We start from the raw sequence: 230,686 nt of genomic DNA, 5'->3' as shown, positions 1-230,686 counted from the left end.
ATTTCACACCTACACGTTTCAACGAGTACGGGGAGGACCGGTACGTTAATCTAGGTCGTCCCGTTGCGGATGACGGTTTCAGATGGCAGGTTGATTGGCCTACGCCCAAGCGTATCAACTATATTACTTTCGGGGGAACGTACCCTAACCAGCCCCAGCCAAATTCGATGTGGAGGATATCGTATCTGCACAACGGAAGTTGGGCCGTACTTGAAGAGGGCAAGGGCGGATGGATCGACTCCGGTATCTATGAATGGGGAGGGTCGACGCAGTACCCTATCGAGGCCGATGCGCTCCGGGTTCAGGTTTACAGCGATGGAAACAATGATCTTGTAAGCATCCATCTCCGGGGAAGGGGCGGAGTGTCCCAATATGTGGACGATAGCGCTATGGCGACCAAGGCCACGTTGATTCAATATCTGCCGGGAGACCCGGCTCCGGACACTACTGCACCCGTTATAACGTTATTTGGACCCAACCCACAAGTGATAGAATTGGGCGTTGGCTATACCGAATTGGGTGCGACGACCGATGATGGTTCTTCCGTAACGATAGATACGGGAGCGTTCGTCGATGCCATCGGGAGCTATGATATAGTTTATAGTTCTAGCGACGGCATTAACGCCTCCGAGGAAGTTGTCAGGCGAGTAGATGTAGTGGAGCCTGTAACCGAATCATTCAATGATCCTGATGCGAATATCAACCTAGGTCTTTTGGACGATGCGGTTCTCAGTGGTACTGTCGGTGATGGCAGGGGCACGATGGAGGCGATATTGTACGATCCCATTGCGGACAATTACTATACGCCAACACGGTTCAACGAGCACGGTGTGGCTTATCAAGAAAACCTAGGTCGTCCCGTTGCGGATGACGGTTTCAGGTGGCAGGTTGATTGGCCTACGCCCAAGCGTATCAACTATATTACTTTCGGGGGAACGTACCCTAACCAGCCCCAGCCAAATTCGATGTGGAGGATATCGTATCTGCACAACGGAAGTTGGGCCGTACTTGAAGAGGGCAAGGGTGGATGGATCGACTCCGGTATCTATGAATGGGGCGGACCTGACCAGTACCCTATCGAGGCCGATGCGCTCCGGGTTCAGGTTTACAGCGATGGAAACAATGATCTTGTAAGCATCCATCTCCGGGGAAGGGGCGGAGTGTCCCAATATGTGGACGATAGCGCTATGGCGACCAAGGCCACGTTGATTCAATATCTGTCGAATTCGTCATCGGCTGCAAAGGTTAAAGAAATGCCGGAGAACAAAATGATTGTCTATCCAAATCCTGCAATTAATGAAACGTCTGTGAGTTTTATATTACCGAATACAGTCGAAACAATACAAATTTTTGATGTTACTGGTAGGTTGGTTAGAACAATTGAAAACGGAACTGTGGATTACAAGTCTTCCGTATTTTTTAATGTTCAAGATTTACAAAATGGAATTTACTATATAAAATCTTCACATAAAAACGGAAATCAATTTTATAAGCGATTATTAATTCAGCATTAACTTTTTAAAAATTTTAAATAATTTTTAATTGATTAAGAATCAAAAACTTGCAAAACTCATACAGAATATTAAATTGTCATTATTAAATATGAGCTGTTTGTCGTGACAAATATAACTTTTATCGTAAAAATTTTTAAAACTACCCCTATATTGAACAATAATATATATTCTTGTTAAGTACATATTTTTTGTGTTTTCAGCCTTTTAAAGGCTAAAATATCCCCCCAAAAGGTATTTATTTCGTACCCCACTTACGACAATAAATTAACCTGTATAGTGCTTTGGTTATTATCTAACCAAACCTATTTTAAATGACTAAAAATTACTCGACTAGTAATCCTGAGCCATTCTTTTGCTCTTTGGATATTCTACTTTGTTTACTTAATTCAAAATCGTTAGTTGGTGTTCATTTAATAATGTGTTCATTAGCGAAACACACCTTTCTATATACTTCTCTCAATCAAAATAACCATTCTATTCCAGTTACACTATGAAGAAAATTCTACTTTTCACAACCGACTTGTTTTCAAATTTATTCTTGCCGTTTAACTTTAAAAAGAGCTTTCAATCTGAGTTTAGTAAATACTTAATAATTTCTACGGTTTTATTTCTAGGTTTTACAACTGGATTAATTGCACAGAATGTAAATATTGTATTTACTGAACCTACAGATACAAATATTGAGATTGGTGAGAATTTTTCGGTAACTGTTCAATTTCAATCGGGAGCACAAGAAATTACAGGAGCCCAATTAAAACTGAAATATAATCCTACTGTACTACATGCAAATACCGTTACCACTGCAGCTAGCTATCCTGTTTCTCTTGAAAATGTTATAGATAACTCAATAGGTACAATTAACTATAATGCAGTTTCATTTGCGTCACCCAAACCCTCGGGTGATAATGATTTTCTGACAGTAGAATTCACAGCATTGTCTAATGGAAATAGTGATTTATTGTTTTTTGATTCGCCAAATGGTACGCTAATCGTTACAGGTCCCGCGAGTAGTTCATTTACTAAAAATTTCATTGATAGTTCTATACAAGTAGGCACAATTAATCAATCTCCAACGGCTAATTTTACGGCAACTCCTGGTATTGGCGCACAAAGTTTAGAAGTTGCTTTTAATGCAGGGACTTCAACTGATCCTGATGGAAATGGTACAATTGTTTCTTATTCTTGGGATTTTGGTGATGGTTCTCCAGTTCAATTAGGTCAAACACCAACTTATATATATTCTAGCGCAGGAACTTATACCATAGAGTTAACCATTGAGGATGATGGAGGGTTAACCGATGTAATTACTAAAAATATAACTGTTACTGAAACCGTAGTTAATACAATTCCAAGTATTACAGCAATAGCCAACCAAAGTGTTAATGAGAATGGTGTTCTGAATTTGAATAATGTTATTGAAATATTAGATGCGGACAATGATAATTTATCCGTGACTATATCATCAATATCTAACGAGCCCCAAGAATTACAATCAAATAATAATTCACCTCAAACGGACCCATTTCCTTTTAACGCTTCTGGCTTTCTTACAGAAAATGTTTTAATTAACACACCAGGTTCTTACTCTTCAGATTTAATAGTATCACCAACATTTGGGGATGGGGGTTCTAATGGAGATGGAAGTGCAGTTTACACTATTACAATATCAGTTACTGATGAAGATTCAAATACAGTTATAGAAACTTTTGATGTCACTGTTAATGACATTCCCCAAGAATTGTCTGCTTCAAATTCGGTAAGAATTGAAGCTGAATCTTATGACAATCAAGGTAATTTAGGTGGTGGAGTTGGTGTAGGTGTTGAGGTAGGCGCAAAAACAGTGGTCGGTTTTACTGGTCCTGGAGATTTTGTAGAATATACTATCAATGTACCAACAACAGGTACTTATGAATTTAACTTTAATTCCTCTAATGGTTCTGCACAAACGGGTACATTAACAATTAACAACGAACCATCTGCAACTGTAATTGTACCACAGTCAACCAACTGGTCTGTTTTTGGTAATTATAATACTAGCATTTTATTAAATCAAGGTATTCAAACTATACGTTTTGATTGGTCTGGAGGTAATCAATATTATTCTAATACAGATTATTTTGATGTTACTTTTATTGGCTCAATAAACACTGCACCAACAGTATCGATTCTCACTCCTGTAGATGGTTTAGTAGTTTCTAGGGGTACTTCATTTAATATTTCTGGAGATGCAAATGATTTAGAGGATGGCAATATTTCTTCAAACATTAGTTGGTCATCAGATTCAGATACAGGTTTTATTGCTACACCTAATACTGGTTCAGCAGTTACTGGAGTTTTCTTAGAACCGGGTATTCAGACTTTAAAAGCATTTGTTTCTGATTCTAATAGTTCACCATTAACTGTAACTGATGAGATAAATGTGGAAGTTTCCTGTCCTCAAGTAGCTTTTCAAAGTCCGTCAGAAGGTTCGGTAATTACTGGCACTTCGGTAACTATAGATGTTAGTACAGTTGATTTATTATTTGGTACCGTAGCAAATCCTAATGAACATTTTCATTTTTTTATAAACCCACCAGATGTTAACAATATTGATGTTAGTAAAAGAATTTCTACTGCACTAAACGGAAATCAAACCGTATTTACTTTTGATGATTCCAGTGGAGCATTAGCCTATGATGGAAATGGAAATGGTATTATTGAAGGTGCAAATACAGTTGTAGTGGTAGCAGCTCGAGCCAATCATGTAGAGTTTGATTGCGTTGGAGCTAAAGCAATTCTTAATTTTATTGTTACTCCTGCCATAACAGATACAGAAGCACCTGTCATTACTTTGAATGGTAGTTCTGTAATTGATTTAAATGTTAATGATGTTTATGTAGATGCCGGTGCAACGGCAACAGATAATGTAGATTCTAATGTTACGGTTAATACTTTAGGTAGCGTAGATACAAGTATTGCAGGACAATATGAAATTACTTATTCAGCAACTGATATCGCTGGTAATACGGGAACAGCAATTAGAACTGTTAATGTAAATACGACTACTCCATTCCAGATTTGTATTGCTTCAGGCTCAGCTGGTTTAACTGCTTTTGGTAGAACATTTATTGGTGATCCTAATAATGTTGCTCCAACAGGCCAAGGTTTTAGTAGAGCCAATGGCAAAAAATATTCCGGATACACTGGTGCAATTGCGGGAACAAATACTCCAGATGAATTGCTGTTGTTTCAAAAAGAAATTTATGGAGGCAAAGATGCTGCCAATCCTTCGCTTGAATATAATGTGCCTGTAACTAATGGTTTTTATCAAGTAGATTTATATATAGCAGAAATTTATCATCCGGCATCAGGAGGTCGTGTATTTGATGTTTCGCTTGAAGGAAATATAATACTTGATGAATATGATCCAGTAAATCCAATTAAAGATGGAATTAGTTCCAATCAAACTGCAATTACAAGAACCTATTTTGTAAATGTAGTAGATGGTTCTATTGAAATTGGAGTTGGGCCAGCCTCAACGGATAATGGAAAAATTTCAGGTTTCTGTATAACAGAAGTTGCTTCGGCAAACCTTTTACCTTCTTCAGCAATCGGAAACCTAACTGCAGAAGCGGGTACTCCAGTAAGTTTGGGATTAAATATTAATGATCCAGAGAACGATAATTTAACCATTACTATTAATCCTGCGTTACCAATAGGTTTATCTCTTGACGTAGCCAGTAAAGCAATTTCTGGAACAGCATCCATAGATGCAATTGGATCATATGTTTTTAATGCAATAATTAGTGATGGAAACAGCTCGCCTGTAACAGAGCAATTTCAATTGGAAATTACCGCACCAGCAAATGATACTTCCCCGATAATAGCTACTATTAATGATATAATTGTGAATGAAGGAGATCCAATTTCCTTATCGGTTACTGTTACAGATGATATCAATCCTAATGCAAATCTTGAAATTTTTGATATCAGTTTAGGAGGTACAAACACTCCTTTTAATCCTACCACATCGGTCAACGGTTATACATTTACAGGAACAAATGGGAACTACATATTAGACTGGACACCCAATCAGGGACGCTCTTATTTAGCTAGGGTAACCGCCAATGACGGAGTAAACCCATCTGTTATAGAAGAATTTACAATTAATGTAGCACAACAAGTTGCAGGTACCATAATAGCCAACACATTTAATAATCCCATACCGTGGTATGGTAGTAGTAACCCACAAGGAGGTTTAACGGTTGCCATTGAGACGGCGGGCAATGTTGGTTATATTGGCGCCGGTGAGTTTTTGGAATATCTAATAAATGTGGAAACGGTAGGGGCTTACGATATTACTTTTACTGCCGCTAACGGAAGTGGAGCTGATGGTACTTCTACGGATATAACCATTTTAGAAGAAGGTAATGGAACAGCTTTAGGAACAGTAACTGTCCCAAAGAAGGAATGGAATATTTATGATCCCTTTAGCACAGCGGTAAACTTTACAAATACAGGTTTAAAAACCTTACGTCTAGAATTTAATGGCGGAGTTAATATTCAACAATTTGTTTTTGCACAATTAACGGCAACCCAACCGCCAATATTCACAAAAGAAATAACAGATCAATCAAATTTAGTAGGTGATAGCCCTCAAGGACTATTTATTGCAGCAAATGATCCAGATGGTGGAGATGTTACCTTTTCAGTTACTGGTTCACTTCCTACAGGATTAACTATAGATTTAACTACAGGAGAAATTAGTGGTACTATCTTACCAGGAGCAATAGATAATAGTCCATACTCGGTAATCATTACAGCAACAGATGATGAATCAGAAACGGCAATATCAAGTTTTACTTGGACGATAGAGCCATTAATAGTCTTCCCAATTTGTGTCAATGTAGGTAATCAACCATCAGTTAATGCTTTCGGAAAAACTTTTGCTTCCGATCAGTATTTAACTTCAGTTGCAACAGCTTATAATAAAGTTGTCTCCAATTACAGTGGTGTAGTTCAAGGAAGTGGTGAGGAAGCTTTGTTTCAATCGGAGAATTATAATGATCCCTTAAATTATGCAGTACCTACTGGAGATGGTCAATTTACAGTTGAACTTTATTTCGCAGAATTATACATAGGAGTTGCTGGTGGAGGAACCAATTTAGGTGCTGGTGAACGTTTATTTGATATTAATGTTGAAGGTTCCATAGAAACTAGCGTTGATTTATTTTCCGAGTTTGGCCCCTTAACCGCTGCAACAAAAACATTTTCAGTTACCGTTACTGACGGAGTATTAAATATTGATTTGGATGCAATAGCCGACAATGCTAAGTTGAGTGGTTTCTGTATAGTTGAGACCTCAAATTTTGTTACGAATGCAGCCCCTTCACTGTCAATAGAAGTGGTGGAAGATGTATTGGATTGTGAAAATAATGGAGAAGATTTTATCTTAACCGCATCAGCGAATGATGCAGAACAAGGCAATTTGGATAGTATCATAGTTTGGAAAGACAATGTTGGTACTATTGTTGGAACAGGTGGCACACTTGCTTTGACAAGTGTTATTGGATCTGCTACCTACACAGCTGAAGTACAAGATGCCACACCCGCAATTGTTACCCAAAGTATTACGGTAAATGTTATTGCAAATACAGCTCCTACTTTAGAGGATATACTTGCTGCTCCGGTCACAATTGAACCTGGAGAAACGATAAGTTTAAGTAGTGTAGCTGCAGATTTAGAAGATGATGATACCACTTTGACAATCAGTTGGAATTCTGACATAGAAACAAATAATGGAGGAAATTTAGGTACGGGAAGTAGTATTACTCCTATATTAAATGTCGTAGGAAATCATTTTATTACTGCTTCTGTAACTGATGCATGTGGAATAACAACAACAAAAACAACTACAGTAGTAGTAAATACGGAGGATGTTACAGCACCTATAATAACCTTAAAGGGTGCCAATCCTCAAATAATAGAACTAGGTGACGGTTATTCAGAACTTGGTGCTACTACAAATGACGGTTCCATAGTAACTATCGACGCAAGTGAATTTGTTGATGCTGTGGGCAGTTATAATATTTTTTACGATGCCAACGATGGGCTCAATGATGCAGTGCAAATAGTACGTGAAGTTAATGTTGTGGACACTTCAATACCTATAATAACCTTGAACGGTGACAATCCGCAAATAATAGAACTTGGAACTGGTTATTCGGAACTTGGTGCTACTACAAATGACGGTTCAATAGTTACTATTGACGCCAGTGCATTTGTAGATGCTGTGGGCAGTTATAATATTTTGTACGATGCTAACGATGGGGTAAATGATGCAGTGCAAATAGTACGTGTGGTTAATGTAGTAGATAATGTGGCTCCTATAATTACACTGAATGGTGCTAATCCTCAATATATTTCACTTGGTAGTGGTTATACTGAACTGGGAGCAATAACAGATGATGGTTCTTTGGTTGCAATAGATGCGAGTGCATTTGTAGATGCTGTGGGTACTTATAATATTCTTTATACAGCTAACGATGGGGTAAATGACGCCGCACAAATAGTACGTGTTGTCAATGTTTATGAAGATGGTGTTTTTTTAACCATAAATCCAGTTAATACTAACGTTAGTATTGGAGATTCTTTTGACGTTAAAGTTTTATTATCAACGGGTATACAGCGAGTTAATGGGGCGGAAATTCATTTAAATTTTGATCCCGCTATTTTACAGGTTTCAAGTTTGACTCCAACAACAATACCTTTCAATATTCCAGTTCTCACACAAAACTTTGATAATACACAAGGCACAATAGATTATGGGGCAGGCACTTTTACAACACCATTCCCATCCGGTAATTTTGAAATGATAACAGTTTCTTTCACCGCAGTGGGATCAGGAAATAGTCCTATTAACTTTATCAATCCAGAGAATACGGCAGGGACAGTGGTTACCGCTAATGGAAATGTATTGGACGGAACTAACAATGGTACAGTGGTCGTAGATGTTACTCCCGGAATAGAAATAACACCAAACAGTATTTCATCTACTTTATTTGTAGGTGAAACAACCATTGTTTCCTTTGATTTGGATTCTAATAATGAAACAAATTTACCTACATCAGCTAATATAGTTATCACTGATAATGCAACGTCAAGTACTTCAACATGGGCAACAACTCCTGCAATTGGGATACAAGGTATTAATGAATTGGTTTTTAATACAATAGGGTTAGTTCCTGGTCTATATACGGCAACGCTTACTGCCTCTGGTATAAACGGATATGATGATGTTTCTATTCAAGTGTCACTACAAGTAGCAGAATTACCTAATTTGGTATTTAATTCAAACAATTTTGAGTTTACACTAGATAGTGAAGAACAATTGTCTGAATCCTTTGAATTAGTTACTTCGAATGATAGTCCTTTGCCACAAGATTTGATACTTACAGCAATTGATGCTGCTACTTCTCAACCGCCCACGTGGTTAATTCTAAATGGCGCAAATAACGGATTTAGTATAAATACTACCGGATTATCTCCTGGAGATTATTCAGCTTCCATTACAGCTTCAGGTAGTAATGTATTAGAATCAACTACTACGATAAGTCTCACGGTATTAGATTCTATGCCATGTGCAAGAGTAGCGTTTGAAACTGGTGGAAACATTAATAATTCTAGTACCTATGGTGGTGGTTTGTTTATTACCAATAATTCATCAGGTAATGTAAAAATCACATCCGTTAGTATCGATTTAAGTACAGCCGTTCTACCAAATGTTGTTTTTGATCCAATTGGTACTGCTGGTGATGCAACTGCTCAATGCGTTACAATTGTTTCGCAAACCGGAGGAGATTCAAACGTAGGTCTTACTATCCCGGGAAATAATGGAACAAGTTCAGATGTAGACTGTGTAGCTCCATTTTCTGACCCAAATGGACCAGGAGGATATAATGTTATGACTTTAGATTTTAATGATTTTGAAGCTGGAGAAACAGTGGATATAGCGGTAGATGTTGATCCTAGAAGCATAGAAGGATTTGATTCCGCTGGAAATGCAGGAGCCATTAGCGGTACAGAACTTATTGGGTCTACTGTTACTGTAAATTATTCAGATGGTAGTTCAGCTACAAGGCAATTGTATCAAGTTGGTAATAGTGTAGTAAATTCTGAAAATTTCTTTAATCCAGCATTTGTACAATGCGATGCACCTTCAATAAGTTTAGAAGGAATTGGTGATAATGGAATAGTGAATGAAACAGAACAAACAGCTTCCCTTATCGGACCAGCCAATGCTAGTATTGAAGTCTTGGTATATGGCACTACGTTAGAAGATATAACAACAAATATGCCAACGGATTTATTTGAAATGAACAAGATACAGTCGCTGCAAGAGTATGTAGGAGTATTGGATGCTTCAGGACAGTTAAACATACCATTGAATTTGACAGAACTTTCTAGTAAACAAGTATATTATATTGTTGCAACTGTAATTTCGAATGAAGACGATTGTGGACAAGGCGCTTGTAATATTTCCAATGTTTTAAAGGTGAAAATAGATACTGAAGTTCCAGTGATAGCTCTAACTGGTGATAACCCACAGGTTATCGAACTTGGGTCTGGTTATCTAGAATTCGGCGCCATATCAAATGATGGTTCACCTGTAATAGTAGATGATTCTGCATATATGGATGCGGTCGGTAGTTATGAAATTTTATATGATGCTACTGATGGCGTCAATGATGCTATTCAAGTAGTACGTATTGTAAATGTAGTAGACACAACTAAACCAGTGATAACTCTCAATGGTGACAATCCGCAATTTATCGAGTTTGGAGATGAATATACAGAACTAGGCGCTACCGCTACTGATAATTCAGACGATAATGTTAGTTCAGCAATAGTTATCGGTGGTGATATTGTAGAAACGGATATCGAAGGGGTCTATGTTGTGACCTATAATGTTAATGATGCGTCTGGCAATGCTGCCGATGAAGTAGTTAGAATAGTCAATGTAATTGAAGGGTCTGGCACTGCGAATAATCTTGCTGATGCTGATGTTAACCTAGCACTTTTACCCGATGCTCTATTGAGCGGTACAGTTAGCAATGGCCGTGGCACACCGCAAGCAATTCTTTATGATCCTATTAAAGACGATTATGTCATAAGCACAAGATACAATGAGTATGGAGTGCTCTATAATGTTAACCTTGGTCGCCCTAGTGCTGATGACGGTTTCAAATGGCAGGTAGATTGGAGTTCGACCAAGCGCATCAACTATATAACATTTGGAGGAACATATCCAAATCAGCCTCAACCAAATACACTTTGGCGAATAAGTTACCGTCATAATGGTAGTTGGATCGTTATCGAAGAAGGTCGTGGAGGCTGGATCGATAGTGGTATTTATGAGTGGGGCGGCGCATCACAGTTCCCCATTGAGGCCGATGCCCTAAGGGTACAATTGTACAGCGACGGCAATAGTGATTTAATAAGTATTCATATTCGAGGAAGAGGAGGGGTATCGCGATACAATGATGATAGCTCAACCGGGACCAAGGCAACATTGATACAGTATCTACCTAGCAGTGGTGCCGATACAATTGAGCCAATAATTGTATTAAACGGTGGTTCGACCATTAATCTGAATTTAGGCGATGAATATACAGAGCTTGGCGCTTCCGCTACGGACAACGTAGATGGAAATCTTAGTTCAGCGATAGTTATCGGTGGGGATATAGTGGATACTGATATTGAAGGGGTCTATAATGTAACCTATGACGTTGTCGATGCGGCTGGTAACCCCGCAGATCAAGTAATACGAGAGGTGATCGTTAAGGATATTGAACAACCTGTCATCTTATTGAACGGTGGTTCGATTATTAATCTGAATGTAGGGGATGAATATACAGAACTAGGCGCTACCGCTACTGATAATTCAGACGATAATGTTAGTTCAGCAATAGTTATCGGTGGTGATATTGTAGAAACGGATATCGAAGGGGTCTATGTTGTGACCTATAATGTTAATGATGCGTCTGGCAATGCTGCCGATGAAGTAGTTAGAATAGTCAATGTAATTGAAGGGTCTGGCACTGCGAATAATCTTGCTGATGCTGATGTTAACCTAGCACTTTTACCCGATGCTCTATTGAGCGGTACAGTTAGCAATGGCCGTGGCACACCGCAAGCAATTCTTTATGATCCTATTAAAGACGATTATGTCATAAGCACAAGATACAATGAGTATGGAGTGCTCTATAATGTTAACCTTGGTCGCCCTAGTGCTGATGACGGTTTCAAATGGCAGGTAGATTGGAGTTCGACCAAGCGCATCAACTATATAACATTTGGAGGAACATATCCAAATCAGCCTCAACCAAATACACTTTGGCGAATAAGTTACCGTCATAATGGTAGTTGGATCGTTATCGAAGAAGGTCGTGGAGGCTGGATCGATAGTGGTATTTATGAGTGGGGCGGCGCATCACAGTTCCCCATTGAGGCCGATGCCCTAAGGGTACAATTGTACAGCGACGGCAATAGTGATTTAATAAGTATTCATATTCGAGGAAGAGGAGGGGTATCGCGATACAATGATGATAGCTCAACCGGGACCAAGGCAACATTGATACAGTATCTACCTAGCAGTGGTGCCGATACAATTGAGCCAATAATTGTATTAAACGGTGGTTCGACCATTAATCTGAATTTAGGCGATGAATATACAGAGCTTGGCGCTTCCGCTACGGACAACGTAGATGGAAATCTTAGTTCAGCGATAGTTATCGGTGGGGATATAGTGGATACTGATATTGAAGGGGTCTATAATGTAACCTATGACGTTGTCGATGCGGCTGGTAACCCCGCAGATCAAGTGGTCAGAGTTGTCAATGTTATTGAAGGGTCGGGCTCTGCAAATAACCCTGCTAATGCTGATATTAATCTTGCACTTTTGCCCGATGCGGTACTTGGCGGTACTGTTAATGGAGGTAGAGGCACTTTGGAAGCGATACTTTATGATCCTGTAGCGGAGAATTATTTTACGCCTACCCGTTTCAATGAATATGGAGTTGGTCGATATGACAATCTGGGACGACCTGGTGCAGAGGATGGTTTTAATTGGCAGGTAAATTGGTCTACGCCCAAACTTATCAACTATATCACTTTTGGAGGTACCTATCCTAACCAACCACAGCCTAACTCGATGTGGCGGATTTCCTACTTGCATAACAATGAATGGACCATTCTTGAAGAAGGAAAAGGAGGTTGGATCGATTCAGGGATTTATGAATGGGGCGGATCGATGCAATTTCCTATCCAGGCAGATGCACTTCGTGTGCAAGTGTACAGTGATGGTGCCAACGATCTTGTAAGTATCCACCTCCGTGGAAGGGGTGGAGTGTCCCAATATGTGGACGATAGTGCTACGTCAACTAAAGCAACGTTGATACAGTATTTGCCTAGTTCATCATTTACTTCAAAGGCTAAAGAAATGCCGGAAAACAAAATGATAGTCTACCCTAACCCTGCAGTTGCTGAAACTTCCATAAGTTTTGATATTCCTACTACTGTAGAAACAATTCAAATATTTGATGTTACAGGTAGATTGATTAGAACCATTAAAGGAGGTGCTATTGATGAGAGAGGTGAGCCAGTAAATGTGCAAGAGCTACCGGTCGGAGTTTATTTTATTAAAACACAGGATACTGAAGGTCACCAATTTCAAGAAGAAATGGTTATTAAACGACAATAACGAGATCTAATTTATACCCACAACCACTTTACTATAATAAAGATTTATATTATGAAAAATAACAAACCAACCCATGTAAGTTTTAAACAAATCAAGTTTATCTTGATTTGTTTAGGATTTGCTTTACCAACGATGATACATTCTCAAGATTTTGGCTCTAGTGGTCTTTTTGGTGAATCTTCTAATAATCCAACGTCGCTTCAATTTGGACCAGATGATCGATTATATGTTTCTCAGCAAAACGGAACCATATATTCATATACTATAGACCGGAATGGTCCAAATGATTATGATGTTGTATCTACAGAAACTATTAATTTGGTTCAGAATATTCAAAATCATAGTGATATTACTGGACTGGCCGATGGTCAAGGAAATAGGCAAGTAACAGGTATATATGTTTCAGGTACAGCTTTTAATCCAAAATTATATGTTAGTTCTAGCGACCCTAGAATTGGAGCCGGTGGTGGTGGCAATGATAGTGGTTTGGATACTAATTCGGGTATGATTTCATGTCTAACTTGTATTGGCGGGGTAGTTGATAATGTTTGTACACAATGGGAAAAAATTGATTTAGTAAGAGGGTTACCAAGGTCAGAAGAAAACCATGCTACTAATGGTATTCAAATTGATGATAATACAAATACATTATTTTTAGCTATTGGTGGACATACAAATGCGGGTTCTCCTTCAAATAATTTTGCTTTGACCACGGAATATGTATACTCGGCGGCCATAATTAAAGTCAATTTAAATATGCTCGAAAGTATGCCGGTGAAGACATGGTCAGATGGATCAAAATATAAATATGACTTACCAACATTAGATGATCCAACACGACCAAATGTAAATGGAATAAACGATATAAATGCACCAGGTTATAATGGAATTGATCCAGGTGATCCATTTGGAGGAAATGATGGGTTAAATCAGGCTAAGATAGATTTAACGGGACCAGTTCAATTGCATGCTACTGGTTTTCGAAATCTTTATGATATTATCTTAACAGAATCCGGGAAAATGTATGGTGTAGACAATGGAGCAAATGGGGGATGGGGTGGTCATCCGGAGGGTGAGGCTGATTATACTTCAGAAATTCCAGTTGGAGGCACTGCAACCGTAACTAACAATTTTATTTCCGGAGAACCAGGTTCAAATGGAACAGGACCCGGAGGAGATGATAAAGTGAATAATAAGAATGGTTTACATTACATTAGGACCTTAGAATCAGGAGATTTCAATTATGCGGCACCAAATGAAAAATATTATGGAGGACATCCAGCACCAATTAGAGCAAATCCTGCTGGTGCGGGGTTATACGTAAATGGTACGTTTAGAAATCAAATTTTAAGTTCAACTGACCCTAATTTTGCAGCTAATTCACTTCCTGTAGATTGGCCCCCAGTACCAATTTCTATGGCCAACCCCGCCGAAGGGGATTTTAGAAATTCAGGTCAAGATGATAATACATTGTCCAACTATGGTCCTTCTACAAATGGTCTAACTGAATATACCGCAAGTAATTTTGATAACGCATTGAAAGGTAATCTTTTATTAGCAGCCTATAACGGTAACATTTATAAGGTGGTATTGAGTGCAGATGGTAAGGTAGCCACGAATTGTCCTGCTGTACCACAAAATGGTACTTCAACGGTAGGTGATTGTAGTAATGGCAGTGCAACTTTCGCATCTGGTTTTGGGTCAAATCCTCTAGATGTTATTGCTCAAGGTGATAATGATACTTTTGCTGGTACAGTTTGGGCGGTAACTTATGGTGCCGATAATATTACAATTTTTGAACCAACAGATTATAATGGAATAGATCCTGGGTCTTGTGATGGATTAGATGATGATACTATCGATGATGATGGTGATGGATATACAAATGCAGATGAAATTGCTAGTGGTAGTAATCCTTGTTCTGGAGCCAGTCAACCTAATGATTTTGATGATGTTGTAGAATTTAATGGTTTCAAGCGTTCTGATTTTAGTGATACAGATGATGATAATGATGGTATTTTAGATGTAAATGATGCTTTTTGTTTTGATCCGCAAAATGGTAAAAGTGGAATTGGAAATATTCCTTTTAGATTAGATTTGTTTAATTCTACAGGCTATGGTTTTGGAACTATAGGTTTTACAGGTATAATGACCAATGGCAATGAAGATTATTTTAATCTTATTGATGATATTGGAGATGAATTGGTTTTTGGAGGAACAGCTGGTGTTTATACAGATCCTTCAGTTACAGATGGAGATGCTTATCAAGCTACTAATACACAGAAAAATGCCTTTCAATTTCCTATTAACTCTTCGATAGCAACGGGTTCATTTTCCGTTTTAGGACAAATTAATGGTCCATTTTTTAATGATATTGCACCGCTTAACTATGCTGCACATGGAATCTTTATTGGTGCAGGTGACCAAGATAATTATTTAAAGTTAACCATACGAAATAATGGAGGTATACCAGCTTTTCAAATATATTATGAAAATAATGGGCTAAGTACATCAGATCAAGTTGTGAATGCTCCCGGAATTCTATCTGCAACCGCTCTCAAGCTATATTTAAGTATTGATCCTGGTACAGGTAATGTTCAAGCTAGTTATTCAGCCGATAATGGAACGCGAATAGATATAGGTAATCCTATAACGGTAATTGGCGATTTGTTAGATGCCATACAGGGAACCTATACAATCAATGGTGTGCCAAGTGCATTGGCGGCAGGCCCGTTAGCCACTTCAGCGAATGCGGCCCCTGAATTTTCAGCAAGTTGGGATTATTTTGTAGTGGAACAAAATTTATCAGAAACAACAGCTTTAGTAGAAATTAACACAAGTGGTATAAATGGTAGTACTTATGGTAACTCTTCGTTTTATGTAAAGAATAATTCAGTTGGGGCAAACATAACTAATGTTACTTTTAATCTATCAACAGCAATTATTCCAGAAGTAGTTTTTGACCCTTACGGAAATGCCGGCGATGGTACTTCTAAAGACTTTACTCCAAATGGAGGGGGAGCGACTACCACAGGTAAAACTACTCATACTTTTTCGAACGCATATGAAGGTGGCTTTTATGGACTATCTATTGATTTTAATGATTTTCAACCAACAGAAGAGTTGGCATTTGGTTTAGATGTTGACCCTATAAGTATAAAGGGAGGGAGTTCTCCTGGTCCTAACGAATCTGGTAGTGTTTCAGGGTTAGAATTAGCTGGTTCTACGGTTACTGTTACATTTGATACAGGGGAAATATGGACAGTAGAATTATATAGAACACAACCAGATTCTGATAGTGAGTCTGTAAATATTGTTAGAAATGCATTGCCCAATGCCCCGGTAATAGAAATGCTAGGTGTAGCAAGTAAAAGTATTGTTTCAAATGCAAATCAAACTATAGTAGTTACAGCTCCGGTTGATGCAAATGTGACACTTTTACAAATGGAGGCTGGTCTCTTTATAAATGGGTTAACAGGACCTTATGCAGATGTAGGTTATGGAATAGACCCTTGGGAAATCAATAGCGTAATTGGAATTCAAGAATATGATGGTATTGCGGATAATTCTAGTCAAGTTAGTTTTCTAGTTACCTTAACCGATATAGATGAGGAAGCAGGTTATGCAGTTTTTGCTGCCGTTGTAGTGGACGATGATGGTGCTACAAGTAATTTATCTAACTATATAATTGTAGAATTCGATGAGTCTGCTGTACCAGCAGAGATTATTAGAATTAACTCAGGTGGTCCCGAATTTACTGATGCTTCGGGTAACACTTGGTCAGCTGATCAATACTTTGTTGGTGGAACTGTTTATACAAATGAAAAAGCAATTGCAAATACAGTTGACGATATTTTGTACCATACAGAGCGATACGCACCTACTTTAAATTATGAAATCCCTGTTGCACAGTCAGGTAATTATAATGTTAACCTTGCATTAGCAGAGTTATATTTTACAAGTGCAAATGGCGGAGTTGGCTCAAGGGTTTTTAATATAACTATTGAAGGTCAGACATTATTATCTGATTATGATATATTTAATGATGTAGGTAATGCTTCTGCTGTGATCAAGCAGTTTCAAAATATTAATGTTACAGATGGTTTTTTAAGTATTGTAATGACAGCTACTGTTAATAATGCAAAACTATCCGCTATTGAAGTTTTATCAAGTGATATTGAGGTTATACAAATTCCTATTGTTGCTAATCCTATATCTAACCAAACAAATCAAGAAGGCACAGAATCATTAATTGATGTTTCCGCAACAGGTGGTAATGGAAATTTGATTTATACAGCCACGGGACTTCCAATAGGCTTAGATATTGAACCTACCAATGGTGATATAATAGGTACCATTTCAAATAATGCTGCCACTGGAGGACCTAATTCTAACGGAGTATATCCAGTTACAATAACGGTCGATGATAGTGATAGTATTTCCGATGATGCCCAAATAATAACATTTTCATGGACCATTACAGCTGGACCAGGAAGTGGAACAGAACAAGTGCTTTTTAGGGTTAATGTGGGAGGACCAATGTCTGCAGCATCAGATGGTTCATTACCAGAATGGGCAGCAGACCAAAGTAACTTTGGTTTAGAGGGTAATTCTCCTTATTTGGCAGCGAGTACAACAGGCAATAGCATTTATTTGGGAACTTCAGGTAGTGCTCACCCTGGCGCAGTTATAACTACTGATCCTTCTTTGACAGCATTTCCTGGAATAAACCCAATAGTTTTTAATTCTGAACGATATGATGCTGTGGCAATTCCAGAAATGCTATGGCAATTTCCAGTTGAAGCAGGAACTCAAGTTGAGATAACATTATTGTTCGCAGAATTATTTGGAAGCATAACAGCTGCCAATCAAAGGGTATTTGATATTTCGGTAGATGGTGTAGTTCCTTCAATATTTACAGCAATTGATCCTTACGCAATAGCTGGTCCTAAAGGTGCATTTGTACGTTCTTTTACTACAGTGTCTGATGGAGTTATTGATTTAGAATTCATTCATGGGATTGAAAATCCGGCTTTAAAAGGAATTCAAATTAAAGCCTTGAATTTCTCTGGAAATTTACCTCCAACATTGACATCTATATCAACAAAAAATAATGTTGAAGGTGATGCTGTAAATGTACAGGTAGTAGCTTCTGATGATGACAATTGTGGGTCTTATATATATTCAGCTTCGAATTTACCTGCTGGTTTACAAATTAATGCCTCGACAGGTCTTATTAGTGGAATACTTGAACAAGGAACAGGGGGCTCTGGTGTTGATGGTGCCTTTATAGAAGATAATGGGTTAGTTATTATAGAGGCTGAAACTGATTTTGTGGATTCTCCAAGTGGATGGAATCTTGAAACAGGTTCTCCATCTTATTTAGTTGCAAGTCAAAATAATTACGGAAATGCAACAGGAGGTCAAATTTTAACGTATAATGTTCAAATCACGACGCCGGGTGTTTATCGATTACATATGAAATCTCAATTTACAGGGACAAATGCAACCGAGGAAAATGATACTTGGTTTAAGATAGATAATACATCTGAAGTTCATTTCTTTAGTGTTCAAGGTGGATCTTTAAGTAGTACCTCTGAGCTAGAAGGATTACTTTCTGGTAGTGGCTCGAAAACGCTTTATTACCCAGCTGGAAATGCACAGGGTAGAACTGATCACGGAAATGAAAATGCGGGTAGCAAGGGATACTTTAAAGTATATAGAAGTGGAGGAGGAGGTAATAAATGGGATGCCAAGACAATAGATAATAATGGTTTTCCAATCTATGCCTATTTCCCAAATGCAGGAACATACCCAATTCAAATGGCTGAGCGCTCCGCGGGTCATAAAATTGATCGTTTCGGTTTAACAAATATTGATATTCATGGTACAGGGGTACCAACAGGTACTCTTAATGGGGCACAATCTATACAAGTTGAAGGTGGAACGGCAGGTGCTTCCGCAGGAAGTCCTTATGCAGTGCAAGTTTCGGTTTCAGATAACTGTTCACCACCGGCATCATCAGTTGTAAATTTTGACTGGATTGTTTCTTCAGGACAAACAGGCATAGGCTCTGCGTTTGTACAAGTAAATGCTGGAGATGGGTTAACGGCTAGTACATATGGAAATAATTCATTCGTTATAGAAAATACTGGGGCTGTAGATATTACCAGATTAGAGATAGAAACAAGTACAGCTTTCATGTTCGATGTTGTTTTTGACCCTATAGGTACGGCAGGAGATTCAACAGCCAAATGCCTAACTCCAGGAACTTTAGGCGATGGGTCTGCAGTAGTTGGGCAATCAGTAACGGACGCATGTATTGATCCTTTCTTTAATCCCCATAATGGTATTGATAATGCAGAAGGCTATGATGGTATGGCAGTTGATTTCACAGATTTTAATAGTGGTGAAAAGTTTTATTTTGGAGCCGATATGGATCCTACAAGCATTAAAGGTGATTTAAGTGCAGGTGATTCAGGTTCAATATCTGGTTTTGAACTAATTGGAGCAAAAGTTACCGTATATTTTGCAAACGGGCAATCATATACATCCTCCTTATGGGATGAAGGTTCATTGGGTGGATCTGATGCTATAATTACAGAAAATACGCTTACTGCACCTATAATTAATGCAGTAGGTTTAAATACCCCAATTGTAACTGGTAATGTAAACCATACAATAAGTATAACAGGAGAACCTAATGCTACCGTAGAGTTATTAAGAGTAGATTCTCATTTATTCATTGATCCGGGAAATCCTACAGTTGGTTATGATGTTGACCCATTTGAGGCGAACTCGGCTATGGCAAAAGAATTATATAGTATTACTTTAGATGGATTAGGTAATGGGGCTATTCCCGTAGTATTGACAAAAACATTAGGTACGGGCAATGCGCCAGATGGAGGTCTTAATCACATTTTAGCTATTACGACATCCCCAAATGGAAATAGTTTAGCTTCTAATATTGTAGTATTGGAATATGATTCAACTGTAATAAATACTGATATGACTATTACATACTCTATTCCTTCATGGGAGGCAACTGAGGTAAATTTTAATGTGGAAGCATATCCAGTAGGTTCATCAACCGCAAGCCTATCAACAACAATTACAGCTAGCGAAGGTCTACTTTTAGTTTCTGGACTTGCACCAGGTTTATATGACTTAGTTATTAAAGCAGATAGACATTTACAAATGGTATTACCAAATATTTCTATAGTATCAGGAGTTAATTCTAGTGATATAGGTCAATTGAATGGGGGTGATGGCGACGGTAATAATATTGTAGATTTCATAGATTTTGGTATTTTGGCGAATAGTTATAATATTTCTCCAGAAGATGCTGGTTTTGATATTAATGCTGATTATAATGGAGATGGACTAGTTAATTTTTTGGATTTTTCAGTATTAGCGAACAATTATAGTATTGAAGGAGATAAATATCCTGAGGACGGGCAATAATAATCTAGAGGCTGAAAACAAAAGAAAGGAGACCATTTTGGTCTCCTTTCTTTATATAATTATATTGGATAATTACTCTTCCATAGAATGGTAAACATTCTGTACATCATCGTCTTCTTCTAACTTTTCTAAGAGTTTTTCTACATCTGCAGCTTCCTCTTCATTTAGTGATTTTGTTACTTGGGGAATACGCTCAAAACCAGATGATAAAATTTCTATTTCTCTATTTTCTAATTCTTTTTGAAGTGCGCCAAAACTTTCAAATGGACCATAGATTAGAATTCCATCGTCATCAACAAAGACTTCTTCTGCTCCAAAATCGATTAATTCCAGTTCCAATTCTTCTGGGTCAATACCTTCTGCAGGTATTCTAAAATTACACGTATGGTCAAACATAAATTCTACAGAACCAGATGTACCCAGGTTACCATTGCATTTATTAAAGTAGCTTCTAACATTGGCAACTGTTCTGGTATTATTATCTGTAGCAGTTTCTACTAAGACGGCAATACCATGAGGTGCATATCCTTCAAATAGGACTTCTTTATAATCTCCAAGGCTTTTATCGCTTGCTCTCTTTATAGCTCGCTCTACATTATCCTTTGGCATGTTTACAGACTTTGCATTCTGTATAACAGCTCTTAAACGTGAATTGGAATCTGGATCTGGTCCGCCTTCTTTTACGGCCATCACAATATCTTTGCCTATACGAGTAAAGGCTTTTGACATTGCTGACCATCTTTTCATTTTACGTGCTTTTCTAAATTCAAAAGCTCTTCCCATGGTAAATTATTTTTAACAAATGTACAAAAAGGGTTATGTTCAGAAATCATACAAATTATAATTACAGAACATCCTTTTTATAAAATTAATGTTGGTTATTAAAATTCACTTTCTATGATTCCTTCTATAATTCTTGCCAATTCAAAATCTTTTTCTGTAACACCATTGGCATCGTGAGTGTTTAAACGGATATTTAATGTATTGTAAACATTGCTCCAATCTGGATGATGGTTAAGAGCTTCACACTCAAAGGCTATACGGGTCATTACTGAAAATGCTTCCTTGAAATTTTTAAATTCAAATGTGGTTTCTATGGCACCATCCACATATTCCCATCCGTCAAGTTGACCCAAATAGTCCGCTATTTGCTGGTCAGTAAATTTTTCCATTTCTTTCATAATAGTTGCTAATTTAAAACATGATGGTCAATAATATCTTGAAATGTAAACTGTAAATTTTTAGGCAATTTATTGGTCTTAGGTAAAACTGCCAAATACCGATCTTCATTTGTGGTATAGACTCTTTTAATTATAGGGTTAAAGTTGCCTACACGCTCTAAGATTTCTTTGATAAAATCTTCGTGATGTGTAAGGTCATTACTTCCTAAGTGGTAAATACCTGTTTTATTTCTATTGATAAGATAATGAATTTGCTGAGTAAGCTTATCATCATTGGTTACATTTAATATCAAATTAGGAAAGACTTCTACGGGTTTATTTTCTATAATCGCCTTTTTCATTTCCTTAATCTTAGGAGAACTATTGCCAAAAACCATTGGTACTCTTAATATTGCCATTTTCTCTTTTGGCAGTCTAAGTAGCATATTCTCAATCTTAATTTTAAGTCTACCATATATACTTTCAGATAATGTCTTGTCCATTTCGTAAGATGGATATTTGCTGTAAGCGTCAAAAACATTAGCTGATGATATAAAGTAAATTTTACAGTTTTCTTTTGAAATATATTCTAAAATATGATTGTGAGCGATAACCAAAGCGGCAAAATTTCCTCTTAAAGCAGAAACTATTATTTGGGGCTTTACCTCTTCTAAAACTTCAACAATATCATCTTCTTCTAAATTGTAATGAAGAAATTGTTTATTAGATGAGTATGAATTTGCGGCATGACAATAGGTGCCATAAGTATCGAAATAATTACAAAGTTCTTTGTAAATCGCGTTACCAATGAAACCGCTTCCGCCAAGAATCAATATTTTTTTAGTGTCTAATTTCAAAAAATAGAAAGTTCAGTTTCTGTCGTTAATTTTTCTAGTGCAAGCATTCCTAATTTAGAATTTCCTTTAGGGTTTAGTCCCGGAGACCATGTTGCTACACAGAATTTATTTGGTAAGAAGGCAACAATACCACCGCCAACACCACTTTTGCCAGGTAGCCCAACTTCAAAAGCAAATTCGCCAGCTTCATCATAAAACCCGCAAGTCAACATTATAGCATTAATACGTTTTACCTGAGTTGTAGTTAAGAACGTGTTATTTCTTCTACATTTACCATGATTCATAAACATGTAGAACGTATTTGTTAATTGCGCACAACTTATACTAAGCGAACATTGATGAAAATAAAAATCTAGAACGACGTCTACAGCATTATTCAAATTACCATATGATTTTAAAAGGTTAGCAGCTGCAAAATTTCGGAATCCAGTTCGTTTTTCAGATTTTGCAACATCAACATCATAAGCTATAGTATCGTCATTGGCAATGTTTTGAACGAAAGCTAAAAATTCTTCCTTCGGATGTTCTAATTGAGAAACTAGAATATCGGCAATTACAATAGCACCAGGATTTATCAACGGATTTCTAGGAATTCCGTTTTCTAATTCTAAAAGCGATAAATGATTGAACGGATCTCCAGAAGGTTCAACATCTACACGTTCCCAAAGTTTTTCTCCAATGAGTCCTAAAGCCATAGAAAGGCTTAAAACCTTCGAGATACTTTGAATCGAAAATTTTTCATCAGAATTTCCGGCAGAGTAGGTATTCTGCTGAATATCTATAAGATGAATTCCAAAATTTTCTACATCAATTTTAGCTAATTCTGGTATGTAATCTGCAATTTTACCTCTATCCTTTTCTTTAGATGCAGCCTTGTTAATTGATGTAAGAATACTTTGAAAATCTATCATTTACTTTTGTAAAATGGTAATTTAACTACGGTAGCCGGTACAGCTTTTTTTCTAATCTGAATATTAATCTTACTACCTATATCTGAGAATATTGGGGGAACATAGCCTAAGCCAATGCCTGTGCCCATTGAAGGAGACATAGTACCTGATGTAACAACACCTATAGTTTTACCGTTACCATCAACAATATCATAACCATGTCTTGGTATACCACGCTCATCTAGTTCAAAAGCAATAAGCTTACGTTCTGCTCCGTGTTGTTTTTCCTTTTCTAAAGCTACAGAGTTTACAAAATCTTTATTGAATTTTGTTACCCATCCTAAACCTGCTTCAATTGGAGAAGTGTTATCGTCGATATCGTTGCCGTAAAGGCAGTATCCCATTTCTAGACGCAAGGTATCTCGAGCTGCTAGACCAATAGGTTTAATTCCGAAATCTGCTCCAGCTTCAAAAACTTTATCCCATATTTGTTTTACTTCGTCATTCTTACAATAAATTTCAAATCCTCCAGAGCCGGTATATCCTGTGGCAGAAATAATTACATTATCTATACCTGCAAAATCGGCCACTTCAAAATGATAGAATTTAATATCAGCTAAATTAACAGAAGTTAAAGATTGCATTGCTTCAACAGCTTTAGGTCCTTGAATAGCTAAAAGAGAATACCCTTCAGAAATGTTGGTCATATCTGCTTTAAATTCTTCATTATATGATGAAATATGATTCCAGTCTTTTTCAATATTAGAGGCGTTCACCACTAATAAATATTGCTCTTCTTTAATTTTATAAATGATAAGGTCATCAACAATACCCCCAGTTTCATTAGGTAAACAACTATACTGTGCTCTTCCAATAGTCAATTTTGTTGCATCGTTAGATGATACTTTTTGAATTAAGTCTAATGCCGTAGGACCAGAGATTAAGAACTCGCCCATATGCGATACATCAAAAACACCAACACCATTACGTACGGTTTCATGTTCGGCATTAACACCTTCGTAAGAAACGGGCATATTATAACCAGCAAAAGGAACCATTTTGGCACCAAGAGATTCGTGTGTGGCAGTAAGCGCAGTATTTTTCATGTTCTATCTTTATTAACAATACAAATTTATTGAAAATAAATAGAAGCCATTAAGGCTGAGCATCAAATTGACAAAATAAAATAACCTTTAAATGAAGCCTAAGATTTTAAAAGAAAATCCTTAAGACCTTCGTAATTAGAAATCTGAATTGATGTTTTAGTTTTTCCCATCACTTTTTGAATTTGAGCAGGTATTTCTAATTTCTCATTAAGTGTTTCTTCTACAATGTCCAAGAATTTTACTGGGTGTGCCGTTTCTAAAAATATACCGTAAGTTTCCGGATGTTGCTGTTGATATTTTTTAAGACCTAAATAACCTACAGCTCCATGAGGATCAGCAATGTATCCGCTTATATTGTAAATTTCCTTTAAAGCCTCTTTAGTATTATTATCATCAAAAGAATAAGAAGAAAGATTCTTTTTCAATGCTTCAAAATCATCCTTGAACAAATGTCTTATTCTAATGAAATTACTAGGGTCGCCAACATCCATCGCATTAGATATGGTAGCTGTAGATGGCTTAGGATTGTACTCTTTTGTAAGCATAAATTGCGGTACAGTGTCATTAACATTTGTTGATGCTATAAAATGTTTAACAGGCATACCTAACCTTTGTGCCACTAACCCCGCACATATATTTCCGAAGTTACCGGAAGGAACTGAGAACACAATTTCTTTACCTTTGGATTTTACTTGTTTGTAAGCAAATAAGAAGTAGAAAAGTTGCGGTAACCATCTGGCTACATTAATGGAATTAGCTGATGTCAGTTTCATTTCATCAAGTAGTTCTTTATCTAAAAATGCATTTTTTACCATTGCTTGACAATCGTCGAAAGTGCCATCTACTTCTAAAGCAGTAATATTTTTACCTAAAGTAGTTAATTGTCGTTCTTGAATATCACTTACTTTTCCGCTAGGATATAGAATAACAACATTTACACCTTCAACACCTAGAAAACCATTAGCAACTGCACCACCGGTATCACCAGAAGTAGCAACGAGAACGGTAACCTCATTTTTTGTAGATCTAGAGAAATATCCTAGACATTGTGCCATAAAACGAGCTCCTACATCCTTAAATGCCATAGTGGGGCCATGAAAAAGCTCTAAAGTGCCAATGTTAGGTGTAATTTCAACAACAGGAAAATCAAAGTCCAAAACTTCTTTTAAAATATCCTTTAATACATCGTCAGGAACAATGCCAGAAACAAATTGCTGTATCGCCTTAAAGGCAATTTCTTCATTGGAGAAACTTTCAATATTCTCAAAAAAGGAAATTGGTAACGGATTAATTTCTTCAGGAAAATACAAACCTTTATCAGGAGCAATACCGTTTACTACGGCTGTATCAAAAGAAACTTCGGGTGCTGTATTATTTAAACTATAGAATTTCAAACTGAAAATTTTTATTGTTATAGGTATGTGCTACTAAACTTATAAAAGTTTAACGCCTTCCATATTAATTTTTGAAACATGTATTTCGTAAGCTATGCCAATTTTATCATAAACTGATTTCATGGCATTGCCAACTTTTAATGCAGTTTCGTTCCCTTTACTAAATGCGAATATTGATGGACCAGATCCTGAAATTCCAGATCCCAAGGCACCTGCTTCTATTGACACTTTTTTTACTTCGTCAAAACCAGGTATTAAAATAGAACGAATTGGTTCTACAATATGATCTTCTAAAGAGCGACCAATTAATTCATAGTCTTCTTTAAATAATCCAGCAACTAAACCGCCCACATTTCCCCATTGTTTAATTCCGGTCTCCATAGAAATAGTGGTTTTCAAAATTTTTCTGGAATCTGAAGTTTTTATTTCTATCTGCGGATGTATTATGGTAACATACAACTCTGTTGGTGCTGGAATTGAAATAATATCTAACGGACTGTAACTACGTACCAATGTAAAACCACCAAATAGTGCAGGGGCTACATTATCGGCATGGGCAACATCACTTGCTAAACGTTCACCTTCCATTGCGAATTTTACCAATTCTGTCTTACTGAACGGGTTACCCAATAAATGGTTCATTGCCCAAACAGCTCCGGCTGAACTAGCGGCACTACTACCAATACCACTTCCCGGTTTTATTTTTTTATTGATTTCAATTTCAAATCCGCCATCATAATCCGAAGCCAATAAAAATGCATTACCGGCAACACCCGCAACATTGTTCAAGGTTTCTTTTGGTAAATCTTGCCCAGTGAGTTTAGTAATTTTAATCCCTTTTTGTGGCACTTTTCGAATGATCATTTCATCACCGACCGAGTCTAGGGCAACACCTAGCACATCAAATCCGCATGAAACGTTCGCAACAGTAGCAGGGCAAAAGACTTTAATTTCGTTTTGGTTCATAATTAATACTCCTTTTATGAAATTTAGAAATTACCAATTCGTATAATATCTGCAAATATACCAGAAGCTGTTACAGCAGCACCTGCACCTGCACCTTTGATAATCATAGGTTGGTTAGGGTAGCGCTCCGTATAAAATAATACAATGTTATCACTGCCTTCTAGATTATAAAAATCATGACCTTTAGGTATTTCTTGTAAGCCTACACTTGCTTTGCCATTATCAAACTGAGCAACATACTTTAATTTGCTATCGTCATTTTTGGCACTTGTGTATAATGATTGAAAATGAGCTTCATGTTTTATTAAAGAAGCGAAAAATTCGTCATTATTGGCTGTGTTTAAACTTTCTTCAGGTAAGAATGGATTATTAGTAATATCACTGATTTCCAATTGATTTCCGCTTTCACGCGCCAAAATCAATATCTTACGCATAACATCAACTCCACTTAAATCAATTTTTGGATCAGGTTCTGTATATCCCTCTTCCTGAGCTTGTTTTACAACATCATGAAAGGTGGTTTTGTCATCGAAATTGTTAAAAACAAAGTTTAAACTTCCCGAAAGAACAGCTTGAATTTTCAAGATTTTATCTCCAGAGGCAATAAGATGTTTTAAAGTATCAATAATTGGTAAGCCTGCACCAACGTTAGTTTCGAATAAGAAAGGAGCGTTGTATGCTCTTGCTAATGTCTTTAAATGCGAATAATTTTCAAAGGCAGAAGAACATGCAATTTTATTACAGGTAACCACAGAAATACTATTGCTTAAATATTCACTGTAGGTTTTTGAAACATCTTCACTTGCAGTGTTGTCTACAAAGATGCTATTTCTAAAATTTAAACTATTTACTAGTTCTAAGAATTTTGCTTTATCCGCTTTTTGACCTTCGGCCAGTTTAGTTGACCAATCTTTTAAGTCTATTCCTTTTTCATCAAAAAGCATAGTTCTAGAATTGGACATTCCAATTACGCGAATGTTTAATTTCAAATTCTCTTTTAAGAATTTTCGTTGTTCTTTAATTTGTTCTAGAAACTTTGCACCAACATTACCAACACCCATTACAAATAGGTTTAGTTGTTTTATGTTTTCCTCAAAAAACTCTTCATGTAATGCGTTCAACGCTTTTTTCACATCCTTTTCATCAATGATGCATGAAATATTTCTTTCAGAGGCACCTTGTGCAATTACTCTAATATTGACATTGTTTTTTCCAAGTGTACTAAACATTTTACCGCTTAGCCCTTGGTGGCTTTTCATATTATCACCAACTAGGGCAACGATAGCCAAATCTTTTTCAGGTATTACTTGTTTAATACGACCTCTTTCAATTTCGTATTCAAAAGCTACATTAACAATGTTTACTGCTTTCTCTACATCATCTGCAGAAATACCTACACATATAGAATGCTCTGAGGATGCTTGGGTAATTAATACTACACTTATATCTGCCTGGGAGAGAACTTCAAAAAAGCGTTTTGAGATACCAGGTATACCTACCATTCCAGGTCCTTCTAAGGATAATAGTGCAATATTGCCAATGTGGCTTATACCACGTACTGTTTTTCCTTTTTCATTCTTAGATTTGGTAATTAATGTTCCTGCTTCATCAGGACTAAAAGTGTTTTTTATAACGATAGATATGCCTTTTGATAATACAGGTTGTATTGTTGGCGGATAAAGTACTTTGGCACCAAAATGCGATAATTCCATAGCTTCCTCATACGATATATGCGGAATAGCCTTCGCTTGTTTTACCATTTTTGGGTTAGCCGTATACATACCACTAACGTCTGTCCATATTTCTAAAATATCAGCATCTACGGCTGCAGCATATATAGCGGCACTATAGTCAGAACCACCTCTACCTAATGTAGTAGATACCCCATCTTCTGAAGTTGAAATAAACCCTGGGCAAACAGTAATTTTCTTAGTTGATGAATTAAAGAAATCTGCACAATTTGCATTAGTTTTAGTGAAATTCACCGTGTTTTTACCATTCAACTTACTGGTAATTATAAGTTCTCTACTATCTTTAAATTCAGCATCTAACTTTTCGCTAATGAGATATTCACTAATTATGTATGATGAAAGAAGTTCACCGTAGCTAACTATTTTATCAGATAATTTAGGAGTTATTTCTCCAATGAAAAAAGCGCCTTCCAGTAATGTTTCTAATACATTGAATTCACTTTTAACCTTGCTAAGTGCCTTACTTTGCGCAGTAACAGGTAATAGTTCTTTTATAGTAGATAAATGTCTTTCTTCTAATGTTGTTAAAATTTCTTTATATGATTGATCTTGTGTTGAAGCTAATGACCCAGCTTCTAACAATAAATCTGTTACACCTCCTAGAGCAGAAACAACCAAAATGATAGGGTCATTGTACGTAGAGATTATATTTTTTATTTTAACTATATTTTCGGGTTTGGCTACAGATGAGCCACCAAATTTTAGAACTTTCATGTTATTGAAATATTGACTTTGTAATTAAGATATGGTGTAATTAAACACAGGTACGAGAAAAAATAGTTTTTACCCCCAAGGGGTGAACCATGCAGTTGTAGAACCATAGTTAATGGTAGTAGAAGTGTAATCGAATTTTATGTCTGTTTTATAGCAGTCCATAATACTAATTGTTGAAAATCAAAAGTAGTACATTTGGTATCCTAAACAAATGATTGCACAATTTTTTACGGAATCGTTAGGTTTTAGATATAAAAAAAATAAAGAATGAAATTATATAGTGCAAAACAGATTTATAAGGCAGATCAGATTTCTATTAAAAAAGAGGAAATAGGAAGTAACGAATTAATGGAGCGTGCAGCCCTGCAACTCTTTAATTGGATGCATTTACGTATGCAAGGTGCTCCTGTAAAAATACATTTGTTTTGTGGTATTGGTAATAACGGTGGCGATGGTATTGCCCTTGCTAGACATCTCGTTGATCATGGTTACAATATAGAAGTGTATGTAATTAATTATAGTGAAAAACGATCTAAAGATTTTTTAATTAATCTAGACAGATTAAAAGATAGAAAAATTTGGCCTAATTTTATGAACTGTGATGATAGTTTACCTGAAATAGGTAAGGAAGATATCATTGTGGATGGAATATTTGGAATAGGCTTAAATAGAACGCCAGATGCTTGGGTGGCTAAAGTAATTCAACATTTAAATGATTCCCAAGCTTTTATTTTGTCAATAGATATCCCGTCAGGATTATTTACAGATGAAGGTCCAAAGGATGTGAACTCCATTATCAGGTCAAATTTTGTTTTAAGTTTTCAAACTCCAAAACTGGTCTTTTTCTTACCAGAAACGGGTCCTTTTATAGAACAATGGGAGGTTTTAGATATTGGTTTGGATCCAGAATATTTAAAGGAAACAGAAACGGATTACGAGCTCATTGGTAAAAATGAAGTATTAACTCTTTATAAACCTCGCGAGAAATATGGGCATAAAGGTACGTACGGACATTCTTTAATCGTAGGAGGTAGTTATGGAAAAATGGGATCGGTATGTCTATCATCTAAAGCCGCTCTTCAAGCAGGTAGCGGATTAGTAACCTCATATATACCTAAAATCGGTTATGTTATTCTTCAGGCTTCTTTGCCCGAAGTTATGGTGCTAACAGATGTAGACGAGAATGAACTTTCCAATATAAATTTCGATATAAAACCAAATGTGGTGGGTATAGGGGTTGGTATGGGAACCACAAAAACAACAACGACTGCTCTAGCCAATTTTTTAAAAGTAAATAAATTGCCATTGGTGATTGATGCAGATGCATTGAATATATTATCAGAAAATAAAGATTTATTGAAAAGCATACCTGAGGATTCTGTCTTAACTCCCCATCCAAAAGAGTTGGAGCGATTGATAGGGAAGTGGAAAGACGATTTTGATAAACTTAATAAGGTTAAGAAGTTTTCAAAGAAGTATAAATGTATTGTAGTTATTAAGGGCGCCCATACTATAATTGTACATAATGAAAAAGGATATGTAAATACAACAGGAAATCCTGGTATGGCAACTGCTGGTAGCGGTGATGTGTTAACAGGGGTAATTACGGGACTTAGAGCGCAAGGCTATGCTGCCTTAGACGCTGCAATATTTGGAGTCTACTTGCATGGTAGAGCTGGTGATATTGCGGTTGAGTCTACTGGTTTTCAGTCATTGACAGCCTCTCATGTTATTGATAATCTAGCCAATGCTTACTTAGATATGTTTAAGCTGCCTGAGCAGCCTGTGGTAGAAGAAGAAAATAAATAAAATTATTTATTAAGAATTAACTCTTCTTTTAACCCACTTAAGAGCGTTGTCATATTCAATGAAAAACTTCATTGGTTTTTTATAGAACAATTTTTCAATCTTAAAGTTATGCATATCTATCTCTTTAACAGATACAATAGCAAAAGCTTTAAGGTTGTCTAATTGTTTAAGATAATTGTAAATAGTAGGGTCAATGGCAAATGAGTGTTTGCGTAGACTAATGAAACCGAAGTTTCTATCTCTAAAATGAATTTCAGATATCCCGATAATTTGATAAGCTCTTTCGAGTGTTAGCGTAGCTCCCTCGTCAAAAATTGATACCATGTAATTATCATAAACTTGAATTTTCCCTGTTTCTAATTCGTACTCCCTTACAATTACCTTCTTCTTGGTAGATCCAACTTTCATTCTCTTCGTATTAGTATAGTGTGTCTGAAGCGAAAATATACTGAACTACATTATTGGGGTAAATTTTTAGTTTAAACGCGAAAATATCGTTCATACTACGTATGGCTACTATTGAGTGTATTTTTATTCTTACATTATAAAATGAATTGTACGAAAAAGGAGCCCTATGTAAGGCTCCTTAATTATATTTAAAAAAAAGAAAATCTCTATGTTTTAGGAGATTCTTCTTCTGCTTTTTCTATTTTAATAGTCAATTCTTCACTTTTCTTGTCAAGCTCAATATAAATACTGTCACCTTCTTTAAGTTTAGAATTTACTATTTCTTCTGCTAGTGCATCTTCAATGTACTTTTGAATAGCTCTTTTAAGAGGTCTTGCTCCATATTGTTTGTCAAACCCTTTTTCTGCTATGTAGTCTTTAGCTTCATCTGTAAGATTCAAGTGATAGCCAATATCCTTGATTCTTTTATAAAGTTTAGCTAATTCAATATCAATAATCTTATGGATATCTTCTCTTTCTAAAGCATTGAATACAATTACATCATCAATTCTATTTAAGAATTCAGGAGCAAAGGCTTTTTTCAAAGCATTTTCAATAACCCCTTTCTGATGTGAATCTTCTTGAGATTTTTTAGCAGAAGTACCAAAACCAACACCTTGTCCAAAATCTTTCAATTGTCTGGCTCCAATGTTAGAAGTCATTATAATAATTGTATTTCTAAAATCTATTTTACGACCAAGACTATCAGTTAAAAAACCATCATCTAATACTTGTAAAAGCATATTAAACACATCTGGATGCGCTTTCTCAACTTCATCTAAAAGTATTACAGAGTAAGGTTTTCTTCTCACTTTTTCGGTAAGTTGACCACCTTCTTCATAACCAACGTATCCTGGAGGTGCACCAACTAATCTAGAGATTGCGAATTTCTCCATGTACTCACTCATATCTATACGTATAAGTGCATCTTCAGAGTCAAAAAGCTCTTTAGCCAATACTTTTGCAAGTTGTGTTTTACCAACACCAGTCTGTCCTAAGAAAATAAACGAACCAATTGGTTTGTTTGGATCCTTTAGTCCCGCTCTATTTCTTTGAATAGCTTTAGAGACTTTGGCAACGGCATCATCTTGACCAATTACGTTAGATTTTATTAATTCAGGTAATCCGGCCAGTTTGTTACTTTCGGTTTGTGCAATTCTGTTAACAGGAATTCCGCTCATCATAGAAACAACATCGGCAACATTATCTTCGCTAACAGTTTCTTTGTTAAGCTTACTGTCATCTTCCCAACGCTCTTGAGCTATGGCAAGATCTTTCTCTAAACCTTTTTCGTCATCACGTAATTTAGCTGCTTCTTCATATTTCTGCTTCTTAACTACACTGTTTTTTAGTTCACGTACATCTTCCAATTTCTTTTCCAATTCAAGTATTTGTTTTGGAACGTCCATATTAACGATATGCACACGAGAGCCAGCTTCATCTAGAGCATCAATAGCCTTGTCCGGTAAAAAACGATCTGTCATGTACCTATTTGTCAATTTAACACAAGCTTCAATAGCTTCGTCTGTATAAGTTACATTATGGTGATCTTCGTATTTACCTTTTATATTATGTAAAATTTCAATTGTTTCATCAACAGTAGTTGGTTCAACAATTACTTTTTGAAAACGTCTTTCTAAGGCACCATCTTTTTCAATATACTGTCTGTATTCATCTAAAGTGGTAGCACCAATACATTGAATTTCTCCTCTTGCCAATGCTGGTTTAAACATGTTAGAAGCATCTAAGCTTCCTGTAGCACCACCTGCACCAACAATAGTGTGTATCTCATCAATGAATAAAATAACATCGTCATTTTTTTCAAGTTCGTTCATTACAGCTTTCATTCGCTCTTCAAACTGTCCACGGTATTTTGTACCGGCAACTAAAGAAGCAAGGTCAAGTGTAACCACTCTTTTGTTATAAAGGATTCTTGAAACTTTCTTATCTATAATGCGTAATGCCAATCCTTCGGCAATAGCACTTTTACCAACACCTGGCTCACCAATTAATAACGGGTTGTTCTTTTTTCTACGGCTAAGAATTTGAGAAACTCTTTCAATTTCTTTTTCTCTACCAACAACAGGGTCTAATTTATTTTCCTCTGCCATTTGGGTGAGGTCTCTACCGAAGTTATCTAAAACAGGAGTTTTGGATTTTTTAGCACCTTTCTGGTTAGAGGCAGCACCAAACGTGCTCTCTTTTCCTTCATTAGCATCTTCAGAATCACTTGGAAAGGATTCGGCCGTTGGGCCGTCTACCATATCGTCGTCACTTGTAATCATAAATTTAAACTGTTCTTTAACGCCATCATAATCTACTTTTAATTTATGTAAAAGCTTTGTAGTCGGGTCGTTTTCATTTCTAAGAATACACAGTAAAAGGTGCGCAGTATTAATAGAAGAGCTTTGAAAAAGTTTCGCTTCTAAAAATGTTGTTTTTAAGGCACGCTCTGCTTGTCTTGTCAAATGCAAGTTCTTTTTATCCTTTTGTACGCCACTGGCGTTAGGATTGGAAGGACTAAGAATTTCTACTTTTCTTCGTAAATGTTCTAAATCAACTTCCAAAGCATCTAAAATACTTATGGCCTTCCCGTTTCCGTCTCTAAGAAGCCCTAGCATGAGGTGCTCGGTACCGATAAAATCGTGACCAAGTCGTAATGCTTCCTCCTTGCTATAAGCAATTACATCCTTTACTCTTGGGGAAAAATTATCATCCATATACTATATTATCTTCTATAAAATTACTAAATCTCATCCAATCAATGGCAATTACCATACCTATAATCGTTAAAGTTATTGTAAAACCCATTAAATGTGCGTCTCTAGGCGCAAAAATGAGCGTATATAATGAAAATTAACATTTCGTGGGCATGTGTTAATAAAATTTGATATAATTAAAACGACTTAGTCTTTAAACGCTTAGGATTTAAGTATATTGGCATGCTTTTTTACTAATTAAAAAACATAAGATTTTAAGATGGCTGACGGTGAAAAATTGATTCCCATTAACATTGAAGACGAAATGAAATCTGCCTACATTGATTATTCAATGTCGGTCATTGTGTCACGAGCCCTGCCAGATGTCAGGGACGGATTAAAACCCGTGCACAGAAGAGTTCTTTTTGGAATGCATGAATTAGGGGTTAGAAGTAATAGCTCGCATAAAAAATCTGCCCGTATTGTGGGTGAGGTTCTTGGTAAGTATCACCCTCATGGTGATACTTCTGTATATGATGCCATGGTTCGTATGGCTCAAGAATGGAGTTTACGATATATGCTTGTGGACGGACAAGGTAATTTTGGTTCTGTTGATGGTGATAGTCCTGCAGCGATGCGTTATACGGAAGCCCGTATGCGTAAGATTGCAGATGATATGCTTATAGATATAGAAAAGGAAACGGTAGATTATCAATTGAATTTTGATGATTCTTTAAAAGAGCCTACTGTACTTCCTACTAGGGTTCCTGCTTTATTGGTTAATGGAGCATCTGGTATTGCTGTAGGTATGGCTACCAATATGCCTCCACATAATTTAGCGGAAGTCATCGATGGTACTGTTGCGTATATCGACAATAATGATATTGAAATAGATGAGTTGATTACGCATATTAAAGCGCCTGATTTTCCAACGGGAGGTATTATTTATGGCTATGATGGTGTGAAAGAAGCTTTTCATACAGGAAGAGGGCGTGTAAAAATGCGTGCTAAAGCAACTTTTGAAGAAGTTCAAGGTCGTGAATGTATCGTTGTTACGGAAATACCTTATCAGGTCAACAAGGCCGACATGATCAAGAAAACTGCGGATCTTGTTAATGACAAAAAATTGGAGGGTATATCCAATATTAGAGATGAGTCTGACCGTAATGGTATGAGAATCGTTTATATCCTTAAAAGAGATGCCATTCCTAATATAGTATTGAATATGTTGTATAAGTATACAGCATTGCAAACCTCTTTTAGTGTCAATAACATTGCACTTGTTAATGGAAGGCCGCAATTATTGAACGTTAAGGAAATGATTCATTATTTCGTAGAGCATCGCCATGAAGTTGTGGTTAGGCGTACGCAATTTGAATTAAAGAAAGCTGAGGATCGCGCGCACATTTTGGAAGGGTTGATTATTGCTTCAGATAATATTGATGAAGTTATTGCAATCATTAGAGCTTCTAACAATGCTGATGAAGCAAGGGCAAACTTGATAGAACGCTTTAAATTAAGTGAAATCCAAGCCAAGGCAATTGTAGAGATGCGATTACGCCAACTTACCGGTCTGGAGCAAGATAAACTAAGAACGGAGTATGATGAGATAATGCTCTTAATTGCCGATTTAAAAGATATTCTTGAGAAAAAAGAACGTAGAATGCAAATCATTAAAGATGAGCTTCTAGAGATAAAGGATAAATACGGTGATGAAAGAAGATCGGTAATTAATATTGCTGGTGGAGATCTTAGTATGGAAGATATGATACCTGATGAGCAAGTGGTAATTACCATTTCTCATGCTGGTTATATTAAAAGGACACCATTATCAGAATATAAGACACAAAATAGAGGAGGAGTTGGTCAGAAAGCATCATCAACTAGAAACGAAGATTTCTTAGAGCATTTATTTGTTGGTACTAACCACCAATATATGTTGTTCTTCACTCAAAAAGGTAAGTGTTTCTGGATGCGTGTTTTTGAAATTCCAGAAGGAAGTAGAACATCTAAGGGTAGGGCTATACAGAATCTTATAAACATTGAACAAGATGATAGTGTAAAAGCATTCATTTGTACACAAGATTTAAAAGATGAAGAGTATATCAATGCGCATTATGTTATTATGGCAACTAAGAAAGGTGTTGTTAAGAAAACATCTTTAGAGCAATATTCTAGACCGCGTCAAAATGGTATAAATGCCATAACTGTTCGTGACGGTGATGAATTGTTAGAAGCTAAATTAACTACTGGTTCAAGTGAGATTTTCTTAGGACTTAAATCTGGTAAAGCTATTCGTTTTGAAGAAAGTAAGACGAGACCAATGGGTAGAAATGCTTCAGGTGTACGCGGTATTACTTTGGCAAATGACGAAGATGAGGTAATCGGTATGGTTTCTGTTCACAATTTTGAAGATGAAATTTTGGTTGTGTCTGAAAAAGGTTACGGAAAACGTTCTAGTATAGAAGATTATAGAGTTACCAATAGAGGAGGTAAAGGAGTTAAAACTATTAGTGTTACCGATAAAACCGGTGGACTTGTAGCTATTAAAAATGTTACTGACTCTGATGACTTAATGATAATCAATAAATCTGGTATTGCAATTCGTATGAGCGTAGAAGACTTACGTGTAATGGGTAGGGCAACGCAAGGAGTTAGATTAATCAACATTAAGGGTAATGACTCAATTGCTGCGGTTGCAAAGGTTATGAAGGATGAGGATGAAATAGAGGAAGCTGAAATACTTGATATAGAGGTAGATGCAGAAGATGGCACAGAGATTGATGATACTGATACCGATGATAAAGAATCATAAATTGTAAACACTAATACTTAATATATTAAAAATGAAGAATAGATTATTACTTGTAGCGGCACTGACATTTACAATGGTCGGTTTTGCACAAAAAAACGAGATAAAGTCTGCAGAAAAGGCATTGAAATCTGGTGATTCGGCTTCGGCTCAAACAGCAATAGAAGAGGCATCTGGTACAATTGCAGCTGCTGATGAAAAGACACAAGCTCAATACTATTTTACTAGAGGTAAGATTTATAGTGATTTAGCTAAGAAAGGAAATAACGATGCGTTTGAAAAAGCAGCAACTTCCTTTAAGAAAGTTATTGAAATAGAAGAAGCAACTGGTAAGCAGAAGTATTCTGCTGAAACTAATCAATATATGGCTGGTTTAACCGCTGATTTGGTTAATTCGGCAGTAAGTGATAATGGTAATAATAAGTATAAAGAAGCAGCAGAAAAGTTGTACATGAGCTATACGCTTAGTCCAAAAGATACTTCTTATCTATACTATGCTGCAGGTAGTGCTGTAAACGGAGGTCATTATGAAATGGCTTTGGATTACTATAACAAGTTGCAAGAAGTAGGGTATGATGGTAGTGCAATGGTTTATAAAGCTACAAATGCTGCAACTGGAGAAGTAGAAGAGATGGATAAGGTTCAACGTGATCTTATGGTGAAATCTGGTACATATTCTAATCCTGTAGATGAGAAAACACCATCTAAAAAAGCTGAAATTGTTAAAAATACAGCTTTAATTTATACACAATTAGGTCAAGATGAAAAAGCTTTAGAGGCTTATCAAGCGGCAAGAAAGAGCGATCCAGAAGATGTAAATCTTATTCTTAATGAAGCTAATTTATATTTCAACCAAGGAAATAAGGATAAGTTTAAGGAATTGATGGCTCAAGCAATCGCATTGGCTCCAGATAATCCAGATTTACATTACAATGTAGGTGTAATAAGTATGGAGCAAAACAATTATGATGATGCACGTGTATCTTATAAAAAAGCAATTGAATTAGATCCTAAATACACTAACGCTTATTTAAATCTTTCTACGACTTATGTAAATGAAGGAAATGGAATGATTGATGAAATGAATTCATTAGGTAATTCTAGAGCGGATATTGCTAAATATGATGAATTGAAAGAAAAGAAAGATGGTTTGTTTAAGCAAGGTGCTGATGTATTGGAAGATGCGTTGAAGAACAATCCTGATAATGAAAATGTAATGACTCAGCTTAAGAATATTTACGGAGCAATGGGGGATACTGAAAACTTCATGAAAATGAAGAAGATGTTAGGAGAATAATTATCCTTCACATTAAATAAATTAAAAGGCCCTAATTAGGGCCTTTTTTTTTTATTACTTTTTTAATAACTCTTAATTGATGTGTGTAGGTTCTAAGGTCATTATTAAATATGCCCGTATGGTCTATTCGATCTATTCTTACTTTTCCATTAACATGAATAACATAGTTGTTTTCCATAATAATGCCTACATGGTCAATGGCACCGTTAACATTATCAAAAAAGGCTAAATCACCAGCTTCACTTTCTTCAACGAAGCTTAAAGCGGTACCTTGAGTAGATTGATTTTCTGCAGTTCTTAAAATATTGTATCCGTTTATTCTGTATACCATTTGGGTAAAACCTGCACTATCAATACCAAAAGGAGATTTTCCTCCCTTTAATTCCGGGGCGTTTAAATAGAGCAATGCGGTTTTCACCAAATTATCTTTGGGTTGCACGGAATTTAAAATAGAACCATCAAAATTAACGGATAATGAAGGAATGTCTGGAATGCAAGATCCTAATAAGATAGGTGTTACTATTTCGTTAGTATCCGCAACATACGATATCAGATCTGCAACAAATTTTTGTCCCTTATTTTCTTGAATTGAATTAAATTCATTTTCAGGAATAAAAGTTAGTTGACTGTTCATGATCCAGCCTTCACACTTGTCTGATATAGTTTTTATTCTAGACCAGTTTTTTCTGCTTTCCAATATCTTGTAATGTTCGCCAAACAAAAGTTGGGTAACTAATTCAGATACCTCTTCTGTTGCACTTCTTACAGGAATAATGCTTAACTGACAAATACCGTACTGCATGTAATTTTTTTATGCGCTTATAGCCTTTCTATAATTATAGCAGAAGCACCGCCACCGCCATTACAAATTGCAGCAGCTCCTATTTTAGCATTGTTTTGTTCTAATACATTTAGTAATGTAATCAATATACGTGCACCTGAGCATCCTAGTGGATGACCTAGAGAAACGGCACCGCCATTTACATTTACATTTGAATCGTTAAGCCCTAATATTTTCATATTGGCAAGCCCAACAACAGAGAAAGCTTCGTTAAATTCAAAGAAATCAACTTCCTCTAATTTTAAATTAGATTTGGCCAATGCTTTTGGTAATGCTTTTGCAGGAGCTGTAGTAAACCATTCTGGCTCATGAGCAGCATCTGCGTAACTTTTAATAACAGCTAAAGGTTTTAAATTCAATTCCTCAGCCTTTTCTTTGCTCATTAATACTAAAGCAGCGGCACCATCATTGATGGTTGATGCATTTGCAGCGGTAACAGTACCATCTTTAGAGAATGCAGATCTTAAATTTGGGATTTTGTCAATGAATACATTGCTAAATTCCTCGTCTTTATTCACCATTTTAGGCTCTCCACGTCTTTGCGGAACGGCTACAGGGATAACTTCATTATCGAATTTTCCATTCTCCCAAGCTTCTGAAGACCTTTTGTAAGATTGAATAGCGTATGCATCTTGATCTTCTCTACTAAATTCATATTTAGTAGCACAAGCATCTGCACAAACACCCATTGCATTTTCGTCGTAAGCATCAACTAAGCCGTCTTTTTGCATACCGTCAATTAAAGAAGTAGGTCCAAATTTTGTACCTGTTCTCATATGTACATAATGTGGGATAAGGCTCATATTCTCCATTCCGCCAGCAACAACAATATCAGCGTCTCCTAAAGCAATTGCTTGTGCGCCTTGCATTACCGCCTTCATTCCAGAGGCACAAACTTTATTTATAGTGGTACAGGGTACGGTATTGGGAATGCCTGCAAAAATAGCAGCTTGTCTAGCCGGAGCTTGACCTGTTCCTGCTTGCACAACATTGCCCATTATAACTTCATCTACCAAAGTAGGGTCAAGGTTTATTTTCTTCAATGCGCCTTCAATAGCCACTGCGCCCAATTTTGGAGCTGGTATTGTTGACAATCCGCCCATAAAACTACCTATTGGGGTTCTAACAGCTGATACGATAACGACCTCTTTCATGTTTTTAATAATTTAATAGCACGAAATTACTAAATTCTATAGCAACCCAAGGGATATCGTTTCAATTACTAGTTATCAGTTTATAATTTTCTATTTTTGATGAACCTAATACAATTTTCTTTTGGATAATCTATACAGACAGCAATCGCTCATTTTCAAATATATACTCTATGTTGTGGCCGTTTCTTTTATTGTGTTTTTTTTGCCCAAGGGAGGTAAATTCAAATATGAGTTTCAAAAAGGGAAGCCTTGGCAATTTGAAAACCTATATGCCCCTTTTGATTTTTCTATTCAAAAGACCGATGCTGAAATAGCTAAAGAGAAACAGGTTATTGAAAGTAATCAATTACCGTACTATAGATATGATAGAGCTGAGGTAGAAAATGTGGAGCAATCTTTTGAACAGAAGTTTGAAGATAAATGGAGTAATTCTACACTTAAGGATAATCAAAAAAAAAGTTTAAAATATTTCTCGAAAGTAATACTGGATTCCGTCTATTCAAAAGGAATTTTACAGAACAATGGTAAGCAAGTTCAGCGTAATTTCATTTTTCTTGTAAAGGATAACGAAGCAAGCAAAGTTAGAGTAACAGATTTTTTTAGGGTCAGTGAAATTAATGATCTTGTAGGTAGAATACTATCTGAAAATAATTTATCCATTTTCGAGAAAGAAACGCAAGCACTGTTTTTTGATATTATAACACCAAATGTAAGTTTTGATAATAATCTTACGCAAAAAGCAAGAAACGAAGCTTTATCTAAACTTTCTTATACCAGGGGAACAGTTGATCAAGGGCGATTGATCATTGCTAAAGGTGAAGTAGTAGAGGCAGAAAATTTAAAGATATTAGAGTCTTTAAAATCTGAATATGAGTCAGAACTTTGGACGGCAAACAATTACTATTATATCTTAATTGGATATACTGTTTTAGTGGCATTAGTACTTATTATGCTATTCTTGTTTCTGAAAAAATATAGAAGAACAGTTTACGAGAATAATGTCAAAGTAACCTTTATATTCTTCAATATTCTTTTAATGGTCTTTATAACCACAATGGTTATAAAGTATAACGACCAATTGGTATTTGTAGTTCCGCTTTGTATCCTTCCTTTAATATTAAAAACATTTTTTGATGCTAGGCTGGGGCTGTTTGTACATGTGCTAACTATTTTGATACTAGGCTTTGTGGTGCCTAATAGTTTTGAATATATATTCCTCCAAATTATAACAGGTATCGTTACCATACTTACCGTATCAGAGCTTTATAAAAGAGCTAATTTGTTTGTTAGTGTTGGGCAGATTACATTAATCTATATCATAGGTTATTTGGCATTTCATACCATTCATGAGGGAGATTTAAGTGATATTGAATGGTATACTTTAGGGTTGTTTCTGTTAAATGGAATGATAACTCTTTTTGTGCAGCCATTGATCTATATTTATGAAAAGCTTTTTGGACTTGTTTCTGATGTTTCTCTGTTAGAGTTGTCCGATACCAATTCTAAGCTATTAAAAGAATTGTCCAATAAGGCTCCAGGTACATTTCATCATTCCTTACAGGTTGCCAATTTAGCAGAGGCAGCAGCGAATGAAATTGGAGCGAATGCTATGCTGGTAAGGGTAGGGGCTTTGTATCATGATATTGGTAAAATGAATGAACCTACCTATTTCACGGAAAATCAGGTTACAAATGTTAATCCGCATGATGAATTGAGCCCTAAGGATAGTGCCCGTATCATTATTGATCATGTTATAAAAGGTATTGAAATAGCTAGAAAGAATAATTTACCAGATAGAATTATCGATTTCATACGTTCGCATCATGGTACAACTTTGGTGTTTTACTTCTATAAAAAGCAAAAGGAATTGGAAGAAGATGTGAACGAAGAAGATTTTAGGTACCCAGGACCTTTGCCATTCTCTAGAGAAACGGCCATTTTAATGATGGCAGATTCTGTGGAAGCGGCGTCAAAAAGTTTAAAGAATCCTACTTTTTTAATTATCGATGAGTTTGTTGATAAGATAATTTCAGGTCAAATGAAGGCAAATCAGTTTTTGAATGCAGATATTACGTTCAAAGAAATTGAAACAATCAAGAAAATCTTCAAACAAAAGCTAAGAAATATCTATCATTTACGTGTGGAATATCCTGAGTAACAAGGGGGTAATTTTATATTAAAAAAAAACTTCAAAAATAGTTGCGTAGAACCAGTTATACTTATACATTTGCAACCGCTATTTAGAGCAACAGTTCATTGAAGAATTACTGGAGAGGTGCCTGAGTGGCCGAAAGGAGCGGTTTGCTAAATCGTCGTAGGTGGAAACATTTACCCAGGGTTCGAATCCCTGTCTCTCCGCAACAATACGTTGAGAGACATATTTTTTGATAACCAATTCGGGGTGTAGCGTAGCCCGGTTATCGCGCCGCGTTTGGGACGCGGAGGTCGCAGGTTCGAATCCTGCCACCCCGACAAAAAGCCACTGAGAAATCAGTGGCTTTTTTTGTTTATATACATTAGGGTAGAGAAAATTTAAAAGTGGTGTTTTCATCTAAATTTGTTATACCCCTGTAATCCTTGATTTTTGTTGAATAACAAGCAATATTTAACTTAAATTTTGCTATTTTGATTATCAAATAATTTTTGATGTACAAGTGGTTAGGTAACCTCTTTGCAATAAAAATAGTAATTGGATTAAAATGAATAAAAGGATACTTCTAATTGTCCTATGTTGCTTAAACGGTATACTTTCTCAAGGTCAGTTTAATAACTTCAAATTTGAAAATTTAGATACTGTAGATGGTTTGTCCAGTAGCACATGTCTTACAATTTTTGAAGATTCTGAAGGGTTTTTATGGTTTGGAACTATTGATGGGCTCAATAAATACAACGGCTATGAGTTTGAGATTTATAAATCAATTTTAAATAATCCAAGCTCCCTCAGTAATAATAGAATAAATGCCATAGTAGAGGGTACAGATGGTAATTTATGGATTGGAACTAATAACGGTCTCAACTATTACAACAAGAAAACAAATAGTTTTTTACGAGTTGATTTATATAAGCAACTATCACTATCTAACAATCCACGCAAATTTATAAATGCACTACTTTTTGATAAAGAAAATAACGCTTTATGGGTAGCCACTAATAATGGAGTTATTAAAATTATTCTTGAAGATTTTACTACAGATGTATCTGATTTAAAATTCTACTATTACCTAAATGATGATTCTAATTTAAATTCATTAGATAATAATATTGTTAATGTAATACTCAAAGATCAGAACGGTGTTATTTGGATTGGGACTAACGGTGAATACTTAAATAAATATAATTGGGAGCGAGATAACTTTGACCGTATTTTAATAGAAAGTGAAAATAACTACGAGCTTAATCATATTCATAAGAATGTTTTTGTTGATGCGGACAACGATTTTTGGATAGGTAATAATCTATCCAATATCATTTATTGGGATAGAACGAATAACATCTTTACACACAAATCATTTACATCAGAAAAAGATGTGGCTATTAGAGATATGCATTTAGATGTAGATGGTAATATATGGGCTTCTACAGATGGTTATGGTATATTTATTTTAGATAAAAATGAAGAAAAAGTTGTTCGTAATCTAGTCAACAATATTTCAGATTCTTTTTCTTTACCTAACAATAAGCCATCTAAGATTTATGAAGATAGCAATGGTATATTTTGGATAGGGAGCTATGATAAGGGAGTTAGTAAATTAGATCCTTCGCAATATGCATTTGGACATTATTATTATCAACCAGGAAACCCCGATGGACTTAATGAAAAAATTGTACAGTCTGTTTTAGAAGATTCAAAAGAGCGAATTTGGATAAGTGCTTATAATGGTGGTTTAAACCTCTTTAATAAAGAGAATAATACATTTCAGCATTTTCCTCACAAACCAAATAATACCAATAGTATAAGTTCAGACAGAATACTTTACACTTTTGAGTCTAATGACGGTCAAATTTGGGTCTGTACGCTAGATGGTGGGTTAAATAGTTTTAATCCAGATACGTATAATGTAAAAAGGTTTTTGCATAATGAAGCGGATGTAAATTCAATTGGGCAGAACTCTGTGTGGTCTGGTGTAGAGGATAAGGATGATAGAATATGGTTAGGGCTTAGAACAGAGGGCTTAAGTCTATTTGATCCTAAAAGTGAAAAGTTTCACAACTTCAAAAATGTTGCGGGAAAAGAAAATGGACTAGCCAGTAATTTTGTTTTCTTTTTGTTTGTTGATTCAAGAAACAGGTTGTTGATCGGTACATCTTTAGGTTTAAATTATATAGATCTTAATCAGTTAGAAAATAGAATTCCAAAGACCCTTACTTTTAAGGAAATTAAAAAACCGGGTATAGAAGATAATCTTATAAATCATATATCAGAAGACGAAATAGGAAATATTTGGATAGGAGCAGATACAGGAATATATAAACTTGATGCTGATTTTAATGTGTTGAAATCTTATTCTTCGAAAGAAGGGTTACCCAACAACCTAGTGGTGGGTATTCAAGAAGATGACAATCATAATTTTTGGGTATCGACAAAAAGTGGATTGTCACTGTTAAACCCAGAAACAGACCAAATAAAAAATTTTAATATTCACGATGGTCTACAAGGTCCTGAATATCAAAGTAAATCTATAGATAAAACTAAGGATGGTAGAATCTTAATAGGAGGGATAAATGGGTTCAATATTTTTCATCCGGATGATATAACGCTAAGAACTTCAATAACATTACGCCCCACTATAACCCAGTTTACTTTAAATAACAAGCCTATTGTAGTTGGTGATACGGTAAATGATAGGGTATTATTAAATGATAGGATTGCTGACTTAGAAAATCTAAAATTAAATTATGATGAGAACTATGTAGCATTCGATTTTTTAGCACTTCATTTTGAGAATCCTGAAAGAGTACAGTATTCTTATAAATTAAAGGGTTTGGACAATGACTTTGAAACAATAGGGGCTAAAAGAGAAGTAAGCTATTCTAACCTTAGTTCTGGTAAATATGTGTTTGAAGTAAAAGCATCTTTAGATGGTGATTGGGATAAAGCAGAAGCCGCAATTGTAAACTTTGAAGTTCTGTCCCCTCCATGGAAAACATGGTGGGCATATTTAATTTATACTTTGTTAGGCTTATTAGGTTCATACTTGGTTTTACGATATTACACCCAAAAAGTTCAAGAAGCCCAAGAGCACGAATTAGATCAAATGAAGCTTCAATTCTTTGTCAATGTTTCTCATGAGTTTAGAACACCGCTTACATTGATCATGAATCCTGTAGATAAAATATTGTCTAGCTACACATATAATCCAGAAGAAGTAAAATCTTCTGCTATTTCCATACAGCGTAGTGCCCGTAGGTTGTTGCATTTAGTAAATCAATTATTAGATTATAGAAAGATGGATGTAGGTATGGCACCGCTTCAATTGGAAAAAGGTGATATCGTCAAATTCAGTGAAGATATTTTTTCATTATTCGTAAGTCTGGCAACAAAGAAGGAAATAGATTATAGGTTTGAATCAGAATCTGAGGATATTGTTTTCTTGTTTGATTTTGATAAAGTTGAAAAAATAATCACCAACTTAATTTCTAATGCTTTAAAATTCACAAATGTAGGTGGTGAGATTACGGTTTCCATTAAGAAAATAGCACAGAAAAAAAGCTCGTCTAAATTGTTCTTTCTTAAGAAAGAAATGATTGGGGATTTTGTGGAGATTACAGTAACAGATTCTGGTGTTGGGCTAGATAAAGAACAGCTTAAAAATATTTTTTCTCGATTTTATCATATCGATATTACTAAATCTGGAACCGGAATAGGGCTAAATTTTACACAAGCCTTAGTTGAAAAACATGGTGGCGAAATTTTTGTGGAAAGTGAATATGGTTTAGGTAGCAAGTTTGTTGTAAGACTACCATTAGATAATAAGTCCGCAGCTGTAGAAGTAGAAAGTATAAAGAATGAATTTTTAATTAATTCAATGAAATCTGTTGAATATGAAATGTACATTGCAGATGATGAGAATTTAGTTTTACCCAATCCCAATAGCGATAGTGAAATAGAAAAGCCTACTATATTATTGGTAGAGGATAACAAAGAATTACGACAGCATTTAAAAAATGATTTGCAAGATAAGTATAAGGTGCTTCAGGCAAAAAATGGAGAAGAAGGGCTTGAAATGGTTAAGAAACGTTATCCAGATTTGGTAATAAGTGATGTGATGATGCCGAAAATGGACGGATTTGAAATGTGCAGATTATTAAAGACTGAATTTGAAACCTGTCATATTCCCATAATACTGCTAACTGCAAGAAGTCTTGAAATTGATAGAGTAAGTGGTTATGATAATGGTGCAGATGCATATTTGTCAAAACCATTTGTTACTAGTGTTTTAAAATCGAGAATAAGAAATCTAATTGAAGCAAAGAAAAGACTAAGAAAACGCTTCTCAGAAATTGGAGGTATTTTCCCATCTAGTGAGGTAACAACCAACAATATGGATGAGGTGTTTTTGGATAAAGCTACCAAGGTGGTTTTAGATAATGTAGATGATGAAGATTTTAAGCAAGATGATATTTTAAAGGAATTAGGTATAGGTAGATCTCAATTCTACCGAAAAATTAATACGTTGACAGGAAATAATCCTAGTCATTTTATAAGAACGATTAGGTTAAGATATGCGGCTGAATTATTAGAGAAAAACTCTTATTCTATTAAGGAAGTTACCCATATGTGCGGATTTAATTCAACAGCATACTTTAGTAAAACTTTTAGAGAGTTGTTTAACGTTACACCTACAGAATATATGGAAGGTAATAAAAGCGATATAATTGAGGATGATAAATAATATTCATCATTTATAAATGAATAATGAATTGTTTGAATATTAAAAAAGGCAGCTATACGTAACGTATAACTGCCTTTAAACTAACTCAACACAATTATCTTAGTAACCAGGATTCTGGTTTAGGTTTTCATTTAAACTTGTTTGCGATGTAGGTATAGGAAATAAGTAGTTATCTCTTGTAAAATTGCGTGTAGCAGAAGGTTGAACGATCAACGCTCTTCTTTCGCCCACGCCTGTTTCCGTAATTCCTTCACCAAAGCCATATCCGCCTGGCGTGTATAGGTCTGGGTTGTTTTCATAAACAGTACCTTCTATAACTGCACCATAAATAGTTTCGCCAAGCTCTTCTTCTGCGATTCCCCATCTTTTTAAGTCATTAAACCTGGTAGCACCTTCTGCATAAAGCTCAATAGTACGCTCTCTTCTAATTTCAGTTTCTATATCCATATTATTGGCTGCTAAGAAAGAATTAGAGATTGCAGGTAAGCCCGCTCTGGCTTTCACCAAGTTAATAGACTCATTCATTTGAGCATCAGTAAGACTACCGTTTAACTCATATAGAGCTTCAGCATACATTAAGTAAACTTCTGCCAAACGTATAAAAGGCATATCATAAGCTTCCGTTTTTGTTGCTCTGTATGCTTCGTCTGTACCCCATTTCCAACTCATGAATTTGGAGTTGAAATAGCCAAAATTGTTGGTGCCGTTCAATAGTACATCTCCGTTTTGAGGAATTTCACCAAGATTTTTATGGTAGGTAAAATAAGCAGTCATTCTATAATCTCTGTTTTGAAACTCATCAGGAGTATTTTCATAACCTTGAAATAATGGAGACTGATCTATAGGTAAACCATCTGTACTTAAGAAAAGGTCCATCATTTTTCTACTAGGCTTAACTCTACCTTCATAAACATGACTTAATAAGTCACCAGCTTGTCTAAATGTAAAATCGTATTTATTATAAAAAATAAATTCTTTGTTGGTTGCCTTGTCTAAACCTGCCGGGTTAGAGCCGCCGTCTTCTAAGTTGAATAAGAAATTAGAACTCAAGTTATCTAAAACATCATTGTAGTTCCAAAGTTCAAAACCACCTTGGTCCATTATGGTTTTAGTAAGTGTTACCACTTCTTGTAAATAAGGATTTATTTTGGAAGCATCAAAGCCTGTACTACCGGCACCAACAGCAACACCATCACCATCTGTAGTAGTACCAACGTATTTCATCCAAGTAGCCTCATGTAATAAAACATCTGCTTTAAATGCCATGGCAGCCCATTTACTAATTTTACCTTTATCTTCTGATGAAATCTCTTGCTCTGTAGGTAGTCCTGCAATTGCTTCGTCTAAATCGGCTAAAATTTGCGCAACAACTTCATATCTGCTGTTACGAGGAGCATCTAATTCTTCATCACCAACATCTAAAGGTCTGGTAACCAAAGGAACACCACCAAAACGCTGTACTAAATTAAAATACTGGTACGCTCTGTGAAACTTAGAGGCAGCCACATAAGCTACAATACTTTCTTCACCTTCGTAAGCCTCTGCTCTTTGTAATAATAGATTGATATCTCTAATAGTAGAGTATGGGGTAGAGTAGTATCCGTCAGATTCAGGAGCTCTAGTATCACCTCTACTATATATTTGCATATCGCTATCTTCCGTATATCCGACCAAATCAGAACCGTGATCAGCATAAATTCCTTGATCATACCTCCACGTCATTAGGTCTGTATAGAATCGGTTAGAGCCGGTTAAAAAATGATCAGCTTCAGTATAGTAAACCTGGTCTGTAATAGATGCAGGTGGGTCCAAATCTATAAACTCGTCTTCACATGATGTAAAGAAGACCATTAAACATGGTATTATTATATATTTTATTTTTTTCATCTGTATATGATTTTATGATGTATAATCTACTTTTATAATTGTATTAGAGCGATACTTTTAAACCTAATGCCCAAGTACGCATAAATGGGTAGGCACTATTGTTAGAGCTCGCTTGAAACTCTGGATCGTAACCATCTTTAACGCTAGTTAACTCGAACAAATCGTTTCCTGAAAAATAGATACGTAAGTTATTAATAGGTGTATTTCCAATGCTTAAATCTCTAAAAGTATACCCTATAATAAGCGACTTTAATCTCATATATCTATTATTCTGTAAGATATGATCTTTGGAACGGTAGTTCCAGGCAGATAATCCACGTTGAGTGGTCAACCTAGGAAATTCAGCATCTCTATTATCTTCGGTCCAAGTTCTACCTAACCATGTGTTAGATTGATTTTGCCATTCAGCTTGAAAAGGTTGCGCAAAATATCCTGTTCTATAAATGTTATGCTCAAGGGCTCCTTGAAAGAAGGCACTAAGATCAAAATTCTTATACTTTAAGTCAAAATTGAAACCGTACACATAATGTGGAGCGGCATCACCACTATAGGTTAAATCTTCGTTATCTAGTGTACCATCTCCGTTAGAATCTACAACACGCATATCTCCTGGTCTTAAAGCATCGTTAGAAGTTTGTAGCGGTAAAATTCCACCTTCATTTAAGCTAGCATAATAAGCATCAACTTCTGCTTGAGAATCAAAATAACCATCTGTTTCCCATAAGAAGAAGGAGTTGATCGGTTTATTTAAAATATTTCTTCCGCTTTCGGCATCGTTTAAATTCTCAAAAATTGTTTGAGCGCCATCGTATTGGGTAATCTCATTTCTGGTATCACTCATATTGGCACTAACTGTGAATTCTAAATCGCCAATATTCCCTTGGTATCCTAACATGGCTTCCCAACCATCGGTTTCCAATGTTCCAATATTGGTAAATGGTGTTGCCGTACCTAAAACAGATGTTTCAATACCTCTAACCAACATACCTACGTTTTCTTTTTGGTACAAATCAAAAGAACCAAAAACCTTACTGTTGAACAGTCTAAAGTCAACCCCAATTTCTTTGGTTACTATTCTCTCCCAAGTAGTACTGCTACTAAATAAGCTACTAGCAACAGAAGTTGCCTGTTGACCGGCATTTGTTTCTCCAAATACGGTATTGCCAAAACCTACGGTAGATAAGTAACTAAAATCGCCAATACCAGAAGTACTACCTAATTCACCGTAACCACCTCTAAGCTTTAAAAATGAAATTAAGTTGCTTTCTTTTAAGAAGTCTTCTGAACTAATTACCCAACCACCGGAAACACTACCGTAGTTAGACCATTTAGAGCCTTCGGCAAATCTAGAAGATCCATCTCGTCTACCTTGAACCTCTAATAAGTACTTGCTTTTGTAATCATAGTTAATACGGCCAATATAACCAAAGAAACCCCAAGAAGTTCCACCACCAGAAGTGGTCACCAATTGATCTGTAGCTCCTAAATTGATATCATAAACTCCATAATCAACAAAACCGTTTCTTTTAATTGAATATTCGTTAACATCATTCTTTTCAGCTTCAATAGCTAAAAGTCCAGATAGGTTGTGATCCCCGAATTGATTAGCATAGTTTAAAGCACCTTTGTAGTTCTTATAAGTAATGTTACCGTCATTTCTGTCAGGACCTGTACCTTCTTGAATAGAGGTAGTGTTATTTATATTGTTAGAAAATTTACCTCCCCAGCTATAAAGTGGTACAGATACCGCATAAGTTTGATATTCACTATTTTGTCTACTAATAGCATAAGACCCGGTAAAATCCAAATGATCTGTAAATTTATATTTAGCTAAAGCAGATATTTTAAACTGCTCTACGGTCTTGTTTTCACGACCACCATCTATAACTTGAGCAACACCGTTTCTGTCACCAGTAATTAGGTCACCACCAAAGTTAGCGTAATATTGACCATCTGCATTATAGGTTGGAAAAAGTGGTGCATCCCACGTAGCGGCCTCTCTACCCAAACCTCCTGAAGGTCCTGAAAATTTATTATTGAAATAAGTAATATTGGTATTGATGCTTAGCCTATCACTAATATCAGCGCCATAGTTCATGGAGAAATTATACCTGTCAGAACTATCATCGGCTACCTTTAGACCACCAACGTTGTTGTCATAACCGGCAGATATACGAAAGTTGCTGCTTTCTGTACCTCCAGATATACTTATGTTATGCTGGCTAGAATAAGAATTACCGAACATTTCATCGAATCTAGGAGCATTACCTAACCAGATGTTTCCGTTAATAGGTAAATCATAGTATCCCTCAAAACCAGAAGCAATTCTATCAACAGTTTCAAGATCGTTCCAAAAGAAATATCTAGGTGGTTTACCAGAAGCGATATCTTCACGGGCCGCTGCAGCATATAATTGTCCGTATTGCGACATTGTCGGTGTTGGTGGTCGAATACCTATAGTGCCAACTCTAGACACCGTGCTGATATCTACGGAAATCTTGCCCTTACCTTTTTTGGTAGTAACCAAAATAACACCACCAGCGGCACGAGAACCGTATACAGATGCAGAACCACCTTTTAATACACTAATACTTTCAATATCATTAGGGTTCATATCATTGAATGAAGAAGAATTGATTGAAGGAATACCGTCAATAACAATTAGTGGCTCAATTCCGTTGATAGAAGAAGCTCCTCTAATTAAAAAGTTGACACCCTCGTCTCCGGGTCTTGATGAGGTACGAGTAACTACCAAACCAGGTGTTCTACCTTGAAGTGCCAATGCCGGACTACCAACTGCTAGATCTTCAAAGGCTTCTGCCTTAACTTGTTCTATGGAACCTGTTAAGGTTTCCTTTTTGGCGGTACCATAACCTACAACAACCACTTCGTCTAATGCCGTTGTGTCTGGCGCTAGCGCTACATTGATTTCACTTTTTGAGCCAACAGCGATTTCTTGTTTTATAAATCCTAAATAGGATATTACAAGAATTGCATCAGATGAAGGAACGGTTATAGAGTAATTACCGTCAAAATCTGTCACTGTACCTGTAGTTGTTCCTTTTACTACAACGGCAACCCCAGGAAGTCCCATGCCGTCATCACTACTTACAATATTACCTGTTACCGTAAGTTGCTGTTCTTCGTTTAATAAGTGTACGTCGCTAGTTAAAGTTGAACTGGCTGAAATCGCGAATGCTTGATTCGTACATAAAACTACAAACCCTACCAATAAAGGTATCATGGTTTGTAGTTTCCATTTAGAAAGTTTGATTAGTTTAATCATAAGATTGTTAATTTAATTAGTTAATTAATGTCGTTTCATCAGTTTCCCGATACAGTAATTATCATATTGATATTTGTTAAGCCAATGTTAATTATAATTGAAGCAAAGGATTATAAATTATTACTCAATGGATATAAATTATATTCCTTTTTGCTTAAACAAGGGGTAAATCCGCTTTTTATGGCTTTATAAATTAGTTGATACGTATTTTTTTAACAGTTTTTTTGTTGGTATTAAATAATAGGTCACAATCTAAAGTTTTCGAAAAACTAACTATACCTATTAGATAGATAGATATTCCGATTTATTAACATTTCTATTTAAAATATTGATTTACAGTATGTTGAGTGTATTGTTGTATAATGAACCACTTCAATTGATACAAATTATGGCATAGAAATATTTTTAATTAAAGAAGATTTCCGACCAATTAATTTCATGTAAAAGCTGTTTTTTTTATTTGTAGGCTACAAATCAATTTTTTTATCTGAAATAGGTGGAATATCGCATAATAACCAATTTTAGCTTGAATAATAAGTTGTTTTGAACGGTATTTTATAGTGTTTGAATGATAGTTTATCTCCTTCAAAAGACATTCTTAATAAACTTGTTTAACAGTAATTCATTAGCAATTTTATCAGTAAAATTTTCCTTTTCAGAATCATTTTTACTGAATTAAACATTTACAAACTATGGCATCAATTTGCCTAATTATTAAGAAAAATATGAATCGATTATTCCTATTACTTTTCGCAGTGGCATTAACCAATTGTACTGACCATAAAGAGGACAGTTCAGTTGATATTGAAAAGATATTATCGCAAAACGTAGAAAAAACAAAAGAGACTTTAAAAGAATTGACACCAGATCAAGGATTTGCAAGAAATATTCCTAATGGGCAAACTAACTGGGAATTGGTAGGTGTAAAAGATTGGTGTAGTGGTTTTTGGCCTGGAGTAATTTGGTATGCCTATGAAGCATCAGGAGATGAACAACTAAGATTACAAGCAGAAGAATTTACGGAACCATTAAAAACGATAGCATATAGTCCTGCAGAAAACCATGATATTGGTTTCATGTTATATACCAGTTATGGTAATGGCTATAGGTTAACTAAAAATGAAGAGTATAAAAATGTGCTATTGGCAGCTGCAGATACTTTAGCTACCCTTTATAACCCTAACGTAGGATCTATATTATCATGGCCGTCACAGATACAGTTTAGACATAATACTATTATAGATAATATGATGAACCTAGAACTTTTGTTTTGGGCAGCAAAAAATGGAGGTAAGCAAGATTTGTATAATGTAGCGGAAAGCCATGCTTTGGTGACCATGAAAAATCTAGTTAGAAAAGATAGTGCTATATACCATGTAGGCTCTTTTGATGAAACCACGGGAGATTTTCTAAAAGGGCAAACACACCAAGGGTATGCAGATGAATCTATGTGGGCGAGAGGTCAAGCTTGGGGAATTTATGGATTTAGTGTTGCCTATAGAGAAACCTACAGAAAAGAGTTTTTAGATACCGCTATAAAAGTTTCTGAGCATTATTTAAATAGACTGCCAGAAGATGGTATTCCATATTGGGATTTTGATGATGTAGATATCCCTAATGTTCCAAAAGATGCTTCTGCAGCAGCCATAGCCGCTTGTGGATTATTAGAATTGTCAAAGTTTGTAAAAAACGAAGAACAATCTAAAAAATATGTATCGGCTGCTAGAAGAATGATAAACTTATTATCTGAAGCACCATATTATAGTGGAGATACCAATCAGGCTCTTTTATTACATTCAACAGGGCATTTACCACATAAATCTGAAATTGATGTACCAATTATATATGCAGACTATTATTATATGGAAGCATTATTAAGGTTACAGAAAATGGATGAAGACAATTCAACTGAACTAGCTAAATCTTAAAATTTGCTCTGTGAAAAAACTGTCAATTTTTCTTATAACATTGCTTGTGTTTTTAGTTTATCAAAACACTATTTCACAATCTATACCATATACTAAAGGAAGAATACTTATAAGTTCAGATGGTAACGAACATGATCATGATGATTGGGCGGCTACACCAATGTCCTTGGCATTGCTTGCCGCTAAAGGACTTCAAGATAGTTTAGTACTTTACACCTTTAGTGATCATATATGGGGAAGCAATATAGAAAAGGACAATGGTAGAGAACAAATGCAGAAAAGTGCTATAGAAGGTAAAACGATATACAATTTTAAAAACTCTCGGTTTATTGAAGCAGTAGCAAAGAGTGATTTTGCTATAATCAGCATAACCAAGGAAATCAATACATCTTCGCAAAACAATAGATTGTATATCATTGCAGCGGGTCCAATGCATTTAGTGGGGTCTGCTATTGCCAGGGCAGATGCGAACAAGCTAAAATTTGTTCGGCTAATTTCACATTCTAATTGGAATAACAATCATGCCGATAAGCCATATGAATGGGAAGAACATAGTGGGTGGACCTTAAAAGAAATTAAGGAACAATTTGAATCTAAAGGATTGAAAATAGACCAAATTGTAGACCAAAATGGAGGTGCCGATTATGAAGGATTAAAAGCACCGAAAGAACTTTATAATTGGATTAATACGTCTAAAATAAGACAGCATTCAGCCAAAATAGCAAAGCAATTAGATTGGTTGTACGAACGACAATTAACGTGTGTTAAAAAAGGAGATTTTGATCCTTCGGATGCAGGTATGATAGTGTATTTACTCACTGGTAAGGAAAAGACCCATCCAGATGATGTAAAACAAATTATTGAAAATCAAGAAGAGAATCAAAATGAGTAAAAAAATACTTTTATGGTCTATCACCGCTGCATTAGCCGGATTTCTATTTGGTTTTGATGTAGTTGTTATTTCAGGTGCTGATAAGAAATTACAAGAACTATGGCAATCATCAGATTCCTTTCATGGTTGGGTGGTAATGGGTATGGCACTATGGGGCACCGTAGTAGGTGCTATTTTTGGTGGTAAGCCTACCAATATATATGGTAGAAAAAACACCTTGATAGCTATTGGGGTACTATTCGCATTCTCTGCAATAGGTTCGGCATTGGCGAACGATCCTTATATTTTTGCCCTTTTTAGATTTATAGGTGGTATTGGGGTAGGAGCTTCTACCATTGCGGCACCAGCTTATATCTCTGAAATTTCACCAGCTAAGGAACGCGGAAAGTTAGTAGCTATGTACCAATTCAATATTGTCTTTGGTATCTTAATAGCCTTTCTATCAAACTATTTATTAAGTGGTAGTGGAGAAAACGATTGGCGATGGATGTTAGGTGTGGAAGCTATACCTGCTGTTTTATATATTCTTTTTGCATTGAAACTACCTAAAAGCCCAAGGTGGTTATTATCAAAAAACAAAATAGAAGAAGCCAAGAAAGTATTGGCAATAATAAATCCAGATATTGATGTTGAGCAACAATTAAAATCTATTGATGGTAGAAACAAAAAGCCCGATACTTCAGAAACTATTTTTATCAAAAAATATCGTTTTCCACTTGTTTTAGCCTTTTTATTTGCTTTTTTCAATCAATTTTCCGGTATAAATGCCTTTTTGTACTACGCTCCAAGAATCTTTGAAGAAGCCGGTTTAGGTGAAAGTACCGCACTTTTAAGTAGTGTAGGTATAGGGGTCACCAATTTAATTTTTACACTTTTAGGAGTTTTTTTAATAGATAAATTAGGAAGAAAAACCTTAATGTATTTTGGTTCAATTGGCTATATAATCTCATTAAGTTTAGTTGCAATGGCATTTTTCTTAAACTGGTCAGGTATGGCGGTTCCTATATTTCTATTTCTTTTTATAGCTGCGCATGCCGTTGGTCAAGGAGCTGTAATCTGGGTATTTATCTCTGAAATATTCCCAAATCATTTGCGGGCATCGGGTCAATCTTTCGGTAGTACAACACATTGGGTATTAGCGGCATTAATTCCGTCATTGATTCCATATTTATTTAGTCACCCCGAAATAGGGGCGGGAGTGGTATTTCTCTTTTTTGCTGCTATGATGGTTTTGCAGTTACTTTTTGTAGCTTTTATGATGCCAGAGACAAAAGGCAAAACTCTTGAAGAGTTAGAGGAATTAATGTTGAATAAAAAATAATTATAGTATGAGTAAGAAAGTATTTGGGTGCATAATTCTATTATTTCATATCACCATTTTTGTCTTTGCCGGTGATGTAGATACGCTAATTGTGCATAGTAATGCAATGAATAAGGATATTAAAAATGTAGTTATCACTCCAGATGGGTATTCTAAAAAAAGCGATACGTATTCAGTAGTGTATTTATTGCATGGTGCAGGAGGAGATTATAAAACATGGTTAAAAGTAGCACCTAAACTAAAGGAGTATTCAGATTTTTATAATGTAATTATAGTATGTCCTGATGGTGAAAGAACAAGTTGGTATTTAGACAGTCCTATAGATTCCACTTATAAATATGAAACATATGTGTCAAAAGAACTTATAGCCTCTGTTGATGAAAAATATAATACCAAAAAAGAAGCAAAAGGTAGAGCAATTTCTGGTTTGAGTATGGGTGGTCATGGTGCATTATATTTGGCTTTTAGGCATACCGATATTTGGGGAGCTGCAGCTAGTATGAGTGGTGGTGTGGATTTACGACCGTACGGGTTACGATGGGAGATTCAAAAACGTTTGGGTAGTATAACGGAGTATCCAAAGTATTGGGAGGAGAATAGTGTAATTAATTTGGTGCATCTGATTAGCGATAAAAAGTTGACTTTTCAGATAGATTGCGGAACGGAGGATTTTTTCTATCCAGATAATAAAAGGTTACATGAAAAATTAATAGAAAGAAAAATTCCGCATGATTACACGGAAAGACCCGGTAAGCATAATACTGATTACTGGAGAAATTCTATTAAGTATCAGTTGTTGTTTTTTAATGATTTTTTCAATAATAATTCAACAAAAAGCTAATGCTGTTAAATCCATTTTTTAAAAATAGAAACTCATTAGCATTACTGCTGGTTATTGTTTTAAACTTATCATGCTCTAAAGTACCGGAGTATACTGTGGTATCACCTAACGGGGAAAATGTATTTACTGTTTTTCCGGACTATTTTACTGACCAAACAGGCGGTATAGGTTTTGAGGTAATGTACGAGGATAAGCTTGTTTTGCTTCCTTCGGTAGTAGAAATCACTTCTAACCATTTTAACTTTAAAGGAGATTGGTCTGTTTTAAAAGTTGATGAGAATAAAGTAGAAAATAGCTGGACTACAAGGTTTGGAGAACTAAGTGAGGTGCCAGATAATTATCAGGAAATTAAAATTCATCTAAAAAAAGGTGATGTACGAATAAATTTTATTGCTAGAGCCTATAATGAAGGAGTTGCATTTGCTTATGAAATTCCTGAACAAGGAGAAGTAAAGGAGTTAGAGCTTGATGAGAAAATTCATTATAATTTCAACAAAGATCATATGCTTTGGTCAACTCCAAAGCGTGAAAAAGGAGTATTAACCGCCCAAGGAGCGTATAAAAAGATTCCCCTATCACAGTTAGAAACAGGTATTGAAAGACCTTTGTTAATAGAAATTAGCGATAGTGTCAAGATTGCATTGGCAGAGGCAAATCTGGTGGACTATGCTAGATTAAGTTATTCTAAAGGAACAAATTCAGACTTCAGTATTGAATCTTCCTTAGATGGTAGAATGGCAGAAGAAAAACAGGATACTATAACGGGGGCATTAGTATCAGAACGAAACAACGATATATTTAAAGTAAAACGAAAATTACCTTTTCAATCGCCTTGGCGCGCAGTTATGATGGGGGAGAACGAAGGTGAATTATTGGAGAACAACTACCTCATTCAAAATTTGAGTGCACCAAGTATGTTAAAAGATGATTCATGGGTTATTCCTGGAAAAGCTTTACGAGAAGCAACCTTAACAACAGAAGGCGGTAAAGTTGCTATTGATTTTGTAGCTGAACATAATATGCAATATGTATTGTTTGATGCTGGTTGGTACGGTAATGAAATGTATGAGGCGTCTGATGCTACTACGATTACTTTAGACCCAAAACGCTCAAAAGGTCCTTTTGATATTGAGGCAATTACCCAATATGCCAAAGAAAAAGGTGTAGGTGTAATTTTATATGTTAATAGAAGGGCGCTAGAAAAACAATTAGATGAAATATTACCGCTATACAGAAAATGGGGAGTTGCGGGTATAAAATTTGGTTTTGTACGTGTAGGCGATCAAGAAGCTACTGCATGGTTACATAACGCTATAAAAAAAGCCGCGGATTTAGGTTTTGTAGTAGATGTTCATGATGAGTATCGCCCTACGGGTTTCTCCAGAACATACCCTAACTTATTAACTCAAGAAGGCATTGCCGGTGATGAAGAGAGTCCTTCCAATGAACATACCCTAATTAGTATGTTTACAAGAATGTTGGCTGGTGCTGCAGACAATACAGTTTGTTATTATAATAGCAGAGTAGATAAAATGGGTTCTCACGCCTCACAATTAGCAAAAACCGTGTGTCTTTTTAGTCCGTTACAATTACTTTATTGGTATGATAAACCTGCCTCTTCGTTAGAGAAAAAAGACGGACTTTGGGGCGATACCAGACATATTGGAAATGAGCCAGAACTTGAGTTCTTTGATGCTGTACCTACAACTTGGGACGAAACAAAAGTCTTACATGCTACAATTGGTGAAATAGGCGTAATAGCAAGAAGAAAGGGATCCGATTGGTTTATTGGTGGTATTAATGGGAATTTACCACAAGACTTGAAATTAGATTTCAATTTCTTAAATGATGCTACCACCTATTCGGCAAAGTTATATACCGATGATGAAAACATTAATTCTAGAACAAAAGTGAAAATTGAAGAAATGCAATTAATGCAATCAGATACAATTGGCATAAAAATAAAACCGAATAATGGATTTACTATGCACATAGTTCCGTTAAATAAAGTTGAATAGTGAGATCATATAATTGTAACATATTGAAAAGGCTTCGTGTACTATTGTTATTGCTTGCAATAATTTGTAGTTCAACAGCGCTTGCTCAAGAACCAATACACCCAAGAGTATATATAACAGATCAGAACAAAACCGCTTTCCTTGAATCTATTGTGAATGTAGCATGGAAAAAAGAACTGATTGTAGGAAAAAAAGAACGTTTACAAAAGTATATTCAGTTGTGGCAAAATGATTCGGAATGGTTGGTTTCTAGATTACAAATGAACTGGAAGACTAAGCATGATAAAGTCTATTTAAAAGAAGGAGATTTTTCTCATTCAGAAGGTAGTGCTCCTGTGCCAACGGTACGTTTTTCAGGTACAAGAGATTGGGCTACAGAGTACAAAACACCTTCTTTAGAAACAGTAGAGCCATACTTAGATGACTCTAGAGGTTTATATTTAGAGCACAAGAAAACAGGTAAAAAAGAATGGGTACATCCAAAAGAAGCGGGTCATATAATTGAAGGTATTAATCGTAAGATTATGTCACTTGTAGAAGATGCAGCATTTCTATATTGGTTAACGGGTGATAAGGTATATGCAGATTTTGCTTCACCAGTTTACATGACTTACATTGATGGAATGTATCATAGAGATGCACCAATTGATTTAAGTAATTCTAATCAACAGTTTATTTCGGGCTTAGCAACTTTTGAGGTAATTCATGAAAAAGTATTGGTACACCTCATCACATCTTATGATTTTTTATATAACTATTTTAATGAAAGTAAATTAGATGTATCTAAAAGTGAATCCGTCTTTCAAAAGTGGGGAGACCAAATCATAATAAATGGAATTCCGAATAACAATTGGAATCTTTTTCAAGCGAGATTTCTAACCTACGTAGCATTGGTTCTTGAACCAAATGAAAAGTATGACAACGGCAAGGGTAGGGAGTATTTTATTGAACATACGTTTGAAACTTCTACCGACAGGCAAACAGCTCTTAAAGAATCTTTATTGGTATATGATCAAACAAACGGCATATGGCCAGAATCTGCTTCGTATTCGGTTCACGTAATTACCACACTTTTAAATATTATCACCCTTTTGGATAATGCGACTAATACCAATGAATTAGCAAATTTTCCTGTAGTTGAAAAGGCTGCCTTGTCCTCATTTCAATATCTATTTCCATCAGGGTATACCATAGGTTTCGGCGATTCTAATCACAAAAAATTACCGGCAGAAAACTTTGAATTATTGATAGCCAATTATAATAAATATGATCAGAAAGACAAATTGCAAACGATAGCTGGTTTGTTGAATGATATGATTGTAGAAGGAGATTATGAAAGAAAGGCAAAAGACCTTTTTCAATTATTCTTCTATGTTGATTCTCTAGAATTCGAAAAGATTAATGATGGGTCAGAAATACAATTGACCACACCCACGTTTTATTCACCTAATGTCAGTTGGTTTAACCAAAGGATAGGAACTGGTGAAAACGCTATGATGGTTGCTACTACAGCCTCATATGGAAACCACACACATGCCAATGGAGTATCTATTGAACTATATGCAGCTGGCTATGTTCTAGGTCCGGATATGGGAAAAGGTTCAAGCTATTGGCATGATGATCACCGACAATACTATTCTAGAATGCCCGCTCATAATACGGTAGTAGTAGACGGTATTTCAGATTATGAAGCTATGCGTAGCTATCATGCATTTAAATTGAAAAATAGTTTTCCATTATCCGGTGAATCTCCCAGTTTTGATAAGGTTACTTATTCAAATGTCTCATTTTTGGAACCTAAAACAAAAGCAAAACAACAACGGTTTACATCTTCCATTCTAGGACCATCTGGTCAAGGTTATGTTTTGGATATTTTTAGGTCTAAAAAGCAAAATGAAGGTGTTCAACGGCATGACTATTTTTACCATAATCTTGGTACGGAGCTCACAATAAAAAACAATCAAAACACCTTAGCTTTAGAAAGCACTAATGATTTAGGTAGTCATCAAGGAGACTTAGCAGCCTATGATTATTTGAAGGAGAAAAAGAAGGTAAAAATAGCAGAAGACTTTACAGCAAATTTCAACTTTAATAACGGTGAGAACGCTACAAACTTAATGGAGGTATTTGTTAAAGGTAGTACAGATCAATCGGTATATACCGCAATGGCTCCAAAATCTAAAGCTTTAACAAATGGTACGGCACCAAAATTATTGGTAGATAAACCTATACCAACATTAATTGTACAACGTAATGCAGAAGCATGGAATAACCCATTTGCAATGGTGTTCAATCCTGCTTCAAAAGAGGGGGCCAATTCAATTTCTAATGTTCAGTTCTCAAAATCAGAACAAAATGCAAGTACGCAATTTGTTGAGGTAACGTTTGCAGATGGCATTACAAAAGATAGGTTTACGGTAAATGATTCTGAGGAAGCCATAATACATGAAGACGGTTTATTTCAAAACGGATTTTTATCAATTGTAAGAAAGAAAGAAAATAGCCCCTCGTTCATATTTCTATCGGGTATGTATAAATATGAACAAGAAAATTGGGGTGTTTTGGCAACAGGTGTTCCAGCTACGGTCTCATTTGAAATTACCAAAGAAGAAATAACAATACAGAATAGCGATCCAATAGTGTTTAATATTCCACAGCCTGAAGTAGGTAAAGAAGCTATATTATTTGTCTACGAAGGAGAGAAATTAATTGACACTAGAAAGGGTTTGAAAAGCTGGGTAAATGGTGAGCAATTTGAATTTAGATTATCTAAAGGTTATGCAAAAGCAATAGTAAAAATAAGAGACATTAAAAATGAAGAATAGAAAAGAAAACTATTTTACAAAATGGAGCATGTGCTTATTGGTCATGTTTCTATCTGTCTCTGTATATGGGCAAAAGAAGTTTAGTAGGGAAATTCCTGGAAAAGAGGTAAAGGAATTAATCTATAAGATTGTTGATGCCGATACATTAAAAATGGAACTTTATTTTCCTGATAATGTAAAGAAAAATAAAAAGTACCCAACAATTGTTTTTTACTATGGTGGTGGGTGGAACGGCGGTACAGTAGACCAATTTAGAGATCAAGCTGGATATTTTGCATCTCGTGGTATGGTTACCGTATTAGTAGATTACAGGGTAAAAAGCAGACATGGTACTACGCCATATGAAGCTGTAAAAGATGCTAAATCGGCAATAAGATATTTAAAAGAACATGCAAAAGAATTACATATAGATAATACAAAAATGGTAGCATCAGGTGGGTCTGCAGGTGGTCATTTAGCTGCAGCCGTGGCTTTATTACCAAGTGTCAACGAAAGTACAGATAATCTTTCGGTCGATACAAATGTGAGTGCCTTGGTATTATACAATGCTGTAGTTGATAATGGTCCTGGTCCCGGTGGCTTTCAGTATGAAAGAATGGGTGAGGCGTATTTAACTATTTCTCCCATTCATAATATAGAAAAAGGAGCTCCGCCAACATTATTTATTCTGGGCGACAAAGATCATTTGATTCCTGTTTCCGTTGCCGATGATTACAAGGCAAGAATGGATGCCGTAGGCAGCAGATGCGAAGTATTAATTTATGAGGGTCAAGGTCATGGTTTCTTTAATAAAAGAGTAGATACCGATAAATATTATAGGATTACAACTCGTGAAGTCGATAAATTTTTATCCTCACTTGGTTATATCAAAGGGCAACCTACATTATAATAAGTCACATTTATGAATAGATATATACCCATTTTGTTAATGATGTTTCTGATGTTTTCATGTACACCAGAAAATAAGTCAATGGAGCTATTTGTAAATCCGACAGAACAGGCAAAAGGTGATGGATCAGAAGTATATCCATTTTCAACCATACACGAAGCAATTAAAAAAGCAGAGGAAGTGAAAAAATCATTTCCTAAGATCAAGATAACAATTACACTTCTTAAAGGTGAGTATTATTTAGAGGAACCAGTAGTTATTAAACCTTTTTTGAATGGACTTACAATTACCGGGGTTGATGCTTCACAAGTACATATAAAAGGATCGCAATTGTTACATCCAATTTGGCAAAAGTATGAAGATAAAATCTACATCACTGAAGTACCTGCCAATATAGATTTTGATCAGTTGATTATAAACGGAACACCTCAAGTACTTGCGAGGTATCCTAATTATAATGAAGAGGGTGGTTACTGGCAAGGGCATGCGGCAGATGCAATTAGTAAAGAAAGAATATCTACTTGGAAAAATCCTATTGGATCCTTTTTTCATGTATTGCATAATGGAAAATGGGGTGGATTTCATTATAGAATAACAGGAGTTAATGATGATGGAACTGCAAAATTAGAAGGCGGGCATCAAAACAATAGACCATCAAAACCACATGAAGAATATCGTATGGTAGAAAATGTGTTAGAAGAATTAGATGCACCAGGCGAATGGTTTTTAGATAAAGACGCTTCTAAGTTGTATATATATCCTACAATAGAAACAAATTTAGAAAGTGCAATAGTTGAGGTTTCAATATTAAAAGATTTGTTTCAATTGGTTGGAACCGAGAAAGACCCAGTGAAGAACGTTACAATTTCTAATATTACCCTGCAGCATACCAAGCGCACTTTTATGGAAAAATACGAACCGCTTTTACGCAGCGATTGGACAATCTATAGAGGCGGAGTGGTATTTTTTGAAGGGACTGAAAATTGTAAAATAGAACAATGTATTCTTAAAGATTTGGGTGGTAATGCCATACTCGCAAGTAAGTATAATAACAACCTTCAGATTACTGAGAATCATATTTACGATTGTGGGGCAAGCGCTATTAGTTTTATAGGTGACCCTTCCGCGGTTAGATCTCCTGCGTTTCAATATGGTGAAGTAGTTCCTTTTTCCGAAATGGATACGTTGTCAGGTCCTAAAAACGAATTTTACCCAAGAAACAGTTTGGTAGAGAATAATTTAATACATCGAATAGGTAGAACTGAAAAACAAACAGCGGGTGTTCAAATAGCAATGGCTATGGATATTACTATAAAAAATAATAGTATTTATGATGTGCCCAGAGCAGGTATAAATATTGGCGATGGTACTTGGGGCGGACATATTATTGAAAAGAACGATGTATTTAATACAGTACTAGAGACCAGTGATCACGGTTCTTTTAATTCTTGGGGTAGAGACCGATTTTGGCATCCAAATAGAAAAGTGATGGATAGTTTGGCTATTGAGCATCCAGAAATGTACACATGGGATGCTGTAAAAACAACTACAATTCGTCAAAACAGATTTAGATGTGACCATGGTTGGGATATTGATTTAGATGATGGTTCTTCTAACTATCACATATATAATAATCTCTGTCTTAATAATGGTATAAAATTGAGAGAGGGTTTTGAAAGGATTGTAGAGAATAATATTATGGTAAATAATTCTTTACATCCACATGTTTGGTTTGCTAATAGTTTAGATGTTTTTAAACACAACATTATTGCGAAATCTTATCAAGATGTAAGTTTAAAAGGATGGGGAAAAGACTTGGATTATAATCTCTTTCCAAATGAAGAAAGCATGTTAAAATCTCAAATCTATAGTAGAGATATCCATAGTGTTTTTGGTGACCCCAAATTTAAAGATCCCGCTAAACTTGATTTTACGGCAACTGCCGATTCTCTTATATCGGCTATTGAATTCAACAATTTTCCTATGGGTGAGTTTGGGGTACAAACTCTAGAATTAAAACGCTTAGCTAAAACTCCTGAAGTCCCTGTATTTCGTGCTAATAATCATACAGAAAAGGAAGCTAGCCCAACTGTAGAATGGCTGCGTAATAGTTTAAAAAGTGTTGATTCTGAACAAGAGCAATCTGCGTACGGTTTAAATTCTCCCCACGGTGTAATTGTTTTAGGGGTATGGAGTAAAAGTCCGGCTGTGGAAAACAACGGATTAAAAAAAGGAGATGTAATTATAAAGGCAGCTGGTAAAACAATAAAAAATGTAAAGGACTTTTTTAACATCGATCAAGAGCTTCAACAAGGAGAAAAACTTGAAGTAGTGGTTATGCGTAATCAAGCAGAGAAAATACTATCTATCAAAACAAAATAAAAATCTAACTAAGTAAATAACAACGAAATGAATAAACTAACTAAAACACTAACGGTACTTGTGTTAATTGCAAGTATGAATATGGGCTGTGCTCAAACGAAGAAGGCGGTACAATTGTCTGACGATGATAGAATGGAGTGGTGGCGAGATGCCAAATTCGGTATGTTCATTCACTGGGGTGCATACTCTATAATCGGAGGGGAAAGAGGAGAAAAAATAGCTGGCGGTGGTGCCGAATGGGCAATGGATAAATTAGATTATACCATTGAGGAATATGAGAAGTTTCCCGCTATGTTTAATCCAGAATTATTTAATGCAGATGATTGGGTGAAAATGGCTAAAGATGCCGGAATGAAATATATAGTAATTACTTCAAAACACCATGATGGCTTTGCACTTTGGGATTCTCAAGTATCTGATTATGATATTATGGATGCAGCTCCTTTTAAACGAGATATTATTAGAGAGTTAGCTGAGGCTTCAAGAAAGCAAGGTATAAAATTTGGAGTTTATCACTCTATCGTAGACTGGCATCATCCACAGGCACAGGGTAATTTATTTCCAAATTATAATGCAGGTCAGAAAGATCAAAGTGTTGTAAATCCTGAATTTCCTCAATATTATAAAAATTACCTGAAACCACAGGTTAAAGAGCTATTGACCAATTATGGAGATATAGATGTGGTTTGGTTCGATGGGGATTGGATTGCCGATTATACATCAGAAATGGGTAAGGAAATGTATAGTTTCATTAGAGAAATGCAACCGAATACCATTATAAACAACCGTGTGGATAAAGGAAGAAAAGGAATGGAAGGCATGGATATGGAAGGGAATTTTGCGGGTGATTTTGGTACGCCAGAGCAAGAAATACCTGCAACTGGTATTGCCGAAGATTGGGAAGCATGTATGACCATGAACGGTACTTGGGGTTATAAGCCAGATGATACTAAGTGGAAAAGTAGCGAAGACTTAATTCAAAAACTAGTGGATATCGTTTCTAAAGGAGGTAACTTTTTACTGAATATTGGACCAGATGGTTTTGGTAGGTTTCCTTCACAAAGTATTAGACGATTAAAAGCGATGGGTGAGTGGACCGATGCTAATGGTGAGTCAGTTTATGGCGCTAAAGCAAGTCCGTTCGATATGCCAGAATGGGGCAGATATACAACTAAAGACGGAGTAATTTACGCCCATGTTTTTGATTGGCCAGAAGATGGAAAATTAAAGCTTCATAAAGATTTAAAATTGAAAAAAGCTTCTTTATTAGTAGCTCCAGATACTGAAATTAAGATAAATAAGACAGCTGATGGCTCAGTTTTAGAATTACCAGAATCTGCACCTGATGAAATTGTAACTGTTGTTAAGTTGAGTTTGTAAAATATTGATTTTTAAATATTTGTACTCAATAATCGATTTTTTAGTTGAGGTGTTATTGAATGAGTTAAATGTAAAAATTACGAAAAGAATCATAGTTTATAGACATTGAACTATGATTTAATTGAATTTTAATTAAAAAAAGTAACATTGCTATCATCTTAATTAAAGAGGTGCAATGTTATTTTTTTATAGCATGTAACAAACGACACAAACAGAATTATGGTAAATAAAAAATGGAACATATGGTACGCTCTTTTTTTAATTTCGCTGTTAATAGTTGTAGCGTCTTGTTCTCATAAAACCGAAGAAAAGCTTTTAAATTTAGATATGGACATGTATCTGCAGCATGCAGATAAGGATACAATTTATCCAACTCCCCAGCAAATTGAAATGCTAAAATCGGTAATGCCAAAAGAATCTTTTCAGCCAGCACCAAAGTTGGCAGATAGGGTATATTGGAATGCTATTGCAGAATCAAAATCTGGAAAGGAATATCTAATAAAAGCGAATGCATTATTAGATAAAAAGCCTGAGGTTCCAATTTCAGATAGTATCTATAGATTGGCAAATAGAGATGGTAATAGAGGAATTTACAAACCTAGATATTACAGAACTATGGACCGTTTAGAACATTTTATTTTAGCGGAATGTCTTGAAAATGAAGGTCGATTTTTACCTCAAATAGAAACTTATAGTAATTCCATATTAGGTATGAAATCGTGGTTGCATCCAAATCATGATGATAAGAATAATGGTGTATTGGAAGGTCGCCGCGTATCAATAGATTTAGGAGCACGTAAGTTTGGGTCTGTATTGGCATTGGCAAATTATCTGTTAGAAGAAAAATTGACACGACAATTAAAAGATCAAATTAATAGGCAACTGCAAAAACGAATTATAGATTCCTATTTACAAAGTACCAAATATTTAGACGAGAACAATAAATGGATAAAGAGTACTAGCAATTGGAACTCAGTTTGTACAAGTGGATCAGTTTTAGCGACCATAACAAATTCTAAAAATTATGACGAAAGACTTGCAGTAGTTGGTTCAGCTTTAAACAGCATGAATTATTATTTAAGTGGGTTTGGTGATGATGGGTATTGTTCGGAAGGTTTAGGATATTGGGGCTATGGTTTTGGTCATTATTTATATTTGGCACAAATTTTATACGATTATACAGAAGGAAGAATTGATTTATTCGCATTCAATAATGCAGAGAAGTTGAAGAATGTAGGCAATTTTCCTCAAAGCTTTGAAATTCAGAATGGAACTTGTGCACCTTTTGCAGATGGTGTTTCTTCAATCTCAAGCAAAGGAAGCAATTTTGCCTATGTTTTGTCTGCAAATTATTACGGAGCTATGATGCCAACCGAAATTAGAATGGAGGAAGCAGCAGAGCAATTGATTGCTTGGCAATACCCGGAAATGTTTCAAGTTGTTGAAAAATCGAAGTCATCGGAATTAACAGATCATACGTATTTCAATGATTTTGGGATGGTCATTTCAAGGGGAAAACAGGAAATTCCATTTTCAATTGCCCTAAAAGCAGGTCATAATGCCGAAAATCACAATCATAGTGATGTGGGTACTTACGAGATTTTTTTAGATACTGATATGATAACTGGCGATATAGGAGCACCATCTTATAGGGCAGGCGCATTTTCACCTGACAATAAAGCTAGAAGTTCATGGGGGCATCCAGTTCCAATGATTAATAATCAATTGCAATCTAATGGTATTGAGTTTAAAGGTATTATAACCGAAACCAAATTCACAGAGGTTAGAGACGAAGTAGTAATGAATATTTTACCAGCCTACGAGCTACCTATGCTACAGACTTTGACCAGAACCATCACAAACGATAAATCTGGTATGGGCACTATTACTATTGAAGATCAATTTAAAGCAACGGAACCCGTAAGCTTTGGTTCCTCTATAATGACACTGAACACTTATAAAATTATAGATGATACTACAGTAATTTTAGAATCGGAAAATCACCAAGTAAAAGCTGAAATTCAGAGTGAAGGTTTTACGGTCGGTATAAAAGATGTGATTGTTCCTGTAGAACATTTAAGGGAAGGCGCACCAGCCTACAGAATAGGAATTGAAGTTGATAAACAAGTTAAAGAAGGGAAATTAACGATTACGTATACACCATTATAAATGATTAAATATATATACCAAGAGACAAGAATGATTACAAAAACTAAAATTGATTCAGGGATTATTGCTAGAACATTCAGTTTAGTATTTTTTTTCTGTTTGTTTACTATTAATAGTATTGCACAGAATACTACAAAAATTCCATTACCAACCAATTTAGAACAAGGATATCCAAGAATATATATCACCAATTCAGAAAAAAAGGATTTACAGAAAACCATTAAAAAAGAAGCTTGGGCAAAAGAAGTTTTAGAAGGTCTGCATGACAAAGTTGATAATCATGTAGAGCGCCACGTTTCAGATGCTGAATGGATGGTTTCTCGTTTACAGATGTACTGGAAAACCAAAGCTACCAATGTATATGTGAATGGTGTGGATTATTCTCATGCAGATGGGGAAGCACCTGTGCCTACGGTAAGGTTTACAGGTTCACGTAATTCTGCTACACCATATGCCAAGCCTAGATTAGAAGATATACAACCTTATATGGATGACCCTAGAGGATTGTACTTACCGAATAAAACAAAAGAGGGACATCCATTTGAGTGGGCAGAACCGTCTAAAACGGGTAATATAATTGTTTCTATTAATGAAGATATTATTGGGCTGGCCAGAGATGCCGCTTTTCTATATTGGCTGGAAAATGATGAGCGTTTTTCAAAATTCGCGTATGACATCTTCCACATCTATATGGAGGGTATGTCTTACCGTAGCGAACCTATAGATTTATTGAATGGACATATACAAACCCTTGTAGGTTTCACACATTTTCAAGTTATACACGAAAAAGCTTTGAGAGAGGTATCCATTCTATATGATTTTTTACATGGTTACATAGAGGCAAATCATCCAGAAAATATTGCGATGTATGACAAGACTATTAAAAGATGGACAGATCAGGTAATTAAAAATGGAGTGCCGCAGAACAATTGGAACCTTCATCAAGCAAACATCATTTTAAAAGCGGCAATGGTGTTGCAGGATAATGAAAATTATGAAGATAAAAAAGGGCGTGAATACTATATTGACTACATTTTAAACGTTACCTCGGCAAGGCAATGGTCGTTATCTAAGTTTATAGATTACGGATATGATGAAAGCAATGGGGTTTGGAATGAATGCCCTAGTTATTCACTTGGGGTTACTAGTAGTCTTACCCATTTTATTAGAGACTTTGACAATACTTTTAATCATAATATTCTACCGTACACGCCGGTTATGAGTAAAGCTGTAAAAATGATGCCACAGTACCTGTTTCCAAATAATCAGATAGTTGCATTTGGCGACTCATACTATGGACCAATAAGTACCGAGGCAATAGGAGATATGATTCGAATTGCCCAGAAAAATGGGGATGACAATTTGGAAAATGAGTTTACCGGGTTATATCGCTTATTTGCGGATGATGCAGAACAATCAGGGAAAGATAGGGGTACAAGTTCAAAAAGCATTTCTTCCTTTTTCGCAAGCAAGCCTTTGTCGTTAAATCCAAAATATAAGCAGCATAAATTAGAAGATTATATCACACAGACCTTTAATGCCCCAAATGTTAGTTGGCATGTACAGCGAATGGGCACCGGTAAAGATGGGATGATGATCTCTTTAAACGGCTCTTTAGGTAATCATATGCATGCTAATGGTATAAATATGGAATTGTACGGAAAAGGCTTTGTTCAAGGTGCAGACCCGGGCAAGGGAGCTAATTATCTTGAGCCAATTTATTTGGAATACTACTCTCAGTTTCCAGCACATAATACGGTCATGGTCGACGGAGCTTCATCATATACCGAAATGTTAAGCTACCATGCTTTTGATGTTATGGGCGAGTATCCAAAATCTGAGCAAAAAGAAGGTTTTTATTCCGATATCACCTATTCGGATGTTTTCTTCTTAGAACCGGAAACCCGTAGTGATCAATCTCGTTTAGTTAGTATTGTAAAAACAGGAGAAACAACAGGGTATTACATTGATGTTTTCCGTTCAAAAAAACAACGAGCAGGAGATAAATTTCATGATTATTACTACCATAATCTAGGTCAATCTATGAGTATAATGGATACCGATGGTAACCCATTAAAATTAATGCCAAGTGAAGAAATGGCATTTGCAGGCGGACATCTATATGCATTGGATTATATGTGGGATAAAAAATCGGTTAAATTAGAAGAGGACTACCAAGCAGAATGGAAGATTGATATGCCCGAAGGGGAAGATGATGTATTTATGAATCTATGGATGAAAGGTACAGAGGGGCGTGAGGTTTTTTCTATAAAATCACCTCCCAACAAAGCATTCAGGGGCAATCATGGTATTCCCTATAAAGTTGATAAAGAACCTTATTTAACCTTCGCGGCAAGACAGCATGGTGCTGCTTGGGAAAAACCTTTTGTATCGGTTTACGAACCCTTTACTTCCGCAGAAGGAAAAAGTATAGCTAATATTTCAAGCTTTGAAGACCAAAATGGAAATACTGAGTTTGTTGGACTAAATATCACTCATAAATCTGGTAGTGAAGATGTTGTTTTTTCATCAGCTAATCATAAAAAAGTAACCTATAATAAAATGTCTACCGATGCTACCTATACATTGATTGCCAATGAAAAAAATGGAGATTGGTTGATATTTATAGGAAATGGGAAAGAAGCAGCTGTTAAAGGATTCAACATTTCAGCGAACGAATTTGGGAATGTAGTACTAAAGGAAAAAGATGGTGAATTGTGGTTGCATAACGAAGTTGCTGTGACCATAACACAGGATAATAAAGAACAACAGTTTAAGGCAGGTGATCTAAGGGTAATCTCTATCAATTAAAACATATAATGATGAAAATAAGTAAACTGATAAAATATAATATAGTAGTTGTATTAGCGCTTGTTCAATTTAGTTATGGTATGCATAATGATGTCAAAAGTTTAGATGCTGATGTAGTTATATACGGAGGTACTTCTGCAGCTATAGCCTCAGCAGTACAACTGGTTAGAATGAATAAATCTGTGCTGATTGTTTGTCCTGAGAAGCATATTGGCGGATTATCATCAAGCGGATTAGGATTTACAGATTTAGGTAATAAAGAGGTGATTGGAGGAATTTCAAAAGAATTTTATCAAGAAGTTTATAAGCATTATCAGAATAAAGATGCTTGGAATTGGCAACCAAGGGAAGAATATGGTAACGAAGGTCAAGGTACCACAGCAATAGATGATGAATTTAAAACAATGTGGACTTTTGAACCGCATGTTGCTGAACAGATTTTTGAAAATTTTATAAGGGAAAATAATATTTCCATACACAGGGATAAGTGGTTAGATAGAGAAAAAGGCGTTAAAGTTGCGAATGGGAAGATAACTTCAATAGCTATGTTAGACGGCACAATTTATAAAGCTAAAATTTTTATAGATGCAACATATGAAGGCGATTTAATGGCAGCTGCTGGAGTTAATTATCACGTAGGTAGGGAAGCTAATAGTGTTTATAACGAACAATGGAATGGAGTGCAAAAAGGGGTATATCATCATAGCCACAATTTTCAAGAGCTAAATATTAGTCCGTATATCATACCAGGTGATTCTACAAGTGGTGTGCTTCCTAGAATAGCTACGGGACGCATAGGTGAAAACGGATCTGGGGATAATGGGGTACAAGCCTATAATTATAGATTATGTACTACTAATGCTGAAGGCAATATTGTTCCTTTCGAGAAACCTGAAAATTATGACCCAGCTCAGTATGAGTTGCTGAGAAGGATATTTAAGGGCGGAAGACACTCAATGTTTGGAGGAGGAAAAATACCTAATAAGAAAAGAGATGTCAATAATGTAGGTCCTTTTAGTTCTGATAATATTGGAATGAACTATGAGTACCCCGAAGCATCTTATGAAAAACGAAAAGAGATATTAAAGGAACATATTGATTATCACAAAGGCTTACTTTACTTCTGGGGTCATGATGAAAGTGTTCCTGAAAGATTTAGAACTAGTATTAAAAAATGGGGACTTGCCAAAGACGAATTTACGGACAACGGTCATTGGCCATATCAGATATATGTACGCGAAGCAAGAAGAATGATTGGTGAATTTGTAATGACCGATAATGAAATTTTGGGTAAGAGTAAAGTGTTAAAGCCAATAGGAATGGGGTCTTATGCTATGGATTCTCATAATGTACAAAGATATATTTCCAAAGAAGGTTATGTGCAGAATGAGGGAGATCTTGGTATAGAACCAGATGCGCCATATCAAATACATTTAGGCACGATTCTACCCAAACAAGAAGAATGTAGAAACTTGTTAGTACCGGCGGCAGTTTCAAGTTCTCATATTGCATTTGGCTCTATTCGTATGGAACCGGTATTTATGATTTTAGGGCAAAGCGCAGGGACTTTGGCAGGCATGGCAATTAATGAAGACCAAGAAATTCATGAGGTAGACTATGATTCGTTGAAAAATAAGTTACTAAAAGATGGTCAAGTTTTAAGTTATTAAAAAAGACGAAGCATGAATTTAAAGTATTTTTTACTGCTTTTATTTATGATGATATCTTTTCAAGATGCGTTTGCTCAAGTTTTCAATGAGGGCGTGGCAGGTAATACATCAATAGATTTAGAAAAACGAATTGAAACTGATGTATTGAATAGAGGGGCACATTTGGTAATTGTTATGGTGGGTACCAATGATATGCTCAATTCTAAAAAAATGCTAGACTATAGTGCATATGAAAAACACTTAAAGAGCATAGTGGGCACAATTAAAAATGAAGGAGCAGATGTGTTATTGGTGTCGCCACCAACTGTTGATAGTGTGTATTTATTTCAACGTCATGACAGGGAAAGATATGAGCAAACTCCAAATCAAAAACTAAATGCAGTTGCTAAAATAATGGAGCACCTGACCATAGAAGAAGAAATAGATTTTTTGGACCTACACAGTATTTTTAAACAAATGAGATTACCGGTTCATAACAGAGATGTTTTTATACAGAATATAAGTAATAGTGGTAGAAAAGACGGTGTACATCCAACATCCTTAGGTTATCGTTTTATCGCAACTGTAATCTATCAATATATTAAAGCGAATTATAAGAAAATCGACAAAATGAAAATAATCTGTTTTGGAGATAGTATTACATATGGTTCAGGCGCTGAAAACCCTGGAGATAGCATTGGTGAAAGTTATCCCGCAATACTATCACAACTTTTAGCAAAACCTTCAAAGAACTAATACAAAACTAAGTCCATGAGAAAAAAATATATACTTTTAAGTAGTTTAATAGTGATAACATTATTTGGCTGTAAAGAGAATAAGAAAGTAGAAGAACCAAAAGAACAAAAGCGGCCTAACTTTTTATTTGTACTGGTTGATGACCAATCGCCGTTCGATTTTAAGTTCTATGATTCAACGTCGTCATTAGATGCGCCAACAATCACCAAATTGGCTAACGATGGTATGGTTGTAGAAAACGCAAGGCATATGGGAGCCATGGTAGGTGCGGTCTGTACCCCTTCTAGACATATGATTATGAGTGGTAGAACGGTATGGAGTTTGCCCTCTATGCAGGGATATGTAAACCCTACTGCCCCAGAAAATTTAGAAGAAAATACTATAGGTGCCGTTTTTAATAGAGCAGGGTATAACACCATGCGTACATGTAAGGTGGGAAATTCATATCCACAAGCAAATAAGCAATTTACAGTTGTCAAAGATGCTACAAAAAGGGGAGGAACAGAAGAATCTGGTAGTGCATGGCATGCAGAACAAGTACTTTCTTATTTAGATGATAGAAGTGCCGTAAAAGAAGAAGATCCGTTCTTTATTTACTTCGGATTTTCTCATCCACATGATATTAGAAACGGTACGCCAGAATTACTGGAAAAGTATGGGGCAACAAACCATACTGATAAATATAGTCTTCCGACTGCTAATGATAAGCAACCGCCATTACCAGATAATTATTTAAATAAACATCCTTTTCATCATGGTCATTTAGAACTACGTGACGAAGAAAATGTTAGTGGAGTATGGAAAAATAGGGATGAAATCACGGTAAGGAATGAGATTGGAAGAGAGTATGCGTGTTCAGAAAATATAGATATTCAGCTAAATAAAGTCTTAAGTAAGTTAGAGGCTATGGGCGAGTTAGACAACACCTATATTATTTATACATCTGATCACGGTATTGCTGTAGGCCGCCACGGTTTAATGGGCAAACAGAACTTGTACGAACATTCTTGGAGAGTACCATTAATAGTTAAAGGGCCTGGTATAAAAGCAAATCAGCGAGTAGAGGGAAATATTTACTTGTCTGATGTATTACCTAGACTGTGCGACCTTGCTGGTATAGATATTCCCGAAACAGTTCAGGGTACCAGTTTTAAGCCTGTGCTAATGGGTGAAAAAGAAAGTTTGAGAGATGTAATGTATGGGGTATATGCAGGTGGTTCAACACCAGGTATGAGAACAGTTAAAAAAGGAGATTGGAAGTTGATCAAGTATGATGTGTTAGATGGTAAGGTTCAAGAAACGCAATTATTCAATATAGCTGAAAATCCAAATGAATATATAGCTCAACACAATAAATCAGCGGAAATGCTAAATGATTTGGCAGAGAACCCTAAGTATGCCGATAAGTTGAAAGAAATGGAGGCACTACTTTTAGAAGAAATGGAAACTTACGGAGACCCTTTTAGATTATGGAATCAAGAAGCTAAATAAGAACAGTTATGTACAAAAAAATAGCAATTAGAGCATCAGTTGTAATACTAGTATTATTGAGTGTCAACAATAGCTGGGGTCAACTAATAGAGACTATTGAAAAACCAAATATTATAGTATTTCTATGTGATGACCTAGGGTATGGAGATTTGTCCTCTTATGGACATCCATTCATAAAAACGCCTAATATTGATAAACTGGCTGAAACGGGAATTAAAATGACCAATTTTTATTCAGCAGCACCGGTTTGTTCCCCTTCCCGAGTTGGTCTTTTAACGGGACGTAGTCCAAATAGAGCCGGAGTATACGATTTTATACCTGGTCCTAAAAAAAGTGAAGATTTGCGAGATCAAGTCCATTTGCAAAAAGGTGAAGAAACATTGCCCGCAATGTTAAAAACTGTAGGTTATGAAACTGCATTGGTAGGTAAATGGCACTGTAGTTCTTTGTTTAATAATCCTGCACAACCACAACCCGATTATTTTGGGTTCGACCATTGGTATGCTACTCACAACAATGCATCGCCAAGTCATCAAAACCCAAAGAATTTTGTTAGAAACGGAGAGAAAGTCGGGCAGCAAGAAGGGTTCAGTTGCCAATTGGTGGTAGATGAAGCTATGAGTTGGTTAGATAATAGAAAGGGAGATAATCCATTTTATTTACAAGTAACGTTTCATGAACCTCACGAACCGGTTGCTTCACCTGAAGATTTAGTGCAAGAGTACTTGCCATATTCTAACGGTTTGGCAGAAGCAGAATTTTTTGCCAATGTTGCCAATGTCGATAAAGCAGTAGGCAGGTTATTAGACTATTTAAAAGAAAATGGAGCTGATAATACAATTGTAATTTTTACTTCTGACAATGGTCCAGAAACATTTACACGCTACCCTGGTGCTGAACGAACATTTGGTCAAACAGGAGGGTTAAAGGGGAGAAAACTTTGGACAACAGAAGCTGGTATTCGCGTACCGGGAATAGTAAATTGGATAGGTAAACCAATGTTCAAAGGAACTACGGATGCCGTAGTATCAGCCTTAGACTTTTTACCAACGCTTGCAGAAATTACTGGAGCACAATTGCCTAATAGGGAATTGGATGGTGAATCATTCCTTCCATTATTAATTACAGGGAAATTTAAAAGGTCTAAACCTTTATTATGGGGCTTTTATAATGCGCTCAACGAGCATAAAGTTGCAATGCGCCATGGAGATTATAAAATATTGGCTCGCCTAAAGAATGAAGGCGAATATTTACCGCAGATAATGAATGTATATGAGGGTAATGAAACATTGATAAAGTCTAGTCAACTTACAGATTTTGAGTTATATAATTTAATGGAAGACCAAGCTGAATCTGTTAATCTAATTGATGAGAAACTTGAGTTGTTTATTCAAATGAAATCGCTTTTAAAATCCGAATATAATTCTCTTTTAGAAGGTAGTCACATATGGGTGAAATCAGAGTAAATATAAAAACAAGGATGTAACGGTAAAGTAATAATAATGAGTAAATATGTAATAGCAGCTTTTATCTTTTGGGTTTATGGAAGTGCTATGTCATTTGCTCAGGATAAAAATGTACTAATCATCTTCATTGACGACCTAAGACCAGAACTAAATTCATTCGGAGCTAATTATATCCATTCCCCAAATATTGATAGCATTAATGCAAGAGGTCGAGGTTTTAGTAGGCATTATGTAAATGCGCCCAGTTGCGGACCTTCGCGATATGCTTTTCTAACAGGGCAATATGGCTTAGAATACAGGGGAGAATCCAATCAATCCTTATTTAAAAGAGCAGAAGGGGTAAATGATGAAAATGTGAGTATAGCACCCAGTATGCCAGAATGGTTCCGGAACAATGGCTATACAACGGTATCCGTAGGTAAAGTTTCTCATCATCCTGGAGGAAGAGGTGGCGACAACTGGGATGATAGCAATATTTCAGAAATGCCAAATGCATGGGATAAACATATAATGCCAGTTGCCGAATGGGAGAGTCCAAAAGGTGCCATGCATGGGCTGGCAAACGGAAAGGTGCGAACACCAGATAATAGGGATATTATAGAGGCTGTTGACGGAAATGACAAAAGTTATCCAGATGGGCATATTGCAGAGGAAGGTCTGCGACAAATTGATGCATTGGTAAAAGGGGATAAACCTTTCTTTTTAGCCATTGGACTTATAAAACCACATTTACCATTCGGAGTTCCTAAAAAGTATTTTGATCTCTATGAGAATGTAGAAATTCCGCCAGCATTACATCCTGAAAAACCAAAAGGGAGGACAACATGGCACGGCTCTGGAGAATTTATGAATTATAACCGATGGGGAAAGGACCCTCGAAATGATAAGGACTTTGCACTAAAACTTAAAAAGTATTATGCAGCTTGTGTAAGCTATGCAGATAAACATGTCGGTGATATTATTCAAAAATTAAAGGAAACCGGTGCAGATAAAAATACCATCGTTGTCCTTTGGGGAGACCATGGTTGGCATTTAGGGGAACACTCCATTTGGGGAAAACATAGCTTATTTGAAGAATCGCTTAGGTCTCCGTTAATCATTTATGACCCAACGATGCAGAATAGGGGAGAGATGAGTGATGCCATTGTAGAATCGGTCGATGTCTTTCCAACGTTATGTGATATGACTTCGCTGTCTATTCCAAGTTTTACGGAAGGTATTTCGTTAAAACCTCTAATTGAAAATCCTGATACAACAGGTCATGAGGCGGTAGCCTATATATCAAATGCCACAACTATTAGAACAGATCAATACAGGTTTACACAGCATAAAGATGGTGCGGTAGAATTGTATGATCACCAGAATCCATTGGGAGAACAATTGAATATAGCAGAACATAATCCTAAAATTGTTCAAGAGTTAAGAACTTTACTATTGAGTAAAACGGCGGATAAGGCATTTATATATTCAAACAAATAAGTAAACTCGTAGCAAACAAAACCTAAAAGAAGACCTGTAAAATGAAGAGTAATAGTATAATAATGAATTCAAAGGTTATGTTGATCGTTTGTCTACTGTTAACCAGTATTACAGTATCAGCACAAACTATGGTAAATTCTTTAGAAGAATTATTTCCGTATTTGCAGCAAGATAGTGTTGAGGTTGTTTTAAAACCAGGAACGTATACTATAATCGCAGAAGATATAATCAATGATAAATTCAAGTCAGAGACAAATATAGATAGGCACAAAGCATTGGTGTTATTGTTGTTTTCAGGTAATAGTAGTACTTATGATTTTACCAATGTTAATTTACATGTGGAAACTAAAGTTTTAACGGTGTATGGTGAATATGATGAGTTTTATGAAATTCAAGTAACAGGAAATAACAATGTTATAAAAAACCTTACAATGGCAGATATTGGTTCGGTAAATGACTACCCCAAAAGAAGAGCTTGTAATGTAGTTATGGATGGTGCAAATAATAAAATAGAAGGTCTACATTTAAGTACCAAAGGATCTTACCCGTATGGTTATGGAGAAACGTTTGGAAAAGGAGGCAAAAATGTAATTCCTCATTTTAAGCATTCTGCCTTTTTGGTTCGGGGTTATAAGAATCATGTGAAAAACTGTACAATTATTCACAGATCTTATGGGCATGCCTTGTTTATGCAGGCGGCAGATGAGCCTTTAATAGAAGGTTGTTATATAGAAGGTGCCATGCGATCTACAGATGATATGCTTGCTGAAACTGGTACAGGTTCAGACGGCGATAAAGCCGGTTTCATGACATATTTTGGGTATAAATTACCACCAGGGTATATGATGAGCATGGGCGAAGGAGGTATAAGAGCATATAATGGTGGAGAAACTATAATTGACGGTGTGGAGTATAACCGCGGAACTTCGAACCCAACAATTATAAATTGCACGGTAAAAAATATGAGGGCTGGGGTAACATTGACACATGCCACAGGAACTAAATATGTAAGTGGTACTACGGTTATAGGGTGCGAAAGAGGTTTTTGTATTGGCACTGGAGATATTGTAGATAGTTATGCCGATACACAGTATGGACCGGCATTAGGTGTAGATTACATTACCGATAGTGGTATGAATGCGGAAATCACCTTATTGCCTTATGAAGGGAAATCATATAATGGCAGCGGTCATGCGGCTATAATAATAGGGAGTAATCATAAAATTACGCTTAAAAATGCGAATCCTAATCCAGATCAAAACCTTAAAATTAAAATTGGTGGCGATAACCGAACCATTGGTTTGCTTGCAAAAGATGAAAATTATTCTGCTTCTAATATTTTACTGCACAACTTCACCGAGTACCCTGTAGAACTAGATGATAATAGTAGTGACTGTAAAGGTATTTCAGCAGGTAAGGTATTAGATGAGGGTCGAAATAATCATCTGTTCTTCAAGGAAATTTTAAAAGATTAAGCGGATAATTTATCTCTCGTATAAAACTAATTAAAGAATAAAAACAATTATAGACCTATGTTTTTAATAGCAACAAAATCAACCTTCAGAAACCATAATTATTTTTCTCTATCACTACTTATTGTCATAACATCTTTGTTATTCTCATGTCAGGAGAAAAAGCAAATCACCACAGATAAAAAGAGTAAACCCAATGTTATATTAATATTGGTAGATGATCAAGGCTACGGTGATATTGCCGCATTGGGTAATCCATATATTAAAACACCTAATTTAGACAAGCTTCATTCACAAAGCGCCCGATTTACAGATTATCATGTAAATCCTACTTGCGCACCAACAAGAGCTGCATTATTAACAGGTCATAATGCAAATAGGGCAGGTGTTTGGCATACCATAAACGGAAGGTCTATGTTATTGGAAACTGAAACGACTATGGCTCAAATATTCAAGGATAATGGGTATTCAACCTCCATGTTCGGGAAATGGCATTTAGGGGATAATTATCCTTTTAGACCACAAGACAAAGGTTTTGATGAAGTTCTATCACACGGTGGCGGTGGAATGGAGCAAACAATGGATTATTGGGATAACGACTATTTTGACGATATGTATGTTCATAATGGAGAGCTTAAAAGATTTGAAGGTTATAGCACAGATATTTGGTTTAATGAAGCTATTAAGCATATCGAAAAAAATAAAGACCAACCCTTCTTTTGTTACTTGCCAACGAATACGGCTCATTCGCCCTACTTTGTAGCCGATAAGTATATAGAGCCTTATACGGATAATGATAGTATTCCTTTACCTGCGTTTTATGGTATGATTGCGAATATTGATGAGAATGTGGGCAAGCTTGTTACTTATCTAGAAAAGTCAGAACTTATGGATAATACCATCTTGATTTTTACAACGGATAACGGTACGGCTCAAGGCGCTAAAACCGACGGGCATAGATTAGACGGTTTTATAAAGAAAGGCTTCAATGCCGGTATGCGTGGGGTCAAGGCAAGTAAGTATGAAGGTGGACACCGAGTTCCATTGTTTATTCATTGGAAGAATGGAGGAATAACCCTAGGGAAAGATATTGATGAACTAACTGCACATTTTGATGTACTACCTACATTGGTAGAGATGTGCGATTTAGAAGTAGATTCGGCTATCGATTTTGATGGTAAGAGTTTACTTCCGCTTATAAATGGAGAAACAGAAGAGTTCAATAATAGAATTGTCATTACTAACTCTCAACGTACCGAAATTCCAGAACCATGGCGTAGAACATCATTAATGCAAGGAAAATGGCGATTGATTGATAGTACTGAATTATATAATCTGGCTACTGATCCAGAACAGCGGATAAACATTGCCCAAAATTATCCTGATAAAATTGCGGAGTTCAAGGAAGCTTACAATACTTGGTGGCAAGATTTACTTCCGGGTTATGAAGAACTACCACGTATCTATGTTGGGCATGAGAAAGAAAATCCTGCAAAGTTATATTGTCATGATTGGCATACGGATGGTGATAGTCCGTGGCATCAAAGACATATTCGTACAGGCTATATGGATATTGGGCTTTAAAAGTTGTTGAAGCAGGTACGTATTCAGTTAAACTTAGAAGATGGCCAGAGGAAACAAAATTGGCATTAAATGCAGAAGCAGCAATAAGACCTGCAAAAGAAGGTACTAGTGTGTCCGCAAGTAAGCCAGGTAAATCTTTACCTATTACTAAGGCAAGATTAAAAGTGCAACAGGTTGATAAGGAAATCGATGTAGATCCTACCCAGGAATATGCAGAATTTACTGTTGATTTGACCAAAGGAGATACAGAACTTCAAACTTGGTTTACATTAGAGGATAAAGAAACCTTGGGAGCTTATTTTGTTAGTGTAGAAAAACTAGAATAGGCTAAGTGCTTGATTTTTAGAATTTAATTTTATCCTGATTCATAATTTATCAAAAATGAACTATGAGTTATAATTAAATTAGAGCTAAAATCCCATATTGCATTGTATCGGAGTTAATCTATAAAAAGAGTCATAAGTCTAATGAATAGTAACTATTTAAAAGCATCAATATTTCTGCTGTACACTGTGGTTTTTAGTTATAGTTGTGCTCCAACGTTAAAAGTACTGGAGTTAACTGATTCTTTAGAGGTAAATGCCAAGTTGTTATACGAAGAAAATTTTGATGATAACTTAGATGCTTGGCAAGTGGAACAAATGGAAGGGGGCAGCAGCATCTTAAAAGACAGTAAACTAGAAATAGATGATGTTGCTGGTTGTACAATTTGGTATAAGAAAGAGCTGTCTGGACCTATTATGATTGAGTATGATACGTATATCATAGATGAAGGAGGTGCTAATGACCGGGTTTCTGATATGAATTGTTTTTGGATGGCAACTGATGTTGAGAACCCAGAAAATTTGTTCGCAAAATCGGCATCTAGACATGGTAAGTTTTCTAACTACGATAATTTACGCCTGTATTATATGGGTGTGGGTGGTCATGATAATACAAAAACGAGATTTAGAAGGTATGTAGGTAATGGAGAAAGACCATTGTTAAAAGAGCACGATTTTACTAAAAACGAGTATCTTTTAGAGCCGAACAAAAATTATCATATTAGAATTATTGCCTACAATAATGTAATTCAATATTATAGGAACGGAGTTAAAATGATTGACCTATATGACGAAGATCCATATACTAAAGGTTATTTCGGATTTAGAACGGTCAAAAACCATATGACCATTGATAATTTTAAAGTGTACAGATTAAAACAATAATAAAAATATAATTAAATGTCTACAACGTATAAAACAAGATATGCTTCTAGTCCAGAGGCAGTTAAACAATATGATACTACAGCTTTACGCAATGAGTTTTTGATTGATGACCTTATGAAAAAAGGAGAGATCAATCTTACTTATACGCATTACGATCGATATATTGCTGGTTCAGCAGTTCCTGAAACAGCTTTGCAATTGGAAAGTATTGATCCTCTAAAAGCGGAATTTTTCTTGGAAAGAAGAGAAATGGGGATAATCAACGTTGGTGAAAGCGGTTCTGTTGAGGTAGATGGTAAAACTTATAGTCTAGGGCATAAAGATGCTTTATATATTGGCATGGGAGCTAAAGATGTCGTTTTTAAGAGCGATGACGCTAATAACCCTGCTAAATTCTACATCAATTCGGCTCCAGCACATACAACGTATCCAACCAAAAAGGTAAGTTTAGAAGAGGCTAATAAATTAGAATTAGGGTCTTTAGAAACAGCAAACCATAGAACGGTAAGCCAAATGATTATTGGTGGTGTGGTTACCACTTGCCAATTGCAAATGGGAATGACAAAATTGAAAACAGGTAGTGTTTGGAACACGATGCCGGCTCATGTTCACGACCGTAGGATGGAGGTCTATTTTTATTTAGACGTTCCAGAAGGTCAGGCAGTATGTCATTTTATGGGGCAACCTCAAGAAACACGTCATATATGGATGCATAATCATCAAGCTGTAATTTCTCCGCCATGGTCTATTCATTGTGGTTCAGGAACGTCTAACTATACTTTTATTTGGGGTATGGCGGGTGAAAATCTAGACTACAGCGATATGGATGTAGCAGCAATAACAGAATTAAAATAAAATTATGTCTACGGAACTATTTAATTTAAAAGGAAAAGTTGCTCTTGTAACTGGCAGTACACATGGTTTAGGTATGGCTATGGCCAAGGGCTTAGGTATGGCCGGTGCTAGATTGATAGTTAATGGTAATTCATCGCAATCTAAAATAGATGATGCTGTAGATTATTATAAGTCTTTGGGCATTGATGCATATGGATTTAAGTTCAATGTCACGAATGAAGAAGAAGTAATCAAAGCTATAAATGACATTCAAAGTAAGGTTGGTTCAATAGATATACTTGTAAATAATGCAGGGATAATTAAACGAACTCCTTTGGAAGATATGGAAGTTGAAGACTTCAAAGAAGTTATCAACGTTGATTTGGTGAGTCCGTTCATTGTGTCAAAGCACGTGGTAAAAACCATGATAGCAAAGAAACAAGGTAAGATTATCAATATTTGCTCAATGATGAGTGAGTTGGGTAGAAATACCGTTGGTGCATACGCTGCTGCAAAAGGAGGTTTAAAAATGTTGACCCAAAATATGGCTACGGAATGGGCAAAACATAACATACAGGTAAATGGTATAGGACCGGGTTATTTTGCAACCAGCCAAACAGCTCCAATACGTGTAGATGGTCACCCGTTTAATGAATTTATTTTGAATAGAACGCCAGCTGCAAAATGGGGAGATCCAGATGACTTGGCGGGAGCGGCAATATTTTTATCTTCAAGAGCTAGCGATTTTGTAAATGGACATGTTCTATATGTTGATGGTGGTATTCTAGCTACCATAGGTAAACCAAGTAATGAAAGCTAAAATTATGATCAATCTAAACTCTCTAAAGTATTGTACGGCTATCTTAACCTTGTTTTTGATTGGTTGTGCAAGCGAAAAACCGTTACAAATACAAGTAACTAATAATTTGGATATAAATCGTTCTTTCGAGACTGTTGAAATTGATTTAAGTCTTTTGAAATCAAACGAAGAACTTAAGCTTACAGCCGGAAAAACATATAAAATCAGTGAAGTAGGTACTACTTCAGAATTGGTTTCACAGTTAAGTGATACTGATGGGGATGGTACTGCAGATGTATTATTGTTTCAGCCAACAATAGATGCGAATTCAAGTAAATCTTTCACTATTGGTCTTAAAGATATTGAAGATCAAACAGATGAGATTCCTACCTGTTATTCACGATTCGTTCCTGAACGTACAGATGATTATGCTTGGGAAAATGATAGGGTCGCATTTAGAACATATGGTCCTGTTGCACAAAAAATGATAGAAGACAATGTGCCTGGTGGTACATTGTCTAGTGGAATAGATGCTTGGTTAAAAAGAGTAGATTATCCTATCATTAATAAGTGGTATAAAAAAGAACTAGAGACAGATGGGTCTTATCATGAAGATGACGGAGAAGGTTTAGATAATTTTCATGTGGGTACTAGTAGAGGAGTAGGTGGTATTGCAATTAAGGTAGATACTGCATATCAATTTTCAAGAAATTTTACAGATTATAAAACTATTGAAACCGGACCGATTAGAACTAGTTTTTGGATTATGTATGCACCATGGAAAGCAGGAGATAAAACCATAGAGGAAAAGAAATATATTTCTTTGGATCGAGGAAGTAACTTGTCAAAATTTAGGGTTGAAATTGACGGGTCGGAAACACTGTCTGTAGGTCTTACACTCCATGAAAAAGATGGGGAAACAACTACAGATGTTGAAGAAGGTTGGGTAAGTTATTGGGAACCATATTTTGGCTCAGAATTAGGAACTGGTGTTGTAGTTCCTTCAAGCGCTATGTTGGGATATGATAAATATGTAACCGATGCCAAAGATTTAAGCAACTTATACGCACAAATAAAAGTAGTTGACGGTGAAGCAGTGTATTATACAGGATTTGGCTGGAAAAAAAGTAAACAATTTAGTTCAAAAGAAGAATGGAACAACTATTTAAAGCAATTTGCTAAAAAGATAAATACACCATTACAAGTAGAATTAGTGCAATAAAATATTCAGATAATCTGTATACTTTCTGAGTTTGTTTACTCATACTTAAATATACAGATTATCTGTTTTTATTAGTTTATTTTCTTAATAAGATGGTTAGGAAAGTCTAATGTTCTTTCACAACAAACCTGTTCCATCACCTGTTGCAATTCGGTTTTTAATAATGAGATAGTATGGTTGCCACCTTCATTTCCTAAGGCGGCTACTCCGTACATAAATGATCGCCCTAAGAAAGTAAACTCTGCACCAGAGGCCATAGTTCTGGCAATATCTGGACCAGAGCGCAAACCACTATCCATCATTACCTTAATTTGATTGCCATACTTCTCTGCTATTCTGGTCAATGGTCTAATTGTAGATTCCCCTGCATCTAATTGTCTTCCGCCATGGTTAGAGACAATGATACCATCTATTCCTAAGCGAATAGCTTTTTCAGCATCCATTTCAGACGCTACACCTTTTAGAACTAATTTGCCTTTCCACATATCGCGAATAGGCTTAATCTTTTCCTCGTTTAATCTACCGGTAAAGGTTTGGTCCATAAACTTGCCTAGTTGTTTTAAATCTAAGTTTTTAGGCATATAGGGTTTTAGTGTTTCAAAATTAGGCTGCCCATGAATTAGCGTTTTCATAGCCCATTCTGGTTTACCTAGAATTTGGAGTATATTTTTTACACTCATATTTGGAGGCATAGCCAAACCATTTCTAATGTCTCGTGGTCTAAAACCAAAAGTAGGTACATCTGATAAAATTACGAGAACTGGACATTCTGCCTGTGCAGCTCTATTGATCATGTCGTCTCGTAATCTATTTTCCGTTGGATGATATAATTGAAACCAAGCCTGGCCTTCTGTTATCTCAGAAATTCTTTCAATACTACTTGTAGATACCGTGCTTAATACAAACGGTATGTTATGTTCAAATGCAGCTTTGGCTAAAATTTCAGGAGCGTTTGGCCACATTAGACCTTGTAGACCAACTGGTGCAATACCGAAAGGAGCATCGTATGTATGACCAAATAACTCGGTTTTCATATCAGAACCTGTGTGCTTACTTAGGTAACTAGGAGATAATTCTACCTCTCTTATTTCTGCAGTATTTTTTATCAGGTTTACATCTTCATTACAACCACCGTCCAAATATTCAAAAGCAAATTTTGGAATTTTCTTCTTTGCTTTATTTCGTAAGTCGGTAACAGAAGGGTAGTTGTTGTTTATGGTAAGTTTGGCTTTACTCATAATTCAAATATTTTGTTCATTAATCGCCATTTTTCTCCAGGTTTAGAATTTGGTATAGCTTTTTGGTATTTCCACATCAAATTCTCCCATTCTTGGACTTTAAGGTTATTTTTATCTGCTTCTTGTTTCTTCTCAAAAGAGAATAAGACATTCGTCTCCATAATCATGAATAGCCGATTTTCAACTAGATAAATTTCTAGTTTTTCAATGTGAGAATCTTTGATACTTTCAATAATTTCTGGCCATACCTTTTTATGGTGTGTAATATATTCATTTATAAGAACAGCATCATTCTTTAAATCTAAAGCAAAACAATATTTTTTATTTTCCATTTAGTTCTGATAGTATTTATTGGTCATTTGCCCATAAAAAGCGATGATTACAAAACAGATCAAAGGTAAAATGAAGGAGAAATTTACTTCAGATAATCCTAGAATTTGAGTGTCATTCACACCAAATCCGCCAATATCAATAATTTTTCCTTGTAGTCCTGGCATTAAAGCCCCACCTACAATGGCCATAACTAAACCGGCCGCGCCAATTTTTGATTCTTCTTCTTCTAAATTCTCTAAAGCTATACCGTAAATGGTAGGAAACATAACCGACATGCATAGCGACATGGCTACCAGGCAGTAAAGTCCTATTTCGCCCACTAAAAACATGGTTCCGAGTGATGCTAAAATAGCAGCAAAGGCGTAAATTAAAAGTAGTTTACCTGAGGATATAAATCTTAAAAGATATGTACCAATAACCCTACCCACTAAAAATAAAATAAAAGCTACAATTTGATAATTGGCAGCAGTTTCGCTATCCATGCCAATAGCTTCTGCATATTGGTAAATATAGGTCCAACACATAATTTGTGCTCCTACGTAGAAAATTTGCGCAACAACACCAAAAACGTATTTTTTGTTTTTCTTCAAAGAATTAAAAGTATGGCTTAAACTGGGTATGGAGCCATCACCTTTAGATTGTGGCATTTTACTAACTGCAATAAGTACTAAAATAGCCAGTATTACCAGCCCTAAAATAACATATGGGTCTCTAATAACCATTAAATCTGATGTTCTAATGAGTGCTTTTTTAGATTCTGATAAAGCACTATAATTCTCTATATCGTCTGATTGTAGATTTTTTAGTACAAATTGTTGCGCCACCAAAAGCCCCAATAAAAGTCCTATAGGATTAAAAGCTTGAGCCAGATTTAACCGCTGAGTCGCTGTTTTTGGGTCTCCCATTGCTAATATATATGGATTAGCAGTAGTTTCTAAAAATGCTAGACCAAAAGTTAAAATATATAATCCCAAGCAAAAGAACCAAAATTGTTCTGTAATTGCAGCAGGATAAAAAAGTAACGCTCCTGTGGCATACAAAGCTAGACCAATAAGTACACCCACTTTGTAAGAGTATTTTCTAACAAACAGCGCTGCAGGTAACGCCATACAGAAATACCCTCCGTAGAAAGCCATTTGTACCCAAGCCGCTTGTGAATTAGAGAGTTCTAAAACTTTTTTAAATGCCTGTACCATTGGATCGGTAACGGCATTTGCAAATCCCCATAGCGCGAATAATGATGTAATTAAAATAAAAGGCAAAAGCGCTTTTTTAGAAACTATTGGTTTTTTATCAATATTCGACATTGGTGGTTGGTTTAGAATTAGGTAATTAATTTATAATCTAGGCTAATGTTATAATGCACGATCTAAATGACTATAACCACCATCTACAAATATTAATTGACCAGTAGTGTGGCTAGATTTTTCAGATAATAAAAATGCAACCATATCTGCAATTTCCTCAACTGTGGTCATTCTGTTTTCTAAAGGAATTTTTTCTGTAATACCCTTTAATTTTTCTTCAGGGTTGGGTAGAGAGTTTATCCATCTATCATACAAAGGCGTATAGCATTCCGCAACAATTACAGCATTAACTCTAATGGAGTAGGGTAAAAGTTCTACCGCCCATTCTCTAGTAAGTGCATTTCTACCACCATTTGCCGCAGCGTATCCAGAAGTTCCCCCTTGTCCGGTTACCGAAGTTTTAGATCCAATATTTACAATAGCGCCTTTATTCTTTTTTAGTTCTGGCAATGCATAATGTGCCATCATATAGTAATGCGTAAGATTTCTTGAGATAGATTTCATGAAGTCATCATGGTTACCTGCTTCTAAGCCTACAGAATCATTTACTCCTGCATTGTTGACCAAGCCATCTATTCTTCCAAATCTAGAAATACAACTATCAACAGCTTCCTTACACTGTTCTGGGTTTGTAAGCTCGGCAAAAGCATAACCAGCCTGGCCACCGCTTTTTTCAATCTCTGAAATAACTGAAACGATATTGGCTTTGTTTCTTCCTAAGATGTAGGGAATTGCCCCCTCTTTGGCAAGGCTAATACTTATTCCTCTACCAATACCAGATGAACCTCCAGAAACGATTATAATTTTATTTTTCAATTTTAAATCCATGGTTTGGTATGTTTTATTTTTAGATAGATATAATTTAAATAGTTATTCCGTAAAAATTTATGGCATTCAGCCCCATAACTTGCTGTTGTTCTTGGCTGGATAATTTCTTAATATAGGTAGTCACTATCTCCTTTGTTTTTGAGTAATTTCCAGATAATAGACATACGGGCCAATCTGATCCATACATGATACGATGCGCCCCGAATTCTTCAAAAATCACATCAATATATGGGATGAAATCTTCAGTTTTCCAATTATGCCAATCTGCTTCTGTGGTTAAACCTGAAAGCTTGCAATACACATTGGGCAATGCTGCCAGTGTTTTAATAGCTGTTTTCCAAGTTTCTATTTCCCCAAATTTTATGGAGGGTTTTGCTATATGATCAAGTACAAATTTTTGATCCGGAAATTTTGAAACTAAGGTTGCACAGTTTTGTAATTGATGTGCATAAATTAATAAGTCGTAGGTTAAATTTAAGGGTGCTAGCTTATTAATTCCATTAAGAAACGTTTGGTCAAGCATAAAGTCATCCTTTTCCGCCTGTAAAATATGACGAACCCCTTTAAAGAGTGTATCTTGACTAAAATATTTTAAGCGATTTTCAACACCGGTATCACTAAGGTTTACCCAGCCAACAACACCTTTAATGAACTTGTTATTTTTAGCTAAATCCAATAAAAATTCAGTTTCTTGTTCAGACTGGTCTGCCTGTACTGCAATGCAACCATCAACATTGTTTGTTTTAAGAATGGGTTCAAGATCAGCAGGTAGAAAATCTCTCTGAATGATTTTCATAGTATCATCTATCCAACTATCTCTAACCGAATCATACTTCCAAAAATGTTGATGGCTGTCAATTATCATTTTGTATATGCCTTGGCTACTTGTTTAGAACTACCTAGTTTTTCTATACCTAATTCAACCACGTCACCAGGGTTTAAATATCTTGGAGGGTTGAATCCTAAGCCTACACCAAAGGGTGTTCCTGTTGATATGATGTCACCTGGTAAAAGTGTCATGTATTGACTAATATAACTAACCAATTCAGGCACATTGAAAACTAAATCTTCAGTATTGCTATTCTGTAATAATTCACCATTTACTTTTAGCCATAGATCTAAGTTATGTGGATTAGCAACTTCATCTTTAGTAGCTAAAAATGGACCAATAGGAGCAAAAGTGTCACAGCTTTTTCCTTTTACCCATTGTCCCTCTTTTTCTAATTGAAATTCTCTTTCACTATAATCATTATGCAGCATATAACCTGCAACATAATCCATGGCATCCGCTTCTTCTACATAACTGGCTTTTTTACCTATTACTACTGCTAGCTCTACTTCCCAATCGGTTTTTTTACTGTTTTTAGGAATTATTACATCGTCATTAGGACCTACAATGGCAGAAGTGGCCTTAAAAAATAAAACAGGTTCGGTTGGTACTTTCATTCCACTTTCTGCTGCATGCTTTGCGTAATTTAAACCAACGCAAACAATTTTAGAGGGTTTTTTAAGGGGAGGAGCCAAGCGTGTGCTCTTGTCTATTTTTGGTAGATTTTCTGCTTTTTCATCAAGCCAAGATTTTAGTCGGCTTAAGCCATCGTTATTAAAAAATTGTTCATCATAATCTTCTCCAAAACTAGAAGTATCTACCCATTCTCCATTTTCAAGGATTACACCTGGTTTTTCATTCTCTATTGTTCCAAATCGTATTAATTTCATGCTATATATTTTATCCGTTAAGTTTTATGAATCCCCCATCAATTGGGAAATCTGTTCCTGTAATAAATGAAGCCTCGTCAGAACACAGGTAAAGGGCTAGGTCAGCTACTTCTTGGGGTTTACCCATTCTGCCAATTGGTTGGGTTGCCGATAATTTATCGAACATTTCTTCTTCTTGCCCAGGATAGTTGTTTTTTATAAATCCGTCAACAAAGGGAGTGTGTATTCTAGCAGGGGAAATACTGTTGCAACGAATACCATCCTTAACATAATCCTTCGCAACAGAATACGTCATGGTAAGCATAGCTCCTTTACTCATAGAGTATGCAAAACGATCATCTATACCTACGCTTGAAGCAATTGATGTCATGTTGATAATAACGCCACCATTTTCTTTCATCTTTGGTATTAAGGCATACATACAGTTATAAGGACCTTTTACATTTACTTCATATATGCGGTCTAAATCTGCTTCTGTCGTTTTTTCAATATTTCCAACATGAGCAATCCCCGCGTTGTTGATTAAAATAGATACGTTATGCTTAGCTGTAATTTTATCTATGATATTGGTAACTTGTTTTTGCTCGACTACGTTACAATTATAGGCAAAAGCGTTACCACCTTCTTCTTTAATTACGTTGACGGTACTTTCTGCATTATCCGCGTTTAGTTCTAAAATATGAACTGTAGCGCCCTGTGCGGCAAAAGTGGTAGAAATAGCCTTTCCTATGCCGCTACCGCCGCCAGTAATAATTACATTTTTGCCTTTTAGGTTAAACTTCATGTATATTATATTTAAATATTCTGTAATTCTTTTTTCCAAAATTCACCATCGGGAAAAGTATAGGTATCTAAAGAATCTTCTTTCATTGTAATACTATAACCTGGTAATTTTGGAGGCATATAAGCTCCATTTTTTATAACAACCGGGTCGTAAAAATGTTCATGTAAATGATCTACATATTCAATGATTCTATTTTCCATAGTTCCACTGATAGCTATATAATCTATCATGGATAAATGTTGAACATACTCACAAAGACCAACACCGCCCGCATGTGGACAAACAGGAATATTGAATTTAGCGGCCATTAATAAAATGGCTAAAATTTCATTTACCCCACCAACTCTGCAGCTATCTATTTGACAGATACCAATAGCACCTGCTTGCATTAGTTGCTTAAAGATAACTCTGTTTTGACAATGTTCGCCAGTAGCAACCTCAATTGGTTTTACTGCCTTGGCAATTTTAGCATGTCCTAATATATCATCAGGACTTGTAGGCTCTTCAATCCACCAAGGGTTAAATTTTTTAAGCGATTCCATATTGGTAATGGCTTCATCAACATCCCATTTTTGATTGGCATCCATCATAAGCTTTAAATCATCGCCAATTTCTTCACGAATAATTGCGGCGCGTCTCATATCATCCTTAAGATCTGATCCCACCTTAATTTTCATATGTTTAAAACCACTTTCTTTTGCCTCTTTACAAAGACGTCTCATTTTATCGTCAGAATAACCTAGCCAACCGGCAGAGGTAGTGTATGCTGGATATCCTTTTTCTTCTAAAAGAGCAATGCGTTCTTGTTTAGTAGCCTCATTTTTAGATAATATTTCTAGGGCTTCTTGTGGTGTAATGGCATCGGTAATGTATGTAAAGTCTATACATGAAACCAGTTCCGCAGGGGTCATGTCTGCTAAAAGTTTCCAAAGTGGTTTCTTTTCGACTTTGGCATATAAGTCCCAAACAGCATTTACAATAGCGCCAGTAGCTAAATGGATTACCCCTTTTTCTGGACCTAACCATCTTAATTGGCTATCACCGGTAATCATTTTCCAAAAAGCTCCCATGTTTGCAGTGAAACTTTCTAAAGATTTACCAATAACCAGATGAGAAAGAGACTTTATGGCTTGGGTGCAAAGTTCGTTACCTCTACCTATAGTAAAGGTGAGTCCATGACCTTCATAGCCTTCAGGGGCATTTGTTTTTAAAATGACATATGCAGCACTATAATCTGGATCTGGGTTCATAGCATCTGAACCATCTAAAGATTTGCTTGTAGGAAAACGGATGTCCCTCGCTATTACATCAGTAATTATGATAGAATTTGACATTGATTTAGTTTTAATCAAAAATATCTCAACTAACACCTTAAAACCACCTAATAAAATACCAAATTCGATACTTTTTTTGCATTATGATTATAAATGTTTTTTATGTTGGCTTAAAAAGGAGGAAGGAGATTCATTTTTTATAATTCTAAACTGTCTATTGAAATTGGAAATATTTCCGAAACCACATGCATAAGCAATTGATGTAATACTCTCTTTGTTTTCCAATAACATTTTACATGCAAAGCCAATTCGTATTTCATTTAAAAATCTAGTAAATGGTTTACGATGTATGGTTTTGAAAAACCTACTGAATGCAGAAGCGTTCATATTGGCTAATTCAGCAACGTCTTTAGAACTTATAGGGGTATGAAAGTTTTGATAAACGTATTCATATATAGTATTTAGTCTTTTGTTTTCCGTTTGATGAAAAGTATTGATGAAACCATTACTAGATAATAAAGTGTAATGTTGCGTCTGTTCTAGTTTACTTAAAATTTCAATTATTCTTGTTATTTTGATAGCAGGATTAAGACTACTTAAATTAAGTAACTCATTTTTTATATTATCAGTAACGTTGTTAAATTTAATTCCTTGGGTCGCTTTTTTTAAAAGATGAGATATAGGTTGCATTTCTGGCAATGACAAAAACTCTTTGCCTACAAAATTATCTTTAAAATGCACTGACACCGCCTGAGCGGTAAGACTTGAATTTTCTTCGAAATATGCCTCGTCATTTAACCACATATGTGGTACGTTTTTACCTATTAATATTACTTCACCAGATTGAAATTTTTCAATGCTATCACCTACAAATCTGGTTCCGGTACTCTTTATAATGTAGACCAATTCTAATTCTTCATGAAAATGCCAAACCTTTAAAAAGTTCTTATAATTATTTTGAGATACAGTAATTGAAGTATTTCCTGTACTGGACCTATCTAGTAAATGAAGTTTCATTTCATGAATTTAGTACAAAATACGAACTATATTGAATGTATAAAAAATATCTAATATTAGAATGAGCGTTGAAGCAGATTGTTTGTACTTATATACAAATGATTAGGGCGAAAACAACATTGTTGTTTTCGCCCTAATCATTAAAAAATAAACATCACACAAAGTCTAAAACTTTATGTATTTACATCCTAATATCTTGTTTTGTCGTTTTTAGATGCCCAGTTATTAAAAACTTCAACAGCTTCTTCTTGTAACATTTGTTTAAAGTGAATTTGTCTGTCTTGCATGTCCACTTCCAATTCGTCATAAATAAACTGGTCATCAAAATCTATCGCTTTTGCATCTGCTTTATCACAACCATAATAAACTGCTTTTGGTCTAGCCCAATAAATGGCACCAAAACACATAGGGCAAGGTTCGCAAGAGGTGTAAATAATGCAATCTGTAAGTTGAAAAGTACTTAATTTTTTACAGGCATCTCGTATAACAACCATTTCTGCGTGTGCAGTAGGGTCATTTGTAGAGGTTACTTTATTATGACCTTCGGCAATAATTTCTCCGTCTTTTACAACTACAGCACCAAAAGGGCCACCTGCATTAGAGTTCATTCCTTTTGCTGCCATTTCAATGGCTCTTCTCATAAAAAACTCGTGATCTTTCGTCATATTTCTATAATTCTAATAATATATTGTTGAGTAAATGGGGGTGCAAATTACGTCATTTATATACAATTCTAGGGCTAGTGTTTTTTGAACATGAAAGATATTTTTTAGGGGAATGTTAAAATAATTATGAAAGATTAGGATAATAATACGACTGAATGTTAAAACCGACCAATTTTAAAAAGATTTAAGAGCATTATTGTTTAGGTAATATTTTTTGCATTTGCAGCTCCATAAAATCTATTCAACTGTCGTATGAAGTAACTCTGTTAAATTTATAGCTTCTGTATACAATTGATAATCAGTAATATTGGTTTCTGTTAAAATTATAATTTGAAAGCAATAACTAAATATTGGTTCCTGGAAGGATTTAGCCTTTTTAAAAAGTTAGGGATGCCTTCTATGATGAAACTATGTGATTTTTTAGAAATGGATCATGTAGATAAAGGCAGTGTCATTGAAATAGGAGCACGAGATAGAAAATGCATTTTCTTTTTGAAAAACGGATCTGTCAAAATTATGGACTCAGAAAGTGACATTGTAAAGTATGTCGTTAAGAAGGGAAATATTTTTGGAGAACTATCCATTTATGATAAAGATAGTTCATCTAAAGAAGTAGCCATAGCTCTAGAAGACGTAGTAATTTGTTATATAGAATCTGATATGATGGAAGATTTGATGGAAGAACATAAATCTTTAAAAAATGGCTTGCTAAAAATTTATGGCCTCCGCATTAGAAAATTAGAGACAAGACTTCAAGACCTGTTATACAAAGACAGTAAAACAAGAATCTCTGAATTTATTAAAGCCTACATAGAAGAGTTCGGTGAAAGTAATAAGGAAAGGGTAATTGCAAAGAATCTTCTTTCTCACAAAGATATTGCCAACTTAACAAACACTTCTAGACAGACGGTCAATAACGTATTAAGTACAATGCGTAAAGACAACGTCATTGATTATGATTCAAAATTTATATCATATTCACAAACCACTTTAAGTACAAACACTAAGTAAACCAACTATAATGAAAAAGTTCACCCATTTTCTCCTAATCTTCCTTTTAGTATTAGTTACGAGTACTATTTCTTCTCAAGAAATAGAGCGGTCCATTTATGTTACAGCCAACACATGGGATGTTTCTGATACTGAAGTGCTCTCTGAGATTTCAAAAAAATCGAAATTAGTAAATAAACCTACCCTATTAATATTAGGTAACGCTGCACCTAAAACTGAAATAGAAAAATCATTGGATAAGCAGTTGTCTATATTATCAAATTTAGGAAATGATGTCATTTTTATTCCTGGTAATAAAGAGTGGGTAAATGGGTATAAAAGTGTTTCTGATATTGAAAAGTATATTCAGAAAAATAGCAAAGCCAAATTTTCTCCTGATGATGCAGAACCTATTAAGCATCAAGATTTGGGAGAAAACGTAGAATTGATTACGGTAGATTCTCAATGGTTTTTAGAAAACTGGGACGATCACATTTATATTAATGAAGAGTCTGAAATACAGAATAGAACTTTATTCTTTTTGGAATTTGAAAATCGCATAAAAAAAGCACAAGGCAAAATCGTTTTTGTTGCAATACATCACCCAACAAAAACATATAGTAAACAAGGTTTTCTTAGTAATATTGGCGGATTCTCTACACAAGAATTTCAAAATAAGCAATACCGATCACTTAGAAACAGATTAAAGACAATTGCCGTAGGGGCAGATAACGTTATCTTTTTGTCTGGTCAAAGTAAAAACTTGCAATATATAAAAGGTAATGTACCTCAAATTATAAGTGGAGCAGCCGGTAAACTTGAAGCAGTAAAAAATGGCGAACAAAGTGATTTTTCTATTGCTAAAAAGGGTTATGTACGTCTAGATATTACTACTAACGGTAGTGTATTGGCAAAATACTATGCTTTAGAAAACGGCACTTTTAATGAGGTTTTTAAGACGACCGTTCTAAAGAACGAAACTGAAGATTTAGAAGTATACAACTTTAATGAAAATCTAGGAACAACTAAATCAGCGGCTATTTATACTAAAGAAGCTGCTACTAAAAGTGGATTCTATAAAGCGCTTTGGGGTGAACATTATCGTAAATTCTATGGTAAAGAAGTTGATGCGCCAGTTGTTTTCTTAGATACATTAATGGGCGGTTTAACTCCTTTAAAACGAGGAGGAGGGCAACAATCAAAATCGCTTAGATTAGAAGATAAAGGGGGTAAGCAGTATGTTATGCGCGCTTTAAAAAAGAGTACCATAAAGTTCTTACAAGCGAATGCTTTTCAGGAAACTTATATTGGCGATGTTTTAGACGGTACAACCGTCGATAAATTTTTAGCCGATTTTTATACGACTTCAAACCCATATACTCCTTTTGTTATAGGTGGATTGTCTGATGCGGTTGGTGTCAATCATACCAATCCTATTTTATATTACATTCCTAAACAAGAAACCTTAGGTGTTTATAATGACGAGTTTGGCGATGAGTTATACATGATTGAAGAACATGTAGGCGATACACAAATAGAAGCAGAGAGTTTTGGGAAACCGTTAAAAATATTAAGTACTGCAGATGTTTTACAAGAAATAAACAGGTCGGGTAAATCTGTGGTAGATGAGCCTTCTTATATCCGTGCAAGAATATTCGATATGCTTTTGGGAGATTGGGACCGTCATGAAGACCAATGGCGCTGGGCGCTTTATAAAAATGAAGACGGAACGGAGTATTGCAGTCCAATACCTAGAGACAGGGATCAAGCATTTTCAAAATACGACGGTACTTTAATCAGTTTTTTAACAAGAGTAATACCAGGGTTGCGTAAAATGCAAACTTATGATGAAGACCTTAGAAGTGTAAAATGGTTTGCAACGTCTCCGTATCATTTAGACCTAACTTTTATTCATGCCTCTGGATGGGAAGAATGGGAAAAGCAAACTGATCATATTCAAAAAGAACTATCAGATGCTGATATTGAAAATGCTTTTGAAGCAATTCCCGAAGAAATAAAAGGACCTGTTATCGATGATATAAAGCAGAAATTAAAAGGCAGACGAGATAATCTTAAAAAAATTTCAAAAGCGTATTACGTCTATTTGAATAAATTTCAAGTAGTTACTGGAACACAAAAAGCAGATGATTTTACAATAACGAGGTTGGCTGATGGAAAGACTTCGGTAAAAATAGACCGTAAAGATTTAGGTCTATTGAATCATACATTTTCAAGCGATGTTACCAAAGAAATTTGGCTCTTCGGGTTAGATGGTAAAGATACTTTTACGGTAGAAGGAGAAGGAGATCATCCTATAAAAATTAAAATAGTAGGAGGGAAGAAAAATGATACTTACGATTTTAAGAATACTCGAAAAGTAAAATTATACGATTACAAGGATAAGGAGAATACCATTGTAAATAAAAGATCTAAAAAATGGTTGGTAAATGATTATGAATTAAATAATTACGATCATAAAAAAGTAAAGTATAATTTTAACCAGTTGTTGCCTATCATAGCATTTAATCCGGATGACGGAGTGAAATTAGGAGTGATTAGCAATCATACATCATATAGTTTACAACGTAATCCGTTTACGTATAAGCATAGTATCAATGCAGCATATTATACCAGTACATCAGGTTTCGATTTGTCGTATAAAGGTGAATTCTCAAATATATTTCATAACTGGAATTTTGGTTTAGAAGGTTTATATACAAGTCCTAGTTTTTCAGAGAATTTCTTCGGTTTTGGAAATGAAACGCTCTATGATGCTGATGAGGAAGATTTAGATTTTAATAGAATTAGAATTAGTAAATTTAAAGCAGCAGTGTCATTGCAATGGGAAGGTATTAACGGAGGTTCTTTCTATTTTAAACCTTTAATAGAATCTTTTGAGGTTGATAATACAGAGGGTCGTTTTGTAGCACAACTACCACAGACTAATACAATTTTTGATAGGCAAACCTATGCGGGTGTAGAAACTGCTTATAATTTCAAAAATAAAAACAGTGCCGCTTTCCCTACTTTAGGACTAGATGCAGGATTGACTATAGGTTATAAAACGAATATAGGTAATACCGGCGCAGATAATAGCTTTGCCTACATACAACCACAATTAATTATAGACCATAAATTAACCAAAAGCGGAAGTATCGTTTTTGCAACCAAGATTGCAGGTGAAGCATTGATTGGTGATGATTTTGAGTTTTACCATGCAGCAACTATTGGTGGTATCAAAAGTTTAAGAGGATTTAGAAATGAAAGATTTACGGGAAAACAATCTTTTTATCAGAATACAGATTTAAGGTTTCCTTTAGGAGGGTTAAGAACTAGCCTTGTTCCATTTAGATTTGGACTTACCGGTAGCTTCGATTATGGTAGGGTTTGGGTTGAAGATGACAATTCTAATAAATGGCATAATTCGGTAGGTGCGTCAGCTTGGCTTATAGGAGCCGAGGCATTTACGGTAAATCTAGGATATTTTAATAGTGTAGATGGGGGGCGTGTAGTCTTCGCACTAGGCTTTTCTTTTTAATTAAAAAATTACAACCAATGAAAAAACCAATTGCAATTGCTCAAGTAAGCACTTTAGAAAACAAGAAACCAGAACACGCATTAGTCAATGGTTTGGATTTAGTTATTGTAAAATTTGATGATGATATTTCTGTATTGTACGGTAGATGTCTGCATAGAGGAGCTTTAATGTCAGATGGTCATGTGGATGGTCATAACCTTATTTGTGGTGTTCACGGCTGGGATTATAGAGTAGATACTGGAGTTTCAGAATACAATAATGCAGAGGTGTTACAAAAGTTTACTACTAAAATAGAAGGGGATAGTCTTTTTGTTGATGAAGAAGAGATAGATGCTTATTTAGTAGCCAGTCCGCAGCCATTTAATAGAGATGCTTATTTAGGAGCTTACGCAGATACCCATCCTGAAGAAACAGAACCGTATACAGGGTATATAAAAGAATTAGCCACAAATGGATTAAAAAACTTGGGTCATCACGGATTCTCGGCTTCTATGGGGGTGGATAGAAATACCTTGCCAAAATGGAGCGATATTCAATTTTTGCCTGCCCAATTGGCAAGAAGACCTTTAATAGATGAAGTTGCCGTAGCAACAAAGGTGGTTATTGGTCCTAAAGCCAAGAAGCCTTTACATTTAGATATTCCTTTATTTGTTAGTGATATGAGTTTTGGCGCATTATCTAGAGAAGCTAAAATAGCTTTGTCTAAAGGAGCGCAGTTAGCAGGTACAGGTATTTGCTCAGGAGAAGGCGGAATGTTACCTCATGAGCAAGAAAATAACAGCAAGTATTTTTATGAACTGGCTTCGGCAAAATTTGGATTTTCGTGGGATAAGCTAGATAAAGTACAGGCGTTCCATTTTAAAGGCGGACAAGGAGCAAAAACAGGAACTGGCGGTCATTTGCCAGGTGCTAAAGTAAGTAAGGAAATTGCTGAGGTAAGAGGTTTAAAAGAAGGCGAGACGGCAATTTCTCCGGCAACTTTTCCAGATTTTCATGGTGTAGATGACTTCAAATTTTTTGCAGCTCAGGTAAGAGAACGTACGGGTGGTATTCCAATCGGATTCAAAATAGCAGCCAGTCATATAGAAAAAGATATTCAGTTTGCATTAGATGTAGGTGTAGATTATATCATCTTAGATGGTAGAGGTGGGGAACAGGTTCTGCACCGACCATATTAAGAGATAATATTAATGTACCTACAATACCTGCTTTGGCAAGAGCAAGAAAATATCTAGATAAAGTAGGTGCTACAGATGTAACCTTGGTAATTACAGGAGGTTTACGAATTGCCGAAGATTTTGGTAAAGCCCTTATGTTGGGGGCAGATGCTATTGCAGTATCCAACTCAGCTTTGCAGGCAATTGGTTGTTTGGGTATGCGTGCTTGTGGTAGTAACAACTGTCCGGTGGGTATTGCTACTCAAAAAGAATCATTGCGAAGTAGGTTGATTATAGATTCTTCGGCGAAACAATTACATAACTATTTTGATGCCACAAATAACCTTATAAAAGTTATTGCAAGAGCCTGTGGTCATGATGATATCTCAAAATTCAATTTTGAAGATCTATCTACTTTTAATCATGACATGCATCGTTTAACAGGAATTAATTATGGTGGTGTTAACCCCTAAAAACAAAATATAAATGGAAAAAATGATGCACTTAGCAGCACAATATTTAGCAGCTGCAGGAATAAGTTTTGTAGAGAAGAAGGCAGATGATAGTCATACTAATCTTGGATGGTCGATTGATAAACAACGTTTAGAAACACACTCATTATCAACAGACGGAGACGTTCTTGCTTTAAACTACAACACCTTTTCTTTGGAGTGGGATTCTCCTAAGAACAAAGCTTCTTTTGCGTTGGATGGAAAAACCCATCAACAAGTATTGGAATGGTTAACGAATTCTGCAGATTCATTTTTGGGTAAGACATATACCTATGATTTTCATTACGACCTGCCATATTCAATTGATGATTCTTTCACCTTTGTACTAGATGGGTCTAAATTAAAGGAACTTGCCGATTTAAGAACTTTAACGCAGTCTGGTTTAGAAAAAACGCTTGCCGTAAATTGTTTAGAATCAGATATTCGTATTTGGCCACATCATTTTGATTCGGGTGCTTATGTTATAATTTCTGATGATTTATCTATTGGCTTTGGTTTAGCTGTACCCGATACGATGGTCACTGAACACTATTTTTATATCAGCGGATACAAAGGTCATAGTGGTTTAGATACTTCTAAGTTTGATTCACTTTCCTTAGGTGAATGGAAAAATGAAGGGTTCAAAGGAGCAGTTTTACCAGCTACAAATATTAATGAAGAACAAGCGGTACAGTTTTTTACGGAAGCTATTAACACCTATAAAAAGTAAATATGCAGGTAACCAGTCTTTCCTTAGAAGCCTTTAAAGAAATGGATTATTGGGCAGTTGAAAAATACAACCTGTCCATTGAATTGATGATGGAAAATGCAGGGCTTCAATTAGCAAGATTAATCGCAAAAAAAGCAACTGAGACCTCTGTAATTACTATTGGCGTTGGTAATGGAAACAATGGCGGCGGCGGACTAGTAGCTGCTCGTAGACTTGCTGCTTGGGGATTTAATGTGAATTTAGATTTGGTTGTACCTATTACCAAAGACCTGCCAAAAGCACAATTAGAAAGAGCATTGCTATTTGGGGCAAAAGAAGGCATCCTGGAAACCACTGATATTTGGGTAGATGCCTATCTCGGATTCTCTCAAAGATTGCCTCTTTCAGAGGCATTTGTAAAAAGTATTGCATTAGCCAACGCATCATCGGCATATAGAATTTCATTGGATATTCCTGTGGGTATATCTACAGATGGAGAATTGTTAGGGTTTAAGGCAAACCAAGTAATGACCTTGGCAGCTCCTAAAATTATTTTAGAAAAATTACCAAGCGAAGTAGAAGTGTTTATGGCTGATTTAGGAATTCCAAAGTCTGTTTACGAGCATTTTAATATTAAGATGCCAAATTTCAGTGATAACCAATTGATAGCTTTATAAACATTATATGATAAACGATAAAGAAGAAGCCAAAGAAATCGATAAGCAACTAAGAAAAGAATTGGGTATTGATAAGGAGAAGCTTAAAGAATTAAAGAAGAAACTTTCAAAAGTTGAACCTCGCTCAGAACGTGGTGCAGAAACTTTGTTTCGTTTGGTGTCTAAAAATCAGTATACCTTGAATACGATGATCGATAGAAAATCGAACATTCTTATTTCTATCAACGCGCTTATTCTTTCTATAATTCTAGGTACCGTTTTAAGTCAGTTAGATAAAGACCCACATCTTATATTTCCGGCAATTATAATGTTAGGAACCAATCTAATTTCTATAGCATATGCAGTATTTGCGACTAGACCAGAACTTACGCACGGAGATAAGGGGACTAATAACCTTTTGTTCTACGGTAATTTTAATACCATGAATGAAGAAGAGTATACCGAAGGGCTAACGAGTTTAATGTATAAGGGAGACGAACTTTACAAAACCATTGCAAGAGATACGTTTCATTTAGGTAAGACTATAGATAGAAAGTTTAAACTACTTAGAACTTCTTTTCATGTATTCTTAGTAGGTATTATTTTGGCGGTGATAGGGTTTATAGCTTGCCATATCATGTTTGCTATGTAGTCTTAATCTAATAGTTCAGCGTTCGTTTTAATTCTAAAACAACGCTCTTCTCCTAAATAAAGCGGATTCCCATGTTTCTCAGACCAAAATCCGTCTAGAACATCTTTGCTAAGGCACTGGTATACGACAACACCTTTATAAACATTTTGATCTTCACCAGAATATCTAAAGTTTATAACCAGAATATTATTCTTAAAGAATCCTGTGCCTGTTTGTTTCTGCGTTTTATTAATAGTCCATTTTGCTATAATTCTCTTGTTATCATCTAGAGATAATAACAGCATCCCTTTGTACACATTCGATTCCCCGTCTTGGTTGCTTCCAATAATAGTATACGAACCAACTAATTCTTCAATATTCATATGGCATTCAATTAAATGGCGAAAGTATTGAAATTTTCAGTTTTAGGTCACCTTATAGTAAAGTCTACACTTTATATGTTTTAATATTCTTTTTCATCTAAAGTTGAACCTTGTATAATTCCAGTAGAGTTGTAGATTCTTCAGAAAAGAACAATCTTTAGACTTTAAATTAAACTGACAACGACCATGAAGAAAGTGACCATGTATTTTGTAATATTATTTTTTTGGTGCGGATTTAACATCAAGGCACAAGAACAACAGTATAAGAAAAACCAACCATATTCTTCTTATTGGTTTGTGGAAGAACTTTTAAAATGGTCACCTGAAAACGATAGGGACGCTAAGTTTAATGTAAGTCATGTTGGTTTGGCAAATCGTTTTGTAAATGATAGTATTAATTTGAATGCAGATACTCAAGAGATTCCGGGTGTCATAGCATTAATGGCGCCACATACAACCAACTTTCATCCATCTCAAGGTTTTTCTACCGTTAAACAATATGCATTCCCATTCTGGCAATACATAGATTATTTTGTGCAATGGGGAGGTTCAGCAAATGAGGGAATCATTGTACCACCAACCGCTTTTTGGATAGATGCTGCACATAAAAATGGAGTGAAGAGTATAGGTACTGTATTTTTTCCGCCTAATGTATATGGAGGTAAAGAGGAATGGGTCTATGAGTTTCTTGTGAAAAATGATGATGGCAGCTTTCCTGTAGCAGATAAACTTATTGAAGTAGCAAATACTTATAATTTTGATGGATGGTTCATAAATCAAGAAACATATGATTTAAAAGGAGATGTGGGCGAGTTAATGCAGCAGTTTATAAAGTATTACAGAGAACAATCCACCTTAAAATTGGTTTGGTATGATGCTATGATTGATGACTCTAGGGTAATATGGCAAGATGAGCTAAATAACCATAATCAAATGTATTTCCAGAATGACGATATCAACATGTCTGATGTATTCTTTATTAACTTCAGGTATAACGAAGTTAATTTAGAAGATAGTAAAGCTCTGGCGCAGCAGTTAGGGAGAAGTGAGTGGGAATTGTTTGCAGGTATAGATATTCAATCTAAAAGTTATAAGACTCCCGTAAAATGGGATATGTTATATAAAAATGGACAACCTAATAATACTTCCGTTGGGTTATATTGGTCTAATTCTACGTTTGATATATCAGAAACAAAGACTCCGGAAGATGTATATAGTAATGAACAGAAATTCTGGAATGGCGGACCTACCATAGAAACCAGATTTGGAGAAAGTACTTGGTTGGGCTTCTCAGATTATTTTACTCCACGTAGTGTAATAAATGAATTGCCATTTAAATCGAATTTTAATTACGGTCTAGGAAAGTTCTATAATGAGAATGGGAAAACCATTTCTAATAAGGAATGGCATAACCTGAGTATTCAAGATGTATTGCCAACATGGCAATTTCAAGTAGATAGTACAAAAGTTAAGGCTACAATTAGTTTTAATGATAGTTATGTAGGTGGTAGCAGTTTGTTCTTTGAAAGTATTCAAGATACTGAAATTCCATTATACAAAACAAAAATTGAACTTGACAAAGCTGTAAAAGTTCAGGTTGTATCAAAAACCACCGACAATTTAAGTTTGGAGCTGTATTGCAAATTATCTAATGGAGAAATAGTAACTTTTCCAATTAAGAAAACTAGTACATGGAGTACAGGTACTTATTCTGTTCAGAGAAATAAAAAAGTACAAATTTCAGAAATAGGAATAATAACAAAAGGAAAGGGTAGTGCATTTCTTGGGGAGATATCTTTATATAATAAGAAAGAATTAAAACCGACTACTTCATCATTTATTGCAGAGACATTTGTAGAAGATAATAAGGCTGAATTGTATATTCATTTTAATGAAATTCAAGAAAATGTTTATCATAATATCTATTATTTAAATGCCAATAATGAAAAGGTGTGGTTAGGTAAAACACCGTCACAAGATTTCTATATTCCTGAAATACCTACAAAAAATGGAAAAATTAATTTAATAATTCAATCAGTCAATTTAGGTGGTGAAACAGGAAAAATGGTACGTAAAGTACTCGTAGTTTCTAAAAACTAAAACTTGAATAAACGGGTGAAGATCTGATGCTTCGGTTCATGTAGATTCTGCTATTTAATTGAGAGGAAACCTGTTAAGATTTAAGATTGAATTTGTTAAAATTTAGCTTAAGTTTAATAGTACGTTATTTTTAATATTTTCATATGATCAATCATAAAAAAAAATAATTCTCAAAATAATTTTTAAGGATAATTTTTAATCTTGATCTCATATTTTTCTTCAGATATAGAGTTTTAAGTAGTTGAAAATCAATTTTTTAAAAAGGGTTTATTGCGTTTTTTGTTTTCTTCGTTTTTGGTCTAAAAATACAATTGTTGATAACCATGTTAAAAGCTTAATTGATAAAACATGAAATCAAGACGATTTATTTTTGACCTTTATACCTCTCTAATAAAGTATATCATTAACTTTTTTTTAACATGAAAATATCCGAAGTCATTAAAAGGGATTTTACTACAAAACCCTTCCATTTACACAAGATTACTAATGCCATTTTAAAGGCTATGACGGCTGTTGAACATGGTGGTCCTGGTGAAGCTGAAGTAATATCAAATAATGTTCATTTAGCTCTTTTAGAACGAAAGCAAGCGGATGCAAATTATATTCCTACAGTAGAGGAGGTTCAAGATTTTGTTGAAAATAAATTAATGGAAGGTGGTTATTTCGATGTAGCCAAGGGGTATATCCTTTATCGAAATGAACAAGCACAAAGAAGAAAGTCTAATATCTTTGAAAAGCGTGTTAATCTTAAGCCATATGAATACCCGGCATTATATGAATATGTATCGGCAATAAGACACTCATATTGGATCCATACAGAATTCAACTTTACAAGTGATATTCAAGATTTTAAAACAGGGTTAAATGATATTGAGAGAAATGCGATAAAGAACACCATGTTGGCAATTTCTCAAATAGAGGTTGCAGTTAAAAGTTTTTGGGGAGATATCTATCATAAAATGCCTAAGCCAGAAATTGGTTCGGTAGGTGCAACTTTTGCTGAAAGTGAAGTTAGACATCATGATGCTTATTCACATTTATTAGAGATTTTAGGATTGAACGAAGAGTTTAAAAACTTGAAGAAGAAGCCTGTAATCATGAAAAGGGTTCATTATTTAGAGACAGCTCTTAAGAATTCTAAGAGTGAGAACAATCAAGAATATGCAGAGTCAGTTTTATTGTTCTCCTTATTTATAGAGCATGTGTCTTTATTTTCTCAGTTCTTGATAATCATGGCTTTTAATAAGCACAAGAATATGTTCAAGGGTATTTCTAATGTAGTAGAGGCTACTTCTAAAGAAGAGCAGATTCATGGAGATTTCGGTATTGATATCATAAATATTATTAAGGATGAAAACCCAACATGGTTCAATAAAGAATTTCACGGTACGGTACAAGAAATGTGTAAAGAGGCATTCTTATCGGAAAGTGATATTATAGATTGGATTTTTGAGGCAGGTGAAATTGATTTCTTACCTAAGAAATTAGTGAAAGAATTCATTAAAAAGAGATTTAACGATTCTATAGAAAGTATTGGAATCGAAAAAATATTTGACGTTGACGAAGAATTACTATCGCAAACAGAATGGTTCGATGATGAAATTATCGGAACAAAACATGGCGATTTCTTCGTAAAACGCTCTATCAACTATAGCAAAAGAACACAAAGTATAACCAGTGACGACTTATTTTAAATGAACGATTCAAAAATTAATTTAGAGAGCAGCATACAAGAAGAAACAAAACTGAATGGTTCTAACGAGCTGGTACAAGCTAGAAAAGAAGCCTTAAAAAGTTTAGTTAAGGACAAAGAAGAAGGTTTTAAATGGTTAAATGAGGATAGCCGTAACTTTCTAGGTTCTGGGTATTTATCACCAGGGGTTTCTGCAGAAACTCGTATTCGTGAAATTGCTGATAGAGCAGAAAAAATATTGAACATGCCTGGTTTTTCAGACAAGTTCTACGGTTACATGAGTGAAGGTTTTTACTCATTGGCATCACCAGTTTGGTCTAATTTCGGAAAAGAAAGAGGATTGCCAATTAGTTGTTTTGGTTCTAACATATCTGATGATATGGGTAATATTCTATATACTCAATCTGAAGTAGGTATGATGTCTAAATTAGGTGGTGGTACATCTGGTTACTTTGGTAATATTAGACATAGAGGGGCAGAGGTAAAAAATAATGGTAAAGCTTCAGGTGCTGTACATATTATGCAGCTTTTTGAATCTATGGTAGATGTAGTAAGCCAAGGTTCTGTTCGTCGTGGTCGTTTTTCACCATACTTACCGGTAGAGCATGCAGATATTAAAGAATTCTTAGAGATAGGTACCGAAGGTAACCCAATTCAAGAGCTTACTCATGGTGTTACGGTTACCAATGAGTGGATGCAAGAAATGGTAGATGGTGATAATGAAAAGCGTTCTATCTGGGCAAAAGTATTACAGAGAAGAGGTGAAATGGGGTACCCATATATCTTCTTTAAAGATAATGCGAACAACGGTGCTTCGGATGTATACAAGGAAAAAGGACACAAAATTCATGCAAGTAACCTTTGTACAGAAATCATGTTACCATCAAGTGACGAATGGTCGTTTGTATGTGTATTATCTTCTGTAAATGTTCTTCATTATGATAAATGGAAAGATACTGATGCTGTAGAAACAATGGTATTCTTTTTAGATGCTGTTATTACTGAATTCTGTGAAAAATTAGAAGCATACCGTGATTCTGAAAGTCGTGAGGATCGCCAAACGTTTATGTTCATGGAGCGTGCTTACAACTTTGCAAAAGATAACCGTGCATTAGGTTTAGGTGTATTAGGATGGCATTCTTTATTACAATCTAAATTGTTGCCTTTCAATAGTCAAGAAGCATATAATTTGAATAGTGAGATATTCAAAACAATAAAAGAAAAGTCATATGCTGCTTCAGAAGAGTTAGCCGATAAATTTGGTGAGCCAGCAGTATTAAAAGGATATGGAAGAAGAAATGCTACGTTGAACGCTATTGCACCAACTACATCTTCTGCATTCATATTAGGTCAGGTTTCTCAGGGTATAGAGCCAATTTGGTCAAATACATATGTGAAGGATATTGCAAAAGTAAAAACTACCATAAGAAATCCTTTCTTAGTAGAGCTTTTAGAGGAAAAAGGAATGAATACTACAGAAGTATGGCATAGTATCCGTGATTATGACGGATCTGTACAACATTTAGATTTCCTTTCAGACTTGGAGAAAGATGTATTTAAAACATATTCGGAAATTGATCAGATGGATATTATCTATCAGGCGGCAAACAGACAAAATCATATTGATCAAGGTCAGTCAGTGAATATTATTGTTCACCCAGACATGCCGGTGAAAGAGATTAATAAAATTCACGTGACTGCTTGGAAATTAGGTTTGAAATCATTGTACTACCAACATAGTATGAATGCAGCACAAAAATTTAAGCAAAAGAAAGATTGTGCTAGTTGTGAAGCATAAGACTTCGGTAGACTAGAAATAGTTATAATATATTGTACATCTGGTGTATTAGCAAAGTATCATTACTTTACTAATACACCAGATTTTTTTATTTAATTGGGTAGCGCAAGTAAATTGTTGAATTAATTACTACCCTATTAAATAGGGAGTATTATGTTAAATTTTCAGTTTAATTAATCCTTTTTATTTTTTTGTTGTCAAATAGAAATGCTTCGTTTGCATTAAATCATGTTTTCTGTTAAAGGAGAGGGTAAAGGTGCTAAAACCTTGTTAAATATGACTTAATATATACCCAAAATTGGTGATTAGGTTTAGATTTGTTAGTAACCAAACAACCAAATTCCATCCTCAAACCCTATGAAAACAAAATACATTGTTTACAGTGTTTTGCTAATTGGAATTATCGCGCTAATTGTCTACCGCGTTAATGCAAATAGCGAAATAGGAGAACCAAAATCATCATCAGAAACAACCAAAGCAACAACAGTTAAAGGATTGGTTCTGTATCCCCAGAAATTCAACGATAACATTTCGCTATCCGGTACCGTTGAAGCCAATGAACAAATAGAGATTAGAAGTGAAGTATCTGGAGTAGTAGAAAGTATTAACTTTCAAGAAGGTGCTAAAGTAAATCAAGGGCAAATATTATTTAAGGTAAATGATATTGAATTACAAGCTCAATTATCTAAGGTACAAACAGCTCAAAAGTTAGCATCTGAAAATGAGCGTCGCGCTAAATTACTACTAGAAAAACAAGCTATTAGCCAAGAAGAGTATGATATTGTTAGCGCAGATTTTCAATCTGCAAGTGCAGAGTCTCAACTTATAAAAGCGCAATTATCCAAAACAATAGTTAGGGCACCTTTCTCAGGTACTATAGGATTAAGGGCCATTTCTAAAGGAACTTATGTAACACCAATTACACCCATAGCCAAATTGATCAACACCAGTAAATTAAAAATTACTTTTTCAATTCCAGAAAAATACGCTTCTCAAGTTACTATAGGGTCTAAATTAACTTTTACTACTTCAGATTCAACAGCCGAGTATGAAGCGGAAGTTTATGCTATTGAACCAGAAGTTGAAATAGCAACAAGAACATTAAAGATGCGCGCAATAGCAGAGAATAAAGAAGGGAAACTATACCCTGGTACCTATGCAAATGTAATGTTGCCGTTAGAAAGTATAGATGATGCATTAATGGTACCATCAGAATCGCTGATACCTGTACAAAATGGAAAACGTATATTTATTTCAGACCATGGAATGGCAAAGGAGATAGACGTAAAAATAGGCGCTCGTACAGGTAATGAAGTACGTGTACTAACAGGTTTGAAGGCTGGCGATACCATTTTAACCTATGGTGTTATGGCCTTAAAAAACGGAACACCGGTAAATATAGATTTAGAGCAACCTGAAAAACATTTTGCAGAATAATGAATCTATCAACCTTAAGTATAAAAAGACCGGTACTCACCATTGTAATGAATCTTACTATAGTGCTATTTGGTATTATAGGGTATACGTATTTAGGTGTCCGTGAATTTCCTTCCATTGATCCCGCCCAAGTATCGGTAAGAACTACATATTCGGGCGCTAATGCAGATATTATTGAATCTCAGATTACAGAGCCATTAGAAAAAGCCATTAATTCAATTGATGGAATTCGAAATATTACCTCTTCAAGTGTTCAAGGTTCAAGTTCTATTAGTATTGAATTTAATTTGGACAAGAATTTAGAAGATGCAGCCAACGATGTTAGGGATAAGGTTTCCCAAGCGGTTAGAAGTTTGCCCGATGATTTAGATGCACCACCAGTGGTTTCAAAGTCAGATGCCGATGCGCAACGTATACTTTCCATGACCGTGCAGAGTGACGGTAAAAATATACTGGAACTTTCCGATTATGCCGAAAATGTAATTGCACAAAGAATAGAAACTATACCAGGTGTAAGTAGCGTGCAAATTTGGGGTCAACGTAGGTACGCCATGCGCCTATGGATCGATCCTTTAAAATTAGCGTCATATGGTCTAACGGTAGCCGATGTTCGAAGCGCTCTATTGGCTCAAAATGTAGAGTTGCCATCTGGAAAATTAACTGGTGATAATACCGAATTAACCGTAAAGACCATAGGTAATTTAAATACTGAAGAACAATTTAATAATATCATTATCATGGCCGATAATGAAAAATTGGTTCGTTTAAGTGATATTGGTCAAGCCTCGTTAGAAGGGGAGAACATGGAAACCAAAATGAGTGATTCTGGTCAGCCAATGGTAGCCACAGCGGTTATTCCTCAACCTGGTACAAACTATTTAGAAATTGCCGATGCCTTTTATGAGGAGTACGAAAAGCTTAAAAAAGACTTGCCCGAAGGGTTTAAATTAAATATAGTAATAGATGATACCGTATTTGTTAGAAGAGCGGTTACAGAGGTTGCCGAGACATTGCTAATTTCCATCATATTAGTAATTCTTGTAATTTTTGTCTTCTTCAGAAACTGGTCAATGGCAATGAGACCATTAATTGATATCCCTGTTTCTCTAATTGCTACATTTTTTGTCATGTGGCTATTTGGATATTCTATAAATGTACTGACGTTATTGGCTATTGTTTTAGCTACAGGACTTGTAGTGGATGATGGTATAGTAGTAACAGAAAATATCTATAAGAAGGTAGAAGAGGGCATGAGCCCTATTGAAGCTGCTATAAAAGGATCAAACGAAATATTCTTTGCGGTTATTTCTATATCCATAACATTGGCAGCGGTATTCTTACCGGTAATATTCTTGGAAGGATTCGTTGGTAGGCTCTTTAGGGAGTTTGGTGTTGTACTTGGTGCTGCAGTGCTCATATCCGCATTTGTATCATTATCGTTAACACCAATGCTGAATGCCTATCTTATTAAGCCAGGAAAGCAGAAGCGATCAAAATTTTACAACGTAACGGAGAAGTATTTCTTAAAAATGAATCATTCTTACGCAGAATCGTTACGTGTTTTTATGAAACGCAAATGGCTAAGTTTTCCAATACTTGTTGGTTGTCTAGGACTTATTGCTTTATTCTATATTCTACTACCAAAAGAAACGGCGCCTTATGATGATCGTAGTTTTATTCGGTTAAATGTAAATGCTCCAGAGGGGTCGTCATATGAATATATGGACCGTTTAATGACAGATATTACAGAATTAATCAATGATTCCGTTCCTGAGAAAAAAGTAAGTTTAGTGCTGACTTCGCCTGGTTTTGGTTCATCATCTGTAAATAGTGGTAGGGCAAACATTGCTTTGGTAGATCCTAGTGAACGAGAGCGATCACAACATGAAATTGCCGAAGATTTAGGACGATGGGCTAAAGCATACGTGGGCGGAAAATCAAACGTATCTGAACGACCTACAATTTCAGTAAACAGAAGGGGAGGTCCTCCAATACAATTTATAATACAAGCTCAAAATTTTAAAAAACTAGAAGAGAATATCCCAGCTTTTATGGCGGAAGCAGAGAAGGAACCAACCTTTTCATTTGTAGATGTAAATCTAAAATTTGATAAGCCAGAAATTTACGTGACCATTGATCGTGAAAAAGCCGAGACTTTAGGTGTTTCTGTAATTGACGTCGCAGAAACATTACAATTATCATTAAGTGGGCAACGTTTCGGATACTTTTTAATGAACGGGAAGCAATATCAAGTTATTGGGCAATTTGATAAAGAAGATAGAAATGCACCTATGGATTTAACTTCCATTTTCGTAAAGAATAAAGATGGCTTATTGATCCAGTTAGATAATTTGGTACAAACATCAGAACATAGTAGTCCGCCACAGTTATACCATAATAATCGTTACATGTCTGCCACGGTCTCTGCGAATTTAGCACCTGGTAAAACCATTAATGATGGAATTGAAGCCATGGAGCGTATAAAAGATAAAGTTTTAGATGAATCTTTTACAACGGATTTAGGAGGAGAGTCTAGAGATTTTGTGGAGAGTAGTTCTAATACATTGTTTGCTTTTGGCTTGGCTTTATTACTTATATTCTTAATACTTGCCGCACAGTTTGAAAGCTTTATTGATCCATTTATTATCATCTTAACAGTGCCAATGGCAGTTGCCGGCGCACTATTTTCATTGTGGTTATTTGGACAATCTTGGAATATATTCAGTCAAATAGGTACCATAATGCTTATTGGTCTAGTGACCAAAAATGGTATACTCATCGTAGAGTTCGCAAACCAATTACGAGAGCAAGGTCTAGAGAAAAGAGAAGCTATTTTAAAAGCATCAGAATCTAGATTACGACCAATTTTAATGACCAGTTTAACTATTGCATTAGGTGCATTGCCTATAGCATTGTCATTAGGAGCAGCCTCTACAAGTAGAATAGGAATGGGTGTAGTAATTATTGGCGGCACCATGTTTTCATTAATGCTAACCTTATTTGTTATACCAGCACTTTATATGTTATGGTCAAGAGAGAAAGTAGAAAGACCAGAATTTAAAGCGCTAGAAACATTATAACATGAACAATTTAAAATACATAACGATTATAGTATGTCTAATTGCCTTTAATTGTTTTGGGCAAGAGGTACTTACTATTACAGATGCAGTTAAAACCGCAGTTAAGAATAATTATCAAATAATTACCGCAGGTAATAATCTAAAAATAGATTCTCTATCGGTAAGTCCTGGTTTTGCGGGTATGCTACCAACTTTAGAAGCTAGTATTGATGATACCAATAGTGTTCAAAACCTTTCTCAAACCCGCTCTGATGGTTCGCAAGTTGAACAAGACAATGCCAAGAATAATAACCTTTCATATGGTGTAGCATTAGACTGGACTTTATTTGATGGCTTAAGTATGTTCGCTAATTATGAGCAACTAAAGCAGAATCAAAATTTAGGTGAGCAAGAATTGAAACAGGTGATTCTTACCAAGGTAGGAGAGGTGATGATAACGTATTACGACTTGGTGCAACAGCAACAGCAATTATCTGCTTTAGATAGTACTATTCTAATTTCAAAACAACGGGTAGAACTGGCTCAGAACCGTTTTACAATTGGTAAAGCTTCAAAATTAGAAGTGCTAAATGCACAAGTAGATTTAAATACGGATCAAACATTGATGCAACGTCAAAAGGAATTGTATGCCAATACCAAGATTGAATTGAATAGACAATTAGCAAGAGATTTAAAGACAGATTTCATAGCTGTACCAGAAATTTTTGTAGATGATAGTTTGCTATTGCTTAATTTGGAAACGGAGGTAGTAACCAATAATCCTGAATTGAATGCAGAACGTATTAGCAAACGAATAAGTGAGTTGGAGCTAAAACAAGTACGTGCGGCAAGATACCCTACCATTTATGCAACTACCGGGTATAATTTTGGAAGTTCAGAATCTAGTCTTGGTTTTACAACTAGTTCAAATTCTAGAGGTTTTAATTATGGTTTTGGGGCTACATTGAATCTTTTTGATGGTTTCAAACAAAATAGGAATGAAAAAATTAGCAAGTTAGAATTACAAAATGCAGAAGTTGCTATTGAAGAGCAGCAACAAGAGTTATTGTCATTTTTGAATACAACTTATCAAACCTATTTAACGAACATCAGTCTTATTGAGCTAGAAGGTAACAATGAGGCAATTGCAAAGGAGAACTTAGATATCACTGTTGAAAAATATAGAATTGGTATCATACCCACTCTAGAGTTTAGAACCGCACAATTAAATTATATTAATGCCAAGGTTCGTTTTAGCAATGCTAAGTTTCAAGCAAAATTATCGGAGATAATTCTAAAACAATTATCTGGTAATTTAGATGTTTAGAAAAATACTAGGGGTTATATTTAAAGAAACTTAACATTCAAGAGTTCTCTAGAATCCATGTATTAAGCTCTTTTACGTCTTTTGCTTTACATAGTTGTGTGCCTTCGGTCATTGTGGCCGCAGTACCGCAAGCAACACCAAATGCAGCCATTTCATGTATGGATTTACCTTGTGCTAAAGATAAGACCATACCGGCCACCATACTATCACCTGCACCAATGGTACTTTTTTGAAAGACAATAGGTGCTTTTATATAATCAATTTTATTATCTGCTACTATCATTGCTCCTTTAGGTCCCATTGAAATAACTAAAATCTTACAAGGTTTGTTCTTAATGAAATTCTTGGCGACAATTTCAAGTTCAACATATGATATTTCATTAAGTCCACATAGTGTTGCTAACTCACCTAAATTAGGTTTTAAAAGGTAAACTCCTTCATTAGCACCCTTTATTAAAGCATCACCTGAAGTGTCTAAAATATATTTGGCTTTATTCTTCTTTACTATTTTAGAAACTTGTGCAAAGAAATCAGCTGGCATTCCTGGGGAAAGGCTTCCACTTGCTACCAAGAAATCATTTTCAGATAGTATAGCGTCTAATTGTACTAAGGTGTTTTTCCACTCACTTTCTTGAACTATAGGACCTGGCATTCCAAAACGATATTGTTCGTTATTCATGGTATCGGTAACAGCAAGGTTTTCACGTACCCATCCATCAATAGGTATTACTTGCTGTACAATATTCAGATCTGTTAGTTGATTTTGCAGATGTGTTCCCGTTGGTCCACCGGCCAAATACATACACAGAGATGTACCTCCTAATTCTTGAATTACCCTTGAAACATTAATTCCGCCGCCACCAGGTTCAAATACAGGGGTGTTACATCTTAATTTGCTGTTGGGTCGTATTCCTTGTACAGTAGTACTTTTATCAATAGCGGGATTTACAGTAAGGGTTATAATATTATTCATGCTAATATTATTCATGATTTGTATCAAATATAATTTGATGAATTAGCTACAGCTATGACAAATGTCATTTGTAAAAACCATGTTCTCAAATACCTTAGTTTAAAATTAATAGACATGAAAGGTGTTTTCAGAATAGGAAAAATTTCAGGCATTAAGATAGAAGTTCACTGGACATTTACTTTGTTACTTATTTGGGTAGCATTTCTAGAAATACAGAAGGGTAGTGGTCTAAATAGAATTCTTTTAAATGAAGCACTTATTTTAGTCCTTTTCTTTTGCGTGGTACTTCATGAACTGGGGCATGCCTTGACTGCTAAGAAGTTTGGTGTAAATACCAAGAATATTTTGTTGTTGCCAATTGGTGGAGTAGCAACATTGGAAAAAATGCCAGAAAAACCTGCTCAAGAATTATTAATAGCATTGGCAGGTCCGGCGGTAAATGTGGTTATTGCTTTGTTACTCTTTTTAGTTGTACCTGTACGAAGTTATTTCAATTTCGATTCAATAGTCCTAGAGGAGATGCTTTTTGAGGCAACATTTCAAAACTTTTTATTTTACCTTTTTGTAGCCAATGTAATGTTGGTAGTTTTTAATTTAATTCCTGCTTTTCCGATGGATGGAGGTCGCATTTTACGTGCACTTTTGTCCTTTAAACTCGGTCGTGTTTCTGCTACTGATATTGCTGCAAGTATTGGACAAGGTTTAGCTTTTGTGTTTTTCGTACTAGGTCTATTTTTTAATCCCTTTTTAATTTTAATTGCTCTTTTTATATTTCTTGGTGCATACGGTGAGAATCAAATGGTAAAACAGGGAGATTTGCTAAAAGGACATTTGGTAAAAGAGGCTACACTAACTAATATCACAAAATTACAAGCTAACAATAGTGTAGAAGAAGTAATTACTATTCTACTAGCAGGTAATGAAAAGGACTTTGTAGTAGTAGAGAACGAGAAAATTATAGGTGTTCTGACCCAAAAAGATGTTATTAAAAATGCAAAGACACCATCAGTGATAGTTGGTGATATTATGCAGAGAAAATTTAAGACCGTAGATGTTTCAATGGAAATTAGTAAGGTATTGGAAATGATAGGTAAAGAAAAGAATAATTTTTACCCAGTAGTGGAAAACGGTCTGCTTGTTGGAGCTATAGATACAACGAATATCAGCGAATTTATACTAATTAAAACTTCGAGCTTAAACAAGGTTGAGTAAATATACTGTCACTAACTAATCTATTTTTTATATTAACCTTTAGAATAAATGGAATATAAAGGATAGAATTTCTCAAGAGAATTATTTCGCTAGATTTTTTAATCTTCCTGTTTTAAAATTATCAGTTTTTTAATTAAAAAAAATCAGTATTAAATAAATACTGAATAGATACTAATCTTCATTTTTATGCTTTCGTTTGCTACGAATAAAATCTAGTGCTTTACCTGATAGGAAAGTGATCAACAAACTTTTTACAGTTTTGTTTTGAGAAAAATTGATTCCTAGACCTTGTCTTATTTGACGCGGAACTAAATCAGTTTTGGTTTGATTGAATTGTAGTTTAATGCTCTCTTCGTCAATTTGACGCCTTAGATTAAGAACCTTCAATCGCTCATCTATTTCTTTAAAAGAATGGTATTGATTACTCATAATCAGTCAAAATAATATTTAGATAATTTTTTAAGTACGGGTCTATTAAGCTGTTCTCTAAAAAGATAGAGTAATATAGCGATAAGAATATAAAAGCCAGCTACTAGTATAAACCCACTAAAATAACTGTTCAATACCTCAGAAAGCCATAGACATGCTGCGAATGAAACAAAAAGCAATGCAAAAAGTGAGCTTACGCCAATTAGAATAAATTTTAGTAAACCTGTGACATTCTTTGATAGGACTTTAAAAATTTTAAGCCTATAGTATTCATCGCTATGTTCAATATATGACCCCACTTCGGTTTTTAGCCCCATGAGGTCATTTTTCAATTCTTCAAAAGCCATGGCTTATTTGTTTAGTTGAGCATTCTTAGCTTTCAAATCTTCAAGTTTACGTTCTAACTTGTCAATAATATCATCCGCTTTATAGCTCATAGTAGAAATAGCTTCATCTAGTTTTCTGTCAAAAGCATCCTTCTTTTCATTTGCTGTTTTAGTAAGTTCATCTTTTGCATGTGAAACACGTTCAGCTAAATCATGACTAGTATCTTCTACTTTTCTTTTGATTTTATGACGGGTTTCAATGCCTTTTTCTGGAGCATAGAGAATACCTATTCCTGCACCAATTGCAGCTCCGGTTAAAAGAGCTAGTAATACATTTCCACTATCGTTTTGCATGATATTTGTTTTTAGTTATTATGAAATTCTAATTCCATAATAAATTTAAGTACTAAAAAACAATTTGGATATGACATACATCATATTCAGCAATTTATGTTTTAGGTAAATTGCTGTTTATGAGAATGATTGTGGTGTAATAGACCTGATGACAAGCCTAAGAATAGAGGTGAGATAATGGTAACCTAAAAGATGATTTTAGTGGTATTTAGGCTATTAAATTATAAACTTGCTTTGCAATCTCTAATTCTTCGTTAGTTGGAATCACCAATATTTTTACTTTAGAACTCTCTGTATTTATTTCACGAATTGTAGATGATCTTAAATCATTTTTAGCATCATCTAAATGAATATTAAAATAGTTCATATCCTTACAAACTAATTGACGCATTAAGCTTGAATTTTCACCGATACCTGCTGTAAAAATAATAGCATCTAAACCGTTCATAATAGCTGTATAAGCTCCAATATATTTTTTAATGCGGTAAGCATTCATTTCTAAAGCAAGAATGCATTCATTGTTACCTTTACTAGCCTCGCTTTCAATATCACGTAGATCATTATAACCTGTAAGACCTAGCATACCACTTTGTTTATTCAAGAGTTCCTTAACATCATCTATGCTATATCCTAAGGTGTCTACCATGTAAAAAATGATAGAATGGTCAATATCTCCACTTCTGGTACCCATCACAAGTCCGTTAGAAGGAGCAAAGCCCATACTATGATCTACACTTTTTCCGTCTTTAATTGCGGTTATGCTGCATCCATTTCCTAAGTGAATCGATATGAGCTTTGATTTTTTGAGTTTTAGATATTCTATAGCTTTTTCAGATACATATTTATGGCTGGTACCATGAAATCCGTAAGCCTGAATTCCTTTTTCTTTATACAATTCCCCTGGTATTGCATATTGTTTTGCTTTAACGGGAATTGTTCCATGAAAAGCGGTGTCAAAAACAACAAATTGCTTAGAGGTATCAAATATTTCCTCAGCCATTAATATACCTTCTAAATTAGCGGGGTTATGCAATGGAGCTAGAGGAGAAAGGTTTTTAATCTTGTTCTTTACTTCCTCATTTATTAAAGTAGTTTTTGTGTAGCTACTACCGCCATGTACAACACGATGCCCAATAGCATCAATATCATCTGTACTTTTTATTACCCCTTTTTCACTATCGAGTAGAAGGGACGTAATTCGTTTTAAGCCCGCTTTATGATCTTTAATTTCATAAATTTTCTCAATTTTAACGTGGTCTGTTTTATAGGATGAAATAGCTTCTTTACTCCCAATACGTTCTATTGATCCAAGACAAATAATCTTTGCCGAAGGCATTTCTAAAAGTTGATATTTTATAGAAGAACTACCGGAATTGATAATTAAAATATTCATGAAAATTGGTTTAAAATCCTTGTGCTTGTATTGCAGTTATAATTACGGTGTTAAAAATATCATCTACGGTGCAACCACGACTTAAATCGTTAACGGGTTTGTTTAGCCCTTGTAACATTGGACCTATTGCCAAAGCTCCGGTTTCACGTTGTACAGCTTTGTAGGTATTATTACCTGTATTTAAATCAGGGAATATGAATACACTTGCCTGTCCGGCTACTTCAGAATCTGGTAATTTACTTAGTCCTACTTTAGCATCAACCGCGGCATCATATTGAATAGGACCTTCTACTTTAAGGTCAGGTCTTTTTTCTTTAATTATTTCGGTGGCCTTACGTACCCGGTCTACATCTTCACCAACACCGGAAGCACCAGATGAATAAGATAACATAGCTATTTTTGGCTCAATACCAAAAGCTGCGCTTGTTGCGGCAGAGGAAATAGCAATTTCAGATAATTGTTCTGCTGTTGGGTTAGGATTAATGGCACAATCTCCAAAAACAGTTACCCTATTAGGTAAACACATAAAGAAAATGGAAGAAACTATTGAAACATCGGGTCTAGTTTTAATGAATTGAAGTGCTGGTCGAATCGTGTGTTGGGTAGTATGCACTGCGCCGGACACCATACCGTCTGCATGACCTTTGTATACCATCATTGTACCATAATAAGAAACATCTTCCATTAAATCTTTAGCCATGGCTAAATTGACATTTTTATGTTTTCTTAGTTCAAATAACGTGGTGGCATATTCAATAAATTGATCAGATGTAGTAGAATCAATAATAGTTATAGAATCAATATCCAAATCGATATCCAATTCCATTATTTTAGCTTTAATCTGTTCCTTGTTGCCTAACAAGGTGATGGATACGGCATCAGCATCAATTAGTTTTTTTGTGGCTAAAAGGATACGTTCATCTAACCCTTCAGGCAAAACAATATGTTTTTTTGTGGACTTAGCTTTTTGAAGAAGGTTATATTGAAACATTCTAGGGGTAATTCCCTTTGCCTTAAATGTAATTAAGCGTTCTGCTAATTCTTTAGTAGGAATATGCTTTTCAAACTCTTGAATAGAGGTAACTATTTTCTCTTTATTATCCGCATAAATACGAGGTCTAATGGTGCCAATTCTATTGGTTACGGAAAATGTACCGCCAGCAACCGAAAGTATTGGAATTATATCTGAAAGTCCTTCAATTAGTTTTGTGATAGATTCCTCTGGAAGTAGGCCGCCCGTAAGAACAATACCTGAAAGTTTTGGATAATTAGTAGAGATATTGGCTTGTAACGCGCCTAGAATAATATCTGCTCTATCACCTGGGGTAATAACTAAACTATCTTCTTTTAAATGGGTAATGTAATTTCGTAATTGCATTGCACCAACACTAAAACCGGCTACTTGATTATTCATGTAATCTTCACCAAAAAGAATTTTAGCATCCAACTCTTGAGCTATTTCTTTTACCGTTGGACTACCTAAAATGCTATTAGTTGGAATGGTGCCTACTAATACATTATTAGGTAATTTTTCTTTTAATCCGTTAGAAACGATATCCAAATTTTCTGGCTGAACTTTATTGGCGATAATCAATAAAACTTCAACCCCTTTCTCCATAAATGAATCGTAGGCCATGTACAAATTGCCTAATAATTCATCTAATGTTTTGCCTTTTCCGCTTGCAAGAATAACCGCTGGAATACCTAAATTCTTAGCTATGAGTACGTTGATGTCCCATTCAATAATGGCTCCTTCTCCAGAAAAATCTGTTCCTTCAACTAATACAAAATCGAACCTATTTTCAATGGTTTTGTACTTATGAATGATATGACCAACAATTTCATCGTCTTTATCCTGGTTTTTTAATTGTACCACTTGACTACGCGTATATGCGTATGCCTCCTCTGGCTTCATATCTACATTAAAGTAGCTCAAAACCGTATCAATATGATTGTCAATTTTTCCATTTGCAACGTCATCAATAATAGGTCTGAAATAGCCAACTTTTGCTGTCTTGCCTAATAAGAGTTGCATAAGGCCCAATGAAACAATTGATTTTCCACTATTGGGTTCAGTGGTGACAATATAAATAGCTTTACTCACGTGTTAATGGTTATATGTGTTTATTAAACCTTTAAAAATAAGGTGTGCTTGTTAAAATCTGACACTAAATTTAAAGTTCTAGATTATTTTAAATTTTATAAGGTATTAGATATAAATATAAGTAATGTTATTGCGACAACAGTCTCGTTTTCTTATTTGAAACAAGGTTAATTTAAATTGTTTTAAGTTTTCAAATCTGAATTATAACTAAATAAACAAAGGCAAATTTAATTACCATAGGCTCATTTAAACATGACAATGCTCATAGTATAGGTATGAGCATTGTCATTTTTATCGAAAGTAGTTTACACTACTTTCGATTCATATAACAATGTAGTTTGTACTATGACCGAGAAGTTTAAAAAAGACCCTGCTCCACAATTTTTAACAGAAGAACGTGCTTTTCTTGATGGTCCTAGAAGTAGGTTTAAAGAATTGTGGTTTACGTTTAAGGTACAATATCAGTTTATTAGAGCATTCAGAAAATTACACTTTATTGGACCCTGTGTAACCGTTTTTGGTTCTGCTCGTTTTAATGAAGATAATGTCTACTACAAAAAGGCAGAAGAAGTAGGTAGAGCATTATCTGAAATGGGGTTTGCTGTTATGACCGGTGGCGGACCAGGTATTATGGAAGCGGCTAATAAAGGTGCTTACCTAAACAATGGTTATTCTATTGGGTGTAATATTATACTGCCGCACGAACAAAAACCGAACCCCTATTTACATAAGTGGATCAACATACCTTACTTCTTTGTACGCAAATTTTTACTGCTGAAATATTCATATGCATTTGTTGTGTTGCCAGGTGGTATTGGAACGCTGGATGAGCTTTTTGAAGCAGTAACGTTGATACAGACTAAAATGATTCACAACTTTCCGGTAGTGGTTATTGGTAAAGAATATCATAAAGAACTATACCACCATATAAAGACCATGGCTGACAATGAAAGTATTTCAAAAGAGGATATGGATTTAATGTTCTTGACAGATTCGGTTGAAGAAATGAAAGCGCACCTTAAAGAACATGCCGTTAAACGATTTGGACTTATTAAGAAACCAATGCGTAAAAGATGGTGGTTTGGAGAAACCGAAAGAAATTATAAAAATAATAACCTATAATAATGAAAATCAGACTTATATATTTAATGACCCTTATTTTTTCTTTGGTCTTTCTTAATTCTTGTCAGTCAAAAAAACAATCAAATTTAGAAACAGCCCAAATAGACAGTACAGGAATAACACTGGTATACCAAAAGTTACTTAATGAACCAACACTCATACAGATTTCAAAAGATATTAAGGTAGGAAAGTATTTTCAGTTCATGGATTCTGTGGTTGGTAAATATGATTCTATTGTGCCTTATGATTTATCTGAACATCTACTGGTGCGCAATAATCCTTGGATTATTGATACACTTGAAAACACTGATTATTATAGAATGATGGCTCGCGATTCATTTGTATATGACCAAAAGCAAATGATAGTACTACCAAAAGGGAGTCAATTAACTATTCCAGATTCACTCAGTGCCTGTAAATTATTGGAAGCATTTTCTAATACAGAAATTGATGTGAATATACCTGAATATAAATTACGCATCTTTCAAGATTCTACTTTGTTGTATGAGTTTCCGGTGAGAGTAGGGCAATTTAGAGAACGGTATTTAAAATTTGGAGACCGAGTGACCGATTTAAGAACGAAAACAGGAAAAGGTTCTATTGTTAAACATGTGAAGCATCCAGATTTTTATAATCCTGTAAATGGAAAGCGTTTTTATGTAACTAGAAGAGATGATGAGAAGACTACAATGATGCCACAAATTCCATGGATAGAAACTGAAATCAATAATGTCAGAAATGGACAAATGATTCACCCTACTACAAACCCTAAAACGTTAGGAAAAGCATATTCTAACGGATGTATTGGATTAGGGGAGGCAGACTCTTGGAGGGTGTATTATTATGCACCATTGGGTACCAAACTCCGAATTAGGTATGATTTGGAGACCTATGATGAAGGTATTGTCATTTCTGTGCTTAGAGATGTTTATCGTTTAGCCAATTAGAATGAATATGAATTGGCTTTGTATCCCTAACTAAGGTATGCTATATTAATAATTTTATTAATTTTACTAAAGTGAATAAGCTGTTTTCCATACTACTATCATCGCTCATCATGCTGCAAAGCTTTGGTGTGCATTATGATGATATTGTTCAATTAGACGAACTAATTGAGCATGCGCAGTTTCATAGCGAACAGTATGGAGATAATATGATTGTTTTTCTTTCCAAGCATTATGGAGAATTAAAAGCGGATCATCAAAGAGATCACCAAGAAGAAAAAAAGGATCACGAAAAACTTCCTTTTAATCATAATAGTACTTCTCATACATGTGTGGCAGATGTTTTTATTAGTATCTATAAGTCAGATTTGAATGTAGTTGAATTTTTAGATTATAAATCTGCCAATTTCTATTATCAGGCACCAACATCTTCATTGCATACACAAGGTATTTTACAACCACCGCGCATTTCATAATACAATCGATTTTTAATTTTTTAGTTCAAATTCATCTCTGTGAATTTGAGCGCTTAACATTGATTTATATGAAAACATGCTTTCACATATCATTAATTTCAGTTTAAAGAATAAGCTAATTATTCTATTATTTACCGTATTCATAGTTGGCTACGGACTATTTGCCCTTTCACAAATTCCGATTGGGGCAGTGCCAGATGTAACGAATAACCAAGTTCAGGTCATTACTACGTCGCGGAATCTTTCTACTCAAGATATGGAACAATTTATAACCTATCCGGTAGAATTAGAAATGGCAAACTTACCAGGGGTTAAAGAAATTCGTTCTGTGTCAAAATTCGGTCTATCGGTGGTAACCATAGTATTTGACGATGATTTAGGAACGTATTTGCCAAGACAATTAATTGCCGAGAAAATATCTTCTGCTTCAGAGAAAATACCTGCTGGTTTTGGTACTCCACAAATGGGACCCATAACTACAGGATTAGGAGAAATCTATCAATATATATTGGAGGTGGAACCTGAGTATAAAGATGAGTATACCACCACAGATTTAAGAACGATTCAAGATTGGGTTGTTAAACGCCAATTGTCTGGTATACCAGGTGTTGTTGAGGTGAACACCTGGGGCGGATTTTTAAAACAGTATGAAGTCGCTATAAACACCCAAAAGCTAAACGCCATGAATATTACAGCAAGTGATGTTTTTAAATCACTTGAAAGTAATAATAGTGTTTCTGGTGGTGGGTATATAGAAAAGGTGAATCAGGCATTTTTTATTCGTGGAGAAGGCTTAGTTACATCTCTAGATGATATTAGAAATATTGTTGTGAAAAATGAAGGCGGAGTCCCTATCTATATAAAAGATATTGCTACGGTAGATTTTGGTAGTGCCATACGTTTTGGAGCGATAACCGGTAATGGGGAAGGTGAGAAGGTCATGGGGCAAGTGATGATGTTAAAAGATGCGAACTCTAAAAAAGTGATAGAGGCTGTTAAAGAACGTGTTGCTGAAATTTCAAAGTCACTACCAAAAGGCGTTTATATAAATCCGTTTTTAGAGCGAAGTGAACTGATTGCGAAAACCACTTTTACGGTCACCGAAAACTTAATTTTAGGATGTTTGATAGTCATCTTTGTGGTAGTACTGTTATTGGGAAACTTCAGATCTGGTTTAGTGGTAGCATCGGTAATTCCGTTATGTCTGTTGTTCGCATTATCACTCATGTATATATTCGGAGTCGATGCCAATTTAATGAGTTTAGGAGCTATAGATTTCGGTATCATTATAGATGGTGCGGTAATTATTGTAGAGTTCATAGCCTTTGAAATCACAAGAAAACAGCAAGAAATCAATAGTCTGGCAACGTCTGAAAAACAACAGCTAAAAGATGAGATAACCTTTAATGGGGCATCAAAAATGATGAATTCTGCCATTTTTGGGCAACTTATAATATTAATCGTTTTTATTCCTATTCTATCTTTAAGTGGAGTGGAAGGTAAAATGTTTAAGCCTATGGCACTAACATTTAGTTTCGCTTTAATTGGCGCAATGATATTATGTTTTACGTATGTACCAGTGGCTGCATCAATTTTCTTGAAACCGTCTAAAGAATCTGATAAGAATATTTCGGTTCGCCTAATGAAATGGTTGAACAAGAAATATGAACCAATTATAGACTGGGCATTACAAAGTAAGAAATTGGTTTTGGGGATTGCATCGGTATTTCTTTTGGGTGCAATTTTCTTGTATAGCACTATGGGTAGTGAATTTGTGCCAACATTAGATGAAGGTGATTTTGTAATTCAGCCTGTTTTAAAAACGGGAACGTCATTAAGTAAGACCGTAGAAATAACCACTGAGATTGAGAAAATTCTACTGAAAAAATTCCCAGAAGTTCAACAGGTGGTAACTAGAATTGGGGCTGCCGAAGTACCAACGGATCCAATGTCAATGGAAGAAAGTGATGTCATCATTAAACTGGCTCCAAAAGGGGAATGGACAAGTGCTGATTCCAAAGATGAGCTAGCTGATAAATTTAAAGAAGCTTTGGCTATTATACCGGGTATGGAAGTAGAGTTTACCCAACCTATAGAAATGCGTTTTAATGAGTTGATAACCGGAGTACGGGCAGATATTGCCATTAAAATATTCGGACCTGATTTAGATGTTCTAGCTAGAAAAGGAAGTGAGATTGGTAATTTGATTAAGAATGTAGAAGGTGCCGCGGATATTAGTGTGGAGAAAATTGCGGGTTTACCAGAGATGAGCGTCAACTATGACCGTGCTAAAATTGCCCGTTTTGGCTTAAATATTCAAGAATTGAATGATATGGTATCCATGGGTTTTGCAGGTAAAACTGCGGGCAGTGTGTTTGAGGGAGAAAAGCGATTCGATTTAGTAGTACGATTAGATAAAGCGAAGCGACAAGATATTGATGATCTCAAAAATCTTTATGTAGATCTACCAATGGGCGGTAAAGTGCCTTTGACTGAATTGGCAGAAATCAGTTATAAAAAAGGAGCCGCTAAAATTTCTAGGGATGATACAAAGCGCCGAACCGTAGTAGGTGTAAACGTTCGTAACCGCGATTTACAGTCGGTAGTAGACGATGTTCAGCAATTGATTAATGAGAAAGTTAAGTTACCGGCAGGGTATACTATTACCTATGGTGGACAGTTCGAAAATTTACAGAGCGCTCGTGACCGTCTTATAATAGCAGTGCCAATTGCATTGGTGCTCATTTTCGCACTACTTTATTTTGCTTTTAAATCGGTAAAAGAAGCGCTAATCATTTATTCTGCAATTCCATTGGCAGCAGTTGGTGGCGTATTACTGTTATGGATGCGAGGTTTGCCATTTAGTATATCTGCAGGGGTTGGGTTTATAGCACTTTTTGGTATAGCCGTATTAAACGGAATCGTTTTAATAGAGCATTTTAAAGAACTGAAAAAGCATTCGTTCAATAATTTAGATGCGTTAATAAAACAAGGAACCAAAGATAGATTAAGAGCTGTATTGCTTACCGCTTCTGCAGCTGCTCTAGGTTTTTTACCGATGGCAATATCCACAAATGCAGGTGCTGAAGTACAAAGACCATTGGCAACTGTAGTAATTGGGGGCTTGTTTACGGCTACCATATTAACCTTGGTCGTTTTACCTGTGCTATATTCCATCTTTGATAATTATGATAATACAAGAAAGCCGATTCCTAAAACAACTTTGCAAAATGGTATAGCGTTTATTGCGCTACTCATAACTGTTGGCGTATCTGCACAAGAAACAAAAGGTCAAAATCTTGATGAATTGTTATCCTCAGCTATTGAAAACAATATGGGTTTAAAAGCTGGTAAATTAAAAGTTGAGGAATCTCAATCGATGATTAACAGTGCTTTTAATTTTAATAAAACGCATGTGTATTATGAATACGATGAAAATAATCTTGCCATTAATGACGTACCATTAAAGGTCTTTGGTGTACAACAAGATTTTCGTTTTCCAACTGAATATTTTTCTCAAAAGAGGGTGAATAAGGTGAGGAATAATTTGGTGCAAACTGAGTTCGATATTCAAAGTAAGGCTATAGAAAGAGATGTGACTATTGGGTATTACGAGTATCAAATTGCCCGTGAAAAAGTTAGGGTTTACAAACGTTTAGATAGCTTATATGCTAATTTTTCATCTGTTGCCGCCAGAAAATTTGAACTGGGCGAAACCAATTATTTAGAAAAAATTACCGCAGCTTCAAAACAGCGGAAAATCAATCTAGATTATCAACAGGCAATTCAGCAGGTATCTATAGCACATGCTAATTTGTTGCGAATAATTCAAGTTGAGGATAGTTTAGAGCTATCTGAAGAAATGAATCTTAAAATCGATTTGAAAGCTATTACTGTTGAAAGCACTCCAGAGATTGCCTATTATGAAACTAATATGCAATTAATGGCTGCCGAAAGTAATTTTGAAAAACAGCAATTACTTCCAGATATAAGTGTAGCCTACTTTCAAGGTTCAAATTCAGAGTTGAACGATAACCTTATTGGATATCAATTGGGTTTAAAAATTCCGTTGTTGTTCAGTGGGCAAGCCGCTAGAATTAAAGCTTCAAAAATTGCCAAAGAACGGGCGGTAACCGAGTCCATTGATTATAAAATTCAAATAAAGTCGAAGCAAGAAATCTTACTCAAAAAAATTGTACAGATTCAAAATTCGCTCAATTATTATGAAAATGAGGGCACTGAGCTATCCGATGAAATTTTAAAAACCGCTCAAATTAGTTTTAAAAATGGTGAAATTGATTTCTATCAATGTATACAGAGTTTAGAAAGTGCCTATGATATTAAATTGGGCTATCTAGATAAATTGAAAGAGTACAATGAAACTGTTATAAACATTAATTTCTTAACCTTATAAATACTGCATCATGCAAAACTATATATATAAAATTTCAGCCTTATTCATTTTTGTGATACTATCAAGTTGTGGAGAAGCAGAAAAACAATCCAACGAAAATGGTGTGTCAGAAGGAAATAATGACGACCGAATTCAAATTTCTAAAGCACAATTTGACCAGAACAATATGGAGTTAGATGTCATAAAAGAAATGGAATTTCCTATATCGATTACTACTTCAGGTATGATAGATGTGCCGCCAGAAAATAGAGCAGTAGTTAGCGCCACTATGGGTGGTTATATTAAAAGAACACCGTTATTAATAGGTGATAAGGTTCGTAAAGGTCAATTATTGGTGACTATTGAAAATCCGGAGTTTGTAGCCTTACAGCAAGAATATATGGAGGTGAATGGTCAACTAAGTTATTTAAAGGCTGAGTATGACCGCCAGCAAACTATGGTTGAAGAAAAAATATCTTCACAGAAAAGCTTTCTTAAAGCAGAGGGCGACTATAAAACAGCGGTCGCAAAATATAATGGGCTACGTAAGCAATTAGGCATGTTAAATATTTCAGCAGAACAAGTTGAAAAAGGTAATATAAGTTCAGAAGCATCCATTTTTGCACCAATAGCAGGTAGTATTACCAAAGTAAATGTATCTAGAGGAACGTTCGTTTCGCCGTCGGTTTCAATCATGGAAATTATTAACAACGACCATATTCATTTAGAGTTGTCTGTTTTTGAGAAGGATATTTTGAAAGTGAAGAAAGGGCAACTGGTAGCGTTTAAAATACCAGAATCATCAACAGAAACTTTCAAGGCAGAAATTCATTTAGTAGGTACTTCAATTGATGAGAATAGAACAATTAAAGTTCACGCTCATTTAGAGGATGAAGAGGCTGCTAATTTTCTAACAGGAATGTTTGTAGAGGCGAATATTATTACAGATGCATCCAAACAAATGGCATTGCCTACAGATGCTATCGGTGTAATTGATGACCAATCTTATGTACTAGTTTTAGATGATACAAAAGAGGGCAGTTATTACTTTAAACAGGTGCCGGTAAAAGTTCAAGGCAGTTATCAGGATATGAGTGCATTAGGTGAAAAAGTGATTTTTGAGCAGGGAACACAATTTTTAACAAAAGGTGCGTTTAGCCTGATAGGAGAGTAAATGATTTTTCCTTTTTAGTTTTAAAGTAATTTGATTTTAAAAGAAAGGTTTGGGTATAATTATTGACTTATGTTAAGTCCAATTGATAAAAGATATGAAAAACTATATAGTACTAGTATTGTTTGTAGTAACTGGATTAGGTTCATCGTTTGCACAAGATTGGCAAACCGATTTTAGTAAAGCACAAGAAATGGCTAAATCTAAAGACCTGCCAATTATATTGGTTTTTCAAGGCTCAGATTGGTGTGCGCCATGTATTAAGTTAGATAGGGATGTATGGACTACAGATGAGTTTAAGGCTTATGCAAAAGAGCATTATGTAATGTTACAAGCAGATTTTCCGCGCAGAAAAAGTAATGCATTACCAGAAGAGCAATTGAATAAGAACAAGGCATTAGCAGAAAAGTATAATAGAAACGGAGTATTTCCTTTTGTAGTTGTAATGAATGCTAAAGGCGAGGTGTATGGAGAAACGAGTTATAAAAAGTTAGCTCCAAAAGAATACATAAATGAAATGAATTCATTCATTAAATAAGGTGAAGAACATATTTCTCATACTAGCGTTATTTTCTCTTGGGTCACTTGTTGCTCAAGAGCCTTATAAGCGCACCTTAAAATTAATGGGTAGCCGTTTTGATATTACGGTGGTAGCTAAAGATCAAGTTGAAGCTGATGAATATATAGGCTTGGTTGTCAATGAAATAACAAGAATAGAGCAGTTAATTTCTTCATGGGATTCAAACTCACAAACATCGGAAGTAAATAGAAATGCAGGATTGCGACCAGTAAAAGTAGATGCTGAATTATTTGATTTAATTCAAAGGGCAATCGGTATTTCTAAGTTGACCGATGGAGCTTTTGATATCAGTTATGCTTCGATGGATAAAATTTGGAAGTTTGATGGTAGTATGACCGTTATGCCTTCTGCAGATTCAATTAAAGCTTCGGTTGAAAAAGTGGGTTTTCAAAATATAGTGTTAGATAAAGAAAGCAGTACTGTGTTTTTGAAGCTGAAAGGAATGAAGCTTGGCTTTGGTGCAATTGGTAAAGGTTATGCAGCAGATAAGGCTAAGGACTTATTGATTTCAAAAGGTGTTGTGTCAGGTATTATCAATGCATCGGGAGATATGAATACTTGGGGTAGACAACCCGATGGCAGCGAATGGAAAGTTGCCATTACCAATCCTATGGATAAGAATAAGGTTTTCGCCTTGTTGCCCATAACCAATGGGGCAGTAGTGACTTCAGGAAATTACGAAAAGTATGTAACTTTTAATGATGTACGGTATACGCATATTATTGACCCGAGAAGTGGGTATCCGGCAACGGGTATAATAAGTGTTACCGTGTTTGCCCCAAAAGCAGAATTGGCAGATGCTTTGGCAACATCGGTATTTGTGATGGGCATAGAAGTAGGCTTAAATCGTATCAATCAATTACCAAAAGTAGAATGTATTATAATCGATGATAAGGGGAATATCATCACATCGAAGAATATAGAAATAGAAAAATCATGATAAAGAAGATTTTGATTATTGCAGTTGTTGCTTGCTCATTTGGCAGCTGTGCGGTACTTAAAGAGTACGAGAAAATAAATATTAATGATCCAGATATGGTTTTGCAAGATAAAAAGGCAGACCGTAATGTAACTACCATGCATTCGTACAGAGAAGCTGCTGCTGGGGCAAATGGAGGTAAGACTGGCGGAGGCTGTGGCTGTAATTAATAAAATGGAATTTCACAAAAAATGAAAATATTTAAATCGATAGGTTTTATAGTAATGTTACTCTTGGTTGCGTCGGGTTATGCGCAACAAGATCAAGATGGTGTAAAAACATATAAGAAGAGAGTTTTAGAAACTACCGAGGTAGATTTCTTGACTAGCTATTACTCGCAAGATGGAGACAACGCTGCGGTAAGTGGAGGATTAGGAACCGAAGAGCTTACAGATTTCACAGGTACATTTGTGGTGTCTATACCATTAAACGATGATGATGTACTTACCATTGATGCTGGCGTTTCTGCGTACACATCGGCATCTTCTAGTAATGTTGACCCGTTTGATGGCGGGCAACCGGCAGACCCTTTTGTAGCTAGTTCTGGAGCATCAAGTTCAGATACTTGGGCAAACATATCTGGTTCATACAGTCATAGTTCAGATGATAGAAATACAATTGTTTCAGGTAAACTATCGGTATCTTCAGAATACGATTATTTCTCTTTAGGTTTCGGTGGCGGATTAACGAAATTATATAATGAAAAGAATACTGAAGTAAGTGTAAACGCCAACGTGTATTTAGATAAATGGAACTCCATTTATCCTTCAGAACTTAGACCTTTTGCAAGTGGCGCTAATGGTTTGGCTAATGGTTTGTTTTCCAATAATACAATTACAGGAAATACTGACTATAGTCCTGTTTTTAATGAATTCACTGATGAAACAAGAAATTCATATTCCGTTGGATTCGGTTTTTCACAAATTCTGAGTAAGAATCTTCAAGGTTCATTGGCGTTAGATTTTGTGCAACAGCAAGGATTGTTATCAACCCCGTTTCAACGTGTATATTTTGCAGATGTAGCAGATTCATTTATTGATAATTTTCAATTGGCTGATGCTATAGAACAATTGCCAGATAGCCGCTTTAAAGTAGCAGCAGGTGGTCGTTTAAACTGGTATGTAAATGAAACGGTAGTAGTACGTAGTTTCTATCGCTATTACTATGATGATTGGGGAATTAGCTCACATACGGCAAGTGTGGAGCTTCCTATAAAATTGTCGGATAAGTTTACAGTATATCCTTCCTATAGGTATTATCAACAAACGGCTGCAGATTATTTTTACGGATATGAAGAAGCATTATCTACGGAAACTTTTTACACCTCAGATTATGATTTATCGGAGTATTCTGCGAATCAATTTGGGATGGGAGTTTCGTATACAGATATATTTACTAAAATGCATATTTGGAAACTAGGTCTTAAAAGTATTGACTTGAAGTTTTATAAATATGACAGGGACACCACTTTTAGTTCTAGCATTATTACCGCAGGATTTAAATTTGTAATGGACTAATTGATGAAATAAGATAGATTAAAAAGCAGGTCTTACGACCTGCTTTTTATTTTTGTTGAATGGTTTTTAATTTTAAAAGCATTGGATAAGTACCAGATGAAATAGTTAACTTTTCAAAAATATTGATAGCAACATAATTTTAATTTGAATGGAATTAAGAAAGGAATATGACCTTATATGTGTAGGTGCAGGTATCATGAGTGCAACGTTGGCATTATTGGTAAAACAGTTAAAGCCAGATCTTAATGTACTGATCGTTGAACGATTAGATAAGGTGGCGCAAGAAAGTTCAGCAGCTTGGAATAACGCGGGTACAGGTCATTCTGCATTATGTGAACTTAATTATACGCCTGAGGATGAAGCTGGTCATGTGGATATAAAAAAGGCAATTGAAATCTGTACGCAATTTGAAATTTCTAAGCAGTTTTGGTCTTTTTTGGTGCGAGAAGGGTTAATTAAAAATCCTAAATCGTTCATTTCGCCAGTTCCGCATCATAGTTGGGTAAAAGGAAAAGTGAATGCAGATTATCTAGAAAATAGGTATAAGGCACTGAAAGAACATTTTATGTTCGATACTATAGAGTTCACTAGAGAGATAGCTAAAATGAAAGAGTGGTTCCCGTTAATGATGCATGGGCGTAACGATGATGAAGTAATGGCTGCATCTAGAATAGATAGGGGAACGGAAATGAATTACGGTTCGCTTACCGAACAATTATTTGAAATTCTTGATAAGGAATACGATACTAAGATTTTGTTTAATACTGAGGTTGAAGATATAGACCCAGACCATGATGAAGATTGGCTGTTAAAAATGGAAGACCTTAATACGGGTATTAAAAGCACGGTAGATGCTGAGCATGTGTTTATAGGTGCTGGAGGTGGTAGTTTATTATTGTTGCAAAAAGTAGAAATAGAGGAGAAGGATGGTTATGGAGGTTTTCCGGTGAGTGGAGAATGGTTAGTCTGCAAGAATAGAGATTTAATAGAACAACATAACGCAAAAGTATATAGTAAAGCTGGAATTGGGGATCCACCAATGTCCGTTCCTCATTTAGATACTAGATATATCAATGGAAAACGAGAATTGTTATTCGGACCTTTTGCAGGTTTTAGTCCTAAGTTTTTAAAAGAAGGTTCAAACTTAGACTTATTTAAATCTATCAATTTTGATAATCTCCCTTCCATGTGGGGTGTATTCTGGCATAATCTACCACTGACCAAATATTTGGTAGAGCAAGTAGCTATGAGTTTTGAAGATAGAATGGAATCTTTAAGAGCATTTGTAAAAGATGCAAAAAATGAAGATTGGGAAATAGTAGTTGCTGGTCAAAGAGTGCAAACAATTAAGAAGGACGAGTTTGAAGGTGGTTCTTTAGAATTCGGAACACAATTGGTAAGTAGTAAAGACGGTAAAATAACATGTCTTTTAGGAGCATCTCCTGGAGCATCTACATCTGTAAGGATTATGTTAGATGTTCTAGAGAAAGCATTTCCAGAACTAATGTCAACAGAAAAAGGAAAAGAACAATTAGCTAAAATGGTTCCCTTTTATAAAAAGGAAGTGACCAAAGATTTGTTTGATCAAGAACTTGCAAGAGTAACCGAAATTTTAGAATTGTAAAGCAATCATACATTTTCATTTAAGCTATTATATTTCTTATAAGCACTAAATCAATACAATAAAAAGACGGTACTTGCATTATTGTATTTTACCACCCTTGCAACAAATAGAAAATGCGAATTAGATTTCTTTTATTTTTTCTTTTTAGTATTAGTTTTTTCTCACAGGCACAATTAAGCGATTTAGCCAGATTAGATTTTACGTTTATCCCTAATAAAGGATCAGATGTAGAATATACACGATCACGATTTCTAATAAATTACCCAATAAAACTTAAAAAAGAAGGCGAATACGTACTCTTGGGGATAGATTATAGTAACGTACATCTTCGTTTTAAAAGCGATGAATTACCATTTGAAAGAAGTTTATTGAACGATTTTAAATTATTGGATTTTACCATTGGGTATACAAAACCATTAAATAATGGATGGCGTTTGGGTGTTCGTTTTCAGCCAGGTATAAGTACCAATCTTACTGCTAAAAATCTAAATTCTAATGATTTGGTTTTTTCAGGAGATGTAGTATTTATTAAAAAGTTTGAAAATGATTTTGATAAGCCATCTCGTTTAATTGTTGGATTATCTTATTCGCAAAATAGGGGATATGTTTTTCCGCTACCCTTTATAAGTTATTATAAAAAGTTTAGACCAGATTGGTCATATAATCTTGGTATTCCAAAAACCAATTTACAGTATCACTTATCAGATAAGCACCGGTTTAAATTATTTGGGCAATTAGATGGTTTTACATCTAACATACAAAATGGGGCATTAGTTAACGGAACAGACACTGCTGAAATTATAAATATGTCCTTAATTAATGGTGGTTTACAATACGAGTATCATTTTACAAATCATCTACAATTAGATTTACGTGCAGCTTATAATTTCAGTTTAAATAATAAATTGAAAGATGGTAGTAACAATACATTGTTTACCATAGATAATGATTCTAGAAGTTATTTTAGAGCAGTGCTAAGGTTTAAAATATAGTAGGTTTGAATTGAACCTATAAAAAACGCCGGAAAATTTCTTTTCCGGCGTTTTCGTTTTACAATAGCATAAGGGCGTTAGCCAATTACCGACTTTTCAGTAATAAATGGTTGATTGTAATGTCTTTGACCAGTAGCTTTATATAAGGCATTTGCTAAAGCGCCAATAATTGGTGGTAACGAAGGTTCTCCTAATCCTGTTGGATCAATACCGTTATCTACAAAATAAGTTTCTATTTCTTTTGGTGCCTCTTTATGTCTAATTAAACGATAGGTATCAAAATTATTATGTTGAGGCTTACCATCTTCAAAAGTCATTTCGCTATATGTAGCATGCCCTATTCCATCAATGATTCCCCCTTCTATTTGATTTTTAGCAGCCATTGGGTTTATTACAATTCCGCAATCTACAGCACACCACACTTTATTAACTTTTGGTGAATTCGTATCGTCAGAAAGGTCTAAAACTTGCGCTACATAAGAATTATGACAATAGTAGGCGGAAACTCCTCTTGCTGCACCATTTTTTTGATTACTGTCCCAACCAGATTTATCTCTAACTAATTTTAAAACACCGGCATAACGTTCTGGATCATAGTCATTCTTTTCTGGTTCGCCAACAGGATCTTTTATTGCTCTGTCAAACAACGCTAATCTAAATTCTATAGGATCTTTTCCGGCAGCTTCGGCAACTTCATCTAAGAAGGCTTGCTCCGCACCGGCAACAAAGTTAGAGCGTGGTGCACGCCATGCACCAGTGGTTACATTGGTTTCCAGACTAAATTTTTCTGCTAGGTAATTATCTACGGCACCGGCAGGAAATCTATTTTCAAAAAGTAAATCATCGTTAGATCCTGCACCTTTTACATGCCAAGCAATTAAATTGCCATCCTTATCCAACCCTGCTTTATATTTTACTTTGTACGTTGGGCGATAGGTACCTTGTGTCATATCATCTTCACGAGTATATACCAATTTTATAGGAGCTTGCATGTGCTGTGAAATCACAGCCGCTTCTACACCAAATGTACCGTATAGGCGTCTTCCGAAACCACCGCCCATTCGGCTCATTTTAATATCAATTTTTTCAACTGGCATGTCCAATCTAGAAGCTAAGGTCTTTTCTAAAAATTCTGGAGTTTGTATTGGTCCGTTAAACAAGGCTCTCTCGGCGGTAACATCTGCATAGAAGTTCATGGGTTCCATTGTATTGTGCGCTAAAAAAGGAGCACTGTAGGTACGTTCTATAACTTTATCTGCCTTATTAAATGCACTAACTACATTCCCGTCTTTACGGGCCGGTTCTTTGGAAGACGTGTTTAATAATTTAGTTAATGCCTCATCATGGCCTGCAGTGCTTTCCAAGTCACTTGATTTCTCCCATTCAACTTTTAATGCTTTTTTGGCTTGCATACATTGCCAAGTAGATTCACCAACAATAGCAACTAATTTATCTATAGCACCACCATCAGACCATTGTCTTTCAACACCTTCAGGATATACATCAATAGGAAAAATATCTTTTATACCTGGCATTGATTTTACAGTTTCGGCGTCCATTGACTTATACGTCATACCAAAAGCAGGTGGGTGAATAATCATAGCGATCATCATTCCTTCCTCTTGAATATCAATACCGAATAAAGGCTTTCCGGTAACAATATTTGGTCCGTCAACATTTCTTTTATCCGTTCCTATAATATCAAAATCACTAGTTTCCTTTAAGGTTACTTCTTCAGGTACCGGCATGGTAGCCGCCTTAGAAGCCATTTCTCCGAAGCTCGCAGATTTCTCTGAACCATCATGGGATATAATTCCCGCTTTAACTGAAATTTCTGATGCTGGTACTTGCCATGCTTCAGCAGCAGTGGCAACAAGCATATGTCTGGCCGTAGCACCTGCCATTCTTAACCCAGACCATCCTGCACGTATAGATTGACTACCACCGGCAAGTTGTCTTTGAAAAATATCTGTATTCAATGGAGCTTGCTCTACAATTACATTTTTCCAATCTACCCCTAATTCATCTGCAACGATCATTGGCATAGAAGTTTTTACATTCTGCCCAATTTCTGGATTTGGCGACATAATGGTAACCATACCGTTATCTCCAATTTTCAGGAAAGAATTAATATCGAACCATTCTTTAGGTATGTTGCTCACCTGCTCTGGAGTTGGTTTACATGAGGCAAGCCAACTAAATCCTAAAATCATACCGCCACCAGCGAGCGAACTGCTTTTTAAGAAAGAACGTCTATTATATGTTGTTTTTATGAGAGTCATCTGTTTATTTTTTGAAGGTTAATATTCCAAAATTGTGGGCAATTAATTTACGCGTTAGAAATACTCGAAGCATTTTTGATTGCTTTTTTAATTCGCGTATATGTGCCACAACGACAGATATTACCGTTCATAGCATCCTCTATCTCTACATCTGTAGGATTAGGGTTCCGTTTTAAAAATGCACTGGCATTCATGATCTGGCCAGCTTGGCAATAACCACATTGGTAAACATCTTCTTCTAACCATGCCTTTTGTACAGGATGATCTCCATTTTCTGAAAGACCTTCTATGGTAGTGATAGATTGGTCACCAACAGCTGAAACAGGTAGTTGACAAGAACGCACTGCATTATCACCTAAGTGAACGGTACAAGCACCACATTGAGCAATTCCACAACCAAATTTTGTGCCTACCAATTTTAAATGATCACGTAATACCCATAGTATTGGAGTAGATGGGTCAACGTCTACTTCTTGGGTTTTTCCATTAACTTTTAAACTGAAATTCGCCATTAGATTTTAATATTTATTTGAGTCCCTTGAAATTAGGTATTTTTTCAGAGTAAATGCCCAGATTTACAATTAAAAAATCATAAAATTTTACTTGAATTAAGAACTAACACAAATTGGGCGTATTAAGTATATGTGTTTGATATGTAGTTGGTTAGGGTATATTTTTGTATTCTAACCATTTGTAAGAGGTTTTAATAAGATTTTATAATATAAAATCGAACGAGTTATTTATAAAAGTTATCGTGATACTGGTTTAGAATTTACCTAGGTAATTTTAGATGCTGAATTATACCATTCTTTTTCTAATTGAAATGGTTGTAAATACTAGAAAATGATAACTCAAAATATATCAGGCGTTATTTCTGAATCAATTATAAGTACTGTAGGTAATACCCCTTTAGTACGATTAGATAGAATTTTGGCGGATAATTATTTCAATTTATATGGAAAATTAGAAGCGGCAAACCCTGCAGGTAGCATAAAAGATAGAACGTCTCTTTTTATATTACAAGAGGCACTTGCATCAGGAAGAATTAAAAAAGGGGATACGGTAATAGAATCAAGCTCTGGTAATATGGCACTAGGTTTGGCACAAACATGTTTATATTACGGTCTTAAGCTTATCGTAGTAGTAGATCCTAAGCTAAATTCACACACAGAAAAAATTCTTAAAACATACGGTGTACAAATAGAGCACGTAACAGAACCCAAAAAAGAAGGTGGGTATTTGGCGGCTAGGTTAGAAAGGGTTCAATATTTATTAGACACTATTCCAAATAGTTTTTGGTCCAATCAATACGGTAATCCTGATAATCCTAAAACGCATCATAAAACCATGACAGAAATTATGGATTCGTTACAGGGCAAATTAGATTATCTATTTGTGGCAACAAGTACTTGCGGAACACTAATGGGATGTGCAGATTTTATCTACGAGAATAAACTGGACACAAAAATTATAGCAGTGGATGCCGTAGGAAGCGTACTATTTGGAGGTCCGCCTTTAAAAAGATTAATACCGGGACATGGTGCCGGGGTCCCTTCTCAATTTTTAAATACTTCTAGAATATATGATCATGTTTATGTTGATGATGTAGACTGTGCTCGTGGGTGTTGGTCTTTATTGGAAAAAGAAGCAATATTATGTGGGGGTTCTTCCGGTGGAATTTTAAGTGCAGTTAAAAAGTATAGTAAGAATATAGAAGAAGGTAGTAATTGTGCAATGTTTCTGTGCGATCGTGGAGAACGGTATTTAGATACCATCTATAATCCACAATGGCTTTTAAACGAATTACCAGAAAGTAAAAATGCATTTACGCCAATAGGCGGTTGGTAGTAAGTTATATGGAGAATAGAAAAACATATCGAATAGGAATTATAGGTTTTGGACCTAAGGGATTTTATGGTTTTGAAAGGTTGGTGGCTCACTTAAATAAAAATACATTTTATCAACTTATTGAAATTCATATTTTCAATACCACAGAATATTTTGCGGCAGGTGATGTTTACAGAACAGATCAACCGGAATATCTTATAATGAACTATGCGAATAGAAACATTAATTGCTGGTCATTAGAAGAGCCAATATCAAATGTGGAAGAAACCGTAGATTTTGTGTCGTGGTTAAAAATTAACGGATACACCAATGCTGCACCTGGAGATTATGCACCAAGAAAAGTTGTTGGAGATTATCTTATACACTGTTTTAAACGGGTTGTTGACAGTTTACCTAAAAATATAAAAGTAATAACCCATATAGGTTCAGTAGTAAACGTAGAAAAGAATGAAAAGTCATATTTGGTAATGGGTAGCTACAGAAATATGGGCAATGAGTTTAGTGTTGATTGTCAAAATATATTATTTACTACTGGTCATCATTCATTTAAATCACAACAAACCAAAATAATAAACAATAAAAATAGAATTGATTTTATATACCCTGTTGATGAAAAATTAAGCTCGGTAACAGCTAATTCTTTAGTTGCAGTTAAAGGATTTGGACTTACTGCTATAGATGCTGTTCTTACATTAACAGAGGGTAGAGGAGGGGAGTTTAAAAAGAACGATAAGGGAGTTTTAAAATATATTTCATCTGGTAAAGAGCCTTATAAAATTTATCTTTTCTCTAGAACAGGCTTACCAATGGTACCAAGAAATGGTTCTCCAACTTCAGAAATTGAACTTCAATATTTTAGCGAAACGATAGTAGAAAATTTTAAGGAGAATAGACCAATTAGTTTTAATTGTACCCTATTACCATTGATTAAAAAAGAGTTCTATTTTGCTTTCTACACTGCGCTATTCAATTCTCACGGGCATCAACTTTACTTTGATCAAGATTTCACCGTAATAGAAAATCAGGTAAAGTTTTTTCATGAAGATTTTCCAGAATGCCCTGTATTTAATTGGGAAACTATAGTAGACCCATTTAAAGATGAGCCTGTTTTATCATCTGTAGTTATACAGGTGTATTTAGAATTTTTATTAGAAGAGGCAAAACGAGGAGAAGATAAAAGTCCGTTCATGGCAGCCGTAGCCGTATGGAGAAAAATTAGTCCAATTTTTAATGAATTGTACAGTTTTGGAGGTTTAGATGCTGTGTCTCACAAAGAATTTGATACCTATTATTTTGGGTTGTTCAATAGGCTGTCTTACGGACCGCCGGTTAAAAATTTGCAAAAAATAGTAGCATTGTGTAAAGCAGGGTTGCTAGATTTTTCTTTTGCTAAATCGGCAAGTTTTACCGAAAATGAGGAGTGTGGCAGTTTTAGTTTAAAAGTTGAAAACGGACAAGAAACATCGGTAGATTTTTATATAAATGCTACAATTTCAAGGGCAAAAGAAAAAGACTTTGAGAATGAGTTGTATCAAAATTTAAAAAGAAACAAACTTATTGTGGAGTACGAAAATAAACTGAATACTTCATATAAACCGGGCTGTTTGGCATTGAACGATGATGGAAATCCTATAAACGAAAATGGGCAGATCAATCCAGATATTACATTTTATGGAACACCAACAGAGGGTATAACATTTGATAATGACACCTTATCAAGGACTAGAAATGACTTCGCTACAGGGTGGGCGAAACAGACTACTGCAGCAATTTTAAAAAAAGATGGATCAATCGATAATTATGAAAGAGAAGAAAATGTATTATAAAGGAGCACCAAAAAATGAATTGACACCAATAACCTCTAGTTGGATGCATGAACTGTTCAATGATCAAGATGTTTTAAGAGGCTTAATTGAACGTTATGGTTCTCCCGTAAACATACATCACCTACCGTCTTTCAATGAAAATAGCAAAAATTACAAGGAACTTTTTGAGTCATACGGATTAAAGTATCGCATTTTTTATGCAAGAAAAGCAAACAAATCAAAAGGTTTGGTAAAGCAGGCATTTGCCTCGGGAATAGGTGTAGATACTGCAAGTTATAAAGAGCTAGAACAATCTTTGTCCTTAGGTGGCAATGCAGAAAACCTCGTGCTGACCGCAGCTATTAAAACTGAAGCGCAAATTAAATTGGCTATAGAAAATGGCGTACCTATTATTTTAGATAACGAAGATGAATGTGTTTTGACACAATCTATTGCAAAAGAGATTGGTAAAATAGCAAATGTTGGGTTTCGCATAAGCGGATTTGAGGTAGATGGAGAAAAGCTGTACAGCCGGTTTGGTTTTGATGTAGATGAGATAGTTGATTTTATTGGTTCTTATGTTGGGGAACAAAAAACTTTTGATTTTCTAAAAGTTACGGGGCTGCATTTTCATTTAGATGGATATTCTACCCACCAGCGTAGTGTAAGTTTAATTGCTAGTATTACAATAGCATCAACCTTGAAAGATAAGGGACATGAGCTATCCTTTATAGATATTGGTGGGGGTATTTTAATGAATTATTTGGAAAAAGAAAACGAATGGGTAACCTTCAATGAAAATCTGAAAAAAGCAGTAGTAGAAAACAATAATGATATCACATTTAACAGCAATGGTCTAGGCTTTAGACTTGAGGATGGTGAGCTAAGAGGTAAGTTAAATACCTATCCATTTTTCAATACGGTTAACAAAAATTCTTTCTTGAAAGAAGTACTCGATTTTATAGATGAAGAATCTGGGTTATCGGTAGCATCTTTACTACTTAAGAATGATATAGAAATTCGTATTGAGCCGGGTAGATCATTATTAGATCAAGTTGGTATAACGGTCGCAAAAGTTAGTCACAGAAAAAAGGATGCCAAAGGACAATGGCTTGTAGGTTTAGAAATGAATATGAGCCAAATGATGAGTTCTAGTGCAGATTTTTTATTAGACCCTTTTATGTTATATAGTTCTGAGGTGGCGAAAGAAGAGTCTGTAGATGTATTTTTTACAGGAGCTTATTGTTTAGAAAGAGACGTATTGTTGAAACGTAAAATTACCTTACCTAGACTACCGGCAATTGGGGAATATGTAGCATTTGTAAATACAGCAGGTTATATGATGCACTTTTTTGAAACAGAGGCACACCTTTTTGAGCTTTCAACTAATTTAATATTTACGGGTTCACATGAAAAGCTATCGTTTTTTCAATTTATTGATGATAATAAGATTGTATTAAATTCATAATTAATACTTTAAAATAGCATTGTCAAATGCATCAATAACAATGTGTTTTAAGACAAGATGAATTGCGGGTTGTGAGTACATTGTATCAAAACAATATATCATGAAAATACAAGCATATTTAGCCTTCAACGGCAATTGTCAAGAAGCATTAAACTTCTACGCAAATCTGTTTAACGCAGAAATAAAAAACAGACAAACATATGAGGATAAGAAAATTGATGTCCCGTCCTCCTTTAGGCAAAAACTGCAACACGCAGAGTTAAAGGGGAAAGGAGTTCATTTTATGGCATATGACGCTGCTCCAGATACTCCATTGAATAATGGTAATCAAATTAACATGAGTGTTGATTTGAATGATTTAGATGAAGGGAAACAATTATTTAAAGAATTATCTACCGGTGGTCAAGTACATCATGAATTTAGAGAGCGAGAATGGGGACACTTTGGTAGATGTACAGACCGTTTTGGTATTGGGTGGATGATTAATGTTGATAAATAAAAAGTAATATGGATATAATATATGAGTATGACGGCGTAACAGCTAGTTCAAGATTAGAAGGTTATGCAGCTGAAAAATTAAATAAGCTTCATCATAAATTCGACGATATAATTAGAGCAGATGTTTTTCTAAAACAAGAAAATACATCATCTGATGAAACAGGTATGATCTGTAACATACGTTTAAGTTTACCTGGTCCACGAATTTTCGCAGAAGCCAGCAATGAGAATTTTGAAGAATCGGTGAATGAATCGGTTAGGGAATTAGAACGGCAGCTGAAAAAGCGAAAAGATAAAATGAAAGCTTATTAAATATTAGGCATTAAAAAAGCCCTTGCAATTGCAAGGGCTTTAATTTTTGATGGAGTTTTTTTATCTGTGATTTTCTAAAATCTCAGTAGTTTCCAAATCGTTCTGCAAAAGCTCTTTTTGAGCTCTTATAATTTCTTTTAAGCGATGTGGCATCATAGTTTCTGCCAATGCTTTATCATAATCTAAAATGGCAGCTTTATCACCTCTTACGGCTTCTTCTAGCATTGCTTCATCATTATCTTCTGAAAAAAATGCTTTAACATCCATCCAGGTTCTATGTAATGTACCTGCACCACTACCTTCAATTTCTACACTACCTAAATCTAGTTCTGGAGCAGCAGCTCTAAGTTCTCTAAGAAATTGCATACGTTCAACAACCTTCTTCTCAAAATAGCTTTTAATTCCTACTTGTTTTGAATTTTCAGATGCTTTTTCGAATCCTTTAATTGCATCTTCATTTTTACTTATTAAGTCCTTTAGACTATCCTCAATTTTTGCTATATCTGTATTCATAATATTATTTTTTAATAGGTGTTTACACCTGTGATTAAATAAAATTTCTACTTCTAAGGTATAAGTATGTCAGCATTAACATTGACTATAAACAATAGTACTTTTGCTTTATTGATTAAACAGCAATATCCCATAAACACTATGTTTTTAATTGTTTTACGCCTATTATTTCAGTGAATAGAGCTAAGAAGAATTAGCAGCTCGTATTATTTTCGGTGAGAACTTAAAAAATAAAATTATGGGACTATCACCACTATTTGGAGTAGCAAAAATGTTAGTAAGAAGTAGAAAATTGAAAATGGCAGCTGTTGGTTTGCAGCTTGCATATTTAGGATATACCTACATTTCAGATAAAAGAAAAAATAAACAGGTATCAAAATAAAGAAATAATTCACATATATAATTGATTTTAAACAGGTTATAGTGTTTTTTGAATTCTATGGTTTATCAATTTTACAAAAACCTATGAATTTTTATTAATAACAGATTGAATGAGTTGCTAGACCTTTGGAGTATTAAATCCCCAAAATCTAGTATTATGAACAATTCAATTAAAATCAGCCTTTTGTTTGCCTGTATGGCAACCATGGGTTACGGCCAAGATTTGGCCTACAATGACACTTCAACCAGTTTTCATGAAAAAAAGATTACTGAAGTATCTAATAGAGTAGAGAATTATGAAAAGTTAAAATCACTTGGCTACTCAGATTCTGAAATTTTTGAAGATCTTGGCAATGCCAATTTCCTAACCAAAAAATATGCGAATGCATTATACTGGTATGGTAAGCTAATTGAAATATCTGAAGATGGTACTTTAAAGAAAAGCTATCAGAAGAGGTTTGACCATGCGGTATCTCAATTAGGAAAAGAAGTCCAGAATGAAATTGCCGATGAGAATTGGACGGAATTGGTGAAAGACGATTATAAGATGACGCACACCGTTGTGCCTTCTCGTTTAACATCTAATAATAGAAGAAATTTTTTACCATGGGATGACCAAGGAACAAAAAAAGAATTTGCTTCAAGCAGTGCCAAGCCGTTAAATACTACTGGTGAATACGCTCCACCGGTAGCCCTTACCAATGGCGGTAATACGGCGTACTACAGCAAAACAACATACCGAAAGCCAGTAACCGGTATGTTCTCCAAAAAGAAAGAAATTCATAAAATTTACAAAGCCGATAAAATTGGTGGAGAATGGAAAAAAATCACTGAAGTAGCGGTGTGCCCAGGAGACTATTCTGCAAAGCATCCTGCTATATCACCAGATGGTAGTCGTTTATTCTTTGCCTCAAACATGCCCGGTACCTATGGTGAATATGATATTTATGTAGCTACCATTCAAAAAAATGGAATGTTAGGACAAGCCAAAAACTTAGGCTCAAAAGTAAATACCGCTAAGAATGATGTTCATCCTAATCCTATCTCAAACGGAAGTTTAGTATTTGCTTCAGATGGTAGAGAAGGGTACGGTGGTCTAGATGTGTATATGGTAGAAGTTGGTCAGCGTAGCGTTGGTCTTGCTGTAAACATGGGCAATACTATAAATAGTTCTTATGACGAATATTCTGTTAACCTATTGCAAGGAGACGGTTCTGGTTATGTAGTTTCTAATAGAATTGCAAAAGGCAAGCGTACACAGAATGTAGCTTTTAATTTAAATGATAAACCTATTAATGATAAAGATAGAGACGATCGCTTCTTAGAAGCATTCAACTCAGAAAGACAGACACAGTATTCCAGTTCTGTATTTGAAGATGAATAACCACCCATTATTCATTTCCCCCAATTCATTTGACAAATTCAATTTTAATCGTAAAAATCAATCGTTATGGAAAGTCCGTTAAAAATCAATAGTTTTCTTATTGCATTACTTTTATTGGCCCTTGTCCAAACAGTAAAAGGTCAAGAAACCAATGCAAACTTAGGATCTAGTAGTACATACCACAATCAATTATTCTTCAATCGTTTTTTTATAAACCCAACATTCTCCTTAGTGCGAGAGAATAAATCATATTTAAACATTCTTCATAGAAATCAATCTGCAACATTCGAGGATAATAGCCAAAACTATTTTCTAGGATTTAGCAACAAATTAAATGATCATACCGCAGTAGGTATTGGTGTATATAGCCAATGGTCTGGTGTTGTTCAAGAGTTCGGATTTAATGCCAATTATGCATCATCAGTTCAATTAGGAGAAAAATCTGTGCTTACATTTGGTACCAATGTTACTTATTTTAACCAAGGGTTAGATAAGAATAGAATTGTTGTAGCTCAAGACGATCCGCAGATTGCAGACTCAAGAAAAGAAAGTAAAATAGCTATACAGCCAGGAATTAATTTATCGCTAGGTAAGTTCGATTTTGGTTTTTATGCAGAAGACTTATTAAAGTACAATCAAACAACGAACGAATTTTTAACTGACCTGTCTACAAAAAGTGTAAAGGGATCAGTACAATATACACACTCATTTGAGCATACAAGGGGTCTTTTTGAAGACGCTCGTTTAATGCCAATGGCTCAAGTAGGTCAAAACTTAGATGGTAGTTTATACTATTTTGGTTCTTTATTATTAGATCTACCAAATTATGGTTGGTTGCAAACCACGGTAGATGAAGAATATGGTGTTGCAGCAGGAGTAGGTTTCAACTTAAGTGAAAAAATGTCTTTAGGATATTTAATGGAGAAAGATTTATCAAGTGAAGATGCAAACCTTGGGTGGAATCATGAAATTACCCTAGCATATAAATTTAAGGATGATGATTTAGCTATCTCTGTAGCCGATAATTCATCAGACAATCAAATAGATAATATAGTACGAAACTATGAGGAGCAAATTGCTCACTTAATAGAAGAGCGTGATAGTGCAAGAAAGTCTGGTCGTAGAAATCAAGAAGCTTCTTCTAATACTTCTACATCTGTTTCAGAAAGTAGCTTGGCTTATGAGAACAAAATAATTTTAGATGAGCTTATACTTCGTCAAGACTCTATTGAAGAACAACGAATAGCGGCTTTTGAAGAACGTTTTGAACTAATAGTTAGAATGTTACGTAATGATATTGATACGACGATAAAAAGCTCTTTACAAGATTTTAGTGTAGAGGATAATACATCTTATGCATCTAATGACATTAATGATGATGCAATGGACTTTATAACAGAGCCTGCAGATGCTTTTGCCACTGCAACGTCATCATCACCATCGGTAGCAACAACTACTTCTTCAAGAAGAGCAAATTTTAAAGAATTACCATCTACAAATAATAACTTTAAAGCATTACCTGTTAAGATGCTGGTAGAATCTGATGTAATAGATATGAACTCTGGTTACTATGTAATTGCAAATGTATATAGTCAAACAAAGTACATGAATGCATTTATGAAAGAATTAAAAGAGAAAGGTTTAGATCCAAAACAATTTTACAATAAAGAAAACGGTCTGTATTACGTGTATTTAGCAGACTACGATTATAAGAATGATGCCCAAATGGCAGCAAGTACAGATTTAAATGGAAAATACAATCAAGAGAAATGGATTATGCAAGTAAACGAATCAACGGCTACTGCGTCTAATACTTTTGAAGATGATTATATAACAAGAGAGTAACGAATTTAAAAGCCATTAATTTTTACGGTTTTATGGTTGATTTGAATTGTCAATAAAAGGAGGGGTATTATCCGGGGGGATAATTGGGTCCCCTCCTTTATTTTTACATTTACAAAAATGGTGATTCTCGATTTTAACTTTATGTTAACTATCGATGAATTACCTTATTTTTTAAGAAAACTTGGTATTTGAACGAAAATTTCTAGGTTTTCAACGGGTATATTACAATAATATCTATATTTCAATCAGCAAATAGATTCAAACCCAATTGTATAACCCCAAATCCCCCCACAACCATGAATGAATTTAACCTACGTAATTCCAGTTCCGGAACCCATCTTATTCTACATAAGATTTCTATTTTTTTACTGTTAAGAAATCTCATTAATCCAAAGTTTGGCAAACGCCTCAGTATTACAAATTAATTCACTAGCGAAAATTCGTTTTTGATTTAAATTTATGACTGAACAAAGTCGAAGTACAATCTTTTTTTCTGGTTGTTCTTTAGGGCAATAGTTGCCATTATATATGTATATATGAACCTATAGTCTATACTATTTGGTCAAAGTACATATATATTGTTTAGTTATTCTAGTCTTGTAAATACTCAAAAATAACTTTAGTTATTGTTCTGTAATTAGAATGATAGCTGTAAAACTATGGAGATTATGAAAAATTCAAACATTAGAATAATACTATTAGAAAAAGATACATCGTTACATTCTGTATATAAAAATCACATTGAAGATATCGAAGGATATGAAGTGGTAGGTAGCTATACTTCTGCTAAAGATGCCATAAAAGATTTCAAGTTTACAAAACCGCATATTGTACTTTCTGAAATAGATTTAAATGACATGAACGGTGTAGATGCTATCAAGCTCTTTAAAAAGAAAGACTGGGAAGTAAAAATTATAATGTTCAGTGAAATCAATGATTTCGACATTATTAAAAATGCTTTCAAGAAAGGAGCAAATGGCTATTTGACAAAACCTTTGACTTTAGACAAACTAGAGCATGCTTTGCGTAGTATGGAAAAAGAAGGTGCTGCCATGAGTAATGATATTGTAAAGAAAATTATTAGCAACTTTCATAAAAAGACATTCGCATTTTTCTCTGAACGAGAAAATCAAATTGTAGATTTTTTATGTCAAGGAGCTACTTATAAAATGATTGCACAAAAGCTATTTGTAACCCCAAGTGCCGTAAATTTTCACATTCAGAATATCTATTTAAAATTAGATGTAAACTCTAAATCTGAGGCACTTTCTAAATTAGAACAACTTCAAAATCAACTAGAAGAATATTAAATTGAAGGGTTGTAGTTTGTTATACAGCAGGTAATGCGAAAACCTTTTCGGAAATATTGATTAATATATTTAATATGTAATTAACTGATATTAAGTTAATTGAATTAATTATTTGTTGTTTGTAAATTTATAGAAGAAATGCGTTTACGATAATTTTCGTACGGTAAATATCGATTGCATGGTATAGTAGTTATTTTTGGTTTAACTTATTACAGGAAAACCAATTTATACTATTTATGTACCATTTAGGATTAGATATAGGAAGTTCATCTATTAAGATTGCTCTAGTAAATGCTTCTACCGGGAAGAGTGTAGGAGTTGTTACGGAACCTGAGACAGAAATGTCTATGGAAGCTGTAAAAAACGGCTGGGCAGAACAGAGTCCAGAAGATTGGTGGCGCTACGTTGGTAGTGGTATCGATAAATTATGTGTACAGAATTCTATTAATAAAACCGATATTTCTGGTATCGGTATATCATATCAAATGCACGGTCTAGTGCTTATTGATAAAGAAGGTAATCCTTTAAGAAAATCTATAATTTGGTGCGATAGTAGAGCAGTAACAATAGGTCAGAATGCTTATGAAGAAATAGGTGCTGAAACTTGCGATACACATCTTCTAAATTCACCATCAAACTTTACGGCTTCAAAGTTAAAATGGGTAAAAGAAAACGAGCCCGAAATTTACTCACAGATTTATAAGATGATGCTTCCTGGTGATTATATCGCCTATAAGTTGTCTGGTGTAGTAAATACTACGGTTTCTGGTTTATCTGAAGGTATTTTTTGGGATTTCAAAGAAGATGCTGTTGCTGATATTGTTTTGGAACATTACGGATTAGATAAAGATATGATTCCTGATATTGTAGATACGTTTTCAGTACAATCTCAGGTCAATGATAAAGGAGCTACAGAAAGCGGACTTTCTATTGGTACACCTATTTTATATAGAGCAGGAGACCAACCTAACAATGCCTTGACCTTAAATGTTTTTAATCCTGGTGAAGTTGCGGCTACTGGTGGTACATCTGGGGTTGTGTATGCCGTAACAGATAACCTTTCAGTAAAAGAAAGCTCTCGTGTAAACAACTTTGCGCATGTAAATTATTCTCCAGGAAAACCAGCTAGAATAGGGAAATTACTTTGTATTAACGGAGCTGGTATTCAATACAGATGGTTGTTGAATAATCTTAATGTTGAATCTTACGAAGAGATGAATACGTTGGCGAATGAAGTACCAATAGGTTCGGATGGTGTAACCATGATTCCTTTTGGAAACGGAGCGGAAAGAATGCTTAAAAACAAGGAAGTCGGTACCCGTATCGTAAACCTTAATTTAAATAATCATGGTAAAGGTCATATGTGTAGGGCAGCATTAGAAGGTATTGCATTTTCTTTTGTTTATGGCATGGAAATTATGGAGTCTGACGGTATAAAAGTAAATGTAATGCGTGCAGGGAACGACAACCTTTTTCGTTCAGAAATCTTCTCGAATACAGTTGCAACTTTAATAGGGTATGATATTGAGATTTATGATACCACTGGGGCAATTGGAGCGGCAAGAGCGGCAAATTTACATAAGGGCGATTTTGAAGCTTTCGGTAAGGCAATATTGGATAACGATTATGTAATGACCTTCAGCCCTAAAAAAGATAAAAAAGGATACCAAGATGCATATGCAATTTGGAAAAATGAATTGGAATTAATTTTAAACAACTTATAAAATCAATATAATGGCAAACAAGGAATATTTTAAAGGAATAGACAAAATTAAATTTGAAGGAAAGGAATCTGATAATCCTATGGCCTTTAAATATTACAATCCTGATCAGGTAGTGGCTGGTAAGACCATGAAAGATCATTTTAAATTTTCAACTGCGTACTGGCACACATTCTGTGGTCAAGGTTCAGATCCATTTGGTCCTGGAACACAAAGCTTTGAGTGGGATAAATCATCAGATGCTATACAAGCTGCTAAAGATAAGGCAGATGCAGCGTTTGAATTTTTTGATAAAATAGGATTTGATTACTACTGTTTTCATGATTTCGATTTAATTCAAGAAGGTTCAACTTTTGCAGAGTCAGAAAAGAGATTGGCAACAATTACAGATTACTTGAAGGTTAAACAACAAGAGTCTGGTAAGAAATTACTTTGGGGTACAGCTAACTGTTTCTCAAATCCAAGATACATGAACGGTGCCGCAACCAATCCAGATTTTAATGTTTTGGCAAGAGCAGGTGGTCAAATTAAATTGGCTTTAGACGCTACCATAGCTTTAGGTGGTGAAAACTATGTATTCTGGGGTGGTAGAGAAGGTTATATGTCTTTATTGAATACAGATTTAGGTCGTGAGGTTGATCATTTGGGTCAGTTTTTAACCATGGCAAGAGATTATGCACGTAGCCAAGGGTTTAAAGGAAACTTCTTCATAGAGCCAAAACCAATGGAACCTATGAAGCATCAGTATGATTTTGATTGTGCTACTGCAATCGGTTTCTTAAAAGAGTACGGTTTAGAGAATGATTTTAAAATGAACATTGAGGTAAACCATGCAACTTTGGCACAACATACTTTTCAGCATGAGATTGCTGTAGCTGCTAAAGCAGGTATGTTAGGTAGTATGGATGCTAACAGAGGAGATTACCAGAATGGATGGGATACAGATCAGTTTCCAAATAACATTCAAGAAACAACAGAGGCTATGTTAGTATTCTTAGCTGCTGGAGGTTTACAAGGTGGTGGTGTTAATTTTGATGCTAAAACAAGAAGAAACAGTACAGATTTAGAAGATGTATTTCATGCACACATTGGTGGGGCAGATACTTTTGCTAGAGCTTTGATTACAGCAGATAAAATTATTTCGTCTTCTTCTTACAATAAACTACGTGAAAACAGATATAGTTCTTTTGACTCAGGTAAAGGAAAAGATTTCGAAAATGGTAAATTAGATATGAAGGATCTTTACAACATAGCCAAAGAAAATGGTGAGTTGGAATTACAGAGTGGAAAGCAAGAATTGTTTGAGAATATCATTAACCAATATATATAAATCTACAACCCTAAGACTATTTTAAATAGTTGAAATTTGGGTAATAATATTAATATAATATGAAGTAATCTGTCCCTTGGTTTTCCATTAGGGACAGTTTGCTTTAACCAATAATTTAAAGTGTCAATTTAAATCTGTTCTTTTGTAGTTATAAATTATGAAAAAAGTAACTCTAAAGGATATTGCCGGTCATTTTAAGGTGTCTATTTCAACCGTTTCTAAAGCGATTAATGATAGTCATGAAATTAGTAGTGACCTTAAGCTTAAGATACAGACATACGCAAAAGAAAAGCACTATAAGCCTAATAGACTTGCTCTTAATTTATTGAATAGAAGCACCAAAACTATTGGTGTGGTTGTGCCTAATATATTAAATTACTTCTTTGTCCAAGTACTGTATGGTATAGAGAAAGTAGCCAATGAAAGTGGCTATAATATCATTAGCTGTATTAGTAACGAATCTAAAGCAAAAGAAACAAAAACGCTTGAATTTTTTGATGCAGGAACTGTTGATGGGGTTATAATGTCACTGGCAGAAGAAAGTCAGAATGAAGACAAACACGATGCTTTAATAGATGTTATTAACAACGATATTCCCGTAGTTCTTTTTGATAGGGTTTCTGACAACGTACAATGCGATAAAGTTGTAGTAGATGATCTTGAGGCAGGATATAAAATCACCAAACACCTAATTAATATTGGCTGTAAAAATATAGCGGTAGTTAACCCTATATCTAGTTCTAGTGTAGGGAAATTAAGGCTTTTAGGCTATAAGAAAGCGCTAGAAGAATTTGAGATGCCTTTTGATCCTAAATTGATTATTAATCTTACGGTTAAGGATGATTTAGATTTATTAATGTCGTTTTTACTGAATTATAAAACCATTGATGGTATTATAGGTATCGATGAATTAATTGCCGTTCAAGTTTTGGAAGTAGTGAAAGCAAGAGGATATAATGTGCCAAACGATATTTCAATAATTGGTTTCACCAATGGGCAGTTATCAAAATACGTAACGCCATCATTGACCATGGTAAGCCAGCATGGTAAATATATAGGTGAACTTACAGCTAAACTATTGATTAATAGAATAAAAGACCCAAGTTTACCTTACCAGACCAAGATTGTAAAAACAAGTTTATTGGTTAGGGATTCTACTAAAAAACTACAGTAATTTAAACTGTATCTGGGTGTGGATGTTCCCAATCTCCACGATAATTTCGCTGTAATAGGGCAGTGGCTTCAGGGTCATTTACAACAATTCTGCTTTTTGGGTCGTAGACCAAAGGTCTTTTTAAATCCATTGAAAGATTGGCCAAAATGCAACTAGCAGATGAAATATGTCCCTCTTCAATATCTGCCACTGGTTTTGTACCGTTTTTTATGGCATTTAAAAAATCTATCATATGTCTACGTGTAGCGGGTGCCGCATGTAATTCTAAATCTTTTTCAGATGAGTCTTCAGGGTATTTCTCTTTCTCGTATAGAACTTCAAATTTTATAGGTTCGCTACCATCTATGGGGGTAAATTCAGCCTTCATAACGTCACCTTTAAGCACACCATTAGAACCATAAATTTTAAAAGCCCAAGGGTACTCGTTATCAGCTGGGTTTCCCCATGTTCTATGTTGCCAATTACAGTTAAGTCCATCATATTCAAAAACGGCGGACTGCGTATCTGATATATTAGATTTTCCACCTTTTTGAACAAATATTCCTCCTTCAGAACTAATACGTTTTGGCCATCCCAAATCTAACATCCAACGAACGGTATCTAACATATGCACACACATATCGCCCGTAATTCCGTTTCCATATTCTCTAAACGTACGCCACCATCTTTTATGGGGTAGACCATCGTAAGGTCTCATAGGTGCAGGTCCTGTCCACATTTCATAATTGAAAAAATCAGGTACTTCTTGCACAGGTGGGTTGCCATTGGCACGCATGTGGTAATAGCAGCTCATATCAACATGACCAATGGTACCAAGTAAACCGGTATCAATAATTTGCTTTTTAGCATCTATTAAGTGCGGTGTACTTTTTCGTTGTGTTCCTACTTGTACGACCCTGTCATATTTTCTGGCTGCGGCAACCATAGCCTCACCCTCCATAACATCAACACTTATAGGCTTTTGAACATAAACATGAGCTCCAGATTTTAACGCTTCAATACACGTTAATGCGTGCCAATGATCTGGCGTACCAATAAGTACAATATCTAGACTATTGCTTTTTAGCATGGTTCTATAATCAGTATAGAGCTTAGGTTTCTTTTTATTTTTTTGACGTTCAGAAACTAGTTGTGCTGCAGTGTTAAGTTGATTATAATCAACATCACAAAGTGCTACAACTTCAATATTAGCAACTTGTATAAGCCGCATTAAATCTCCGGTGCCATACCAACCGGTGCCTATAAGCGCTACCTTTTTCGGCTTTTCATTGGCAAAAAAATCAACCCCGTATGAATTAAATGTTGTTAGCAGTAATGATGCTGATGCTACCTTAATAAAATTTCGGCGCTTAAAAGTGGTAGATGAAGTGGGCATGATAAGTTGAATATTAATAGATTATGAACATCTTAAAAAGAGGTGTCAATATAACGATTACTTTAAAAATAATGTTGAATGTTTAAGAATTTGTCAGTGTGATGCATTATTAGGTATATTTAAATCAAAATTAGTATCTATCCAATGAATTTACGTATCTCTATTATGTTACTATGCTTTTTAGTAACAGGTCTCGCCAAAGCAGAAATTACACTACCTAAAATTTTCTCTAATGAAATGGTCTTACAAAGAGAGGCCAATGTATTATTGTATGGTTGGGCAGACCCAAATGAAGAATTTACTATATACACAAGTTGGAACGATGCAACGGTAGTTGTAAAAACAGGAAATAATGCCAAATGGAAGGTAACTGTAGAAACACCAAAAGCAGGCGGACCGTTCCAAATACTCTTTAAAGGTAAAACCAATGAAATTACATTAAAAGATGTGTTGATAGGTGAGGTGTGGCTTTGTTCTGGACAGAGTAATATGGAGTGGAGTGCAAATAGTAAAATTGCGAATAAAGATGTGGAAATAGCCAATGCAAATTATCCAACTATTCGCTTATTTTCTGTAGCTAAAAGAACCTCAAAATATCCACAAGAAGATGTTTCTGGAACATGGGTAACCTGTTCCCCAGAATCTATGCAAGATTTTAGTGCGGTCGCCTATTTTTTTGCTAGAAGAGTTCAAGAGGAATTGAATATACCTATTGGGTTAATAGATAACGCATGGGGAGCTTCAAGTGCAGAAGTGTGGACACCAGAATCTGTATTTAAAGCGCATCCAGAACTGGTAGAATCGCATAAAAAAATAGTACCAAATAAATGGGTGACCGTAGAAAAGTCTTCATTATATAATGGTATGATTGCTCCTCTAACAAAATTTAAAATTAGCGGTGCTCTTTGGTATCAAGGCGAGTCAAACACTGCCAATGCAGAAAATTATCAGAAACTTTTTTCGAATATGATTACATCTTGGCGAACAGCATGGCAAGATGATTTTCCATTTTACTATGTGCAAATAGCTCCATTTAAGTATGATGACGAGTTTAGCGGAGGTATAGTTAGAGACCAACAGCGTAGAACGCTTTCGTTAACAAATACAGGTATGGCAATGACAAGCGATATTTGTACAGTAGAAGATATTCACCCTTTAAATAAGCAAGATGTTGGTTTGCGTTTGGCAAATATTGCTTTGAAAGATCATTATAATTTACTGAAGGGTCAAGAAGTCTATGGTCCGTTATATGCCTCTTCAGAAATTACAGGAAATCAAATTATAATAAATTTCCACCATGCCGATGGGTTATTTAATAAAGGGAAAAAACTAAACCTTTTTGAAATTTCAAATGAAAAAGGGCAGTGGTTTGCCGCTAAGGCCAGAATTAAAAATGGAGCGGTAATCGTTAGCTCAAAAGAAGTGAAGAATCCTAAAGCGGTAAGATATGCTTGGCGAAGTACAGATATTGGTACATTGTTCAATGCCGTTGGTTTACCAGTATCTACATTTATTAGTGAGTAAAAAATATATAAAGTGAACTAATGTGCTTTAAAAATATACGCCCGTCATGTAACTATGGTTATTCAGCTAAAAACACGGGTTCTTATTTTATTAAATAGTTAAATTGTAATCAATAACTAATTTCAAATTATGCAGATAAAAGAATCCTCAGAAATCTTTGATGTTATCATCGTAGGTTCAGGAGCAGGTGGTGGTATGGCTACCAAGCAGTTGGCAGATGCAGGTTTAAATGTAGCTGTTGTTGAAGCGGGTCCGTTTTTTGACCCAGCTGATCCAAAAACCATGACGCAATTAAAGCAGCCATATGATTCTCCACGCAGGGGAGCAGGTACAGATAGAGCTTTTGGCGAATGGGACATGTCTTGGGGAGATTGGGAAGTTGAAGGAGAGCCATATACACATGCAGAGGGAACTGAATTTAGGTGGTGGCGTGCAAGAATGTTAGGAGGACGAACCAACCACTGGGGACGTATTTCTTTACGTTTCGGACCAAAGGATTTTAAAGGTAAAACACGTGATGGTCATGGAGATGATTGGCCAATAGGATATGAAGATGTTAAACCTTATTATGATAAATTAGACAAGTTAATTGGTGTTTTTGGTACCAATGAAGGTAGAGAAAATGATCCTGATGGGTTTTTTCTTCCTCCCCCGAAACCGAGATTACACGAGTTGTTTTATATAAATGGAGCAAAGAAGTCTAACGTACCGGTTATACCGGGTAGGCTTTCTATGTTAACCAAAAGAATTAACGCAGATCGTGGAGTTTGTTTCTATTGTGGACAATGTGGTAGATCTTGTCAAATATATGCCGATTTCTCAGCAGGTAGTTGTTTGATTTTTCCAGCTCAAAAGAGTGGTGGTCAGGTAAAACTGTTTGTAAATTCAATGGTACGTGAGGTTCTTACTAATGAAGAAGGTAAGGCAACAGGTGTCTCTTACATAAACAAAGAAGACAGAAAAGAATATACACTTAGAGGTAAAGTGGTTGTATTGGCTGCATCTGCATGTAGCTCTGCACGTATACTTTTAAACTCTAAGAGTAAGCAACACCCTAATGGTTTAGGAAACAGCAGTAACCTAGTTGGTAGATATTTACATGATTCTACAGGTTCAGGTGCTGCAGGTGTTATACCAGGCTTATTGAATAGAAAGACATCTTATAATGAAGATGGTGTAGGTGGTATGCACGTTTACTCACCTTGGTGGGGCGATAACTCTAAATTAAATTTCCCAAGAGGATATCATATTGAAGTTTGGGGAGGTATGAGTCAGCCTAACTACGGTTTTGGTTGGGATCCAAATGCTTTGAACCAATACTTCGGATTAAAATCAGGAGGTTATGGTGATAGTTTACGTGATGATGTAAAGAAATACTACGGGTCTGTAATAGGATTTGGTGGACGTGGAGAAGCAATCGCCTATAAAGATAATTATTGTGAAATAGACCCTACAACGGTTGATCAATTTGGTATACCTGTTTTGAAGTTTAACTACAAACATTCAGAATATGAAGTAAACCAGGCGAAGCATATGCAAGATACCTTTGAGGAGATTATTCATAACATGGGTGGTCACTATTTAGGAGAAAAGCCAGGAAAAGATAAAGATTACGGATTGAACAAACCAGGTGAGATTATTCATGAGGTAGGTACGACCAGAATGGGAGATGATCCTAAAACATCGGTTACAAATAAGTTTCAGCAGTTACATGATGTAGACAATGTATTTATTGTAGATGCAGGTGTTTTTGTATCTCAGGCAGATAAAAACTGTACTTGGACAATTATGGCACTTTCATGGAGAGCATCTGATTATATAATTGAACAACTTAAGGCACAAAATATTTAGAAGATGGATAGAAGAAAGAGTTTACAAACTTTAATACTCGGAGGTGCTGCGGCAACTTCTGGGCTGGTCTTCAATTCTTGTAAGACTGAAAATGGAGAATCTATTGATGAAGCCATTACAACCAGTAGCGAAAAGTATTTTGGAAGAACGCCTGCAGAATTAGAGCGTATTGAGAAGATTAATGCTGAACAACTTTTCAATGAGCATGAGATGGAAACCATTGCAGCTTTAAGTATAGTAATACTACCTCCAAAAGAACCACATGGTGGTCCAATAGAGGCAGGTGTGCCAGAGCTTGTTGAGTTTATGGGGAAGGATATTCCAGATTTGGCTCCTATTTTGTTAGGTGGACTAATGTGGTTAGATCATAAAAGCAATACTGAATTTGGTACTGAATTTAAGTCGGCTACCTTAGAGCAGAAAAAGCAAATTTGCGATGAAATCTGCTGGCATGATACAGAGAAACCTTTAAGCGAACAACCTTTAGAAATACAGTTTTTCTATACTATGCGTGGTCTTACGGTAACTGGTTACTATACTTCTAAAGTAGGTATTGCAGACTTGGGTTATAAAGGAAATTCACCAAATGTATGGGATGGCGTACCGCAAGATGTACTTGATCAACATGGTGTTGCTTACGACCCAGAATGGATAGCGAAATGTGTAGACCAAAGTCAACGAAACGTTATTGCAGAATGGGACGACGAAGGTAATTTACTTACGTAAATAGTAAAATGAGTATGAAAAAAGTAATAATAGCCGCTATCTTTTTAGGTAGTGGTTTTTTAGCGCAAGCCCAAGAAGTAGGATTGCAACTATACAGCCTTAGAAATCAATTTAAAATGGATGTGTCTAACACATTAGGATTGATTAATGAATGGGGTATCACTAAAATTGAAGGTGGCGAAACGTATGATTTACCAATAGAAGAGTTTAAAGCTTTACTAGAAGAAAATGATTTAGACGTAGTAAGTGTAGGCGCTGGATTTGGTGACTTGGAGAACGATGTAGAGAAGGTCATTAAAAATGCAAAAGATTTTGGAGCTAAATATGTAATGTGTGCATGGGTACCTCATGATGACAATAATTGGGCTTTAAAAGAAACAAAACACGCTACAGAAGTATTCAACAAGGCTGGTAAGATTTTGAAAGAAAACGGACTAGTTTTAGCGTACCATCCACATGGTTATGAGTTTAGACCGTATAAAAACGGAACCTTGTTTGATTACATGGCTAAAAATGCAACTCATTTTACATTTGAATTAGATGTTTTTTGGGCACAACATGGAGGTGCAGATCCGCTAGCGCTAATGAAGAAATATCCAAAGAAAATTACATTATTACATCTAAAGGATATGGAAAAAGGTATTGAAGGAAATAATACCGGTCATGAAGAAGATGATACCAATGTAGTTTTAGGAACAGGGCAAATAGATATTGGCGGAGTAGTTGCTGAAGCTAAAAAATTAGGAATTGAATACATGTTTATAGAAGATGAATCTAAAAATGTAGTCACTCAAGTACCTAAAAGCTTAGTTTATCTAAGTCAACTTGAAGAATAGAACCAATTACCAATACCAACCATTAGCCCCTATTTCATTTTTGAAGTAGGGGCTTTTTTTATTTAAATAAGTAGTAAAATTTATTTATTCCTTAACGGCTAAACCGACCATAGAATCTGCTGTTCCATAATACAGAAACCATTTGTCATTGAAATATACCAAGCCTTCAATAAAAGTTGTTCCTGCTTTATATTGACCACTTATTTCGTGCGGTAGACTAGGACAGATGAAAGGAGTATCTAATCGCTTTATCAATTTTGTAGGATCATTTTTATCAAATAAAGCTTGACCACCACAATAAGTACCTTCTGGGAACTTACTTGTTGCTCCTTCACCACTTAAGTTTTTTCCGTTATATAATAATAAAATACCATGTTCTGTATATAAAGCTGGTGGTCCAGGTTCGGTTAAGTGACTATCGAATTCATTTAATGATGGCGTAAAACTATGTAGTAATTCACCTTTTTCATTTAATGTAGGTTCCCAATCCACACCATTTATAGAAGTAGCAAGGTTCACAAACAATTCGCCCCAATACATTAAATACTGACCATTTATTTTTTTTGCAATTAGTCTGCCATCAATCAACTCTGTAAAAATTGATCCAGATTTGCTCCATTCGTCCAAAAACTTACCGTCGTAAGCATCTTCAAACACAGGACCTTGTTTTGTCCATTCTTTAAGGTCGGTAGATGTAGCACTAGATAAACGGGCAATATCTTTGTTCCAACTTGTATAGAGCATAATATACGTACCGTCAGGTGTTTCTATAATGCGTGGGTCTTCAATACCACCAGGTTGATCATATTGAGAAAACTCGTCATTGTCAGGGAAAAGTACAGGAGTAGGGTGTTTTGTGAAATTTATACCATCAACACTATAGGCTAAACCTATACGAGAAGTTCTATGCCCTAAAATAGCTTTAGGATTATCTTCTGCCCTAAATAGCAGAAATACAGTGTCGTTTTTTACTATTGCACCCGGATTAAAAACATCGGCTTTTTGCCATTGAACCTCTTTTTTAGAAATAGGATCTAAGAAAGTATAAGAAGAATCTGCTTGCATTATAGGGTTGATATCTGTTTTCTCAAAACCTAATAACCAAGGCGATTCTACTGCTTCGGTTGTTGTAGTAAATGATTTCTTTTCATTTTTACAGGAGACACAAAAAATAGCAAGGGTTAAAAGTAGGAATAGGTTGTTGTTCATGGTTTTTAGTTAAATTGCTGTAATTAAAGGTTTAAGTAAGGTAGACAAATTTCTATCAGAACTAACACTATTTAGTATAATATATTGAACACCAAAAGAGTATAGAAAATGAGTTCGTTGATTATTTTAAAAAACAACTATCTAAGCTATAAGTGCTTGCTTATTATCATTATCAGTTTTTTATTCCTACAATCTTGTAAGGACAATGCCAAAACTGTAAAAGCAGAAACAGCAACTACTGATGTAGAAATTAATGAAGATTCTATTTCTAAAATAGAACCAATAGCCATAAAAATTGAGAAGAAAGTTACACCGTTGACTTCTTTAAAAGATACAACATTTGTACGCTTAGCAGATTATAGCGATGGTTTTGAATATGATTTAAGATACGCTACCAATAATAATTTTCTAAAGGAAAAAGTATATGATTGTGCAGAATGCTATACAAGAGTAAAAACAATAAAGGCATTATTAAAAGCTAATGAAGAGTTTAAAAAGAGCGGAGTAAAAATAAAGTTTTATGATTGCTACAGACCTAATTCTGTACAATACAAAATGTGGAAAATAGTGCCTAATCCACAATATGTTGCTAACCCCGTAAAAGGTTCTATACATAATAAAGGTGGTGCGGTAGATATAACTTTGGTTACTTTAGACGGGGAGGAGCTGGATATGGGGACTGATTTTGATTTTTTCGGAAAAAGGGCCTATCACGATAATTTTGACTTGCCAAAAGAAATTCTTGATAATAGGAAACTATTAAAAAGCACCATGGAAAAATTCGGGTTTTGGTCTACCAGAACAGAATGGTGGCATTATAACTTACAAGGGGCTTCAAATGACCCAATAGCAAATTTTAAATGGAATTGTGAATAGTATAAATTATATGATATGAAAAACACACTATTGCTGTTATTGTTACTAATGGTAAACAGCTTCTTTGCTCAAGATACTATTATGCAGTTATGGCCTAAAGATAAAATACCTAATCACTTAAAAAGTGTGGAAAAAGAAATACATGAGCAAAATGAAATTTTGCGAATTAGTAAAGTTCAAGTCCCTACAATTGAAGTGTATTTACCATCAAAACGAGATGCTACGGGAGAGGCAGTTTTAATTTTTCCTGGCGGAGGGTATGGAATATTAGCTTATGATTGGGAAGGTACAGATATTGCAAAATTTTTGAACAGTAAGGGTATTGCAGGTATAGTGGTAAAATATCGTCTACCATCAGATATTTCGCAAACCGACAAAAAGTACGTACCACTTTTAGATGCTCAAAGAGCGGTAAGGCTAGTTCGCGGTAATGCTGAAAAGTTTAATGTAGAGCCGAATAAAATAGGAATTATTGGATTTTCAGCTGGCGGACATTTAGCATCTACATTGGGAACGCATTTTAATGAAAAAGTTTATGAGCCAATTGATCGTATAGATGTAGAAAGTGCACGTCCAGATTTTATGGCGTTGGGGTATCCTGTAATTTCTTTTGGAGAAATGACTCATCTAGGCTCAAAGAAAAATTTAATAGGGGAAAACCCAACCACCGAATTAGTCAATTATTTCTCAAATGAAAAACAAGTTACTGAGCTAACTCCACCTACATTTTTGTTACACGCAACAGATGATACCGTTGTGCCAGTAGAAAATAGTTTGTTATTCTACAAAGCCGTTAAGGATAAAGGTGTATCGGTAACCATGCATATTTACCCAAAAGGTGGTCACGGTTTCGGGTTAGGTTTACATGATGAACATTTAAAAGATTGGGGAAATAGAATGTTAGACTGGATAGTATCGTTGAGATAATTAATTTAAGTTTTGGTAAAAGTTATATTTTAATCTATAGAACTTCTTTATTTTTGCAGGCTTAATTTCGGGATGTAGCGCAGTCCGGTAGCGCACTCGGCTGGGGGTCGAGTGGTCGCAGGTTCAAATCCTGTCATCCCGACCAAGCGATAAAGTGAACCATGTGAATGGTTCACTTTTTTGATTACAAGAACGTCATAAGTAAAGCTTATGTAAACTATTTGAATAAAAAAGAGAGGCGTAAGTTAGCCTTCACTTTGTCATTTGTAGTTGACATAATCAAGTTGAATTTTTTTAAGGGTAATAAGTGAAGTGAAAATTAGTAATGATAAATAACACATAGGTATTCCCGAATCACTTTTAGGGCATTCTGCATTACCTATAAACTGCATTACCGATGCCACTAAAGCAATTAGAGCTGCAATACCGGTAAATAGGAAGTAAATAAGGTTCCATTTTATTAGCAAATGCGAAATAAGGGGAAGTATAAAGCAAATTAAGATAATTAGACAAGCAGGCACTGCCCCAAATTTAGGGCAGCCATTACCAGTAGTAAATTCTGTAATAATTAGACTTCTCGCGCCCAGAATAGCGATAATGAAAAATACATTTATAATTTTAAAGTAATTCTTAGACAAAAGGATTCAATTGTATACCCAATGCCTTATATAAATTCTAAATGGTAATATGTTAATGGGCAATCACAGCATATATAACACCAATAAAAATGATTCCGCCGAAAGTAAACCCAACCAATTTACCAGTAATTTTGGATCCTTTAAAAGCGGCAATACCTAGTTTAACCAACATATTACTCATGACGGCGGTGACGATGACCGAAGAAGCTAATTTTAATTTTTCCCCATCCAAGGCAAATTTTGCTAAGCTAATGGTAATGGCATCGGTATCAGCTAAACCAGCAATTAAAGCTGAGTAATATAATCCGCTTTCACCAAAAAACTGATTGCTATAAAAAACAGCAAATAGAATTACTACATAAATAACACCGAACCCAATGGCATTAAGAAGATTCATTGGATTTCCAAGTTTAATGTTTGTGTCAGGTTTATTTGAATCCTCTTTAATTAATACTAAAGACACTGTAAGACATATTATTGAGAAAATTGCAAAAGGTATAGCTACATACATAAATAACGCACTATTGAATATGTAAGTCAACAATGCGAGTCTGGGAAACATAATTGCCGATGCAATGATGATACCCGCAGCATATTTTTTGGATAGTTCGGGAGATTCAATACTTCTAGATGCATAGCTCCAGGTTACCGCGGTGCTTGAAATGAGTCCACCAAGAATTGCTGTTAATAGAATTCCTTTTTTAGAGCCTACAAATTTGACCAGAAAATAGCCGATGAAATTTAAGAAAGAAACGATAACGACAATAGATCCTATCTCAAACGGATTTAATAATTCATTGGGTCCATAATTGTTATTGGGTAAAAAGGGTAATATCAATAAAGCTATAATGGAAAATTTTATTAAAGCAAAAAGCTCGTCTGAGGTAATATTGCTAATAACGGTGTGAAAACGGGTTTTAAGAGAAAGCAGCGTAACTATAATAACAGCCGTAGCTACAGCATTTCTATAATATGCAGCAGAAACCATTAAGCCTAATAAAAATGTTGCAATCAAAGCTAAGTTGGTGGTAAAACTTCTTTCATATTCTATGGTTTCTTTATATAAATGATTGAAACCTAAAAAGAAAATAAAAGCACCGAAAGCAACTATTGGTAACCATACGGTATAGATATCAGTTAGGCTACCTAGTGCAAAACCTAAAATGGCAACAATAGGAAAAGCTCTTATTCCGGCAAAACCTTTGTCTTCTTTAAGGTTATTGTATTCTCTCTCTAAACCAAGAATAAGACCAATACCTAAACTGATAATAACACCTAGAATATAGGGGTCTATAACTTTACTTATAATTTTGATGTCATCCATATGTTTTACATTTAGAATTGATCATTTCTAAATATCGATATAACAATGTAAAACCCTAAGAGTGCAGATAATACAAACCCAATAGCACCTAAAAGGGGAATTCCATTTATTAATGGGGGCATTTTAGCCATTACTAAAAGTGAAGATCCTATAGAAAGAGCTGCTATAATAACGGCAAATACCAAACGATTTCCAGCTTTACTTGTAGCAAGTTGAAATTCTTGCAGGCCTTTATGTTCGTGAACAACTTCTAATTTTCCTTCTTTTATTTTTTTAATGATGGTATTAATGTCATCAGGTAACGTGTCAGCTAGTTCATTAATTTCTTTTATACGTTTCAGGTTCTTTTTCAAAAGGTATTTAAAGCTAAAACGCTTGCGCATTATTTTTGCCGTATACGGCTCTAGATTATTAGTGATATTAAATTCAGGATCTAGTTTAAGGCCTACACCTTCAATAAGAACAATTCCCCTTATCAGCATATAAAGGTAGTGGGGTATTATAATTTGATTTTCGTATAATACAATTTTGAACTGAGATAAGGTATCACCAAGTTTAATGTTTTGTATAGCGGTATTGCTAACGCCATCTAATAATTCATATAGATCTTGTTCTAATTTTTTATAATCTGGAATATCGGTTCTTATCGCAATTTTTTCGAGGAGAGTGATAATTCTTTTAACGTCTTTACTTAAAAAATACAGTAATAGATCATTTATTGATTCACGTTCGTTGGGTAAAATAGTGCCCATCATTCCAAAATCAAGAAAACATATCTGTCCTGTTTCTGCGAGTATAAAAATGTTTCCTGGATGTGGGTCTGCATGAAAAAAGCCAAAATCTAATATTTGCTCAATATATAAGTCTACCCCAATTTTAGCAACTGCTTTAGGATTAATATTTACTGCTTTTAAACTATTGATATTAGAGACTTTGATACCGTCAATATATTCCATACAAATAATTGTATCGGAAGAAAAATCTCGATAAACTTCTGGAACGTGAATAGATTCATTTCCCCTAAAATTAGCGGCAAAGCGTTCTGTATTCTCTATTTCCTTTGCAAATTGGAGCTCTTCTTTTATACTTTTTTCAAAAGAATCTATAACTCGTATTGGTTGAAAAGCTTGTGCCTGACTACTGTATTTTTCAAGACTTTCCGCTACTTGCTTCATGACCATTAGGTCAGCTTCAATAACTTCTGTAATATTTGGTCTTTGAATTTTTAAGATAACCTCATCACCATTAATAAGTTGGGCTCTATGTACTTGAGCCAAGGATGCCGCTGCTAATGGTTCTAACTTTATGGTCGCGAAATATTTAAATTTTTCTTCACCAAGGTTTTCTTCTACCACTTTTAAAACATCAAAGTCTTTGACCATAGGTACATGGTCTTGCAATTTTTCAAGTTCTAATATTAACTCTAGCGGCAACATATCTTCTCTAGTACTGAAAATCTGCCCTAATTTTATGTAAGTGGGCCCTAGGTCTTCCAAGACCATACGAATGCGTTCGTATTTTGAAAAAGATAAATTCTTCTTAGTATCAGGATGGTTTTCTAAATACTTATTTGGAACTAATTTTAAAATTGGACTATGCGACAGCACATCTTCAAAGCCATATTTAACAAGTACATTGAATAAAGTGGCGTACCTCTTTATTTCTTTTTGAGATGGAATTCTTAATATGGCCATTTAGTATTGGTCTTTTGCGATATGTTTTTATTCATATTATAAAATGGAAATAGTCGTCAACTAATATTTATTACGAACTTGATAATTTTATAAAATCTAATTTGAAATTGATTTTTAAAGAGCAGTTTTATGCTCATCTAAATAATGATTTAAGAGTTGTTTTAAACTTTCAAGATATTCTTGCATAATCTCTTTGTCCATGTGCGGATGTTGAATAACAGGTAAGGTTAAGGGGTTTTCATCTAATGATCGATAAAGCTCTGGGTAATTCGTTTCTATGTTCAATGTAAGTTCTGTGATTTCATTAAGTATTTTATGTAATTGCTTCATATTCTTTGGTTTTAATTAATTGACTTGTGGTAAAACTAATAAAGGAATTTTTGTTTTAGCACTTAGATTTTTAATGATATTTTCTCTTAAGAGTTGATTGAAAAAGCCATGTTTGGTTTTTAAAATTACCATGGTGTCAATACTCTTATTTTCTTTTTCAATTTGATAAAGAGTATAAGCCACATTGTCTTGAAGTTCAATTTCAAAAAAATGATTTTTAACTTCTTTCAATTCACTTTTCAATAATTCTTTGTTCGATTTTTGTTCATCGCTTAAAGCTTCTTCGGTTTTGACATGTGCAATATTTAAAGTAGTTTTTTTTAAGTTAACCATTTTCAAAAGAGGAGATAACTCTGCATTTGTAAACGTATGTTTATAATCGGTAGCCAAAACAATTTCTTTTGAACTAGACCTCTTATATTCTGGTGGAACAATAATTAAAGCTGAATTTTCTAGATGCTTAATTAGATCTAAAGCATTACTACCAATAAAAATCTGACTGAAAGTAGATGCGCCCTTTGTGCCAATAATAACAAAATCTGCGTTTATGATGTTTTGAGATTGGTTCGTTAAATTCAAAACAGATTCCGTTTTTAAAATACCTTCAAAATAGAAATCTTTATCCGCAGTTTGTAATTCTAAACTTTTTACCAAAAAATCTAAAGATTTTTGAGTGGCAGATTTAGACATTTCTGATGACGGCGCATTATGGTAGCCATGAAGAATGTAAAAAGTGCATGCCTCATTTTTAAAAAGCTCAAGAGCGTAATCAATTGCTTTTAGTGCATTTACAGAAAAATCTGTAGGTATAATAACTTTTTTCATAGTTGAAAAGCTTTGAATTTAATACATAAATAGTTTGGTTTTTATGCTCTGGTAATACCTAATCGTTTTACCATTTCTTCACCATCAATAACATGTTCGGTGATAGCAAAAACTTCTTTACGGTTAGTTCTATATTGCTTTACAAATAGCGCAAGGTCATCTTCAAGTTGTGCATGTTCAGTTCTAAATTGATGTGAATCATATGCAAATGGGTTTTCTATTAATTCAGCTAAGTGATGTAAATGGATATCTACTTGTTTTGCCAGTGTATCGCATTTCTTATCAGTGTCAATAAGGCTTACTTCAATTTCCCTTACCATATCAATATTTTCTTTCTTCGCCATCCACATAAAGTACTTTTTTATTAAATGATTTAAGAACTTTAGGTCTTCATTATAAAAAGCGATATCAGATTTCCAATGCTCTGTTAGTACGTAAAGTGAGTTCCAATCCGCTTCGTGAATGTAATTGTCTTTGGGTCTATTTCTAAAGCTGCTCATGTTATCAATATTTAATTATGAATAGACCATAAAGTTAGAGAGAAGGATAATGAGATATTATGACGAAAATCATGATAAATGAGAAGCGTAGAGATTAATCCAGAATTACATAGCTATTTTTCATTCTATGAATTGTAAAGTAGATTACGTATCAATTAATTGAATATGATTTTACTCATAGTATAACTTTAAATATTCCGCTTAATTTGAGGTATAACAAATATTAGTTATGCAAAAATTAAAAATCTGTTTACTGTTTGTATTGTTTTTATCGTGTTCGCAAAAGCGCGAAACGGTATATCCTCAAAAAGCTAAGCTAACATCATCTGTATATGCTTCAGTTACCATACAGCCAGATAGTTTGTACAAAATTTACACGGTTGTAGCAGGTATTTTAGATGAGAATTTAGTTGAGGAAGGAGACCTTGTTAAAAAAGGTGATGCAATCCTAAAAATTAACGATCGTGCCCCTAAACTAAATTCAGACAATGCTTTTTTATCCTTACAACAATCAAAAGAAAATGTACAGGGCAATGCTGCTATATTAAAGGATATTGAAGATGATATTTATTCGGCAAAATTAAAATTTACTAATGATTCTATCAATTTTAGTAGACAGAAGCGTCTTTGGGATCAAAATATAGGTTCAAAATCTGAATATGATACAAAAAAATTGGCCTATGAACTTTCAGAGAATCAATTAAAACAGCAAAAAGCTAGGTATGCCCGTACTAAGTATGATTTGGAGACTAAAATGGAACAAGCTAAAAATAGCTATTCTACTACCCAAATAGTTATAGATGATTATACGGTAAACAGTAAAATTAACGGTAGGGTATATGCTATTTTAAAAGAGCCTGGTGAGCTTGTTAATACTTTAGAACCTTTGGGCGCTATAGGCAGTGCTACTAATTTTAAAATTGTAATGCTTATAGATGAGGTCGATATCATTAAAGTAAAGGTTGGTCAGCAAACTTTGGTAACCTTAGATGCTTACCCAAAAGAAGTTTTTACGGCTTCGGTTAGTAAAATATATCCTCAAAAAGATGAGCGGTCACAAACCTTTACAATTGAGGCATTGTTTACCAAAACACCTGCTACATTATATCCAGGTTTAGCTGGAGAAGGTAATATTGTTATTTCTGAAAAAGAAGATGTGCTAACGATACCTATAGAATATTTAATGGATGGGAATATGGTGGAAACTGAAGAGGGTGAAGTACAAGTTGAGGTAGGTTTTAAAAATTTAGAAAGCGTGGAGATTTTATCTGGCATAACTGAATCTACCAAGCTTTTAAAACCAAAAGTATGACAAACTGGAAAGTTATACTGAATATAGCAAAAACACATCTTTTAACTAAGATGAAATCTACCGCAACAGCATCTTTAGGGGTCACATTTGGTATTGGTGCTTATATTACCATGGTTAGTTTTATGACTGGTCTTAATACCATGTTAGATAGCCTCATATTAAACCAAACTCCACATATTCACTTGTATAATGAGATAGAACCTACGGCAAATCAGCCCATTTCATTATATGAAGAATTTGAGAATTCGGTGCATATGATTAGCTCTATAAAGCCTAAACAAGGTCAAAAGAAGATTCATAATGCATTGCCCATTTTAGATTATTTAAAGAAAAAAGATAAGGTAAAAGGGGCTACGCCACAGGTAAGGGCACAAATATTCTATTTATCTGGAGCTCTAGATCTTGGTGGTACCTTGGTTGGTGTAGACATAATGGAGGAAACAAGACTATCTAATATGCGCGATTATATTGTTGAGGGTAGTCCAGAAGCTTTGAAAAATACGGATAACGGTATTTTATTAGGATCAGGATTGGCAAGTAAGTTGTCTTTATCTGTGGGCGATAGAGTACAAATCAGTACCGTAAGAGGGGCAATTTTTCCTTTAAAAATTGTTGGTATTTATCAAAGTGGAATTGCAGATATTGATAATTCGCAAAGCTTCTGTAATTTAAAAACTGTACAGCAAATTTTAGGTGAAGCGCAAAATTACATTACAGATATTAATATTAAGCTAAATGTTATTGAAGATGCACCTGCCTTAGCTCAACTTTTAGAAAAACAGTACAATGTTACTGCTACTGACATCAATGAAGCAAATGCTCAATTTGAAACTGGGTCTAATATTCGAAACTTAATAACCTATGCCGTATCTATTACACTACTTATAGTTGCAGGTTTTGGAATCTATAATATTCTGAACATGCTCATTTATGAAAAAATGAAAGATATAGCGATTTTAAAAGCTACAGGTTTTTCAGGTTACGATGTTCAGTTGATATTTATGAGTCAAGCCATGATTATAGGTATTGTAGGTGGTATTTTAGGATTACTGTTAGGGTTTGTACTATCTGTAATTATTGATGGCGTACCTTTTGAAACGGAAGCATTGCCAACTATTACAACGTATCCTGTGGATTTTAACGTAGGTTATTATGTAATAGGTATTGTATTCGCGCTACTATCAACATTTGTTGCAGGTTGGTTACCATCTCTTAAAGCAAGGCATATAGATCCGGTAAAAATTATAAGAGGCACTTAAGCATATAGAACATGGATAAAGTACTTGAAGCCAAGGGCATAAATAAACATTTTTTAAAACCAAAAGATTTTCATGTTTTAAAAGATATTTCGTTTGCCATAAAAAGAGGAGAATTCGCATCGATTATGGGTAAATCTGGATCAGGTAAATCCACATTGCTATATATTTTATCTACCATGGATACAGAATATACTGGCGAATTATATTTAAACGATACTTTGGTAAGCGGTAGATTAGCTTCAGAATTGTCAAGAATTAGAAATGAACATATTGGGTTTGTATTCCAGTTTCATTATTTGTTATCAGAATTTAGTGTATTAGAGAATGTAATGTTGCCAGCAAAAAAGTTAGCTCGTAAAAGTCATCAAGAGATTGAGCATGATGCTATGCAGAAATTAAAAATGTTAGGCATAGGGTCTTTGGCTCTGCAAAAAGCATCGCGTATTTCTGGTGGTGAAAAACAGCGTGTGGCAATCGCCAGGGCATTAATAAATAATCCCATAATACTAATGGGAGATGAACCTACCGGTAATTTAGATAGTTATAATTCTGATAATGTATTTAATATTTTTAAGCAATTAAAAGAGGAGGAGGGGCTATCGTTATTGGTAGTGACCCATGATGAAGATTTTGCTAAACGAACCGATTATATTATAGAGATGGAAGATGGTCGTATAATAGATAAATCAGTACTTTCTATTTAAATTTTCAACTACGTGAGGTATATATTATTACTTCAAACTAGTAATGTAAAAAAGAGGCTTCAATTTAATTGAAGCCTCTTTTGTTTAATTCAGTATTTACTGTTAACGTTTATAGTCGAAAGATATCCAATCTGCATGGCAAATGTTCTGCGTTGTATTTTCTTTGTTTTTAAAGACTAAGTATAGTGTGGCATTTTCTTTAGTTGTAGAAACGGGTATATTATAGTAAACTGTTTCTTCTTTCCCATTATGCCCCAATAGTTGTTTGCCTATAATTTTACCATCTATACGGTCTTCATGTATTTCTACAGCACCTTTAAATTCTTGATCTAGATTATAAAAAGCTGCAAATTTTAAATGTTTCAGGTCTTTTAAATTAATGTCATTAAATTTTAAGAAAGAACCATCTTGAAGAACACCAACAACTCTAGATTTACTTGTACTCCAAATTCCAGTACCTTCTTTAATTTCGTCGGCATTTTCAGCTTCTATTTTCTGACTTTTAAAGATAATTTGCTCACTAACGGTGAGTTCAGAGTTTGGTTGGTTTAGATTGCCTTTATCACGATAAGAAGCCATTAAAACATAATTTCCTTCACCTTGTTTACCCATGTGTTCATTGAACGTTAATGTACCTTTAAGTGGAAGAGATTTTTTAACTACTTCAGTTGAAGGTTTTAAATCCAATATATATTCTACCATTAAAGAAACCTCCTCTACGCTAAGTTGAGGGTGTGCCGACATAGCATTCTCGTCCCAAACGCCACCGCCACCTTTAATAATTTTAGAAACGAGATACCCTGTGTCGTCTTTACTATATCGTTTCGCAATGTCTGTATAACTTGGTCCGTTGACCTTATCCAATACAGCATGACATGCTTTACAGTCAGACGCTTCAATAGCTTTTTTACCAAGAGGTTCGAGGTTACGTTGATGTCCTAAAGTAGCTTTTACAAAATCTCTCCCTTCAGGTATATAATCAAAAGTCACTTTTACATCCTCCGCAGAAATGGAGTTATTTTGTGTTGAACCATCTTGCATATCTTCTACGATAATCTCATAATCCAATTTCTTGCCATCCCAATAAATAGAGTCTTTGTTGGTAATATTTATTGCTAAAGTAGGAGTGTCATTACCTACCAAAATTTTTGAACTCGTAGTAGATGAATTACCATCAGTATCGGTAACCTTTAAAACTACATTGTAACTACCGTCTTCAGTAAAAACGAATTCAGGATTTTGCTCTTGAGATTGAGATACCTCTTTAGTAAAATACCAATCGTAGGTAAGTGCATCGTTGTCAAAATCAATTGAGTTCTTTGCAGAAAATTGTACGTTTAAAGGGGAAGCGCCAACGGTCTTGTCATGGTCAAATTTTGCAACCGGTTCTCTATTTCCTTTTATGTATGTAATGCTACTTAAACGAGCATCTAAATTTTGTGCATTCCATTTTTGACCATATTCCAGTATATACATATTTCCGTTAGAAGCAAAAATCATATCCATAGTATGTGAAAATTCTTCATTGGGCATAAACGCATCGGCCTTTACATAATTCTGATTTTCATCTAGCGTAATAACATAAATCCAATCTCTCATCCATTCATAAACGAACAATTTATCTTCAAAATAGTTTGGCCAAAGATTTTCGGCACCAGTCATGTCCGATTCGTGAAAAACCGGTCCCGCCATAGGGTTTATACCGCCTTCGCCCATCCAAGGAAATTCATCTGATCTATAGTATGTCATTGGTATCATAGATTTTTGAGCAAGAGGCATCTCTTGAATACCGGTGTTGTTTGGTGAATTATTGATGAGGTGTTCTGGATCGAATTTATCACCTGCAATATTGGTTGCAAAATCAAAATCATTATAAGCTTCATTATAACCTCTAGTAAATGGCCAACCCCAAAAACCAGCTTTCCTAGCTTGGTTATATTCACCCATACCACTAGGACCTCGATTAGGATCTGCTTTTCCGGCATCTGGTCCTATATCTCCCCAGTATAAAAATCCTGTTTTGCTATCAATGGAATGTCTGAATGGGTTTCTTAACCCCATGGCATAAATCTCAGGTCTAGTCTTGTTTGTTCCAACAGGGAAAAGATTTCCTTCTGGAATAGTGTAACTACCATCTGCTTCAGGTTTTACTCGTAATATTTTACCTCTTAGGTCATTTGTGTTGGCGGCAGAACGTTGAGAATCCCATCCGGATCTGTTGGGGCGTTCGTCCATTGGCGCAAACCCGGATGATTCAAAAGGGTTTGTATTATCACCCAGAGCAATGAAAAGATTACCATTAGGTCCAAATTCTAAAGCACCACCACTATGGCAGCAATGACGATCTGTGGGTATTTCCATTAATACTTTTTCAGAATTTAAATCGAGTTTATCGTTCTTTAGTATAAAGCGAGAAACATGTTGTTTAGACATATCACCTTTAACGGAATACAAAAGATAAACCCAATTATTCTGAAGGTAATTAGGGTCTACAGCTAAGCCTAAGAGTCCATCTTCATTGCCATAAAACAAGTCTAACTGAGCTATGGTCTTTGTTTTTTCTGTTTTAAAATCAAATAGTTTTAAAGCACCATGGCGTTCTATGAACAAAATTCCTCTACCGGGAAGTTCGTCTAATTCCATAGGTTCATTCAAATTAAAGTCTAATATGTTTTTAACAAAGCGATCTTCTGGCGGTACCCTATCTGTTTTAGATAAGGAATAGTTTAATGTGCCATTACCAACGGCATAGTTGATACCACCAAGTAAATGATTTAAGAATTTTGGGTTTAGAAATGTTTCATCTGTATGTCCCATTTCAGTATAAAATGCTCTACCGCCATCATAATTGTGATACCAAGAAATAGGATGGTTTTCTGGGTTTGTACCACCTTCATAACTACTCTCGTCAATAGAAACAAGTATATTAATATCTGGATTGATATTCTTGAAATTATACCACTCATCACTTTTGGTCCAAGATTCGTCTAAATGCTGGGTAGATGAGTGGGATTTGTCGTTAACAATCAATTTTGCTTCTTGAATACGCGGGTGATTATTGAATACCGCACCAACTAATTTGTTATACCAAGGCCAATCATATTCAGTGTCTGTAGCTGCATGAATACCAACAAAGCCTCCACCTGCTTGAATGTAACGTTCAAAATCTGCCTGTTGAACATCATTTAAAATATCTCTAGTGGTATTATTAAATATAACTGCGGCATAATTTTTTAGAGAATCTTCTACCATATAATTGTCATCTTCTGTTGCGATAACATTATATCCATTTTCCTCTCCTAATTTTTTAATAGCTTCAATGCCAGCCTCTATAGAGCCATGTCTAAAGCCTTGTGTTTTACTGAAAACTAAGATATTATCTTTCTTTTTTGTGCAGTTTGTACATAATGCAATACAGCATAATAAAAAGCATAGTTGCTTTATTGAACGTTTAGTGGTTTTGATCATTGGTGTAATTTGGTGTTTTTGGTTTTACCCTTAACAATCAGGGTTTTAGAATGAATTGTAATCAGCCCTTGGTAAAGGGGCTGCCTAAAGATATGAAAATGGGATTATGATTCATTAATTGAAATTACCACAGTGCTGGTTTTTTGGTTGATTGTGGTCATATTTTGTTGAAAAATTTAATGGTATCTTAATACTTTATTTAGAGATTTTCTCAAAACTATAAAATTCATGTGGACCACTATTTTTATTGTTATTTATAGTTTATTGACAATTGTAATCGTGCTATCCATTATTTTACACGGGGCAAAACCAACAAAAAGTTTGGCATGGATAATGGCTATTTTCGCCTTGCCCGTAGGTGGTATATTTCTTTACTTGGTAATTGGAAGAAACAGGCGCAAACGAAAACTTATACGTCTAAAGAAAGACCTATTCAATAAACTGCCCAAACCGAATACCGAACAAGTGAATTTGTTTAATGGCAGGTATAAAAAATTGATGACCCTTAATTATAAAAATTCACACTTTCCGCCAACGGCTCATAACAAACTACATTTATTAAAAGATGGTAAAACAACTTTTGATTCGATTTTTAATGCTTTGGAACAAGCTACATTACAGATACATATACAATATTATATTTTTGAAGAAGGAGAGTTAGCAGATCGCTTAATGGCTTTGTTTAAGAAAAAAATTGATGAAGGTATTGCCATAAGAATGATCTATGACGGTATTGGAAGCTTTACGCTAAGCAAGAACTATTTAAAAAAATTATTGGACATTGGGGTAGAGGTGTATTCTTTTCTTCCCTTTAAATTTGGCAGATACTTTTATTCTTTGAATTATAGAAATCATAGAAAAATTATTGTTGTAGATGGAAAAGTAGCTTTTACAGGCGGAATTAATATTTCTGATAAGTATCTAAAAGGACAAGTAGGTCTGGGCAAATGGCATGATATGCACTTAAGATTAGAAGGACCGGCAGCCACACAATTAGATCAGGTTTTTATGACAGATTGGTATTTGGTAAGTACTCAATTATTACAGCCTTTACAGCACTTATACAATCAATTGCCAATGAACTCTAGTGAATTGGTACAAATTGTCGCCGGAGGACCCGATGATGATTTTCCTGTTCTGGAACAGACTTATTTTTCAATTATTAATAAAGCCAAAGAATATCTTTATATAACAAACCCTTACATTATACCAGGGCAAGCTTTGATACAAGCATTGCAAACTGCGGCTTTAAGTGGTGTTGATGTTAGGTTATTGGTTTCTGAAAATGCAGATAATAAGGTTGTGAGTTGGTCTGTACATTCTTATTTTGAAATGTTCTTGAAATCTGGTATTCGAATATTCCTATTCCCTGACGGATTTTTGCACAGTAAAATAATAGTAAGTGATGATACTATTACATCTATTGGCACAGCTAATTTAGATGACCGTAGTTTTGAACAGAACTATGAGGTAAATGCAATTATATACAACAAGGATTTTGCTAAAATCTTAAAAGCAGACTTTTTAAATGATTGTGCGGTTAGTAATGAGTTATTATATAGTGATTTTATTAAAAGACCTTGGGGTAAAAAGTTGAAAGAAGGAGTAGGTAAAGTTCTTAGTCCTCTTTTCTAAGTGTTAATCCACCTGTGAAGTGAAAACCAAATCTTGATCTTCCATAGCTGTAATAACTAATTTCACATAATCTTTAATAGCCTTATCAATATTATCAGGTTCTGTAATTTCAATAATACCTCTCCATATCATAGCTCTTTCCTTTCCTTCGCAGATACAGTACAATGTAGTTTCAGCATGGTAAACAGTATATTTTTCGTAGTAAGCATCATCGTAATATATGCCTTGGTGCTCTAAATAATCATCGTTAAACCTAGCTTGGTGATCGTCCCAACGCGATATAGATTTTACAAAATTATCGCGGTCTTCCGACCCTGTAATTTTGGTTAAAAGAATAGCATCAAAATCTTTGTCTAAAAGACTTTGTTCAACAGCATCCAATTCTTTATCGGTCTTACGAGAATCTGTAAGCGACAGGTCGAAAATATCAATACTACGCCATGCCTCAACATTTCTATCAGTAAATTCTTCTTGAAGTTCACTTTCAAAGTTTTCTCTAGTATCATCGCTCTGTGCCATACCTACAATTAAAACTTTGTTGGCATTGAATAATACAATATCTGGATTTTTCCAATTCTCTACTAAGCTAATAGAAGAACAACCCATTAACATCAATGACAATACTACGATCAACTTTTTCATAAGAAAGGTAAATTTAGTTGGATTATAAGTCGAAGATACTATTTAGAAAATATCAAGAATATGACGATTGTCAGTAAATATGATATGAACCTTCTGGCTTTTGATTAGTTATAACCATAAATCTATGTTTTCTTCCAATTTAGGAATATGACAGTCCCAACCTTTAGTATCTCTAATTTTAACCTTAAAAGCATCTAAAGCACCTGGTTCTCCATGAATAAGAAAGACTTTTTCTGGTGTGTTTTTAATATTATCTATAAAATTTAGAAGTTCTGCCTGATCGGCATGTGCAGAAAGACTTTCTATAAAATGAATACTGGCTTTTACAGGATAATATTTTCCAAATAATTTTAGTTCATGTGTGCCTTCTATTAGTTGTCTGCCTCGTGTACCTTCGGCTTGGTAACCAACCAGTAATACCTTTGTTGTAGGTTCATCTACTAGTTGTTTTAAATAAGTTAAAACCCTGCCACCGGTTACCATACCGCTACCTGCAATAACTATTTTAGGACGTTTGTCATCTATAGTTTTCCATGTATCTGCGTATGATGTAATGATGTTGAAATGATTACACATAGCTTCATAATCAGCTTTACTAAGTTTATGCCAGTCTGTAAATTGCTCAAATACACCTAGCACATTATTACCCATAGGACTATCTATAAATATGGGTATGTTGGGTATTTTATTCTTCTTGTATAATTGCCAAAACAAATACATGAGCAATTGTAGCCTTTCAACGGCAAAAGAGGGTATGATCAATGTTCCTCTTTCGTGTATGGTCTTTTGAACTAGGTCACTAAGAATTTCGGCAATATTTTCTTTTGGATGAAGTTTGTTGCCGTAAGTACTTTCTAAGAATAAATAATCTGCCCATTCGGGTCTTTCTGGAGGTAATAAAAGTTTATCGTCTAATCTACCAACATCACCAGAAAAAGCAAATAGTTTTTCGAAAATCTCTAATTCAATAAAGGTCGATCCAATGATGTGACCGTTGTATCTAAATTTGAATCTAATATTATCTGACAGCTGAACCCATTCATCTTTCTGTCTGCCAGAAAATAAATCAATAGTTCTTTGAGCTTCTTTTAAATCATAAAATGGTAAAGCTTTAGGGTGTTTGGAATAGCCTTCTTCATTTGCTTTCTTTGCCTGCTCTTCTTGTATTTTAGCACTATCAAGTAATATGATTTGTGCAATTGATAGAGTAGGGTAGCTACCAATTATTGAACCTTTGAACCCTTCTTTTACTAATCTAGGTAGATAACCGGTATGGTCTAAATGACCATGCGTTAATAGTACTACATCTATTTTACTAGCATCTATTGGTAGTGGCTCCCAGTTCTTTTCCCTTAGCTCTTTGAGACCTTGGAACATGCCGCAATCTATCATAATATTCAATTCAGGAGTTTCTAAATAAAATTTAGAACCGGTAACCGTACCAGAGGCACCTAAAAATTTTAGACTAACTTTTTTCATGCTATTAAGATTTACAGAGTTGTTCAATTTCTTCTAGAATTTTTGTTTTTCTTACGCTAGATATTCCTAAATGATCCAAATAAAATTTATCCTTTATGAGTTGTCTGCATAAAACCACATTTCTGCTCAGTAAAAATTGTTTTTCTCTTTTAGATAAAAGACTTGAGACAGTAATAGGGTAGAGCCCTAAACGATCAATTCTATCTTTGAGTCCGTCTTTCTCTGGGTAATCCCAACTTAACAGATAGAGATTGGCACATTTACCGTAGGTAATAGCATCTTGGGTAAATCTAGTATTGGTAACCACCCAGCCAAGATCTAATGGCTTAGTATTATTTTTATTAGTTACCCAGTGGTCTTTTACATCGTTGTATCTAGAATGTATATATAATGGCACTTTTACATTACAATTGCGCCCTTCCTCATTATGAAATTTACATTCTATAATAGTTACCTTTTCCTTTTTATCTGCCACAACATCTATTTCATGAGTAACACAAGATCCAGTTAATGTGACACCAACTTTTACATTGTAGCCAGAATATTTTAATATTTCAGCAATAAACCGCTCAAAAGGAAATCCGGTCGGACCTAATTCGTAAATGGCTTTTTTAAGTTTGTATTTAGATGCAAATACAGATTTATTCTTTTTAAGTAGAGCATATGCTCTATTGTAGATTTCATTAGTGGTGATACCATCAAAAAGCTCATCGTAAACTTTACCTACAATATCTTCCACCAACTCATGGTTTGCGCCACTATGCTTAAGTGAATCTCTAAGCTTGTCTAATGAAAACTTCATTTTTTGCCCTGAAGATTTTATAATATCAATAGATTCCCGGTTTTGCATATTACTTTTTTAAATTAACATTAAGTGGCGGAATTTCTAATAACTGTAATGTTGTAGATGCTAAGATTACCTTACCATCAGTTTTAGAAATTGCTTGTTCAATATGTTGAAATAAGGTGTGTTTTGTATTTCTTCTTCTTTTATAATCAGTAATGTATCTAAGGTTTAATTGAATCCAATTATCTGTAAGGTTCATCGCAATGGTTGGTTCTATTGTCGCATTTTCAATGTAATAATGAGCCACCATTTCTTCCCATTTTGCTTTAGATTTTTCAGTGTAATCACATAGCAGTTCATTAGCACTGTTCATCATAATAGATTTTGCGAGGTCAGTGTCAGAACCATAGGCGATGAGGATATTTAATTCATCCCAAACGAAAGGAAAATCCATCGAATAATTTTTGATAGGTCCTTTAAAAACAAATGCATTGCTAATCTTTACAATTCTACCAGAATAATTGTCACTGCTTACCCATTCACCAATTTCCATTATCGTTGTATAAATACTATCAATATCAATGACATCTCCCTTAATATTATTGATTTCGATACGATCACCAGGTTTGTAAACGCGAACAAAAAATATATAAAAAGACCCTGCAATACTTAAAATTAATTCTTGTAGTGTAAAGGTGATACCTGCCGTAAATAGCCCAATTATTATGGTATAATCTTTAAAACTATCAACGGTAAATGCCATTAATATCATAAAAATAATAAGTACGTAACCAACTATTTCTACACCCTTTTGTGCTTTATATCTAATAGAAATATCTTCAATTCTTTTTTTAAGAATTTTTCTAATAAACCCTATTATGAAAATAATGAAGAGTATCCACGTAATTAGTTTTAATATTTTAACTAGTGTAGCGTTTTCTAATAATGTTGAAAGTATATCCATATGGAGATTTTAAAAAAACCGCCAATGAAATGATTTCTTTGACGGTTTTAATTTTAAACATTAACCAACTAAAAATGCTTAAAAATTATCTTATCACGATCTAAAATTAAAATCAATGCAATGCTAAAATTGGAACATCACTGTCATAGCCAATTTCTTTAATTAGAGGTCTAGAGAAAACACTTCCAAAAAAGAAATGTTTACGATTAATGAATGCCACCATATCACTATCTCTACTTTCAATAAAACTTTCTATACCCTTACCTAAACTTTTTTCTGTAATTGTATGAAAATGATGAGGTGTGTCACTAAAAATTGCCGCTAACAACTGCTTATTGTTTAGTTGAGTTTCGGTCAGTTCTTTTTTCTTATCAAGGTGTAGAATGGCAATTTCTGCATTGTGCATTTTAGCCAATTCTATAAGGTATCTAAACTCCGATCTTTTAAAAACATCTTTAAAATCTGTAGGGAAAACAATTTCTTTTGGTGACATAAACGAAACATGCTCAGGTATTGCCAAAACAGGACATTCCCTGATTTTTTCCATTGCCATAACAGTATTACTACCAAAAAGAACACCTTTTGTTCCGGAAGCACCTTTTGTACCCATTGCCACTAAATCTATATCTTTTTCTGCTATTAGATTTTTGATAGCTTCGGATAGAAAATTAGAAGTAGATACTGTATAATAATTGTGCTTGGGGTTGTCTATATGTAAAGCAAGCGTATCTATTAGCTTTACAAAATTCTTTTCAGAATCTAATTTTGCCTCTTCGAAAACAGCACTGCCTTCTTCAGGAATATTTAAACTATTGGTTGTGTATTGTTCAAAACTAAATACATTTAAAAAATAAAAATCACAATTTAATTTAGCATATAAATCAATTGTATATCTAATTGCGTTTAAAGCATTTTTAGAAAAATCCGTAGGTATTAAAATACGCTTATTCATAGGTGACAGATTTATATTATTTCTTAAATGTATAGTTCAAACAAATGAATTACTATGATAAATATCAGTCTTGTAAGGGTAAAATTAAAAATGGGATTTTAGCATAAATACTTAAATCCATTATAACCGGCTCATGTAAGAAGCGTTCAAAGAATTTTCTTCTATGGTATGCCATTGCCAGTATATTTATATCTCTTTCTACAATAAAATCTTGTATAACATTCGCTTTGTCGGCATAGTTCCAGATTTCATCATAACTATGAGGTATTTTAGTTAAGCACTTATCTAATAATTTTTGATTAGAAACCTGTTTACTTGTCATTAATTCTTCTTCATTAACATGTAAAACAGCAATAGAGGCATCGGTTATAGCAGCGATATTCAATAACATTGAAATAGTATTTTTTGTACACCCTTTTTTATAGTCGGTAACAAAAGCTATTTCATTTACAGGTTTAAAGGCAATCTCTTTGGGTATGGCTAGAATAGGGCATTTAGTAATAGTATTTGCAATTTGAATGGTATTACTGCCCATAAATAATTCTTTAGCCCCTGTTTTACCCTTGTTACCCACAACTACGAGGTCAATTTCATTGGTGTCTATGATATTGGCTATTACTTTAGTAAGATTTCCTTTGCTAGATATTGTTTTGAATTTATGTAATTCATTTTCTGTATCAAGTACAATTTTGTGCATTGTCTTGGTAAGGTTTTCTTGAGATGAGTTTTGTAATTTTTCCATCTCTTTCTGTCCTGTGAATAGTGCACTTTTGGCACTTACTACAATATCATCGTATGAATGAACAATATGGAAAGTACATTGTTCCGTTGCAAAAATTTGAGTAGCATAATAAAGCGCATTATAGGCTTCATTAGAAAAATCTGTTGCTACAAGAATGTTTTTAATTTTCATAATTATTATTGTGGTATTACTAAGAAAGGAACGGTAACGTGAAAGCCAATTTTCTTAATTACCGGTTCTATAAATAAGCGTTCTAGAAAGGTGTGTTTGTTTTGCACCATAACCAATAAATTTATTTTTTGCTTAATCTGAAATTCATTGATTGCAGTAATAATCTCATTACTTTTTACCTCGTGAAAAAATCCGTTTTCAGTTAGTACATTAGCAAGTTGTTCTCTGTTTTTCTTTTGAACAATAGTAAGTTCATTGCCCGTATAAACATGCATAACGTTTACTTGCGACACGTGAGAGTTTACAATTTTAAGAAGAGAAGCCAGGCTTTCTTTATTTAATGAAACCTCAAAGTCATTAGGGAAAAGTATTTGTTCTGGTACTTCATATTCAAAACCAGAAGGAATAACCAATACTGGGCATTTAGAATTTTTGATAACATGTACCGTGTTGGTACTCAATAGTATCTCTTTTGCACCTGTAGCACCTTGTGTGCCCATAATAATAACATCTATACCTTCGGCTTCTACGGTTCTTGCTACCTCGCTAGAAAGCACATTAAGTGCAGAATGGGTAGTGAAAGTATGCAATGGATTTTCAAATTCTTTTTCTAATTTTTTCTTCAGATTTTCAAGGTTATCTTGAGAATTCTGTTGTACGATATCTCCAAGACCAATTTGTGCTGGGCTACCCATTAGGTATTCTGTATGATAGACCGGAGGCATGTAACTATTTAAAAGAAAAAAAGAACACTTTAAATCTTTGTATAGTGTTAGACCATAACGAATGGCAGTTAAAGAGTTTTCTGAAAAGTCTGTTGGTAATAAAATACGTGTCATAGTACTGTTATTTAATACTTTAAAATTAAAAATAGATGATGACAAATAGTATGATATTCGTCATCATCAATATTTTTATTTAGCTTTATTATTAGTTGTTAAATAAAAAGCAATGAAAAAGAAATTTCGGAAATCGATAGGATCAGATGTTCCAACGCTGGTATTCTTTTATGCCACTTGGTGTACACCATGTAAATTAATGAAACCTACTGTTCTGCAGATTCAAGAAGAAATGGGTAATGCTCTAAATAGTCTAGAAATAGATGTAGAGATTAAAAAGGGTATAGTAAAAAGATATAATGTTAAGAGTGTACCTACTTTAATTCTTTTTAAAAACGGAAAACCTTTATGGCGACACTCTGGTGTTATGCCCGTAGCTGAAATTAAAACGGCTATAAATGATAGAATTTAAAGCTGTTTTTAATTTTAGAGATCACCAAAAGGTATTTTACTCATGTATGACCAAAAAGGGTACTTTAGTATGATAACTAATTCTTTCTACCGTAGGTCTAAATAGAATACTTTCTAAAAAATTTAGATTTTTAGCCACCATTATTAACATATCTAAATTTCTACTCTCCGTAAAGCATTGAACCGATTCATCTATTTTTTTACCCGTTACTTCATGAAAGGTGCATTCCGTTTCTTTAAAATAGTCCAATAAAAATTTTTTGATTTTAATTTGGTTCGTATTCAGTTCTTCGCCTTTGCTCGAAATATATAATAACCTTAAGGCAGAATTTTTTAATAGAATTATGTCTTTGATAGTATCTAAAACTTTTATTTCATAAGCTAAATTTAAATCTGAAGGTAAACCTATTTCCTTTACACTTTCATAAGTAGCAGATTCTGGTACGGCCATAATTGTACATGGCACTTTGGTAATTACATTACCGGTATTGCTACCTATAGACACAGCTTTAAGACCAGAAGAACCTTTGGTGCCCATTATTATAAGTTCTATATTTTTCTCTTTAACCTGATCTTTCAATTGGTCTGTAAGAAAACCATAGATAGCTTGGGTTTTAAAATAATGCTTTGTATTTAATGGTAGTTTCTCAACTTTCTTAATAAGTACTTTAAGTTTTTCTCTACTTTCCGCCAATATTGTTTTCTCTAAAAGATCGGGAGAAACATACATAGCTGCTTCACCACTAGAATTGGTGTTAATTGCGTTGATATGAACAATATGAAAGGTACAGTGCGTCTTTTTAAAAAAGGAAATTCCGTATACCAACGCGTTCCATGCATTATCAGAAAAATCTGTGGGTATTAATATGTGTTTCATTGTAAAATTTTAATTGTTAGAACAGAAATATGGCTATTGTGGTAAAAACAGAACAGGTATTTTAGAATGAAAAGCAACCTTTTTTACTACGGCTTCACCTATTACTTTTTCCCAAAAGGTATGTTGATGGCGTATTAAACTTAGAATGCTAGAATGAGAATTTTCTGCATACTTGTCAATACTTTTAGAGACATCAATTTCAAACGGTAAGTTTTTAAATTTGTAATCAAGACCAGATAATCTTTCCTTCAAAACCTCTTTATTTGACTCTTGATGTTCGTTCAAGATAAATTCAACCGAAACATGCACTATTTCTATGGTCGACTTCCATATTTTAGAAAGTTCAATAATTGGCTCCAATCCATTCTTTTTATAGGGAAAAGTAAAATCGGTAGCAAAAAAAACAGATTTCAAGCTTTGAAAATTGTAACCGGAAGGAACTGTAAGAATGGGAATATTTGTTACTTTCTTTAAAACCTTCACAGTATTGCTACCTAAAAACACCTCTTTGGCACCAGTAGCTCCTTGAGTTCCCATGATTAGAATATCTATGTCATTTTCGTTAACAGCAAGTTCAACGGCATCTTCTAAATTTCCCGGTTTTGAAAGTGTGCTAAATTGATGCTTAAGATTTTTGTGATTTATTGCAAAATAGGTTAGTATCTCCTCTAATTCTTTTTTGGAGTTTTTAGAAAGAGAATCATAGATTACACTAAGTCTTTGATGATTTTTAGAACCCATTAAGTTTAAAGGAGAGGGTTCAAAGGCGTGTAATATATAAAAGTGGCAATCAACCTCTGTATATAATTTTATTGCTGTAAAAATTGAATTCCAGGCATTTTCAGAGAAATCTGTTGTTATAAGTATTTTTTTCATGGTTGTAGAGTTTTAGTTAACGGGACAGATTTTGCATTACCAAAAATGGTATGGTAGGGGAGAGCCCTATTTCATCAATGGTAGATTGGTAAAGCATATCTTCTAAAAATGAATGTCTTGAATTTACCATAACCAGTAAGTCCATGTTATTTTCGTTGATGTATGCCAATATTGCTTTAGCTCTATTGTCAACAGTAGTTCTAACAAATGATAGTCTAGCATGCGGCAAAGATTCTTCCAAGAATTTTTTATTATCCAATTGTCTTAAACTCAAATCCTCAAAATCAGAAATATAAAGGCTATGGACTTCTGCCTTGAATTCTCCAGCTAAAATATCTAGCAGTTTTAATTCTCGGCGTTTATACGGTAGCATGTAGTTGCTTGGAAATAGTATTTTTTTAGGTTGACTATAGTCATAATGATCAGGAACAGCCAAAACAGGACATTTAACATATTTGAAAACTTGTACAGTATTACTACCAAAGGTTATTTTGGAATTTGCGGTAGCACCTCTGGTACCCATAATTATCAAATCGATATTTTTAGAGTCTGCAACATTATTAAGGGCATCGACCAAAGATTCAAATGAAGAAATCATTTCATATTTATGCATTGGATTATGCGTTTTCGTCTTTGTATCGTTAACAAGTTTCGTTAGTTTATTCTCAGAGCTTTTTGAATGAATTTGTCTTTGTTTCTCAAAAGCTTCTTTATCAAAATTATGAAAAGGACCATATACTTCATCGGCATACGCATGAAGAAAATAAAAATTAGCACGTTCACATTTAAAAATATTAATAGCGTAGGCAATAGCGTGATCTGCATTGCTTGAGAAATCTGTAGGAATAAGAATATTTTTCATGGCTATTTTTTTTTGATACTCTAAAAGTATTGGAGGGTATCAAAAAAACCTATGATAAATATCATGCAGTTATAATTCTACACCTATTTAATGGTTATAAAATGGATTGATAAAAAAGGGATAAATATTTTTTTGATAGAATAGAAATAAAAATATAAGAAACTAATTAACAATGGCTTACGGTATATTGTTAGAGCAAATTTTTATCGTCAAATTATATTAATAAGATTTGGTATTACTGATATTCGTCATAGTAATTACCTAATTAGTAAGATACTTTAGTAGAACATTCTAAAAACTAGAAATTATGAAAAAAGTATTAATCTTATGGATAATGGCATTAATGGTAACCTTGCCTATTTCTGCACAAGTTTTAAAAAATATTGACGAAATAGCCCCTTTTAGTGAAGGCTTGGCGGCAGTACGTAAAGGCAAGCAATGGGGCTTTATTAATGAAGAGGGTAAAATGGTCATAGCTTTTAGAGATGATATTTATGTGAGCCCAAAATCAGACGAAACTAAAAAAGGTGTTTTAGGGGTTAAGTATCCTTTGTTTAATGAAGGCTTGTGTCTAATTAAGCAAACTGTTGAAGATGGTGTTCCTGTATTTGGTTTTATAGATACATCCGGTAAGGTGGTTATAGAACCACAATTTTTAAATATATATCCATTTAAGGACGGTTTTACAACTGCGGTGCTTTTCGATAAGACCATTAAAGGAGAAAATGAATTCAAACTAAAGATTTACGAGTATAAATTTTTTGATGTACGTGTAAGTGCTACAGGTGAAATAACCGATTATTTTGAGAAAAGAGACCACATACAAATGACCGTAAAAAGGTATCAAATGCCAGAAATAGGAGCCAAAATTTTAAACAAAAATTTAGTGGCTACACATACTGCTGAACAAGGGTGGTCAATAGATAAATTAGAAACAAAAAATTAATTTGCCATGAATAGATTAAAAGACAAAGTAGCGGTTATTACAGGTGGTACAGGAGGTATAGGTCTTGCAACGGCAAAACTATTTATAGAACAAGGGGCAAAAGTTGTTCTGGTAGATAATAACCCAGAAGCTATTGAAGAGTCTCGAGCTAATTTTAGTGACAAGAACGTATCCTTTTTCCAAGCTGATGTTTCAAAAAAAGAAGATAATATCAAGTTTCTTAATCATGCTTTAAAAACCTATGGTAAAATAGATATATTCTTTGCCAATGCAGGTATAGAAGGTACTTCAAGTCCAATTTCAGAGTATCCAGAAGATATATTTGATAAGGTAGTTGCTGTAAATTTAAAAGGAGTTTGGTTGGGTTGCCAGCACATTATACCTAAAATGGAAGAAGGTGGTAGTGTTATTATAACTTCATCAGTTGCGGGCTTAAAAGGATTTGCAGGTTTAGGGGCATATGTGGCTACAAAACATGCTATTGTTGGAGTTATGAGAGTTGCAGCTGCAGAAAATGCAGTACGCAAAATTAGAGTGAATACGATTCATCCTGGCCCGGTAGATAATAATATGATGCGTAGAATAGAAAGTGATATGTCTCCTGATAGTCCAGATGCCGTTAAAGACGGATTCACATCTACAGTACCTTTTGGGCGTTATGCCACTTCAAAAGAAATAGGTGAAATAGCGTTGTTTCTAGCTTCAGATGAAAGCAAATACATTACAGGCTGCACACATCTTATTGATGGAGGTATGCTAAATGCATAGCTAGTTGGTATTTAAATGATTTGGTAAAACTTGACAAGATGAATGGTGGCATTTATAATGTCAAGTTTTATTTTTGAAAACAGTATCTTAGAAAATAAATTAGCATTCATGATCATCCATAACTTAGGAGAAGAAAACTCAGTTCTTAATCAATTTATATTAGAAATACGGGATTTGCAGATTCAGAAAGATGCCATGCGTTTTCGTAGAAATATTGAACGAATAGGAGAAATACTATGTTATGAGTTCAGTAAAGAATTGACATACAGCCCACAAAATGTAGAAACTCCTTTAGGAAACAAAGCTATGAGTTTAAGCCATGATCAGGTGGTCATATGTTCCATATTAAGAGCAGGGTTACCATTACATCAAGGACTTTTAAATTATTTGGATGCTGCTGAAAATGGTTTTATTTCGGCATTTCGTAAACATGAAGGCGACGATGATGATTTTGAGGTTATTGTAGACTATTTCGCTGCTCCTTCTTTAGAGGGTAAAGTACTAGTACTAACAGACCCAATGTTGGCTACGGGTAGAACCTTAGAAAATGTTCTTTTAGCTTTAAAAGAAAGTCATGGTACACCTTCGGCAATTCATATCATATCTGTTATTGGATCTAAACAAGGTATTAGTTTTATAGAAAATATATTCCCAGAGAACACTCATTTATGGATTGCAGCCGTTGATCCAGAACTAAATTCAAGAGGCTATATTATACCAGGTATTGGTGATGCCGGCGATTTGGCATATGGTCAAAAACTATGATGAGATGTTCATTTTAGAACGCTTTCTCCATTTTACCAATTCATACCAAATTACCGAAGCGCTACCTATAGCTATTGTTAAACCTAACTGAGAAAATGATAGACTTTCAAATTCAAAAAAGCGGGTTAGGGCAGGTATATATAATAATGCTAACGATAATATAATAGTTAAGCCAATAATCAGTGGTACTAAATTGTTCTTGTATTTTAAAGTGGTAAAAATTGAATAATAAAAAGACCGATTTACCAAGGTTAAAAAAATATTTGCAACTATTAAAACCATAAACACCATAGTACGCGTGGTATTTTCAGTGAACCCAAGGTAAATAGTGTACTGATATGTAAACAACGCACCAATAGTTATGGCAATACCTTGCATAATGCTAGTGGTAAGTTCTTTATAGTTGAAAAATGTAGTTGAAAATGGTCTAGGTTTTTTGAACATCAAATTCTTTTCTAAAGGTTCGTTTTCAAAAATTATAGAACAAGTAGGTCCCATAATTAACTCTAGAATAATGACATGTGACGGGGAGAATATGTTAGGGTATATCCACCGTAATGCTAAAGGGATAAATACTGTAAGAATGATGGGAATGTGAATTGAGATGATATACTGAATTGCTTTTTTAAGATTTGTATATATTTTTCTTCCCATGGCAACAGCGTCTACCATTTTAGATAAATCATCGTCTACCAAAATCAAAGAAGCGGCTTGCTTTGCTATTTCAGTTCCTTTTTTACCCATAGCAATACCAATGTGCGAAGCCTTAAGTGCTGGTCCGTCATTTACACCATCACCTGTCATGGCAACTACTTCATTGTTTTTCTTTAATGCATTTACAATTCTCAATTTGGCATCGGGGAACATGCGTGAGAAAACATTGATATGCTTCACTTTTTCTTGCAACTCAGCATCGGTGAGTTTCATTAATTCATCACCCGAAATACATTTTTCATAACCTTTAAAATTAATCTGTTTAGCAATTGCCATAGCAGTATTGGCGTTATCACCAGTTACCAACTTAACTTTAATACCGGCACTTTCAAAATCTTTAAGAACTTGCGAAATATTATCTTTTGGTGGATCATAAAATGCAACAATTCCTTTAAAATCAAATTTAAAATCTTGTTGTTTTTCTGGATAAGTATCCTCGTCAAAAACTGCTTTACCCACGGCAAGCATTCTATAACCGTCTTTTCCTAAATTGACAAGAGTTTCTTGAATTATCTTTATTTCAGAAGGGGTAAGGTTAGATACTGCCATTATAGCTTCTGGTGCACCTTTAGCAGCTATTATTCGTTTTCCTTTCGCATTCTTAAATACATGGGTCATCATGGGTGGCTTACCACCTAATGGATATTCATGAACCATTTTATAGTTCGTACGCTCATCTAAGGAAGTTATTTTTTTATAGGCATCATGTAAAGTAATTTCCATGGGGTCAAAAGGTATAGGTTCACTAGCCCACATAGATATGGTAATTAGTTCTTTTTCATTTGCACCTAAATCATCTTTAGCGTTTATGACAGATCCGGTTTCTAAGGTGAACAGCTTTGCCAAAGCCATTTTATTCTGGGTAATAGTGCCGGTTTTATCAGTACAGATAACGGTAGCACTACCTAAGGTTTCTACAGTTTTCATTTGTTTGACTACAATACCCATTTTCATTAATCTCCATGCACCTAAAGCCATAAAAGTGGTAAATGCCACAGGAATTTCTTCGGGTAGTATGCTCATTGCAAGGGTTAAAGCTTTTAATAAACTATCTAGTATAACACCAGAACGTATATAATTAATTAGCCAGACCAAAAGAAATATGACACCACCCCAAATGGACATCAATTTTACGAAGTTGAAAATCTTGAGTTCTAAGGGCGTTTTTTCCTCGTTAATATTCTCTAGACTTTTTCCGATTTTACCAAGTTTTGTAAAATTTCCAATAGCTGATATTTGGGCAATGGCGAGTCCGCTAGCAACAGTAGTTCCAGTAAAAATTAAATTATCGGAACTATTGGAGTTTTTATAGACGGAAAGCGATTCTCCGGTTAAAATAGACTCGTTTACAGAAAAATCATTGGAATGTACAATGACACCATCGGCAGAAACGGTAGTGCCTTCTTCAACCATGAGATAATCGCCCACAACAATATCTTGACTATCAATTTCAACAACGGTACCATTACGTATTACGTTACTTTTTGGGTGCGTTAATTTTTCAAGATTCTCCAATGCCTTTCTACTTCTAGAATCTTGATACAGTGATATGGAACCAACTAAAATAATAGCAGAAGCTAAAAATATGCCGTCGCCCCAGTTACCGGTTATAAAGTAGATTGAAGAAGCAATGAGTAAAAGAATAACCATTGGCTCTTTAACAATACTTTTAAGTGCATCTAAAAAGCTGTTTTCTTTTTTATAGTTAAAAGTATTTGTGCCATGCTCTTTTTTCGAAGCATTCACTTGCTCATTGGTTAGTCCGGCAATACCGAAGTCTGAAGGGTTGATCATGAACTGTTATTGATTTGCAGATAGTAAGTGTTAGAACAATAAGATACTAAAGTATCTGAAATCTTTAGTTAGTTCACTGATATTTATCATATTATATGAAGCAAAATAACCTCAAATTTATACAACTAATAATAGAATAATAATCAAATGGAAACTGTAATAAACGATGTGCGCATAATTATGAAAGAAACATACTCTAAGTTGGTTTCTTTTAAACGTAAGGAGAATAGAGAATCCTTTAATTCCGAATTACTAAAGGTATTACCTCAAATATATAGGTATGTCTCTAAAAGACTTAATAGTGCGGTTGCTAATGGTAAATTGAATAAGGGAATGTTTAATCCCAATGATTTTACAGATCAATTATTTATAGAAGTTTATGACAATATAGATGATATAAAAACGGAAAATGAATTACACATTTTTCTATTTAAAAAAGTAGATGAATTATTAGAGGATAGTTTGGTAGAGGAGGAGTTTGATCATGTGTTTTTTGATAATATTGATACCTATTCTAAACCAGAATGGGATGCTATGGAAGAAAACTATACCCAAGATGGCGACGGTGATTTCTTACTTCTAGAGGAGCTTGATGATAAATCTGTTGATAAGAGTAACTATTCTCTTAACCAGGTTTTTATAACGGAAGAAGAAAAACAACTGGCAGATAAATTGGATGAATCTTTGAACAAAGAACGTATTTACCGTCATATTCAATTAGTACTTGATAAAATGAATATGCCAATGAGAACAGTTTTTGAACTCTATGCAAATGAAGGGTTAACTACAGAAGAAATTGCAGAAATACGGAAAGCAACACTTAGTCAAGTAGAAGACTTATTGTCCTCTGCAAGAAAATTATTAAAAGACAGTTTTGAAAAACGATTTCTGTTTCAAAGTAATTAAATAAAAAAGCTCTCATTTTAAATGAGAGCTTTTTTTATACTGTTTTTAAAGCAATCTAATATTTAGATATCTGTTATTCTAATTTTTCCAGTTAGTTCTGTAATATGAATTCGAAAAACAATGGGTGCATCTTCGGTATCTATTTTGGCTGAAAACTCACTAATACAATTGGGGTTCTCACCATATTTTTTACGAATCACATTTTTTACCCCATCAGAAAATTGATGTAACATATGTTTGGCATCAATACTTGAAAGTTCTTCAAAAGTACCTTGAACCAACAAAGATTTCCAATTAGAGATAGAAGCTATTTCGTCGATGGACAAACAAACAGCTATGTTTTTTCTCATCTCCTGTATTTTATGACCTTCAGAAGAATAGCTGGTTATTGAATTGGTTTCTGGGTCATAGAAATAGGTTATAGGTACAATATGTGGAGATCCACCTGAAATATAAGCTAATCTGCCAACGTAGTTTTCTTCCAGGAGCGCTACACATTCCTTTTTATCCAAATTTCTTCTCATGACCTATTATTATTTATGATGCCTTAAAAGTATAGATCATAGCGGTAGTTGAACATGATATTGGTCAGTTATGATAGAACTACCATTAAATCTTAATATAAGAGGACAATATCTATGGTTAAGCTTTATTTTTAATAATTACTTTTTTGAGAGAAATGTTTAGCACTTTTAGAGTACTAGTAATAGATATAGCTTTCCAAAAAAAAGAATAGATTTGAAGTTGTTCTAATTTTTTAATTGCAATCAAAAGAAATCAAATACCAAACTAATGACCAAACCAACAACAAAGAGTTTTATCACCGTTTTACAAATTACCATTCTGGCACTGTTTTTTTCTTCATGTACCAATAATTCAAAGCAAGCTATATTGTTGCCAGCAGCTAATACTATCCCAATTGATGACGATGATTCAAGGGATTCTGTTCTTCTAAAAGCAGCACATGTAATTCCATCAGAAAATCAAATGAATGCGCTGAAAGATGAATTTATAGCATTTGTACATTTTGGACCAAACACTTTTACAAAACTGGAATGGGGAAATGGAATGGAGGACCCAGCGGTTTTTAATCTTAAAAATTTAGATACTGACCAGTGGTGCAGAGCAATGAAGGATGCCGGTATGAAAAAGGTTATAATAACTGCAAAACATCACGATGGTTTTGTGTTATGGCAAAGTAGGTATACTAAACATGGGGTAATGTCTTCACCTTTTGAAGATGGTAATGGAGATATTTTAAAAGAGCTGTCTCTTTCTTGTAAAAAGTTTGGTATAAAATTAGGGGTTTATTTGTCGCCTGCAGATTTATTTCAAATTGAGAGTAAAGAGGGGTTATATGGTAATTTAAGTAAGTATACCAAACGCACAATTCCTAGAGAGGTTGAAGGTCGTCCATTTGAAAATAAAACAACATTTGAATTTGAAGTCGATGACTACAATGAGTATTTCTTGAACCAATTATTTGAATTACTTACCGAATATGGTCCTATTGACGAAGTTTGGTTTGATGGTGCCCATCCCAAGAGAAAAGGCGGACAGCAGTACAAATATAGAGACTGGAAGAAGTTAATTACAGCTTTGGCGCCTAACGCGGTTGTTTTTGGTAAAGAAGGCACAAGATGGTGTGGTAATGAGGCTGGAGCTACCAGAGATACGGAGTGGAATGCGATACCATATACCGAAGATCCAAGAACAATGAACTTGTTCGCCGATATTACTGGTGAAGATGTTGCAAGTATAGATAAACTAATGGAAGGAAAGTATTTGCATTACCAACCTGCAGAAACAAACACGTCTATTAGAGAGGGTTGGTTTTATAGAAACGATGATGAACAGCAGGTAAGAAACACAGATGATGTTTTTGATATCTACGAAAGGTCTGTTGGTGGTAACTCAATTTTCTTGTTGAACATTCCACCAAATAGAGAAGGTATATTTTCTGAGAAAGATGTTAAGGTTTTGCAAGAAACGGGTAAGCGTATTAAGGAAACCTATGGTACTGACTTATTGGAAAAAGCCGAAGGTCCTGTAGAATTATTGGATGCCAATGAGGATACATTTATGGTTTTAGATAATGATAAATTAATACTTGAGTTTAAACTACCAAAAGAGGCTAAGATCAATAGGTTTGTCATTCAAGAAGATGTTAAAAGACATGGTGAGCGTGTATCTAAACATGCATTAGATGTCTGGATAAATGGAGACTGGCAAGAGGTTGTTTCTAGTACAAATATTGGGTATAAAAGAATACTTAGATTTCCTGAGGTAACAACAAATAAATTTCGATTACGCATTTTAGATTATAGGGCTATTCCGGTTCTACAAAATGTTTCAGCTCATTACTACAAAAGTAGACCGCCCGTTTTAGAGATGCATAGAACAAAATTAGGATTAGTGGATATAGCACCTAAAATGACTGATTTTAAATGGAATCCTCATGGTGAAAATGCAAGTGGTAATCTTACTAAGGGAATGAAAATTGTATATACCACAAACGGTGAGTTACCTTCAGAAAGTTCTACTGAATATAAGGAGCCATTTGCATTTGCAAATGGTATGGTAAAGGCATTAGCAATTATGAACGGTGAAGTAGGCAGTATGTCTGAACACAACTTTGGCTTACTTAAAAATAAGTGGAAAGTAATTGATGATAACGGTTCAGTTAAAGAACATAATGGCGATATGCTAATTGATGAAAATAAAGATACTTTTTGGCAGTCTGAAAAGAACCGTATATATAAACAGTATGTTACATTAGATTTAGGGGAGCAGACTAGTATTAGTGCTTTTAAGTATACACCACCAACGACTGTTGCTACAGGAATGATTCAAAAAGGAATCATTTATAGTAGTTTGGATGGGGAAAATTGGAAAGCAATAGAAAATTTCGAGTTTGGTAATCTTATTAATGATCCTACCCCTAGAATGCATAAGTTTAAAAGTTCATTTTCAACACGGTATGTTAAACTAATGGCTTTAGAAATTGCAGGCGCAAATGATTCTGCAGCCATTGCCGAGTTAGATTTTTACAAATAAATTTAATTGCCTTTATATATTGGATTCTACCTTTTTTACATGGAGGTAGAATCCATTTTTTTTGCTTCAATTTTTGGCTGATTATTACTTTATTAGTGCACTACAAGTATCTCTACGTTTTATCTACACCCAGCCTAAAAATGTATTTTAAAGATTGAATAGTATTTATACTCTTATTACAATCAACGAATTCTAGTTGATATCCAACGAATACTAAAAGCTACCCTATATAGCGATTGTTCACGATTAGATTTGACTCAGAATTAATAATCTAAAACTACGATCATGAAACTATTTTACACCATTTTACTTTGTTGCACGTTCTTCGCAGGTTTTTCTCAGGACGATAATAGTCCTTATTTATTGGTATCTACCGAAGATGCTGTTATACCCTTAAAATCTTCAAAAACAGAAGTTGAAATTTCGGGTACTATTGCCCATGTAAAGGTTACGCAAGTATATCAGAATAAAGGAAACCAGGCAATTGAAGCTAAATATGTCTTTCCCCTTTCTACAAAAGCAGCGGTACATAAAATGCAAATGACTATAGGCAACCGAATTGTAAACGCCAAAATATTTGAAAAACAAGAAGCGCAAAAAGTATACGATAAAGCAATAGATGAAGGTAAACGTGCAGCAAAATTAGATCAGAACAGACCTAATGTATTTCAAATGAATGTGGGTAATATAATGCCAAGTGATGAAATTTCAATTGCTATTTATTACACAGAATTACTGGTTCCTGTAAATGGCGAATATCAGTTTGTGGCACCAGGTGTTGTTGGTCCGAGATTTACGGGAGAAAGTGCTGTAAATGAAGAAAGCTTCAATATGCCATATACGGCTAAAGGAATTGCAGACACTTTTGATTTTGACATGACGGTTACCCTAAATGCGGGTATGATCATTCAGAATATTAATAGTACTACACATAATGTAAATGTCAATTATCCAGATGCGAAGACTGCTGAGGTTTTTTTATCCGAGGAAAATAAAAATCCATCGAACAGAGATTTCATTTTAAATTATAACCTACGTAGCAACCAAATACAATCGGGTTTACTGCTATTCGAAGGCGAAGATGAAAACTTCTTTACATACCAAATGGAACCCAATAAGAATGTTGTTTTAGATGACATTCCGGCACGTGAGTATTTATTTATTGTTGATGTATCGGGTTCTATGAACGGGTATCCTTTAGAGGTGTCAAGAGAACTAATGCGCAATCTTTTATGTGGATTACGAATGACGGATACGTTTAATGTGCAATTATTCGCATCGAGTTCAACAATTTTCAGTCCAACTCCGGTAGAGATTAATGAACAGAATATTGAAGCAGCCATTCGGTTTTTATCCGAAGGTCAAGGTGGTGGCGGAACACAATTATTAAGTGCACTAAATGAAGCATACAAATTACCAAGGAAAAATTTAAACGTTGCCCGTTCTATGGTAATTATAACTGACGGATATGTAAGCGTTAAAAAGGAGGCTTTTGAGCTTATTAGTTCAAATCTAGATCAAGCAAATGTCTTCACTTTTGGTATAGGTTCTAGTGTAAATAGATATTTAATAGAGGGTATGGCTAAAGTGTCGAACAGCGAATCATTTATTGCAACGACATCAGAAGAAGCGGCAGAAGTTGCTAAAGACTTTGCTAAATACATTTCAACGCCATTATTAACACGAGTAAAAATAGAATCAAAAGGCTTTGATATGTATGACCTTGCCCAAAAGAGCATACCAGATGTATTTGCTGCGAGACCAGTTATTGTTCACGGTAAATATAGAGGCAAGGCTGAGGGTAAAATTATAGTAACCGGGTATCAAGGTAAAAAACGATTTAGAGAAGTGTATAATGTATCTGACGGGCAATTAAGTAAGCAAAACAAAGCATTACGTTACTTATGGGCTAGAAAGCGAATAGGGGAATTAGATGATTACAAGAAGCTGTTTAATGAAGATGTGAAAGCTGAGGTGGTTGCACTAGGACTTAAATACAACTTAGTTACCAATTATACCTCGTTTGTTGCTGTAGATGAAGCCATAGTCAATAAAGACGGTTCATTGATGAAAGTAAAACAGCCCTTGCCAATGCCAGATAATGTAAACAATTCCGCCGTAGGTGCAGAAGCAGAGGTCAAAGAAACCAGCAAGTTCAAACGAACTTTTACAATAGCTTTTGAAGGCATAATAGAGAAAAAAGACAAAAGACGAGTAACGATGGAATTTAAAGTGATGTATTCAGAATTAGTAACAAAGTACTTAGGTAAGTATGAAAGTCTACGCATAAAATTTAATGCCCAAGGTAAATTTGTCGGTGTTGAAAAGCTGGAAAATGGAAAATGGATTTCTGAGGATAAAATAAGAGCAGACTTTTCTGAAATAACTATGAAATCAGTCCAAAAAGAAATGACATTGACCCTTAAAAAGTAGGCGGTATCAGTTTTCAGTAAACAGTTTTAATAAAAACGTTCCTGCCTGGCGGCAGGTAAGTTTGCAAGGCACGAAGTAATCTGCTAACTAATTAGAGATTGCTTCGTACCTTTCTTTATATCTAATGTATACTTTTTTGATGGTCATTTTCCAATGTAAAAATCCCAAGTAAGAACATGTGGAATTTGAATAAAATCTGGATGTTCAACGAATTCTAGATGAAGGTCTACGAATACTAGAACAGCATCTAAAACACGTTATGTCTACCCTAATTTAGAGGTGTAGAAACAAAACAACTAAAATTAATACTATGAAAAATTTAATCTTATTTATCGCTGTACTAAGTGTTTGTATTACCAATGCACAAGAGTTTCAATTAACGGATAAATACAATGTAGCCAACCAAAGAACTATTGGGCAAGAGGAAGAAGATACATGGGCACTAGATGTAATTGTATCAGAGAACCCAGGTAATCGTTTAGGGACATTGACTATTTCAGATTTTGGATTGTTAGACGAAATACGCATTTCAGTTTTAAAGAATCCGGAATTAGAAAATATTTCGGAAGTATTAAAAGTAACCCTAGAATATAATGCCTGTTGCGCAAGTACAGAAGAGTTCTATTATTTGGTAACCAATGATAATGATTTTATAGCGCTGCCAAGTGTTAAAAACGAGTATGGTTATGAACCTATTTCAGACATACACTACATTTTTCCTAATCAATCATTTGGCAAGGAAGGAACAATTCTAAGAGCAGCATTACAATACACGGAAACATATACGATCAAAGACATTAAGGTGCTTCGCAGCATTGCTTGGAACGATGATGACTTTGATAACGATGATGACTTTGATACTGAAGACGCTATATCAGCAATTAATTATTAATAACCCTTAAAATTTAGAATTATGAGAAATTTAAAGAAAAGTGCCTTATTCCTATGCTTATTTGCATTTGTAAACATGTTCGCTCAAAACGCACAAGAAGTAGAATTTGAGATTATGGACAAGGAAATTCCAGCAGAAGAACTAACCTATGAATATTTATTGGCGCACAAAGTTTTTCTTCGTGAAAAGCCCTCTGTTAGAAGTGAGAAGATAACGCTTCTTGATATTGGTACTAAAATGGTGCTTTGGGAAAAGAGTTTGTATGCCAAGGAAATTAACGGTATAAAAAGCCACTGGTACAGAGTAACAACAGGAGACCAGACCGGATGGGTTTGGGGAGGAATGATTGCTCAAAAATCTTTTGGAAGCATTGCAGACAATCAGGTGAAGTTTGTATATGGGTATGAAAGTATCGCTTTGAATGCGTCGGGCGTTGCAGAAGCAAAATACCAATTACGTGCTTTTAAAAATGGAGTGCAGTTAGACAAAATGGTTTTAGATAGCCTAGGTGCAATTCCTGTTCATATTGAAAACCATGGTAGTTTAGGTTTATTCAACGTAGAAGATGTAATTACGGTAGATTTAGCCGATTCGGATTCTGGCTACCAAGTAGGGAAAAGTTATATTTTTTGGAACAACGGAAGATTTAAAAAAGTGGCTAGTTTAATTGACTATGCAGACACCAATTATTTGAAGACAGAATCTTTTGTTTTTCCATCGGATATGCAAGGCGTTAAGAGTACTATTTTATTGAAGACGACCATTACAAAAAACATCAAAACACTAGATGATGCTTTGTCTCAGAACAATGTAGAATTCATTACAACTCCGTATACCTGGAATGGCTCTAAGTTGATGAAAAAGGAAAAGGCTCAGGCAATTACAAAAGATGCTATAGTAAGTACGGACTATTAAAAGATGAAAATGAATAAGTATACAATCTTAGTATTGGTTTGTGTTTTAGTGCTAGGCTGCAAGAAGCCGTTTTCGAAAAGCTCGGAGACGGCGCTTGCATCGCCTTTTAGCGGAGCGAAAGTGCAAGAATCTATAGTGTTTATTGCAGGTTTTGACGAAGGTGACAATACGTATTACACGAATGCAAAACGGTATTTCACTAAGAAAGAAATGCAGGTTGTAGCGAATTTGTTTTCTATAGATGAGATTATAAATTTTATAAATAAGGCAGAGGAGAATCACATTCGTTTTAATGAAATACATATTGTTAGCCATAGCAATGCTTGGTTAGGAGTGTCATTAAAGACATCTAAATCTGGCGAGCGCATTACAGTAAAGACATTACGGAATGCTATTCAAGAACAAGAAATTCAGTCAATTAAAAATGAAGCAACTTCAAATTCAGAAGTAATTTTTCATTCTTGTGGATTAGGTGAAAATCAAGATTTGTTGCAAGAACTAAAAAATACGTTGGGAGCAAAACAAGTATCTGCATCAACATACTTTAATGTATTCGGCGGAAAATTTGCAGAACATTATTTAGCTAAACCATATTATGGCTATTACCCAACGGCAGAATCTAAAGGACCTGCTTATCTTTCTAAAGAATTTAAGGAAACGTATCCAGATATAGATGTCGATTGGTTTACAGCCTTAAAGACAAGACAAGAATCGTCTTTTGGTGAAGCGTACAGTTTCAAATTTAATATTCCGGTAGATTGGGAGTTTACTTTTGACAACACGGATGATATGCCTAAATTGGAAAACAAAGAGGTAATTATGGATTGGATTTCAGAATCGCCAGAAATGGCAGAGGTACTTTTTAAATTGAATATTCCGATAGAGAAATTCCGATGGAGAAGTACTGTAGAAGGCAATATATTATTAATAAAAGGAAAAACAACGGTACTGTGTGTATTGGCACCTATTTTGCAATCTAATGACCAAAATGAATATCAAAGCGTTACGGTAAATGACCCTTCGCTGTATCAAATATTATAACGGTATCAGCGTTAAAATGATACTTGAAACCTTAAAATAGAAAACCTTTTTTTGAAACTTTATTTGAAATACGTATTGATTGTGTTTTGTTTCTTCGGAACAATACAATTGTTTGCGCAAAACAGTCAGCTAAGACCTTATACAATTGCAGATGGTTTACCACAGTCTCAAGTATATGATATACTGCAAGATGAAATGGGTTATTTGTGGTTGGGAACACAAGGTGGTGGATTAGCAAATTTTGACGGAAATGTCTTTGAAGTTTGGAATGAAAGTGATGGATTACCTTCTAACTATATAGATGCGTTATACACATCAAACGATTCTTTATTTGTTGGGAGTAGAAAAGGACTAACTATAAAAGTCAAGAATCGCTTTATAAATTTTGAATCTCCCCAAATACTCCAAATCTATTCCGCAGAAAACGTTCTATTCATTGGAACTAAAAAGGGAGTTTATAGGTATTCTAAAAACAAGCAACTTCAAAAAATTACTATCAATCCAGAGATTGATAGAAGTGAAATTAACACCATACTTTTTGATGGAAATTGGTATTGGTTAGCTACCAATAATGCCTTATGGAAACTTAATGAATTAAGTGAATCTGCAACTGAACAATTGAAAGTTGAGGTCAATAATTTTAAGTCGGTTCTGTTACATAATAACAAGATAATTGCCGCAACATTTGATGATGGCGTTTTCATAATGGACGCAGAGAATACTGATAATCAGTTTTTAATGCCAGAACCATCGCGCATCAATTCCATGTCAATTCAAAATGAAGATGAATTATGGCTAGCCACTGATAATGATGGTATTACGATTGTAGAGACCGAAAAATTTTCAGAGATAAAACGATTAAATACGGCTGGCGGATTAGCTACTCCGCATATAAGAAAAGTAATCAATGATGACAATGGTAACCTTTGGATTGCAACTTCTGGTGGCGGATTCTACAAATACTTTCAGAATAATTTTAAGCATTATGACCAACGAACGGGCTTAAAAGGCAATCGTATTTATGCGGTTCATAATGCCCCAGACGGATTATGGTTCTCTACTTCAGAAGCTGGATTATCAAAAATAGATTCTGCAGGTATCCATCCATTACCAAGCGAAGGTTCCTTTTTCGATGTAAAGATTAAAACAATTACCAGTGATGCCAAAGGCAATATTTGGGCGGGTTCAGATAATAGAGGACTGCTATTTCGTGAAACTAAAATGGTCGATAGTTTGGTGTTCTCGTCAAGCGAAACCTTTTTAATTCAAATAGATACGGTTTCCGTTGAAAGAACCACCAATCACATTATTGATGAAAGTAAAGGCTTTCCGTCAGATTGGGTGCGTACCGTAATTACCGATGATGATTTTATATGGGCAGCTACCTATGCTCATGGTATCGTAAAATTCAATTACTACTCTGACATTGACAGCCTGGTGGTTAGAAAAACCTTTTCTAAGCGAAATGGAATTACCGACATGCTGATAAAAGGCATGGTTAAAAGTCCAGATGGTAAGCTGTGGTATTCCACACAAAATGGTCATTTGGGCTATATAGAAAATAATAAGGTGACGAGTATTGAAACTGGTTTGGAGCAGCAAACAGCTATTGGTACAATTTTTTTCCATGAAGAAACTATCTACTTAGGTACTTCTGGTAAAGGTATTTGGTATGCAAATAGCACCAATCCCGTAAATTTTCAACAATTAAAAGGAAGCAAGAATTTATCTTCAAATAATATCTATCAGCTCATTTTTGATGATCAAGGGTATCTGTGGGCAGGCTCAGAAAGGGGAGTCGATAAAATAGAATTGAATAAAGCTAATGAGATTGCAGACGTATATCACTTTGGTAGAAATGACGGATTTCTAGGGATAGAAACCTGTTTAAATGCGGTAGATAAAGATGAACAAGGTAATCTGTGGTTTGGTGCTATTTATGGGTTAACAAAACATATACCAAGTGAAAGCAAAAAAGCTTCGTTACCACCAACAGTATATTTTACGGGGGTAGAGGAGCGTTATAAAAATATAGATTCACTAGTTTTAAAAGATTGGACGAATAGTGACAAGGTACTGCAATTAACTCCCGATCAAACACAACTAGGTTTTTCCTTTAGAACGGTAGATGTTGACCACCCCAATGAAATAGAATACAGAACAAAATTAGATGACACCGATTGGAGTCCGTGGGTAAAGCAGAACAAGCAAAATTTTGCTGGTCTGGCATATGGTCCACACGATTTTTCTGTACAATCTAGAAACTTTAGATGGCAAAAAAGCGAGCCAATAAAATTTAGCTTTTTTATTGATAGTCCGCTGTATAAAAAAGACTGGTTTCAATGGTCTGTTTTGGAATTAGCTATTGTAGTGTTATTAGGTATTGGCTTGTTTTACATTCGTAAGATTAAGGCAAAAAACAAAGCAGAACAAGAACACTTGAAAACTCAGAATTACCTTTTGACCTTAGAACAGAAAGCATTGCAATTACAAATGAATCCGCATTTTATATTCAATGTCTTAAATGGTGTAAAAGCTATGGCAGGTACGAAACCAGAAAAGATGGATGCGACCATAAATAGCTTTGCCATTCTACTTAGAGAAACCCTTCAGAATTCTAGAAAGGAGTATATCAGTCTAAATCAAGAGATTAAAGCGCTAAGGCATTATATAGAAGTAGAAAAGCTGATGGCACAAAAACCTTTTGAGTATGCCATTGATTTTCAAACCAACCCTGATGCAGAAGATATTTTAATTCCGCCAATGTTGATTCAGCCTTTTGTAGAGAATGCGATAAGACATGGAATTTTAAAAGGAGATAAACCAGGGAAACTAACGATAAGGTTTACTACTTCTAAAACGCATTTGCATTGCAGCATAATTGATAATGGTTTGGGTATTTTTAAATCGCAAAATGAAAAGCCAAAAACAGACCATCAATCTATGGCATTGACCGTGACCAAAGAACGATTAGAATCTATATCAGGAACAAATACCCTGCATATACGTGAAATTAAGAATGAAGATGGTAGTATTAATGGCACCAAGATTACCTTTAAAATACCATTACTAACAGATTATTAGAGACCTATGCATACAGCGATAATAGTAGAAGACATGATTGACGCTTTAACCCTTTTAAAGAAGGATATAGAGACGCAACATACAGATATTGAAATTATCGCCACAGCACAGAGTGTAGTGGAAGCTGCCAAGGTTTTGCGTAAAAATCAGCCCGACATTCTGTTTCTGGACATTATGCTGGGAGATGGTACAGGGTTTGATATTTTAGAGATTTTTCCCGATTTAAAATCCAAGATTATATTTGTAACCGCAAGTGACGAGTTTGCCATACGAGCTTTCAAATTTGCCGCAATCGACTATGTATTAAAACCCTATTCGAACGAAGATTTAAGCTTAGCGATATCTAGAGCAAAAGAACAGCTGCAACCGAATAAAGAACGACTACAGATTTTAAAAGAGACTATTTCTGCACCCGAGAAAAAACCAAATAAAATATCATTACATACGCTAGACCAGATTATCATTGTTAGTTTAGATGATATTGTACGATGTGAATCTGATAGCAATAACACTATTTTCCACCTTCAAGATAAACGCAAGATTTTCGTAACAAAGACCTTAAAATACTTTGCCGACCTTTTAAGTAGTCATGATTTTGTACGCGTACACCAAAGTCATTTAGTAAACCTTCAATGCATCAGCGCCTACATAAAAACAGATGGCGGTTATTTAATGCTGAAAAATGGAGAGAATGTTCCGGTATCCGTCCGTAAGAAAACTGAGATTATTGAGATTTTAGATAAGATGCATCGGTAGGTGAAATTTAGAAGAGAGTATTCTAATCACTTTATAGAATATCAATAATTAATTTTTTTTCTAGTTAGTTGAGAAAACAAAAAATCAACACCCCATTTTTACATTATTCTCAAAAACTTATTTTTAAGTTATATTTTATGTTAAGGTTAACATAATTGTTAAAAAACCCTGTCTATTTTTAGAGAGCTGTAATTAATGTCACGAATTCTGTGAAGGATGATATTAAGTTTTGTCTTTAGTTATAGTAATACAGTTTTGCAATTATAACATTCATAATACCATAAATGTTGAGGTAAGATGTCCACTTAGAATATCTATCCTTGAGAACCAATTTAAAACTAACACATGAAAAGAAGAGATTTTGTACAGTACGCCGGGCTGGGTGCCGGAGCTTTAATGATGCCTTCATTATTGCTAGGTAATGATATCCCGACGGAAGCTTTACTAGAACCAGGAATGGATGTCTTGATTAAAAAGAACATGGCAGATGTTGCCCTAAATACGGCCAAGTCTTTAGGTGCTACATATGCAGATGCTAGAATAGGTAGATACTTAAACCAGTATGTGTTTACTAGAGAAGATAAAGTACAAAATGTTGTGAATACAGAATCTTTTGGTATTGGTATTCGTGTAATAGCTAATGGCACTTGGGGATTTGCATCAACAAATAGTGTTACTGCAGACGGAATTAAAAAGGCAACAGAGCAGGCAGTTGCTATTGCAAAAGCAAATTCAAAAATTCAAAAAGATCCAGTTAAACTAGCCCCTGTAAATGCATACGGTGAGGTTTCTTGGAAAACACCTATAAAAAAGAATTTCAAAGAGGTACCGGTTTCAGAAAAAGTAGATTTATTGTTAACTGCAAACGCAGCTGCATTGGACAATGGTGCTGATTATGTTAACTCTGCTTTATTCATGGTTAATGAGCAGAAGTATTTTGCTTCTACAGACGGTTCTTATATTGATCAAGATATTCACCGATTATGGCCTACGTTTAGAGTAACTGCTATTGATAAAGCTAAAGGAAACTTTAAGACTAGAGAGAACATGAGTGCTCCTGTAGGAATGGGCTATGAATATATGGATGGCTTAGAATCTGAAAAACTAGAAGGTCCAGCAGGTCTACGTTTATATAGAAATAGCTATGATATGGTAGAAGATGCTACCATTGCGGCAAAACAGGCTAAAGAGAAATTAACTGCTAAATCGGTTGATGCCGGTAAGTATGATTTGGTTTTAGAGCCTAATCACTTAGGACTAACAATTCACGAATCTGTAGGTCACCCATTAGAGTTGGATCGTGTATTAGGTTATGAAGCTAATTACGCAGGAACTAGTTTTGCATCTTTAGATAAATTAAAATCTGGAAACTTCCAATACGGTAGTGATGTAGTTAATCTTGTAGCCGATAAAACTCAAGTAGGTTCTTTAGGTGCTGTTGGGTATGATGATGAAGGAGTGAAAACGAAGAAATGGGATTTGGTACGAAATGGTGTACTAACGAATTTCCAAGCAATACGTGATCAAGTTCATATGATCGATCAAAATGAATCTCATGGTTGTTGCTATGCTCAAAGTTGGGACGATGTTCAGTTTCAACGTATGCCAAATGTATCATTAGAACCAGGAAAAGAGAAGTATTCTATTTCTGAGATGATTAAAGATGTTGAGAAAGGTATTTATATTGCGGGTCGTGGATCTTATTCTATTGATCAGCAACGCTACAATTTCCAATTTGGTGGTACAGTGTTTTATGAAATTAAGGATGGTGAAATTGTTGGCATGCTAGAAGATGTAGCTTACCAATCTAATACTCAGGAGTTCTGGAATTCTTGTGTTAAGATTTGCGATGAAAGCGATTACCGTTTGTTTGGAACTTTCTTTGACGGTAAGGGTCAGCCTTCACAATCTAGTGCTGTGTCTCACGGTAGTTCTACCGCTAGGTTCAATGATGTAAACGTAATTAACACAGGTAGAACTATTTAATTAGGGATACTCTTAAAACAGAACAACAATGGCAATTTATACAAAAGAAGAAGCAAGAAAAATATTGGAGAAAGCATTGAGCTTTTCCAAAGCCGATACCTGTGAGATTAATTTAAGCGGTTATAATAGCGGTAATATTAGATATGCACGTAATACGGTATCAACATCAGGTTTTAGTTCCAATCAAAGTTTGGCTGTACAGTCTAGCTTTGGAAAAAAATCTGGTACGGCAACTATCGACGAATTCGATGATGCATCGTTAGAAAAAGTGGTAAGAAGAGCTGAGGAATTGGCAAACCTTTCACCAGAGAATCCAGAATTTATGGAGCCTTTGGGTCCACAGATGTACGATGAATCTATTAGTTTTAGCGAAGCAACAGCTAACATAACCCCAGAATACAGGGCAGAAGTAGCTAGTAGTAGTATTGTTCCAGCAGATGCAAAAGATGTAACTGCAGCAGGATTTTTAAATGATTCTGCCGGTTTTAGTGCTATGATCAATTCAAAAGGATTGTTCGCATACAATCAATCTACCGATGTAGATTTTACAGTAACCATGCGTACTAATGATGGTACAGGTTCTGGTTGGGTTTCTAGAGATTTTAATGATGTAACAAAATTTGATGCTGACGAAGCTGCTAAAACAGCGATTGACAAGGCGGTATTGTCTAGAGAGGCAAAAGCAATTGAACCAGGTAAATACACGGTTATTTTAGAGCCTGCTGCTTCTTCAGATTTGTTACGTAATATGTTCAGGTCTTTAGATGCACGTTCTGCAGATGAAGGTAGAAGTTTTATGTCTGGTAAAGATGGAGCTAATAAATTAGGAGAAAAGATTGTAGATGAACGTGTAAATATTTGGTCAGACCCACTGAATCCAGAAGTGCCGACAGCTACTTGGAATGGAGAAGGACAACCGCTAAAGAAAACAACTTGGTTAGAAAATGGAGCGGTTAAAAATTTAGCTTACGATCGTTTTTGGGCAAAAGAAAAAGGAGTAGATCCAGTTCCTTTCCCAACCAATGTTATCATGGCTGGTGGTGATGCTAGTTTAGAGGACTTGATCAAGAGTACTAAAAAAGGAATTTTGGTTACACGTTTATGGTACATACGTAGCGTAGATCCACAAACTTTACTGTATACAGGACTAACTAGAGATGGAACGTTTTATATCGAAAACGGAAAAATTAAATATCCTGTAAAAAACTTCAGGTTTAATGAGAGTCCGATTATCATGTTAAACAATTTAGAAACGCTTGGTAAACAGGTGCGTATCAATGGTAATTTAATACCATATATGAAGGTTCGCGACTTTACGTTCACCAGTCTTTCTGATGCGGTATAGGTGATAGAATTATAATTAAAACTGGTTGTTTGTGAAACTTCACGACAACCAGTTTTCTTTTTGCAGCTTCATTATAAAATAAGCGATACACTTTTGAACAACGAATTTTTCTTTACTAGGTTACAATATGAATCCGGCGATTGGGATGTAGATCAGCGTATGCCTTCCAACTTGTTGAATTCTTTGGTTGAGTATACTACTTTAAAAGTAAATACTCAAGAAAAGATAATCACCTTGGCAAGCGATGATATTTTTAAGAGTCCGTTTTGTTATATCTCCGGACATAAATTGGTGGAGTTTACCAAGAAGGAAAAAGAGAATTTCGAAAAATATATCCGCAATGGCGGTTTCGTATTTGCCGATGATTGCAATCATGATATTGATGGTCTTTTTGCAAAGTCTTTTGAAAGGCAGATGGAGGAAATATTTGGTCCGTCCGAATTAAAAAAGATACCCAACGATCACGAAATCTATTCTATTTTCTTCGATTTTGAAGACGGTCCGCCCACCACATCACAAGAGCTGAACGGCTGGGGCGATGATTTGGTCCATGATTATTTAAAGGCAATAGAAGTTAACGGTAGAATAGGAGTCTTATATAGTAATAAGGATTATGGTTGCGAGTGGGATTATGATTTTAGAAACAAGCGTTGGTATAAAATAGACAATACACGGTTTGGGGTCAATATAGTGTTGTACGCCCTTACCTCATAAATACATTTTTGAATGGATAAAGAATTACAACGTATTGCAGATGAGGTAGAAATGCTTTCCGGTAAGTTGAAAGCCTTAAAACAAGAAATAGGAAAAGTAATTATAGGTCAAGAAGAGACAGTCTCTCAATTACTAATTACATTTTTGGCTGGTGGTCATGCTTTGTTAGAAGGTGTACCTGGCTTGGCAAAAACCTTAATGATCAGAACTTTGGCAAATGCCATTGATTTAAAATTTAAAAGAATACAGTTTACGCCAGATTTAATGCCCTCGGATATTATTGGAACCGAGATATTAGAAGAAGACCATACTACAGGTAAAAAGTTCTTTAAGTTCAACAAAGGCCCTATATTTTCTAATATTATTCTAGCGGATGAAATTAACAGAACACCTCCAAAAACACAGGCAGCATTATTGGAGGCAATGCAAGAATTTGAGGTTACCTATGGCGATAAAACGTATCCCTTAGACAAGCCATTTTTTATTCTAGCAACTCAAAACCCTATAGAACAATCAGGAACCTTTGTATTACCAGAAGCACAACAAGATCGTTTTTTACTGTACATTAAAATAGGATATCCAACCAAGCAGGATGAAGAAGCAATCTTAAAAGCTACTACAGGAACCTTTAAAAAGAAACTGAATAAAGTAATTTCTGGAGAAGATATAGTGCGTTTACAACAGCTTGTTCGTGAAATTTCAATAAGCGATGCACTCATCACTTTTGTAAGTGATATCATTCGCGCTACTCGACCAGAAACCACAACAGATTCTTATGTGAAAGACTGGGTAGATTGGGGAGCAGGTCCGCGTGCAGGTCAAGCTATGATCTTAACGGCAAAGGCTAACGCTCTATTAGAAGGTAGGTTAGCGGTAACCTTAAATGATATCAAAAGTGTGGCATTGCCAGTACTTCGCCATAGAGTGTTGGTCAATTTTAGAGCAGAGGCAGAAGGTATTACTTCAGATAAAGTTGCTAGTCATTTATTAAATACTATAGAAGTAAAAGGTAAACAAACAACCTAAGGGCAAGCCCGAAGGGTACTGAATTATAAATCTAATTTTGATTTCGGCGAAAACATAAAATCAATCAAATCTCGATTATTGGGTAAATGGCAAAACAAGACTATCACGATTTATTAAAACCAGAAATCATCAATACCGTTTCGGGACTATCATTGATATCCAGAATTGTGGTGGAGGGGTTTACTTCTGGTTTAAATAGAAGTGCCAGTGTTGGTCCGGGAATGGAGTTTAGCCAATACCGTGGCTATGAACCAGGAGATGATCTTCGGTTGCTAGATTGGAAAATGTTGGCGCGTTCCGGTAGATATTATATCAAGCAATCTGAAATTGAAAGTCAGGTAACCATAAAATTCATCGTAGATGCCAGCGCATCGATGTTACATAAAGAAGATACCTTGTCTAAAATGGATTTTACCCGTGTACTAATAGCTACATTAGCTTACATGGCACAAAAGCAGGGAGATTCTGTTGGTCTTTTCGCACTCAATGAAAATGATGTAGTCAGTATTTACCCTAAGGCAGATAAAAAGCATTACAATCGCTTATTGCTAGAACTCATCAACCTTTCAAATACTGGTAAATGGCCAGAAACACATATTTCAAATAAACGCATACCGAATAGAGGGGGAAAAGAATTGATATTTTTCTTGACGGATATGTATGAAACGGGTGAGGAGATTTCAAAGTTTATCAAAGGATTAAAATCTGCTAGAAATGAAGTGGTCGTACTTCAAATTATGGGCTCTGCAGAAATGGATTTCAATTACGGTTCGAATATCACTTTTGAAGATTTGGAAACTGGAGCACGAGTAAAAGTAGATACCGAAAAAGCTAAAACAGAATATTTGGCTGCTCTTGAAAGCAGATTGAAAAAGGTCAAAGACGAATTGCTTTCGAACGGAATTGATCATTATGTCTTTCGTATGGATGCACATTTGGGTGAAGCATTACAATTATTTTTAAAACAACGTAAAAGACTCGGTTAATATGTCATTCGCACAACCTTCGTATTTATGGGCTTTATTGGGACTTTTGGTTCCAATAGCTATCCATTTATGGAGTAAGAAAGAAGCGAAAACTATAAAGATTGGTAGCGTTCAATTGTTATCAGAATCTAAATCAAGACAATCTAGCAGCATTCAATTAAACGAATGGTGGTTGTTGCTATTGCGTATGGCGATTATTTCCCTCATCACTTTGGTCATGGCAAAACCGCAATGGCAGTCAAAGGTGAACAACAGCAAACTGACCTATGTTATTGAACCTGAATTAGCAAAGAATGAAAATTTCATGGCTCGTTTTACTGATTTGCAGGCAGATCAAGAAATAAGACTTTTACAATCAGGGTTACCCATAAACAATATTGAATATACTAATTCAGAAGATTTTAGAAGTGCAGATTACTGGTCGCTAGCATCAGAAATGGATGCTTTACAAACAGATAGTATTATTGTTTTTACCAACGGATATGCAAAAGGACTAAAAGGAGCCAGACCTGAAACCAACCATCACATCAACTGGATCGTTTTGGATTCGGCACAAACTTTTGAGAAGCCTTTATTAGCATATCAGACAGAGAAAAATATAACATTATTTACAGCCAATAACAGTCCGGTAGCTTCAAAAATAGCAACAAAGATTATTGAATTAGGTGATGTATACCAATTGACATCTAATGGCGATAGTTTACAGGTTTCAAGTTCAAGTTCAAGTTCAAGTTCAAGTTCAAGTTCAAACTCAAATTCAACAAAAATCCCTTTAATTCAACAACCAGCTCTAGAAGTTTCTTTGGTTTATACAGATAGTCTAAGTGCCGATAAAACCTATATAGCAGCAGCATTGGCGGCTTCATCAACGTATTTGAATAGAGAAATAAAAGTCGAAAGTTCCTTAGATAACGAAGTATTGAAGAATAAAGAAAGTGATCTAACGATTTGGTTGAGTACTAAACCTGCTTTAGTTTCAGCTCGAAAAAAACTTGTATTTAAGAACGACACCATTTCTAATGCGCTGATAATAAAAGGGGAAGATGAAAATACATTTTATATAACAGAAAGAATAACCACAGAAAATGCGGTATCTGGGAGATTAACAGAGAATCTACTTAGTATTTTAGATGTCAATAAAGCGGTAACAGATCTACAAACCAAAGCCAATATTCGTACAGTTACCGAAGTAGACTTAAAAACTAATTTCATAGAAAATAAAGCATCTAAAACCCACCAAGCCAGCTGGAATCTGAATCCGTATTTATGGGTTGTTCTTTTGGTATTATTAATTGTAGAACGCTTTGTAGCTTATAAACGAACACAGTAATGGAATCAGGCAAACTACACTTGATGAAATTTCACAGGCGTTGGCAAATCTTGTCATTCGCAGAAGCTGTTTTGTATGCTATAGGCATTGCGGTTCTTTTCTATTTAGTATCTAAAAATCTTTGGGGTGGTATTTTAAGCTTTGTAGTTGCAGTGGTCGTTTTGCTTTTGATAAAGAAGCCTTGGAAAAATAGTTTAGATACCACGGGCAATTATATAGATGCAAATGTTGATGAGGCGTCTTTTAGTACAGGTTTGTTGCTACAACCAGTAGATTCATTATCGAATCTTGCCAAGTTACAACGCTATAAAGTATCTGAAGAGCTTACGAAAAGGCTAGGTACTATTAATCCGCCTAACAAATTAAAACAGGCATTATTGGTTACGCTAGGGTTGGTATTACTTGGTGTTGTGGTTCAGAGATTAGACTTGTTTAAAGGCGCAGAAAGTGTTTTAGGGAATTCTACTAACGAAACACAAATTCAGTTTATAGCAATGGATAGTATTAGTGACAAGTCCGTCATTCCAAAAATTTTCAGTCAAGATATTAGTGTTACATATCCATCTTATACACGAAAAGGAACCATTGTGGTAAGCAACCCAAATATTAAGGCAATTGCTGGCGCTACGGTTCAGTGGTTGTTGGAATTTGATAATCCTGTTCAAGAAGTCTACCTAGACCGAATGGGGGAACTAATTCAGTTGCAAAAAGGCGAAAAGGGGTATCGTATACAGCAAGTTGTATCAGAATCGGGCTTCTACAATTTTAAATTTAAGAATGAAGAAGGCATTGAATTTACGTCAGATTTATTCTCGTTGGAAGCAATACCCGATAATCCCCCAGAAATTGAGATTTTAGGATTAGAACAATACACCTATTTTGATTTTTCAGACACTAAGATTGTCGAACTACAAAGTGCAATTACGGATGATCACGGAATTGATGAAGCCTATATCATAGCCACCGTGAGTAAAGGATCGGGAGAATCGGTGAAGTTCAGGGAAGAGAAATTGAATTTCAAGGAAGCTATTTCGAAAGGTTTGAAATCGGTGAAGGCTAAGAAAACACTAGATTTAAATGCCTTAAAGATGGAATTGGGTGACGAGCTCTATTTTTATATTGAAGCCTTTGATGAAAAACAACCCAAACGAAATGTGTCACGCAGCGAAACGTATTTCGCAGTTATAAAAGATACCGTGAGTGAGCAATTTGGAGTAGAAGGGACTTTGGGCGTAGATCAAATGCCCGATTATTTTAGAAGTCAACGCCAGCTGATTATCGATACCGAGAAGTTAATGAAAGATAAGCCCAGCATTACAAGCAAAGAATTTAAGTCTAGAAGTAATGAACTGGGGTTTGACCAAAAAGCACTACGATTAAAGTATGGTCAGTTTATGGGAGATGAATCTGAAATGGAAGAAGCTCCGGCTGAGATCGAAAGCGATGAAGAAGGTGAGGACCATGATCATGCTGAAGATCAAGAAAATATCTTAAAAGAATATTCGCACGATCATGATGGTGATAATGAGCATAATTTGGTAGCGGCTGAAAAAGCAGAAGAGGCAGAAGACCCTTTGCACGACTACCTTCATAATCATGATGACCCAGAAGAGTCCACCTTATTTGAAGAATCGTTGAAGACAAAATTGCGAAAAGCTTTGAATATCATGTGGGATGCCGAATTGCATTTAAGTTTAAATGAACCAGAAAAATCACTTCCATTTCAATATGATGCACTGACCCTTATTCAAGAAATAAAGAATAGTGCCCGTATTTATGTACATAGAATTGGTTTTGACCCACCGCCAATTAAAGAAGAAAGCAGACTTACTGGTAAAATAAAGGATGTTGAGAATTATCGAAAGAACGAAACCAAAGAGGTGGAAAATCCTTTTGAAGCATTAGAGAATGCTGTTGCTCGTTTAGAACAGTTAATACAGCAAGAAAGCACTTTTAATGAGGCTGATAATGCACTTTTTACTGCTGCAGGCAATGAATTGGGGCAACTGGCATTAGTTAACCCAAGTAAATATTTACAAGTCTTACAAGGCTTAAAACGTATTGAGAATAATACGGGGCGAACAATGAATAATTATAAATTCGTTCAAAAGGGATTGTTATCAGCATTACCAAAAACACCGCAAATACCTGGAGCTAAAAAAGAGTATATAGACGAAATCAATTCATTGTTTCTTAAACAACTAGAGGTTTATGATTGATGGTTTCTCATTTTTACAAAAAGAGCTTATAATCCCCATCTTACTTGGCGGATTAGTAGTTTTTAATATTTATGTTTGGAAAGAATGGCAAACAAAACAAAGGGGTCGGTTTGTTGTAAATTCTATTGTGGCTTTGATAACAATCTTGGCATTGGGTATATTAATTCTAGAGCCTACAAAAGAAGTTGAAATTAATGATAGTCAGGCATTAGTGCTGACCGATAATTTTAATGCCGTAGTAAAAGACAGTCTTTTAAATCATTATAAAGGTATAAAGGTTTTAGATTACAATCCAGTAAAATCGATTCGTAGTGAGCTCGATTCCCTTACCAATGTTATTGTACTAGGTGATGGCGTAGAACCATATGATTTTTATTTGTTCGATAGTATTTCCACAACCTATATTCCAAATGCTGAACCAATAGGAGTTACGCGATTGAACTTTACAGAACAACTTGTATTGGGAGGTGAATTAAAGGTTTCTGGTAGTTATTCAACTCCTATAGAAAAGTCATTTTTAGTACTACAAGATTCAAGAAGTAACGGGTTAGATTCTATTCAATTTACTGAAGATAAGAATGTAGATTTTAACCTAACTACTCGCCCAAAAGTAGCAGGAGCATATGTTTATCAATTAGCGATTAAAGATAGTGCAGGCGTTGTCTTAGAAACGAATCCGATTCCTATAGAAGTGCTAAATAAAGAACCATTACGTGTTCTGATCTTAAATACATTTCCTACGTTTGAGACAAAATATCTAAAGAATTTTTTGGCGGAATCTGGACATGAAGTCATTGTTAGAAGTCAATTGACAAAAGGGAAATATAAGTTTGAATATTTTAATACGCCAACACAACCGGTTTATCAATTTACTGATGTGGTATTGCAAAATTTTGACATCGTTATTACAGATTCCGAAACGTATATGAGTTTAGGGAAATCAGTCAAATCTAGATTTGAAAAGAGTATAGCAGAGCATGGTTTAGGACTATTTATTCAGCCAAGTGATTTCCTTTTTAATACCCGAAGCAGCGATGCCTATTTCAAATTTAAACGTGATAGGATTAACACTGTGAAATTACCTACTTCTGCTGCAGAAACAGAAAAGTACCCGTATCAGTTTGATGAACAATTATTAGTAGAGCCCATTCACTTAGGCGGAGTATCAAACCTTGCTGCGTATCGACAAATGGGTAATGGAAAAATTGCAACAACATCACTATTAAATAGTTATCAGCTTTTGTTGAATGGAAAAAGTGAAGTATACCATGGTATATGGACCACCGTTTTAAATAAGATTGCAAAGAAGAAAGGGCAGGCAGTTTCATGGGAGTCTAACACTAAAATTCCAAGAAAAGATGAGCCATTTCATTTTGAAGTTCGAACAAACTTAGAGGAGTTGGGTGTTATAAATGAAGATAGTATTTCGGTTGCGCTGGTTCAAAAGGCATTACTGCCGAGTCACTATTCAGGAACTGTTTATCCGAAGAAAATAGGGTGGCATACATTACAAGTTGAAAATGATAGTACAGACTTTTCATATTATGTTTTTGAAAAGAATGATTGGAAAGCTTTAACTAGTACCATGATTATAGCAGCTAATAAAAAGCAATTCGCAAACGAAACTCAAAAAAACAGGACGGTTTTTGTGGACCGTCCTGTTTCTCAATTATTGTTTTATATCCTCTTTCTGCTAGGGGTAGGGTGGTTATGGCTTTCACCAAAACTAGCCGCCGAAGGCTAAACCACTTTATTAATTTAGTGGGGTAATTTATTTTTTACTAATCCGTAAACGAAAGTGCCTAAAAGTGCTCCACCAATAACAACAAGAATAGAGGAGTAGCCTGCACCAACAAGCACATACATAGGTCCGGGGCAAGCACCTGCCAACGCCCAACCTAATCCGAAAATGATACCGCCAATTAAATAACGGGCAACACTTTTGGTCTTTGGATGTAAATTCATCTCATTACCACCAATCGCCTTAATCTTATATTTTTTGATGATTTGCACACCAATAACACCGATAACAAGTGCAGAGCCTATGATACCATACATGTGGAAAGATCCAAATTGAAACATTTCATAAATGCGAAACCACGATGCTGCTTCAGATTTGTACATGATGATACCGAAAAAGATTCCTATAGTTAAATAACTTATATATTTCATATTAACTGAATATTAGGGGGAATAAAAGGTGAATCATAACTAGACCTCCAATAAAGAAACCGATAACGGCAATTAAAGAAGGCAACTGCAAATTACTGAGTCCAGATATGGCATGACCACTGGTGCAACCACCGGCATAACGAGCACCAAAGCCCACCATGAATCCGCCAATAATTAAAATTGCCAATACAAATGGGTCTGTAAGATGTTCAGAAGCAAAAAGTTCAGTTGGTAAATAAGCTTCTCCGGCACTTTCTATTCCGTAATCGGTAGAAAGTTGTTGAGCAACTTCAGGATTAATTTTCACTGTATTATCAGACATGAATTGGGAAGCGATAAAGCCGCCAATTACAGCACCAACTACAACAACCAAATTCCACCGTTGAGCTCGCCAATCAAACTTAAAGAAATCTGAGTATTTGCCAGCACCACCAATAGAACACATGGTTCTAAGGTTAGAAGACATTCCAAATTGTTTTCCTACATAAAGTAGAATAAACATCGTTAGGGCAATTAAAGGTCCGGCCACATACCATGGCCATGGGTCATATAGTAAATTCATTATCTATTTAATTCAAGTTCAAAACCGCTAAAGAAAGCGCAAAGAAAATCATTCTTATGTAACCTTGGTTACATAAGAATGACATTAACTTAAATGAATTACTATTTTCTGAATTAGAGACCTAATTGCGATAGGAACTTTAGGTAGTGTAAAATTCTGAAATTCGGTATGTTATGAGTAAATGATGAGCTGCTTTTTTATTTTTTTAATGATAAGACCAGCTTTACAAGTTTAACACAGTATCAATCATGTTTAAAAGCACATGAATTAAATATTCCACTAATTTTTAATTCCGAATTTTTTAAGAATAGTCTCTAATAAGCACCATTTCGTAAAAGCCGACTGTATAATATTTACACCTATAAAAACGGTGAACCATAGCCAGTTGATATTTACATAGACAGCTAATACAACACTCAATAAAACCATTGTACCTACTATAACTCTAAAATATGTGTTTAAAATGTTATTCTATTTTTAGAAGAATCAACAACACCACTAAAGTGCTGTTGATTCCTGAATTTTTTATTTGTTATTTTCTGTACTATCCATTTCAGGATAATTCTTTTTTTCTATCATATAATACACCAATGGTACCACCAATAATGTAAGAACTGTAGATACAATAGTACCTCCCATCAATGAAATCGCAAGACCTTGAAAAATAGGATCAAATAAGATTACGAAAGCTCCAATAACTACGGTACCTGCAGTAAGCAAAATTGGAGTGGTACGTACCGCACCAGCTTCAATAGCAGCTTGTTTTAAGGGCACACCTTCGGCTAAACGTAGATTAATGAAATCTATAAGTAGTACCGAATTTCGTACCATAATACCTGCAAGGGCTATCATTCCAATAAAGGAAGTAGCGGTAAAAAATGCGCCCATAATCCAGTGACCTAAAATAATTCCAATTAATGATAATGGTATGGCTACCATCATTACAATAGGTGCTTTAAAGTTTTGGAACCATCCTACAATTAAAATATAAATTAAGATGATGGCTCCCATAAAGGCAATTCCTAAATCACGGAATACCTCAAGAGTAATTTGCCATTCACCATCCCATTTAACGGTATAGTCATCTTCAAACTCAGGTTGGCCTAAGTACATTTCGGTAATTTGATATCCTTTAGGCAATGCTATTTCTTTAAGCTTTTCATCCATACCCAAAATAGCATATGCGGGGCTCTCTAATTCTCCTGCCATATCTGCCATTACATATACCACGCGTTTTTGATTTTTGCGGTAAATACTCTTAGCACTTATGGTTTCTTTAATATCAACTAAATCTGCAATAGGTACCATATTACCCTGTTTAGAAGTAATCTTTAACTGTGAAATATCTGAAATTGTTGATTTCTCCTTTTCATCTAAAGCCAATAGTAAACCTACTTGGTTGTTAGCATTTTCATCGTATAAATTAGTTATGGCTCTATTGGATAATGCCATGTTCATGGTATAGGCAATTTGCTGTGGTGCCACACCATAAAGCATTGCTTTCTCTTTGTTGATTTCGAATTTATATTCAGTTTGGTCAGCTTCTACTAGCCAATCGATATCAACAACATCATCAGTATTTTTCAAGATATTTTTAACACTACTCGCAATTTTAATCTGTTCCTCATAATCAGGCCCATAAACTTCAGCTACAATTGTAGAAAGCACAGGAGGTCCTGGCGGAACTTCAACCAACTTAACATTGGCATTGTATTTAGCAGCTATTTTCTGTATATCTGGACGTAGTAAACTTGCAATATCATGACTTTGAGCAGAACGTTCACCTTTATCAATAAGGTTTACTTGAATATCTGCCATATTACTACCACCACGTAAATCATAATGACGAACCAAACCGTTAAAGGTAATAGGGGCAGAGGTACCTACATAGTTTTGGTAATTAACAACCTCTGGTCTAGTAGATAAATATTGAGCAATTTCTTGAGCAACCACACCTGTACGTTCTAACGTAGTACCTTCTGGCATATCTATGACTACTTGAAACTCGTTTTTGTTATCAAAAGGCAACATTTTTACAGCTACAGATTTGGTAAAAAACAATACCATTGATCCCATTAGCATTAAAAAAGTCAGTCCTAAAAACAACCAACGTTTGCTTTTGTTTTCAATAAGAGGGCGTTCATATTTATTATAAATTCTGTAAATAAAGGTTTCCTCTAAAGGCTTTTCTTTCTTTTCAACTTCACCTTTTTTATCTTTTTCTCTCAAGAAAATATACCCTAAATAAGGCGTTATGGTCAAAGCCACGAAAAGAGATAAAATCATTGCTATTGATGCACCTATAGGCATTGGAGCCATATAAGGACCCATTAAGCCAGATACGAATGCCATTGGTAAAACAGAGGCGATAACAGTAAAGGTTGCTAAAATAGTAGGGTTACCAACTTCGTTTATAGCATAAAGTGCTGCCTGCTTAAACGGTAGTCGTTTCATTTTAAAATGCCGGTGCATATTCTCGGCAATAATAATAGAGTCATCTACCACAATACCTGTTACGAAAACTAAGGCAAATAATGTAATTCTGTTTAAGGTGTAGTCAAGCATATAATAACTCAACAACGTCAAAGCAAATGTAATGGGTACGGATAAAAATACGACCAAACCACCACGCCAGCCCATTGCTAACATAACCACTAATGTTACCGCAATTATAGACCCTATTAAGTGTAATAAAAGTTCGGACACTTTATGAGATGCCGTTTCTCCATAGTTTCTAGTGATTTCTACGTGAACATCATCTGGTATAAGTGTCGTACGTAAATGGTCAACTTTATCAATAACGATATCTGCAATTTTCATTGCATCTGCACCTTTTCTTTTTGCTACCGAAATGGTAACCGCTGGGTATTCAGATTTGTAATCTGATACCTTATCGCTTGCTTGACCAAAACCTAACGACACATAACTTTGAGGAATCTCTGGTCCGTCTATAATGCTCGCAATTTGTTTTAAATAAATTGGTTGGTTCTGTTGTACACCAACCACAAGGTTTTCAACATCGGTAACCGAAGCCAAAAAATTACCGGTATTTACCAAAAACTCGGTATCATTCTTATCAAAACTACCAGAGCTCAATTGAGCATTGTTAGCCTTAATCATTTCAGAAACAGATAAGAAATCTAAGCCACTGGCGGCTAGTTTATCCTTATCTAAAACCACACGTAATTGACGATCTTGATTACCAATTTTATGGGTAGTAGCTACATCGTTAACTTTTTTAATCTCGCTTTCCAGTTCTTGTGCCATTTGGCTCAACTGGTACCCGTCATAGTTTTCGCTCCATAAGGTAAGTCCCAGCATAGGTACGTCATCAATAGCACGCGTTTTTACCAAGGGGAATGTTACGCCCTGCGGCATAATATCCATATGCTTATTAATTTCATTGTATAATTTTACGAAAGAACGCTCTATGTCTTCGCCCACGTAAAACTGAACAATGACCATACCCTGTTCTTTCATTGAAGTTGAATACACATATTCTACACCTTTGATATTCGAGATTAATTTCTCTAAAGGTTTAATTACACGAGATTCTACTTCAGCAGGACTCGCACCAGGGTAGCCTACAAATATGTCTGCCATTGGCACGTCAATTTGTGGTTCTTCTTCCCTCGGAATCAAAAACGAACTGTACACCCCAATGACCATAAATACAATCATTAGTAGTACCGTTAACTTGCTGCCTATAAATAATTTGGCAATTTTACCAGCTAAACCTTCCTTCATTATTTCTATATTTTATTTGTGTGTTACCACCTGCCGGTTGGCAGGTGGTCGGGCTTTCCGCTCATACTCCTCGGCACAAAAAGTGCCTGTGGGGTAACCGCTTCAATCCCTAACCCAGACTCGTTTATTGATTGGAGATTTTTGCTCCGTTAAATAATTTTCCTTCTGCAGAAACTATATATTGTTCATCTGCAGATAGTCCTGATAATACTTCTACTTGATCACCAAAAGTTCTTCCCAATCGCAACCAACGTAATAAGGCAGTGTTGCTTTGACTCACGGTATAAATTCCAGATAATTGACCTTTTTTAACAATGGCTTGTACAGGTATCATTACGGCAGAACTTGTTGTTTTTCGTGCTACGGGAAATTGTACGGTTGCGTACATACCAGATAAAATCTGAGCATCGGTTTTATCTAATATAACCTTGACCAAATATTGACCTCCTGTATTTTTAGAAGAAGTACTCACTTCTGTTACCTTACCTTTTACATTCTCATTTAAAGCTTTTACCTGTACGGTAACCTCAGTGTCATTTTTAACAGCAAGAATTTCAGATTCCGGAACCATTGCCAAAACTTGATATTTACCAGGAGATTCTACTTCTAGCAAAGGCATACCTGGGTTTGCCATATCACCTGCACTAATGAATTTATTGGTGACCACACCATTAAAAGGAGCACGAATATTCGCATAACCCATTTGTGCATTTACACCGTTTCTCATTTGTTTAGCAGACTCTAAACGTGCCTTAGCCATGTTATAATTGGCTGTGATATCATCTAGTTCTTTCTGTGAAGCACTGTTTTCTTTAAATAAAGTTGAAAATCTATTAAAGTCCTTTTCGGCATTAGTAAAAGCAGCTTCAGCCTCAGTGATTCCTGCATTTACCTGTGCTAATTGAGCCGATACATCAGCATTATTAACACTCATTAATAATTGACCTTTATTCACTTTATCACCAACATTTACATATATCTTATCTACATACCCCATCATACGGGTACTGATATTTGCACTTTTAGCAGCTTCAATTTTTCCACTTACGGTTAAAAACGGACTACTATTGTCCTCAGAAACAGTTTTTACTTGAACGGCTATTGCTGGCGAGTTATCAACTACAGCTTTTTTATCTTCGCTTCCACAACTAGAGATTAGGATTGTTGCTCCTAAAATTGCCGTGATTATATATTTTTTATTTTTCATCTTTATGCTTGGTATTAAGTAATGGATTTATGCTATTCTTTCGTTAGAAATTGTACATACGCCAAGGCGTAATTATGTTGAAAAATTGTTGCGTAATATTCTAATTGCTTTTGAGAGTATTGTGTTTCGGACATTAGTAAATCTGTAGTTTTTTCTAAACCTTGCTTGAACCTATTGGTGCGTATACGTAATGATTCTTCAGATTGTTCTAGTGCCAGTTTTGTAAGCTTTAATTTGTTTTTAGCATCTTCATAACCTCTTTTTGCTTTGTTAAGCTCTAATTGGCTTTCAGATTTATACTGTTCTAATTGTAGTTTAGATTTGTCATATTCAGCCTTACTCTTTTGAGATTTTCCAAAACGCTTACTTCCTTCAAAAAGATTCCATTTTAATTCTGCGCCAAATAAATATCCTTGGGCTTGACCTTGAAAAATTTCATCGTCATGTAACTCATAAGTGCCAAAGGCATTTAATCTAGGTAAGAAAGCCATTTGGTCTGCCTTGTGCATTTGTCTATATGCTTCGGTAGCAGAATTCATGGCTAAAATATCTTTTCTGTTTTCAGATAAGTTTACAACCGTTGCAGTCGCATCATTAGTGATAGCTAGTGAATCTGAAGGTTTTAAAATTTCATTTTCATCAGCATTCATTAAAACAGATAGGTAGTTGCTGGCATTTAGAATATTACTTTTTGCGTATTGCAGTTGATTCTCTATTTCTGTAACTCGCACTTCTACAGAAAGAACATCAGATTTTTGTAGGTAGCCTTGTTTGTAGCTATTGTCAGCTATACGCTTATTTTCTAAAGCTGTTTCTTGGGCTTTTTCTAAAACCTTCACCGTTTTATAGGCGAGTTGTAATTGCATATACGCTTTTTCAACCTCAAGCGCTAAATAATCTTCTGTTCGTCCAGACTGTAGTTCAGTGGCTGTTAACTTAGCTTTTGCTGCTTTACGTTGATAGATTCCGTCGAAGTTTATAAGCGGCTGTTGTACTTCAACCCTGGTCGCAAAATCTTCTATTTGACTAGGGTCGTTTAACAAATCTGGGTTAAAATCTGCCGCAGTTAAAATTTCCTGATTCAGTTTGGATCCAAAAGCCATTAGCGGGTTAGTGGTAGCAATACCAGTATGCGATACACTAATATTGGGCAATAATATAGCATTGGTCTGATTAAAATCACCCTTAGCGGATAACACATCTTGCCGTGCCATTTTTAACGTGTTATTGCGTTCCTTAACTTTAGTTAGAACTTCATCTTTTGTAATAGACTTAGTTTGCTGTGCAAGTCCAGAATAAAAGACGAATAACAATATCAATCCTATTTTATACTTCATCGTATTCATTTATTTAATACAAAATTAGGGTGCTAAAACAGCCTGTACAGTAACTAATGTTACCGAAGGAAATTTCTTTCTTGAAAAAATAGCTGTTTAAAAAGAAAAGGCACTCTTTTATAAAGAGTGCCTTTTACAACCAACTGAAAATGAAATGTATATTAAGTTTATGTTTTAGGAGATTTAATAAAAATATTGACTAATAGTCCGCCCATTAAACCGCCATATAGTGTACTGTTTATTGGTTTGGAAGTAATGGCACAAGTACCACTAAGGCAACCAATTTCTGCGTAATACAAATACCCTGTAATAGCACCGATCACCACACCAATTGTGGTTAGAAAAATCCCTTTTTTAATCATTAATTATTTGCTTTTCTAGTACCGCCATGACCACCAGCCACTACTAACATTATTTTTATGCTTAACCAAATGAACTTAAAAAATTGAATTATTGGGTTCATCATATAAAAGCGTTTCGATTTTGATATTCTCTGTGTCATTTTTTTGGTCTTAAGTTTAATTAATTTAAAATTTAGAGTACCCTTCCTTAAGCTATTCAGGAATTAGCCACCAAAAAGGTTTCATTTTTGCTTTATAGATAAAGGCATAGTGTAAGGCTAGTTTTAACCAATGCCCGGCCAACCCAATTTCACCAAAAGTTTTGCCTAATTGTCTACCTTGTGTTTCGGGATATTTGTGATAATCAGGTACAATAGGGTAGGTGGTAATACTAATGCCACTACCTTTTGTCATTCCATATCCTGCCGATGCAATACACGCAGCACCCATATTACCTAACGAACCTTTGTGGTGTAATTCTTTTTTTCCGTTAATAATATCAATAATATTATCTGCCACTAATTTTGCGGTAATACCAGAAGGCATTCCTGTTCTGGGTGGGGCTGGGGATATAGTTGTACCATTTTTGCTTACCCTAGGTTTTGAAATTGCATGAGGTGGAGCAAAAGCAATACCAGGTGCAAAAATATTTTTATAAGATGGATTCTGATACGTTTCAGGCCAATCTTGTACACTCCATTCTTCATATGGTTTAGGCGTATAATCAGCATCTACCAACATAAATCCTTTAAAGAGTTTTTCTGTAATATCTTCGTTATTTTTATCAAACGCTTTAAATCCATGCCCTGAGAAAGCAGGTATTAGCATAGCAAAATCATAAGTTTCAGTATGGTATTCACCATCTAGGGTTTCATAATGAGCTATACCGTCTTCTATTTTATTGACCCCTGCACCAATAATCCATTTTATACCACGGTCTTCAAAAACCATCTCTACCATTTCGCTAGATTTCATGATATTGTTGCCGTAACTGAGTAGCATGCCATCCATACCAAAATCACCTAATTGATGCTCATTGGCAATCCATATAACTTCAGCTTTGTCACGTACGTTATGTCGTCTCAGTTCTTGTTCAACATTTAAAATATATTCGAAAGCTGCGCCTTGGCATGTAGATTTTGCGTGACCAGTGCCAATAAGTATTTTTACTTTTTTACCTTGTTTCATTTCCTGAATCAAGTCGTTCAAAGCATGCCAGGCATGTTCGGCGTGGGTATATGTACAAACAGAATATGCTTTATTAGTTCCCGGATTTAAACCTTCAGTCATGTCAAAAGCTAATTTGGGACCAGTAGCGTTTATCAAATAATCATAGGTTACTTTTTCGGTTTGTCCTTTTTTCTCATCGTTTACATATTCAATTTTTACAAAAGGCCGTGTAACCTCGGCATCACCTTCTGGGTGAAACGTAGTTACTTTCGCTTGTTTATAACCGATATTTTTTTTCCTGTATATTGGAGCTAAGGGAAATAGAATTTGTTCAGACTTCATTCTACCGATACCAACCCAAATGTTTGAGGGTATCCATTGGTAATTGCTGTTTGGCGAAACGACTAATACTTCATGTTCTTTCGATAATTTTCGACGTAGATGAGCTGCTGCAACATGACCAGAGATTCCTGCACCTAAGATGACTATTTTTGACATTATTATAATCTTTTAAGTTTATACTAAGGTCTCTTTAATCTTAAAGCTATACAGTAACCTTTGTTACATAAACAGATTTAATTCATTTCGTAATAATCGAATATTAAAAACAATTACAGATTGTTAATGTTACTTTGGTATAGGCTATTGACTATTATCATATTTCTATTTTAATAGGATCCTTAATTTTGAAAAATCTGATTAAAATAGGTTAGAAATGAGAGGAAGTTCAAATACGTTAATTTATATCATAGCTGGTGTTATTGTTCTTCATTTTGTAGTAGGCTTCATTTGGCTGATATATAAAATGAATAAGAAGAAAGATAACTAGGGTTTTTCGTTTATGATTTATTGAACTTATTATACATCATTTTAGCTAAAACAAGACCTAGTGCTCCGCCTAAAGCCGATACTACTAAATTGATTATTAGACGAAACCCATCAAAATCACCATCGTTCATTATTGACCATGGATTAAAACCCAATCTACCAAAAGTCTTTATGAATAATATACTTCCAAAAACCCCAACAATTGTATTGCCAATAACACCAAACGAGTATTTCTGAATTAGAAAGCCTGTAGCATTTGCGGCAACAATTCCTATAAGTATACTGATTAATGAAATTAAAGTGCCAGTCATAGTCTTTTCTTTAATCTAATGACCATAATCCATATGATCTATTTTTCCTCCCATTAATCTTTTTTGAACAATGAAATAGATAATTAATAGAATGAACCCAATAAAACCCCAAGTTAAAGCTACAGATAAGCCATAATTAGATGCTGCTGTATTGTATATGGTTAAAGGCTCGTTCACTGAATTTACTGAAGGTAGAATTACTGGGAACATAGATGCTAATGATGAAGTAATTCCGCCTAGTATCAGTAAAGTTGAGAGTGCAAAACCATGGATTTCTTTCTTTAACTTTTTAATGAAAAATAAGCCAATAAGCCCGGTTAGATATATAAGAGGAAATATCATGAGATATGGTTTTTCCATAAAATTATCTAACGAATTAGGATTAACTACTTGCCATACTACTAAAGAAAAAATGGTTAGCGCTGCAAGCGCAATATTAAGTTTAAAGATGATGTTTTTAAGATTACCGTTTATGGATGAATTGGTTTTTAAAATTATCCAATTTGCACCATGAATAGCCAAGGTGACTACAGAAATTAAACCGATAATAATCGTGAACCAATCTATGATTCCTGGATGATCTGATAAAGGGCTAAAACTACTGTTCCATAAAGGCAAGAAAAAATAATGCCCTTCATATACAGATACTCCATCTTCAACTCCGCCTAAATTTACTCCTCTGACAACATTACCTAAAGCAATCCCAAAAAATAAGGCTAACAATAAACTTGAAACTCCAAAAGATTTATCCCAAATATCTTTCCACATTTGAAAATGGAATTGACCTCTAAACTCCAAACCTATAGCTCTAAAAATAATTAACCATAAAACAATTATTAATGGTAAGTAAAAGCCACTAAATACAGAAGCATAAAAAGTAGGGAAAGCCATAAATAATAGACCACCAGCGGCAACTAACCAAACCTCATTAGAATCCCAAAACAAACCCGCAGATTTTGCAATGACTTCTTTATCTTTTTCCGTTTTCGCAAAAAATAAATGAATGATTCCTGTGCCAAAATCATACCCATCTAAAATGAAAAATACTGCTAAAACTATAGCAATTGCTATGAACCAAAATGTTTCCATAATTTAATGTGTTTGATGTTTAGGACCTTGATTAATTGTTTTACCCACTAAGACTAAGAACAAAAGTCCTAATAGCATATACAAGGCTACAAAACCAAGTAAAGTAAATAAGGTGTTACCTGATGAAACTGTAGGAGACACCCCTTCAGTTGTTCTTAATAAGCCATAAACCAAATAGGGTTGTCTACCTAGTTCTGCCGTATACCAACCTGTAAGATTAGCTATGTATGGGAATGGAACCAAAAACATGATAGACCAAAGTAATGCTTTTGATGTGTATAGTTTTTTACGCCATAGTAAAAAAGCAGCCAGCGCCATTATAGCCATAAATACGGTGCCTAAACCAACCATTATATGATAAGAATAGTACAAAGCAGGAATGTTATCTGGTAATTCTTCTTCTTTAAATTTATCCATACCCACTATTTGCTTATCCCATTCTTGGTAGGTTAAGAAGCTTAATACATTGGGTACAGCAATTTTATTATCTAATTTTTTCTCTACCATATTGGGCTGCCCTATGAGAACAATTTCTGCCCCGGCATGTTCAGTTTCAAAAATACCTTCCATAGCTGCGAAAGCTGCCGGCTGGTATTTTGCGACATTTTTCGCATTCCAATCGCCAGTAGGAAAAGCCACCAAGATGCTAGATACCAAACCAAATATGACTCCAGTTTTTAAGAACAATTTTCCGTGTTCAATTTGTTTGTTTCTTAGTATGTAAAAAGCTCCAATGCTGGCTACCACAAAGGAAGAGGTGACCACAGAAGCCAATTGATTATGTAAAAAGGCGGGTAGAAGCCAAGGGTTACCAAATAGAGCGGAGAAATTTTCGAGAACAAACTTACCATTGTCCAATATTTCATATCCTACGGGATGTTGCATCCATGCATTGGTAGCCAAAATAAACCAGCCACTTGCCCAAGAACCTAAGAATACCAGAAAACCTGTTAAGAGGTGTAGTTTCTGTCCCATTAACTTTTCACCAAAAATAAACAGCGCTAAGAAAGAAGATTCTAAGAAGAAAGAAAAGAGACCTTCCATTGCTAGGGTCTGTCCAATTATACCTCCTGTTAGTTCAGAGAATTTTGCCCAGTTGGTGCCAAATTGAAATTCCATAGGAATACCTGTGACAACGCCCATGGTAAAATTGATGGCAAAAATTTTCATAAAAAATTTAGCGGCATCATTATATTTTTCAATTTTATTTCTGAGGTATTTCCATTTAAAATAGACGATTATTAATGACAGGCCCATGGTCATTTGAGGAAATATATAGTGGAAAGTAATAGTAAATGCAAATTGCAGTCTATCGTAAAAAATCATGTCCTCCATATGCTATATTATTTACAATATTTAGTATGATTACAAAAGTAGACAACAGGTGGTTTTTAAAGGTAACCATTGTTACATAATTGAAAAAAATCTATATTAAATCACCATTTTAACAAGATAACTTTGTGAGCTTCTTTTTTTATTAAAATTTAGGGTCAATCTTTCTAAACATAAAAATCCCTGAAATTTGACTCTTCAAATTTCAGGGATTTTAATATTGCTATTCTAGGTACTAGTCTTTATATGCAGAAAGCATCCAAACTAATTTTTCTTGTTGTGTAATATAATCGCTCATTAATGATACTGTTCCTTCATCTTCAGCCTCAGCAGCGATTTTAAGTGTAGCCCTTTCTTTTTTTAATAAGATACTTAAGCTTTCTAATATATTATCAACAGCCTTATCGCCGTCAACAACATTTTCTATAGCCTTAATCTCAGAGCTTTCTATATACTTGGCAAAAGTATGAATAGGTGTATTGCTTAAAGTAAGTACACGTTCTGCAATTTCATCTACTTTAATCAAAGCATCATTATACAATTCTTCAAATTTCATATGAAGTTCAAAAAATTTTCTTCCTTTAATGTTCCAATGAAAACCTCTTAGATTCATATAAAACATTTGGTAGTTAGATAACACATCATTTAAATGAGTTGCGATATCGTTAGTGCTGTTTTTGTCTAATCCGATGTTTGATAAATTTGTATTTGTCATAATTATTAATTGTAATTATTAATTTTTTCACTTAGGTCGAATACTGGTGTATTCTTAATCTCTTTTGATACAATGCTATATCCTGCAGCACTTCTATAACCTCCAGCACAATGAATAACAATTGGCTTGTTCGTAGGTATTTTATCTATTGAATTGCGTAATTCGTTTAAAGGTACGTTAATAGCATTGTCAAAAAATTTGTTCTCTGTAAATTCACTTTTGTTTCTTATGTCTAAAATGGTGAAATTTTCTTTGTTTTGATCAAACTTTGTAAAGTCAAAATTATCCGACTTTTCGTAGTCGTCATTTAAGGTCAATACTGCTTTTATTTGCTGTTCATACCCTATTTTTGCTATTCGTTCAAGTATGTCTTGTCTATCGCTTATGCTTTCCACCACCATATAAAAAGGCTCTGAAGGTTCAACTATGGAACCTAGCCAAGTTTCTAGTTTATCATCAATATTTCGAGCCATAATATTAATGGAATTTGGTAAATGATTTTTCTTGAACTCTTCTTCATCTCTTGTATCGATTATCAAAATATCCCTTTCAATTTTAAAAGCGCCTATTTTTAATGGAATTTGAGAAATAAACTTTTTAAAATTTGATGCACCTTTTTTATTTATATCTACATCATAGCCAAAATAAGATGGAATGAAAGGCTGATCTTGTAAAATATGGACAACAAATTCTTTTTTGGTTAAATTTTTAAATGCCCAATTACCAAGACGTTCATTGCCTAAAGTACTGGAAGATTCATTGCTCATGTTTTTGCCGCAAAGTGAACCAGCACCATGTGCCGGATAAACTAAGGTGTCATCAGGTAAATGATTGAATTTGGTCTTCATTGTAGTAAACATAGCTTCGGCAAGTTGCTCTCGTTTCGCTTTCATATTACCAGCTTTCTCTCTTAAATCGGGTCTGCCAACATCACCTATGAACAAAGTGTCGCCTGTAAATATGGCTTGTTTGGTATTTTTATCTTTTGCTACGATTGTAATTCCGTCAGGTGAATGTCCGGGAGTATTAATTGCGGTAAAGGTTACCTCATTCATTATAACAGTAGTGCCATCGTCAAATGTTTTATGGGGATAATCGGCGCCTACTAGCTCACTCACATAAATTATGGCTTCAGTTTCTTTATGAATTTGTAAATGTCCACTAACGAAATCGGCATGAGGATGCGTTTCGAAAATGGCAACAATTTTAGCATCGTTTTCCTCGGCAAATTTATAATATGGTTCTGGATCTCTAGATGGATCTACTAAGGCCATTTCATTACCACTTAAAATCGCGTATGAATAATGAGCCAACGGTTTATCTTCAAATTGTTTGATTATCATAAGATCAGTTTTTAAGGATTATCAAAGAATCGGTTTTGAAAAGTTTTCAAAACCGATTTCAATATAATTATAAAGATTTTTTGGCAAGGTACCAATCAACTTTTTCTAAAGTATCATCTTCTAAACGAGCATTTAGTTCATCTAAGGTTTTTGGAGATGATACAATAACTTTATCACCTCTTTTCCAGTCTAATGGCATAGCAACTTTATGCTTGTCAGAAGTTTGTAATGCATCTAGGGCACGTAAAATTTCATCCATATTTCTGCCTACATTTAATGGATAGTACATTACTAATCTAATTTTTTTCTTAGGATCAATAAAAAATACTGCCCTTACCGCAGCCGTTTCACTTTCGTTGGGTTGTAACATTCCGTAAGCTTTAGAAACCTTCATGTCAAGATCTGCAATAATCGGAAAGTCGAAATACACACCTGTATTTTCTCTTACGTTCTGTACCCATCCTAAGTGTGCGTGAACACTGTCTATACTTAAGCCTAAAAGCTCGGTATTAAGTTCGTCAAATTCGCTTTTACGAGTTGCAAATCCAC

166 protein-coding genes, 3 tRNA genes and 1 pseudogene (2 of these 170 cut by a window edge) are annotated in these 230,686 nt (G+C 34.9%); 100 read left to right on the top strand and 70 right to left on the bottom strand.

Annotated features, from left to right (window positions below; translation table 11 throughout):
• The 3 genes from P178_RS0118945 to P178_RS22785 form a co-directional block, all read left to right on the top strand.
• A protein-coding gene (locus P178_RS0118945; RefSeq protein ID WP_197026823.1) for a PQQ-dependent sugar dehydrogenase crosses the window boundary here: on the top strand, nucleotides 1–1,514 show its final stretch. Its footprint begins 3,337 nt before the window's first position; 1,514 of the gene's 4,851 nt are visible here — the last part of the coding sequence; the start codon falls outside the window, past its left edge; its stop codon occupies nucleotides 1,512–1,514.
• Nucleotides 1,515–2,004: 490 nt separating this feature from the next.
• A complete protein-coding gene (locus P178_RS0118940) occupies nucleotides 2,005–13,254 on the top strand; it encodes an immunoglobulin-like domain-containing protein (protein WP_027067707.1) in 11,250 nt (3,749 codons plus the stop codon).
• A gap of 51 nt (nucleotides 13,255–13,305) precedes the next feature.
• Nucleotides 13,306–20,718 carry a malectin domain-containing carbohydrate-binding protein gene (locus P178_RS22785; protein ID WP_051638365.1) on the top strand — a complete coding sequence of 2,471 codons (7,413 nt, stop codon included), beginning with the start codon at nucleotides 13,306–13,308 and terminating at the stop codon, nucleotides 20,716–20,718.
• Between the two features lie 72 nt (nucleotides 20,719–20,790).
• Here P178_RS22785 and P178_RS0118930 read toward each other — a convergent pair whose 3' ends face one another.
• The 8 genes from P178_RS0118930 to thrA form a co-directional block, all read right to left on the bottom strand.
• Nucleotides 20,791–21,501, bottom strand: coding sequence for a YebC/PmpR family DNA-binding transcriptional regulator (locus tag P178_RS0118930; RefSeq protein WP_027067706.1), 711 nt, complete (start codon nucleotides 21,499–21,501; stop codon nucleotides 20,791–20,793).
• A 98-nt stretch (nucleotides 21,502–21,599) separates the two neighbouring features.
• On the bottom strand, nucleotides 21,600–21,890 hold the full coding sequence (locus tag P178_RS0118925; RefSeq protein ID WP_027067705.1) for a 4a-hydroxytetrahydrobiopterin dehydratase: 291 nt from the start codon (nucleotides 21,888–21,890) through the stop codon (nucleotides 21,600–21,602).
• 17 nt (nucleotides 21,891–21,907) lie between these two features.
• Nucleotides 21,908–22,735: a sugar nucleotide-binding protein gene (locus tag P178_RS0118920; RefSeq protein WP_027067704.1), complete on the bottom strand. Its 828-nt coding sequence runs from the start codon at nucleotides 22,733–22,735 to the stop codon at nucleotides 21,908–21,910.
• Nucleotides 22,732–23,646 (bottom strand): glutaminase, encoded by a 915-nt coding sequence (locus tag P178_RS0118915; RefSeq protein ID WP_027067703.1) that lies wholly within the window; start codon nucleotides 23,644–23,646, stop codon nucleotides 22,732–22,734. Before P178_RS0118915 ends, P178_RS0118920 begins: the two co-directional genes overlap by 4 nt.
• Nucleotides 23,643–24,731 (bottom strand): glycine cleavage system aminomethyltransferase GcvT, encoded by a 1,089-nt coding sequence (gene gcvT, locus P178_RS0118910; RefSeq protein WP_027067702.1) that lies wholly within the window; start codon nucleotides 24,729–24,731, stop codon nucleotides 23,643–23,645. Before gcvT ends, P178_RS0118915 begins: the two co-directional genes overlap by 4 nt.
• A 98-nt stretch (nucleotides 24,732–24,829) precedes the next feature.
• Nucleotides 24,830–26,125, bottom strand: a complete 1,296-nt coding sequence (gene thrC, locus P178_RS0118905; protein WP_027067701.1) for a threonine synthase — start codon at nucleotides 26,123–26,125, stop codon at nucleotides 24,830–24,832.
• A gap of 39 nt (nucleotides 26,126–26,164) precedes the next feature.
• On the bottom strand, nucleotides 26,165–27,091 hold the full coding sequence (locus P178_RS0118900) for a homoserine kinase (protein ID WP_036147171.1): 927 nt from the start codon (nucleotides 27,089–27,091) through the stop codon (nucleotides 26,165–26,167).
• A 23-nt stretch (nucleotides 27,092–27,114) separates the two neighbouring features.
• A complete protein-coding gene (gene thrA, locus P178_RS0118895) occupies nucleotides 27,115–29,556 on the bottom strand; it encodes a bifunctional aspartate kinase/homoserine dehydrogenase I (protein ID WP_027067699.1) in 2,442 nt (813 codons plus the stop codon).
• A gap of 267 nt (nucleotides 29,557–29,823) precedes the next feature.
• Between thrA and P178_RS0118890 the strand changes: the two genes are divergently transcribed.
• Entirely contained in the window at nucleotides 29,824–31,365 is a 1,542-nt protein-coding gene (locus tag P178_RS0118890) for an NAD(P)H-hydrate dehydratase (protein WP_027067698.1), read from the top strand.
• 9 nt (nucleotides 31,366–31,374) lie between these two features.
• Here P178_RS0118890 and P178_RS0118885 read toward each other — a convergent pair whose 3' ends face one another.
• Both P178_RS0118885 and P178_RS0118880 read right to left on the bottom strand, forming a co-directional pair.
• Nucleotides 31,375–31,773, bottom strand: a complete 399-nt coding sequence (locus P178_RS0118885) for a hypothetical protein (protein ID WP_027067697.1) — start codon at nucleotides 31,771–31,773, stop codon at nucleotides 31,375–31,377.
• A gap of 206 nt (nucleotides 31,774–31,979) precedes the next feature.
• On the bottom strand, nucleotides 31,980–34,532 hold the full coding sequence (locus P178_RS0118880; RefSeq protein ID WP_027067696.1) for an ATP-dependent Clp protease ATP-binding subunit: 2,553 nt from the start codon (nucleotides 34,530–34,532) through the stop codon (nucleotides 31,980–31,982).
• Between the two features lie 259 nt (nucleotides 34,533–34,791).
• Between P178_RS0118880 and gyrA the strand changes: the two genes are divergently transcribed.
• Together gyrA and P178_RS0118865 are read left to right on the top strand one after the other, a co-directional pair.
• Nucleotides 34,792–37,326 (top strand): DNA gyrase subunit A, encoded by a 2,535-nt coding sequence (gene gyrA, locus P178_RS0118870; protein ID WP_027067695.1) that lies wholly within the window; start codon nucleotides 34,792–34,794, stop codon nucleotides 37,324–37,326.
• Between the two features lie 31 nt (nucleotides 37,327–37,357).
• Nucleotides 37,358–38,620 carry a tetratricopeptide repeat protein gene (locus tag P178_RS0118865; protein ID WP_027067694.1) on the top strand — a complete coding sequence of 421 codons (1,263 nt, stop codon included), beginning with the start codon at nucleotides 37,358–37,360 and terminating at the stop codon, nucleotides 38,618–38,620.
• A gap of 31 nt (nucleotides 38,621–38,651) precedes the next feature.
• Here P178_RS0118865 and P178_RS0118860 read toward each other — a convergent pair whose 3' ends face one another.
• A complete protein-coding gene (locus P178_RS0118860; protein WP_027067693.1) occupies nucleotides 38,652–39,422 on the bottom strand; it encodes an NlpC/P60 family protein in 771 nt (256 codons plus the stop codon).
• A 17-nt stretch (nucleotides 39,423–39,439) separates the two neighbouring features.
• On the bottom strand, nucleotides 39,440–40,615 hold the full coding sequence (locus P178_RS0118855) for an acetyl-CoA C-acyltransferase (protein WP_027067692.1): 1,176 nt from the start codon (nucleotides 40,613–40,615) through the stop codon (nucleotides 39,440–39,442).
• A 121-nt stretch (nucleotides 40,616–40,736) separates the two neighbouring features.
• On the opposite strand from P178_RS0118855, the gene P178_RS0118850 reads away from it, so the two are divergent.
• The 4 genes from P178_RS0118850 to P178_RS0118835 all read left to right on the top strand — a co-directional run bounded on the left by P178_RS0118850 (nucleotide 40,737) and on the right by P178_RS0118835 (nucleotide 47,508).
• Nucleotides 40,737–42,773, top strand: a complete 2,037-nt coding sequence (locus P178_RS0118850; protein WP_027067691.1) for an HD family phosphohydrolase — start codon at nucleotides 40,737–40,739, stop codon at nucleotides 42,771–42,773.
• A gap of 111 nt (nucleotides 42,774–42,884) precedes the next feature.
• Nucleotides 42,885–42,973 (top strand) — tRNA-Ser (locus tag P178_RS0118845).
• Between the two features lie 39 nt (nucleotides 42,974–43,012).
• Nucleotides 43,013–43,087: transfer RNA gene (locus P178_RS0118840), tRNA-Pro, on the top strand.
• Nucleotides 43,088–43,314: 227 nt separating this feature from the next.
• Nucleotides 43,315–47,508, top strand: a complete 4,194-nt coding sequence (locus tag P178_RS0118835; protein WP_051638364.1) for a two-component regulator propeller domain-containing protein — start codon at nucleotides 43,315–43,317, stop codon at nucleotides 47,506–47,508.
• A 99-nt stretch (nucleotides 47,509–47,607) separates the two neighbouring features.
• Here the strand turns inward: P178_RS0118835 and P178_RS0118830 are convergent, their stop codons facing one another.
• Nucleotides 47,608–49,395 (bottom strand): RagB/SusD family nutrient uptake outer membrane protein, encoded by a 1,788-nt coding sequence (locus P178_RS0118830; RefSeq protein ID WP_027067689.1) that lies wholly within the window; start codon nucleotides 49,393–49,395, stop codon nucleotides 47,608–47,610.
• 43 nt (nucleotides 49,396–49,438) lie between these two features.
• Nucleotides 49,439–52,681: a SusC/RagA family TonB-linked outer membrane protein gene (locus tag P178_RS0118825; protein WP_051638363.1), complete on the bottom strand. Its 3,243-nt coding sequence runs from the start codon at nucleotides 52,679–52,681 to the stop codon at nucleotides 49,439–49,441.
• A 692-nt stretch (nucleotides 52,682–53,373) separates the two neighbouring features.
• On the opposite strand from P178_RS0118825, the gene P178_RS0118820 reads away from it, so the two are divergent.
• The 23 genes from P178_RS0118820 (at nucleotide 53,374) to P178_RS0118715 (ending at nucleotide 86,097) form a co-directional block, all read left to right on the top strand.
• Nucleotides 53,374–54,609 (top strand): glycoside hydrolase family 88 protein, encoded by a 1,236-nt coding sequence (locus P178_RS0118820; protein WP_231500572.1) that lies wholly within the window; start codon nucleotides 53,374–53,376, stop codon nucleotides 54,607–54,609.
• A 10-nt stretch (nucleotides 54,610–54,619) separates the two neighbouring features.
• Nucleotides 54,620–55,501: a hypothetical protein gene (locus P178_RS0118815; RefSeq protein WP_155941673.1), complete on the top strand. Its 882-nt coding sequence runs from the start codon at nucleotides 54,620–54,622 to the stop codon at nucleotides 55,499–55,501.
• Nucleotides 55,494–56,822 (top strand): sugar porter family MFS transporter, encoded by a 1,329-nt coding sequence (locus P178_RS0118810; RefSeq protein WP_027067685.1) that lies wholly within the window; start codon nucleotides 55,494–55,496, stop codon nucleotides 56,820–56,822. The genes P178_RS0118815 and P178_RS0118810 overlap by 8 nt, the downstream gene beginning before the upstream one ends.
• A 7-nt stretch (nucleotides 56,823–56,829) precedes the next feature.
• Nucleotides 56,830–57,663, top strand: a complete 834-nt coding sequence (locus P178_RS0118805) for an alpha/beta hydrolase (protein ID WP_027067684.1) — start codon at nucleotides 56,830–56,832, stop codon at nucleotides 57,661–57,663.
• On the top strand, nucleotides 57,663–59,681 hold the full coding sequence (locus P178_RS0118800) for a glycoside hydrolase family 97 protein (protein ID WP_051638362.1): 2,019 nt from the start codon (nucleotides 57,663–57,665) through the stop codon (nucleotides 59,679–59,681). The genes P178_RS0118805 and P178_RS0118800 overlap by 1 nt, the downstream gene beginning before the upstream one ends.
• On the top strand, nucleotides 59,681–62,506 hold the full coding sequence (locus tag P178_RS22400) for a heparinase II/III family protein (RefSeq protein ID WP_036147167.1): 2,826 nt from the start codon (nucleotides 59,681–59,683) through the stop codon (nucleotides 62,504–62,506). Before P178_RS0118800 ends, P178_RS22400 begins: the two co-directional genes overlap by 1 nt.
• Nucleotides 62,496–63,395, top strand: a complete 900-nt coding sequence (locus P178_RS0118790) for an alpha/beta hydrolase (RefSeq protein ID WP_231500571.1) — start codon at nucleotides 62,496–62,498, stop codon at nucleotides 63,393–63,395. The genes P178_RS22400 and P178_RS0118790 overlap by 11 nt, the downstream gene beginning before the upstream one ends.
• A 12-nt stretch (nucleotides 63,396–63,407) precedes the next feature.
• Entirely contained in the window at nucleotides 63,408–65,777 is a 2,370-nt protein-coding gene (locus P178_RS0118785) for a PDZ domain-containing protein (protein ID WP_027067681.1), read from the top strand.
• A 27-nt stretch (nucleotides 65,778–65,804) separates the two neighbouring features.
• The gene (locus tag P178_RS0118780) at nucleotides 65,805–67,157 is read left to right on the top strand and encodes an alpha-L-fucosidase (protein WP_027067680.1); all 1,353 of its coding nucleotides are present in this window, start codon (nucleotides 65,805–65,807) and stop codon (nucleotides 67,155–67,157) included.
• Nucleotides 67,158–67,376: 219 nt separating this feature from the next.
• Nucleotides 67,377–69,326, top strand: a complete 1,950-nt coding sequence (locus tag P178_RS0118775) for a heparinase II/III family protein (protein WP_027067679.1) — start codon at nucleotides 67,377–67,379, stop codon at nucleotides 69,324–69,326.
• Entirely contained in the window at nucleotides 69,327–72,137 is a 2,811-nt protein-coding gene (locus P178_RS0118770; RefSeq protein ID WP_197026822.1) for a hypothetical protein, read from the top strand.
• A gap of 11 nt (nucleotides 72,138–72,148) precedes the next feature.
• Nucleotides 72,149–73,807: an FAD-dependent oxidoreductase gene (locus P178_RS0118765; RefSeq protein ID WP_155941695.1), complete on the top strand. Its 1,659-nt coding sequence runs from the start codon at nucleotides 72,149–72,151 to the stop codon at nucleotides 73,805–73,807.
• 12 nt (nucleotides 73,808–73,819) lie between these two features.
• Entirely contained in the window at nucleotides 73,820–74,542 is a 723-nt protein-coding gene (locus P178_RS22780) for an SGNH/GDSL hydrolase family protein (RefSeq protein ID WP_027067676.1), read from the top strand.
• Nucleotides 74,543–74,557: 15 nt separating this feature from the next.
• Nucleotides 74,558–76,033 carry a sulfatase-like hydrolase/transferase gene (locus P178_RS22390; RefSeq protein ID WP_036147163.1) on the top strand — a complete coding sequence of 492 codons (1,476 nt, stop codon included), beginning with the start codon at nucleotides 74,558–74,560 and terminating at the stop codon, nucleotides 76,031–76,033.
• Nucleotides 76,034–76,041: 8 nt separating this feature from the next.
• Nucleotides 76,042–77,499, top strand: a complete 1,458-nt coding sequence (locus P178_RS0118750) for a sulfatase-like hydrolase/transferase (RefSeq protein WP_027067675.1) — start codon at nucleotides 76,042–76,044, stop codon at nucleotides 77,497–77,499.
• A 36-nt stretch (nucleotides 77,500–77,535) separates the two neighbouring features.
• The gene (locus P178_RS22385; RefSeq protein ID WP_051638360.1) at nucleotides 77,536–78,978 is read left to right on the top strand and encodes a sulfatase; all 1,443 of its coding nucleotides are present in this window, start codon (nucleotides 77,536–77,538) and stop codon (nucleotides 78,976–78,978) included.
• Between the two features lie 62 nt (nucleotides 78,979–79,040).
• Nucleotides 79,041–80,453, top strand: a complete 1,413-nt coding sequence (locus tag P178_RS0118740) for a hypothetical protein (RefSeq protein ID WP_155941672.1) — start codon at nucleotides 79,041–79,043, stop codon at nucleotides 80,451–80,453.
• Nucleotides 80,454–80,510: 57 nt separating this feature from the next.
• On the top strand, nucleotides 80,511–82,034 hold the full coding sequence (locus P178_RS22380; protein ID WP_197026821.1) for an arylsulfatase: 1,524 nt from the start codon (nucleotides 80,511–80,513) through the stop codon (nucleotides 82,032–82,034).
• Entirely contained in the window at nucleotides 81,986–82,360 is a 375-nt protein-coding gene (locus P178_RS23490; protein WP_197026820.1) for a hypothetical protein, read from the top strand. Before P178_RS22380 ends, P178_RS23490 begins: the two co-directional genes overlap by 49 nt.
• Before the next feature lie 141 nt (nucleotides 82,361–82,501).
• Entirely contained in the window at nucleotides 82,502–83,242 is a 741-nt protein-coding gene (locus tag P178_RS22375; RefSeq protein ID WP_051638359.1) for a DUF6250 domain-containing protein, read from the top strand.
• 15 nt (nucleotides 83,243–83,257) lie between these two features.
• Nucleotides 83,258–84,097: a 5-dehydro-4-deoxy-D-glucuronate isomerase gene (gene kduI / locus P178_RS0118725; protein WP_027067673.1), complete on the top strand. Its 840-nt coding sequence runs from the start codon at nucleotides 83,258–83,260 to the stop codon at nucleotides 84,095–84,097.
• 4 nt (nucleotides 84,098–84,101) lie between these two features.
• Nucleotides 84,102–84,896 carry a gluconate 5-dehydrogenase gene (locus P178_RS0118720; protein WP_027067672.1) on the top strand — a complete coding sequence of 265 codons (795 nt, stop codon included), beginning with the start codon at nucleotides 84,102–84,104 and terminating at the stop codon, nucleotides 84,894–84,896.
• Entirely contained in the window at nucleotides 84,886–86,097 is a 1,212-nt protein-coding gene (locus P178_RS0118715) for a DUF4861 domain-containing protein (protein WP_231500570.1), read from the top strand. Before P178_RS0118720 ends, P178_RS0118715 begins: the two co-directional genes overlap by 11 nt.
• Nucleotides 86,098–86,168: 71 nt before the next feature.
• Here P178_RS0118715 and P178_RS0118710 read toward each other — a convergent pair whose 3' ends face one another.
• From P178_RS0118710 to P178_RS0118665, 10 genes are all read right to left on the bottom strand, one after another.
• Nucleotides 86,169–87,335, bottom strand: coding sequence for an alpha-hydroxy acid oxidase (locus P178_RS0118710; RefSeq protein ID WP_027067670.1), 1,167 nt, complete (start codon nucleotides 87,333–87,335; stop codon nucleotides 86,169–86,171).
• Nucleotides 87,332–87,667, bottom strand: a complete 336-nt coding sequence (locus P178_RS0118705; protein WP_027067669.1) for an L-rhamnose mutarotase — start codon at nucleotides 87,665–87,667, stop codon at nucleotides 87,332–87,334. Before P178_RS0118705 ends, P178_RS0118710 begins: the two co-directional genes overlap by 4 nt.
• Complete coding sequence (fucP, locus tag P178_RS0118700) at nucleotides 87,668–88,975, bottom strand: L-fucose:H+ symporter permease (RefSeq protein WP_027067668.1); 1,308 nt, start codon at nucleotides 88,973–88,975, stop codon at nucleotides 87,668–87,670.
• Between the two features lie 48 nt (nucleotides 88,976–89,023).
• The gene (locus P178_RS0118695; RefSeq protein WP_027067667.1) at nucleotides 89,024–89,803 is read right to left on the bottom strand and encodes an SDR family oxidoreductase; all 780 of its coding nucleotides are present in this window, start codon (nucleotides 89,801–89,803) and stop codon (nucleotides 89,024–89,026) included.
• 34 nt (nucleotides 89,804–89,837) lie between these two features.
• Nucleotides 89,838–90,668 (bottom strand): amidohydrolase family protein, encoded by an 831-nt coding sequence (locus P178_RS0118690; RefSeq protein ID WP_027067666.1) that lies wholly within the window; start codon nucleotides 90,666–90,668, stop codon nucleotides 89,838–89,840.
• Nucleotides 90,665–91,522: a fumarylacetoacetate hydrolase family protein gene (locus P178_RS0118685; RefSeq protein WP_027067665.1), complete on the bottom strand. Its 858-nt coding sequence runs from the start codon at nucleotides 91,520–91,522 to the stop codon at nucleotides 90,665–90,667. The genes P178_RS0118690 and P178_RS0118685 overlap by 4 nt, the downstream gene beginning before the upstream one ends.
• A gap of 10 nt (nucleotides 91,523–91,532) precedes the next feature.
• Nucleotides 91,533–92,306 carry an SDR family NAD(P)-dependent oxidoreductase gene (locus P178_RS0118680; protein WP_027067664.1) on the bottom strand — a complete coding sequence of 258 codons (774 nt, stop codon included), beginning with the start codon at nucleotides 92,304–92,306 and terminating at the stop codon, nucleotides 91,533–91,535.
• A gap of 11 nt (nucleotides 92,307–92,317) precedes the next feature.
• A complete protein-coding gene (locus P178_RS0118675; protein ID WP_027067663.1) occupies nucleotides 92,318–93,640 on the bottom strand; it encodes an L-fuconate dehydratase in 1,323 nt (440 codons plus the stop codon).
• An 87-nt stretch (nucleotides 93,641–93,727) separates the two neighbouring features.
• Nucleotides 93,728–94,597: an AraC family transcriptional regulator gene (locus P178_RS0118670; protein WP_027067662.1), complete on the bottom strand. Its 870-nt coding sequence runs from the start codon at nucleotides 94,595–94,597 to the stop codon at nucleotides 93,728–93,730.
• A 188-nt stretch (nucleotides 94,598–94,785) separates the two neighbouring features.
• The gene (locus P178_RS0118665; RefSeq protein ID WP_027067661.1) at nucleotides 94,786–95,262 is read right to left on the bottom strand and encodes a nucleoside deaminase; all 477 of its coding nucleotides are present in this window, start codon (nucleotides 95,260–95,262) and stop codon (nucleotides 94,786–94,788) included.
• Nucleotides 95,263–95,592: 330 nt separating this feature from the next.
• On the opposite strand from P178_RS0118665, the gene P178_RS22370 reads away from it, so the two are divergent.
• The 6 genes and pseudogenes from P178_RS22370 to P178_RS22355 all read left to right on the top strand — a co-directional run bounded on the left by P178_RS22370 (nucleotide 95,593) and on the right by P178_RS22355 (nucleotide 103,455).
• Entirely contained in the window at nucleotides 95,593–96,273 is a 681-nt protein-coding gene (locus P178_RS22370) for a Crp/Fnr family transcriptional regulator (RefSeq protein ID WP_155941671.1), read from the top strand.
• A gap of 10 nt (nucleotides 96,274–96,283) precedes the next feature.
• Nucleotides 96,284–99,790 (top strand): hypothetical protein, encoded by a 3,507-nt coding sequence (locus P178_RS0118655; RefSeq protein ID WP_027067660.1) that lies wholly within the window; start codon nucleotides 96,284–96,286, stop codon nucleotides 99,788–99,790.
• A gap of 17 nt (nucleotides 99,791–99,807) precedes the next feature.
• A pseudogene (locus P178_RS22365) lies at nucleotides 99,808–101,420 on the top strand (glutamate synthase-related protein).
• 13 nt (nucleotides 101,421–101,433) lie between these two features.
• Nucleotides 101,434–102,168: a hypothetical protein gene (locus P178_RS0118645; RefSeq protein WP_027067659.1), complete on the top strand. Its 735-nt coding sequence runs from the start codon at nucleotides 101,434–101,436 to the stop codon at nucleotides 102,166–102,168.
• Between the two features lie 2 nt (nucleotides 102,169–102,170).
• Nucleotides 102,171–102,824, top strand: a complete 654-nt coding sequence (locus tag P178_RS22775; RefSeq protein WP_051638357.1) for an NAD(P)H-hydrate epimerase — start codon at nucleotides 102,171–102,173, stop codon at nucleotides 102,822–102,824.
• Nucleotides 102,825–102,831: 7 nt separating this feature from the next.
• Nucleotides 102,832–103,455 (top strand): Pycsar system effector family protein, encoded by a 624-nt coding sequence (locus P178_RS22355; protein WP_051638356.1) that lies wholly within the window; start codon nucleotides 102,832–102,834, stop codon nucleotides 103,453–103,455.
• A gap of 2 nt (nucleotides 103,456–103,457) precedes the next feature.
• On the opposite strand, the gene P178_RS0118620 is transcribed toward P178_RS22355, so the two are convergent.
• The gene (locus P178_RS0118620) at nucleotides 103,458–103,817 is read right to left on the bottom strand and encodes a hypothetical protein (RefSeq protein ID WP_027067657.1); all 360 of its coding nucleotides are present in this window, start codon (nucleotides 103,815–103,817) and stop codon (nucleotides 103,458–103,460) included.
• Nucleotides 103,818–104,003: 186 nt separating this feature from the next.
• On the opposite strand from P178_RS0118620, the gene P178_RS22350 reads away from it, so the two are divergent.
• The 6 genes from P178_RS22350 (at nucleotide 104,004) to P178_RS0118590 (ending at nucleotide 115,231) form a co-directional block, all read left to right on the top strand.
• A complete protein-coding gene (locus P178_RS22350) occupies nucleotides 104,004–105,917 on the top strand; it encodes an endo-beta-N-acetylglucosaminidase (RefSeq protein WP_051638355.1) in 1,914 nt (637 codons plus the stop codon).
• A 419-nt stretch (nucleotides 105,918–106,336) separates the two neighbouring features.
• Nucleotides 106,337–107,611, top strand: coding sequence for a ribonucleotide-diphosphate reductase subunit beta (locus P178_RS0118610; protein WP_027067656.1), 1,275 nt, complete (start codon nucleotides 106,337–106,339; stop codon nucleotides 107,609–107,611).
• On the top strand, nucleotides 107,612–109,408 hold the full coding sequence (locus P178_RS0118605; protein ID WP_027067655.1) for a ribonucleoside-diphosphate reductase subunit alpha: 1,797 nt from the start codon (nucleotides 107,612–107,614) through the stop codon (nucleotides 109,406–109,408).
• Nucleotides 109,409–109,765: 357 nt separating this feature from the next.
• The gene (locus P178_RS0118600) at nucleotides 109,766–110,845 is read left to right on the top strand and encodes an efflux RND transporter periplasmic adaptor subunit (RefSeq protein WP_027067654.1); all 1,080 of its coding nucleotides are present in this window, start codon (nucleotides 109,766–109,768) and stop codon (nucleotides 110,843–110,845) included.
• Nucleotides 110,845–113,925: an efflux RND transporter permease subunit gene (locus P178_RS0118595; protein ID WP_027067653.1), complete on the top strand. Its 3,081-nt coding sequence runs from the start codon at nucleotides 110,845–110,847 to the stop codon at nucleotides 113,923–113,925. The genes P178_RS0118600 and P178_RS0118595 overlap by 1 nt, the downstream gene beginning before the upstream one ends.
• Nucleotide 113,926: 1 nt before the next feature.
• Nucleotides 113,927–115,231, top strand: a complete 1,305-nt coding sequence (locus P178_RS0118590; RefSeq protein ID WP_027067652.1) for a TolC family protein — start codon at nucleotides 113,927–113,929, stop codon at nucleotides 115,229–115,231.
• A gap of 37 nt (nucleotides 115,232–115,268) precedes the next feature.
• On the opposite strand, the gene P178_RS0118585 is transcribed toward P178_RS0118590, so the two are convergent.
• Complete coding sequence (locus P178_RS0118585; RefSeq protein ID WP_036147153.1) at nucleotides 115,269–116,204, bottom strand: 1-phosphofructokinase family hexose kinase; 936 nt, start codon at nucleotides 116,202–116,204, stop codon at nucleotides 115,269–115,271.
• Between the two features lie 114 nt (nucleotides 116,205–116,318).
• On the opposite strand from P178_RS0118585, the gene P178_RS0118580 reads away from it, so the two are divergent.
• The gene (locus tag P178_RS0118580; protein WP_027067650.1) at nucleotides 116,319–117,416 is read left to right on the top strand and encodes a site-2 protease family protein; all 1,098 of its coding nucleotides are present in this window, start codon (nucleotides 116,319–116,321) and stop codon (nucleotides 117,414–117,416) included.
• Nucleotides 117,417–117,587: 171 nt separating this feature from the next.
• On the opposite strand, the gene P178_RS0118575 is transcribed toward P178_RS0118580, so the two are convergent.
• The 5 genes from P178_RS0118575 to pta all read right to left on the bottom strand — a co-directional run bounded on the left by P178_RS0118575 (nucleotide 117,588) and on the right by pta (nucleotide 122,022).
• A complete protein-coding gene (locus P178_RS0118575; protein WP_027067649.1) occupies nucleotides 117,588–117,845 on the bottom strand; it encodes a DUF6327 family protein in 258 nt (85 codons plus the stop codon).
• A gap of 2 nt (nucleotides 117,846–117,847) precedes the next feature.
• On the bottom strand, nucleotides 117,848–118,192 hold the full coding sequence (locus P178_RS0118570) for a phage holin family protein (protein WP_027067648.1): 345 nt from the start codon (nucleotides 118,190–118,192) through the stop codon (nucleotides 117,848–117,850).
• A 3-nt stretch (nucleotides 118,193–118,195) separates the two neighbouring features.
• Nucleotides 118,196–118,525 (bottom strand): YtxH domain-containing protein, encoded by a 330-nt coding sequence (locus P178_RS0118565; protein ID WP_027067647.1) that lies wholly within the window; start codon nucleotides 118,523–118,525, stop codon nucleotides 118,196–118,198.
• A gap of 208 nt (nucleotides 118,526–118,733) precedes the next feature.
• Nucleotides 118,734–119,918, bottom strand: coding sequence for an acetate/propionate family kinase (locus P178_RS0118560; RefSeq protein ID WP_027067646.1), 1,185 nt, complete (start codon nucleotides 119,916–119,918; stop codon nucleotides 118,734–118,736).
• A gap of 10 nt (nucleotides 119,919–119,928) precedes the next feature.
• Nucleotides 119,929–122,022, bottom strand: a complete 2,094-nt coding sequence (pta, locus tag P178_RS0118555) for a phosphate acetyltransferase (protein WP_027067645.1) — start codon at nucleotides 122,020–122,022, stop codon at nucleotides 119,929–119,931.
• A gap of 345 nt (nucleotides 122,023–122,367) precedes the next feature.
• Here pta and P178_RS0118550 point away from each other — a divergent pair, with 345 nt between their 5' ends.
• The 11 genes from P178_RS0118550 (at nucleotide 122,368) to P178_RS0118500 (ending at nucleotide 135,820) form a co-directional block, all read left to right on the top strand.
• Complete coding sequence (locus P178_RS0118550) at nucleotides 122,368–123,144, top strand: TIGR00730 family Rossman fold protein (protein ID WP_027067644.1); 777 nt, start codon at nucleotides 122,368–122,370, stop codon at nucleotides 123,142–123,144.
• Between the two features lie 2 nt (nucleotides 123,145–123,146).
• Nucleotides 123,147–124,091 carry a L,D-transpeptidase gene (locus P178_RS0118545; RefSeq protein ID WP_027067643.1) on the top strand — a complete coding sequence of 315 codons (945 nt, stop codon included), beginning with the start codon at nucleotides 123,147–123,149 and terminating at the stop codon, nucleotides 124,089–124,091.
• Between the two features lie 110 nt (nucleotides 124,092–124,201).
• Nucleotides 124,202–124,564: a hypothetical protein gene (locus tag P178_RS0118540; protein WP_231500569.1), complete on the top strand. Its 363-nt coding sequence runs from the start codon at nucleotides 124,202–124,204 to the stop codon at nucleotides 124,562–124,564.
• Nucleotides 124,565–124,640: 76 nt separating this feature from the next.
• Nucleotides 124,641–128,978, top strand: a complete 4,338-nt coding sequence (locus tag P178_RS0118535) for a CusA/CzcA family heavy metal efflux RND transporter (protein WP_027067641.1) — start codon at nucleotides 124,641–124,643, stop codon at nucleotides 128,976–128,978.
• Between the two features lie 10 nt (nucleotides 128,979–128,988).
• The gene (locus P178_RS0118530; RefSeq protein ID WP_036147150.1) at nucleotides 128,989–130,131 is read left to right on the top strand and encodes an efflux RND transporter periplasmic adaptor subunit; all 1,143 of its coding nucleotides are present in this window, start codon (nucleotides 128,989–128,991) and stop codon (nucleotides 130,129–130,131) included.
• A gap of 94 nt (nucleotides 130,132–130,225) precedes the next feature.
• Nucleotides 130,226–130,666 (top strand): thioredoxin family protein, encoded by a 441-nt coding sequence (locus P178_RS0118525; protein WP_027067639.1) that lies wholly within the window; start codon nucleotides 130,226–130,228, stop codon nucleotides 130,664–130,666.
• 1 nt (nucleotide 130,667) lies between these two features.
• Nucleotides 130,668–131,648, top strand: a complete 981-nt coding sequence (locus P178_RS0118520) for an FAD:protein FMN transferase (protein WP_027067638.1) — start codon at nucleotides 130,668–130,670, stop codon at nucleotides 131,646–131,648.
• On the top strand, nucleotides 131,645–131,857 hold the full coding sequence (locus tag P178_RS0118515; RefSeq protein WP_027067637.1) for a DUF4266 domain-containing protein: 213 nt from the start codon (nucleotides 131,645–131,647) through the stop codon (nucleotides 131,855–131,857). The genes P178_RS0118520 and P178_RS0118515 overlap by 4 nt, the downstream gene beginning before the upstream one ends.
• 54 nt (nucleotides 131,858–131,911) lie before the next feature.
• Nucleotides 131,912–133,204, top strand: a complete 1,293-nt coding sequence (locus P178_RS0118510) for a DUF3570 domain-containing protein (RefSeq protein WP_197026834.1) — start codon at nucleotides 131,912–131,914, stop codon at nucleotides 133,202–133,204.
• 148 nt (nucleotides 133,205–133,352) lie between these two features.
• Entirely contained in the window at nucleotides 133,353–134,828 is a 1,476-nt protein-coding gene (gene mqo / locus P178_RS0118505) for a malate dehydrogenase (quinone) (RefSeq protein ID WP_027067635.1), read from the top strand.
• A gap of 113 nt (nucleotides 134,829–134,941) precedes the next feature.
• Nucleotides 134,942–135,820, top strand: a complete 879-nt coding sequence (locus tag P178_RS0118500; RefSeq protein ID WP_027067634.1) for a DUF6268 family outer membrane beta-barrel protein — start codon at nucleotides 134,942–134,944, stop codon at nucleotides 135,818–135,820.
• Nucleotides 135,821–135,897: 77 nt separating this feature from the next.
• On the opposite strand, the gene P178_RS0118495 is transcribed toward P178_RS0118500, so the two are convergent.
• The gene (locus tag P178_RS0118495; protein ID WP_027067633.1) at nucleotides 135,898–138,102 is read right to left on the bottom strand and encodes a xanthine dehydrogenase family protein molybdopterin-binding subunit; all 2,205 of its coding nucleotides are present in this window, start codon (nucleotides 138,100–138,102) and stop codon (nucleotides 135,898–135,900) included.
• Nucleotides 138,103–138,149: 47 nt separating this feature from the next.
• Nucleotides 138,150–138,614 carry a (2Fe-2S)-binding protein gene (locus tag P178_RS0118490; protein WP_027067632.1) on the bottom strand — a complete coding sequence of 155 codons (465 nt, stop codon included), beginning with the start codon at nucleotides 138,612–138,614 and terminating at the stop codon, nucleotides 138,150–138,152.
• 331 nt (nucleotides 138,615–138,945) lie between these two features.
• Between P178_RS0118490 and sbnA the strand changes: the two genes are divergently transcribed.
• The 5 genes from sbnA (at nucleotide 138,946) to hpf (ending at nucleotide 144,033) form a co-directional block, all read left to right on the top strand.
• Nucleotides 138,946–139,950 (top strand): 2,3-diaminopropionate biosynthesis protein SbnA, encoded by a 1,005-nt coding sequence (sbnA, locus tag P178_RS0118485; protein ID WP_027067631.1) that lies wholly within the window; start codon nucleotides 138,946–138,948, stop codon nucleotides 139,948–139,950.
• Nucleotides 139,951–139,958: 8 nt separating this feature from the next.
• On the top strand, nucleotides 139,959–141,776 hold the full coding sequence (locus tag P178_RS0118480; protein ID WP_036147141.1) for an FAD/NAD(P)-binding protein: 1,818 nt from the start codon (nucleotides 139,959–139,961) through the stop codon (nucleotides 141,774–141,776).
• On the top strand, nucleotides 141,751–143,223 hold the full coding sequence (locus P178_RS0118475) for a hypothetical protein (RefSeq protein ID WP_027067629.1): 1,473 nt from the start codon (nucleotides 141,751–141,753) through the stop codon (nucleotides 143,221–143,223). The genes P178_RS0118480 and P178_RS0118475 overlap by 26 nt, the downstream gene beginning before the upstream one ends.
• 100 nt (nucleotides 143,224–143,323) lie before the next feature.
• Nucleotides 143,324–143,722: a VOC family protein gene (locus tag P178_RS0118470; RefSeq protein WP_027067628.1), complete on the top strand. Its 399-nt coding sequence runs from the start codon at nucleotides 143,324–143,326 to the stop codon at nucleotides 143,720–143,722.
• An 8-nt stretch (nucleotides 143,723–143,730) separates the two neighbouring features.
• A complete protein-coding gene (gene hpf, locus P178_RS0118465; protein ID WP_027067627.1) occupies nucleotides 143,731–144,033 on the top strand; it encodes a ribosome hibernation-promoting factor, HPF/YfiA family in 303 nt (100 codons plus the stop codon).
• Nucleotides 144,034–144,093: 60 nt separating this feature from the next.
• On the opposite strand, the gene P178_RS0118460 is transcribed toward hpf, so the two are convergent.
• On the bottom strand, nucleotides 144,094–144,546 hold the full coding sequence (locus tag P178_RS0118460; RefSeq protein WP_027067626.1) for a ferritin-like domain-containing protein: 453 nt from the start codon (nucleotides 144,544–144,546) through the stop codon (nucleotides 144,094–144,096).
• 238 nt (nucleotides 144,547–144,784) lie between these two features.
• Between P178_RS0118460 and P178_RS23310 the strand changes: the two genes are divergently transcribed.
• The 7 genes from P178_RS23310 to P178_RS0118420 all read left to right on the top strand — a co-directional run bounded on the left by P178_RS23310 (nucleotide 144,785) and on the right by P178_RS0118420 (nucleotide 153,691).
• Nucleotides 144,785–144,928 carry a hypothetical protein gene (locus P178_RS23310; RefSeq protein WP_155941670.1) on the top strand — a complete coding sequence of 48 codons (144 nt, stop codon included), beginning with the start codon at nucleotides 144,785–144,787 and terminating at the stop codon, nucleotides 144,926–144,928.
• 156 nt (nucleotides 144,929–145,084) lie between these two features.
• Entirely contained in the window at nucleotides 145,085–146,311 is a 1,227-nt protein-coding gene (locus P178_RS0118450) for a TolB family protein (RefSeq protein ID WP_081819473.1), read from the top strand.
• A 66-nt stretch (nucleotides 146,312–146,377) separates the two neighbouring features.
• Nucleotides 146,378–148,156 (top strand): PorP/SprF family type IX secretion system membrane protein, encoded by a 1,779-nt coding sequence (locus P178_RS0118445; protein ID WP_027067624.1) that lies wholly within the window; start codon nucleotides 146,378–146,380, stop codon nucleotides 148,154–148,156.
• A 668-nt stretch (nucleotides 148,157–148,824) separates the two neighbouring features.
• Entirely contained in the window at nucleotides 148,825–149,466 is a 642-nt protein-coding gene (locus P178_RS0118435; RefSeq protein ID WP_027067623.1) for a response regulator transcription factor, read from the top strand.
• Between the two features lie 236 nt (nucleotides 149,467–149,702).
• Complete coding sequence (locus P178_RS0118430) at nucleotides 149,703–151,190, top strand: xylulokinase (protein ID WP_027067622.1); 1,488 nt, start codon at nucleotides 149,703–149,705, stop codon at nucleotides 151,188–151,190.
• A gap of 10 nt (nucleotides 151,191–151,200) precedes the next feature.
• Nucleotides 151,201–152,517, top strand: a complete 1,317-nt coding sequence (gene xylA, locus P178_RS0118425) for a xylose isomerase (RefSeq protein ID WP_410477209.1) — start codon at nucleotides 151,201–151,203, stop codon at nucleotides 152,515–152,517.
• 157 nt (nucleotides 152,518–152,674) lie between these two features.
• Nucleotides 152,675–153,691: a LacI family DNA-binding transcriptional regulator gene (locus P178_RS0118420; RefSeq protein WP_027067620.1), complete on the top strand. Its 1,017-nt coding sequence runs from the start codon at nucleotides 152,675–152,677 to the stop codon at nucleotides 153,689–153,691.
• Nucleotide 153,692: 1 nt separating this feature from the next.
• On the opposite strand, the gene P178_RS0118415 is transcribed toward P178_RS0118420, so the two are convergent.
• On the bottom strand, nucleotides 153,693–155,066 hold the full coding sequence (locus tag P178_RS0118415; RefSeq protein WP_027067619.1) for a Gfo/Idh/MocA family protein: 1,374 nt from the start codon (nucleotides 155,064–155,066) through the stop codon (nucleotides 153,693–153,695).
• A 144-nt stretch (nucleotides 155,067–155,210) separates the two neighbouring features.
• Between P178_RS0118415 and P178_RS0118410 the strand changes: the two genes are divergently transcribed.
• The 4 genes from P178_RS0118410 (at nucleotide 155,211) to P178_RS0118395 (ending at nucleotide 160,003) form a co-directional block, all read left to right on the top strand.
• Nucleotides 155,211–156,590, top strand: a complete 1,380-nt coding sequence (locus P178_RS0118410) for a sialate O-acetylesterase (protein WP_027067618.1) — start codon at nucleotides 155,211–155,213, stop codon at nucleotides 156,588–156,590.
• Nucleotides 156,591–156,719: 129 nt separating this feature from the next.
• On the top strand, nucleotides 156,720–158,441 hold the full coding sequence (locus tag P178_RS0118405) for a GMC family oxidoreductase (protein WP_027067617.1): 1,722 nt from the start codon (nucleotides 156,720–156,722) through the stop codon (nucleotides 158,439–158,441).
• 3 nt (nucleotides 158,442–158,444) lie between these two features.
• Nucleotides 158,445–159,167, top strand: coding sequence for a gluconate 2-dehydrogenase subunit 3 family protein (locus P178_RS0118400; RefSeq protein ID WP_027067616.1), 723 nt, complete (start codon nucleotides 158,445–158,447; stop codon nucleotides 159,165–159,167).
• A 14-nt stretch (nucleotides 159,168–159,181) separates the two neighbouring features.
• The gene (locus P178_RS0118395; protein WP_231500568.1) at nucleotides 159,182–160,003 is read left to right on the top strand and encodes a sugar phosphate isomerase/epimerase family protein; all 822 of its coding nucleotides are present in this window, start codon (nucleotides 159,182–159,184) and stop codon (nucleotides 160,001–160,003) included.
• A gap of 84 nt (nucleotides 160,004–160,087) precedes the next feature.
• Here P178_RS0118395 and P178_RS0118390 read toward each other — a convergent pair whose 3' ends face one another.
• Nucleotides 160,088–161,212 carry a glycoside hydrolase family 130 protein gene (locus tag P178_RS0118390; RefSeq protein WP_027067614.1) on the bottom strand — a complete coding sequence of 375 codons (1,125 nt, stop codon included), beginning with the start codon at nucleotides 161,210–161,212 and terminating at the stop codon, nucleotides 160,088–160,090.
• Nucleotides 161,213–161,320: 108 nt separating this feature from the next.
• On the opposite strand from P178_RS0118390, the gene P178_RS0118385 reads away from it, so the two are divergent.
• The 3 genes from P178_RS0118385 (at nucleotide 161,321) to P178_RS0118375 (ending at nucleotide 163,160) form a co-directional block, all read left to right on the top strand.
• Nucleotides 161,321–162,088 carry a M15 family metallopeptidase gene (locus P178_RS0118385; RefSeq protein ID WP_051638353.1) on the top strand — a complete coding sequence of 256 codons (768 nt, stop codon included), beginning with the start codon at nucleotides 161,321–161,323 and terminating at the stop codon, nucleotides 162,086–162,088.
• Between the two features lie 15 nt (nucleotides 162,089–162,103).
• Nucleotides 162,104–163,015, top strand: coding sequence for an alpha/beta hydrolase (locus tag P178_RS0118380; protein ID WP_027067612.1), 912 nt, complete (start codon nucleotides 162,104–162,106; stop codon nucleotides 163,013–163,015).
• 68 nt (nucleotides 163,016–163,083) lie between these two features.
• Nucleotides 163,084–163,160: transfer RNA gene (locus P178_RS0118375), tRNA-Pro, on the top strand.
• 115 nt (nucleotides 163,161–163,275) lie between these two features.
• Here P178_RS0118375 and P178_RS0118370 read toward each other — a convergent pair.
• From P178_RS0118370 to P178_RS0118345, 6 genes are all read right to left on the bottom strand, one after another.
• On the bottom strand, nucleotides 163,276–163,653 hold the full coding sequence (locus P178_RS0118370; RefSeq protein ID WP_027067611.1) for a hypothetical protein: 378 nt from the start codon (nucleotides 163,651–163,653) through the stop codon (nucleotides 163,276–163,278).
• Nucleotides 163,654–163,705: 52 nt separating this feature from the next.
• Complete coding sequence (locus tag P178_RS0118365; protein ID WP_036147137.1) at nucleotides 163,706–164,977, bottom strand: MgtC/SapB family protein; 1,272 nt, start codon at nucleotides 164,975–164,977, stop codon at nucleotides 163,706–163,708.
• 11 nt (nucleotides 164,978–164,988) lie between these two features.
• A complete protein-coding gene (locus P178_RS0118360) occupies nucleotides 164,989–166,671 on the bottom strand; it encodes an ABC1 kinase family protein (protein WP_027067609.1) in 1,683 nt (560 codons plus the stop codon).
• 114 nt (nucleotides 166,672–166,785) lie between these two features.
• Nucleotides 166,786–167,001, bottom strand: a complete 216-nt coding sequence (locus P178_RS0118355) for a hypothetical protein (RefSeq protein ID WP_027067608.1) — start codon at nucleotides 166,999–167,001, stop codon at nucleotides 166,786–166,788.
• A 15-nt stretch (nucleotides 167,002–167,016) separates the two neighbouring features.
• A complete protein-coding gene (locus tag P178_RS0118350) occupies nucleotides 167,017–167,826 on the bottom strand; it encodes a universal stress protein (RefSeq protein WP_027067607.1) in 810 nt (269 codons plus the stop codon).
• Nucleotides 167,827–167,867: 41 nt separating this feature from the next.
• Nucleotides 167,868–168,326, bottom strand: coding sequence for a hypothetical protein (locus P178_RS0118345; protein ID WP_027067606.1), 459 nt, complete (start codon nucleotides 168,324–168,326; stop codon nucleotides 167,868–167,870).
• A 229-nt stretch (nucleotides 168,327–168,555) separates the two neighbouring features.
• Between P178_RS0118345 and P178_RS0118340 the strand changes: the two genes are divergently transcribed.
• Genes P178_RS0118340 through P178_RS0118330 form a run of 3 tightly spaced genes read left to right on the top strand, consistent with a single transcriptional unit; the run spans nucleotide 168,556 to nucleotide 171,601 of the window.
• Entirely contained in the window at nucleotides 168,556–169,638 is a 1,083-nt protein-coding gene (locus P178_RS0118340; RefSeq protein ID WP_027067605.1) for an efflux RND transporter periplasmic adaptor subunit, read from the top strand.
• On the top strand, nucleotides 169,635–170,897 hold the full coding sequence (locus tag P178_RS0118335; protein ID WP_027067604.1) for an ABC transporter permease: 1,263 nt from the start codon (nucleotides 169,635–169,637) through the stop codon (nucleotides 170,895–170,897). Before P178_RS0118340 ends, P178_RS0118335 begins: the two co-directional genes overlap by 4 nt.
• An 11-nt stretch (nucleotides 170,898–170,908) precedes the next feature.
• Entirely contained in the window at nucleotides 170,909–171,601 is a 693-nt protein-coding gene (locus P178_RS0118330; protein ID WP_027067603.1) for an ABC transporter ATP-binding protein, read from the top strand.
• 102 nt (nucleotides 171,602–171,703) lie between these two features.
• Here P178_RS0118330 and P178_RS0118325 read toward each other — a convergent pair whose 3' ends face one another.
• Nucleotides 171,704–175,069: a ThuA domain-containing protein gene (locus tag P178_RS0118325; RefSeq protein WP_036147134.1), complete on the bottom strand. Its 3,366-nt coding sequence runs from the start codon at nucleotides 175,067–175,069 to the stop codon at nucleotides 171,704–171,706.
• Nucleotides 175,070–175,297: 228 nt separating this feature from the next.
• On the opposite strand from P178_RS0118325, the gene cls reads away from it, so the two are divergent.
• Nucleotides 175,298–176,704: a cardiolipin synthase gene (gene cls, locus P178_RS0118320; protein ID WP_027067601.1), complete on the top strand. Its 1,407-nt coding sequence runs from the start codon at nucleotides 175,298–175,300 to the stop codon at nucleotides 176,702–176,704.
• A 3-nt stretch (nucleotides 176,705–176,707) separates the two neighbouring features.
• Here cls and P178_RS0118315 read toward each other — a convergent pair whose 3' ends face one another.
• The 7 genes from P178_RS0118315 to P178_RS0118285 all read right to left on the bottom strand — a co-directional run bounded on the left by P178_RS0118315 (nucleotide 176,708) and on the right by P178_RS0118285 (nucleotide 183,280).
• Complete coding sequence (locus tag P178_RS0118315; RefSeq protein ID WP_027067600.1) at nucleotides 176,708–177,346, bottom strand: hypothetical protein; 639 nt, start codon at nucleotides 177,344–177,346, stop codon at nucleotides 176,708–176,710.
• 108 nt (nucleotides 177,347–177,454) lie between these two features.
• Nucleotides 177,455–178,825 carry an MBL fold metallo-hydrolase RNA specificity domain-containing protein gene (locus P178_RS0118310; protein ID WP_027067599.1) on the bottom strand — a complete coding sequence of 457 codons (1,371 nt, stop codon included), beginning with the start codon at nucleotides 178,823–178,825 and terminating at the stop codon, nucleotides 177,455–177,457.
• A gap of 4 nt (nucleotides 178,826–178,829) precedes the next feature.
• Entirely contained in the window at nucleotides 178,830–179,675 is an 846-nt protein-coding gene (locus P178_RS0118305; protein WP_027067598.1) for a restriction endonuclease, read from the bottom strand.
• Between the two features lies 1 nt (nucleotide 179,676).
• The gene (locus tag P178_RS0118300; RefSeq protein WP_027067597.1) at nucleotides 179,677–180,576 is read right to left on the bottom strand and encodes a mechanosensitive ion channel family protein; all 900 of its coding nucleotides are present in this window, start codon (nucleotides 180,574–180,576) and stop codon (nucleotides 179,677–179,679) included.
• 112 nt (nucleotides 180,577–180,688) lie between these two features.
• Nucleotides 180,689–181,528: a universal stress protein gene (locus P178_RS0118295; RefSeq protein WP_027067596.1), complete on the bottom strand. Its 840-nt coding sequence runs from the start codon at nucleotides 181,526–181,528 to the stop codon at nucleotides 180,689–180,691.
• A gap of 64 nt (nucleotides 181,529–181,592) precedes the next feature.
• Complete coding sequence (locus P178_RS0118290) at nucleotides 181,593–182,441, bottom strand: universal stress protein (RefSeq protein WP_027067595.1); 849 nt, start codon at nucleotides 182,439–182,441, stop codon at nucleotides 181,593–181,595.
• Nucleotides 182,442–182,446: 5 nt separating this feature from the next.
• On the bottom strand, nucleotides 182,447–183,280 hold the full coding sequence (locus tag P178_RS0118285; RefSeq protein WP_027067594.1) for a universal stress protein: 834 nt from the start codon (nucleotides 183,278–183,280) through the stop codon (nucleotides 182,447–182,449).
• A 112-nt stretch (nucleotides 183,281–183,392) separates the two neighbouring features.
• Between P178_RS0118285 and P178_RS0118280 the strand changes: the two genes are divergently transcribed.
• Nucleotides 183,393–183,692, top strand: coding sequence for a thioredoxin family protein (locus P178_RS0118280; protein ID WP_027067593.1), 300 nt, complete (start codon nucleotides 183,393–183,395; stop codon nucleotides 183,690–183,692).
• Nucleotides 183,693–183,728: 36 nt separating this feature from the next.
• Here the strand turns inward: P178_RS0118280 and P178_RS0118275 are convergent, their stop codons facing one another.
• From P178_RS0118275 to P178_RS0118265, 3 genes are read right to left on the bottom strand one after another with little or no spacing between them, the layout of a single operon-like run.
• A complete protein-coding gene (locus P178_RS0118275) occupies nucleotides 183,729–184,568 on the bottom strand; it encodes a universal stress protein (protein WP_027067592.1) in 840 nt (279 codons plus the stop codon).
• 33 nt (nucleotides 184,569–184,601) lie between these two features.
• Nucleotides 184,602–185,444, bottom strand: coding sequence for a universal stress protein (locus P178_RS0118270; protein ID WP_027067591.1), 843 nt, complete (start codon nucleotides 185,442–185,444; stop codon nucleotides 184,602–184,604).
• 16 nt (nucleotides 185,445–185,460) lie between these two features.
• Nucleotides 185,461–186,306, bottom strand: coding sequence for a universal stress protein (locus P178_RS0118265; protein WP_027067590.1), 846 nt, complete (start codon nucleotides 186,304–186,306; stop codon nucleotides 185,461–185,463).
• Nucleotides 186,307–186,613: 307 nt separating this feature from the next.
• On the opposite strand from P178_RS0118265, the gene P178_RS22345 reads away from it, so the two are divergent.
• The 3 genes from P178_RS22345 to upp all read left to right on the top strand — a co-directional run bounded on the left by P178_RS22345 (nucleotide 186,614) and on the right by upp (nucleotide 188,785).
• A complete protein-coding gene (locus P178_RS22345; protein WP_051638352.1) occupies nucleotides 186,614–187,252 on the top strand; it encodes a WG repeat-containing protein in 639 nt (212 codons plus the stop codon).
• Nucleotides 187,253–187,258: 6 nt separating this feature from the next.
• Nucleotides 187,259–188,020 carry an SDR family NAD(P)-dependent oxidoreductase gene (locus P178_RS0118255; protein WP_027067589.1) on the top strand — a complete coding sequence of 254 codons (762 nt, stop codon included), beginning with the start codon at nucleotides 187,259–187,261 and terminating at the stop codon, nucleotides 188,018–188,020.
• Nucleotides 188,021–188,128: 108 nt separating this feature from the next.
• Nucleotides 188,129–188,785, top strand: coding sequence for a uracil phosphoribosyltransferase (gene upp / locus P178_RS0118250; protein WP_027067588.1), 657 nt, complete (start codon nucleotides 188,129–188,131; stop codon nucleotides 188,783–188,785).
• Here upp and P178_RS0118245 read toward each other — a convergent pair.
• Nucleotides 188,780–191,293 carry a cation-translocating P-type ATPase gene (locus P178_RS0118245; protein ID WP_027067587.1) on the bottom strand — a complete coding sequence of 838 codons (2,514 nt, stop codon included), beginning with the start codon at nucleotides 191,291–191,293 and terminating at the stop codon, nucleotides 188,780–188,782. The two genes, upp and P178_RS0118245, sit on opposite strands and share 6 nt — an antisense overlap.
• A 147-nt stretch (nucleotides 191,294–191,440) precedes the next feature.
• Between P178_RS0118245 and P178_RS0118240 the strand changes: the two genes are divergently transcribed.
• Entirely contained in the window at nucleotides 191,441–192,199 is a 759-nt protein-coding gene (locus tag P178_RS0118240; protein WP_027067586.1) for an RNA polymerase sigma factor, read from the top strand.
• A 62-nt stretch (nucleotides 192,200–192,261) separates the two neighbouring features.
• On the opposite strand, the gene P178_RS0118235 is transcribed toward P178_RS0118240, so the two are convergent.
• Complete coding sequence (locus P178_RS0118235) at nucleotides 192,262–192,723, bottom strand: pyridoxamine 5'-phosphate oxidase family protein (protein ID WP_027067585.1); 462 nt, start codon at nucleotides 192,721–192,723, stop codon at nucleotides 192,262–192,264.
• Between the two features lie 268 nt (nucleotides 192,724–192,991).
• On the opposite strand from P178_RS0118235, the gene P178_RS0118230 reads away from it, so the two are divergent.
• The 15 genes from P178_RS0118230 (at nucleotide 192,992) to P178_RS0118160 (ending at nucleotide 215,727) form a co-directional block, all read left to right on the top strand.
• Nucleotides 192,992–195,256: an alpha-L-fucosidase gene (locus tag P178_RS0118230; protein WP_081819472.1), complete on the top strand. Its 2,265-nt coding sequence runs from the start codon at nucleotides 192,992–192,994 to the stop codon at nucleotides 195,254–195,256.
• 285 nt (nucleotides 195,257–195,541) lie between these two features.
• The gene (locus tag P178_RS22340; RefSeq protein WP_051638351.1) at nucleotides 195,542–197,689 is read left to right on the top strand and encodes a VIT and vWA domain-containing protein; all 2,148 of its coding nucleotides are present in this window, start codon (nucleotides 195,542–195,544) and stop codon (nucleotides 197,687–197,689) included.
• A 310-nt stretch (nucleotides 197,690–197,999) separates the two neighbouring features.
• The gene (locus tag P178_RS0118220; protein WP_027067583.1) at nucleotides 198,000–198,581 is read left to right on the top strand and encodes a hypothetical protein; all 582 of its coding nucleotides are present in this window, start codon (nucleotides 198,000–198,002) and stop codon (nucleotides 198,579–198,581) included.
• 21 nt (nucleotides 198,582–198,602) lie between these two features.
• Entirely contained in the window at nucleotides 198,603–199,496 is an 894-nt protein-coding gene (locus P178_RS0118215; RefSeq protein ID WP_155941668.1) for an SH3 domain-containing protein, read from the top strand.
• 9 nt (nucleotides 199,497–199,505) lie between these two features.
• On the top strand, nucleotides 199,506–200,537 hold the full coding sequence (locus tag P178_RS0118210; protein ID WP_155941667.1) for a DUF4347 domain-containing protein: 1,032 nt from the start codon (nucleotides 199,506–199,508) through the stop codon (nucleotides 200,535–200,537).
• Between the two features lie 63 nt (nucleotides 200,538–200,600).
• The gene (locus P178_RS0118205) at nucleotides 200,601–203,621 is read left to right on the top strand and encodes a two-component regulator propeller domain-containing protein (protein ID WP_155941666.1); all 3,021 of its coding nucleotides are present in this window, start codon (nucleotides 200,601–200,603) and stop codon (nucleotides 203,619–203,621) included.
• Nucleotides 203,622–203,627: 6 nt separating this feature from the next.
• A complete protein-coding gene (locus P178_RS0118200) occupies nucleotides 203,628–204,377 on the top strand; it encodes a LytR/AlgR family response regulator transcription factor (protein ID WP_027067579.1) in 750 nt (249 codons plus the stop codon).
• 345 nt (nucleotides 204,378–204,722) lie between these two features.
• A complete protein-coding gene (locus tag P178_RS0118195) occupies nucleotides 204,723–206,363 on the top strand; it encodes a TldD/PmbA family protein (protein WP_027067578.1) in 1,641 nt (546 codons plus the stop codon).
• A gap of 28 nt (nucleotides 206,364–206,391) precedes the next feature.
• A complete protein-coding gene (locus P178_RS0118190; RefSeq protein WP_027067577.1) occupies nucleotides 206,392–207,708 on the top strand; it encodes a TldD/PmbA family protein in 1,317 nt (438 codons plus the stop codon).
• A gap of 93 nt (nucleotides 207,709–207,801) precedes the next feature.
• Nucleotides 207,802–208,422, top strand: coding sequence for a DUF4159 domain-containing protein (locus P178_RS0118185; RefSeq protein WP_027067576.1), 621 nt, complete (start codon nucleotides 207,802–207,804; stop codon nucleotides 208,420–208,422).
• 12 nt (nucleotides 208,423–208,434) lie between these two features.
• The gene (locus P178_RS0118180) at nucleotides 208,435–209,448 is read left to right on the top strand and encodes an AAA family ATPase (RefSeq protein WP_027067575.1); all 1,014 of its coding nucleotides are present in this window, start codon (nucleotides 208,435–208,437) and stop codon (nucleotides 209,446–209,448) included.
• Nucleotides 209,449–209,534: 86 nt separating this feature from the next.
• The gene (locus tag P178_RS0118175) at nucleotides 209,535–210,434 is read left to right on the top strand and encodes a DUF58 domain-containing protein (RefSeq protein WP_027067574.1); all 900 of its coding nucleotides are present in this window, start codon (nucleotides 209,535–209,537) and stop codon (nucleotides 210,432–210,434) included.
• A gap of 1 nt (nucleotide 210,435) precedes the next feature.
• Nucleotides 210,436–211,764: a BatA domain-containing protein gene (locus P178_RS0118170; RefSeq protein WP_027067573.1), complete on the top strand. Its 1,329-nt coding sequence runs from the start codon at nucleotides 210,436–210,438 to the stop codon at nucleotides 211,762–211,764.
• Nucleotides 211,764–213,983 carry a hypothetical protein gene (locus P178_RS0118165; protein ID WP_027067572.1) on the top strand — a complete coding sequence of 740 codons (2,220 nt, stop codon included), beginning with the start codon at nucleotides 211,764–211,766 and terminating at the stop codon, nucleotides 213,981–213,983. Before P178_RS0118170 ends, P178_RS0118165 begins: the two co-directional genes overlap by 1 nt.
• Nucleotides 213,976–215,727, top strand: a complete 1,752-nt coding sequence (locus P178_RS0118160; RefSeq protein ID WP_027067571.1) for a hypothetical protein — start codon at nucleotides 213,976–213,978, stop codon at nucleotides 215,725–215,727. The genes P178_RS0118165 and P178_RS0118160 overlap by 8 nt, the downstream gene beginning before the upstream one ends.
• A gap of 14 nt (nucleotides 215,728–215,741) precedes the next feature.
• Here the strand turns inward: P178_RS0118160 and P178_RS0118155 are convergent, their stop codons facing one another.
• From P178_RS0118155 to P178_RS0118080, 15 genes are all read right to left on the bottom strand, one after another.
• Nucleotides 215,742–216,155, bottom strand: coding sequence for a DUF6691 family protein (locus P178_RS0118155; protein WP_027067570.1), 414 nt, complete (start codon nucleotides 216,153–216,155; stop codon nucleotides 215,742–215,744).
• Between the two features lies 1 nt (nucleotide 216,156).
• Nucleotides 216,157–216,717, bottom strand: coding sequence for a YeeE/YedE family protein (locus P178_RS0118150; RefSeq protein WP_027067569.1), 561 nt, complete (start codon nucleotides 216,715–216,717; stop codon nucleotides 216,157–216,159).
• Nucleotides 216,718–216,996: 279 nt separating this feature from the next.
• The gene (locus tag P178_RS0118145) at nucleotides 216,997–217,182 is read right to left on the bottom strand and encodes a DUF2892 domain-containing protein (RefSeq protein ID WP_027067568.1); all 186 of its coding nucleotides are present in this window, start codon (nucleotides 217,180–217,182) and stop codon (nucleotides 216,997–216,999) included.
• 60 nt (nucleotides 217,183–217,242) lie between these two features.
• Nucleotides 217,243–220,464, bottom strand: coding sequence for an efflux RND transporter permease subunit (locus P178_RS0118140; protein WP_027067567.1), 3,222 nt, complete (start codon nucleotides 220,462–220,464; stop codon nucleotides 217,243–217,245).
• Between the two features lie 124 nt (nucleotides 220,465–220,588).
• Entirely contained in the window at nucleotides 220,589–221,671 is a 1,083-nt protein-coding gene (locus tag P178_RS0118135; RefSeq protein ID WP_027067566.1) for an efflux RND transporter periplasmic adaptor subunit, read from the bottom strand.
• A gap of 32 nt (nucleotides 221,672–221,703) precedes the next feature.
• Complete coding sequence (locus tag P178_RS0118130) at nucleotides 221,704–223,008, bottom strand: TolC family protein (protein ID WP_027067565.1); 1,305 nt, start codon at nucleotides 223,006–223,008, stop codon at nucleotides 221,704–221,706.
• A gap of 167 nt (nucleotides 223,009–223,175) precedes the next feature.
• Complete coding sequence (locus P178_RS0118125) at nucleotides 223,176–223,370, bottom strand: DUF6132 family protein (protein ID WP_027067564.1); 195 nt, start codon at nucleotides 223,368–223,370, stop codon at nucleotides 223,176–223,178.
• Nucleotides 223,370–223,510, bottom strand: a complete 141-nt coding sequence (locus P178_RS23480) for a hypothetical protein (RefSeq protein WP_170861966.1) — start codon at nucleotides 223,508–223,510, stop codon at nucleotides 223,370–223,372. Before P178_RS23480 ends, P178_RS0118125 begins: the two co-directional genes overlap by 1 nt.
• A 52-nt stretch (nucleotides 223,511–223,562) precedes the next feature.
• Nucleotides 223,563–225,017 (bottom strand): NAD(P)/FAD-dependent oxidoreductase, encoded by a 1,455-nt coding sequence (locus tag P178_RS0118115; RefSeq protein WP_027067563.1) that lies wholly within the window; start codon nucleotides 225,015–225,017, stop codon nucleotides 223,563–223,565.
• A 341-nt stretch (nucleotides 225,018–225,358) separates the two neighbouring features.
• Nucleotides 225,359–225,658: a hypothetical protein gene (locus tag P178_RS22335; protein ID WP_036147126.1), complete on the bottom strand. Its 300-nt coding sequence runs from the start codon at nucleotides 225,656–225,658 to the stop codon at nucleotides 225,359–225,361.
• A 15-nt stretch (nucleotides 225,659–225,673) separates the two neighbouring features.
• Nucleotides 225,674–226,747, bottom strand: coding sequence for a cytochrome d ubiquinol oxidase subunit II (gene cydB, locus P178_RS0118100; RefSeq protein ID WP_027067562.1), 1,074 nt, complete (start codon nucleotides 226,745–226,747; stop codon nucleotides 225,674–225,676).
• A gap of 3 nt (nucleotides 226,748–226,750) precedes the next feature.
• Nucleotides 226,751–228,082, bottom strand: coding sequence for a cytochrome ubiquinol oxidase subunit I (locus P178_RS0118095; RefSeq protein WP_027067561.1), 1,332 nt, complete (start codon nucleotides 228,080–228,082; stop codon nucleotides 226,751–226,753).
• A gap of 232 nt (nucleotides 228,083–228,314) precedes the next feature.
• A complete protein-coding gene (locus P178_RS0118090; protein WP_027067560.1) occupies nucleotides 228,315–228,794 on the bottom strand; it encodes a Dps family protein in 480 nt (159 codons plus the stop codon).
• A gap of 5 nt (nucleotides 228,795–228,799) precedes the next feature.
• The gene (locus tag P178_RS0118085) at nucleotides 228,800–230,137 is read right to left on the bottom strand and encodes an MBL fold metallo-hydrolase (protein WP_027067559.1); all 1,338 of its coding nucleotides are present in this window, start codon (nucleotides 230,135–230,137) and stop codon (nucleotides 228,800–228,802) included.
• Between the two features lie 67 nt (nucleotides 230,138–230,204).
• Nucleotides 230,205–230,686: the 3' portion of a peroxiredoxin gene (locus tag P178_RS0118080; RefSeq protein WP_027067558.1), read on the bottom strand. 184 nt of this gene lie beyond the right edge of the window; the window shows 482 of its 666 coding nt (coding positions 185–666); the start codon falls outside the window, past its right edge; it ends in the stop codon at nucleotides 230,205–230,207.

It is taken from the genome of Maribacter sp. Hel_I_7 (assembly GCF_000688315.1).
Classification (GTDB): Bacteria; Bacteroidota; Bacteroidia; order Flavobacteriales; family Flavobacteriaceae; genus Maribacter; species Maribacter stanieri.
This window is presented reverse-complemented; position numbering and strand designations above follow the sequence as displayed.

Bases quoted from the DNA above. Each gene is read 5' to 3' on its own strand.
- P178_RS0118940 (WP_027067707.1), top strand. From the start codon at position 2,005: ATGAAGAAAATTCTACTTTTCACAACCGACTTGTTTTCAAATTTATTC.
- P178_RS22785 (WP_051638365.1), top strand. From the start codon at position 13,306: ATGAAAAATAACAAACCAACCCATGTAAGTTTTAAACAAATCAAGTTT.
- P178_RS0118930 (WP_027067706.1), bottom strand. From the start codon at position 21,501: ATGGGAAGAGCTTTTGAATTTAGAAAAGCACGTAAAATGAAAAGATGG.
- P178_RS0118925 (WP_027067705.1), bottom strand. From the start codon at position 21,890: ATGGAAAAATTTACTGACCAGCAAATAGCGGACTATTTGGGTCAACTT.
- P178_RS0118915 (WP_027067703.1), bottom strand. From the start codon at position 23,646: ATGATAGATTTTCAAAGTATTCTTACATCAATTAACAAGGCTGCATCT.
- gcvT (WP_027067702.1), bottom strand. From the start codon at position 24,731: ATGAAAAATACTGCGCTTACTGCCACACACGAATCTCTTGGTGCCAAA.
- P178_RS0118900 (WP_036147171.1), bottom strand. From the start codon at position 27,091: ATGAACCAAAACGAAATTAAAGTCTTTTGCCCTGCTACTGTTGCGAAC.
- thrA (WP_027067699.1), bottom strand. From the start codon at position 29,556: ATGAAAGTTCTAAAATTTGGTGGCTCATCTGTAGCCAAACCCGAAAAT.
- P178_RS0118890 (WP_027067698.1), top strand. From the start codon at position 29,824: ATGAAATTATATAGTGCAAAACAGATTTATAAGGCAGATCAGATTTCT.
- P178_RS0118885 (WP_027067697.1), bottom strand. From the start codon at position 31,773: ATGAAAGTTGGATCTACCAAGAAGAAGGTAATTGTAAGGGAGTACGAA.
- P178_RS0118880 (WP_027067696.1), bottom strand. From the start codon at position 34,532: ATGGATGATAATTTTTCCCCAAGAGTAAAGGATGTAATTGCTTATAGC.
- gyrA (WP_027067695.1), top strand. From the start codon at position 34,792: ATGGCTGACGGTGAAAAATTGATTCCCATTAACATTGAAGACGAAATG.
- P178_RS0118865 (WP_027067694.1), top strand. From the start codon at position 37,358: ATGAAGAATAGATTATTACTTGTAGCGGCACTGACATTTACAATGGTC.
- P178_RS0118860 (WP_027067693.1), bottom strand. From the start codon at position 39,422: ATGCAGTACGGTATTTGTCAGTTAAGCATTATTCCTGTAAGAAGTGCA.
- P178_RS0118855 (WP_027067692.1), bottom strand. From the start codon at position 40,615: ATGAAAGAGGTCGTTATCGTATCAGCTGTTAGAACCCCAATAGGTAGT.
- P178_RS0118835 (WP_051638364.1), top strand. From the start codon at position 43,315: ATGAATAAAAGGATACTTCTAATTGTCCTATGTTGCTTAAACGGTATA.
- P178_RS0118830 (WP_027067689.1), bottom strand. From the start codon at position 49,395: ATGAAAAAAATAAAATATATAATAATACCATGTTTAATGGTCTTCTTT.
- P178_RS0118825 (WP_051638363.1), bottom strand. From the start codon at position 52,681: ATGATTAAACTAATCAAACTTTCTAAATGGAAACTACAAACCATGATA.
- P178_RS0118820 (WP_231500572.1), top strand. From the start codon at position 53,374: ATGGCATCAATTTGCCTAATTATTAAGAAAAATATGAATCGATTATTC.
- P178_RS0118810 (WP_027067685.1), top strand. From the start codon at position 55,494: ATGAGTAAAAAAATACTTTTATGGTCTATCACCGCTGCATTAGCCGGA.
- P178_RS0118805 (WP_027067684.1), top strand. From the start codon at position 56,830: ATGAGTAAGAAAGTATTTGGGTGCATAATTCTATTATTTCATATCACC.
- P178_RS0118800 (WP_051638362.1), top strand. From the start codon at position 57,663: ATGCTGTTAAATCCATTTTTTAAAAATAGAAACTCATTAGCATTACTG.
- P178_RS0118790 (WP_231500571.1), top strand. From the start codon at position 62,496: ATGAAGAATAGAAAAGAAAACTATTTTACAAAATGGAGCATGTGCTTA.
- P178_RS0118785 (WP_027067681.1), top strand. From the start codon at position 63,408: ATGAATAGATATATACCCATTTTGTTAATGATGTTTCTGATGTTTTCA.
- P178_RS0118780 (WP_027067680.1), top strand. From the start codon at position 65,805: ATGAATAAACTAACTAAAACACTAACGGTACTTGTGTTAATTGCAAGT.
- P178_RS0118775 (WP_027067679.1), top strand. From the start codon at position 67,377: ATGGTAAATAAAAAATGGAACATATGGTACGCTCTTTTTTTAATTTCG.
- P178_RS0118770 (WP_197026822.1), top strand. From the start codon at position 69,327: ATGATTAAATATATATACCAAGAGACAAGAATGATTACAAAAACTAAA.
- P178_RS0118765 (WP_155941695.1), top strand. From the start codon at position 72,149: ATGAAAATAAGTAAACTGATAAAATATAATATAGTAGTTGTATTAGCG.
- P178_RS22780 (WP_027067676.1), top strand. From the start codon at position 73,820: ATGAATTTAAAGTATTTTTTACTGCTTTTATTTATGATGATATCTTTT.
- P178_RS22390 (WP_036147163.1), top strand. From the start codon at position 74,558: ATGAGAAAAAAATATATACTTTTAAGTAGTTTAATAGTGATAACATTA.
- P178_RS0118750 (WP_027067675.1), top strand. From the start codon at position 76,042: ATGTACAAAAAAATAGCAATTAGAGCATCAGTTGTAATACTAGTATTA.
- P178_RS22385 (WP_051638360.1), top strand. From the start codon at position 77,536: ATGAGTAAATATGTAATAGCAGCTTTTATCTTTTGGGTTTATGGAAGT.
- P178_RS0118740 (WP_155941672.1), top strand. From the start codon at position 79,041: ATGAATTCAAAGGTTATGTTGATCGTTTGTCTACTGTTAACCAGTATT.
- P178_RS22380 (WP_197026821.1), top strand. From the start codon at position 80,511: ATGTTTTTAATAGCAACAAAATCAACCTTCAGAAACCATAATTATTTT.
- P178_RS22375 (WP_051638359.1), top strand. From the start codon at position 82,502: ATGAATAGTAACTATTTAAAAGCATCAATATTTCTGCTGTACACTGTG.
- kduI (WP_027067673.1), top strand. From the start codon at position 83,258: ATGTCTACAACGTATAAAACAAGATATGCTTCTAGTCCAGAGGCAGTT.
- P178_RS0118720 (WP_027067672.1), top strand. From the start codon at position 84,102: ATGTCTACGGAACTATTTAATTTAAAAGGAAAAGTTGCTCTTGTAACT.
- P178_RS0118715 (WP_231500570.1), top strand. From the start codon at position 84,886: ATGAAAGCTAAAATTATGATCAATCTAAACTCTCTAAAGTATTGTACG.
- P178_RS0118710 (WP_027067670.1), bottom strand. From the start codon at position 87,335: ATGAGTAAAGCCAAACTTACCATAAACAACAACTACCCTTCTGTTACC.
- P178_RS0118705 (WP_027067669.1), bottom strand. From the start codon at position 87,667: ATGGAAAATAAAAAATATTGTTTTGCTTTAGATTTAAAGAATGATGCT.
- fucP (WP_027067668.1), bottom strand. From the start codon at position 88,975: ATGTCGAATATTGATAAAAAACCAATAGTTTCTAAAAAAGCGCTTTTG.
- P178_RS0118695 (WP_027067667.1), bottom strand. From the start codon at position 89,803: ATGGATTTAAAATTGAAAAATAAAATTATAATCGTTTCTGGAGGTTCA.
- P178_RS0118690 (WP_027067666.1), bottom strand. From the start codon at position 90,668: ATGATAATTGACAGCCATCAACATTTTTGGAAGTATGATTCGGTTAGA.
- P178_RS0118685 (WP_027067665.1), bottom strand. From the start codon at position 91,522: ATGAAATTAATACGATTTGGAACAATAGAGAATGAAAAACCAGGTGTA.
- P178_RS0118680 (WP_027067664.1), bottom strand. From the start codon at position 92,306: ATGAAGTTTAACCTAAAAGGCAAAAATGTAATTATTACTGGCGGCGGT.
- P178_RS0118675 (WP_027067663.1), bottom strand. From the start codon at position 93,640: ATGTCAAATTCTATCATAATTACTGATGTAATAGCGAGGGACATCCGT.
- P178_RS0118670 (WP_027067662.1), bottom strand. From the start codon at position 94,597: ATGAAACTTCATTTACTAGATAGGTCCAGTACAGGAAATACTTCAATT.
- P178_RS0118665 (WP_027067661.1), bottom strand. From the start codon at position 95,262: ATGACGAAAGATCACGAGTTTTTTATGAGAAGAGCCATTGAAATGGCA.
- P178_RS0118655 (WP_027067660.1), top strand. From the start codon at position 96,284: ATGAAAAAGTTCACCCATTTTCTCCTAATCTTCCTTTTAGTATTAGTT.
- P178_RS0118645 (WP_027067659.1), top strand. From the start codon at position 101,434: ATGGAAAAAATGATGCACTTAGCAGCACAATATTTAGCAGCTGCAGGA.
- P178_RS22775 (WP_051638357.1), top strand. From the start codon at position 102,171: ATGCAGGTAACCAGTCTTTCCTTAGAAGCCTTTAAAGAAATGGATTAT.
- P178_RS22355 (WP_051638356.1), top strand. From the start codon at position 102,832: ATGATAAACGATAAAGAAGAAGCCAAAGAAATCGATAAGCAACTAAGA.
- P178_RS0118620 (WP_027067657.1), bottom strand. From the start codon at position 103,817: ATGAATATTGAAGAATTAGTTGGTTCGTATACTATTATTGGAAGCAAC.
- P178_RS22350 (WP_051638355.1), top strand. From the start codon at position 104,004: ATGAAGAAAGTGACCATGTATTTTGTAATATTATTTTTTTGGTGCGGA.
- P178_RS0118610 (WP_027067656.1), top strand. From the start codon at position 106,337: ATGAAAATATCCGAAGTCATTAAAAGGGATTTTACTACAAAACCCTTC.
- P178_RS0118605 (WP_027067655.1), top strand. From the start codon at position 107,612: ATGAACGATTCAAAAATTAATTTAGAGAGCAGCATACAAGAAGAAACA.
- P178_RS0118600 (WP_027067654.1), top strand. From the start codon at position 109,766: ATGAAAACAAAATACATTGTTTACAGTGTTTTGCTAATTGGAATTATC.
- P178_RS0118595 (WP_027067653.1), top strand. From the start codon at position 110,845: ATGAATCTATCAACCTTAAGTATAAAAAGACCGGTACTCACCATTGTA.
- P178_RS0118590 (WP_027067652.1), top strand. From the start codon at position 113,927: ATGAACAATTTAAAATACATAACGATTATAGTATGTCTAATTGCCTTT.
- P178_RS0118585 (WP_036147153.1), bottom strand. From the start codon at position 116,204: ATGAATAATATTATAACCCTTACTGTAAATCCCGCTATTGATAAAAGT.
- P178_RS0118580 (WP_027067650.1), top strand. From the start codon at position 116,319: ATGAAAGGTGTTTTCAGAATAGGAAAAATTTCAGGCATTAAGATAGAA.
- P178_RS0118575 (WP_027067649.1), bottom strand. From the start codon at position 117,845: ATGAGTAATCAATACCATTCTTTTAAAGAAATAGATGAGCGATTGAAG.
- P178_RS0118570 (WP_027067648.1), bottom strand. From the start codon at position 118,192: ATGGCTTTTGAAGAATTGAAAAATGACCTCATGGGGCTAAAAACCGAA.
- P178_RS0118565 (WP_027067647.1), bottom strand. From the start codon at position 118,525: ATGCAAAACGATAGTGGAAATGTATTACTAGCTCTTTTAACCGGAGCT.
- P178_RS0118560 (WP_027067646.1), bottom strand. From the start codon at position 119,918: ATGAATATTTTAATTATCAATTCCGGTAGTTCTTCTATAAAATATCAA.
- P178_RS0118550 (WP_027067644.1), top strand. From the start codon at position 122,368: ATGACCGAGAAGTTTAAAAAAGACCCTGCTCCACAATTTTTAACAGAA.
- P178_RS0118545 (WP_027067643.1), top strand. From the start codon at position 123,147: ATGAAAATCAGACTTATATATTTAATGACCCTTATTTTTTCTTTGGTC.
- P178_RS0118540 (WP_231500569.1), top strand. From the start codon at position 124,202: ATGCTGCAAAGCTTTGGTGTGCATTATGATGATATTGTTCAATTAGAC.
- P178_RS0118535 (WP_027067641.1), top strand. From the start codon at position 124,641: ATGCTTTCACATATCATTAATTTCAGTTTAAAGAATAAGCTAATTATT.
- P178_RS0118530 (WP_036147150.1), top strand. From the start codon at position 128,989: ATGCAAAACTATATATATAAAATTTCAGCCTTATTCATTTTTGTGATA.
- P178_RS0118525 (WP_027067639.1), top strand. From the start codon at position 130,226: ATGAAAAACTATATAGTACTAGTATTGTTTGTAGTAACTGGATTAGGT.
- P178_RS0118515 (WP_027067637.1), top strand. From the start codon at position 131,645: ATGATAAAGAAGATTTTGATTATTGCAGTTGTTGCTTGCTCATTTGGC.
- P178_RS0118510 (WP_197026834.1), top strand. From the start codon at position 131,912: ATGTTACTCTTGGTTGCGTCGGGTTATGCGCAACAAGATCAAGATGGT.
- mqo (WP_027067635.1), top strand. From the start codon at position 133,353: ATGGAATTAAGAAAGGAATATGACCTTATATGTGTAGGTGCAGGTATC.
- P178_RS0118500 (WP_027067634.1), top strand. From the start codon at position 134,942: ATGCGAATTAGATTTCTTTTATTTTTTCTTTTTAGTATTAGTTTTTTC.
- P178_RS0118495 (WP_027067633.1), bottom strand. From the start codon at position 138,102: ATGACTCTCATAAAAACAACATATAATAGACGTTCTTTCTTAAAAAGC.
- P178_RS0118490 (WP_027067632.1), bottom strand. From the start codon at position 138,614: ATGGCGAATTTCAGTTTAAAAGTTAATGGAAAAACCCAAGAAGTAGAC.
- sbnA (WP_027067631.1), top strand. From the start codon at position 138,946: ATGATAACTCAAAATATATCAGGCGTTATTTCTGAATCAATTATAAGT.
- P178_RS0118480 (WP_036147141.1), top strand. From the start codon at position 139,959: ATGGAGAATAGAAAAACATATCGAATAGGAATTATAGGTTTTGGACCT.
- P178_RS0118475 (WP_027067629.1), top strand. From the start codon at position 141,751: ATGAAAGAGAAGAAAATGTATTATAAAGGAGCACCAAAAAATGAATTG.
- P178_RS0118470 (WP_027067628.1), top strand. From the start codon at position 143,324: ATGAAAATACAAGCATATTTAGCCTTCAACGGCAATTGTCAAGAAGCA.
- hpf (WP_027067627.1), top strand. From the start codon at position 143,731: ATGGATATAATATATGAGTATGACGGCGTAACAGCTAGTTCAAGATTA.
- P178_RS0118460 (WP_027067626.1), bottom strand. From the start codon at position 144,546: ATGAATACAGATATAGCAAAAATTGAGGATAGTCTAAAGGACTTAATA.
- P178_RS23310 (WP_155941670.1), top strand. From the start codon at position 144,785: ATGGGACTATCACCACTATTTGGAGTAGCAAAAATGTTAGTAAGAAGT.
- P178_RS0118450 (WP_081819473.1), top strand. From the start codon at position 145,085: ATGAACAATTCAATTAAAATCAGCCTTTTGTTTGCCTGTATGGCAACC.
- P178_RS0118445 (WP_027067624.1), top strand. From the start codon at position 146,378: ATGGAAAGTCCGTTAAAAATCAATAGTTTTCTTATTGCATTACTTTTA.
- P178_RS0118435 (WP_027067623.1), top strand. From the start codon at position 148,825: ATGAAAAATTCAAACATTAGAATAATACTATTAGAAAAAGATACATCG.
- P178_RS0118430 (WP_027067622.1), top strand. From the start codon at position 149,703: ATGTACCATTTAGGATTAGATATAGGAAGTTCATCTATTAAGATTGCT.
- xylA (WP_410477209.1), top strand. From the start codon at position 151,201: ATGGCAAACAAGGAATATTTTAAAGGAATAGACAAAATTAAATTTGAA.
- P178_RS0118420 (WP_027067620.1), top strand. From the start codon at position 152,675: ATGAAAAAAGTAACTCTAAAGGATATTGCCGGTCATTTTAAGGTGTCT.
- P178_RS0118415 (WP_027067619.1), bottom strand. From the start codon at position 155,066: ATGCCCACTTCATCTACCACTTTTAAGCGCCGAAATTTTATTAAGGTA.
- P178_RS0118410 (WP_027067618.1), top strand. From the start codon at position 155,211: ATGAATTTACGTATCTCTATTATGTTACTATGCTTTTTAGTAACAGGT.
- P178_RS0118405 (WP_027067617.1), top strand. From the start codon at position 156,720: ATGCAGATAAAAGAATCCTCAGAAATCTTTGATGTTATCATCGTAGGT.
- P178_RS0118400 (WP_027067616.1), top strand. From the start codon at position 158,445: ATGGATAGAAGAAAGAGTTTACAAACTTTAATACTCGGAGGTGCTGCG.
- P178_RS0118395 (WP_231500568.1), top strand. From the start codon at position 159,182: ATGAAAAAAGTAATAATAGCCGCTATCTTTTTAGGTAGTGGTTTTTTA.
- P178_RS0118390 (WP_027067614.1), bottom strand. From the start codon at position 161,212: ATGAACAACAACCTATTCCTACTTTTAACCCTTGCTATTTTTTGTGTC.
- P178_RS0118385 (WP_051638353.1), top strand. From the start codon at position 161,321: ATGAGTTCGTTGATTATTTTAAAAAACAACTATCTAAGCTATAAGTGC.
- P178_RS0118380 (WP_027067612.1), top strand. From the start codon at position 162,104: ATGAAAAACACACTATTGCTGTTATTGTTACTAATGGTAAACAGCTTC.
- P178_RS0118365 (WP_036147137.1), bottom strand. From the start codon at position 164,977: ATGGATGACATCAAAATTATAAGTAAAGTTATAGACCCCTATATTCTA.
- P178_RS0118360 (WP_027067609.1), bottom strand. From the start codon at position 166,671: ATGGCCATATTAAGAATTCCATCTCAAAAAGAAATAAAGAGGTACGCC.
- P178_RS0118355 (WP_027067608.1), bottom strand. From the start codon at position 167,001: ATGAAGCAATTACATAAAATACTTAATGAAATCACAGAACTTACATTG.
- P178_RS0118350 (WP_027067607.1), bottom strand. From the start codon at position 167,826: ATGAAAAAAGTTATTATACCTACAGATTTTTCTGTAAATGCACTAAAA.
- P178_RS0118345 (WP_027067606.1), bottom strand. From the start codon at position 168,326: ATGAGCAGCTTTAGAAATAGACCCAAAGACAATTACATTCACGAAGCG.
- P178_RS0118340 (WP_027067605.1), top strand. From the start codon at position 168,556: ATGCAAAAATTAAAAATCTGTTTACTGTTTGTATTGTTTTTATCGTGT.
- P178_RS0118335 (WP_027067604.1), top strand. From the start codon at position 169,635: ATGACAAACTGGAAAGTTATACTGAATATAGCAAAAACACATCTTTTA.
- P178_RS0118330 (WP_027067603.1), top strand. From the start codon at position 170,909: ATGGATAAAGTACTTGAAGCCAAGGGCATAAATAAACATTTTTTAAAA.
- P178_RS0118325 (WP_036147134.1), bottom strand. From the start codon at position 175,069: ATGATCAAAACCACTAAACGTTCAATAAAGCAACTATGCTTTTTATTA.
- cls (WP_027067601.1), top strand. From the start codon at position 175,298: ATGTGGACCACTATTTTTATTGTTATTTATAGTTTATTGACAATTGTA.
- P178_RS0118315 (WP_027067600.1), bottom strand. From the start codon at position 177,346: ATGAAAAAGTTGATCGTAGTATTGTCATTGATGTTAATGGGTTGTTCT.
- P178_RS0118310 (WP_027067599.1), bottom strand. From the start codon at position 178,825: ATGAAAAAAGTTAGTCTAAAATTTTTAGGTGCCTCTGGTACGGTTACC.
- P178_RS0118305 (WP_027067598.1), bottom strand. From the start codon at position 179,675: ATGCAAAACCGGGAATCTATTGATATTATAAAATCTTCAGGGCAAAAA.
- P178_RS0118300 (WP_027067597.1), bottom strand. From the start codon at position 180,576: ATGGATATACTTTCAACATTATTAGAAAACGCTACACTAGTTAAAATA.
- P178_RS0118295 (WP_027067596.1), bottom strand. From the start codon at position 181,528: ATGAATAAGCGTATTTTAATACCTACGGATTTTTCTAAAAATGCTTTA.
- P178_RS0118290 (WP_027067595.1), bottom strand. From the start codon at position 182,441: ATGAAAATTAAAAACATTCTTGTAGCAACAGATTTTTCTAATGAAGCC.
- P178_RS0118285 (WP_027067594.1), bottom strand. From the start codon at position 183,280: ATGACACGTATTTTATTACCAACAGACTTTTCAGAAAACTCTTTAACT.
- P178_RS0118280 (WP_027067593.1), top strand. From the start codon at position 183,393: ATGAAAAAGAAATTTCGGAAATCGATAGGATCAGATGTTCCAACGCTG.
- P178_RS0118275 (WP_027067592.1), bottom strand. From the start codon at position 184,568: ATGAAACACATATTAATACCCACAGATTTTTCTGATAATGCATGGAAC.
- P178_RS0118270 (WP_027067591.1), bottom strand. From the start codon at position 185,444: ATGAAAAAAATACTTATAACAACAGATTTCTCTGAAAATGCCTGGAAT.
- P178_RS0118265 (WP_027067590.1), bottom strand. From the start codon at position 186,306: ATGAAAAATATTCTTATTCCTACAGATTTCTCAAGCAATGCAGATCAC.
- P178_RS22345 (WP_051638352.1), top strand. From the start codon at position 186,614: ATGAAAAAAGTATTAATCTTATGGATAATGGCATTAATGGTAACCTTG.
- P178_RS0118255 (WP_027067589.1), top strand. From the start codon at position 187,259: ATGAATAGATTAAAAGACAAAGTAGCGGTTATTACAGGTGGTACAGGA.
- upp (WP_027067588.1), top strand. From the start codon at position 188,129: ATGATCATCCATAACTTAGGAGAAGAAAACTCAGTTCTTAATCAATTT.
- P178_RS0118245 (WP_027067587.1), bottom strand. From the start codon at position 191,293: ATGATCAACCCTTCAGACTTCGGTATTGCCGGACTAACCAATGAGCAA.
- P178_RS0118240 (WP_027067586.1), top strand. From the start codon at position 191,441: ATGGAAACTGTAATAAACGATGTGCGCATAATTATGAAAGAAACATAC.
- P178_RS0118235 (WP_027067585.1), bottom strand. From the start codon at position 192,723: ATGAGAAGAAATTTGGATAAAAAGGAATGTGTAGCGCTCCTGGAAGAA.
- P178_RS0118230 (WP_081819472.1), top strand. From the start codon at position 192,992: ATGACCAAACCAACAACAAAGAGTTTTATCACCGTTTTACAAATTACC.
- P178_RS22340 (WP_051638351.1), top strand. From the start codon at position 195,542: ATGAAACTATTTTACACCATTTTACTTTGTTGCACGTTCTTCGCAGGT.
- P178_RS0118220 (WP_027067583.1), top strand. From the start codon at position 198,000: ATGAAAAATTTAATCTTATTTATCGCTGTACTAAGTGTTTGTATTACC.
- P178_RS0118215 (WP_155941668.1), top strand. From the start codon at position 198,603: ATGAGAAATTTAAAGAAAAGTGCCTTATTCCTATGCTTATTTGCATTT.
- P178_RS0118210 (WP_155941667.1), top strand. From the start codon at position 199,506: ATGAATAAGTATACAATCTTAGTATTGGTTTGTGTTTTAGTGCTAGGC.
- P178_RS0118200 (WP_027067579.1), top strand. From the start codon at position 203,628: ATGCATACAGCGATAATAGTAGAAGACATGATTGACGCTTTAACCCTT.
- P178_RS0118195 (WP_027067578.1), top strand. From the start codon at position 204,723: ATGAAAAGAAGAGATTTTGTACAGTACGCCGGGCTGGGTGCCGGAGCT.
- P178_RS0118190 (WP_027067577.1), top strand. From the start codon at position 206,392: ATGGCAATTTATACAAAAGAAGAAGCAAGAAAAATATTGGAGAAAGCA.
- P178_RS0118180 (WP_027067575.1), top strand. From the start codon at position 208,435: ATGGATAAAGAATTACAACGTATTGCAGATGAGGTAGAAATGCTTTCC.
- P178_RS0118175 (WP_027067574.1), top strand. From the start codon at position 209,535: ATGGCAAAACAAGACTATCACGATTTATTAAAACCAGAAATCATCAAT.
- P178_RS0118170 (WP_027067573.1), top strand. From the start codon at position 210,436: ATGTCATTCGCACAACCTTCGTATTTATGGGCTTTATTGGGACTTTTG.
- P178_RS0118165 (WP_027067572.1), top strand. From the start codon at position 211,764: ATGGAATCAGGCAAACTACACTTGATGAAATTTCACAGGCGTTGGCAA.
- P178_RS0118160 (WP_027067571.1), top strand. From the start codon at position 213,976: ATGATTGATGGTTTCTCATTTTTACAAAAAGAGCTTATAATCCCCATC.
- P178_RS0118155 (WP_027067570.1), bottom strand. From the start codon at position 216,155: ATGAAATATATAAGTTATTTAACTATAGGAATCTTTTTCGGTATCATC.
- P178_RS0118150 (WP_027067569.1), bottom strand. From the start codon at position 216,717: ATGAATTTACTATATGACCCATGGCCATGGTATGTGGCCGGACCTTTA.
- P178_RS0118140 (WP_027067567.1), bottom strand. From the start codon at position 220,464: ATGAAGGAAGGTTTAGCTGGTAAAATTGCCAAATTATTTATAGGCAGC.
- P178_RS0118135 (WP_027067566.1), bottom strand. From the start codon at position 221,671: ATGAAAAATAAAAAATATATAATCACGGCAATTTTAGGAGCAACAATC.
- P178_RS0118130 (WP_027067565.1), bottom strand. From the start codon at position 223,008: ATGAAGTATAAAATAGGATTGATATTGTTATTCGTCTTTTATTCTGGA.
- P178_RS0118125 (WP_027067564.1), bottom strand. From the start codon at position 223,370: ATGATTAAAAAAGGGATTTTTCTAACCACAATTGGTGTGGTGATCGGT.
- P178_RS23480 (WP_170861966.1), bottom strand. From the start codon at position 223,510: ATGACACAGAGAATATCAAAATCGAAACGCTTTTATATGATGAACCCA.
- P178_RS0118115 (WP_027067563.1), bottom strand. From the start codon at position 225,017: ATGTCAAAAATAGTCATCTTAGGTGCAGGAATCTCTGGTCATGTTGCA.
- P178_RS22335 (WP_036147126.1), bottom strand. From the start codon at position 225,658: ATGACTGGCACTTTAATTTCATTAATCAGTATACTTATAGGAATTGTT.
- cydB (WP_027067562.1), bottom strand. From the start codon at position 226,747: ATGGAAACATTTTGGTTCATAGCAATTGCTATAGTTTTAGCAGTATTT.
- P178_RS0118095 (WP_027067561.1), bottom strand. From the start codon at position 228,082: ATGGAGGACATGATTTTTTACGATAGACTGCAATTTGCATTTACTATT.
- P178_RS0118090 (WP_027067560.1), bottom strand. From the start codon at position 228,794: ATGACAAATACAAATTTATCAAACATCGGATTAGACAAAAACAGCACT.
- P178_RS0118085 (WP_027067559.1), bottom strand. From the start codon at position 230,137: ATGATAATCAAACAATTTGAAGATAAACCGTTGGCTCATTATTCATAC.